General features: G+C 41.1%; 234 protein-coding genes, 1 pseudogene, 2 riboswitches and 1 other annotated feature (2 of these 238 cut by a window edge). Of the genes and pseudogenes, 37 read left to right on the forward strand and 198 right to left on the reverse strand.

The window, feature by feature from the left end:
* From fliI to DFR59_RS00765, 42 genes and pseudogenes are all read right to left on the reverse strand, one after another.
* On the reverse strand, window positions 1-225 hold the start of the coding sequence (fliI, locus tag DFR59_RS00560) for a flagellar protein export ATPase FliI (RefSeq protein WP_114743681.1). It extends 1,101 nt beyond the left edge of the window; 225 of the gene's 1,326 nt are visible here — the first part of the coding sequence; its start codon is at window positions 223-225; the stop codon falls past the left edge of the window.
* Complete coding sequence (fliH, locus tag DFR59_RS00565) at window positions 222-1,001, reverse strand: flagellar assembly protein FliH (RefSeq protein WP_158538281.1); 780 nt, start codon at window positions 999-1,001, stop codon at window positions 222-224. The genes fliI and fliH overlap by 4 nt, the downstream gene beginning before the upstream one ends.
* Entirely contained in the window at window positions 994-2,004 is a 1,011-nt protein-coding gene (gene fliG, locus DFR59_RS00570) for a flagellar motor switch protein FliG (RefSeq protein ID WP_425454679.1), read from the reverse strand. Before fliG ends, fliH begins: the two co-directional genes overlap by 8 nt.
* A gap of 12 nt (window positions 2,005-2,016) precedes the next feature.
* The gene (gene fliF, locus DFR59_RS00575) at window positions 2,017-3,612 is read right to left on the reverse strand and encodes a flagellar basal-body MS-ring/collar protein FliF (protein ID WP_114743684.1); all 1,596 of its coding nucleotides are present in this window, start codon (window positions 3,610-3,612) and stop codon (window positions 2,017-2,019) included.
* Window positions 3,613-3,663: 51 nt separating this feature from the next.
* A complete protein-coding gene (gene fliE, locus DFR59_RS00580; RefSeq protein WP_114744223.1) occupies window positions 3,664-3,981 on the reverse strand; it encodes a flagellar hook-basal body complex protein FliE in 318 nt (105 codons plus the stop codon).
* Between the two features lie 15 nt (window positions 3,982-3,996).
* A complete protein-coding gene (flgC, locus tag DFR59_RS00585; protein ID WP_114743685.1) occupies window positions 3,997-4,449 on the reverse strand; it encodes a flagellar basal body rod protein FlgC in 453 nt (150 codons plus the stop codon).
* 3 nt (window positions 4,450-4,452) lie between these two features.
* Window positions 4,453-4,845 (reverse strand): flagellar basal body rod protein FlgB, encoded by a 393-nt coding sequence (gene flgB, locus DFR59_RS00590; RefSeq protein WP_114743686.1) that lies wholly within the window; start codon window positions 4,843-4,845, stop codon window positions 4,453-4,455.
* Between the two features lie 495 nt (window positions 4,846-5,340).
* On the reverse strand, window positions 5,341-6,120 hold the full coding sequence (codY, locus tag DFR59_RS00595) for a GTP-sensing pleiotropic transcriptional regulator CodY (RefSeq protein ID WP_114743687.1): 780 nt from the start codon (window positions 6,118-6,120) through the stop codon (window positions 5,341-5,343).
* A gap of 127 nt (window positions 6,121-6,247) precedes the next feature.
* Window positions 6,248-7,648, reverse strand: a complete 1,401-nt coding sequence (gene hslU / locus DFR59_RS00600; RefSeq protein ID WP_114744224.1) for an ATP-dependent protease ATPase subunit HslU — start codon at window positions 7,646-7,648, stop codon at window positions 6,248-6,250.
* Window positions 7,649-7,681: 33 nt separating this feature from the next.
* The gene (gene hslV / locus DFR59_RS00605; RefSeq protein ID WP_114743688.1) at window positions 7,682-8,224 is read right to left on the reverse strand and encodes an ATP-dependent protease subunit HslV; all 543 of its coding nucleotides are present in this window, start codon (window positions 8,222-8,224) and stop codon (window positions 7,682-7,684) included.
* Window positions 8,225-8,252: 28 nt separating this feature from the next.
* A complete protein-coding gene (gene xerC / locus DFR59_RS00610) occupies window positions 8,253-9,152 on the reverse strand; it encodes a tyrosine recombinase XerC (protein WP_114743689.1) in 900 nt (299 codons plus the stop codon).
* A 61-nt stretch (window positions 9,153-9,213) separates the two neighbouring features.
* Entirely contained in the window at window positions 9,214-10,518 is a 1,305-nt protein-coding gene (gene trmFO / locus DFR59_RS00615) for an FADH(2)-oxidizing methylenetetrahydrofolate--tRNA-(uracil(54)-C(5))-methyltransferase TrmFO (RefSeq protein ID WP_114743690.1), read from the reverse strand.
* A gap of 203 nt (window positions 10,519-10,721) precedes the next feature.
* Window positions 10,722-12,797 (reverse strand): type I DNA topoisomerase, encoded by a 2,076-nt coding sequence (gene topA, locus DFR59_RS00620; RefSeq protein ID WP_114743691.1) that lies wholly within the window; start codon window positions 12,795-12,797, stop codon window positions 10,722-10,724.
* A gap of 250 nt (window positions 12,798-13,047) precedes the next feature.
* Window positions 13,048-13,944 carry a DNA-processing protein DprA gene (dprA, locus tag DFR59_RS00625; protein WP_245948342.1) on the reverse strand — a complete coding sequence of 299 codons (897 nt, stop codon included), beginning with the start codon at window positions 13,942-13,944 and terminating at the stop codon, window positions 13,048-13,050.
* Between the two features lie 42 nt (window positions 13,945-13,986).
* Window positions 13,987-14,889, reverse strand: a complete 903-nt coding sequence (gene sucD / locus DFR59_RS00630; protein ID WP_114743693.1) for a succinate--CoA ligase subunit alpha — start codon at window positions 14,887-14,889, stop codon at window positions 13,987-13,989.
* A gap of 18 nt (window positions 14,890-14,907) precedes the next feature.
* Window positions 14,908-16,067: pseudogene (gene sucC, locus DFR59_RS00635) on the reverse strand (ADP-forming succinate--CoA ligase subunit beta).
* 272 nt (window positions 16,068-16,339) lie between these two features.
* On the reverse strand, window positions 16,340-16,630 hold the full coding sequence (locus tag DFR59_RS00640; protein WP_114743694.1) for an EscU/YscU/HrcU family type III secretion system export apparatus switch protein: 291 nt from the start codon (window positions 16,628-16,630) through the stop codon (window positions 16,340-16,342).
* Window positions 16,627-18,465 carry a hypothetical protein gene (locus tag DFR59_RS00645; protein ID WP_114743695.1) on the reverse strand — a complete coding sequence of 613 codons (1,839 nt, stop codon included), beginning with the start codon at window positions 18,463-18,465 and terminating at the stop codon, window positions 16,627-16,629. Before DFR59_RS00645 ends, DFR59_RS00640 begins: the two co-directional genes overlap by 4 nt.
* Window positions 18,466-18,518: 53 nt before the next feature.
* Window positions 18,519-19,286, reverse strand: coding sequence for a ribonuclease HII (locus DFR59_RS00650; RefSeq protein ID WP_114743696.1), 768 nt, complete (start codon window positions 19,284-19,286; stop codon window positions 18,519-18,521).
* A gap of 78 nt (window positions 19,287-19,364) precedes the next feature.
* Window positions 19,365-20,240, reverse strand: a complete 876-nt coding sequence (gene ylqF, locus DFR59_RS00655) for a ribosome biogenesis GTPase YlqF (protein WP_114743697.1) — start codon at window positions 20,238-20,240, stop codon at window positions 19,365-19,367.
* A 20-nt stretch (window positions 20,241-20,260) separates the two neighbouring features.
* Window positions 20,261-20,800 carry a signal peptidase I gene (gene lepB, locus DFR59_RS00660; protein ID WP_114743698.1) on the reverse strand — a complete coding sequence of 180 codons (540 nt, stop codon included), beginning with the start codon at window positions 20,798-20,800 and terminating at the stop codon, window positions 20,261-20,263.
* Between the two features lie 175 nt (window positions 20,801-20,975).
* The gene (gene rplS / locus DFR59_RS00665) at window positions 20,976-21,320 is read right to left on the reverse strand and encodes a 50S ribosomal protein L19 (RefSeq protein ID WP_114743699.1); all 345 of its coding nucleotides are present in this window, start codon (window positions 21,318-21,320) and stop codon (window positions 20,976-20,978) included.
* A 143-nt stretch (window positions 21,321-21,463) separates the two neighbouring features.
* Entirely contained in the window at window positions 21,464-22,198 is a 735-nt protein-coding gene (trmD, locus tag DFR59_RS00670) for a tRNA (guanosine(37)-N1)-methyltransferase TrmD (RefSeq protein ID WP_114743700.1), read from the reverse strand.
* Entirely contained in the window at window positions 22,195-22,713 is a 519-nt protein-coding gene (gene rimM / locus DFR59_RS00675) for a ribosome maturation factor RimM (protein ID WP_114743701.1), read from the reverse strand. Before rimM ends, trmD begins: the two co-directional genes overlap by 4 nt.
* Window positions 22,714-22,725: 12 nt before the next feature.
* Window positions 22,726-23,112 (reverse strand): YlqD family protein, encoded by a 387-nt coding sequence (locus DFR59_RS00680; protein WP_114743702.1) that lies wholly within the window; start codon window positions 23,110-23,112, stop codon window positions 22,726-22,728.
* Between the two features lie 207 nt (window positions 23,113-23,319).
* Window positions 23,320-23,553 (reverse strand): KH domain-containing protein, encoded by a 234-nt coding sequence (locus DFR59_RS00685; RefSeq protein WP_114743703.1) that lies wholly within the window; start codon window positions 23,551-23,553, stop codon window positions 23,320-23,322.
* Window positions 23,554-23,565: 12 nt separating this feature from the next.
* A complete protein-coding gene (gene rpsP / locus DFR59_RS00690; protein WP_114743704.1) occupies window positions 23,566-23,838 on the reverse strand; it encodes a 30S ribosomal protein S16 in 273 nt (90 codons plus the stop codon).
* A gap of 96 nt (window positions 23,839-23,934) precedes the next feature.
* Window positions 23,935-25,278 (reverse strand): signal recognition particle protein, encoded by a 1,344-nt coding sequence (gene ffh / locus DFR59_RS00695; protein WP_114743705.1) that lies wholly within the window; start codon window positions 25,276-25,278, stop codon window positions 23,935-23,937.
* 12 nt (window positions 25,279-25,290) lie between these two features.
* Complete coding sequence (locus tag DFR59_RS00700; protein WP_114743706.1) at window positions 25,291-25,623, reverse strand: putative DNA-binding protein; 333 nt, start codon at window positions 25,621-25,623, stop codon at window positions 25,291-25,293.
* A 143-nt stretch (window positions 25,624-25,766) separates the two neighbouring features.
* On the reverse strand, window positions 25,767-26,762 hold the full coding sequence (ftsY, locus tag DFR59_RS00705) for a signal recognition particle-docking protein FtsY (RefSeq protein ID WP_114743707.1): 996 nt from the start codon (window positions 26,760-26,762) through the stop codon (window positions 25,767-25,769).
* Window positions 26,763-26,778: 16 nt separating this feature from the next.
* The gene (smc, locus tag DFR59_RS00710) at window positions 26,779-30,345 is read right to left on the reverse strand and encodes a chromosome segregation protein SMC (protein WP_114743708.1); all 3,567 of its coding nucleotides are present in this window, start codon (window positions 30,343-30,345) and stop codon (window positions 26,779-26,781) included.
* 74 nt (window positions 30,346-30,419) lie between these two features.
* Window positions 30,420-31,184 (reverse strand): ribonuclease III, encoded by a 765-nt coding sequence (gene rnc, locus DFR59_RS00715; protein WP_114743709.1) that lies wholly within the window; start codon window positions 31,182-31,184, stop codon window positions 30,420-30,422.
* A 254-nt stretch (window positions 31,185-31,438) separates the two neighbouring features.
* Window positions 31,439-31,672: an acyl carrier protein gene (locus tag DFR59_RS00720; protein WP_114743710.1), complete on the reverse strand. Its 234-nt coding sequence runs from the start codon at window positions 31,670-31,672 to the stop codon at window positions 31,439-31,441.
* A gap of 74 nt (window positions 31,673-31,746) precedes the next feature.
* The gene (gene fabG / locus DFR59_RS00725; RefSeq protein WP_114743711.1) at window positions 31,747-32,490 is read right to left on the reverse strand and encodes a 3-oxoacyl-[acyl-carrier-protein] reductase; all 744 of its coding nucleotides are present in this window, start codon (window positions 32,488-32,490) and stop codon (window positions 31,747-31,749) included.
* A complete protein-coding gene (gene fabD / locus DFR59_RS00730) occupies window positions 32,487-33,434 on the reverse strand; it encodes an ACP S-malonyltransferase (protein WP_114743712.1) in 948 nt (315 codons plus the stop codon). Before fabD ends, fabG begins: the two co-directional genes overlap by 4 nt.
* Before the next feature lie 17 nt (window positions 33,435-33,451).
* Window positions 33,452-34,435, reverse strand: a complete 984-nt coding sequence (plsX, locus tag DFR59_RS00735; RefSeq protein ID WP_114743713.1) for a phosphate acyltransferase PlsX — start codon at window positions 34,433-34,435, stop codon at window positions 33,452-33,454.
* The gene (fapR, locus tag DFR59_RS00740) at window positions 34,435-35,016 is read right to left on the reverse strand and encodes a transcription factor FapR (RefSeq protein WP_114743714.1); all 582 of its coding nucleotides are present in this window, start codon (window positions 35,014-35,016) and stop codon (window positions 34,435-34,437) included. Before fapR ends, plsX begins: the two co-directional genes overlap by 1 nt.
* Before the next feature lie 182 nt (window positions 35,017-35,198).
* Window positions 35,199-37,271, reverse strand: a complete 2,073-nt coding sequence (gene recG / locus DFR59_RS00745) for an ATP-dependent DNA helicase RecG (RefSeq protein WP_245948343.1) — start codon at window positions 37,269-37,271, stop codon at window positions 35,199-35,201.
* Window positions 37,243-38,130, reverse strand: a complete 888-nt coding sequence (sdaAA, locus tag DFR59_RS00750; RefSeq protein WP_114743715.1) for an L-serine ammonia-lyase, iron-sulfur-dependent, subunit alpha — start codon at window positions 38,128-38,130, stop codon at window positions 37,243-37,245. The genes recG and sdaAA overlap by 29 nt, the downstream gene beginning before the upstream one ends.
* A 48-nt stretch (window positions 38,131-38,178) precedes the next feature.
* Window positions 38,179-38,841 (reverse strand): L-serine ammonia-lyase, iron-sulfur-dependent subunit beta, encoded by a 663-nt coding sequence (gene sdaAB / locus DFR59_RS00755; RefSeq protein ID WP_114743716.1) that lies wholly within the window; start codon window positions 38,839-38,841, stop codon window positions 38,179-38,181.
* Between the two features lie 90 nt (window positions 38,842-38,931).
* Entirely contained in the window at window positions 38,932-40,602 is a 1,671-nt protein-coding gene (locus tag DFR59_RS00760) for a DAK2 domain-containing protein (RefSeq protein WP_114743717.1), read from the reverse strand.
* A 17-nt stretch (window positions 40,603-40,619) separates the two neighbouring features.
* Window positions 40,620-40,982 carry an Asp23/Gls24 family envelope stress response protein gene (locus DFR59_RS00765; RefSeq protein ID WP_114743718.1) on the reverse strand — a complete coding sequence of 121 codons (363 nt, stop codon included), beginning with the start codon at window positions 40,980-40,982 and terminating at the stop codon, window positions 40,620-40,622.
* A gap of 255 nt (window positions 40,983-41,237) precedes the next feature.
* Between DFR59_RS00765 and rpmB the strand changes: the two genes are divergently transcribed.
* Window positions 41,238-41,426 (forward strand): 50S ribosomal protein L28, encoded by a 189-nt coding sequence (gene rpmB / locus DFR59_RS00770; RefSeq protein WP_114743719.1) that lies wholly within the window; start codon window positions 41,238-41,240, stop codon window positions 41,424-41,426.
* Window positions 41,427-41,523: 97 nt separating this feature from the next.
* On the opposite strand, the gene spoVM is transcribed toward rpmB, so the two are convergent.
* The 16 genes from spoVM to DFR59_RS00850 all read right to left on the reverse strand — a co-directional run bounded on the left by spoVM (window position 41,524) and on the right by DFR59_RS00850 (window position 58,377).
* Entirely contained in the window at window positions 41,524-41,604 is an 81-nt protein-coding gene (spoVM, locus tag DFR59_RS00775; RefSeq protein WP_114743720.1) for a stage V sporulation protein SpoVM, read from the reverse strand.
* A 106-nt stretch (window positions 41,605-41,710) separates the two neighbouring features.
* Window positions 41,711-42,361 (reverse strand): thiamine diphosphokinase, encoded by a 651-nt coding sequence (locus DFR59_RS00780; RefSeq protein ID WP_114743721.1) that lies wholly within the window; start codon window positions 42,359-42,361, stop codon window positions 41,711-41,713.
* A gap of 61 nt (window positions 42,362-42,422) precedes the next feature.
* Complete coding sequence (rpe, locus tag DFR59_RS00785) at window positions 42,423-43,073, reverse strand: ribulose-phosphate 3-epimerase (protein WP_114743722.1); 651 nt, start codon at window positions 43,071-43,073, stop codon at window positions 42,423-42,425.
* 1 nt (window position 43,074) lies between these two features.
* On the reverse strand, window positions 43,075-43,965 hold the full coding sequence (gene rsgA / locus DFR59_RS00790) for a ribosome small subunit-dependent GTPase A (RefSeq protein WP_114743723.1): 891 nt from the start codon (window positions 43,963-43,965) through the stop codon (window positions 43,075-43,077).
* A 21-nt stretch (window positions 43,966-43,986) separates the two neighbouring features.
* Window positions 43,987-45,945: a Stk1 family PASTA domain-containing Ser/Thr kinase gene (pknB, locus tag DFR59_RS00795; protein WP_114744226.1), complete on the reverse strand. Its 1,959-nt coding sequence runs from the start codon at window positions 45,943-45,945 to the stop codon at window positions 43,987-43,989.
* A gap of 4 nt (window positions 45,946-45,949) precedes the next feature.
* Window positions 45,950-46,699, reverse strand: a complete 750-nt coding sequence (locus tag DFR59_RS00800) for a Stp1/IreP family PP2C-type Ser/Thr phosphatase (protein ID WP_114743724.1) — start codon at window positions 46,697-46,699, stop codon at window positions 45,950-45,952.
* 318 nt (window positions 46,700-47,017) lie between these two features.
* The gene (gene rsmB / locus DFR59_RS00805) at window positions 47,018-48,361 is read right to left on the reverse strand and encodes a 16S rRNA (cytosine(967)-C(5))-methyltransferase RsmB (protein WP_114743725.1); all 1,344 of its coding nucleotides are present in this window, start codon (window positions 48,359-48,361) and stop codon (window positions 47,018-47,020) included.
* 4 nt (window positions 48,362-48,365) lie between these two features.
* Window positions 48,366-49,310 carry a methionyl-tRNA formyltransferase gene (gene fmt, locus DFR59_RS00810; RefSeq protein ID WP_114743726.1) on the reverse strand — a complete coding sequence of 315 codons (945 nt, stop codon included), beginning with the start codon at window positions 49,308-49,310 and terminating at the stop codon, window positions 48,366-48,368.
* Window positions 49,307-49,792: a peptide deformylase gene (gene def, locus DFR59_RS00815; protein WP_114743727.1), complete on the reverse strand. Its 486-nt coding sequence runs from the start codon at window positions 49,790-49,792 to the stop codon at window positions 49,307-49,309. Before def (DFR59_RS00815) ends, fmt begins: the two co-directional genes overlap by 4 nt.
* A gap of 31 nt (window positions 49,793-49,823) precedes the next feature.
* Complete coding sequence (gene priA, locus DFR59_RS00820; RefSeq protein ID WP_114743728.1) at window positions 49,824-52,229, reverse strand: primosomal protein N'; 2,406 nt, start codon at window positions 52,227-52,229, stop codon at window positions 49,824-49,826.
* Between the two features lie 2 nt (window positions 52,230-52,231).
* Window positions 52,232-53,443, reverse strand: a complete 1,212-nt coding sequence (gene coaBC, locus DFR59_RS00825) for a bifunctional phosphopantothenoylcysteine decarboxylase/phosphopantothenate--cysteine ligase CoaBC (protein WP_114743729.1) — start codon at window positions 53,441-53,443, stop codon at window positions 52,232-52,234.
* A gap of 135 nt (window positions 53,444-53,578) precedes the next feature.
* Window positions 53,579-53,791: a DNA-directed RNA polymerase subunit omega gene (rpoZ, locus tag DFR59_RS00830; protein ID WP_114743730.1), complete on the reverse strand. Its 213-nt coding sequence runs from the start codon at window positions 53,789-53,791 to the stop codon at window positions 53,579-53,581.
* A 1-nt stretch (window position 53,792) separates the two neighbouring features.
* Entirely contained in the window at window positions 53,793-54,407 is a 615-nt protein-coding gene (gene gmk / locus DFR59_RS00835; protein WP_114743731.1) for a guanylate kinase, read from the reverse strand.
* 10 nt (window positions 54,408-54,417) lie between these two features.
* Window positions 54,418-54,681 (reverse strand): extracellular matrix/biofilm regulator RemA, encoded by a 264-nt coding sequence (gene remA, locus DFR59_RS00840; RefSeq protein ID WP_114743732.1) that lies wholly within the window; start codon window positions 54,679-54,681, stop codon window positions 54,418-54,420.
* Between the two features lie 60 nt (window positions 54,682-54,741).
* Entirely contained in the window at window positions 54,742-55,617 is an 876-nt protein-coding gene (locus tag DFR59_RS00845) for a YicC/YloC family endoribonuclease (protein WP_114743733.1), read from the reverse strand.
* A gap of 81 nt (window positions 55,618-55,698) precedes the next feature.
* On the reverse strand, window positions 55,699-58,377 hold the full coding sequence (locus DFR59_RS00850) for a cation-translocating P-type ATPase (protein WP_114743734.1): 2,679 nt from the start codon (window positions 58,375-58,377) through the stop codon (window positions 55,699-55,701).
* Between the two features lie 181 nt (window positions 58,378-58,558).
* Between DFR59_RS00850 and DFR59_RS00855 the strand changes: the two genes are divergently transcribed.
* Window positions 58,559-60,265, forward strand: a complete 1,707-nt coding sequence (locus DFR59_RS00855) for an Rqc2 family fibronectin-binding protein (RefSeq protein ID WP_114743735.1) — start codon at window positions 58,559-58,561, stop codon at window positions 60,263-60,265.
* A 61-nt stretch (window positions 60,266-60,326) separates the two neighbouring features.
* On the opposite strand, the gene pyrE is transcribed toward DFR59_RS00855, so the two are convergent.
* The 47 genes from pyrE to DFR59_RS01090 form a co-directional block, all read right to left on the reverse strand.
* Window positions 60,327-60,956 carry an orotate phosphoribosyltransferase gene (gene pyrE, locus DFR59_RS00860; protein WP_114743736.1) on the reverse strand — a complete coding sequence of 210 codons (630 nt, stop codon included), beginning with the start codon at window positions 60,954-60,956 and terminating at the stop codon, window positions 60,327-60,329.
* Entirely contained in the window at window positions 60,953-61,666 is a 714-nt protein-coding gene (gene pyrF / locus DFR59_RS00865) for an orotidine-5'-phosphate decarboxylase (protein ID WP_281269334.1), read from the reverse strand. Before pyrF ends, pyrE begins: the two co-directional genes overlap by 4 nt.
* On the reverse strand, window positions 61,641-62,582 hold the full coding sequence (locus DFR59_RS00870) for a dihydroorotate dehydrogenase (protein WP_114743738.1): 942 nt from the start codon (window positions 62,580-62,582) through the stop codon (window positions 61,641-61,643). Before DFR59_RS00870 ends, pyrF begins: the two co-directional genes overlap by 26 nt.
* Entirely contained in the window at window positions 62,579-63,358 is a 780-nt protein-coding gene (locus DFR59_RS00875) for a dihydroorotate dehydrogenase electron transfer subunit (protein WP_114743739.1), read from the reverse strand. The genes DFR59_RS00870 and DFR59_RS00875 overlap by 4 nt, the downstream gene beginning before the upstream one ends.
* Window positions 63,355-66,567 (reverse strand): carbamoyl-phosphate synthase large subunit, encoded by a 3,213-nt coding sequence (gene carB, locus DFR59_RS00880; protein ID WP_114743740.1) that lies wholly within the window; start codon window positions 66,565-66,567, stop codon window positions 63,355-63,357. The genes DFR59_RS00875 and carB overlap by 4 nt, the downstream gene beginning before the upstream one ends.
* Window positions 66,560-67,651 (reverse strand): carbamoyl phosphate synthase small subunit, encoded by a 1,092-nt coding sequence (locus DFR59_RS00885; RefSeq protein ID WP_114743741.1) that lies wholly within the window; start codon window positions 67,649-67,651, stop codon window positions 66,560-66,562. Before DFR59_RS00885 ends, carB begins: the two co-directional genes overlap by 8 nt.
* Complete coding sequence (locus tag DFR59_RS00890; protein ID WP_114743742.1) at window positions 67,648-68,937, reverse strand: dihydroorotase; 1,290 nt, start codon at window positions 68,935-68,937, stop codon at window positions 67,648-67,650. Before DFR59_RS00890 ends, DFR59_RS00885 begins: the two co-directional genes overlap by 4 nt.
* Entirely contained in the window at window positions 68,930-69,847 is a 918-nt protein-coding gene (locus tag DFR59_RS00895) for an aspartate carbamoyltransferase catalytic subunit (protein ID WP_114743743.1), read from the reverse strand. The genes DFR59_RS00890 and DFR59_RS00895 overlap by 8 nt, the downstream gene beginning before the upstream one ends.
* A 169-nt stretch (window positions 69,848-70,016) precedes the next feature.
* Window positions 70,017-71,333: a solute carrier family 23 protein gene (locus DFR59_RS00900; RefSeq protein WP_114743744.1), complete on the reverse strand. Its 1,317-nt coding sequence runs from the start codon at window positions 71,331-71,333 to the stop codon at window positions 70,017-70,019.
* A gap of 154 nt (window positions 71,334-71,487) precedes the next feature.
* Window positions 71,488-72,030, reverse strand: coding sequence for a bifunctional pyr operon transcriptional regulator/uracil phosphoribosyltransferase PyrR (gene pyrR, locus DFR59_RS00905; RefSeq protein ID WP_114743745.1), 543 nt, complete (start codon window positions 72,028-72,030; stop codon window positions 71,488-71,490).
* A gap of 199 nt (window positions 72,031-72,229) precedes the next feature.
* Entirely contained in the window at window positions 72,230-73,141 is a 912-nt protein-coding gene (locus DFR59_RS00910; protein WP_114743746.1) for an RluA family pseudouridine synthase, read from the reverse strand.
* Window positions 73,107-73,601, reverse strand: coding sequence for a signal peptidase II (gene lspA / locus DFR59_RS00915; protein ID WP_114743747.1), 495 nt, complete (start codon window positions 73,599-73,601; stop codon window positions 73,107-73,109). The genes DFR59_RS00910 and lspA overlap by 35 nt, the downstream gene beginning before the upstream one ends.
* An 81-nt stretch (window positions 73,602-73,682) precedes the next feature.
* The gene (locus DFR59_RS00920; protein ID WP_114743748.1) at window positions 73,683-73,970 is read right to left on the reverse strand and encodes a hypothetical protein; all 288 of its coding nucleotides are present in this window, start codon (window positions 73,968-73,970) and stop codon (window positions 73,683-73,685) included.
* A gap of 311 nt (window positions 73,971-74,281) precedes the next feature.
* The gene (gene ileS / locus DFR59_RS00925) at window positions 74,282-77,053 is read right to left on the reverse strand and encodes an isoleucine--tRNA ligase (protein WP_114743749.1); all 2,772 of its coding nucleotides are present in this window, start codon (window positions 77,051-77,053) and stop codon (window positions 74,282-74,284) included.
* Between the two features lie 95 nt (window positions 77,054-77,148).
* Window positions 77,149-77,387 (reverse strand) — a binding site (T-box leader).
* A gap of 48 nt (window positions 77,388-77,435) precedes the next feature.
* Window positions 77,436-77,948 (reverse strand): DivIVA domain-containing protein, encoded by a 513-nt coding sequence (locus DFR59_RS00930; RefSeq protein ID WP_114743750.1) that lies wholly within the window; start codon window positions 77,946-77,948, stop codon window positions 77,436-77,438.
* A gap of 118 nt (window positions 77,949-78,066) precedes the next feature.
* Window positions 78,067-78,843 (reverse strand): YlmH family RNA-binding protein, encoded by a 777-nt coding sequence (locus DFR59_RS00935; protein WP_114743751.1) that lies wholly within the window; start codon window positions 78,841-78,843, stop codon window positions 78,067-78,069.
* 49 nt (window positions 78,844-78,892) lie between these two features.
* A complete protein-coding gene (locus DFR59_RS00940; RefSeq protein ID WP_114743752.1) occupies window positions 78,893-79,156 on the reverse strand; it encodes a YggT family protein in 264 nt (87 codons plus the stop codon).
* 5 nt (window positions 79,157-79,161) lie between these two features.
* Window positions 79,162-79,614 carry a cell division protein SepF gene (locus DFR59_RS00945; RefSeq protein WP_114743753.1) on the reverse strand — a complete coding sequence of 151 codons (453 nt, stop codon included), beginning with the start codon at window positions 79,612-79,614 and terminating at the stop codon, window positions 79,162-79,164.
* A gap of 2 nt (window positions 79,615-79,616) precedes the next feature.
* The gene (locus DFR59_RS00950; protein WP_114743754.1) at window positions 79,617-80,309 is read right to left on the reverse strand and encodes a YggS family pyridoxal phosphate-dependent enzyme; all 693 of its coding nucleotides are present in this window, start codon (window positions 80,307-80,309) and stop codon (window positions 79,617-79,619) included.
* A 4-nt stretch (window positions 80,310-80,313) separates the two neighbouring features.
* Window positions 80,314-81,135 carry a peptidoglycan editing factor PgeF gene (gene pgeF, locus DFR59_RS00955; protein ID WP_114743755.1) on the reverse strand — a complete coding sequence of 274 codons (822 nt, stop codon included), beginning with the start codon at window positions 81,133-81,135 and terminating at the stop codon, window positions 80,314-80,316.
* Between the two features lie 71 nt (window positions 81,136-81,206).
* Window positions 81,207-81,479 (reverse strand): YlmC/YmxH family sporulation protein, encoded by a 273-nt coding sequence (locus tag DFR59_RS00960; RefSeq protein WP_114743756.1) that lies wholly within the window; start codon window positions 81,477-81,479, stop codon window positions 81,207-81,209.
* 266 nt (window positions 81,480-81,745) lie between these two features.
* Window positions 81,746-82,522 (reverse strand): RNA polymerase sporulation sigma factor SigG, encoded by a 777-nt coding sequence (gene sigG / locus DFR59_RS00965; protein ID WP_114743757.1) that lies wholly within the window; start codon window positions 82,520-82,522, stop codon window positions 81,746-81,748.
* Window positions 82,523-82,790: 268 nt separating this feature from the next.
* Window positions 82,791-83,510, reverse strand: a complete 720-nt coding sequence (gene sigE / locus DFR59_RS00970) for an RNA polymerase sporulation sigma factor SigE (protein WP_114743758.1) — start codon at window positions 83,508-83,510, stop codon at window positions 82,791-82,793.
* Window positions 83,511-83,564: 54 nt separating this feature from the next.
* Window positions 83,565-84,488, reverse strand: coding sequence for a sigma-E processing peptidase SpoIIGA (gene spoIIGA, locus DFR59_RS00975; RefSeq protein ID WP_114743759.1), 924 nt, complete (start codon window positions 84,486-84,488; stop codon window positions 83,565-83,567).
* Between the two features lie 496 nt (window positions 84,489-84,984).
* Window positions 84,985-86,124, reverse strand: coding sequence for a cell division protein FtsZ (gene ftsZ / locus DFR59_RS00980; RefSeq protein ID WP_114743760.1), 1,140 nt, complete (start codon window positions 86,122-86,124; stop codon window positions 84,985-84,987).
* Between the two features lie 39 nt (window positions 86,125-86,163).
* Window positions 86,164-87,447: a cell division protein FtsA gene (gene ftsA / locus DFR59_RS00985; protein ID WP_114743761.1), complete on the reverse strand. Its 1,284-nt coding sequence runs from the start codon at window positions 87,445-87,447 to the stop codon at window positions 86,164-86,166.
* A 127-nt stretch (window positions 87,448-87,574) separates the two neighbouring features.
* Entirely contained in the window at window positions 87,575-87,940 is a 366-nt protein-coding gene (locus DFR59_RS00990; RefSeq protein ID WP_114743762.1) for a small basic family protein, read from the reverse strand.
* Between the two features lies 1 nt (window position 87,941).
* On the reverse strand, window positions 87,942-88,613 hold the full coding sequence (locus tag DFR59_RS00995; RefSeq protein WP_425454686.1) for a DUF881 domain-containing protein: 672 nt from the start codon (window positions 88,611-88,613) through the stop codon (window positions 87,942-87,944).
* A gap of 99 nt (window positions 88,614-88,712) precedes the next feature.
* The gene (locus DFR59_RS01000) at window positions 88,713-89,420 is read right to left on the reverse strand and encodes a DUF881 domain-containing protein (protein ID WP_114743764.1); all 708 of its coding nucleotides are present in this window, start codon (window positions 89,418-89,420) and stop codon (window positions 88,713-88,715) included.
* Window positions 89,395-90,183: a cell division protein FtsQ/DivIB gene (locus tag DFR59_RS01005; protein WP_114743765.1), complete on the reverse strand. Its 789-nt coding sequence runs from the start codon at window positions 90,181-90,183 to the stop codon at window positions 89,395-89,397. The genes DFR59_RS01000 and DFR59_RS01005 overlap by 26 nt, the downstream gene beginning before the upstream one ends.
* A 159-nt stretch (window positions 90,184-90,342) precedes the next feature.
* Window positions 90,343-91,434: an undecaprenyldiphospho-muramoylpentapeptide beta-N-acetylglucosaminyltransferase gene (murG, locus tag DFR59_RS01010; protein ID WP_114743766.1), complete on the reverse strand. Its 1,092-nt coding sequence runs from the start codon at window positions 91,432-91,434 to the stop codon at window positions 90,343-90,345.
* Window positions 91,435-91,619: 185 nt separating this feature from the next.
* The gene (gene spoVE, locus DFR59_RS01015; protein WP_114743767.1) at window positions 91,620-92,720 is read right to left on the reverse strand and encodes a stage V sporulation protein E; all 1,101 of its coding nucleotides are present in this window, start codon (window positions 92,718-92,720) and stop codon (window positions 91,620-91,622) included.
* Window positions 92,721-92,810: 90 nt separating this feature from the next.
* Complete coding sequence (gene murD / locus DFR59_RS01020) at window positions 92,811-94,163, reverse strand: UDP-N-acetylmuramoyl-L-alanine--D-glutamate ligase (RefSeq protein WP_114743768.1); 1,353 nt, start codon at window positions 94,161-94,163, stop codon at window positions 92,811-92,813.
* Complete coding sequence (mraY, locus tag DFR59_RS01025; protein ID WP_114743769.1) at window positions 94,164-95,138, reverse strand: phospho-N-acetylmuramoyl-pentapeptide-transferase; 975 nt, start codon at window positions 95,136-95,138, stop codon at window positions 94,164-94,166.
* Between the two features lie 2 nt (window positions 95,139-95,140).
* The gene (locus DFR59_RS01030; protein ID WP_114743770.1) at window positions 95,141-95,590 is read right to left on the reverse strand and encodes a hypothetical protein; all 450 of its coding nucleotides are present in this window, start codon (window positions 95,588-95,590) and stop codon (window positions 95,141-95,143) included.
* A complete protein-coding gene (locus DFR59_RS01035; protein WP_114743771.1) occupies window positions 95,590-97,053 on the reverse strand; it encodes a UDP-N-acetylmuramoyl-L-alanyl-D-glutamate--2,6-diaminopimelate ligase in 1,464 nt (487 codons plus the stop codon). Before DFR59_RS01035 ends, DFR59_RS01030 begins: the two co-directional genes overlap by 1 nt.
* Before the next feature lie 157 nt (window positions 97,054-97,210).
* Window positions 97,211-99,124, reverse strand: a complete 1,914-nt coding sequence (locus tag DFR59_RS01040) for a stage V sporulation protein D (protein WP_114743772.1) — start codon at window positions 99,122-99,124, stop codon at window positions 97,211-97,213.
* A 120-nt stretch (window positions 99,125-99,244) separates the two neighbouring features.
* Window positions 99,245-101,464, reverse strand: coding sequence for a penicillin-binding protein (locus tag DFR59_RS01045; RefSeq protein ID WP_114743773.1), 2,220 nt, complete (start codon window positions 101,462-101,464; stop codon window positions 99,245-99,247).
* The gene (gene ftsL, locus DFR59_RS01050; protein WP_114743774.1) at window positions 101,461-101,823 is read right to left on the reverse strand and encodes a cell division protein FtsL; all 363 of its coding nucleotides are present in this window, start codon (window positions 101,821-101,823) and stop codon (window positions 101,461-101,463) included. Before ftsL ends, DFR59_RS01045 begins: the two co-directional genes overlap by 4 nt.
* A gap of 20 nt (window positions 101,824-101,843) precedes the next feature.
* Complete coding sequence (rsmH, locus tag DFR59_RS01055; RefSeq protein WP_114743775.1) at window positions 101,844-102,776, reverse strand: 16S rRNA (cytosine(1402)-N(4))-methyltransferase RsmH; 933 nt, start codon at window positions 102,774-102,776, stop codon at window positions 101,844-101,846.
* A gap of 44 nt (window positions 102,777-102,820) precedes the next feature.
* On the reverse strand, window positions 102,821-103,252 hold the full coding sequence (gene mraZ, locus DFR59_RS01060; protein WP_114743776.1) for a division/cell wall cluster transcriptional repressor MraZ: 432 nt from the start codon (window positions 103,250-103,252) through the stop codon (window positions 102,821-102,823).
* A gap of 234 nt (window positions 103,253-103,486) precedes the next feature.
* On the reverse strand, window positions 103,487-105,115 hold the full coding sequence (gene bshC, locus DFR59_RS01065; protein ID WP_114743777.1) for a bacillithiol biosynthesis cysteine-adding enzyme BshC: 1,629 nt from the start codon (window positions 105,113-105,115) through the stop codon (window positions 103,487-103,489).
* Window positions 105,116-105,207: 92 nt separating this feature from the next.
* Window positions 105,208-105,597 (reverse strand): DUF3397 domain-containing protein, encoded by a 390-nt coding sequence (locus DFR59_RS01070; protein WP_114743778.1) that lies wholly within the window; start codon window positions 105,595-105,597, stop codon window positions 105,208-105,210.
* A gap of 1 nt (window position 105,598) precedes the next feature.
* The gene (locus DFR59_RS01075) at window positions 105,599-106,495 is read right to left on the reverse strand and encodes a 2-dehydropantoate 2-reductase (protein WP_114743779.1); all 897 of its coding nucleotides are present in this window, start codon (window positions 106,493-106,495) and stop codon (window positions 105,599-105,601) included.
* A gap of 837 nt (window positions 106,496-107,332) precedes the next feature.
* Window positions 107,333-108,874, reverse strand: a complete 1,542-nt coding sequence (locus tag DFR59_RS01080) for an acyl-CoA carboxylase subunit beta (RefSeq protein ID WP_114743780.1) — start codon at window positions 108,872-108,874, stop codon at window positions 107,333-107,335.
* 219 nt (window positions 108,875-109,093) lie between these two features.
* A complete protein-coding gene (locus DFR59_RS01085; protein WP_114743781.1) occupies window positions 109,094-109,306 on the reverse strand; it encodes a biotin/lipoyl-binding carrier protein in 213 nt (70 codons plus the stop codon).
* A gap of 19 nt (window positions 109,307-109,325) precedes the next feature.
* Window positions 109,326-110,666 (reverse strand): acetyl-CoA carboxylase biotin carboxylase subunit, encoded by a 1,341-nt coding sequence (locus DFR59_RS01090; protein WP_114743782.1) that lies wholly within the window; start codon window positions 110,664-110,666, stop codon window positions 109,326-109,328.
* 499 nt (window positions 110,667-111,165) lie between these two features.
* Between DFR59_RS01090 and DFR59_RS01095 the strand changes: the two genes are divergently transcribed.
* A complete protein-coding gene (locus DFR59_RS01095) occupies window positions 111,166-111,648 on the forward strand; it encodes an N-acetyltransferase (protein ID WP_114743783.1) in 483 nt (160 codons plus the stop codon).
* A 24-nt stretch (window positions 111,649-111,672) separates the two neighbouring features.
* Here DFR59_RS01095 and DFR59_RS01100 read toward each other — a convergent pair whose 3' ends face one another.
* The 4 genes from DFR59_RS01100 to DFR59_RS01115 all read right to left on the reverse strand — a co-directional run bounded on the left by DFR59_RS01100 (window position 111,673) and on the right by DFR59_RS01115 (window position 114,021).
* Complete coding sequence (locus tag DFR59_RS01100; RefSeq protein WP_114743784.1) at window positions 111,673-112,284, reverse strand: RsfA family transcriptional regulator; 612 nt, start codon at window positions 112,282-112,284, stop codon at window positions 111,673-111,675.
* 81 nt (window positions 112,285-112,365) lie between these two features.
* Window positions 112,366-113,124, reverse strand: coding sequence for an enoyl-CoA hydratase/isomerase family protein (locus DFR59_RS01105; protein WP_114743785.1), 759 nt, complete (start codon window positions 113,122-113,124; stop codon window positions 112,366-112,368).
* 106 nt (window positions 113,125-113,230) lie between these two features.
* A complete protein-coding gene (gene rpmF, locus DFR59_RS01110) occupies window positions 113,231-113,404 on the reverse strand; it encodes a 50S ribosomal protein L32 (protein WP_114743786.1) in 174 nt (57 codons plus the stop codon).
* Window positions 113,405-113,472: 68 nt separating this feature from the next.
* Entirely contained in the window at window positions 113,473-114,021 is a 549-nt protein-coding gene (locus DFR59_RS01115; protein ID WP_114743787.1) for a YceD family protein, read from the reverse strand.
* Window positions 114,022-114,262: 241 nt separating this feature from the next.
* On the opposite strand from DFR59_RS01115, the gene DFR59_RS01120 reads away from it, so the two are divergent.
* A complete protein-coding gene (locus DFR59_RS01120) occupies window positions 114,263-115,477 on the forward strand; it encodes a nucleotidyltransferase (RefSeq protein ID WP_114743788.1) in 1,215 nt (404 codons plus the stop codon).
* Window positions 115,478-115,534: 57 nt separating this feature from the next.
* Here DFR59_RS01120 and DFR59_RS01125 read toward each other — a convergent pair whose 3' ends face one another.
* Entirely contained in the window at window positions 115,535-116,590 is a 1,056-nt protein-coding gene (locus DFR59_RS01125; protein WP_114743789.1) for a SepM family pheromone-processing serine protease, read from the reverse strand.
* Window position 116,591: 1 nt separating this feature from the next.
* On the reverse strand, window positions 116,592-117,377 hold the full coding sequence (locus DFR59_RS01130) for a patatin-like phospholipase family protein (protein ID WP_114744227.1): 786 nt from the start codon (window positions 117,375-117,377) through the stop codon (window positions 116,592-116,594).
* A gap of 223 nt (window positions 117,378-117,600) precedes the next feature.
* On the opposite strand from DFR59_RS01130, the gene ylbJ reads away from it, so the two are divergent.
* Window positions 117,601-118,812 (forward strand): sporulation integral membrane protein YlbJ, encoded by a 1,212-nt coding sequence (ylbJ, locus tag DFR59_RS01135; protein ID WP_114743790.1) that lies wholly within the window; start codon window positions 117,601-117,603, stop codon window positions 118,810-118,812.
* 29 nt (window positions 118,813-118,841) lie between these two features.
* Here the strand turns inward: ylbJ and coaD are convergent, their stop codons facing one another.
* Together coaD and rsmD are read right to left on the reverse strand one after the other, a co-directional pair.
* Window positions 118,842-119,321, reverse strand: a complete 480-nt coding sequence (coaD, locus tag DFR59_RS01140) for a pantetheine-phosphate adenylyltransferase (protein WP_114743791.1) — start codon at window positions 119,319-119,321, stop codon at window positions 118,842-118,844.
* On the reverse strand, window positions 119,321-119,899 hold the full coding sequence (rsmD, locus tag DFR59_RS01145; RefSeq protein ID WP_114743792.1) for a 16S rRNA (guanine(966)-N(2))-methyltransferase RsmD: 579 nt from the start codon (window positions 119,897-119,899) through the stop codon (window positions 119,321-119,323). The genes coaD and rsmD overlap by 1 nt, the downstream gene beginning before the upstream one ends.
* Window positions 119,900-120,301: 402 nt before the next feature.
* Between rsmD and DFR59_RS01150 the strand changes: the two genes are divergently transcribed.
* Window positions 120,302-120,691 carry a DUF7147 family protein gene (locus tag DFR59_RS01150; RefSeq protein ID WP_114744228.1) on the forward strand — a complete coding sequence of 130 codons (390 nt, stop codon included), beginning with the start codon at window positions 120,302-120,304 and terminating at the stop codon, window positions 120,689-120,691.
* 43 nt (window positions 120,692-120,734) lie between these two features.
* Here DFR59_RS01150 and DFR59_RS01155 read toward each other — a convergent pair whose 3' ends face one another.
* Window positions 120,735-121,010: a YlbG family protein gene (locus DFR59_RS01155; RefSeq protein WP_114743793.1), complete on the reverse strand. Its 276-nt coding sequence runs from the start codon at window positions 121,008-121,010 to the stop codon at window positions 120,735-120,737.
* A gap of 98 nt (window positions 121,011-121,108) precedes the next feature.
* On the opposite strand from DFR59_RS01155, the gene DFR59_RS01160 reads away from it, so the two are divergent.
* Window positions 121,109-121,438: a hypothetical protein gene (locus tag DFR59_RS01160; protein ID WP_114743794.1), complete on the forward strand. Its 330-nt coding sequence runs from the start codon at window positions 121,109-121,111 to the stop codon at window positions 121,436-121,438.
* 55 nt (window positions 121,439-121,493) lie between these two features.
* Here the strand turns inward: DFR59_RS01160 and DFR59_RS01165 are convergent, their stop codons facing one another.
* The 4 genes from DFR59_RS01165 to DFR59_RS01180 form a co-directional block, all read right to left on the reverse strand.
* Window positions 121,494-121,943 carry a YlbF/YmcA family competence regulator gene (locus DFR59_RS01165; RefSeq protein WP_114743795.1) on the reverse strand — a complete coding sequence of 150 codons (450 nt, stop codon included), beginning with the start codon at window positions 121,941-121,943 and terminating at the stop codon, window positions 121,494-121,496.
* A 58-nt stretch (window positions 121,944-122,001) separates the two neighbouring features.
* A complete protein-coding gene (locus tag DFR59_RS01170; protein ID WP_114743796.1) occupies window positions 122,002-122,379 on the reverse strand; it encodes a hypothetical protein in 378 nt (125 codons plus the stop codon).
* 100 nt (window positions 122,380-122,479) lie between these two features.
* Window positions 122,480-122,719 carry a YlbE-like family protein gene (locus DFR59_RS01175; RefSeq protein ID WP_114743797.1) on the reverse strand — a complete coding sequence of 80 codons (240 nt, stop codon included), beginning with the start codon at window positions 122,717-122,719 and terminating at the stop codon, window positions 122,480-122,482.
* Between the two features lie 15 nt (window positions 122,720-122,734).
* Entirely contained in the window at window positions 122,735-123,145 is a 411-nt protein-coding gene (locus tag DFR59_RS01180) for a YlbD family protein (protein WP_114743798.1), read from the reverse strand.
* A gap of 140 nt (window positions 123,146-123,285) precedes the next feature.
* Here DFR59_RS01180 and DFR59_RS01185 point away from each other — a divergent pair, with 140 nt between their 5' ends.
* Window positions 123,286-123,774 carry a PaaI family thioesterase gene (locus DFR59_RS01185; protein ID WP_114743799.1) on the forward strand — a complete coding sequence of 163 codons (489 nt, stop codon included), beginning with the start codon at window positions 123,286-123,288 and terminating at the stop codon, window positions 123,772-123,774.
* A gap of 214 nt (window positions 123,775-123,988) precedes the next feature.
* Here DFR59_RS01185 and DFR59_RS01190 read toward each other — a convergent pair whose 3' ends face one another.
* A complete protein-coding gene (locus tag DFR59_RS01190; protein WP_114743800.1) occupies window positions 123,989-125,053 on the reverse strand; it encodes a CAP domain-containing protein in 1,065 nt (354 codons plus the stop codon).
* Between the two features lie 311 nt (window positions 125,054-125,364).
* Between DFR59_RS01190 and DFR59_RS01195 the strand changes: the two genes are divergently transcribed.
* Complete coding sequence (locus DFR59_RS01195; RefSeq protein ID WP_114743801.1) at window positions 125,365-125,724, forward strand: YugN family protein; 360 nt, start codon at window positions 125,365-125,367, stop codon at window positions 125,722-125,724.
* Window positions 125,725-125,844: 120 nt separating this feature from the next.
* Here the strand turns inward: DFR59_RS01195 and DFR59_RS01200 are convergent, their stop codons facing one another.
* The 7 genes from DFR59_RS01200 to cyoE all read right to left on the reverse strand — a co-directional run bounded on the left by DFR59_RS01200 (window position 125,845) and on the right by cyoE (window position 132,641).
* Window positions 125,845-126,306: a DUF420 domain-containing protein gene (locus DFR59_RS01200; protein ID WP_114743802.1), complete on the reverse strand. Its 462-nt coding sequence runs from the start codon at window positions 126,304-126,306 to the stop codon at window positions 125,845-125,847.
* Between the two features lie 34 nt (window positions 126,307-126,340).
* Entirely contained in the window at window positions 126,341-127,270 is a 930-nt protein-coding gene (gene ctaG, locus DFR59_RS01205) for a cytochrome c oxidase assembly factor CtaG (protein ID WP_114743803.1), read from the reverse strand.
* A gap of 413 nt (window positions 127,271-127,683) precedes the next feature.
* Window positions 127,684-128,016 (reverse strand): cytochrome c oxidase subunit IVB, encoded by a 333-nt coding sequence (gene ctaF, locus DFR59_RS01210; protein WP_114743804.1) that lies wholly within the window; start codon window positions 128,014-128,016, stop codon window positions 127,684-127,686.
* Window positions 128,017-128,020: 4 nt separating this feature from the next.
* Window positions 128,021-128,650, reverse strand: coding sequence for a cytochrome (ubi)quinol oxidase subunit III (locus DFR59_RS01215; protein ID WP_114743805.1), 630 nt, complete (start codon window positions 128,648-128,650; stop codon window positions 128,021-128,023).
* Window positions 128,650-130,521 carry a cytochrome c oxidase subunit I gene (gene ctaD / locus DFR59_RS01220; protein ID WP_114743806.1) on the reverse strand — a complete coding sequence of 624 codons (1,872 nt, stop codon included), beginning with the start codon at window positions 130,519-130,521 and terminating at the stop codon, window positions 128,650-128,652. Before ctaD ends, DFR59_RS01215 begins: the two co-directional genes overlap by 1 nt.
* A gap of 31 nt (window positions 130,522-130,552) precedes the next feature.
* Entirely contained in the window at window positions 130,553-131,632 is a 1,080-nt protein-coding gene (gene coxB / locus DFR59_RS01225) for a cytochrome c oxidase subunit II (RefSeq protein WP_114743807.1), read from the reverse strand.
* A gap of 94 nt (window positions 131,633-131,726) precedes the next feature.
* Window positions 131,727-132,641: a heme o synthase gene (gene cyoE, locus DFR59_RS01230; RefSeq protein WP_114743808.1), complete on the reverse strand. Its 915-nt coding sequence runs from the start codon at window positions 132,639-132,641 to the stop codon at window positions 131,727-131,729.
* Between the two features lie 538 nt (window positions 132,642-133,179).
* On the opposite strand from cyoE, the gene DFR59_RS01235 reads away from it, so the two are divergent.
* Entirely contained in the window at window positions 133,180-134,085 is a 906-nt protein-coding gene (locus DFR59_RS01235; protein WP_114743809.1) for a COX15/CtaA family protein, read from the forward strand.
* 36 nt (window positions 134,086-134,121) lie between these two features.
* Here DFR59_RS01235 and pyc read toward each other — a convergent pair whose 3' ends face one another.
* The 3 genes from pyc to DFR59_RS01250 form a co-directional block, all read right to left on the reverse strand.
* Window positions 134,122-137,559, reverse strand: coding sequence for a pyruvate carboxylase (pyc, locus tag DFR59_RS01240; protein WP_245948344.1), 3,438 nt, complete (start codon window positions 137,557-137,559; stop codon window positions 134,122-134,124).
* A gap of 96 nt (window positions 137,560-137,655) precedes the next feature.
* Window positions 137,656-138,867 carry an FtsW/RodA/SpoVE family cell cycle protein gene (locus DFR59_RS01245; RefSeq protein WP_114743811.1) on the reverse strand — a complete coding sequence of 404 codons (1,212 nt, stop codon included), beginning with the start codon at window positions 138,865-138,867 and terminating at the stop codon, window positions 137,656-137,658.
* 171 nt (window positions 138,868-139,038) lie between these two features.
* Window positions 139,039-139,320 carry an Fpa/YlaN family protein gene (locus DFR59_RS01250; RefSeq protein ID WP_114743812.1) on the reverse strand — a complete coding sequence of 94 codons (282 nt, stop codon included), beginning with the start codon at window positions 139,318-139,320 and terminating at the stop codon, window positions 139,039-139,041.
* A 199-nt stretch (window positions 139,321-139,519) separates the two neighbouring features.
* Here DFR59_RS01250 and DFR59_RS01255 point away from each other — a divergent pair, with 199 nt between their 5' ends.
* Window positions 139,520-140,017, forward strand: coding sequence for a peptidyl-prolyl cis-trans isomerase (locus DFR59_RS01255; protein WP_114743813.1), 498 nt, complete (start codon window positions 139,520-139,522; stop codon window positions 140,015-140,017).
* A 44-nt stretch (window positions 140,018-140,061) separates the two neighbouring features.
* Here the strand turns inward: DFR59_RS01255 and DFR59_RS01260 are convergent, their stop codons facing one another.
* Window positions 140,062-141,390 (reverse strand): PhoH family protein, encoded by a 1,329-nt coding sequence (locus tag DFR59_RS01260; protein ID WP_114743814.1) that lies wholly within the window; start codon window positions 141,388-141,390, stop codon window positions 140,062-140,064.
* Between the two features lie 185 nt (window positions 141,391-141,575).
* On the opposite strand from DFR59_RS01260, the gene DFR59_RS01265 reads away from it, so the two are divergent.
* Entirely contained in the window at window positions 141,576-142,181 is a 606-nt protein-coding gene (locus DFR59_RS01265) for a YhcN/YlaJ family sporulation lipoprotein (RefSeq protein ID WP_245948345.1), read from the forward strand.
* 29 nt (window positions 142,182-142,210) lie between these two features.
* On the opposite strand, the gene DFR59_RS01270 is transcribed toward DFR59_RS01265, so the two are convergent.
* Window positions 142,211-142,666: a pyridoxamine 5'-phosphate oxidase family protein gene (locus DFR59_RS01270; RefSeq protein ID WP_114743816.1), complete on the reverse strand. Its 456-nt coding sequence runs from the start codon at window positions 142,664-142,666 to the stop codon at window positions 142,211-142,213.
* A 139-nt stretch (window positions 142,667-142,805) separates the two neighbouring features.
* Between DFR59_RS01270 and DFR59_RS01275 the strand changes: the two genes are divergently transcribed.
* Together DFR59_RS01275 and DFR59_RS01280 are read left to right on the forward strand one after the other, a co-directional pair.
* Complete coding sequence (locus tag DFR59_RS01275; RefSeq protein WP_114743817.1) at window positions 142,806-143,006, forward strand: YlaI family protein; 201 nt, start codon at window positions 142,806-142,808, stop codon at window positions 143,004-143,006.
* On the forward strand, window positions 143,006-143,431 hold the full coding sequence (locus DFR59_RS01280) for a hypothetical protein (RefSeq protein WP_114743818.1): 426 nt from the start codon (window positions 143,006-143,008) through the stop codon (window positions 143,429-143,431). Before DFR59_RS01275 ends, DFR59_RS01280 begins: the two co-directional genes overlap by 1 nt.
* 34 nt (window positions 143,432-143,465) lie before the next feature.
* Here DFR59_RS01280 and DFR59_RS01285 read toward each other — a convergent pair whose 3' ends face one another.
* Genes DFR59_RS01285 through typA form a run of 3 tightly spaced genes read right to left on the reverse strand, consistent with a single transcriptional unit; the run spans window position 143,466 to window position 145,934 of the window.
* The gene (locus DFR59_RS01285) at window positions 143,466-143,741 is read right to left on the reverse strand and encodes a hypothetical protein (protein ID WP_114743819.1); all 276 of its coding nucleotides are present in this window, start codon (window positions 143,739-143,741) and stop codon (window positions 143,466-143,468) included.
* Window positions 143,742-143,756: 15 nt separating this feature from the next.
* Window positions 143,757-144,077 (reverse strand): YlaH-like family protein, encoded by a 321-nt coding sequence (locus DFR59_RS01290; RefSeq protein WP_114743820.1) that lies wholly within the window; start codon window positions 144,075-144,077, stop codon window positions 143,757-143,759.
* 18 nt (window positions 144,078-144,095) lie between these two features.
* Complete coding sequence (gene typA / locus DFR59_RS01295; protein ID WP_114743821.1) at window positions 144,096-145,934, reverse strand: translational GTPase TypA; 1,839 nt, start codon at window positions 145,932-145,934, stop codon at window positions 144,096-144,098.
* Window positions 145,935-146,050: 116 nt separating this feature from the next.
* Between typA and DFR59_RS01300 the strand changes: the two genes are divergently transcribed.
* Window positions 146,051-146,236 (forward strand): YlaF family protein, encoded by a 186-nt coding sequence (locus DFR59_RS01300; protein WP_114743822.1) that lies wholly within the window; start codon window positions 146,051-146,053, stop codon window positions 146,234-146,236.
* A 71-nt stretch (window positions 146,237-146,307) separates the two neighbouring features.
* On the opposite strand, the gene DFR59_RS01305 is transcribed toward DFR59_RS01300, so the two are convergent.
* The 3 genes from DFR59_RS01305 to DFR59_RS01315 all read right to left on the reverse strand — a co-directional run bounded on the left by DFR59_RS01305 (window position 146,308) and on the right by DFR59_RS01315 (window position 147,975).
* On the reverse strand, window positions 146,308-146,781 hold the full coding sequence (locus tag DFR59_RS01305; protein ID WP_114743823.1) for an N-acetyltransferase: 474 nt from the start codon (window positions 146,779-146,781) through the stop codon (window positions 146,308-146,310).
* A complete protein-coding gene (locus DFR59_RS01310) occupies window positions 146,768-147,568 on the reverse strand; it encodes an inositol monophosphatase family protein (protein ID WP_114743824.1) in 801 nt (266 codons plus the stop codon). The genes DFR59_RS01305 and DFR59_RS01310 overlap by 14 nt, the downstream gene beginning before the upstream one ends.
* 212 nt (window positions 147,569-147,780) lie before the next feature.
* The gene (locus DFR59_RS01315) at window positions 147,781-147,975 is read right to left on the reverse strand and encodes a hypothetical protein (protein ID WP_114743825.1); all 195 of its coding nucleotides are present in this window, start codon (window positions 147,973-147,975) and stop codon (window positions 147,781-147,783) included.
* A 215-nt stretch (window positions 147,976-148,190) separates the two neighbouring features.
* Here DFR59_RS01315 and DFR59_RS01320 point away from each other — a divergent pair, with 215 nt between their 5' ends.
* Window positions 148,191-148,811, forward strand: a complete 621-nt coding sequence (locus DFR59_RS01320) for a YktB family protein (protein WP_114743826.1) — start codon at window positions 148,191-148,193, stop codon at window positions 148,809-148,811.
* Window positions 148,812-148,906: 95 nt separating this feature from the next.
* Here the strand turns inward: DFR59_RS01320 and DFR59_RS01325 are convergent, their stop codons facing one another.
* A complete protein-coding gene (locus DFR59_RS01325) occupies window positions 148,907-149,179 on the reverse strand; it encodes a UPF0223 family protein (RefSeq protein ID WP_114743827.1) in 273 nt (90 codons plus the stop codon).
* A 26-nt stretch (window positions 149,180-149,205) separates the two neighbouring features.
* On the reverse strand, window positions 149,206-150,165 hold the full coding sequence (locus tag DFR59_RS01330; protein ID WP_114744229.1) for an NAD(P)H-dependent flavin oxidoreductase: 960 nt from the start codon (window positions 150,163-150,165) through the stop codon (window positions 149,206-149,208).
* Window positions 150,166-150,340: 175 nt separating this feature from the next.
* Between DFR59_RS01330 and DFR59_RS01335 the strand changes: the two genes are divergently transcribed.
* Window positions 150,341-151,810: an aminotransferase class I/II-fold pyridoxal phosphate-dependent enzyme gene (locus tag DFR59_RS01335; RefSeq protein WP_114743828.1), complete on the forward strand. Its 1,470-nt coding sequence runs from the start codon at window positions 150,341-150,343 to the stop codon at window positions 151,808-151,810.
* Between the two features lie 95 nt (window positions 151,811-151,905).
* On the opposite strand, the gene DFR59_RS01340 is transcribed toward DFR59_RS01335, so the two are convergent.
* Together DFR59_RS01340 and DFR59_RS01345 are read right to left on the reverse strand one after the other, a co-directional pair.
* Window positions 151,906-152,031: a GapA-binding peptide SR1P gene (locus DFR59_RS01340; RefSeq protein WP_114743829.1), complete on the reverse strand. Its 126-nt coding sequence runs from the start codon at window positions 152,029-152,031 to the stop codon at window positions 151,906-151,908.
* 165 nt (window positions 152,032-152,196) lie between these two features.
* Window positions 152,197-152,460 carry a hypothetical protein gene (locus DFR59_RS01345; RefSeq protein ID WP_114743830.1) on the reverse strand — a complete coding sequence of 88 codons (264 nt, stop codon included), beginning with the start codon at window positions 152,458-152,460 and terminating at the stop codon, window positions 152,197-152,199.
* Between the two features lie 192 nt (window positions 152,461-152,652).
* On the opposite strand from DFR59_RS01345, the gene DFR59_RS01350 reads away from it, so the two are divergent.
* The gene (locus DFR59_RS01350) at window positions 152,653-153,054 is read left to right on the forward strand and encodes a thioredoxin domain-containing protein (protein ID WP_114743831.1); all 402 of its coding nucleotides are present in this window, start codon (window positions 152,653-152,655) and stop codon (window positions 153,052-153,054) included.
* 52 nt (window positions 153,055-153,106) lie between these two features.
* Here DFR59_RS01350 and lpdA read toward each other — a convergent pair whose 3' ends face one another.
* From lpdA to DFR59_RS01375, 5 genes are all read right to left on the reverse strand, one after another.
* Window positions 153,107-154,516, reverse strand: coding sequence for a dihydrolipoyl dehydrogenase (gene lpdA, locus DFR59_RS01355; protein ID WP_114743832.1), 1,410 nt, complete (start codon window positions 154,514-154,516; stop codon window positions 153,107-153,109).
* Window positions 154,517-154,520: 4 nt separating this feature from the next.
* Entirely contained in the window at window positions 154,521-155,873 is a 1,353-nt protein-coding gene (locus tag DFR59_RS01360; RefSeq protein WP_114743833.1) for a dihydrolipoamide acetyltransferase family protein, read from the reverse strand.
* Between the two features lie 72 nt (window positions 155,874-155,945).
* On the reverse strand, window positions 155,946-156,923 hold the full coding sequence (locus tag DFR59_RS01365; protein ID WP_114743834.1) for an alpha-ketoacid dehydrogenase subunit beta: 978 nt from the start codon (window positions 156,921-156,923) through the stop codon (window positions 155,946-155,948).
* 3 nt (window positions 156,924-156,926) lie between these two features.
* Window positions 156,927-158,042, reverse strand: a complete 1,116-nt coding sequence (pdhA, locus tag DFR59_RS01370; RefSeq protein WP_114743835.1) for a pyruvate dehydrogenase (acetyl-transferring) E1 component subunit alpha — start codon at window positions 158,040-158,042, stop codon at window positions 156,927-156,929.
* A 522-nt stretch (window positions 158,043-158,564) separates the two neighbouring features.
* Complete coding sequence (locus DFR59_RS01375; protein WP_114743836.1) at window positions 158,565-159,218, reverse strand: YkyA family protein; 654 nt, start codon at window positions 159,216-159,218, stop codon at window positions 158,565-158,567.
* Between the two features lie 185 nt (window positions 159,219-159,403).
* Here DFR59_RS01375 and def (DFR59_RS01380) point away from each other — a divergent pair, with 185 nt between their 5' ends.
* Complete coding sequence (gene def, locus DFR59_RS01380; RefSeq protein ID WP_114743837.1) at window positions 159,404-159,958, forward strand: peptide deformylase; 555 nt, start codon at window positions 159,404-159,406, stop codon at window positions 159,956-159,958.
* Window positions 159,959-160,119: 161 nt separating this feature from the next.
* Window positions 160,120-161,688 (forward strand): IS1182 family transposase, encoded by a 1,569-nt coding sequence (locus DFR59_RS01385; RefSeq protein WP_114743838.1) that lies wholly within the window; start codon window positions 160,120-160,122, stop codon window positions 161,686-161,688.
* A gap of 127 nt (window positions 161,689-161,815) precedes the next feature.
* On the opposite strand, the gene DFR59_RS01390 is transcribed toward DFR59_RS01385, so the two are convergent.
* Entirely contained in the window at window positions 161,816-162,589 is a 774-nt protein-coding gene (locus DFR59_RS01390; protein WP_114743839.1) for a Cof-type HAD-IIB family hydrolase, read from the reverse strand.
* Between the two features lie 545 nt (window positions 162,590-163,134).
* Here DFR59_RS01390 and DFR59_RS01395 point away from each other — a divergent pair.
* Together DFR59_RS01395 and rnjA are read left to right on the forward strand one after the other, a co-directional pair.
* Window positions 163,135-163,344, forward strand: a complete 210-nt coding sequence (locus tag DFR59_RS01395; protein ID WP_114743840.1) for a DNA-dependent RNA polymerase subunit epsilon — start codon at window positions 163,135-163,137, stop codon at window positions 163,342-163,344.
* A 7-nt stretch (window positions 163,345-163,351) separates the two neighbouring features.
* The gene (gene rnjA, locus DFR59_RS01400; protein ID WP_114743841.1) at window positions 163,352-165,019 is read left to right on the forward strand and encodes a ribonuclease J1; all 1,668 of its coding nucleotides are present in this window, start codon (window positions 163,352-163,354) and stop codon (window positions 165,017-165,019) included.
* Window positions 165,020-165,069: 50 nt separating this feature from the next.
* Here rnjA and DFR59_RS01405 read toward each other — a convergent pair whose 3' ends face one another.
* From DFR59_RS01405 to DFR59_RS01440, 8 genes are all read right to left on the reverse strand, one after another.
* Window positions 165,070-165,735 carry a potassium channel family protein gene (locus DFR59_RS01405; RefSeq protein WP_114743842.1) on the reverse strand — a complete coding sequence of 222 codons (666 nt, stop codon included), beginning with the start codon at window positions 165,733-165,735 and terminating at the stop codon, window positions 165,070-165,072.
* A 66-nt stretch (window positions 165,736-165,801) separates the two neighbouring features.
* Window positions 165,802-166,815, reverse strand: a complete 1,014-nt coding sequence (locus DFR59_RS01410; RefSeq protein WP_114743843.1) for a cytochrome d ubiquinol oxidase subunit II — start codon at window positions 166,813-166,815, stop codon at window positions 165,802-165,804.
* Between the two features lie 30 nt (window positions 166,816-166,845).
* Complete coding sequence (locus DFR59_RS01415) at window positions 166,846-168,174, reverse strand: cytochrome ubiquinol oxidase subunit I (RefSeq protein WP_114743844.1); 1,329 nt, start codon at window positions 168,172-168,174, stop codon at window positions 166,846-166,848.
* Between the two features lie 200 nt (window positions 168,175-168,374).
* Window positions 168,375-169,259 carry a DUF4349 domain-containing protein gene (locus DFR59_RS01420; protein ID WP_114743845.1) on the reverse strand — a complete coding sequence of 295 codons (885 nt, stop codon included), beginning with the start codon at window positions 169,257-169,259 and terminating at the stop codon, window positions 168,375-168,377.
* A gap of 110 nt (window positions 169,260-169,369) precedes the next feature.
* The gene (locus tag DFR59_RS01425) at window positions 169,370-171,205 is read right to left on the reverse strand and encodes an ABC transporter ATP-binding protein (protein ID WP_114743846.1); all 1,836 of its coding nucleotides are present in this window, start codon (window positions 171,203-171,205) and stop codon (window positions 169,370-169,372) included.
* A gap of 11 nt (window positions 171,206-171,216) precedes the next feature.
* Entirely contained in the window at window positions 171,217-172,971 is a 1,755-nt protein-coding gene (locus DFR59_RS01430) for an ABC transporter ATP-binding protein (RefSeq protein WP_114743847.1), read from the reverse strand.
* Between the two features lie 192 nt (window positions 172,972-173,163).
* Window positions 173,164-173,619, reverse strand: a complete 456-nt coding sequence (locus DFR59_RS01435) for a TlpA family protein disulfide reductase (RefSeq protein WP_114743848.1) — start codon at window positions 173,617-173,619, stop codon at window positions 173,164-173,166.
* A gap of 75 nt (window positions 173,620-173,694) precedes the next feature.
* Complete coding sequence (locus DFR59_RS01440) at window positions 173,695-174,243, reverse strand: peroxiredoxin (protein WP_114743849.1); 549 nt, start codon at window positions 174,241-174,243, stop codon at window positions 173,695-173,697.
* Window positions 174,244-174,581: 338 nt separating this feature from the next.
* Between DFR59_RS01440 and DFR59_RS01445 the strand changes: the two genes are divergently transcribed.
* Window positions 174,582-175,451: a mechanosensitive ion channel family protein gene (locus DFR59_RS01445; RefSeq protein WP_425454681.1), complete on the forward strand. Its 870-nt coding sequence runs from the start codon at window positions 174,582-174,584 to the stop codon at window positions 175,449-175,451.
* A gap of 39 nt (window positions 175,452-175,490) precedes the next feature.
* Here DFR59_RS01445 and DFR59_RS01450 read toward each other — a convergent pair whose 3' ends face one another.
* From DFR59_RS01450 to DFR59_RS01475, 6 genes are all read right to left on the reverse strand, one after another.
* Entirely contained in the window at window positions 175,491-176,615 is a 1,125-nt protein-coding gene (locus DFR59_RS01450; protein ID WP_211318504.1) for an N-acetyldiaminopimelate deacetylase, read from the reverse strand.
* A gap of 64 nt (window positions 176,616-176,679) precedes the next feature.
* A complete protein-coding gene (gene dapD, locus DFR59_RS01455) occupies window positions 176,680-177,390 on the reverse strand; it encodes a 2,3,4,5-tetrahydropyridine-2,6-dicarboxylate N-acetyltransferase (RefSeq protein WP_114743852.1) in 711 nt (236 codons plus the stop codon).
* 73 nt (window positions 177,391-177,463) lie between these two features.
* Window positions 177,464-178,351, reverse strand: a complete 888-nt coding sequence (locus tag DFR59_RS01460; RefSeq protein ID WP_114743853.1) for a transcriptional regulator CcpC — start codon at window positions 178,349-178,351, stop codon at window positions 177,464-177,466.
* 91 nt (window positions 178,352-178,442) lie between these two features.
* Window positions 178,443-179,963, reverse strand: a complete 1,521-nt coding sequence (locus DFR59_RS01465) for an MDR family MFS transporter (protein WP_114743854.1) — start codon at window positions 179,961-179,963, stop codon at window positions 178,443-178,445.
* A 77-nt stretch (window positions 179,964-180,040) separates the two neighbouring features.
* Complete coding sequence (gene cbpB / locus DFR59_RS01470; protein ID WP_114743855.1) at window positions 180,041-180,487, reverse strand: cyclic-di-AMP-binding protein CbpB; 447 nt, start codon at window positions 180,485-180,487, stop codon at window positions 180,041-180,043.
* Between the two features lie 206 nt (window positions 180,488-180,693).
* Window positions 180,694-180,951: a YkuJ family protein gene (locus tag DFR59_RS01475; RefSeq protein ID WP_114743856.1), complete on the reverse strand. Its 258-nt coding sequence runs from the start codon at window positions 180,949-180,951 to the stop codon at window positions 180,694-180,696.
* 283 nt (window positions 180,952-181,234) lie between these two features.
* Here DFR59_RS01475 and DFR59_RS01480 point away from each other — a divergent pair, with 283 nt between their 5' ends.
* Window positions 181,235-181,471, forward strand: coding sequence for a glutaredoxin family protein (locus DFR59_RS01480; RefSeq protein ID WP_114743857.1), 237 nt, complete (start codon window positions 181,235-181,237; stop codon window positions 181,469-181,471).
* A gap of 35 nt (window positions 181,472-181,506) precedes the next feature.
* On the opposite strand, the gene DFR59_RS01485 is transcribed toward DFR59_RS01480, so the two are convergent.
* The 7 genes from DFR59_RS01485 to DFR59_RS20305 form a co-directional block, all read right to left on the reverse strand.
* Window positions 181,507-182,127: a DUF3993 domain-containing protein gene (locus DFR59_RS01485; RefSeq protein ID WP_114743858.1), complete on the reverse strand. Its 621-nt coding sequence runs from the start codon at window positions 182,125-182,127 to the stop codon at window positions 181,507-181,509.
* Window positions 182,128-182,335: 208 nt separating this feature from the next.
* Complete coding sequence (locus DFR59_RS01490) at window positions 182,336-182,575, reverse strand: hypothetical protein (RefSeq protein WP_114743859.1); 240 nt, start codon at window positions 182,573-182,575, stop codon at window positions 182,336-182,338.
* A 66-nt stretch (window positions 182,576-182,641) separates the two neighbouring features.
* Window positions 182,642-183,859: an EAL domain-containing protein gene (locus DFR59_RS01495; RefSeq protein ID WP_114743860.1), complete on the reverse strand. Its 1,218-nt coding sequence runs from the start codon at window positions 183,857-183,859 to the stop codon at window positions 182,642-182,644.
* A 79-nt stretch (window positions 183,860-183,938) separates the two neighbouring features.
* Window positions 183,939-184,703, reverse strand: a complete 765-nt coding sequence (gene fadH / locus DFR59_RS01500; protein WP_114743861.1) for a 2,4-dienoyl-CoA reductase — start codon at window positions 184,701-184,703, stop codon at window positions 183,939-183,941.
* 142 nt (window positions 184,704-184,845) lie between these two features.
* The gene (locus DFR59_RS01505) at window positions 184,846-185,061 is read right to left on the reverse strand and encodes a hypothetical protein (protein WP_114743862.1); all 216 of its coding nucleotides are present in this window, start codon (window positions 185,059-185,061) and stop codon (window positions 184,846-184,848) included.
* 162 nt (window positions 185,062-185,223) lie between these two features.
* Window positions 185,224-187,341: a bifunctional diguanylate cyclase/phosphodiesterase gene (locus DFR59_RS01510; RefSeq protein ID WP_211318505.1), complete on the reverse strand. Its 2,118-nt coding sequence runs from the start codon at window positions 187,339-187,341 to the stop codon at window positions 185,224-185,226.
* A gap of 201 nt (window positions 187,342-187,542) precedes the next feature.
* Complete coding sequence (locus tag DFR59_RS20305) at window positions 187,543-187,869, reverse strand: hypothetical protein (RefSeq protein WP_158538282.1); 327 nt, start codon at window positions 187,867-187,869, stop codon at window positions 187,543-187,545.
* Window positions 187,870-188,080: 211 nt separating this feature from the next.
* Here DFR59_RS20305 and DFR59_RS01520 point away from each other — a divergent pair, with 211 nt between their 5' ends.
* Window positions 188,081-188,542, forward strand: coding sequence for a YkyB family protein (locus DFR59_RS01520; protein ID WP_114743863.1), 462 nt, complete (start codon window positions 188,081-188,083; stop codon window positions 188,540-188,542).
* 223 nt (window positions 188,543-188,765) lie between these two features.
* Here DFR59_RS01520 and DFR59_RS01525 read toward each other — a convergent pair whose 3' ends face one another.
* From DFR59_RS01525 to corA, 4 genes are all read right to left on the reverse strand, one after another.
* On the reverse strand, window positions 188,766-189,674 hold the full coding sequence (locus tag DFR59_RS01525; RefSeq protein ID WP_114743864.1) for a chemotaxis protein: 909 nt from the start codon (window positions 189,672-189,674) through the stop codon (window positions 188,766-188,768).
* A 103-nt stretch (window positions 189,675-189,777) separates the two neighbouring features.
* On the reverse strand, window positions 189,778-190,254 hold the full coding sequence (locus tag DFR59_RS01530) for a DinB family protein (RefSeq protein ID WP_114743865.1): 477 nt from the start codon (window positions 190,252-190,254) through the stop codon (window positions 189,778-189,780).
* Between the two features lie 104 nt (window positions 190,255-190,358).
* On the reverse strand, window positions 190,359-190,877 hold the full coding sequence (locus DFR59_RS01535) for an RDD family protein (RefSeq protein WP_114743866.1): 519 nt from the start codon (window positions 190,875-190,877) through the stop codon (window positions 190,359-190,361).
* 78 nt (window positions 190,878-190,955) lie between these two features.
* Window positions 190,956-191,954 carry a magnesium/cobalt transporter CorA gene (corA, locus tag DFR59_RS01540; protein ID WP_114743867.1) on the reverse strand — a complete coding sequence of 333 codons (999 nt, stop codon included), beginning with the start codon at window positions 191,952-191,954 and terminating at the stop codon, window positions 190,956-190,958.
* 128 nt (window positions 191,955-192,082) lie between these two features.
* On the opposite strand from corA, the gene DFR59_RS01545 reads away from it, so the two are divergent.
* Window positions 192,083-193,237: an aminotransferase A gene (locus DFR59_RS01545; RefSeq protein WP_114744231.1), complete on the forward strand. Its 1,155-nt coding sequence runs from the start codon at window positions 192,083-192,085 to the stop codon at window positions 193,235-193,237.
* A gap of 53 nt (window positions 193,238-193,290) precedes the next feature.
* On the opposite strand, the gene DFR59_RS01550 is transcribed toward DFR59_RS01545, so the two are convergent.
* The 10 genes from DFR59_RS01550 to DFR59_RS01595 all read right to left on the reverse strand — a co-directional run bounded on the left by DFR59_RS01550 (window position 193,291) and on the right by DFR59_RS01595 (window position 202,576).
* Window positions 193,291-194,157: an NAD(P)-dependent oxidoreductase gene (locus DFR59_RS01550; protein WP_114743868.1), complete on the reverse strand. Its 867-nt coding sequence runs from the start codon at window positions 194,155-194,157 to the stop codon at window positions 193,291-193,293.
* Window positions 194,158-194,589: 432 nt separating this feature from the next.
* Window positions 194,590-196,308 carry a phosphoenolpyruvate--protein phosphotransferase gene (gene ptsP / locus DFR59_RS01555; protein WP_114743869.1) on the reverse strand — a complete coding sequence of 573 codons (1,719 nt, stop codon included), beginning with the start codon at window positions 196,306-196,308 and terminating at the stop codon, window positions 194,590-194,592.
* A complete protein-coding gene (locus tag DFR59_RS01560) occupies window positions 196,308-196,574 on the reverse strand; it encodes a phosphocarrier protein HPr (protein ID WP_114743870.1) in 267 nt (88 codons plus the stop codon). The genes ptsP and DFR59_RS01560 overlap by 1 nt, the downstream gene beginning before the upstream one ends.
* A 202-nt stretch (window positions 196,575-196,776) precedes the next feature.
* Window positions 196,777-197,826: a hypothetical protein gene (locus DFR59_RS01565; RefSeq protein ID WP_147278246.1), complete on the reverse strand. Its 1,050-nt coding sequence runs from the start codon at window positions 197,824-197,826 to the stop codon at window positions 196,777-196,779.
* Between the two features lie 191 nt (window positions 197,827-198,017).
* Window positions 198,018-199,199 carry a DUF58 domain-containing protein gene (locus DFR59_RS01570; RefSeq protein ID WP_158538283.1) on the reverse strand — a complete coding sequence of 394 codons (1,182 nt, stop codon included), beginning with the start codon at window positions 199,197-199,199 and terminating at the stop codon, window positions 198,018-198,020.
* Window positions 199,200-199,201: 2 nt separating this feature from the next.
* Window positions 199,202-200,140: an AAA family ATPase gene (locus DFR59_RS01575; protein ID WP_114743873.1), complete on the reverse strand. Its 939-nt coding sequence runs from the start codon at window positions 200,138-200,140 to the stop codon at window positions 199,202-199,204.
* A gap of 135 nt (window positions 200,141-200,275) precedes the next feature.
* Window positions 200,276-200,644 (reverse strand): heme-copper oxidase family protein, encoded by a 369-nt coding sequence (locus DFR59_RS01580; protein WP_114743874.1) that lies wholly within the window; start codon window positions 200,642-200,644, stop codon window positions 200,276-200,278.
* Window positions 200,645-200,720: 76 nt separating this feature from the next.
* Window positions 200,721-201,461: an SDR family NAD(P)-dependent oxidoreductase gene (locus DFR59_RS01585; RefSeq protein ID WP_211318506.1), complete on the reverse strand. Its 741-nt coding sequence runs from the start codon at window positions 201,459-201,461 to the stop codon at window positions 200,721-200,723.
* Between the two features lie 101 nt (window positions 201,462-201,562).
* A complete protein-coding gene (locus DFR59_RS01590; RefSeq protein WP_114743876.1) occupies window positions 201,563-202,168 on the reverse strand; it encodes a cell wall hydrolase in 606 nt (201 codons plus the stop codon).
* Window positions 202,169-202,381: 213 nt separating this feature from the next.
* Window positions 202,382-202,576: a hypothetical protein gene (locus DFR59_RS01595; protein WP_114743877.1), complete on the reverse strand. Its 195-nt coding sequence runs from the start codon at window positions 202,574-202,576 to the stop codon at window positions 202,382-202,384.
* 184 nt (window positions 202,577-202,760) lie between these two features.
* Here DFR59_RS01595 and DFR59_RS01600 point away from each other — a divergent pair, with 184 nt between their 5' ends.
* Both DFR59_RS01600 and DFR59_RS01605 read left to right on the forward strand, forming a co-directional pair.
* Window positions 202,761-202,937 (forward strand): YkvS family protein, encoded by a 177-nt coding sequence (locus tag DFR59_RS01600; RefSeq protein WP_114743878.1) that lies wholly within the window; start codon window positions 202,761-202,763, stop codon window positions 202,935-202,937.
* A gap of 118 nt (window positions 202,938-203,055) precedes the next feature.
* A complete protein-coding gene (locus tag DFR59_RS01605; RefSeq protein WP_114743879.1) occupies window positions 203,056-204,384 on the forward strand; it encodes a DUF2254 domain-containing protein in 1,329 nt (442 codons plus the stop codon).
* 17 nt (window positions 204,385-204,401) lie between these two features.
* Here DFR59_RS01605 and DFR59_RS20355 read toward each other — a convergent pair whose 3' ends face one another.
* Complete coding sequence (locus DFR59_RS20355) at window positions 204,402-204,518, reverse strand: DUF6254 family protein (RefSeq protein WP_245948346.1); 117 nt, start codon at window positions 204,516-204,518, stop codon at window positions 204,402-204,404.
* A gap of 268 nt (window positions 204,519-204,786) precedes the next feature.
* Here DFR59_RS20355 and DFR59_RS01610 point away from each other — a divergent pair, with 268 nt between their 5' ends.
* Complete coding sequence (locus tag DFR59_RS01610) at window positions 204,787-205,428, forward strand: hypothetical protein (RefSeq protein WP_114743880.1); 642 nt, start codon at window positions 204,787-204,789, stop codon at window positions 205,426-205,428.
* A gap of 68 nt (window positions 205,429-205,496) precedes the next feature.
* Here the strand turns inward: DFR59_RS01610 and DFR59_RS01615 are convergent, their stop codons facing one another.
* Window positions 205,497-206,537, reverse strand: coding sequence for a YkvI family membrane protein (locus DFR59_RS01615; protein WP_114743881.1), 1,041 nt, complete (start codon window positions 206,535-206,537; stop codon window positions 205,497-205,499).
* A 241-nt stretch (window positions 206,538-206,778) separates the two neighbouring features.
* Between DFR59_RS01615 and DFR59_RS01620 the strand changes: the two genes are divergently transcribed.
* Complete coding sequence (locus DFR59_RS01620) at window positions 206,779-208,920, forward strand: ATP-dependent Clp protease ATP-binding subunit (protein ID WP_114743882.1); 2,142 nt, start codon at window positions 206,779-206,781, stop codon at window positions 208,918-208,920.
* Window positions 208,921-208,972: 52 nt separating this feature from the next.
* Here the strand turns inward: DFR59_RS01620 and DFR59_RS01625 are convergent, their stop codons facing one another.
* From DFR59_RS01625 to DFR59_RS01635, 3 genes are all read right to left on the reverse strand, one after another.
* Entirely contained in the window at window positions 208,973-210,667 is a 1,695-nt protein-coding gene (locus DFR59_RS01625) for a M3 family oligoendopeptidase (protein WP_114743883.1), read from the reverse strand.
* Window positions 210,668-210,814: 147 nt separating this feature from the next.
* Window positions 210,815-211,258 carry a MarR family winged helix-turn-helix transcriptional regulator gene (locus DFR59_RS01630; RefSeq protein WP_114743884.1) on the reverse strand — a complete coding sequence of 148 codons (444 nt, stop codon included), beginning with the start codon at window positions 211,256-211,258 and terminating at the stop codon, window positions 210,815-210,817.
* Between the two features lie 97 nt (window positions 211,259-211,355).
* Window positions 211,356-212,927 carry a bifunctional metallophosphatase/5'-nucleotidase gene (locus DFR59_RS01635; RefSeq protein WP_114743885.1) on the reverse strand — a complete coding sequence of 524 codons (1,572 nt, stop codon included), beginning with the start codon at window positions 212,925-212,927 and terminating at the stop codon, window positions 211,356-211,358.
* 142 nt (window positions 212,928-213,069) lie between these two features.
* Between DFR59_RS01635 and DFR59_RS01640 the strand changes: the two genes are divergently transcribed.
* On the forward strand, window positions 213,070-214,572 hold the full coding sequence (locus DFR59_RS01640) for a PAS domain-containing sensor histidine kinase (protein WP_114743886.1): 1,503 nt from the start codon (window positions 213,070-213,072) through the stop codon (window positions 214,570-214,572).
* Here DFR59_RS01640 and DFR59_RS01645 read toward each other — a convergent pair.
* The gene (locus tag DFR59_RS01645; protein ID WP_245948347.1) at window positions 214,569-214,838 is read right to left on the reverse strand and encodes an aspartyl-phosphate phosphatase Spo0E family protein; all 270 of its coding nucleotides are present in this window, start codon (window positions 214,836-214,838) and stop codon (window positions 214,569-214,571) included. The two genes, DFR59_RS01640 and DFR59_RS01645, sit on opposite strands and share 4 nt — an antisense overlap.
* A gap of 221 nt (window positions 214,839-215,059) precedes the next feature.
* On the opposite strand from DFR59_RS01645, the gene DFR59_RS01650 reads away from it, so the two are divergent.
* Window positions 215,060-215,473 (forward strand): YkvA family protein, encoded by a 414-nt coding sequence (locus DFR59_RS01650; protein WP_114743887.1) that lies wholly within the window; start codon window positions 215,060-215,062, stop codon window positions 215,471-215,473.
* 243 nt (window positions 215,474-215,716) lie between these two features.
* Here DFR59_RS01650 and DFR59_RS01655 read toward each other — a convergent pair whose 3' ends face one another.
* The 5 genes from DFR59_RS01655 to DFR59_RS01675 all read right to left on the reverse strand — a co-directional run bounded on the left by DFR59_RS01655 (window position 215,717) and on the right by DFR59_RS01675 (window position 220,266).
* Window positions 215,717-216,250 carry a 1,2-dihydroxy-3-keto-5-methylthiopentene dioxygenase gene (locus tag DFR59_RS01655; protein WP_114743888.1) on the reverse strand — a complete coding sequence of 178 codons (534 nt, stop codon included), beginning with the start codon at window positions 216,248-216,250 and terminating at the stop codon, window positions 215,717-215,719.
* A 12-nt stretch (window positions 216,251-216,262) separates the two neighbouring features.
* Window positions 216,263-216,910, reverse strand: a complete 648-nt coding sequence (locus DFR59_RS01660) for a methylthioribulose 1-phosphate dehydratase (protein WP_114743889.1) — start codon at window positions 216,908-216,910, stop codon at window positions 216,263-216,265.
* A complete protein-coding gene (locus tag DFR59_RS01665; RefSeq protein ID WP_114743890.1) occupies window positions 216,907-217,569 on the reverse strand; it encodes a 2-hydroxy-3-keto-5-methylthiopentenyl-1-phosphate phosphatase in 663 nt (220 codons plus the stop codon). The genes DFR59_RS01660 and DFR59_RS01665 overlap by 4 nt, the downstream gene beginning before the upstream one ends.
* Entirely contained in the window at window positions 217,566-218,786 is a 1,221-nt protein-coding gene (locus DFR59_RS01670; RefSeq protein ID WP_114743891.1) for a 2,3-diketo-5-methylthiopentyl-1-phosphate enolase, read from the reverse strand. Before DFR59_RS01670 ends, DFR59_RS01665 begins: the two co-directional genes overlap by 4 nt.
* Window positions 218,787-218,887: 101 nt before the next feature.
* A riboswitch (SAM riboswitch) is annotated at window positions 218,888-219,006 on the reverse strand.
* A 75-nt stretch (window positions 219,007-219,081) separates the two neighbouring features.
* Window positions 219,082-220,266, reverse strand: a complete 1,185-nt coding sequence (locus tag DFR59_RS01675) for a pyridoxal phosphate-dependent aminotransferase (RefSeq protein ID WP_114743892.1) — start codon at window positions 220,264-220,266, stop codon at window positions 219,082-219,084.
* A 117-nt stretch (window positions 220,267-220,383) separates the two neighbouring features.
* Here DFR59_RS01675 and DFR59_RS01680 point away from each other — a divergent pair, with 117 nt between their 5' ends.
* From DFR59_RS01680 to mtnA, 3 genes are all read left to right on the forward strand, one after another.
* Complete coding sequence (locus DFR59_RS01680; protein WP_114743893.1) at window positions 220,384-221,166, forward strand: carbon-nitrogen family hydrolase; 783 nt, start codon at window positions 220,384-220,386, stop codon at window positions 221,164-221,166.
* A 110-nt stretch (window positions 221,167-221,276) separates the two neighbouring features.
* Window positions 221,277-221,438, forward strand: a riboswitch (SAM riboswitch).
* Window positions 221,439-221,526: 88 nt separating this feature from the next.
* Window positions 221,527-222,738 (forward strand): S-methyl-5-thioribose kinase, encoded by a 1,212-nt coding sequence (gene mtnK / locus DFR59_RS01685; protein ID WP_425454682.1) that lies wholly within the window; start codon window positions 221,527-221,529, stop codon window positions 222,736-222,738.
* A 6-nt stretch (window positions 222,739-222,744) separates the two neighbouring features.
* Complete coding sequence (gene mtnA, locus DFR59_RS01690; protein ID WP_114743895.1) at window positions 222,745-223,806, forward strand: S-methyl-5-thioribose-1-phosphate isomerase; 1,062 nt, start codon at window positions 222,745-222,747, stop codon at window positions 223,804-223,806.
* 58 nt (window positions 223,807-223,864) lie between these two features.
* Here the strand turns inward: mtnA and DFR59_RS01695 are convergent, their stop codons facing one another.
* The 3 genes from DFR59_RS01695 to DFR59_RS01705 form a co-directional block, all read right to left on the reverse strand.
* Window positions 223,865-224,338: a GNAT family N-acetyltransferase gene (locus tag DFR59_RS01695; protein ID WP_114743896.1), complete on the reverse strand. Its 474-nt coding sequence runs from the start codon at window positions 224,336-224,338 to the stop codon at window positions 223,865-223,867.
* Window positions 224,335-224,922: a DUF2087 domain-containing protein gene (locus tag DFR59_RS01700; RefSeq protein ID WP_114743897.1), complete on the reverse strand. Its 588-nt coding sequence runs from the start codon at window positions 224,920-224,922 to the stop codon at window positions 224,335-224,337. The genes DFR59_RS01695 and DFR59_RS01700 overlap by 4 nt, the downstream gene beginning before the upstream one ends.
* Window positions 224,923-225,042: 120 nt before the next feature.
* On the reverse strand, window positions 225,043-227,244 hold the full coding sequence (locus DFR59_RS01705; RefSeq protein WP_158538284.1) for a PAS domain-containing sensor histidine kinase: 2,202 nt from the start codon (window positions 227,242-227,244) through the stop codon (window positions 225,043-225,045).
* Window positions 227,245-227,375: 131 nt separating this feature from the next.
* Here DFR59_RS01705 and DFR59_RS01710 point away from each other — a divergent pair, with 131 nt between their 5' ends.
* Together DFR59_RS01710 and DFR59_RS01715 are read left to right on the forward strand one after the other, a co-directional pair.
* A complete protein-coding gene (locus DFR59_RS01710) occupies window positions 227,376-228,419 on the forward strand; it encodes an acyltransferase family protein (protein WP_114743899.1) in 1,044 nt (347 codons plus the stop codon).
* 182 nt (window positions 228,420-228,601) lie between these two features.
* On the forward strand, window positions 228,602-230,371 hold the full coding sequence (locus DFR59_RS01715) for a B12-binding domain-containing radical SAM protein (RefSeq protein WP_114743900.1): 1,770 nt from the start codon (window positions 228,602-228,604) through the stop codon (window positions 230,369-230,371).
* Between the two features lie 44 nt (window positions 230,372-230,415).
* Here the strand turns inward: DFR59_RS01715 and DFR59_RS20460 are convergent, their stop codons facing one another.
* Window positions 230,416-230,550 carry a hypothetical protein gene (locus DFR59_RS20460; protein WP_281269325.1) on the reverse strand — a complete coding sequence of 45 codons (135 nt, stop codon included), beginning with the start codon at window positions 230,548-230,550 and terminating at the stop codon, window positions 230,416-230,418.
* A protein-coding gene (locus DFR59_RS20205; protein ID WP_170137254.1) for a hypothetical protein crosses the window boundary here: on the reverse strand, window positions 230,550-230,686 show its 3' portion. It continues 25 nt past the right edge of the window; only the last 137 of its 162 coding nucleotides appear in the window; its start codon lies off the right edge, out of view; its stop codon occupies window positions 230,550-230,552. The genes DFR59_RS20460 and DFR59_RS20205 overlap by 1 nt, the downstream gene beginning before the upstream one ends.

Below are 230,686 nucleotides of genomic sequence, written 5' to 3' on the forward strand. Positions count from 1 at the left end.
ATCTGAATAAGGCATCAAAATGACACTTTCCTCTTTGAAACCAACCACTTCTGCTTGAATTTTTCTTTCTTTATGATTGGAAACAACCTGAATCCAACATACATCACCAATAGAGCAATCAGGTCCCTGCGATTCAATCATCAGTCCGACAACACGCTTGACCCTGCCATATCGTTTCAATGAATTGAGTGATGGAATTCTTGTGATCAGTTCTGAGGCTTTCAATTTACATCACCTTCGAGAATATTCAGCAGCTGGCGCTTAATTTCAATTAATTGACTGTCAATGCCCGCATCGACTCTTCCATTCTGAGATTCTATGTAGCAGCTGTTTTCAGGCAAATCTTCATCAGGGTAGATATAGCAATTCACATCAAAAGGAAAGAGAGTCTCGAGGTCCTCTTTCTGACCCATCAGCAAATCATACTTCAATGGATGTACGTGTATCTGAACCTCTTTGAATTCCTTGACTTCTTTCAATGCTTTCTTAACGACTCCAATAAAAGTATCCGGATGCTCCGTCAGTTCTTTATTCAGTATTTTCTCTGCGATTTTCACTCCTAATTCAAGGATGACTTTTTCTGCAGATTCAAGATAGTTTGAAAATTCAACCTTAGAAAGATCCACTACTTCTCTCGCCTTTTGGATATACCCGCTAAACTCCTGCATGGCTTGAATCCTTCCATCCTGAAATCCGGATTCAAATCCCTCTTTTTTTGCCTGTTCAATCCATGCTGCTTTTTCCATCTCAAATTGGTCTCTTTCAAGCTGGAAAGACTCTCTCAATTCCTTCAATTCCTTTTCGGCATTCAGTCGAATGGATTCAGCCTCTTCTTTAGCAGCATTGATGATCGCTTCTCTCTCTTTTCCCTCAGATTTTTCCATTAACTGGTTAGATTCGAACTCAGCTGCATACTCGCTAACAATCTGCTTTAATCCGATTACTTTTGTTTGGGAAATTTCTTGTCCACTTTTCCAACTGGATTTTATGATCCTAGACAATGATATCGTCTCCTCCACCACGAGCGATGATTATTTCTCCAACTTCTTCTAGCCTGCGGATGACAGATACGATTCTTGACTGGGCCTCTTCTACTTCCCTCAAGCGAACAGGGCCCATATATTCCATTTCCTCTTTAAAAGTCTCCACCATACGTGTAGACATGTTGCGGAACACAATTTGTTTGACTTCTTCACTCGATACTTTAAGTGACAGAAGAAGGTCTTCATTATCACAGTCCCGAATGACTCGCTGAATGGAGCGATTATCAAGAGTAACAATATCTTCAAATACGAACATGCGCTTCTTGATTTCTTCGGCCAATTCCGGATCTTGGATTTCCAAAGAATCCAAAATTGTTTTTTCTGTGGTACGGTCGACACCCGTAAGCACTTCCACAAGAGCTTCAATCCCACCCGTTTGCGTGTAATCCTGAGTGACAGTCGCTGAAAGCTTTCTTTCCAGTATCGCTTCTATTTCATTGATTACTTCCGGTGAAGTGCTATCCATCAACGCAATTCTTTTTGCTATGTCTGCCTGTGCCTCCTGCGGCAATTCGGACAAGATCAGTCCTGCAGCTTGAGGTTCTAGATAAGAAAGAATGAGTGCGATAGTTTGCGGATGTTCATTTTGAATAAAATTAAGAATTTGGGCAGGGTCTGCTTTTCTGGCAAAATCAAACGGCCTCACCTGCAGGGAAGAGGTCAATCGATTAATGATTGCCGTTGCCTGTTCCTGGCCAAGGGCTTTCTCCAATACGGTTTTGGCATAACCAATGCCCCCTTGTGAGATATAATCCTGTGCAACAGCGATGCTGTGAAATTCTTCAAGGATATCTTCTTTTTCAAGGGAATCTACTTTTTTGACACTTGATATTTCCAAAGTCAATCTTTCTATCTCTTCTTCTGTCAAATGCTTATAAACTGAAGCTGATACATCTGGTCCAAGGGATATCAGGAGGACGGCTGCTTTTTGCTTCCCTGACAGTTCTTTTTCTTTTCTCATCACGTCCTCCTCCTAATCTTCTGCAAGCCACGTTCTCAATAGCTTTGCAAACTCCTCTGGCTTATCTTTCGCCATTTTTTCAAGCTGTTTTCTTTTTACGGATGATTCTGTTTCTTTCTCTTGGTTAACATCCGGAACGAACACTGGTTCATATGTCTCTAATTCTTCCTGAGAAACTTCCTCTACAGTTTTCTTTCTTGATCGGAATAAGAATACAAATAGCAATACGATTATAGCCAAAAGGATACCGCCTACCACGTAGGTCCACCAAGGAAGAATAGATTTCGTATTTTGATCCATTTTCACTTTTCCGTTAAATGGTTGAACAGAGACCACTACTTTATTTTGTATATCACTGTCAGCAAGCTGGGTGCCGGAATCTTTATTGATGGTAGTCCGGACGATTGTTGATAATATTTGCTTAATATCATTGATTCGATCTTGCGGAAGAGAATTCGGATCTTTCGGATTCGGCGGCTCTACCATAACTTGGATACCAAGGTCTCTAACTTTATATGGGCTTTCTACAATTTCTTTTCTGACTTTATTGACTTCATTATTGATTGTTTCTTCCTTGCGTTCGTAATCTCCATTCCCTTTATTGGTCTGAACATAAGAAGAACCAAGCGAATCAGCGGGATCCTGTCCTTGTGGGACTCCCCCTGCATTTGAACCATCTCCTGAGAATGTCTCTGTGATTCTTTTCGCGCTGATTTCAATGCCTTTCATATTTTCCTGGTCAACTGGAGAAACAAGGTTTTCTTCTCTATTTTCTTGGGTAAAGTCAATATCAGTAGAAACAGAGACGACGACTTTATCAAAGCCCATCAAAGTCCCGAGCATATTTTGGACTTGTCTTTGGATGTCCCTCTCAATCTGTTTCTTAACGTTCAACTGCTGTGCTACGTCTGAGCCTAACGAAGAATTATTTTGATTTTCGAGTTCGAAGTACTCAAAATATTGGTTCATGATGACGATATTATCAGTAGGTAGATTAGGGACACTTTTAGAAACCAAATGATAAAGTGACATAATTTGCTTTTGATCCATTTGAAAACCAATGTCTGTATTTAATACAATCGAAGCAGACGCTTCCTCTTTTGAATCAGATACAAAGATTCCTTTTTCAGGAAGAGTGATCATAACCTTTGCATCATTTACCCCATCAATGCCTTTAATTAAGTCGGCAAGCTCTGTTTGCATTGCGTCCAGTTTCATAACATTGAATTCGTTGTCTGTCATACCGAACCCGGCATTTTTACTGAAGAAAGAGTAGTCAATGCTTCCTGATTTCGGCAGCCCCTCGGAAGCAAGCTGAATCTTTAAATTATCTACTTCCTCAGAAGGAACTTTTATAGTTGTTCCCCCATCTGCCAGTTCCGTTTTTATCCCTTTGCCGTCCAGGTTTTCTTTGATGCTCCCAGCTTCAGATGGTGTTAGATTGCTGTATAGCGGCACCATCGTCACCCTTGTTGCGAAATATCCTACAATCGCAAAAATAAGAATCAACATAATAAGGGAAGCAAAGAAAAGTGTTTTTTGCTTCTTAGAACGGCTAGTCCAAAAAGTCTTTATTTGTTTTGAATATTTTTGTAATGTTTCATTCATTGTTATCCCCCGGTTATTCTAAAGATTTCTTATACGAGTTCATAACCGCGGTTATACTTGCATTCTCATAATCTCTTGATACGCTTCGACTACTTTATTGCGAATCTCGATTGTCGTCTGCATGGTGATGCTCGCCTTTTGAGATGCAATCATTACTTGATGCAAATCAATATCTTTCCCTTGTGCAAGCTGGCCGGTAAGTTTATCCGCTATATTTTGGGATTCGTTCACTTCGTTCAAAGACTCTTTTAAATAATCTGCAAATTTAGTTTGTGCTTTATATGGGTTTTGTAAATTTCCTGCTGATATTTTCGCGTCTGACGGACGCAAAATAGAACTGGTCATCGAACTTATATTATTGATAGCCATCATTCAACGCCTCCCTTATCTGCCAATTTCCAATGATTTCATCATCATCGCTTTTGATGCGTTAAATACAGTGACATTTGCTTCGTAGGAACGGGTAGAACTGATTAAATCTACCATTTCCCTTAATGGATCAACATTCGGCATTTGAACATACCCATCTTTGTTTGCATCAGGATGACTAGGATCATAAACGAGCTTAAAAGGTGTAGGATCTTCTTTTATCGCTGAAACCTTGACGCCTTCTCCCGCTTCACCGCTATTCCCTCTGGCTTCATTTAGAAAAGAGCTAAATGAATCACCTTTCGGCTCCAATACAACGGTTTTGCGGCGGTAAGGCTGCCATTCACCATTCACAAACTTCCCTCTTGTAGAATCCACATTTGCCATATTCGAAGAAATGACATCCATCCTCAATCTTTGAGCAGTAAGTGCTGAGGAAGTCACATTCATACTGTGAAACATAGACATGACCTACCTGCCTCCTTTAATGACTGATTGAAGTATCGAGAATTTACTATTTAACTGAGAAACCAATGAATCAAAATAAATTTGATTGGTAGCTAAATCTGACATCTCTTTGTCAATATCGACACTGTTTCCATTTTCATTATATTGCGCATTTGACTGGGTAACGACTGCTGGATTGACGGATCCGCTTGAAAAAGAAAAGTGCCTCGGATCTGTTCGATATCCTTCAAGCCTTGATCCTTGAACATCCTCCAGGATCTTTTTAAAACTGACATCTTTTGCTTTATAGTTGGGTGTATCGACATTGGCAATATTTTCAGAAATGACTTTTTGCTTTAAAGAAGAATAATTAAGTGCATTTTCAATGCTGCCGATTGTGTTGGAAAATAATTTCATTTTGTACACCTCTGTCCATTTTTATGACAAATTCATATCAAATTTGACAAAAATCGCAAATCATACTAACTATTGTAATAATTAAAGAAGTTAATGTCTATGTACAAAACAGGAAAATACGTGAGTACATTTGACTATTTTCTTACATCGAAACTTTATCCCTATTCAGTAACTGACACTATTCGACATTATATGGATAGAATACCATATTCATTGTTTTTCATAAATAAAAACTAGAAAATATCTTACTGGTTGACCAATAATAGGTAAATTAGTCCTATTAACTGTTTAAAAAATCTATACATTTCAACTGTTTTTATTATTTTAAATAAAAACCACTCTCATTTTTTAGTTCAATAGAACCATTTGAAAATTTTGAATTTTTATTATAATCACCTTTATTTTTATAACATTCTTTACAAATGTAACAAAACATTGAAAATTTTATTCAAAAAAGAAAGCCATCCGTCTCCGGATGGCTTTCTTTTCATTTATTTAGTTGGATTTCAATTTTTCTAATTCGAATAGGAACTTATCGTTAAGGACTTTAATATAGGTACCTTTCATTCCTAATGAACGGGATTCAATTACACCAGCACTCTCAAGCTTTCTCAAAGCATTTACGATTACAGAACGTGTAATTCCTACACGATCAGCTATTTTTGATGCAACTAACAGTCCCTCATTACCATTCAATTCTTCAAAGATATGCTCGATCGCTTCAAGCTCACTGTAAGATAATGAGCTGATTGCCATTTGAACAACTGCTTTGCTTCTTGCTTCTTCTTCGATTTCTTCTGCTTTTTCACGGAGAATTTCCATTCCGACAACTGTTGCACCGTATTCTGCAAGAATCAAATCATCATCTAGGAACTTCTCTTGCAGGCGGGCCAAGATAAGTGTACCTAATCTTTCTCCTCCGCCAATGATAGGAACGATCGTTGTAAGACCACTCTCGAATAATTGTTTGTTTTCAACAGGGAATGCAGTATATTCACTTTCCACATCTAGGTTAGGTGAAGTTTCTTGGACATTGAAAAGATTCTTTGTGTATTCTTCCGGGAATTGGCGATCCTCGAGCATTTTAACCATGCGCTCATTTTCAATCTGTTGATTGATGGAATAACCTAAAAGCTTTCCGCGGCGGCTTACTACAAAGATATTTGCTTCAATTACTTCACATAGTGTTTCAGACATTTCTTTAAAGTTAACAGGCTTCCCTGCTGCTTTTTGAAGCATTGCATTAATCTTTCTTGTTTTCGCTAGTAAATTCATTGTTTTTCCTCCTAGTGACACTATAAGTTCATCTATTATTAAATTTTTTACTGTGATTTTGAAATGGAAGGGTGATATGGTACAAATCTTATCACTTACCTTTACCCTTCTGCTATAAGTACAAACCTTAAAGAATAAATTGGCTTAAATCCTTATTTTTAGAGATTGCACCAAGTTTATCGTCTACATATTGCGGTGTGATATCCACTTTGCCCATAGAGATTTCCGGGGCTTCAAACGATAAATCTTCCAGAAGCTTCTCTAAGATGGTATGGAGTCTTCTTGCACCGATATTATCTGTATTTTGGTTGACATCGAATGCCATTTCTGCAATTCTACGAATAGCTTCGTCAGAAAATTCAATTTGTATACCTTCTGTTTCCAATAATGCCTTATACTGTTTCACAAGGGCATTATCCGGTTCTACAAGAATCTTTACAAAATCCTCAACTGAAAGCTTCGTAAGCTCCACCCTGATTGGAAATCTCCCTTGAAGTTCAGGGATTAAATCCGAAGGCTTCGCCATATGAAAAGCACCTGCTGCAATGAACAAAATATGGTCAGTTTTGATTGAACCGTATTTTGTAACCACTGTGGAACCTTCAACGATTGGCAGGATATCTCTTTGAACACCCTCACGTGAAACATCTGCAGATGAGCTTCCTGAGCTTTTACTTGCAATTTTATCGATCTCATCAATGAAGATAATACCGGATTGCTCCGCACGATAAACAGCTTCAGAGGTCACTTCATCCATATCGATAAGTTTTTGGGCCTCATCATTGGTCAATACTTGCCTCGCCTCTTTGACTGTCAGCTTTCTTTTCTTCTTCTTTTTAGGAAGGAAGCTGCTGAACGCATCCTGCATATTCATCCCCATCTGTTCCATTCCAGAACCTTGAAGCATATCGAACATGGATGCCTGCTGTTCTTCAACCTCAACCGTGACCAATTCGTTCTCCAGTTCACCATTTGCCAGTTTGGCTTCAATGATTTTTCTTTTTTCGTAAGAAGTTGCTTCTTCTTTTGAATCATGATCGTCTTCAGAAGTTGAAGGATTGGCCCCGCCAAAAATCATTTCAAAAGGATTTTTATAATTGTTTGTTTTCTTGGATCCAGGAATGAGAAGCTCAATAAGTCTTTTGTTTGCATTCTCTTCCGCACGTTCTTTAACGGATTCTTTCATTTCTTCTTTGACGAGTCGGACTGAAGTCTCCATTAGATCCCTTACCATGGATTCTACGTCCCGTCCGACGTAGCCGACTTCCGTGAATTTTGTTGCTTCGACCTTGATGAATGGTGCACCGACAAGCTTCGCCATACGACGGGCAATTTCAGTCTTTCCTACACCGGTAGGTCCAATCATCAAGATATTCTTAGGAATGATTTCATCACGAAGATTTTCATTAAGCAGACCGCGGCGGTATCGATTTCGGAGTGCCACTGCAACTGCCCGTTTTGCATCATTTTGACCGATAATGTATTGGTCAAGCTTCTCTACGATTTGACGTGGTGTGAGATTCATCATTGTTTTTTTATTCAAGCTGCCCACTCCTTTTTTTTACAGCTCTTCCACGATGATATTTCCATTAGTATAGACGCAAATATCTGCAGCGATTTCGAGTGCTGCTTTTGCAATTTCGCTTGCTGTTAAATGATCGCCGGAATACTGTTTTAATGCCCTGCCTGCTGATAGTGCATAATTTCCTCCAGAACCAATGGCAAGGATGCCGTCATCCGGTTCAATGACTTCACCGGTGCCTGACACGAGCAGAAGCTGTTCAGCATCCATAACAATCAGCATTGCTTCAAGCTTCCTTAATACTTTGTCGCTCCTCCATTGTTTAGCAAGCTCAACTGCTGCACGCTGGATATTGCCGTTAAATTCCTGCAATTTTGCTTCAAACATTTCGAAGAGGGTAAAAGCATCTGCCACAGATCCCGCAAATCCAGCCAGAACTTTTCCATTGAACAGTTTTCTCACTTTGCGTGCTGTATGCTTCATTACGACTGCATTGCCAAATGTGACCTGGCCGTCTCCAGCCATGGCGCAGCCGCCTTTATGATGAACTGCAAATATCGTAGTTGCATGAAAGTTTCCCATAAAACAACCTCCCTAACTGGGGATAATATCAAGCTCTTGGATGGTGGGCCATATAAGTCTTTTTTAAATGCTCCTTAGTGACATGGGTATATACTTGCGTCGATGATAAATGTTCATGGCCAAGAAGCTCTTGGACCGTCCTCAAATCCGCACCGTGATTCAGTAAATGAGTTGCGAATGTATGCCTGAGCATATGAGGATGAATTTTATTGGTCAAGGATGCTTTATCGATTATCTGATTCAATATATACCTGAAACCAACTGGCTTTAATGGCTTCCCTCTTGCATTAACGAAAAGATGTGCATGGTCCTCATTCCCCATCAGCTTGCCTCTACTATTATTTATGTATCTTTCAATGGCTTCATGTGCAAAGCTTCCAAATAGGACAAATCGTTCTTTATTTCCTTTTCCGCGCACTAACAACGTGGAAAGATGAAAATCAAGATCTTTCATCTGTATCCCTGCACATTCGCTGACCCTTATGCCGGTCGCATACAATAGTTCAAGGATTGCCCTGTTCCGCTCGCCTAAATTAGCATGCTCCGAGCTTGCCTCAAATAGCTTCTCCATTTCTTCTTCATAAAAAAATTTCGGCAGCCTCACCGAAGACTTCGGCTGCGAAACCATGCTGAATGGATTTTCCGCAAGAATGGATTCCCTATTCAAATATTTAAAGAAACTCCTCAAACTGGAAATCTTTCTTGCGACGCTCGCTCGTGCATATTCCATTTCATGAAGCTTCGTTAAAAAAAGGCGTGCATCAAAATATTCAACATCTTTCACATTTTTTATACCTTGTTCATTCATGAACATAAAAAACGCTTCAATATCTTTTTGATACTGCTCAATTGTATATTCCGAATAGTTCTTTTCTATCTTAAGGAATTCAATAAAGGATTCCAATAAAATACATGGTTTTTGATCCATCTATAACACCTCACAAGGGCTACTAAATATTATCACAATTTAGTAGCCCTTGCAATTAATTTTACAAATTTTTCACAAAGTTTTGAATTGTTTCTAAAGCTCTGTTCGCATGTTGTTCGTATCTTTCTTTTTTCGATTTTATTCTCTCCGGCAACTCAGGGAATAAACCAAAATTCGCGTTCATAGGCTGGAAGTTTTTCTTGCTTGTTGTAGTGATGTAATTAGCCATGCTTCCGATTGCCGTCTCATGAGGGAATACGACAGGTTCTTCACCCAATGCCAGTCTAGCAGCATTGATGCCTGCTGCAAGTCCGCTTGCTGCTGATTCAACGTAGCCCTCAACACCAGTCATTTGTCCGGCGAAAAATAGTTCTTCTTTATTTCTGAATTGGTAAGTAGCTTTAAGGACACTCGGTGAATTGATGAAAGTATTTCGATGCATAACACCGTAGCGGACGATTTCCGCATTTTCAAGTCCCGGAATCAATTTTAAAACTTCTTTTTGCGGGCCCCACTTCAAATGTGTCTGGAAACCGACAATATTATATAATGTGCCTGCTGCATCATCTTGTCTGAGCTGGACCACTGCATAAGGACGCTTACCGGTCTTAGGATCTTCCAATCCCACCGGCTTTAAAGGTCCAAACAACATAGTCTTTTTGCCGCGCTGTGCCATTACTTCAATCGGCATGCAGCCTTCAAAGAAAATCTCTTTTTCAAACTCTTTCAATGGAACTGTTTCAGCAGAAATCAATGCTTCATAAAATTCATCAAATTCTTCCTCATTCATTGGACAATTCAAATACGCTGCTTCGCCTTTGTCATAGCGAGATTTTAAATAGACTTTATCCATATCGATGCTGTCTTTTTCGAGAATCGGTGCGGCTGCATCATAAAAATATAAATATTCCTCACCGGTCAATTCCTTTAATCTCTCAGATAATTCAGGACTTGTCAATGGACCAGTCGCAATAACTGTGATTCCTTCCGGGATTTCTGTCACTTCTTCATTGAAGACAGTAACATTCGGATGATTCCTTACTTTATCCGTTACATGTCCAGCGAATTCATGACGGTCTACAGCTAATGCCCCTCCTGCAGGGACTGCACATGCATCAGCTGATTGAATGATGACAGAATCCAGGTTGCGCATTTCTTCTTTAAGCACGCCTACCGCATTCGTCAAACCGTTTGCCCTTAAAGAATTGGAGCAGACCAACTCTGCAAATTTATCTGTATGGTGAGCAGGAGTCTGCTTCACTGGGCGCATCTCATATAAATTTACTTTTAAGCCTCTATTGGCAATCTGCCAGGCTGCTTCGCTGCCCGCGAGACCTGCTCCGATTACATTCACTGTTTTAGTCATACTTTGATCCTCCTAATTTTATGTAAAATCATATCATCTGATTATGAATCCGGTTAGAAAAAGGTATATATTTTCAAAAAACCAATTATAAGAATAGCATAGATTCGATCATTTACCTACATCGAAGTGAATGGAAATTGATTTGCATCCCCATTTTTGAAGTAAATGAGAAAAGGCGAGCCAAAGAATCAGCCCACCTTCTCTCAGTTTTGCGGTTCTTCCTTATAATCACAAGCAGTACATTGAACCTGCACACCTTTTTTAAGCTTCTTCTCAACCAGCATCTCATCACATTTTGGACAAGTTCTTTCCAGCGGCTTATCCCAAGAAAGGAAATCACATTCCGGAAATTGATCGCAGCCGTAAAAAATCCTGCGCTTTTTACTTTTTCTTTCTATAATATTACCCTTTTTACATTTCGGACAGCTGACGCCAATTTCTTTTACAATCGGCTTTGTATTCCTGCAGTCCGGGAAATTGGAGCAGGCCATAAACTTTCCATACCGTCCCATTTTAAAGACCATTGGATTCCCGCAGTGTTCGCAATCCTCGCCTGCGTATTCAGGCTTGATTTCGACTTCTTCCATTTCCTTTTCAGCTTTTTCAAGATTCTTTTCAAAGCCCATGTAAAACTCATCAATTACTTTAACCCATTTGATCTTGCCTTCTTCAATGTCATCAAGGCTTGTTTCCATCTTGGCGGTAAATTCCACATCCAAAATTTCAGGGAAGAATTCCAAAATCAATTGAAGGACGATTTCCCCCAGTTCAGTAGGAATGAAGCGTTTATTATCAAGCGCTACATAGCCCCGCTTTTGTATGGTATCCAATGTCGGCGCATATGTGGATGGCCTTCCAATGCCCAGTTCTTCCAGCGTTTTCACGAGCCTCGCTTCTGTATACCTTGGTGGCGGCTGGGTGAAATGCTGCTTCGGGTCTATTTCATTGGATTTCACCTTATCTCCTACTGACAGATCTGGAAGCAGGTTTTCTTTTTCCTCTAAACCATCATCCGTTCCTTCAATGTATACTTTCATAAATCCGGCGAATTTCACTTTAGAGCCGTTGGAACGGAATACAATATCGCCGTTAGAAACGTCTACACTCATTGTATCCATCACAGCTGAAGCCATTTGGCTCGCAACAAAACGCTCCCATATCAGTCGGTAAAGCCTCAATTGATCACGGCTCAAGAACGATTTCATGGAGGCAGGATCCCTTAAAGTACTCGTTGGACGGATTGCTTCATGGGCATCCTGGGATTTTGCCGACTTTTTCTCTGCCCGTGGTTCAGTCCTGTTATACTCTTTTCCATACTGGCCTTCAATGTATTCAAATGCCTCTTTCTGAGCTACCTCAGAAATTCTTGTCGAATCTGTTCTCATGTAGGTAATGAGACCGACTGTTCCTTCCTTGCCAAGTTCGATCCCTTCATAAAGCTGCTGTGCAAGCATCATTGTCTTTTTAGCCCTGAAGTTCAGCTTCCTTGCGGCTTCCTGCTGCAGGGATGAAGTGGTAAATGGAGGTGCTGGGTTTCGCTTTCTTTCTTTTTTCGTCACATTTGTGATTTCAAAGTTTTTACCCTTTATGGCATCCAATACCTTCTTGACTTCTTCCTCCGATTTCAGTTCCATTTTCTTGCCGTTGATGCCGAAGAAATGTCCGCTGAATTCGTCTTTTCCTTTTTCAAATAGGGCTTCAACGCTCCAGTACTCTTCCGGGATGAAGTCTTTGATTTCTTTTTCACGATCGATTATAAGTCTGACGGCAACAGACTGGACCCTGCCGGCACTTAGACCTTTTTTCACCTTTTTCCAGAGGAGGGGAGAAATATTGTACCCTACCAGTCTATCTAACACCCTTCTCGCTTGCTGTGCATCGACAAGATCCATATTGATAGGTCTCGGATATTTAAACGATTCTTTTATAGCATCTTTGGTAATCTCATTAAATACCACCCTGCAGTCGGAATGGACATCAATATCCAGGCTGTGTGCCAAATGCCAGGCGATTGCTTCCCCTTCCCTGTCGGGGTCAGCTGCGAGAAAAATTTTCTTTGCTTTTTTCGCAGCTGTCTTTAATTCTTTAAGTACTGGGCCTTTGCCCCTGATGGTTATATATTTTGGTTCAAAATTATTTTCAGAACTAACACCCATCTGACTTTTCGGCAAATCCCTTACATGTCCCATGGATGCTTTCACTTTATATTTTTTTCCTAGATAGCGCTCGATTGTTTTCGCCTTGGCGGGCGATTCAACAATCACTAAAAACTCTGACATTCAAAATCCTCCTTAGAGGTAATTAGTAAAGTATTAGAAACATTTAACCTATTTCTTCTATTCATTAGTCTGCAGAAATCATATATTTTATACTTCCCGAAACCGTTTACAGGCAAATGCATCTTGAAAAAAGCAAGATTATGTTCAATCAGGCAGTAAACGGCAATAAATTTTGGTTCTGTTGAAATGTATAACATATTTAAAGGAAATGCAACTATTTTGAGATAAATTACTTAAGATGTACAAAATACTATGAATAAAAATTAGTCAATTCCTCTGTAATATCGTTCCCGTTCATAACGAGCTTTGCACCTTGCTGGATCAGGAAATGGGACCCTTCATATTCTGGCAGATGCATGGATCCGGGCACTGCAAAAACCTCTCTTCCTTCCTGGAGGGCCAGTTCGGCTGTAATGAGCGAACCGCTTTTCTTTGCAGCCTGGACGACCAAAGTGCCACTGGCCATGCCTGAAATGATCCGATTCCTCATTGGAAAATGCCACGGATTGGGTTTTTGATGTGGAGGGTATTCTGAAAGTAATAAATGGTTTAATTTCATATTCTCTGCAAGCGTCCGATTTTCCTGCGGATATATATGAAAAAACCCGCTTCCTAAAACTCCTATTGTTTGGCCGCCATGATTGATGGTCAGTGTGTGAGCTGCTTTATCCACTCCTTTTGCCAGACCGCTTGTAATCACAAATCCGTTTGACACCAAGTGTGGAATCAATTTGGACAAGGCCATAAGGGATGGCTCCACGACTTTTCTTGAACCAACAACAGCCAATTGGCGCTCGTTTAATAATGACGGATTTCCAATTGCATACAACAGCCACGGTGGATTATAAATGTTTTTCAGCAGGTGAGGATATTGAGGGTCTTTAAAATGAATTATATAAATTTGATTCAGTCGATAGGAATGGAATAGTTTTTCAAAAGGTAGTGTATGGAGATTTCGATGAAGTTCTGTGGCTTTCATTGAGGAGATTTGGAGTTTTGATTGAAAGTATGAAACACTTCTTGATTCCAGGCATCGAAGTTCCGGGTCGTCGTCTAGGAGCCTTTGCAGCTGTCTAAAAGAAATTACGGCGCAGTGGTTAAGCATAGTTAATTTTGTTTTAAGCGGGTTCATCATTTCCTCCTTCATGATAAAATACAGCCCCTCGTTTAGAGGGACTGTATTGAAAAATTAATGAGTTTTACAGTTTTCGTAAATGCCTTTTTCTTTAAGGACTTTAATCAAAGTTTCACCCATAACGGAAGGAGTATCAGCTACTTCGATTCCGCAAGCATTCATTACTTTGATTTTTTCATCTGCAGTTCCTTTTCCTCCTGAGATGATCGCACCAGCATGGCCCATGCGTTTTCCTGGAGGTGCAGTTCTTCCGCCGATGAAGCCGACAACCGGCTTAGTCATATTCGCTTTCACCCATTCAGCAGCTTCTTCTTCAGCAGTACCGCCGATTTCTCCAATCATGATGACAGCATAAGTATCAGGATCTTCGTTGAAAGCTTTCAAAACATCGATGAAGTTTGTACCATTCACTGGGTCTCCACCGATTCCAACAGCTGTTGATTGTCCGATTCCAGCTTCAGATAACTGATGTACAGCTTCATATGTCAATGTACCAGAGCGGGAAACAACACCAACATGGCCTTTTGTATGGATGTAGCCAGGCATGATACCGATTTTGCATTCATCAGGCGTGATGACGCCAGGGCAGTTCGGTCCTACCAAGCGAGTTTTCTTGCCTTCCATGTAGCGTTTCACTTTTACCATATCCAAAACCGGGATATGTTCAGTGATACAAATAGCCATATCTAATTCTGCATCTACAGCTTCCATGATTGCATCTGCAGCAAATGGAGCAGGAACATAGATGACAGAAACGTTGGCTCCCGTTTCTTTTACAGCATCAGAAACTGTATTGAAGACAGGTACGCCTTCCACTTCAGTACCGCCTTTTCCAGGTGAAGTACCGCCGACAATCTTTGTTCCATATTCGATCATTTGCTTTGTATGGAAAAGAGCCGTTTTCCCTGTAATACCTTGTACGATTACTTTAGTATCTTTATTAATGAATACACTCATTACGTCTCCCTGCCTTTCTTATCCTACTTGGTTAACGATTTTTTGCGCGCCGTCAGCCATTGATTCTGCAGCGATGATGTTCAATCCTGATTCGCTTAGGATTTTCTTCCCTAAATCGACGTTTGTACCTTCAAGTCGAACGACAAGAGGAACAGACAACCCGATTTGTTTTGCCGCCTCAACAACACCAGAAGCAATGATATCGCACTTCATGATTCCACCGAAAATGTTGACGAAAATACCTTTGACATTTTCATCGGAAAGGATGATTTTGAATGCTTCTGTTACTTTCTCAGCTGTCGCGCCGCCCCCAACATCAAGGAAGTTAGCAGGGTCTCCGCCGTAGTGCTTGATGATATCCATTGTCGCCATCGCAAGTCCTGCGCCGTTTACCATACAGCCGATGTTTCCATCAAGGGAAATGTAGCTGAGATCATATTTAGATGCTTCGATTTCTTTTGCATCTTCTTCTTCTAAGTCGCGGTATTCAAGAATATCTTTTTGGCGGAATAATGCATTTGAATCAAAATTCAATTTTGCATCAAGCGCCATGACATTCCCATCTCCTGTTACAACAAGAGGGTTGATTTCAGCGATGGAGCAGTCCTTCTCGACAAATGCCGTATAAAGGCCATCATGAATTTAACTGCTTTGTTCACCAGTTCTTTAGGGATGTTGATGTTGAAAGCAATTCGGCGTGCCTGGAAGCCTGTAAGGCCGACAACCGGATCGATTGCTTCTTTGAAGATTTTTTCTGGTGTTTTTTCTGCTACTTCTTCAATCTCTGTACCGCCTTCTTCAGATGCCATTAAGACAACTCTGGAAGTCGCACGGTCCATTACAAGGCCAACATAATATTCTTTCTTGATGTCGCAGCCTTCTTCAACAAGTAAGCGCTTTACTTCTTTTCCTTCTGGCCCTGTTTGGTGGGTAACCAGTGTTTTGCCTAAGATCTCTTGTGCATATGTACGAACTTCGTCCAAATTCTTTGCAACTTTGACTCCGCCCGCTTTCCCACGGCCGCCGGCATGAATCTGTGCCTTAACGACTGTGACGCTTGTACCTAATTCTTTTGCAGCTTCAACAGCTTCTTCAACAGTGAAGGCAACTTTCCCGTTTGGCACTGCAACCCCGTATTTTCTGAGGATTTCTTTACCTTGGTACTCATGTATATTCATATTCCATCCTCCTATCAAACTCTTCTAAAAATAGACTGCGCTTTCATTGTATATAATCAGTGATTATCTGTCTACCGTTTCGACTTAAATATTATATTAATTTAAAATTTCTGAACATTTTACCGTTATTTTCATACTAAAACACTTGCATTCCCTGCTTAATTATTGTGGATTTATGCACATAATACTTTTCCAATAAAACTTTTTCGTGGGATTTTATACCAATTTATTTAACTTTAAATCAACGAAAAAAATAACGGGGAAGGCCCCCGTCACGTTCTATCAATCTCATTCCTATCCAGGCGATATATAAAAGCAAATACTTCCGCCACAGCTTGGTATAATTCTTCCGGGATGGACTGATTGATATCCAGCTGTCCTAAGAGTCCTACTAAACTTGGATCTTCCTGTATGGGTACACCTGATTCCTTAGCTTTTTCTACTATATTTTCTGCAGTGATCCCTTTCCCTTTAGCAATGACTGCAGGGGCATCTTGCATATCAGAACGATAGCTGAGGGCGACAGCTTCCTTTCGCTTAAGCTTGTTTGATTGATTCTTCATATTTTGATATCCACCCCTTTATAGGAATCCTTCTGTTTGATGGATAAGTTCAACAATGGGATTTCTTTGGTCTCCCATTCTTTTATTTGTATGGAGGACAGTTGATAGCCCATCGATTCAAGCCCTTCCCGCAAAGGAGCTGAAAGCTTTTCTGACGACTGCTTTAAATCCATATGATTATAAATCGTCAATGAGACAATACGATTTTGAACATTCATATCGACCATCGTTTCTTTAAGTCCCTGCAATTCCAAATAGAACAAAATTCTACAGTGTGAAGAATCGATTTCGCCTTTTTCATTTTTCCTGCCTGTCCATTGCATTGTCAAATCCGTCTGCTGAGCCATGAAAGAAAGGGGAATTTGCATAATGATGGATTGTATCGGCCCCGAATCCCCGCTCGCGGCTGTCTGGCCATTTAAATGGTGCAACAGACTTTGAGCCATTTCCTTGCTTGATGTGGAGTGGTTTTCTGATAGAAATTGAACCAGCATAGGCTTTAATTGATCTTTTCCCGGAATTCCCCCTTTGCCGAGTGCAGCTTCATAATTGACGCCGAGCTTGTCCAATACGCTCTTGAAAAGGTATAAGGCATCTCCCTTATTCATCGTTTGAAGAAGTTCGTTTCTCACCTCTGTAGAGACTCCCTGAAGATACTTATTTTCCTTTTGAAGCATATCACCTTTTAAACCAGCCAAGTCCTCCAATTGAATGACTGCTTGTTTCATTTGCTCAGGGGAGTTCCCATTCAATAAAGACCATATCTTCCCGGTCTCCCCTAATAATCCATCACCATCTGACAGTAGATTTGAGTATCCTTCAAACAGATATCTGAATATTTGCTGAGATTTCATAGGCTGCTGGCTGCTTAGTGCCTTTTCCGCAGATTGGAAGGGGTGTTCATTTCCAATGCCAATTGCCTTTGCTTTTTCTACTAATCCCTCTAGTAGCACCTTTGCTTGTTTAACATCTAGTTCCCCATTATGTTTAAGAGAGTTTTGAAGGGCAAGCCATTCATTTTTCTTCAATTGTCCCGAGTCATCGCCTGAGAACCTTTTCATAGCAGCCAGAATGGATTCCTCTTTCGTTCCTCCACTTGCCAGGCCAGTCTTTTGCAAAATAGACAACGCTTCTTCGGAATGAGCATCCCCTTGGGAAAATGCAGTATGAATAATGCGTTGGAGTGATTTTGCCGCAGCCATTCCGTCCCCTGAAGATTTGAGAGTTTCAATCGTTTTGACTAAAGATTCAACTGTCCGGTCCTGCGGCTCCTGCTTAAGTACGCCAATGAATTCCGATAGCAGTTTTATAGTCGAATTGCCTTGGTCAATGGAATACAATGATTGGAACACCGATTTTGTTTGAGGCAGATTCCCTAAAAGAATGGCCTTAATGGTCTGAAAGCCTTTCTCAATCGGCTCCATATCCTTCAACAATTCCATGGCATTTAATAGAGTCTCCCTTGAAATTGGAAGTCCTTCCTTTTGTAAAAAACCTAAGATGGATGTGCTTGATTGACTCTGAGGAACGTTCAGATTCTTCAATACTGGTGATGCATCCGATTTGGCAAAATCCTGTCCCTGGGAAGCAAAATTTTTTAAGTGTATCTCTCCATCTTGGGAAGCAACTTTAAGCCAATGCCCTCCAGATTTAATTTCTCCATCCAGTCTTGCAAGCAGCTTTTGATTTCCAATTTGAATTTCTGCCGTTCCATTGGAAAATGTTTTTTTCACTGTGCCATATATAATATCTCCATGCCTCAAACTGCGAATCTTTTCTGCTTTTAGATTGGCATCAACAGAAGCCGCCGCGGCACCTCTACTCTGTAAAATCATCGACCCCGACTCTCCTTTTCAGGATGGTTTGAAGCTGGCAAGCTTCGATGGCCTCATATCATGTCTTTTATTGGAGCAAAAGATTTTCTATGGATTGGTGTCTGGCCATATATTTGAAGACCATCCAGATGTTCTTTTGTTCCGTATCCCATATTCCTGGCAAACCCATATTGCGGGTACTGGCCATCGTACTCTTTCATCATCCTGTCCCTTGTCACTTTCGCAATGATTGATGCAGCAGCAATGGAAGCACTCTTTGCGTCCCCTTTAATGATGGATTCCTGCGGAACAGGTACAGACAGCTCCATGGCATCGATCAGCAGATAGTCGGGAAGCTTTTTTAAGTTATGTATAGCATCCAGCATTGCTTTTTTAGTTGCCTGATAGATATTTACTTTATCTATTTCATCGGCGTGTATGACGCCGATTCCTATTGCAGTGGCCTGCTCGCTGATTGCATCAAATAATTCCTGCCTTTTAGCTTCGCTTAGTTTTTTTGAGTCGTTGATTCCTATAAGCATACAGTCTTTTGGGAGAATCACTGCTGCAGCAACTACCGGACCGGCCAATGGACCGCGGCCTACTTCATCGACTCCCGCAATAGCTTCAAACCCCTGCAAATAAATATCCCTTTCGTATGAAAACATGCTATGAAAGTGATCCATTTCATCCTTTTTTTTCTTAAATGCACGGTTTATTCGCTGAACAATTTGCTGGACCCCTTTTCTGGAATCTTCAGCACATTGTAAGAAGAAAGGGTCTTTTGGATCTTCAATCGTTTCAAGTGCTTTTTGAATTTCTTTTATGGATAGGTGCTCCATGGTTTCACCAACTTATCTTTAATATCGTCCTTATTAGAAAATAATAAAGGGTCGGCTATGAAAAGCCCACCCTAAATATTAATTTTCGCTTTCTTCATTCATATTAATTTGTTCGGGGAGGTCAAAAGTCAACGGACCAATTTTTTCTGATCGAATATCACGGATGATCAGTTCAGCCGTTTTATCGTAATCCACCTCACCGCCTCCGCGGAGACAGCCCCTCAGTTTTCCAATTGTATCAAATACATCGAGGATTTCCATGTCAGGTTCTATCCCGAAGCGGTCCTTAAGCCTCTCAGGGTAGTGTTTTTCAATAAATCGAATGCCAAATACGGCAATATCCTGCAAGTTCAAGATTGTATCTTTGATGGCGCCTGTCAAAGCCAATTTATATCCTACTTCTTGGTCCTCGAATTTCGGCCAAAGGATACCGGGAGTGTCCAAAAGTTCAAGTTCTTTACCGACTTTTATCCATTGCTGTGATTTGGTGACCCCGGGAGTATTGCCTGTCCTTGCGATATTCTTCTTAGCGAGCTTATTGATTAAAGTGGATTTCCCAACATTCGGAATCCCCACAATCATGGCACGGATCGCACGGGGCTTTTTGAGGCCGCGGGCTTTCATTCGTTCAAACTTTTCTTTAAGAATGTCATTAGAGGTTTTCACAATCTCATGAAGACCTGTACCAGCCTGAGAATTGATTGCAATCGCCTTAAGCCCTTTAGCTTCAAAATAACGTATCCATTGATTGGTCATTTCTTTATCGGCCATATCTGACTTGGTTAATAATACGATTCTTTGCTTTTCTCCAATAATCTCATCAATCATCGGATTTCTGGAGGAAAAAGGGATCCTTGCATCCACCAGTTCATACATAATGTCAACGAGCTTTAACTTTTCTGTAACTTCTCTTCTAGCCTTGGCCATATGGCCAGGAAACCATTGTATTGTCAAGGCGAATCGCCTCCATCTGCCTATTTGAAAAATTTCATATCCTTCATCGGCCAATAAATGATGTGTGCATCCCCGACAATCTTAGACATAGGGATCGTGCCGATATGCCGGCTGTCTTTAGAACCCCTGCGGTTGTCTCCCATTACAAAGACCTCCCCTTCAGGTACAGTGTCTTTCCCTGTATAATCCTTCAGAGTGAAATCCTCAGTCAAAGGACCATCGCCCACATTCTTTTTATATTGATCCAAATAAGGCTCTTTATATGCTTTTCCATTTATATATAATATATCATTTTTATATTGAATTTTATCTCCCGGAAGACCAATGACCCGTTTAATATAATCCTTCTGTTCAGGAGCATGGAATACAACAATATCAAATCGGTCGGGTTTACCGAATTTATTTACGATCATACGGTCGCCGTTATGCAGCGTAGGCATCATCGATAAGCCGTCCACCACAATAGGTGCGAATAAAAAATAACGGATCACAATCGCAAGACCTACTGCAATGACCAGCGCTTTAAACCATTCCCGGATTTCACTTTTTTCTCCAGCCAAAAATCTCCACCACCATCTTACGAAAATACAGGCATTAGATAGAATTTGCATTATAGTAAAAATCTCTATCTCTCATCATACTCTATTATCACGGTGTTTAGTCATTTAGTAATGATGAAGATTCTAAAAATAAAGATGAAAAAGGGGCTTGTTTCCAAGCCCCTTTGTCTCTTGATTATCGAATTTCTTTAATACGAGCGGCTTTACCACGTAGGTTACGTAGGTAGTAAAGTTTCGCACGGCGAACTTTACCGCGACGCACTACTTCTAGATTCGCAATTTTTGGAGTGTGAAGAGGGAATGTACGCTCAACACCTACACCATAAGATATTTTACGGACAGTGAAAGTTTCACTGATTCCGCCGCCACGGCGTTTAATTACAACACCTTCAAATAACTGAATACGTTCGCGAGTACCCTCGACAACTTTTACGTGTACACGTACAGTGTCACCAGGACGGAACGTTGGCATATCGCTGCGAAGCTGTTCTTTTGTGATTTCATCAATCAATTTGTGCATCGTTTTCAACTCCTTCCAACAGATGCTCTTACAAACAGAAAATCATTGTAGCGGAACATCGTTTTCGACGGGCAAGTCCAGAAAATATTCTGCCCAAGCCACAAAAAATATCATACCATATCAAACCATAGGTTGCAATACAGTCAACGAGGATTTTTCCATTCCTGTATCCAGTTTTTTTGTTTATCAGACAGAGGATACTTTTTAAGAAGGTCTGGTCGTCTGTTAAGCGTCCTTTTCAGCGATTCCTTCTCCCTCCATTCATCAATAAGGCGGTGATTGCCTGATAGGAGGGTATCTGGCACTTTCCATCCTTTATATTCAGCCGGCCTCGTATATTGAGGGTGTTCCAACAGCCCCGAAGAAAAAGAATCCTTTACCGGGGAGTCTTCATTCCCTAGCACACCCGGAAGCAGCCTTACGACGCTGTCCACAACTACCATTGCCCCAAGTTCACCGCCGGTCAGCACATAATCCCCGATGGAGATTTCATCCGTCACAAGGTGTTCCCTGATCCTCTCATCATACCCCTCATAATGGCCGCAGATAAAAATCAAATGATCCTCGTTTGCCAATTCTTCAGCCTTTTTCTGAGAATATCTTTCTCCCTGGGGGCACATTAGAATGACCCTTGGTTTTGAATCCTGTTCCTTTGAGAGTTTTTCAACGGCATTAAATATCGGTTCCGGCTTTAAGACCATTCCAGCACCTCCGCCGTATGGATAATCGTCGACCTGGCTGTGCTTATTTTCGGAGAATTCCCGAAAATTGGTCACATGATATTCTACCGCGTTTTTTTCAGTCGCTTTTTTTAGGATGGACTCTCCAAAAACCCCTTTGAACATCTCAGGAAATAAGGAAAGGATGTCAATTCTCATGATAACAGCCCTTCCATTGGATCAATGATGATTTCTTTATTTTCAATATCTACCTTTATCACGACATCTTTTATGTATGGTATGAGATGTTCCTTTCGATCGCTTCCCTGCACTACCCATACATCGTTGGCGCCAGGGGTAAGGATCTCCTTGACTTCACCAATTACTTCACCGTCGAGTGTCGCAACCGAACAGCCGATAATTTCATGAAAATAAAACTCATCTTCTTCCAAAGGAGCAAGCTGTTCTTCAGTGACTTTCAGGATCCCGTTTTTAAAAGCTTCCACATCATTCACATTTTCGTATCCTTCAAATGTCAGCAGATCAAAATTTTTATGTGTTCGGTGTGACTTCACAATCAATTCCTTCGGAGCATCTGTTTCATTCATGAATAAAAACAGCGCGTTTCCAGGTTTATATCTTTCATCTGCAAAGTCAGTCCTTGAGATGATCCTGACTTCCCCTTTTATTCCGTGCGTATTGACGATTTTCCCTACATTGAACCACTTTGTCATATTGTTTCACCTCTAGCGTATGTCTTTAATGATGCCATCCTCTATTAAAATGGTCTTTTCTTTAGAGACCTGTTCCCAATTGTCCCCGATATTTATATCAATGACACTTTGTATTTCCTTCTCTATCAATTCACTTCCCAGTGGCAGGATCCCTAATTGATCGAGTTGAAACTCTACTACTTTGAGTTTATCCGTCCTTGATTGTATCTCCTTCTCAAAGCGTCCTTTCAGTGCTGCAGCTGAATATTTTTTAGTTTTCTCCAGTTTTTTTAATTCAAATCTCAATTGTTCGCATTCTTTTTCAAGTTGGAGTTTTTTTTCATTGTATTGGCTTTCAAGAAGCAACTTGCTCTTTTCGGTCAACACCTGCTTAACCAAGGCCGTTTGGATGATTTTCATCTGATTGGATCCTCCCCTGAATGAACTGCGCTTCGTTTTTTGATTGATTTGTTCTCTTTCTTCTTTTCCGGGAGGCAGCTGCTTGTTGTACGAAAGAAGATTTTCATATATAGAAAAAAGGGAGGTATAGAACCCTCCCTCTGACTGCCTGACTTAAAGAAATCCAATATTGATGTGATAAAAGGAGGTTGTCCCTCCTTTTATCAATCAATCGATGATTTCTAAAAAGACTTTCTTTTGTTGTGTAGATCCTGCTGCAGCGTATACCACAGTGCGAATCGATTTAGCAACACGCCCCTGTTTGCCAATCACTTTTCCCATGTCTTCTTTATGAACTGACAATTGATAAGTAATGCGGCCCTCATCTTCGTTGACGAGGATTTTCACGTCTTCGGGATAATCAACGAGAGGCTTCACTATCGTCAGGATTAATTCTTCCATATGATATCGTGATTACTTGCTATTTTTCGCGTTATGGAATTTTTCCATAATGCCTTCTTTAGAGAAAAGGTTGCGCACTGTGTCAGATGGCTTCGCACCATTGGACAACCATTTAAGAGCCAATTCTTCATTGATCTTTACTTCAGCTGGTTTTGCAACCGGGTTGTAAGTTCCAACTGTTTCGATTTGGCGTCCATCACGTGGTGAACGAGAATCTGCAACTACGATACGATAGAAAGGAGATTTTTTTGCTCCCATACGTTTTAAACGAATTTTTACTGCCATTTTAAAAGCACCTCCGAATAGTTTCACACAAGATAGTATAATAACAAATGTGTATTTTGTTTGTAAAGTGTTTTTTCTTAACACTTTCATTTTACCCTACATAAAAGGAAATTTGAACCCTTTTTTCTTGCCTTTTTGCCCCATATTGGACATTTGCTTCATCATTTTTTTCATTTCTTCGAATTGTTTAAGAAGTCTGTTGACCTCAGGGACGGTTGTACCGCTTCCTTTGGCAATCCTTTTTCTGCGACTCGCATTGATCGTTTCTGGATGAGACTTTTCATGTTTGGTCATCGATTTGATGATGGCTTCAACATGGCTGATCTGCTTTTCATCCACTTTCAAATTGTTGAGTCCCTTCATTTTGTTCGCTCCAGGGAGCATTTTGATGATGTCATCAAGTGGACCCATAGAACGGACCTGTCCAAGCTGTTCAAGAAAATCATCGAATGTAAACGACATGGTGCGCATTTTTTGCTCGAGTTCCTTGGCTTTTTCTTCATCCACGTTCGCTTGGGCTTTTTCAATAAGAGTCAATACATCTCCCATGCCCAAAATCCGGGAAGCCATACGTTCGGGATGAAAAGGCTCAAGTGCATCCAGTTTTTCACCAAGTCCGACAAACTTAATAGGTTTTTCTGTAACAGCACGAATGGAAAGAGCAGCCCCGCCTCGAGTATCTCCATCAAGCTTCGTGAGAACAACACCTGAAATTTCCAGCTGATCATTGAAGCTTTGCGCCACATTGACAGCATCCTGCCCTGTCATGGCATCCACCACAAGGAAGATTTCGTCAGGCTTGGAAAGCTCTTTGATTTGCTTCAATTCATCCATAAGCGCTTCATCTACGTGTAGACGGCCGGCTGTATCGATGAGGACGTAATCCAGATGGTCTTCCTTCGCCTTTTCAATGGCTTGTCTTGCTATTTCAACCGGACTGACTTGATCACCAAGAGAGAACACCGGCATATCAAGCTGTTTCCCCAGGGTTTCAAGCTGTTTGATTGCTGCAGGCCGATAAATATCAGCGGCTACCAATAATGGCTTGCGGTTATACTTCTTCCGCAGGACATTTGCCAATTTACCGGTTGTTGTCGTCTTACCTGCACCTTGCAGACCTACCATCATAATGACAGTCGGAGGACGTTTAGACACAGCTATTTGGCTCTGTTCCCCGCCCATTAACAGGGTCAATTCCTCTTTTACGACCTTGACGATCTGTTGTCCAGGTGTCAAGCTTTTCATCACTTCTTGACCAACTGCACGTTCGCCTACTTTTTTCACAAATTCCTTGACGACTTTGAAGTTTACGTCAGCTTCAAGCAATGCTAATCGGACTTCACGCATCATTTCTTTTACATCCGCTTCATTTACTTTCCCTTTTCCACGGATTTTTTGTATCGTATTCTGCAGTCGGTCGGCCAATCCTTCAAATGCCATATATGCCGCCTCCTAATCTAATTTCTCAAGCATCTCTATCATGGAGAGCAATTCATCTTTAGAATTCGCTTCATGCTGAAGAATTTCCTTCATCTGCTCATAAATGTTCAATCGCTCTTGAAACTTTTGAAATAGCTCCAGTTTTGCTTCGTACTGCTCCAGCATGATCTCCGTCCGCTTAATATTATCATAAACGGCCTGTCTGCTGATCTCGTACTCTTCTGCAATTTCGCCGAGCGAAAAATCATTGAGATAGTAGAGGGACATATAGCTGCTTTGCTTTGGAGTTAACAAGGTTTGATAAAAATCATACAGATAATTCATTCTTGTCGTTTTCTCAAGCATGGCTATCCCCCCTTGTTAAGTGAAAAACCTTTACATATGAAGAATACACAGATTTTCTTTGAATGTCAAGGAACTAAAAGGTTTTCTTCACCTTTAGAAGAAGCCTGATGCATTCATTTTGCACCAGGCTTCTTTTAAATCTATCATTCTTCAGGAGCTTCTTGTTCAATTAGGTCTGAGAATAGCCCATAAACATATTTTTCAGCATCAAATTGCTGCAGGTCATCCATTTTTTCTCCAAGCCCCACGTATTTCACAGGGATGTGAAGTTCGTTCCGGATAGCGAGCACAATTCCTCCTTTGGCAGTCCCGTCAAGCTTAGTAAGGACAATACCAGATACATTTGTAGCTTCTTTAAATGTTTTAGCTTGTATCATGGCATTTTGACCGGTCGTGGCGTCAAGGACGAGCAGAACTTCATGAGGCGCCCCTGGGACCTCCCGTTCGATGACGCGTTTTACTTTTTCTAATTCATTCATAAGGTTGACTTTGTTCTGCAATCGTCCAGCCGTATCGCATAAGAGGATATCCGCGTTTTTAGCTTTGGCCGATTGGATGGCATCATACATGACTGCAGCCGGGTCAGAGCCTGCCGCCTGCTTAATCACATCGACGCCAGCCCTTTCTCCCCAGACTTCAAGCTGTTCAATGGCACCCGCGCGGAACGTATCCCCTGCGGCAAGAAGGACTTTTTTTCCTTCTGATTTGAATTGGTGTGCCAGTTTTCCGATTGTAGTCGTTTTTCCAACACCATTGACGCCGACAAATAGAATCACTGTCAAACCTTCGGACTGAATGTTCAAGTCACTGGCTGCTGAATCTTCGCCGCGATAAATCTCAACTAATTTTTCAGAAATGACTCCCTGAACTTCTTTGGGATCCTGCATATTTTTTCTTTTTACTTCAAATTTCAGCTGTTCGACCAGCTCCATTACTGTTTCAAATCCCACATCGGCTTGAATCAGGATTTCTTCTAATTCTTCAAAGAAATCCTCATCGATTTTTCTATATCTAGCCACAAGATCATTGACCCTGGTTGAGAAATTGGTTCTTGTTTTCAACAAACCGTCTTTGAATTTTTCTGTAACATTATCTGAAGATGTTGTAAATTTTTCTTTCAATTTCTTAAAAAAACTCATATTATTCACTTCCTCATCATGCTTTTACTAATTCTTTTGATTCTTCCAGCCGCACGGATACCACTTTGGAGACCCCTGACTCCTGCATGGTGATTCCATAAAGGACATCCGCTTCTTCCATCGTCCCTTTTCTGTGTGTAATGACAATGAATTGTGTTTCGTGGCTGAATTTCTTTAAATATTGGGCAAACCTGAACACATTTGCTTCATCAAGTGCAGCCTCGACTTCATCAAGGATACAGAAAGGAACAGGTCTCACCTTCAGGATGGAAAAGAGCAGGGCGATAGCCGTCAAAGCACGTTCCCCCCCAGAAAGAAGTCCAAGATTCTGAAGCTTTTTACCAGGTGGCTGAGCGATTATATCCACTCCGGTATTCAGTAGATCTTTTGGATCGGTAAGCTTTAATTCAGCCCTTCCACCTCCGAATAATGCTTTGAATACATGCTCGAAGTGGCTGCTGATGGCATCAAACGTTTCAGAGAATCGCTTAATCATCTCTTCGTCCATTTCATCCATCACCTTATATAGGGTATCCTTCGCTTCTTGCAGGTCAGCTTGCTGGAGTTTTAAGAACTCGTAGCGTTCAGCCACTCTCTCATATTCATCGATTGCACCGATGTTGACCACGCCAAGTTCAGATATGGCCATCTTGATCAGCTTGACTTTCTTCCTTGCCTCTTCAATCGGAATTTCCATTTGGTGATCCTCTTGAGCCGCCTCAAAAGAAAGCATATATTCTTCACGAAGATGCGCCAACCGATTTTCCAGTTCTACATCAAGACGATTGATCTTGACTTCCTCATCTTTTAAAGCACTTTGGAGACCCTTTAGCTGGCGTTTAATTTCTTTCAGATCCAACTCTTTATCTTCCAGCTCCATTTGAAGCTTCATCCGGTCCTCGCGTCTAGATGAAATCAAGCTTGCCGCTTCCTGTTTATCTTTCCGTTTGAGGTCGGCAGCCTCCGCAAGTTCCTCTTCTCCTGTATCGGTTCCGTTCATTTCATTGCTCAGCCAATTCAGGTTCTCTTCATATGCGGCCTTCTTTTTCTTGAGTTCATCATATTCCTTTTGAATTCTGTCCAACTGGCTGCGTGTAGCGACAAGCTGTTCATTTTTCACAGCAAGGTTTGCTTTAATATCGCTGATTTCATCAACTAAAGAGTCTTTTGACGATCTCTGAAGTTCTTTCTGTTCAGTCAATCGACTGATTTCTTCATCAAGATCTGATAATTCCTTTTTCCCTTTTTCAAGGGATTCCTCAAGTTCCTGTTTCCTGGAGGAGATTTGATCTTTTTCTGCAATGGAACTTTCCTTCTCCATGTCATAAAGGGTCAATCTCTCATTTACATTCGTCTCAGAGGCTTCCGTCTGTCTTAGTTCAGCTTTTGCCTTTTCTTCGGATATACGGAGCTCTTCACCGGAACGCCTCATTTCATCCAGGCTTTTTTCCTGTTCTGCGACATCTTCTTTTAACGATTTAACATGATGTTCAAGCTGAAGGGTCTTTTCTTCCATGGATTGGAGTTTTTCTTTAAGATCCTCCAGTTCACCTTTTCGGCTCAATAAAGAGTTATTTTTTTGTTTGACATTTCCTCCGGTCATGGACCCGCCTGGATTCACTACATCCCCTTCAAGGGTGACTAGACGGTACCGATACTGGAGGATTTTTGCAAGCTCGTTTGCACCTTTTAAAGTTTTCGTGATGACGACATTCCCTAAAAGATTCTCTACAATATTTCGATACTTCTCCTCATAATGGACCAGTTCTTCTCCTATACCGACAAACTCAGGATATCCTTTTAGCATCTGGATCTGAGAAGTGTGCATTTTTTTACTTTTCATTACTGACATTGGAAGAAATGTTGCTCGTCCATATTGCTGTTTTTTCAAGAATTGGATTGCTTGGCGGCCGTTTTCCTCAGTTTGAACCACTACATGCTGCATAGCTCCGCCCAAAGCTGTCTCGATGGCAGTTTCATATTCCTTTGGTACACGCACAAGCTCGGCGACTGCTCCTTCAATACCTTGAAGCAACTCATTCCTTGCCTTTAATACTTCACGCACTCCTTGGAAGAACCCTGTATAATCTTCTTCCATTTCTTCTAGCATTTCTTTTCGCGATTTTGCTTTCTGAACATACTGATATGCTTGATATAGAGTTGTCTCCTGCTTTTGATATTGATTCTTCAGGACTTCAAGCTGCCGCTGTGCATCACGGAAAGTATGTACCTGGTTTTCAAGTGCGCTTTGAATCGAGCTTAATTCTTCTTGCTTTTTTTGCTTCGCTTCAAAGATGGCCTTACGCTGTTCCAGATATTTTTCATTATCCTCATCGAGTCTTTGGTTTCTTGACAGACGCTGCTGCCATTGCTGCTCCAAATACTGGAGTTCATTCTTTGCGGAAGCCTGCTGATTCAACAATTCAATATAATCACTTTTGATGGATTCTATTTTCTCTTCAATATTGCCATCGAATTGAGCGATCAAATTATTTTTTTCCTGCAGTTGAGCTTTTAATGTGTTAGCAGCATCCTGCAAGAGACGGAAATCCTTTTCATATTCTTCTTTCTGTTTCATCAACTCTTCAAGTTTAGATGATGCCTCATTTAAATTAAGCGTCAGCTGCTCTTTATTTTGAGTCGCATTCTTTTTTCTCTCTTTTAATACTTCTTTTCTTCCTTCAAGCTTTTCCAAATCTTCACTGGCAATCAGCAAAGTTTGCTGAAGCTCTGCTATCGATTCATCCAGCGCGCTCATGTGGTCACGCATTTCTTCCAGTTGAGCTTCACCTTTTTGAACTGCAGCAGATACTCCAATTTCCTGCTTTTTATGTTCTTCCATTTCTACATTGAGCTTTTCCCATCGGGTGTGCAGTTCTTCAATTTCAGCTACAGTCAATGCTACTTCAAACGCTTTCAGCTCTTCCTTCTTTTCCAAATAATCCTTGGCGATGGAAGCCTGGATCTTCAAGGGTTCGACCTGTCCTTCCAGTTCAAAAAGAATGTCATTGACACGTGTAAGATTTTCCTGGGTTTCGAAAAGACGGGCTTCTGCTTTCTTCTTCCTCGTCTTATATTTCAAGACACCTGCGGCCTCTTCAAATATGCTTCTTCTACTTTCAGGCTTGCTGTTGAGGATTTCCTCCACTTTCCCTTGGCTGATGATAGAAAACGCTTCACGGCCAAGTCCGGAATCCATAAATAAATCGATAATATCTTTGAGTCTGCATTGCTGCTTATTAATAAGAAATTCACTTTCCCCCGACCTGTATACACGGCGAGTTACACAAACCTCGTGATAATCGATCGGCAGAGCGTTGTCCTCATTATCCAGCGTCAAGGAAACCTCGGCAAAATTCAGGCCCTTCCTTGAGTCGCTCCCGGCAAAAATGATATCTTCCATCTTTGCACCGCGTAATGACTTAGCTGATTGTTCTCCCAGCACCCATCGGATACTGTCTGTAATATTGCTTTTGCCGCTCCCATTTGGACCAACCACGGCTGTAACACCCTGGACAAAGTCAATGGCAATCCTTTCGGCAAAGGATTTGAACCCTACAACGTCTAAACGTTTGAGGAACATAATTCTTCCCCACTTTCATCTTTTCTGATTTTCTAAAAAAAGAAGCGGATAAAGCTACCCGCTTCTTATTCGTTTTATCTTTTGCCTGTCTTTTCACTGTTGATGATTGGTTTTAGTTTTTCTAAAGCCATTTGTGCCGCATGCTGTTCGGCTTCTTTCTTAGATCGGCCGTTTCCGGTCCCCAGGACTTCCTCTTTCAAAGCAACTTGTGCAACAAATTCACGGCTGTGTGCAGGGCCTTTTTCCAGCAGAATCTTGTACTCAAGCATTCCGGCCCCTTCTTTTTGGATGACTTCCTGAAGCTGGCTCTTAAAATCCATCACATGAGAAAAAGCACCTTCATTAATTTTCGGATACACCACTTTCTCCAAAAACGAAACGACTGTCTCCAATCCTTTATCTAAATACAGAGCTCCGACGAATGCCTCAAAAACATCAGCCAAAAGGGCAGGTCGTTCTCTTCCGCCTGTCATTTCCTCTCCTTTTCCTAAAAGGATCAGGCCTCCGAATTGCAGTTCATTGGCAAAAGTGACCAAAGAAGGTTCACATACAATGGCAGCCCTTAATTTGGTCAGTTCCCCTTCACTCATTGTCGGATATTTGTGATAAAGGTATTGAGATACCGTAAGCTCCAATACGGCGTCCCCTAAAAACTCCAATCTTTCGTTATCTTCAAATGGCTTCCTGCGATGCTCATTCACATACGATGAATGTGTAAAAGCTTGACGGATCAACCGTTCATTTTCAAACGTGATGCCAATCTGTGCTTGGAATTCATTGAATGACTCATTTAATTTACGTAATGTACGCTTTTCTTTTTCTCTATTTGTCTTACGCATAGGTCCTCCACCTTGCTCAATATCATTTTTACTTGCTGCTGTACGGCATAAAACAAGTTTATTCCAAATCTCTTCATATCGCAAAGCAAGAATGAACTTTTTTTAAAAAAAGTTCCTTAAAACGACGAAATGGCCGACTTGCAGAGCCCAGCAGCAGAAACTCCCCCTTTAGAGTTCTCATGGAGAATCCAAGGGAAGAGTTGTCCATTGTGGTACATCGGCAAGCCAGCCTTCAAGAATCAACACTCCAACGATTAAACGTTTGCTTTTATGTAATTCACAGCGTCTCCGACTGTGGCAATTTTTTCAGCATCATCGTCAGAAATTTCCATATCGAACTCATCTTCAAGTTCCATAACCAATTCAACTACGTCTAGGGAATCAGCTCCTAGATCATCTTTAAAAGAAGCTTCAAGAGTTACTTGAGACTCGTCGACACCAAGACGATCTACGATAATCTTTGTTACGCGCTCTAATACTTCTGCCATTGTGCTCACCTCCCCTCAAGTCATTATAGAGTATTTCCTTTAAATAATAAATGATAGATTTTAATTAGTAAAAGTTACATGACCATTCCGCCGTCGACATTCAATGTCTGCCCAGTGATATACCGGGATGATTCGGATGCAAGGAATGCTGCCACCTTGGCAATATCCTGCGGTTCGCCGAATCGGGCAAGAGGGATGGCTTTGAACATTTCACTTTTCACTTCTTCAGGAAGCTTGTCTGTCATATCTGAAGAAATGAAGCCTGGAGCAATTGCATTGACTGTTATTCCCCGGGAAGCAAGCTCTTTCGCAGTTGTTTTAGTCAAACCGATGACTCCGGATTTTGCTGCCACATAGTTAGCCTGTCCAGCATTCCCCATCACACCGACGATGGAAGAAATATTGATTATCCTTCCTGAACGCTGCTTCATCATCTGCCTTGCAACAGCTTTTGTGCAGAGGAACACGCCTTTCAGGTTGGTGTTGATGACATCATCCCATTCATCGTCTTTCATGCGCATGATTAAGTTGTCCCGTGTTATCCCGGCATTATTGATAAGAATATCCAGAGATCCAAATGCAGAAATCGTTTGTTTTACCATATCTGAAACCTGCTCGGAATCTGCAACATTGCATTGGATTGCAATCGCCTCTCTGCCCATCGCTTTAATTTCATCAACAACTTCATTCGCCTTTGCTTCGCTTCCAGCATAGTTAACGGCTACATTGGCACCTTCCCTGGCCATTTCAAGGGCGATTTCACGTCCGATTCCTCTTGAACCACCTGTTACAAGGGCTGTTTTCCCTGATAAATTCATCGGGATTCCTCCTTTAAAGACGCCAATACGGCATCCAGACTTTCCATATCCTGTACGGAATAGGTTTTTGCACTACGATCTACTTTTTTGATTAAACCAGAAAGAACTTTTCCTGGACCAATTTCAATAAATGTATCAACGCCATTTTTCAGCATGGTTTCAACTGTATCTTCCCATAACACAGGTGAATAAAGCTGTTCAATCAGCTTTTCCTTGATGTCAGTGGCTTCAGACATAGGCTGCGCCGAAACATTCGCAACGACTGGAATTCCAGCATTCTTCACTTCAATTCCACCCAGCACATCTCCGAATTTCTCTGCAGCAGGCTTCATCAAGCTGGAATGGAATGGGCCGCTTACCTGAAGCGGCAGCACTCTTTTAGCACCTTTTTCCTTAGCAAGGACTGATGCCTTTTCCACTCCTTCAGCTGTACCGGAAATGACAATCTGTCCCGGGCAGTTCATGTTGGCAAGCTGTACTGGATTCCCATCAGAAGTCACTTGATCTGTTACTTCCTTCAATGCTTCCCGGTCCATCCCTAAAACAGCGGCCATGCTGCCTTCTCCTGCCGGTACAGCTTCTTCCATCAATTCGCCTCGTCTACGGACAGTGTACACAGCATCCTCAAATGAAATGGCACCTGCTGCAACTAGAGCAGAGTACTCCCCAAGGCTGTGACCGGCAGTGTAATCCGCTTGGATGCCCGCTTCCTTTAAACACTGCAGGATAGCAGTACTAGTGGTCAAAAGGGCCGGCTGTGCGTTTGTTGTCAGGGTAAGCTTATCCTGAGGTCCTTCAAATATAACCTCAGACAATGAAAACCCGAGTCTTTCATCCGCTTTATCAAAAATAGCTTTAGCACCTTCATGCTGTTCAACTACATCTTTTCCCATTCCAACAGTTTGTGATCCTTGTCCTGGAAAAACAAATGCGATTTTTCCCATCTTTCATCCCTCCGACATTATTTAGTGGCGATCGTTCCTTTAATCGTTTCCGGAACTTTATGCTTAATCATTTCCTTTGTCTGTTTGACTGCATTGTAAAAAGCTGTCTCATTGGATGAACCATGAGCTTTTACAACCGGGGCATTCAGCCCGAATAATGCAGCTCCGCCATACTCTGAATAATCCATTTTACCCTTTATTTTCATTAAGTCTGATTTAATCAGGCCTGCAGCCAATTTTGTTTTCATACTGCTCATCAATGTTTCTTTCAGCATGGAAAAGACAGACATGGCAGTTCCCTCAATAGTCTTAAGGACCATGTTGCCTGTGAAACCGTCAGTCACAACAACATCGGCAGGTCCTTGAAGAAGGTCTCTTGATTCAACGTTTCCTACAAAATTAACTCCGCTTTCCTTAATGAGTTTAAAGGCTTCTTTCGTCAAGTCGTTCCCTTTCTTCTCCTCCGTGCCAATATTCAAAAGGCCCACTCTAGGATTAGGGATGCCCCTTACTTTTTCTGCATAGATGGACCCCATAATCGCATATTGAAGCAAATGTTCAGCCTTAGCATCCGCGTTCGCCCCAAGGTCAAGCATGACAAATCCCTTTCCGTCCAGTGTAGGAAGGGTAGGCGCAAGCGCCGGGCGTTCGATCCCTTCTATTCGCCCTACAATGAACAGCCCCGCTGCCATCAATGCTCCTGTATTGCCGGCGGAAACGCATGCGTCTGCATATCCATCTGCAACAGCCTGCGCCATCATGACCATGGAGGAATTCTTCTTTCTTCTGACAGCACGGACAGGTTCATCCGTTCCTAAAATTACTTCTTCTGCATGGATGATTTCCACGCGTTCTTCATTACTGATGTATTTTTTTATTTCATTTTCATTTCCATATAGTGTTATGTTCAAATCATTGAATTCCCTTGCAGCTTTTAGTGCACCGAGAACGATTTCTTTAGGGGCATTGTCGCCTCCCATTGCATCGATGGCGATTCTCATTATTGCTCATCCTTTATGGTTTTATTAGACCTGTACATTTCAAATAGTCCCTTGAATACTATTTCCTGCCCTACATAGCTGTTTACTTCAACCATAGTACGTTCTTGAGGATTATTCACTTCCGTCACTCTTGCTTTTGCTATGACTCGCTCCCCTTTTTTTACAGAACGGGTAAATTGAATCGTTGCTTTTGCGGTCAATGCCAATTCATCATTAATCACGGCAACAGCGAGGGAATTGGCCTGTGCAAACAGGTGGTGTCCCCGAGCGATCGCATTTCGCTGGAAAACATGCTCCTCCCGAAGATCAAAAATAGAAATGGCGCTTTGATCCAATTGAATGTCAATAATTTCTCCGATTACTTCTTCAATAGGGAGGGATTTGACTTCATCGTCAAAGGTCTTTTCTGCAACACTTTTAATCCTTTCCCTTAATTCAGGAATGGATAATTCCATGCGATCCAGACGTATAGTCTGGATGCTTACAGAAAAAAGTTCAGCCAGTTCTTCATCCGTCACAAAAGGATTATCTTTTATTTTAATTTTTAATTGATATTGTCGATCTTTTTTTGCCAGCTTCAAGAAATCCACACCAACTTCGCTTGTAGGACTAATCCTAATACACGAACTATTAGGACTTGGTACTAATAGTAGTATATGGTTTTGGGCGGATTAATGCAAGAAGAAATAGAGGCAAGACAGTGAGAACCAGAAAAAGCGCTGCGTTAAATTTACGCAGCGCTTTTTCTTAATATCTTTCTATTTCAATCCAACTTTTCCCCGTCCAGTACTCCGGTGGACTCTAAATAGGTTCTGAGTTGTGCATACTCCGGGTCCACCCAGAATACTTTCGATTCTATCAGCTGTTTGGCATCTTGACGTGCCGTCTCCAATGCCCGGTAATCGTGGACCATGTCTGCCACTTTAAACTCAGGGACACCGCTTTGTTTCCTGCCGAAAAAGTCTCCGGGCCCCCTTAGCTCCAGATCCTTTTCACTGAGGACAAATCCATCATTTGTTTCGGTCATTATCCTCATTCGCTCTTTCCCTATTTCTGTTTTTGGATTAGCCAGAAGGATACAATAGGATTGTTCGCTGCCGCGTCCAACACGGCCTCGAAGCTGGTGCAGCTGGGCAAGGCCGAACCTTTCCGCATCATAGATCATCATGATTGTAGCGTTCGGGACATTCACTCCCACTTCAACGACAGTAGTGGAAACCAGCAGCTGGACTTCATTTTGGCTGAAAGCTTTCATGACTTGTTCTTTCTCATCAGACGAAAGTTTCCCGTGCATGAGTCCTGTGCGATGCTTTCCATTAAAATGGACGGAAAGCATGTCATATACATCAATGACGTTCTGGAGATCCAGTTTTTCGGATTCTTCAATTAATGGACAGATGACATAAGCCTGCCGCCCCATATCCATTTCCTTCTCCACCATGGCAAGAACCCTATCAAGCATCTCTTTTTTTGCCCAATAGGTTTCAATCGTTTTTCTACCTGCGGGCATTTCGTCAATAATCGAAACATCCATTTCACCGAATACAGTGATAGCGAGCGTTCTGGGAATGGGAGTGGCAGTCATAAAGAGCACATCCGGACTTTCTCCTTTTTCGCGCAGAACCCTTCTTTGTTCCACTCCGAAGCGATGCTGTTCATCTGTGATGACAAGACCAAGACTTTTAAAAACCACTTCTTCTTGGATCAATGCATGAGTGCCTATCAAAATATCAATCTCACCGTTTTGGAGCCTGTCCAACAGCTCTCTTCTCTTCTTCCCTTTTACAGAGCTTGTCAACAGCGCAACCGTTAGTCCCGTAGGTGCTAAGAGGTTATACAATGACTCTGCATGCTGTTCGGCGAGGATTTCTGTAGGGACCATGAGAGAACCTTGATACCCTGCCGTCACGGTTGCCATGAGCGCAATCGCAGCAACAACCGTCTTACCTGATCCGACATCCCCCTGCAGAAGACGATTCATCCGAAAAGGAGATTTAAGATCGGCGCAAATTTCATTCACGACCCTTTTTTGTGCATCGGTCAGTGGAAACGGCAGACTTGAAATAAATTCTTTCAATCTTTTTAAATCGTAGTTTTGCGGCGTTCCCCGCGACTGCTCCCGCTCATATTTGCGCAATGCCTGCATCTTTAATTGGAAAAACAAAAATTCCTCATAAACGAATCTTCTTCTGGCAGCTTTCACTTCATCAGGAGACTGGGGAAAATGCATCGTTCTGAGCGCAGTCCCTCTATCCTCAAGCTTATATTTTTCTTTTAAACTCATCGGCATGTTCTCTTTGATTTCATGTCCATAATCATTAAGAGCCTGCTGAATGTATTTTCTGAGAGATTTAACTGTAATGGATCCCTTGATTGAATATACTGGTTCGAAATCACTTTCACGCTGATTTGGTCCGCTCTTGAATTCAGTACCGGTAATAGTCTGTTTATGACGATCCCACTTTCCAGTGATGGTAACAATATCATTCAAGTGTATCTTCGATTTAAGATAGGGTTGATTAAAAAATATAGCTTTGATTAAATATCTGCCTACAAGTACTTTGATGGTCAATTTAGATTTTTTTCTTCCAAAATACATAAGAGAAGGCTCGCTTTGAACCTTCCCTTCTACGGTGATTTTCTCCTCATGCCCCGACTCGGCTAAATCCTTCAAACGGTAGTCTTCATACCGGTAAGGAAAATATTCAAAAAGATCTTCAATGGTTCCGATGCCCATTGTGGCCAACGAGCTTTCCGTTTCAGGGCCAATTCCCTTTAGAATAGAGACCGGCAGCTGCAAGTGAGTATCAGCCACGCTTATTAAGCGGGATCCCAAATATTTTTGCTTCCAGCTCACGGCCGGTTGGGGTCGCCGCTAAACCTCCCTGTGCAGTTTCCTTCAAAGCAGTAGGCATGGATTGACCGATTTTGAACATGGCATCGATGACTTCGTCGCAAGGGATCCTGCTGGTCACTCCCGCTAATGCCATATCAGCTGCAACCATTGCATTTGCCGCTCCCATTGCATTCCTTTTTACACAAGGTACTTCCACAAGACCTGCAACAGGATCACATACTAAGCCAAGCATATTTTTCAAAGTGATGGCCATGGCTTCAGCAGACTGTGCAGGGGTTCCGCCGGCCATCTCGACTATGGCAGCTGCAGCCATACCGGCAGCTGAGCCAACTTCCGCCTGACACCCTCCGGCTGCACCTGAGATGGAAGCGTTATTGGCAACAACAAAGCCAAATGCACCTGCTGCGAAAAGGAAATGAACCATTTCTTCCCTTGTCGGGTTTAATTTATCCCTTACAGCGAAAAGAGTACCTGGCACCACTCCTGCAGAACCTGCAGTCGGCGTAGCGCAAATGGTTCCCATTGCCGCATTTACTTCATTTGTAGCAACCGCTTTGCTTACAGCATCCAAAATAGTCTTACCTGATAAAAAGTTTCCTTTTTCTATATAGGCTTGAAGAAGAACCGCATCTCCACCAGTCAATCCTGAGTGGGATTTCACTCCTTGGATGCCCCTCTCAACAGCCTGCTCCATTACTTCAAGATTCCGTTCCATAAAGGACATGATTTCTTCTTTTGTTTTTGATTTTACTTTCATTTCTTGTTCGATCATAATATCTGATATTTTTTTATTTTGGCTGACAGCCAGTTCAACCAATTCTGCTACGTTACGAAACATTAGCTTGACCCTCCTTTAATTATTTTGTAAGCGCTGTCAAGTATAAAGTTAATCTACAATCCTAGTGACTTGTGTGATATTTGGCAGAGCGCGAAGCTCATTAAGGACTTCGTCTTCGACCATTTGATCCAATTCAATTGTCATCAAGGCCATTTTTCCTTTTTCTTTCCTCGAAACATCCATCTGGCCAATATTGATTTCATATTTTGCGAGGACATTTGAAACGGATGCGATGGCACCGAAGCGGTCATCGTGCACGACAAGAATTGCAGGGTTGTGACCGGATAATTTCAGCTGAAAACCGTTCAATTCTGTAATTTCGATTTTGCCGCCCCCGATGGAAATGCCCACAAGCTCCATTTCTCCGTTTTCATCACCGATTCTTAGACGTGCAGTATTGGGATGGTCGGAAAGGGCATCTTCTTCGATGAATTTGACTTTCATGTTTTTTTCTTTTGCGATCTCTTTTGCTTGGATGATTCGCTCATCATACGTGTCAAAATTGAGCAATCCTCCAATAAGTGCAACATCTGTTCCGTGGCCTTTATAGGTTTTAGCAAAAGAACCATATAATGAAATGTCTGCCCATTTCGGTTCACGTCCGAATAAGCTTCTTGCAACAAGGCCAATCCTTGCAGCACCTGCAGTATGGGAACTTGACGGTCCGATCATGACGGGTCCAATGATATCAAAAACACTTTTATATTTCATTTCCATCCCCCTTTTATTTAGGAATTTTAATCCAATTTTATCTCAACATACTGAAATAGAAGGGATTATCCCCTTCTATTTCAGTGGAAATTATTCAATTGAGAAAATGAATGAATACAGGGGCTGTTCTCCATTATGGACCTCAACCTCTATATCTTCAAATTTCTCTTCTGCCATGGATACTAATTCTGCCACTTCTTCTTCTGAAACATCTTCCCCATAAAGAATGGTAAGGATCTCTGAATCCTTATCAATCATTTTTTCAAGGAGACTGAAGGCAGCAGCAATTTTTTGCGGGCTCGTCCCCACAATCTTACCATCGGAGATTTCCATGTAATCGTCCTTCTTGATGCTGATACCATCAATATTTGTATCTCTGACTGCATAAGTGATTTGTCCTGTTTTGACATTTGCCAATGATCCACTCATGACTTTTTTATTATTATCCAGTGTTGCGGATGGATTGAAGGAAAGCATTGCAGCCATTCCTTGAGGAACGGTTTTGGATGGCACCACTATTACGTGGTCTCCTGCTACTTCAGCAGCTTGATCAGCTGCCATGATAATATTTTTATTATTCGGCAGGATAATTACCTTTTCTGCATTCGCCTCTTCTATTGCTTTTACAATATCTTCAGTGCTTGGGTTCATGGTCTGTCCGCCTTCAATGACAACAGATGCTCCGATGCTCCTGAAAAGCTCAGCAATTCCTTTCCCCATGGAAACTGTAACGATGCCAAATTCTTTTTTCTCTACAGGTTTTTTGACTTCAGTCTGAAGCTTAACATGGGATTCACCTACAATCCCGCTATGCTGCTCACGCATATTTTCGATTTTCATTTTGATCAAAGAGCCATATTGCTGGCCGTAGTCCAGTACTTTTCCCGGTGTCTCTGAGTGGATGTGAATCTTCGCGATTTCATCATCGGAAATGACAAGAAGGGAATCTCCATATGCACTTAGATCATTTCGGAATGAGTCTTCGTTGAAAGTCTTTTTGCCTTCTTCAAACCTGACCATGAATTCAGTACAATATCCGAATTCAATGTCTTCGGTATTCATGAAGCTTTGAACACTTTTATGGTGTTCCGCATTCACCATCTCATCCATTGAAGCATGGACAGCAGGTACATCGGGAAGCTCTTCCCCAGTCAATTCTGCAAGAAAGCCTTCATATACACACACAAGACCCTGTCCGCCGCTGTCGACGACTCCTACTTCTTTTAATACAGGCAGCAGGTCAGGGGTGCGGTTCAATGAAGCTTTAGCCTCTTTGACGACTTCCTTCATAAGCCCGACGATATCACTTTCTGAAGGGGCCACTTCCACCGCTCTTTTAGCCGCATCCTTTGCAACAGTAAGGATTGTACCTTCAACAGGCTTCATCACTGCTTTGTAAGCTGTATTTACACCTGCTTCCAAAGCCTGCGCAAACTCAAGGCTGGAAACCATTGATTTTGTTTCAATTGCTTTTGAAAAACCCCGGAATAATTGGGACAATATAACCCCTGAATTCCCTCGGGCACCCATCAGCAATCCTTTTGCCAAAGATCCAGCTACTTTTCCAACATGATCCTGAATATTATTCTGGACTTCCTTGGCTCCGGAAGTCATGGATAAATTCATGTTCGTACCTGTATCTCCATCTGGGACTGGGAAAACGTTTAAGGCATCGACCATATTAGCATTTGCAGCTAAATTGTTGGCCCCTTGAATGACCATCTCAGCAAAACGCTTTCCGTCCAATGTTGTAATCGACACGAATTATTTCCTCCTCACTACGGGTTCGCTACTCGAACCCCTTGAACAAATATATTTACTGATTCGACTGATAAGCCGACTGTTTTATCCAGCGTGTATTTTACCTTTGATTGTACATTATGTGCAACCTCAGAGATTTTTGTACCGTAGCTCACAATAATGTACATATCTATATGTACTTCATCATTCACCTGTCTGACGATAACTCCTCTTGTGAAGTTTTCTTTACGCAGAATTTCAGTTAAGCCATCTTTGATTTGATTTTTAGAGGCCATTCCAACAATACCGTAGCAATCAATAGCAGCACCTCCGGCGATTGTTGCAATCACTTCATTTGAAATGTCAATCTGGCCGTACTTGGTTTTCAGTTCGATGGACATGCGTGGTTCCCCCTTTGGAAAATACTCCTTGGATATTGACATTTTACTATATCTCTAACATTTTTAAAAGTACAGCCTTGCTGCACTTCTATAATTCCAATACTTCAACACAATGTCAAGGTAATTTTCTTGAAAGGTTATTATTGAAGTATTGCATTAAGACAGGTTGTATGATAAATTATTAAAGTATCTTTGAAGAATTTGAAATGATGAAACGATCAAATATTTCATCTTCACAAGTGAGGAGGGAATTCAATGCCAAAACAATGTGTCGTAACTGGCCGCAAGGCTCGTTCCGGAAATGCTCGTTCACACGCTATGAACGCTACAAAACGTAGCTGGGGAGCTAACCTTCAAAAAGTCCGCATTCTTGTAGACGGGAAACCTAAACGTGTTTGGGTTTCTGCAAGAGCCCTAAAATCCGGTAAAGTTGAACGCGTATAATAGAAGCGCACAAAAATAGAGCATCCTTTTTGGATGCTCTATTTTTATTTTGTCTAGATAGTAGTTTATCGCTGTCCAGCTCCAGCTTTTCTTTGGCTCATCCTTTTTTGAATGTCCCCAGCATCGCTCTGACTAAACCACCTAATATTCTGGGTAATTTAATCGTATAAAATTTCATGATTGTCCCTCCCTATCGATCTAAGAAAATCTGCACTAGATTAAAATGATTGCATACAGTGAATCCGGCTTGTTTGTCTGTCATCTGCTCTGAAGCCGGAGGCAAGTCAATCCTGACTTCTTACCATCATTAATATGCCTTCGGAAAAAGAAAAAGTACCAGTATTTTCTTCTAATTCATTACTAATGCATAATGAGGAGCCCATGCAGACCTTCTTATTCTCAAGAGGGTATTTGAATCCTTTTAATGTCAAATCCTTCACTTCAGCAGAAAGAGGGACGTAGGAAATGTATTTTTTATCTTGCAGCTTTTCGATTGAATAGGTTCCCGAAGGATGCACTGTAATAATATTTTGGCAATCGACTATTTCTATCGTTCCAGGATATTGCAGAAAGGGATCACTTGCTAAAATCATAGCATTTGCCATAAAATGATCGAGCCTTCCCCCTGTGGCTCCATAAATGGACAATCTTGATGGTTTTTGTTCAATGGCCCATCCTAGAGCAAGCTCCATATCAGATTCATCTTTTTCAGGTTTAAACGTATGCATTTCATTCAGTTTGCTTGAATTGATAAGCTGCCATTCTTCATCTGAAACAGAGTCAAAATCGCCAAAAGCAGCTGCAGGTGTGATGCCTGCTTCGAGCAGTCGATAAACTCCGTGGTCAACACCGACCCATACTTCACTTTTAATAGGATCCAAGTCAGGAATCAACCCTTTTGGTCCGCCTGCTAATACATAAATCCTGTTATTCACGGGCAATCCCCTCCTCTATAGAAAAATTGGCCCTGCTCAATAAGCGGGCCAATATCTAGTGCTAAATCATAGATTCTCTAATTTTTTCAATGGCAGATTTACGGTCTTCTTGATTATAAATCGCAGATCCAGCCACAAATACATTCGCACCGGCGTCTGCGCAAACCTTGGCTGTATCAGCGGATATACCTCCATCCACTTCCACTTCCACATTTAATCCTCTTTCGTTGATCATGTCACTTACTTGCTTAATTTTTGGCACGACAGAATGAATGAACTTTTGTCCTCCAAATCCAGGATTCACTGTCATTAACAGCACTAAATCAATATCTTCAATAATATGCTGGATTGTTTCGACAGGAGTGGCTGGATTCAAAACGACTCCTGCCTTAACACCCAATGACTTAATGTGATGGATGGTGCGATGCAAATGCCTGCATGCTTCAGCATGGACAGAGATATAATCGGCCCCGGCTTTTGCAAAAGCTTCAATGTATTTATCAGGATCTTCAATCATTAAATGTACATCGATCGGAAGCTTTGTGATGGGGCGGATTGCCTCAACGATTAATGGTCCAATTGTGATGTTAGGAACAAATTGGCCGTCCATGACATCTACATGAATGTAATCTGCTCCTCCTGCTTCCACATCTTTGATTTCATCGCCAAGTCTGGCAAAGTCTGCTGAAAGGATTGAGGGTGCTATTTTCATATCAATACCTCGGCTTTCTGTCTTTGATTTCTTCGTGGAATTGTTTGTAATTCTTGTAGCGGTAGGAAGGAATATCTCCATCTTCAACCGCATTCTTGACTGCACATTTCGGTTCATTCATGTGAAGACAGGCACGAAATTTACATTCTTGGCTGATTCTCTGCATTTCAGGAAAACATTCCTTCAGTCCTTCGACTTCAATATCCATGAATTCCAATGAACTAAATCCAGGGGTATCTGCCACTAGACCAGATCCGATCTCAATAAGTTCAACATGTCTGGTTGTATGTTTTCCTCGTCCTAAATGAGTGGATATGTTGCTTGTTTTCAACTGAAGCTCGGGATTGAGAGCATTCAGCAGCGATGATTTGCCAACGCCTGATTGACCGGCAAAGACAGATGTCTTCTTTTCTAGAAAAGGTCGCAGCAGCTCGAGGCCGACTTCTGTTTCGGAAGAAGTCAGAAGCACATCATATCCTATTTTTCGATAGTCCTCGGCATATTCCTGTATTTTTTGTGTCTGCGCTTCATTTAATAAATCCATTTTTGTTATACAGAGTAAAGGTTCGATATCATTTGCTTCCACCAGAACCAAGAATCGGTCCAAAAGGCCGGGATTGAAGTCAGGTTCGATGGCGGAAAACACCAAAATGGCCTGGTCGACATTGGCAATCGGGGGCCTGACTAATTCATTCTTTCTTTCAAAAACCTCTAGAATATAGCCTTCTGCATCGTTCTCGGCTTGAAAGGAAACGCGGTCACCCACCAATGGAGTGATTTTATTTTTCCGGAAAACACCCCGTCCCCTGCATTGGACAACATGATTTTCTTGCTCTTCATTTAATACATAATAAAAGCCGCTTAATGCTTTTATGATTTTTCCTACTGGCATAACAAAACTCCTTAAGGAAGCTTATTCTTCTGGATAAGGTACTTCTCCTTCTGAGTAAACATGTCCGTCTCTGACTATCTGATATTTCCCTTTTTGACCATCCTGGATAACGAACTTCATTGTATAGACCCTATCTTCGGTAAGTTCAAATGTATCGTAGACATCAGTTATTTTATTATTCATATCTTCTATATATACTTGAACTGATTGCGGGACGCCCTCTTGGGTTGGTTCATATTTTATCGTGACTTCTTTTTCAGTTTGCTTAGGAGGCAGTTCTTTTTTGCCTTTTGAAAATACAACCGTGAAGCTCGACCCTTTTGCGACCATCGTGTTCGGTTCTGGGTCTTGCGAGATAAGTTTATCCTTAGGAACAGTATCGGAGTAGTCTTCTTTGATGGTAGCCGACAATCCAACACTTGAAGCATAATCGCTTACAGCCTTCTCAGAGTAGGAGGAAAAGTCCTTTATTTCAACTTGCTCCGGTCCCTTGCTCACAGTAAAGGTGATTTCTGTTTCCTCAGGGATCACTTCTGCTCCTTCATCCGGATCCTGGCTGATGATGGTTCCTGGATCCTCATCACTGAATTCCTCATTCGTGATAACTTTAAACCCCTTCGATTCCAAGATCGGCTTTACTTGATCTAATTGTTCCCCGATGTAGTCATCCATGGTTACTTTTTCTTTTCCAGTGGAGATATAAATATCGACTTTTCGTCCTTCCACCACTAGATCTCCAGACTCTGGATTGGTTTTAATCACTTTTCCTTCAGGAACCTCTTCACTTGGTGTATCGATTGTTTCACCAGGATCAAATCCTGCTTCATATAATTTGGATATTGCCTGTTCGAGCGTTTTGCCTTGCACATCCGGGACTTCTACTTTTTTCGGCCCGAGAACCCCTGGAAGAACTGTTGCAGCCAAAGCACCTGCCAATATCACGATGAGCATGACAGCGATGATCCATGGCCACTTTTTCTTTGATTTCTTCTTTTTTGGTTCCTCCGGAGTCTTTTTCCCTTCATCACTATCAGAGTCCGGCGTTTTGTGGATGATGGTGCGATCCAGTTTGCTGAAGGCATGATCATTTGTAATGACTGGAATTGCCTTTGTCGCTTCGTCATCCTCAGGAATGAAGAACTTTGGTTCATTCAAGCGCTCGGGATTCAGTGCGGACTCTAGATCTTCTTCCATTTCCTCAGCACTATTATACCGGTTAAAAGGATCCTTGGCCGTTGCTTTCATGATGATATTTTCTACGCTTTGAGGGATCTGTTCATTCCATCTCTTCGGCGAAGGTGTCTCTGACTGCAAGTGCTTTAATGCAATTGAAACGGCTGATTCCCCTGAAAACGGAAGCCTTCCTGTAAATAATTCGAACATCACGATCCCAAGTGAATAAATATCTGATTTTTTTGTTGCCATTCCACCCCTCGCCTGCTCAGGCGATAAATAATGAACAGAGCCGAGTACGGAATTGGTCTGAGTGATGGAGGTAGCACTGAGTGCCATTGCTATGCCAAAATCCGTTATCTTGATATTCCCATCATAATCAACCAGAATATTCTGGGGTTTAATATCTCTGTGGACAATGTGATTCTGATGGGCGTGAGTGACAGCGGAAGTCAACTGTTTCATAATATCCATACATTTTTCTATGGAAATGGGATAGTTTTGGGCTATGTATTGCTTCAGCGTCATTCCTTCGACGTATTCCATGACGATATAATAAATATCATCTTCTTCCCCAACGTCATAAATACTGACGATATTAGGATGGACAATGCTTGTAGCAGCCTGTGCCTCTCTTTGAAAGCGTCTGATAAATTCCTCTTCATTCGCAAAATCAAGACGCAGGATCTTTACTGCAACATCACGATCAAGGATGATGTCCCTTGCAAGGTAAACATTGGCCATTCCTCCGCCGCCAATCATCTGCATTATCTTATATCGGCCGCTGATTCTTTTTCCTATAAGCATATGCTCACCTGCTTTCACTGCCGGCTTGATATTCAATTATGATAAGAGTGATATTATCTTCTCCTCCATTTTCATTTGCAATATCAAGCATTTTTTGGGCCCTTTCCTCTAATGCCAGCGGTTGTTGGAGTATCTCTTCCATTTCCTTTTCAGATAGTTTATCTGAAAGCCCATCTGAACAAAGAAGAAGTATATCCCCTTCTTCAAATGTTATCGTCTTAAAATCTGCTTCTACTTTTTCTTCTGTGCCAACAGCCCTCAGCACCCAATTTTTCCTTGGATGATGTTCGGCGTCTTCCTTTGAGATTTGTCCAAGACGGACTAATTCATAGACTAATGAATGATCATCCGTCAATTGCTTCAATCCGAGATCATTCAGAATATAGCAGCGGCTGTCGCCTATATTGGCAATGGTCGCAAATCGATCATTGCAAATGGCTGCAACAAGAGTAGTTCCCATCCCTTCACACTCTGGATGGCTTTTTGCATAGTGAAATAGCTGGTGATTAATGGATTTTACATTTTCCGCAAACCATGTTTCAGCATCGCGCGGCGTATCCATCCTATGTGAACTTCCCCACGATTCACTGATAATGCTTTTCGTCATATCACTTGCTACTTCTCCAGCATTATGCCCTCCCATACCATCTGCAACCACAGCAAGCAAATCATTTGATTCATTGTAGAATATGCCGCCATTGTCTTCATTATGAGAGCGGACCCTGCCGGTATCCGTCATAAAAACAGCTTTCATTACCGTCACCTCGTCTCTTCTGATCGCTCCTAGGCACGAAGTTGACCACATGCTGCTTATCAAGTATGCTCACCCGGAAATACAGTAAGCATGGTTCTTTAACATCCGTTAATCGTTAAAGTCTTGTTCTCTAGGTGCAGGAAACCTCTATTCGTTCAGGAACAGTGTTATAGATCCAATATTAGTAATTGGCCACGTTTTTACTTTACTACTCATCTATGTCTTTTTCCTTCTTTTTTAAACCGATTTTTACCGTCTAAATGGAGAAACTCTAATTTTTATCAGGAGTTTCCCATTTTCCGAACTATAAAACGGTTATCAAGATTTTTTTCGGAGGGATGCAATGAAAAAGCCATCACCGTCAAAATCCTGAGGAAATATCTGCATTTGTGAACCATTTGCAAATGGCTTCAATGGTTCTGGAATACTTGATAACTCCATTGGTTCAAAATCTTTATTCTCTGAAAGGAAGCGTTTTACCGCATTTTCATTTTCCCATTGATCCACCGTGCAGGTTGAATACACCAATACTCCTCCTTTTTTTAACAAAGGAGCTACAGCATTAAGGATATCATGCTGTATGGATTGCAGTGATTCGATATCCTTCTCTTTTTTGGCATATTTAATATCCGGCTTTCGCCTTAATACCCCAAGACCAGAACATGGTGCATCGACCAGGATTCGATCGAAGCTCTCTTCCTTAAACTTTTCTCCTGCTTTGCGACTGTCGGAAGTAATGCCTTCAATATTGGAAAGGCCCAGTCTTTCAGCATTCTGAAGGATCAGTTTCACTTTATGTTCGTGAAGGTCCAGTGAAACAACTTTACCGGACTGGTCAAGTTTTTCGGCAATATGGGTCGTTTTCCCTCCTGGTGCTGCACATGAATCCATAACCTGCATCCCATGCTCCAAGTTCAACGCATAAGCCACAATCATAGAGCTCTCATCCTGAATCGTGCAAAGTCCTTCCTTAAAAGCTTTTGAATGCGCAACATTCCCTTTTAAGCTCCGGATGGATTCGGATAGAAGCGGGCTTTCTTCCACATCATATCCTTCTTCCTTCAACCGATTCAGCAAGTCCTCTCTAGTCGTCTTCGTTTCGTTGACGCGTATGGACTGGACGGGTGCTATCAAGTTGGCTTCGCACATCCGCCTTGTTTTTTCTTCACCGAACATATCTACCCATCGTTTAACGAGCCAAAGTGGATGGCTTGTTTCAATCGAGATTCGTTCAATTGGATTTTTTATTGCATCCAAAGATGGAAGACCTTCTCTTTGGATTGACCTCAGGACGCCGTTTACCATTCCTGATATCCCTTTATGCCCGATTGACTTTGCCAATTCAACTGCCTCATAGATTGCAGCACGTTCAGGGATTTTATCCAAATAGACGATCTGGTAAAGTGACAATCTCAACAAATTCAATACCCAGCTATCCAGCTTGTTTTTCTTTTTCAAGAAAGGATCTAAATAATAATCAAGTGTCATTTTTCTTTGGATGGTTCCATAGACCAATTCAGTCAATAAGCCGATATCAGGCCCTTTAAGAGCGTTTTTTTCAATGCTGTGGTTAAGCAGGAGATTGCTGTAGGATTGATTTTTCTCGACAGCTTCTAAAATCTCCAATGCTGCTGCCCTGACGTTCTTTTTTTGTCTGCTCATTTACTCATTCACCAAATTTCATTCCAGGGGCGCTGTTTGCTCCAGCCCCTCTTAAATACGATTCTGCTGTCATCTTTTTCTTGCCTGAAGGCTGAAGCTCTATCACTTTAATGGCCGTGGAGCTTCCCGTTTGAACAACGATCCCATCATCCTTAATTTCAATGATTTCACCCGGGGACGCTTCTGATTTGACCGTCTTCTTTTCAGAATTCCAAACTTTTATAACTTCACCATCAAGCATTGTATAAGCTACCGGCCAAGGATTTAATCCCCTGATATGGTTATAGATTTCTTCACCCGGTTTAGTCCAGTCGATTTTCTCCTGCTCCCGCTTAATATTTGGGGCAAAAGTAGCTTTTGTATGATCCTGCACCTGAGGAGTGATTTCACCGTTCATCAATCTTGGCAGTGTCTCGGACAGAAGCTTTGCACCTGCTTCACTTAATTTATCATGCAGGGTGCCAACGTTATCATTTTCCTCGATTTTCACTTCCACCTGTGTCAAGATGTCGCCTGCATCGAGTTTCTCTGCCATATACATAATCGTGATCCCTGTTTTTTCCTTCCCTTGGAGAATGGAATAATGTATAGGGGCGCCGCCTCTTAATTCCGGCAAAAGCGATGCATGTACATTAATGCAGCCGTATTTAGGGGCTTCAAGTATTTCATTCGGAAGAATCTGACCGAAAGCTGCGGTTACGATTAAATCCGGTTTCAGTTCTAAGATTTTCTCCATTTCAGCTGGATTCTTTAACTTTTCCGGCTGTATGACTGGAATTCCATGTTTTAATGCCTCTACTTTTACAGGTGGAGGCGTCATGACTTTTTTCCTTCCAACCGGGCGGTCCGGCTGTGTAGCAACGGCTATTACTTCATATCCATCCTTTAAGATCTGCTGCAGCACAGGGACAGAGAAGTCCGGTGTGCCCATAAAAACTATTTTTGTCATTCTTCTTCATACCTTTCCAAATCTGACTCATTGATGTATCTAGTAATTTTTGAAGTAAACAAGACTCCGTTCAGATGGTCGATTTCATGCTGTACAGCTCTGGCAAGAAAATCTTCTGCTTCGAAAATATATTCTCTGCCAAATCGATCTTGGGCTTTGACTTTTACATAATAAGGACGATTGACTTCCCCATATATGTCAGGGAAGCTTAAACATCCTTCTACGCCAAGCTGGTCGCCACTTGAAGCAAGGATTTCCGGATTGATCATTTCAATGATGCCTGTTTCATCATCTACATCAACGATGGCAATTTGCTTATTTACTCCTACTTGCGGAGCTGCAAGCCCCACTCCGTCTGCGGCAATCATTGTTTCGTACATATCTCTGAGGAGTTGATGCAAGTTAGCATCGAATTTTGTTACTTTTTCACATTGCATCTCTAATATTTCAGCTGGATATTTCACTATTGGTAGCAGCGCCACTGGTGTTCCCTCATTTCTATAATTCCTTTTTTTACATTAGCATATATGGATTCATGTCGGCTGATATGATCAGCCCGTCTGAGCTTTGGGATTGATAGTGTTCAATCACGTTTTTCAACGTTTCTGTCAACCCTGGTTCACGTTTGTATTTTATCAAACATTGGTACCGATATCTATTATTGATCCTGGCAATCGGAGAGGAGGAAGGCCCAAGGATGACGGCTTGATCGGAAAGTCTGGAGCGGATATAGCTGGTGATCTTTTCAGCTGTCTGCACCGTTTTCATCAAATCCTCATGGCTGATGTTCACGATACCAAGGAAGTAAAAAGGTGGATATCCCCCTGTCTTCCTCATCATCATTTCCTGGTTATAAAATTTATCATAATCCTGCTCTCCCGCCAGCTGGATGCTGTAATGTTCAGGCGTGTACGTCTGTATGACGACCTCCCCTTCTAATTCATGCCTTCCTGCCCTTCCGCTTACTTGAGTCAAAAGCTGAAAGGTCTTTTCTGATGCCCTGAAATCAGGCAGATGCAGCATCGTATCTGCACTTAGGACGCCAACAAGCGTGATATTGGGAAAATCAAGCCCTTTGGCGATCATCTGAGTCCCAAGGAGGATATCCGCCTTTCCTTCCTCAAACTGGCGGAGAAGTTTTTCATGGGATCCTTTTCTGCTTGTAGTGTCTACATCCATCCTGATGACACGGGCTTCCGGCAGGAGTTTCGCCAGTTCTTCCTCTACTTTCTGAGTCCCTGTCCCAAAATAGCGGATGTGCTCGCTGCTGCATTCAGGGCAAATGGATGGCACCCTTTCTTCATAACTGCAATAATGGCATTTCAACTGCTCAGAATACCGATGATAGGTCATCGAAATATCACAGTGTGGACATTGAACAACAAGGCCGCAGTCCCTGCACATGATGAAAGAGGAATGTCCTCTCTTATTAAGAAAAAGCACAGATTGTTCTTTTTTATTGAGACGGTCTTCCAATTTTTCAAATAGCTCTGTCGAGAACATTGAACGGTTCCCGTTTCTGAGCTCTTCTCTCATATCAACAATCTCGACGTGAGGCAGCTCGCCTTGATTCATTCTTTTGGAAAGTGTCAATTTTTCATAGACATTTTTTTGAGCGCGGGCAAATGTTTCTAAGGAAGGTGTAGCACTTCCCAATATAATCGGGCAATTGTGGTGCTGTCCCCTGTGAATGGCTACATCCCTTGCATGATAACGTGGATTTTCTTCCTGCTTATAGCTGGTTTCGTGCTCCTCGTCAATGATCACGATTCCGAGGTTCTCGAAGGGAGCAAAAATGGCCGATCTTGCCCCTACCACTACACTTACTTCCTTCCTGAGGATTTTCCGCCACTCATCGTATTTTTCCCCTATCGAAAGTCCGCTGTGAAGGACAGCCACTTTATGTCCGAATCTCCCTTTAAAACGATTGACCATCTGGGGTGTCAATGATATTTCAGGAACCAGTACTATGGCTTCCTTTCCTTTATCTAGGACCCTTTGAATCGATTGAAGGTAAACCTCTGTTTTCCCGCTGCCGGTCACCCCATAAAGCAGGAATGTTTTATGAAGATTTTCTTCAATCGATGCCAGTATGGGCTTAATTGCTTCTGTTTGCTCATATGTAAGGGAAAAAGGACTCGTTTTTTTAAACTCTCTGTTTTCAAAAGGGTCCCTATAAACTTCCTTCTGCTGTTCTATTAGTATTCCTTTTTCTACGAGGGTCCTGACTGTCGCCGCTGATGCACCTGATTTTTCATAAATTTCTTGGATGGGCATAAAAGTACTAGGGTCATCCGTGAACAATTTCAGCAGTTCTTTTTGTTTTACAGCGTTTGATGGAAGTGATTCCATATATTCATTAAGTTCCTTCCCATCTACCCTGCACGAAATTTCCCTAATTGTTTTCTTTCTGGCTTTACTTTTAACTTCATAGATGATTTCAACGTTTTGATGTTTTGCCTCTTGCTGGATGAGTTTCAATAGATTCTGATCTTCAATATCTTTCCAATTGATTTCTTGCTTTCCATTAAAAAGCCCGATTAATTCTTTAGATATCTTTTCAGGATGAATAACGGATATGATTTTTTCATATTTCGCTTTCATCGCAGCAGGGAGCATCGCCTGATACACAGATACTTTAAAGCTAAGGGTTTTTTCAGTCAGCCAGCGGCCGAGCTCCAAGAGTTCTTCATTCAATACAGGATATAAATCCAATGGTTCTTCTATCTGCTTCAGTTTTGAAAAATCCGATGATGATTTAATCCCCGTGACATACCCTTGGATTTTTCTCGGGCCAAAAGGAACAATAACCCTCATTCCAGGCATGATGCTCCCTTCCCATTTTTCAGGTATAAGATAATCAAATGTACGATCGGTCTGCATGGCAGGAACATCTACGATGACATTTGCAATTTGCACAGTTATCGAACCTCTTTCATCGCTTCGGCAATTTCTTTTATCAGATGGTGTGCAACATCCTGCTTAGACATCAATGGAAGCTCAGTCTTAGAACCATCTTTTTTATATATGGTTACAATATTCGTGTCCCCCTGAAAACCGGCCCCTTCATGAGAAACATCATTAGCGACGATCATGTCTGCATTCTTATTTTGAAGTTTCTTTTGTGCATAGTGATCGATATTTTCAGTTTCTGCTGCGAATCCCACAAGGAATTGATGCTCTTTTGTTCGGCCAAGTTCCATGAGAATATCTTTTGTCCGTTCGAACTCAACGATCAAGTCCCCTTCTTGTTTTTTCATTTTTTGATCGTATATTTTCTTTGGACGATAATCTGCTACCGCTGCACTTTTGATGATTACGTCAGCCTCATTTGCATTGGCCATCACTGCCTGGTACATGTCTTCTGCACTTTCAGCGTGGATGGTCCGGACACCTTTCGGGACTTCAAGTTGAGAATTTGTCACCAAAAGAACATCAGCGCCTTCTTTTGCGGCCTGTTCCGCGACAGCAAATCCCATCTTTCCGCTTGATCGGTTTGTAAAATAGCGGATCGGGTCCATTTTTTCTTTTGTAGCCCCAGCGGTAACAATCATCTTAACCCCTTCAAGGATTCCCTTTTTGCCTGAATCCATGGATAAAAAATCATCTACCAATTCTACGATTCGTTCAGGTTCTTCAAGTCTTCCCTTCCCTACGTAGCCGCATGCTAAATATCCTTCGCTCGGTTCGATGAACTTATATCCGAAGCTGTCAAGAATGGAAATATTCCTTTGAACAGCTGGATGGCTGTACATATTGACATTCATGGCTGGAGCAATCCAAACAGGAGCCTTTGCCGCTAAAAGTGTAGTAGTTATCATATTGTCCGCAATTCCATTCGCCATCTTCCCAATGACATTTGCAGTGGCTGGAGCAGCCAAAATGAGATCGGGCCAATCAGCTAAATCGATATGTGCAATGACTTCAGGATTTTTCTCATCAAATGTATCCGTATAAACAGGGTTTCGAGATAACGCCTGGAAAGTCAGTGGAGCTACAAATTCACAAGCTGATTCACTCATGATCACCTTTACTTCCGCACCGGCTTGGGTCAATTTACTGGTCAAGGCAGCTGCTTTATATACAGCGATTCCACCCGTCACACACAATAATATCTTTTTTCCTGCTAACATAATCCTTCCCCCAGACTACTCTAGAATTCATTTCCTTTATTATGAATGATGCCAAGCATTTTTGCACATATTCCGGTAGTTAAAATACAGAATAATTATGTAAAGAAAAGAAAAACAACCTCATTGAGGTTGTTTTCAATCAGTAAAATTTTCAGTTCCTTTTTTCATCGTTAAATGGTCGGCATGTATTTCTTCAAGTGCCTTGCCGACATACTTGTGAGAAACCGTTTTATCAAGTGTTATCGGGCTTTTGTCTTGAAGATTCCTTGCTCTTTTGGCAGCGATGGTCACTAATGAGTATTTAGAGTCGATTTTTGTTAAAAGAGAATCGATTGATGGGTATAGCATTCTATTCAACCTCCAGCATTTTTTTATATCTTTTTTCCACTCTTTCCCTCCGGCAATGTTCCGCCTGAACGATTGAGTTGACTTTTTCGCAAGCAATTTCTACTTTATTATTTTCAACTACATAATCATATAAGTCCATCATTTCTATTTCCGCTTTCGCAGCATTCATACGGTTCCTGATAAGTTCTTCGCTTTCAGTTCCGCGAGTTACAATTCGATTTTGAAGTTCACCTAGACTTGGAGGAGCAAGGAATATGAATAACCCATCTGGGAATTTTTCACGCACCTGCTTAGCACCCTGCACTTCAATCTCTAAGAATACATCCCTGCCTTTTTCAAGCGTTTCCCTCACATAATCAACGGGTGTACCATAGTAGTTTCCTACATACTCTGCATACTCTAGCAGTTTCCCTTGTTTAATGAGTTCTTCAAATTCTTCGCGGGACTTGAAGAAATAATCCACTCCGTCTACTTCGCCTTCACGCGGTGCGCGGGTCGTCATAGAAATGGAGTATTCAAATCTTGTATTTTCCTGTGAGAATATTTCTTTTCTGACCGTACCTTTTCCAACACCGGACGGGCCTGAAAGAACAATCAGCAATCCTTTTTCAATCATTTAATTGAGCCTACCCTTCTTCATTCATATCATCTTTGTCTGCAAGCCTATGCGCGACCGTTTCAGGCTGAACAGCTGAAAGAATGACATGGTCACTGTCCGTAATGATAACTGCTCTTGTTCGTCTACCATATGTGGCATCAATCAACGTACCCCTGTCCCTTGCATCCTGGATCAGCCGCTTGATTGGAGCCGATTCCGGACTGACAATCGAAACAATTCGATTTGCTGAAACAATGTTCCCGAATCCGATATTAATCAATTTTATGGACATGTTGCTCCCCCGATCATCAATAATCTAGTTTGGCCTTTTCAAAATCAATTTAATCAGTAGCTATTCAATATTCTGAACTTGTTCGCGCATTTTTTCCAATAAAGTCTTCATTTCTACTACATGCATTGAAATCCCTGCATGATTTGCTTTTGATCCGATCGTATTCACTTCCCGATTTAATTCCTGGATGATAAAATCCAATTTTCTCCCGATAGCTCCGTTGGCATCGAGGGCGGCAGCAAATTGGGAAAGATGACTTGAAATCCTGGTCAACTCTTCGGATATATCCGATTTATCAGCAAAAATGGCTGCTTCCTGGACAAGTCTCCATTCATCCATTTCTCCATCTGTCAGTTCCACCATTTTTTTATAAAGTCTGGACTTATAGTGTTCCACAACCGATGGGGCTATTTTTTGGATAGCTTCCCATTCTACATGAAAGGATTGCAGAAGATTTTTCAAGTCTTTTTCCAGCATGGCACCTTCGGATCTCCTCATCTCCAGTAAATGATTCAATGCATCCTTTACGGCAGAAATGATAAGATTTTCAACCTCAGTATTTTCTTGTTCTGATTCTTCGATTGAGATAAATCCTGGCTGGTTCAGCAAGTCTTTGAGATCGATTGGGTTATGTAGATGAAACGAATCTTTCATTTTATTCACTAGTTGATAATAATCCTCTAACAGGTTCCAGTCAACACTCAACTTCCTTTGTATTAACCCTTCGCCTTCTATTGTTATAAAGATTTCGAGTCTCCCCCTGCTTATAAAAGAAGACAGTTCTTTTTTTATTTTATCTTCCAATTTCATCAAAGCTCTTGGCATGCGGATGACCATTTCACAAAAGCGATGATTTACAGATTTCATTTCGACTGCAGCTTTGAATTGAGGCGAATCTGCCTGTCCTCTTCCAAAACCTGTCATACTCATAGCCATAATGATCACTACTTTCTTTCAAAAATAAAAAAAGAAAAGGCAATAGAGCAGCCTCTATTCCCTTTTGTATTATATCATATTTCACGCTCTTTTTTGTAAATAATATGAGCCTGCCAGCAAAAACGTCGGAATGGAGGCCATCCCTATCACCAGCATCCAATCGCGCGGCTGAATGGAAACAGTATGGAATATCGATTGAAGGCCCGGTACATAAATAACTGCCAGCATTAATACAACGGATGATATAACCGCCCATACTAAATACATATTGCCAAATGGATTCCGGGCGAAGATCGATTTCTCGCTTCGGCAGTCAAAGACATGGATCAATTGAGCAAGGACAAGAGTGGCAAATGCAATGGTCTGCGCATAAACCAGTTGATTCGGATCACGATGATAAATTGTCATAAAGGAAATCAACGTTGCTGCACCGATCAAAAATCCCCTTGATACGACCTTCCAACCCAATCCCCTAGCAAAGACGCCTTCTTTATGATGCCTAGGCTTCCTTCTCATCACATCATCTTCCGGCTTATCGAGGCCAAGTGCCATTGCCGGCAGGCCATCTGTCACAAGATTCACCCATAGAATTTGAATTGGAACAAGTGGAAGAGGCAGTGCCAATATCATGGCAAATAGCATGACCAGGATTTCTCCGACGTTTGAGGCAAGGAGGTATCGGATAAATTTCCGAATGTTTTCATAGATGTTTCTTCCTTCTTTTATCGCAGCCTTTATAGTGGCAAAATTATCATCCAATAATATTAGGGCAGATGCCTCTTTTGCTACATCCGTACCGGTTATTCCCATTGACACACCGATATCCGCCGTCTTGATTGCTGGGGCATCATTCACCCCATCCCCTGTCATGGCGACCACATGGCCTTTATTTTGAAAAGCCTTGACGATCTTTAATTTATGTTCTGGCGAGACACGGGCAAATACCGCTACATCCTCTACAATATCTTCTAATTCCTCTACACTCATGTCATTAAGGCAGCTGCCTTCCATTACCTTGGCGTTGCCCTTCAAAATTCCAAGCTGCTTCGCGATTGCTTCTGCTGTCACAGCATGGTCGCCTGTTATCATCACTGTCTTGATGCCCGCTTCCCTGCATTCCTTTACTGCTTTTTTCACTTCTGGACGAGGAGGATCAATCATGCCTTGGAGACCTAAAAACGTTAATTCTTTTTCCGCTTCCGATTCATGCAGGATGACCGTATTTTCCCCAATTGGCTTGAATGCGATGGCGATTGTCCGCAGTGCCTGTTTGGCAAGACCGTCGATGGCATTGTTCACAATCGTGATATGCTCTTTTCCTAAAGATTGAAGTTTTCCTGACCAGAGTACCGACTGGCACATTTTAACGAGTACATCAGGTGCTCCTTTAGTAATGACATACCGCTTGCCCTGTTGATCTTTGACGACCATGCTCATCATTTTTCTCGAAGAGTCAAAAGGAAATTCTTTCTCAATCGTAAATTGATTCAAGAGAGTTTCACGATGGATGCCAGCCTTCATCGCGGCAACTAATAAAGCTCCTTCCGTTGGGTCGCCATCCAGTGCGAATGAATCTTCATGTTCCTTTAAAGCTGAATGATTGCATAAACAGCCGAATGTAAGGATTTGCTGAAGTTCTTTCGATTGGCCAGGGGAAACCTTCTTTTCATTTTGATAAAATTCCCCTCGTGGATTATAACCTGTCCCGTCCACTTGCCAAGTCATCCCGCTGCTCCATATATGGGTGACGGTCATTTTGTTTTGAGTCATTGTACCGGTCTTATCAGAGCAAATGACAGATGCACATCCGAGTGTTTCAACTGCAGGAAGTTTTCTGACGATCGCATTCATACGGATCATTCTTTGAACCCCAAGAGAAAGTGCAACTGTAACAATAGCAGGGAGGCCTTCCGGAATGGCTGCAACTGCCAATGATACCCCTGCAAGGAACATCGTATACAGATCATGCCCTTGAATCACGCCGATTCCCACAACCAAACATGTTAAAAATAAGGCAGCTGTGATCAAAATCTTGCCTAGCTGCTCCAATCTCCTTTGAAGAGGCGTCTCCATGGTTTCTGCATTTTGAAGCATATGGGCAATCTGTCCCATCGCCGTTTTCATCCCAATGGAGACCACTACCCCGATGCCATTCCCCCTTGTGACCATCGTTCCCATGAAGGCCATATTTTCCATATCGCCAAGGCCGATATTTTCTCCGGCAACCTCATCAGTCGTCTTAGATACCGGCAAGGATTCCCCCGTTAATGCAGACTCTTCGATTTCTAAATTATTTGCTTCTATTAATCTAACATCTGCTCCAATCCGATCCCCGCTTACAAACTTCATGATATCCCCGACAATTACTTCCTTGGACGGAATCTTGATCCATTGTCCATCCCTTAATACAGTTACCTGAGGGGCAGAGAGCTCCCGTAAAGCATTAAGGGACTTTTCTGCTTTTCTTTCTTGAAAAAAACCAAGAAACCCATTGATGAATACAATGGCAATAATGGCAATTGCATCGATATATTCACCGAGCAGGCCTGATATCAAAGTGGCAGCCAATAAGACAAGCACCATAAAATCCTTGAATTGGCTGAAAAAAAGCTGAATGGCCGATTGCTTTTCCCCTTCTTCAAGCTCATTCCAGCCAAAATGACTGCGCCGTTTCTTAATATCTTCTTCCTTCAATCCCTGTTTAAAATCTGTATTCAGAGCCCCTTCCAAGTCCATTTTCCGCATCTCATGGTACTTCATTAACCCTATTCACTCTCCTCTTTCAAACCAGAAGTTGTCCTTCCCATATAGCAAGCATATTCAGGCTTGGCCAGAAAGATGATATAATAATTTAAATGAACGATTATAGAGACTCTGGAGCTGGTAAGCTTTCTATCCATCTTGGAGTTTAAATTCTTATAGAAGCAGAGGATGTTTTTTTATGTCATTTGACGGTTTATTTACTAGAGCCATGGTCCATGAGCTCGTCTCTACAATCAAAGGCGGGAGGATCAACAAAATCCACCAGCCATATAAAAATGAAATCATCATGATCATCCGCGCAAACGGAAAGAATCATAAAGTACTCTTATCCGCTCATCCCTCCTATGCACGTGTACAGCTGAGCAGCCATTCCTACGATAACCCGAGCGAACCGCCAATGTTCTGCATGCTTCTCAGAAAGCATCTTGAGGGATATATCTTAGAAGATGTGAAACAAATCGAGCTCGACCGGATCATCGTTTTCGATATTAAAGGCAGAAATGAAATCGGAGACATCTCCAATAAGCAGCTCATCATTGAAATCATGGGCCGCCATAGCAATATCATAGTGGTCGATAAAGAAAGAAATATGATTCTGGACAGCATCAAACACGTATCTTTCGCCGTAAACAGCCACAGAGCGATATTGCCTGGACAGGAATACATATTGCCCCCTGAACAACACAAGTCTAATCCGCTGGAAGCGTCACAGGAAGATGTCTTAAAGAAAATCGATTTTAATAGCGGAAAACTTGATAAACAGATTGTGGAAAATTTCTCAGGGGTATCCCCCCTTCTTGCAAAAGAAATCATCCATCGTTCAGGGCTGGCCAATCGACAGACGGTGCCTGCAGCATTTACAAGTTTGATGGATGGAATCCGTTCCCACTCCTACCGTCCCACTCTTACGCAATATGATCAAAAAGAGGCTTTTTATATGCTGCCGATCGAACGGCTGGATGGTGAATCTAAGGAATTCGATTCTTTAAGCGAACTGCTCGACCGTTTTTATTTCGGAAAAGCAGAAAGAGACAGGGTGAAGCAGCAGGGACATGACCTTGAACGGTTGATGAAAAATGAACGGGATAAAAATATCCTGAAAATCGAAAAATTGAAGCAGACATTAAAAGAGGCTGAAAATGCGGATCAGTATCAGTTATTTGGCGAACTCCTTACAGCAAATATGTTTGCTCTGCAAAAAGGAATGACAGAAATCGATGTAGTCAACTATTACGACGAAAACGGCGCAATGGCCACTATTCCGCTCGATCCTCTGAAGTCTCCTTCAGAAAATGCCCAGCTGTATTTTTCAAAATATCAGAAGGCAAAGAAAGCTGTCATCGCCGTTCAGGAGCAAATTGAAAAAGCTCATCTGGAAATAGAATACTTTGAAGGGCTGATCCAACAAATAGAGTCAGCATCCCCTAAGGATATTGAAGAGATTAGGGAAGAGTTGTCTGAAGAAGGATATTTGCGGATTAAACAGAAAAAAGGCGTAAAGAAAAAAAACCTGAAGCCAACTTTAGAAAAATACTGCTCCACGGATGGAACGGAAATCCTGGTAGGCAAAAATAATAAGCAGAATGACTACCTTACAAATAAGGTTGCTGCACGGGATGAATTATGGCTGCACACGAAGGATATCCCGGGATCTCATGTGGTGATTAGAAGCAAAGAACCGTCTGAATCAACAATTCTTGAAGCAGCTGTACTTGCAGCTTATTTCAGCAAAGCGAAAGAATCCAGTTCCGTCCCGGTTGACTATACTCTGGTGCGCCATGTCAAAAAACCAAGCGGTGCAAAACCAGGCTTCGTCATTTACGATCATCAGCAGACAGTATATGTCACCCCAGACGCAGATAAGGTTCTTTCTTTGAAAGATTAAAATAAAATCAAGAAAACAGCGGCCAAATAAATGGGACCGCTGTTTTCTATTTTATTAGATATTATAATGACGCACTCCATGCAGCAGGATCCTTTTTCCATTCATTCAATGTCCCCAGGTCATTTTCATCAATATTCCCCAGGTTTAAAGCTTCTTCCAGCAATGTGGAATAATCCGTCAATGATTGATGTTCAATTTCTTCTTTTTTTAATTCCTCGCGTCCCTTTGAAAGTTCGTATGTAAAGATTGAGACAACACCCACTACTTCACAGCCAGCTTCTCTAAGTGCGCGCACCGCTGTTATTACACTACCGCCTGTTGAAATAAGATCCTCAATAACAACCGCCTTCTGGCCCTTTTCAGCTTTCCCCTCGATTTGATTCCCTTTCCCATGCCCTTTTGCCTTTGAACGGACATAGCACATCGGAAGCTCAAGAATTTGGCTCACCCAGGCAGCGTGGGGAATACCTGCCGTTGCGGTTCCTGCAATTAAATCCGCCCCTGGATATTTGTCTTTAATGATCTGCGCCATACCCTTTGCAATCTCATTTCGCAATTTGGGATAAGACATTGTAAGGCGGTTGTCGCAGTATATCGGGGAACGCAAGCCTGATGACCACGTAAAAGGATTATCTGGTTTTAATGATACAGCATTTACTTTTAACAGCTGTTCTGCAAAGTATTCTTTCATGAATATACAGCCTCCCATTCGTTAGCAATCATTCGATACGTATTCAGTGGATGTTTTGACGCAGTGACCGCCCTCCCGGCTACAATCGCAGATGAACCGTGCATCCTTGCACCAAGCGGGGTCATGACTCTCTTTTGATCCTGAGCATTCATCCCTTTTAAACGGATTCCAGGGGTTACACAGATAAATGATTCATTTGTTGCTTTTTTGATCTTTTCGGCCTCGAATGCAGAACAGACTACGCCGTCAAGTCCTGCACAATGGGCTAATTTGGCATAATGAATCACTGACTCATCCAATGTCGCAGGAATCAGCTGCTCTGATTGCATTTGCTTTTCAGAAGTACTGGTCAACTGTGTGACAGCAATCAATTTCGGGACTACCCCTCCGGAGGGTGTTCCTGCAGCCAGCCCTTCCATGGCTGCTTCCATCATTTCACGGCCGCCTGCAGCATGTACATTGAGCATATCTACTCCAAGTCCAGCCAGCCCTTTCATTGCTTTTTTGACAGTATTGGGGATATCATGAAGCTTCAGATCCAAAAATAACTGATGGTCGCGTTCTTTAATAATTTCTATGATTTCTGCACCGGTTTGATAAAATAGTTCCATTCCGACTTTTACATATAAAGATTCCCCTTCAAAGATGTCGAGGAACTGAACAGCCTCTTTTTTTGTAGAAAAATCAAGCGCGATGATAGGTTTTTTGATCAACCTTCCCCCAGCTCCTTCCTGTCAATTCAGAAATATGATCCACCCCGATATCCTGGAGCAATCCAGGCAGCTCTTCAATGATTCCAGGGCATGCGAAAGGATCCACAAAATTGGCGGTCCCTACAGCTACTGCACTTGCTCCGGCATAGAAGAATTCAATCACATCTTCCGCACTTTGTATTCCTCCCATGCCGATGATCGGCACATTTACATGCTGGCTGACTTCATAAATCATCCGGATCGCCACCGGTTTGATTGCAGGACCGGATAATCCGCCTGTTTTATTGGCTAATATCGGTTTAGCGGTCTTAAGGTCCATCCTCATGCCGATGAGGGTGTTGATCATCGTAAGTCCATCTGCTCCGCCATCTTCCACTGCCTTTGCCATCTCTACGATGTTGGCTACGTTTGGGGAGAGTTTGACGTATACAGGGACAGATGAAACTTCCTTTACTTTCTTTGTTAATTCCTTTGCAATTGAGGGATCCGTCCCGAATGCTATACCGCCTGTCTTTACATTGGGACAGGAAATATTCAATTCCAGCGCTTTTACATTCGGTGAGGTTGAAACCTCCCGGGCCACGTTGACATAGTCTTCCATCATCGATCCTGCCACATTTGCGATGATCGGCACGTCAAATTGATCCAGCCATGGAAGTTCCTCGTTCATGACTTTTTGAAGACCGGGATTCTGGAGCCCAATCGCATTAAGCATTCCGGCATCCGTCTCTGCCACTCTGGGCGTGGGATTCCCGAATCTCGGCTCAGTCGTGACAGCTTTGATCATGATTGCCCCAAGCTGGTTCAAATCATAAAGCTGGCTGAACTCACGGCCAAATCCGAAGCACCCGGATGCCGGCATGATAGGATTTTTAAGCTGCATTCCTGGCAATTCGATTGACAAACCGTTCATAGCACAACCTCCCCTACTGGAAATACTGGTCCATCACTGCAAACCTTTCTATATTCCGTCCCTGATTCATCGCCTTGTACAGGGCAGACACAGGCAAAGCAAGCCCCTATTCCACAGCCCATCCGCTGTTCAAGGGAAAGGTATGCTTCGATATCGCTGAACCTTTGTTCAAGCGCTCTAAGCATAGGGATGGGTCCGCAAGCATAAAGGACATCGAATTCACCATCCATATCATCTATTATCGATGTGACAAATCCTTTTGTTCCTAAAGATCCGTCTACAGTCGCTGCATAGGCATGGCCGAGACTTGCAAACTCCTCCATATAGAAGGAAGATGATTCCGTTTGAAAACCAAGTACATGCACGACTTCCATCTTGTTTTCTACTAATCTTTTTGATAGTTCATAAAGTGGAGGCACCCCGATTCCGCCTCCCACAAGGAGAGCCCTTTTTCCTTTGTGATGGGGGAGGATGGGAAATCCATTCCCAAGAGGGCCCAGCACATCCACTGAGTCCCCTTCATTTTTTTGTGCAAGCCGCTTTGTACCTTTTCCTTCTGTCCTGTAAATCATTGTAAATGCATTGTTTTTTTTATCGATGCTGGATATACTGATCGGTCTTCTCAACAATGGATCGATTCCTTCTTCTGCCTTCACATGCACAAATTGTCCGGGGTTATCCATTTCGGAAACCAATTCCCCATGCAAGATCATTTCATAAATATTTTCAGCGATCATCTTTTGGGAAACGACCGTCATTTTTTCTTTTCGGATCATACGTACATCACCTTTTCGCCGGCATATGACTGCTGCATGGGTTCTGCTGAAAATGTCATGGATTCTATCACTCTTAAAATTGCTTCTGCTGTATCAAGAGAAGTCATACATGGAACACCGTTTTCAACAGACTCCCTTCTGATCCTGAATCCGTCCCGCTGCGGCTGCTTTCCTTTTGTCAAAGTATTGATGACAAGCTGCGCTTTTCCATTTCGAATGACATCGAGAAGGTTATGGTTCTCAGCATCTACTTTATCCACCACTGTCACAGGAAGTGATGCTTTTTGCAGATAATCTGCCGTTCCGCTTGTGGCAATAAGCTGATAGCCGATATTGACAAATCGTTTTGCCAATTCAAGTGCTTCTTCCTTATCTTTATCGGCAATGGTCATCAGTACTGCACCGTGGTCCTTCATTTTCAAACCGGCAGCTACGAGGCCCTTGTACAGAGCTTTTTCCAATGTAAGGTCTTTCCCCATAACTTCTCCTGTTGATTTCATCTCTGGTCCGAGTGTGATATCGACCCTTCTAAGCTTCGCAAAAGAGAATACCGGTACTTTAACATAGACACCTTTACTTTCAGGAACCAAACCTGTTTCAAACCCAAGAGAATTCAATGATTCTCCTAATATCGCTTTTGTTGCAAGATTAGCCATCTTCACATTGGTGATCTTGCTTAAGAATGGTACAGTCCTGCTCGACCGTGGATTTACTTCCAACACATATAATTCGCCTTTTGAGATAACGTATTGGATATTCAGGAGCCCAATGATTTTCAATCCTTTTGCCAGCCTCACCGTAAAGTCAGCAATCTTCTCTTTCATTCCTTCATCAAGCTGCTGAGGAGGATAGACGGCTATTGAATCGCCCGAGTGTACGCCGGCCCGCTCGATATGTTCCATGATCCCCGGAATTACAACCGTTTCCCCATCTGAGATGGCATCCACTTCTATTTCTTTTCCGATCAAGTATCGGTCTATTAAAACGGGATGTTCAGGATTCACCTTGACTGCGTTTTTCATGTAATGGAGGAGTTCTTTTTCTTCATAGACGATTTCCATCGCTCTTCCTCCAAGAACATAGGACGGCCTGACAAGGACAGGGTAGCCGATCTCACAGGCGATGGCTGCTGCTTCTTCAACAGAGAAAGCTGTTTTTCCAAGCGGCTGCGGAATCCCCAGCTGAGAAAGGGTCTGTTCGAATTTATCCCTGTTTTCTGCCCTGTCGATGTCCTCAAGCGAAGTGCCCAGTATCTTGACACCTCTTTTGATTAAACCATCAGCCAGGTTGATGGCTGTTTGCCCTCCGAATTGGACGACAACCCCTTCAGGCTGCTCTTGATCGATGACATGCATGACATCTTCAATGGTCAACGGCTCAAAATAAAGTTTGTCAGATATGCTGAAATCCGTTGATACAGTTTCGGGGTTATTGTTGATGATGATCGCTTCATAGCCTGCTTCTCTGATTGCCCAGACTGAATGGACAGTTGCATAGTCGAACTCTACACCCTGGCCGATGCGTATCGGACCAGACCCAAGAACGACAATTTTTTTTCTGTCTGTGACAAGCGATTCATTTTCTTCTTCATACGTTCCATAATAGTACGGCGTTTCCGATTCAAATTCCGCTGCACAAGTATCGACCATTTTATAGACAGGCAGGATGCTTTCTTTTTTTCTCCATTCATAGACGTCAAGTTCGGAGCAATCCCAAAGCTTTGCCAGGATATAATCTGAGAATCCCATTTTTTTAGCTTCGATTGCCACTTCTTTATTTCTGCGGTTCTCGCTTACCTTTTTCTCTAATTGAATGATCTTGTTGAATTTATGGAGGAAGAAAAGATCGATTTTACTCCAGTCGTGAATTTGATGGATTGTTATGCCTCTTCTCAGAGCCTCACCGATATAGAATAATCGTTCGTCTCCTGCTTTTCTGATTCTTTTTTCGATAAGCTCATCTGTTGCACCCAACGGATTCGGAAGTTCAAGATGATTGACCCCGCTTTCCAAGGACCGGATCGCTTTCAGGATGGATTCTTCAAAGTTTCTGCCGATTGCCATGACTTCGCCTGTTGCTTTCATCTGAGTTCCCAGGTTTCGTTTAGCTGATTCAAATTTATCGAACGGCCATCTAGGGATTTTGGATACGACATAATCCAATGCCGGTTCAAAAGAAGCGTATGTTTTCCCTGTGACAGGGTTTATCATTTCATCCAGTGAAAGCCCTACAGCAATTTTGGCTGCCAGCTTCGCGATCGGATAGCCTGTCGCTTTTGAAGCAAGCGCAGATGAACGGCTGACTCGCGGATTGACCTCGATGATATAGTAGTCAAAACTATCCGGATCAAGGGCCAGCTGAACGTTGCATCCCCCTTCAATGCCAAGGGCGCGGATGATCTTCAGTGAAGTGTTGCGAAGCATTTGATATTCCCTGTCGCTTAATGTCTGACTCGGTGCCACTACGATGGAATCACCTGTGTGGATACCGACGGGATCGATGTTTTCCATATTGCAGACAACGATGGCGTGGTCATTCGAGTCTCTCATAACCTCGTATTCTATCTCTTTAAATCCAGCGATGCTCTTTTCGAGAAGGCATTGGGAGACGGGGCTGTTTTTCAGGCCGCTTGATACAATTTCAATCAAATCCTCTTCTGTTTCACAAATCCCCCCGCCTGTACCGCCTAATGTAAATGCCGGTCGGACGATGACAGGATACCCGATTCTTTCTACAAATGTATAAGCTTCTGCCAGGGAGTGAATGATTTCACTTTCCGGGACAGGTTCATTCAGTTCATTCATCAGTCTGCGGAATAAATCCCGGTCTTCCGCTTGTTGGATCGCATCCAACTTCGTTCCGAGAATCTCCACTCCACATTCTTCAAGAACACCGGAGTCCGCTAATTCAACTGCCATGTTCAATCCTGTCTGGCCGCCTAGAGTCGGTAGAAGTGCATCCGGTCTTTCTTTGCGGATGATCCTGCTGACAAATTCAAGCGTAAGCGGTTCAATATAGACTGCATCAGCAATTTCTGTATCTGTCATGATGGTGGCAGGATTGGAGTTTACGAGCACTACCCGGTACCCCTCTTCTTTTAAAGCCAGGCAGGCCTGTGTGCCTGCATAGTCAAATTCTGCTGCTTGCCCAATGATAATCGGACCGGATCCTATCACTAATATGCTCTTAATATCTTGGCGTTTAGGCATGTTGAATCTCCTCTCTCTTGTTGATCTCAATCATATCCATGAATTGGTCGAATAAATAATTGGCATCATCCGGCCCTGGAGAAGCTTCAGGATGGTATTGAACGGTGAATGCCGGATAATTTTCATGTTTCAATCCTTCTACAGATCCATCATTGATGGCTAGGTGTGTGACTTTCAACGGCGTAGTCAAGAGGGAATCCTCTTTCACAGAGTATCCATGATTTTGAGATGTAATGGCCACTTTCCCTGTTTCAAGATCTTTTACTGGGTGATTAGAGCCCCTATGGCCGAATTTCATTTTGAAAGTATCTCCTCCGCAAGCGAGTGCAAAGAGCTGGTGCCCCAGGCAGATGCCGAACATCGGGATCTTCCCGAGAATTTCCTTGATCATCTCGATGCCTTCCTGTACATCTTTTGGATCCCCTGGTCCATTCGAAAGCATGATGCCATCCGGGCTGAGTGACAGAATATCCTTCGCAGGCGTATTGTATGGGACAACCACTACATCACAATCCCTCTTATTTAATTCCCTTAAAATTCCCTGCTTCATTCCAAAGTCGACCAAAACAATCCTTTTACCCCTGCCTGGACTCCTGTATGAACTTTTTACAGAGACCTGTTTCACTTGATCATTAGGTAGTCCGGTCATTTTCAGTTTCTCGACGACTTCTTCCACTGAAACCTCCATATTGCAAATGATGCCCTTCAATGTCCCGTATTTCCTGATGATTCTCGTTAATTTCCTTGTATCAATACCGGTTATTCCCGGGATGTCCTTTAGTTTGAGATACTCATCGATGCTCATTTCGCTCCGCCAGTTCGATGGAAAATCTGCAGCCTCTCTTACAATGAAACCTTTGACAGAAGGTTGAACGGATTCAAAATCGTCCCGGTTTACTCCATAATTTCCGATCAGGGGATATGTCAAGGCAACAATCTGCCCGCAGTAGGAGGGATCAGTCAATATTTCCTGATAGCCTGTCATTCCTGTATTAAATACAACCTCACCAGTGGAGTCCTTTTCACTTCCAAATGCCTCTCCTACCATCACTGTTCCATCTTCTAAGATTAGTTGTCTTTTCATGCGTTGACTCTCCCTTCATTCCATACTAAATTTCCATTAAAAAACGTTGCTGTCGGCCAGCCTTTGCAGACCCATTCTGCAAATGGCGTATTTTTACCCTTTGATTGGAATTCCTCCGGATTAATCCTTGCTTCTTTATCCAGATCCAGCACAACAATATCAGCAGGCAGACCAATCTCCATTTTCCCAAATGAAAGGTTGAATGCCTCTGCCGGCTTCTTTGTCATCCAATCTATCAACTGAACCAAAGTGCATTTTCCTTTTTTAACCAGGTTGGTGTAAAGTAGAGGAAAAGCAGTTTCAAGTCCGACAATTCCGAAAGGCGCAAGTCTCATTCCTTCTGATTTTTCCTCATCTGTATGTGGAGCATGGTCGGTTGCGATGAAATCAATCGTTCCATCCATCAATCCTTCAATCAGTGCATCTTGATCCTCTTTGCTCCTTAGCGGCGGGTTCATCTTGAACATTGCATCATCCCCTGGAATATCTTCCTCATTCAAGAGAAGATGATGCGGGGTCACTTCAGCTGTCACCCGGATTCCGGCTTTTTTTGCATCCCTCACGACACGTACAGATTCTTTTGTCGAGATATGGCAGACATGGTAGTGGCACCCCGCAGCTTCTGCAAGTAGAACATCCCTTGCAATATGGACCGATTCACATATAGAAGGAATGCCTGGGATTCCACTCTCCCTTGAAAATTTCCCATCATGCACGGCACCGCCATAGATCAATGAGTTATCTTCACAGTGCGCCACGACAGCCTTGCCAATTTCAGCTGCTTTCTTCATCGCTTCGAACATTTGTCCGGCTGTCTGGACGCCTACTCCATCATCTGTAAATGCAAATGCCCCTTCTCGCTTGAGCGCTTCAAAATCCGTCAAGTTCCGTCCCAGCTGCCTTTCCGTTATGGCTGCATACGGAAGGACTCTTACATGGGCTTTCTCCTCGATCCGCTCCATCAGCTGCTTCATTGTTTCAGGACTGTCAGGCACCGGCCTTGTATTTGGCATTGCGGCAATCGTTGTGAATCCTCCCTTTGCTGCTGCGAGGGTTCCTGTTTCTATCGTTTCTTTCTTTTCTCCACCCGGTTCCCGCAAATGAACATGCAGGTCGACAAATCCCGGAGAAAGGAGCTGGCCATTTGCATCCCATTCTTTTTCTCCATTATTCAAAAGCTCAGAACCGATTTCCGCAATCAATCCGTTTTGGATCCTAATATCTGTTTTTTCAAAAGTCCCATCAATTGTTAATAGCTCACCGTTTCTAATAATTAAATCAGACATATTCCCCACTCCTTCGTTTGGTTTCTTCCAAAGCCCTCTTCAATACAGCCATCCGGATATAGACGCCATTTTCCATCTGTTTAAAGATTCTCGACCGTTCGCATTCAACAAGTGAAGTATCGATTTCCACCCCTCGATTAACCGGTGCTGGATGAAGGATGATACTTTCTTCTTTCATTTTTTTCTCGCGGTCGATCGTAAGTCCGAATTCTTTGTGATATCTGGCGGCATCTGTACTTGCAGGCGATCCATGTCGTTCATGCTGGATGCGCAGAAGCATCATCACATCCGTTTCTTTCACAGCTTCATCGATTTCAACCAATCTTCCGGCTTTGAAATAATCTTCTTCAAACCATTCCTTCGGTCCAGAGAATGTGACTTCAGCCCCCAATTTTTTTAGAGCTGCAGCATTTGATCTTGCTACACGGCTATGGCGGATATCTCCTGCAATGGTGACTTTGATTCCTTCAAACTTCCCAAATTCCTGCCAAATCGTGTATAGATCCAACAAACACTGTGTAGGGTGCTGTCGGCATCCATCCCCGCCATTAATGATTGGGATATGTACATTTTCTAACAGTTCTTCATAAAAGTGATCTTTTCCGTGGCGGATGACAAGGCAGTCAACACCGATGGCTTCCAATGTTTTCGCTGTATCGTAAAGCGTTTCTCCTTTTTGGATGCTTGATTGATCCGCATCGAAAGGAATCACATCCAGGCCAAGCTTCCTCTCCGCCATTTCAAAGCTGCATTTCGTTCGTGTACTTGCTTCAAAAAAGAGATTGGCAGCAAATGCCTTTCTCTCAGGTTCCCAATTTTCTCCCCTTGAGAATTGTTGCGCCTGGTGAAGAATTTCCATTATATCCACTGTACTAAGGTCCTCCATCGAACATAAGTGACGGTTCTTCATGCTTTCGCTCCTCTCCCTTTATAAAAAAACACCCTCATTTTAAGATGAGGGTGTTTTGAGATGCATTTGAACAGGCCAGCGTGAGGGAATCATCTCCCTATTTTTCCTCGCTGAATGCTATCTCTTACACCCTTAAAAGTCTCTCTGTACTTTTTTAAAAGGTGGTCTATTATGCTACATGTTCATCTATTGTTCCGTCAGAAGAATGACCTTCTTTTTCAAACATGCTTTCATCCATTTTTTCTCTCCCCGGAAGAATCAGGTTTAGCAATACTCCTGCAATGGCAGCAAGAGCCATTCCCTGGATCTGGACCCCTTTGATGTCGATCATTGCTCCTCCGATTCCAATGACAAGGATGACGGATGAGATGACCAGGTTCCTTTTATCTCCAAAGTCGATTTTACTGTCTACAAGCATCCTGAGCCCGGAGGATGCGATGATTCCGAAAAGCAGGATGGATACTCCGCCCATTACCGGTGTAGGGATTGTGCTGATCAATGCTGTCACTTTTCCGATGAATCCAAACACGATTGCCAAAACGGCTGCGCCTCCAATGACATACACGCTGTATACCCGTGTAATGGCCAGTACACCGATGTTTTCGCCGTACGTAGTTTTTGGCGGTCCTCCGATCAGCGCTGAAATGATTGTCGACATGCCATCACCCAGGATTGAACGGTGAAGACCAGGGTCTTTGATTAAATCTTTTCCGATAACTTTACTTAATACAAGCTGATGTCCGATATGTTCGGATAGGGTGACGATTGCTACAGGAATCATCAGCCAGACGATATTCATTGTCAGATGAACTTTATAATCGATGAAGGGAAAAATGAAGTCCGGTTTTTCAAAAATATGCGCTTTTACTACTGGTGAGAAATCTACGATTCCTACAATCGCCGCATAACTGTATCCGACGATGATTCCGATCAAGATTGGGATCAGGCTGAATATTTTCTTAGCATATATGGAGCATATGATGGTTGCCGCCAGTGTGACAAGTGCTACAGAGAAGTGAAGCATGCTGTATTTTCCATCAGGTCCATTCATCGCCATTCCTACTGCTGTATTGGCGAGTGCCAATCCTATGACAATGATTACAGGACCTACCACGATCGGTGGAAGCAGATTCATGATCCACTTGTACCCGGCTTTGCTGATGATGAGTGCAACGATGGCGTAGACGATTCCTGCCATGAAAGTTCCAATCATGGCTGCACCAGGACCGCCGCTTGCTTTAGCAGCAATGATAGGTGCGATAAAGGCGAAGGATGACCCCAGGTACGCTGGTACTTTCCCTTTTGTAATGATGATGAAGGCCAATGTTCCAAGTCCGCTTGAAATCAAAGCGATTGCAGGGCTTAGCCCGACAAGATATGGTACCAGGATCGTTGCACCGAACATAGCGAATAGGTGCTGCAGACTTAATGTGATCCATTGCATCGGTGTCGGTTTTTCATTTATATCCAGTATTGGTTTTGACATGATTATTTCCACCTTTCATTTTGCAAAATAAAAACCCTTTTTGCTTTGAGGTGCAAAAAGGGTTGTCTGCATGCAGATATACATCTGGCATGATGCTGTGCAGAGTGAATCCCTTTTTCAGCCTCTCTGGACTAAAATTAAAAGGAAAAGATTATTATTTTTCGTATATGGTCACTTGATCAGAATCATCTGATTCAAGCAGTTCTACCACGATTTTTTCAGAGCTTGACGTGGGGATGTTTTTTCCTACATAATCAGCCCGGATCGGCAGTTCCCTGTGTCCTCTGTCTACAAGGACAGCCAGTTGAATCTGCGACGGCCTTCCAAGATCCATGATGGCATCCAATGCTGCCCTCACCGTTCTCCCCGTATAAAGGACATCGTCGACGAGAATGACTTTTTTCTCGCTGATGTTAACCGGGATATCCGTCCCTTTTACTTCGGGTTCCTGACTCTCTGTTTTAGTGGTTAGATCATCTCTATAAAGAGTGATATCCAGTTCACCGACAGCCAATTTTTCGCCCTCGATTTCTTCTATCCTTTTGGCCAATCGTTCAGCCAGGAAAATCCCCCTTGTCTTAATGCCGACAAGTACACATTCATGAACACCTTTATTCCGTTCAATAATTTCATGTGCCACCCTCGTCAGCGCTCTTCTGATGGCCTGCTGGTCTAATACTAGCGCCTTTTGAGTCAAGTCAATCACCTCAGAAATTTAATCAGTTTCGTTCGAAAACGGTATAAAAAAACCTCTCACCAATGGATGAGAGGTTTTGGGTATATTACACCAAGCCTGCATTCAAATGCACGCTAATATCCGCTTCCTTCTCAGCCTCACTGGACTGTATTAAAGGTTCATTAAGTTAATACAAGGATAATATGAATAATGGTCTGTGTCAACTACCTTGTCGCAATTCGTCTAAAATCTGCTGAAAATCTTTTGGCATAGGAGCTTCAAATTCCATATATTCTTCTGTTTTTGGGTGGACGAATCCAAGAATGGCTGCATGAAGAGCCTGTCCATCAATCTTTAATGTCTTGCGAGGTCCATATTTTGGATCTCCTGCAAGCGGGAATCCAATATACTTCATATGGACGCGGATTTGATGGGTCCGTCCTGTCTCCAATTCACATTCCACAAAAGAAAATTGGTCGAAGCGTTCCAAAACACGGAAATGGGTAACAGCGTTCTTCCCCTTATCAACGACAGTCATGCTTTGCCTGTCATGGGAATCCCTTCCGATCGGCGCATCTATCGTTCCATAGTCGTGCGGAATGATGCCATGGACAATTGCGTAATACTTTCTTGTCACTGATTTATCTACCAGCTGCTGAACCAGCTTTTCATGCGCATAATCGTTCTTCGCTACCATCAATAGACCTGACGTATCTTTATCGATTCGATGGACGATTCCCGGGCGAAGGACGCCATTGATTCCGGATAGATCATTGCAATGATGCATAAGACCATTGACCAATGTACCGGTTAAATGACCGGGAGCGGGATGGACAACCATACCTCTTGGTTTATTTACGACAACGACATCGTGATCTTCATAATAGATGTCCAGATTCATGTCTTCCGGCAGCACATCCAGTGCTTCCGGTTCCGGAATGGATATTTCGATTTGGTCGTTCAGACTACATTTATAATTTGGTTTTATCACTTTGCCATTCACAGTAAGGGCCCCGTCTTTAACCCATTGTTTTACTTGGGTTCTGGACCATTCCGGATTGATTAAGGACACAACTTTATCGATGCGTTCGTTCTGTTCATTTTCTTGTATGATGTGTTCCACTTTCTCCATAAGTTTTCTCCTTCGTTTCTCTCTCTTCTTTCAGCATATAAATCATCAATAAGATGACACCGATTGTCAACGATGCATCCGCAATATTGAAAATAGGGAAATTGTAGCTGAAGATGTATGTATGAATAAAATCAACCACTTCTTTGCGGAAAACCCGATCGATAAAATTGCCTATTGCCCCGCCAAGAAGCATTCCGAGGCTGATGCCCAATAAAGGCTTGCCTTTTGCATGTTTTTGCATATAAAAAATGATTCCGCCGATGACGACAACTGTAATCAGGTAGAAAAACCACATCTGCCCCTGAAGGATTCCCCACGCAGCGCCTCTGTTTCGATGACTGGTAATGTAAAAGAAGTTCTTTATGATTTCGATTTCATCGCCAAACTCCATATTTTTGACAATGAGCCATTTTGTCAATTGATCTAATAAAAGGACAAATAGTGCAACAATATAATACACAAAGGCAACCCCCGAATTCTAAATGAAATGATTACCTTTGCATTTTAGCATATAAAAACAGCGGTAACAATGAACTTCGATTCAACCTCCGTACGGGATGTTTGATTTTCCGAACTTTTTATGAATTTCCTTCCATTCATTCGTGTTTCTGATCGTTGGGAGATGGTGCATGATGTCCAATGGAATCAATTCACCGCTGAATTCACAAATACCAAAAGTGTCATTTTCAAACTTTGATAATGCGTGCTTTATATCATTTTTTTCCTGTTCGATATAATGCTTCACCAATGGGTGGACAGATAAGTGCTGGTTAAGTTCAATGTGCGACTCGATCAATTGTTGATACAGCCTTTTTTTCGTCTCTTCCATCATTCCCCCTCCTTCTTATCAAGTAGCATTCCCTCAAAAGAGAAGAAGAAGGTAACGTAAGTATTACTAAAGGTGGTGCTTTTCTCCATGAATGATTGGCTGGATTTCATTTAGAAAAGCGCAAGCGCCTTGGTCAGCCCCGACCTGCATAAGACGGAACTCGAAGGAAATCCTGATTTCCGTAGAGGTGCGGCTTATGACTCGAGGGGCTAGGCGCTGGAGCTGGAAAGATTTCACTCTGATTTTTTATACTTTCTTATCTCTCAAAAAAACAACAGGCCCCTCTTAGGAGGAGCCTGTCTAATATTGAATTATCCAAGGTGTGAATAGTTTTCTTTTACTACTTCTGCACAGCGCGGGCATAGGGTTGGATGGTCTTCTGACTTCCCTACTTCAGTAGTGACTGTCCAGCATCTTTCGCATGTTTCCCCTTCAGCCTTCTCCACCACAATGGATGCGTGTTCAAGCTTTAATGCATCTTCAGGTGCTTCATCAACGGATCCGGCCACTTCGAAACCTGAAACGATGAACAACTGTTTGAGGTTTTCTGAAATGCTGTCTAGAAGTGCTTTTGTATTGTCATTAACATATAACAATACATTTGCTGTCAACGATTTACCGATGATCTTTGCATTTCTTGCTTCTTCGAGTGCCTTTAAAACGTCATCGCGAAGCTTCAGGAACTGATCCCATTTGTTTTCAAGCTCTTCGGCATTCGGGATTTCCTTGACATCAGGCATATCTGTAAGCTGAACACTCTCTTCCTCTACGCCAGGAATGTATGGCCATACCTCATCCGCAGTGTGGGAAAGGATCGGTGAAAGCAATTTGGCCATTGCTACCAATGCTTCGTAAAGGACTGTCTGGATCGCTCTTCTCTCGAATTGATCTTCAGCCTCGATATAAAGGACATCTTTTGCAAAATCAAGATAGAAAGAACTTAGATCAAGCGTACAGAAATTATTGACAGCATGATAGATGCCGGCAAAATCATAGCGCTCATATCCTTGTCGAACGTTCTTCACCAAATTATTCAGCTTAACAAGCATATATTGATCGACTTCGCGAAGCTTGTCATACTCAACAGAATTGGCTGCAGGGTCAAAATCAGCAAGGTTTCCTAGCAAGAATCTGAACGTATTGCGGATCTTGCGGTAAACTTCTGCCACCTGCTTCAGAATTGGATCTGAAACTCTTACATCTGCTTGGTAATCAACTGATGCCACCCATAAACGAAGAATATCCGCACCGAGCTGATTCATTACTTTCGCAGGAACGACAACGTTCCCTAAAGACTTACTCATTTTTCTTCCGTCGCCATCAAGTGCAAAACCATGGCTCAAGACTCCTTTATACGGTGCTTTTCCGGTTACTGCAACACCTGTCGTCAAGGATGAGTTAAACCAGCCTCTGTATTGGTCAGATCCTTCAAGATATAAGTCTGCAGGGCGCTGAAGATCGCTGCGCTCTTCCAGTACTGCCTGATGGGAGGATCCGGAATCGAACCAAACATCCATGATATCGTGTTCTTTAGTGAATCTGCCGTTAGGGCTGCCTTCATGTGTAAAGTTTTCAGGAAGCAATTCTTTAGCTTCCCGCTCGAACCAAATATTTGATCCATGTTCACGGAAGAGATTCGACACATGCGCAATCGTTTCATCAGTAATGATGGCTTCCCCGTTTTCAGCATAAAATACCGGAATTGGGACGCCCCATGCACGCTGGCGGGAAATACACCAATCCCCACGATCGCGCACCATATTGAATAATCTTGTTTCTCCCCAAGCAGGAACCCATTTCGTTTCTTTGACAGCTTCCAAAAGTTCATCACGGAACTTATCGATGGAAGCGAACCATTGTGCTGTAGCACGGAAAATTACAGGTTTTTTTGTTCTCCAGTCATGCGGATAGGAATGGGTGATAAATTTCAGCTTCAATAAAGCCCCTGATTCTTCAAGTTTTTCTGTGATCGGCTTATTGGCTTCATCATAAAACAACCCTTCAAAGCCTGGTGCTTCTGAAGTCATATAACCTTTATCATCAACTGGACAAAGAACATCCAGTCCGTACTGCTTTCCGACCTGGAAGTCATCTTCACCGTGTCCTGGAGCGGTATGGACACAGCCCGTACCAGAATCGGTTGTAACGTGTTCGCCTAGGATGACAAGTGACTCGCGGTCATATAAAGGATGTTTGGCAGTTGCTCTTTCAAGTTCCGATCCCTTCACGGTCTTTTCAACTTGTGGAGACTCCCATTCCAGCACTTCTGCTACTTCTTCAAGAAGATCTTTAGCTACTACATATTTGCTTCCACCTTCATTGACCACTGCGTAGTCCAAATCTTTATGAACGGCAATTCCGAGGTTGGCAGGAATTGTCCAAGGTGTAGTGGTCCAGATGATGATCTTTGTACCGGATTCAAGGACACCTTTCCCATCTCTCACGTCAAATCCCACATAAATAGATGGGGAACGCTTATCCTGATATTCAATCTCAGCTTCAGCTAAAGCAGATTCGCTTGACGGGGACCAGTAAACAGGCTTGAGACCCTTATAGATGTATCCTTTTTTAGCCATTTCCCCGAATACTTTGATTTGCTGCGCCTCATATTCAGGTTTAAGAGTGATATAAGGATTTTCCCAATCCCCTCTTACTCCAAGACGTTTGAACTGCTCACGCTGACTGTCGACTTGCTCGTATGCATATTTTGCACACAGCTCTCTGAATTCGGCAACGCTCATTTCTTTTCGTTTGACGCCTTTGTTCGTTAATGCCTGCTCGATCGGAAGGCCGTGTGTATCCCAGCCTGGTACGTATGGAGCACAATAGCCGCTCATCGATTTATAGCGGACAATGAAGTCTTTTAATACTTTATTTAATGCATGGCCCATATGGATATCGCCATTAGCATATGGTGGTCCATCATGAAGGACAAATAGAGGACGGCCTTGAGTTCGTTCCTGAACTTTTTTATAAATATCCATCTCGTTCCATTTTTCCTGAAGATCTGGTTCTCTTTTTGGAAGGTTTCCTCTCATAGGAAATTCAGTTTTTGGCATAAGCAGCGTATCTTTGTATTCCATTCCAATTCCTCCTTGGCATTGACGGGCAGCAGAACTTTAAAGTGAGCTCACAATCAGATGGTTTTCAAGGAAAAACAAAAAACCTTCTCATCCCGAAAAGGGACGAGAAGGTTTATTCCCGTGGTACCACCCTAATAGATCAAGTTTACCCTCGACCCACTTTGACATTCGTATCGTGAATGAAACGCCATCTTTACTGGCTGTGATTAAACAGCGTTCGAGAATGGGACTCAAGGGTGATTTTCCGATCACTATCTTAATCCGGGCTTTCACCTTCCCCGGCTCGCTTTACCTTAAGATCATTGTATCGTACTGTCCCTGTCACCGTCGTTTATCATTGTTATTAATGTTTTTAAATTATATGTGATAGAGAAGTTGTTCGTCAAGTCAACGTGTCTTCTTGAAGGACCTTCAATTCTGATGCATCGACTTCAAATTCCATCAATTTGTCCCAGTCATCATTTTTCAGCATGTCCAATTGTGCTTCGATTAGCATCTTGAAGCGCGTGCGGAATACCTTGGACTGTTTTTTCAAGTCTTCAATTTCAATAGCAATTTTCCTTGCTTTTGATAATGATTCGTTGACGATCCTATCGGCATTTTTCTCTGCTTCTTTTATGATCAGCTTGGATTCCTTCTGGGCATGCCTTCTTACTTCTTCTGCCGCTTCTTGGGCAACAATAATGGACTTGTTCAATGTCTCTTCGATATTCGTAAAATGGCTTAATCGTTCATGCATGGAATTTAATTTTTCTTCCAATTCCTTTTTCTCGCGAATGAGAAGTTCATAATCCTTAATGATTTGATCCAGGAACTCATTCACTTCATCTTCATCATACCCTCTAAATCCCTTGCTGAATTCCTTGTTATGTATATCCAACGGTGTTAAAGGCATTGCTGCCACCTCCACAATATCTTTATTTTACAATTTGTTAATTATGCTCCACTAGTTCATAAATCAATTATACTGATGTTTCGACAACTTGTGTAAAAAACCCTGCAATTTTCTAAAATTATTTCAAAACTCCTACGACTATCCGCCATTTTTCTTTCTTTGTCTTTCCTTCAATCGACACAATTTTTGCACGGCCAAATCCCCTTGCTGAAATCATATCGCCTTCCTCACAGAGAAATGATGTCTGCTCGGAAATCTTCCAGTTGACCTTTACATGCCCCGACTGAATCAATAGCTGGGATTTTTGTCTTGATATATTCATGATTGCCCCAAGGACTGCATCAAGTCTTAAAGAACTTACAGTGGTAGAACTTTCTTTCCAATTTTCAGGATTATGGAGCAGATCGTCGATGGGCTTTTCTTCAACAGCTACCGGTGTTTTCCCTACATGAGTAAACTCCATCCTTACAAAATCATCCATCTCTTTCACTGATAAAAATTGGACCCTCTCTCCGGAAACAATGATATCCCCGAACTTTTCCCTTTTGAGTCCAATAGACATCAAGCTCCCTAAAATTTTTCGATGATCGATTGAGACAAATTTATGAGGATAATTGATTTCGGCCACCGTGATTAAAAAATCTTCTTCACTTGGTGCATAATAGGATGGATAGATCAGCGCTCTTTTTCTTTCTGCTTGTTCGTATCCGCCAAAAAAGGAGCATTTGATCTCTCCTTCTTTTCCAATGATTGATTGTACGATCCATTGCTGTCTCGGATCAAGGAAATCTGTCAGTTTAGGGGCATAAGTTGTTTCTGTATATTGACGCCATTGAATGACGCTGTCCACGAAGTCTTTTTCTTCTGATCGAAAATGCTGGTAAATATCTGTCATCTTTCAACCTCTATTCTGGAAAATAAAAAAGGAAGCAGATAGCTCCCTTTTATATCGTCCACCTGATCAATTGTTGGATCCCGCTCATTGCCAAATTCAGAACGATGAAAGCAACAATTGGGGAGATATCAATCATCCCAATAGGGGGTACGATTCTTCTGAACGGATCTAAGTAAGGCTCGCAAATTCTTGTCAATATCCGGCCAATACTTGTTTCCCTTGCGTTCGGGAACCAGGACATCAAAATGTAAATGACCAGCGCCCATGAATATAATTGAACCAGTTTTGCTAATGCTACCAATATCCAAGTCATTCTACCTAGGACCACCTCGTATCATCTATATCAGCCTCAGTGAACAGTTCGGAAATGTTTCCGGAAACCTCTACGTTGTCAGGAGTGCACAGAAAAATATTGGATCCTATCCTTTGGATATCCCCGCCGATGGCATATACAGTCCCACTCAAAAAGTCTACGATCCTTTTAGCCTGGTCATGCTGGATCCTTTGCAGGTTGACCACAACAGCCCGCCTATTTTTCAAATGGTCTGCAATTTCCTGAGCTTCTGCATACACCCTTGGCTCAACCAATATTACCTTGGATGATTTTTGAACACTTTGCAGACTGACAATATTTTGTTTTACATTTCCTTGCTGCGCCTTCACCATCGGCTGTTTAGCCGGTTCAGCCTCTTCTTCCATGATTTCTTCTTCCATATCATCATATTCATCATCTAAAAGAAAAAATGTTTTAAATTTTGATTTTAGTCCCATTTCTACACCTCCAGTTCATTTTCAGCGGCACCGACCAATGATGTTCCGATGCGGATATATGTTGCCCCTTCTTCTATGGCAATCCCATAATCATTGGACATCCCCATCGATAATTCTGTACATGGGGCATATTCAAGATCCAGCTCTTTTACTTTCAATTGAAGTCCCTTTAGATCAGAGAAGCATTTTCTAATTACCTTTTCACCGGTTGAGTTTGGAGCCATTGTCATTAAACCAATTATATTGATATTTTTAAACTTGTCCAATTGTTTGATAAAATCAAGTGTCTCTTCGGGTGCAAGCCCATGCTTTGATTCCTCGCCTGAAGTATTCACTTGAACAAAGCAATTAATCGGCTTGCCTGCTCGTTTATCGATTTCCTTTGCAAGTGAACTCCTATCAAGGGAATGTATGTAATCAACTTTTTCTATGATGTTTTTCACTTTCCTCGTTTGCAATGAACCGATGAAGTGCCAGATGGGTTCATCTCCAAGAACTTCCCATTTTTCATTTAAGCCTTCATCCCTGTTCTCACCAAGATGTAAGAGTCCGGATTTCATGGCTTCTTTTGCACGTTCAGCAGAAACCTGCTTTGTCACTGCCACAATCGTGATCTCATCTCGGTTCCTTCCTGATTTCCTGCACGCTTCTTCAATGTTTTTTTCGATTAGCTCTAGATTTTCTGCTACTTTCATGAAGTCATTCTCCTTTCCAGCCAATGAAGCTGAGCATCCTGCCTGTTTTCCCTTCATCTCTTCTATGCGAAAAGTAGTATTCGGAATCACAGCTCGTACAGAATTGCGTCATTTCGATATGGTTGGCCGGAATGCCTGATTTTCTCAATATCAATTTGTTCATTTCTTTAAGGTCAATTGAATATTGCCCTTGACTGATTTCATTATATGGTTTTTCAACCGTTTCATCCAGCCATATTTCCATTTCATTTATAACACGGTCATCAACGACATAGCAATTCCTGCAGATGGATGGACCGATTGCCGCATGGATTTCCTCCGGCGAGACACCTTCTTCCATCCACGCTTTTACCATTTCAGCAGCAATCCCTTTTGCTGTCCCTTTCCATCCTGCATGGGCAACACCGATATATCCTTTTTCAGGGGCGATGAAAAATAAAGGAACACAGTCGGCAAACGCTAATGTCAAAAGAATCCCCGGTTCATTTGTATAGAATCCGTCTGTATCTTTGAAGCCTGAAGCATATTCCTTTGCACCTTTTCCGCGGTCATTCAATGAGGCCTTCACAATTCGATTTCCGTGAGTCTGTTCTGCAGCAACCCAATCATCGATTGGAGTCCCGAGGCGTTCAGCCAGCAGAATTCGGTTAGATACCACTTTATCCAATTCATCCCCCACATGGAAACCCATATTCAAGCTTTCGAAGGATCCTTTACTAAAACCGCCTTCTTTTGATGTGAAACCTGCAGCCAGATCAGGAAAACGGCTGACCCATTCCGACAGCGCGAAGTACTCTGTAAACTTTCGATCAAATGGTTCACCCATAATAAAGCTCCTCCATTTGTATTTTCTTTAGTTTACCATACGCCTGGCATGCGGTCAGCATATATATATCATCACTTAGGTTCATTTAACTGCTGCTGTGTATATTTTTGTTCCTTGAACCTGACTAATATCACATCGGTTCCAATCTTCACGATATTGTTCCACGGAATGACGACGTCTTCCTCTTTTCCAAACAGTCCAAGCAGCTTCCCTCCTGAACCAATTACAATAGCATCAATTTTCCCCGTTTCCAAGTTGATTTCGATATCCCCAATATTGCCTAGTTTTTTTCCATCAGAAATATTTACGACATCTTTGATTTGAAATTCTGAGATCCTGACCAAGGGAATCCCCCTCTCCTTTTCGTTCTCATTCAAGTATATGCATGATCTATAAGAAAACATGTGTAATAGAAAAATGCCGCCAGGAGCAGGTCCGGCGGCATTTTTCTATTTTAGATAGATCAGAAAGTATAAACATTCTGATTGGAGTGCTGTCCAGCTACAGCGCCTAGCCCCTCGAGTCATAAGCCGCACCTCTACGGAAATCAGGATTTCCTTCGAGTTCCGTCTTATGCTGGTCGGGGCTGTTCGAGGCGCTTTCGCTTTTCTTATTGTATGTTTTTATTCATATGCTTGATTGCTGCTTTTTCCAGCCTGGACACCTGAGCTTGGGAGATTCCGATTTCTTCTGCTACCTCCATTTGTGTCTTACCTTGGAAAAATCTTTTTCTGATAATCATCTTCTCTCTTTCATTCAATCTGCGCATTCCTTCTTTTAGGGCTATTTCCTCAATCCATTGAATATCTTTATTTTTTTCATCACTCAATTGATCCATGACAAATATCGGATCTCCCCCATCATTGTATATAGGTTCAAACAATGAAACTGGGTCTTGTATCGCATCCAATGCAAATACGACTTCCTCATGGGCCACATCAAGCACTTTAGCAATTTCTTCAGCAGTCGGCTCCCTTGATGTTTCACTCATCAATCTTTCACGGACTTGAAGGGCTTTATAGGCTATATCCCTTAAACTTCTTGAAACACGTATAGGGTTATTATCCCTAAGATAGCGGCGGATTTCACCGATGATCATCGGTACTGCATAGGTGGAAAACTTAACATTTTGGCCAAGATCAAAATTATCGATTGATTTCATCAATCCGATGCAGCCAACTTGAAACAAGTCGTCCACAAATTCTCCGCGGTTATTAAACCTCTGGATGACACTGAGGACCAAGCGTAAGTTTCCATTTACTAATTTTTCTCTAGCCCAAAGTTCCCCTGACTGCATTTGCTTAAAAAGCAACCTCATTTCCTCATTTTTGAGGACAGGGAGTTTAGATGTGTCCACACCGCAAATTTCCACTTTATTTCGCGTCAAGTCTTTTCCCTCCTTACAGGAGCTGCTGTTCAAAGTTAAGTATCTCCTCGGCAGGGAAATTTATGCACAGCTTGAGAGCTGCAAAAATGGAAAAAGGGTACCCATGTTGTTAAAGAATTCAAGTGTATCAAGCTGTGAATCAAACATGAAAATAATTAGCAGGGATAAAAATAATAAAATTCAAAAAAACAGATAATTTTCCGGTGATGGAACTTGCCATCTACCGGATAAATTATCTGTCGCAATGTTTGTTTCTAATCGTCCAATCCTACACCATTTTATTAAATTCTTTTCGGAGGCGCTTAATGATTCTTTTCTCCAGTCTGGAGATGTAGGATTGGGAGATTCCAAGCATATCTGCCACATCCTTTTGCGTTTTTTCCTCGCCGCCAACCAATCCAAACCTCAGTTCCATGATTTGTTTTTCGCGATCTGACAATTGATGCAGTGCATTGAATAATAGCTTCCTGTCAACGGTCGCTTCCAAATCCTTTGTGATGATGTCCTCGTCAGTTCCCAAGACATCCGATAGGAGAAGTTCATTTCCATCCCAATCGATATTGAGGGGCTCATCAAATGATACTTCAGAACGGATTTTGTTATTCCTCCTGAGATACATCAATATTTCATTTTCAATGCAGCGGGAGGCATATGTAGCAAGCTTGATCTTCTTCTCCGGGTTAAAAGTATTTACCGCTTTTATCAACCCTATTGTGCCGATGCTTATTAGGTCCTCTATATTGATGCCTGTATTTTCAAATTTCCTTGCTATATAGACAACAAGTCTCAAATTTCTTTCAATCAATAAAGAACGTGCAGCTTTATCTCCATTTGGCAGCTTTTTCAAAAGCACTTCTTCTTCATCTTTAGAAAGCGGCGGCGGCAATGCCTCACTGCCGCCAATGTAATAAATCTCGTCTGTTTTCAATCCTAATTTAATCAGGAGCTTATACCAATAATACGAGAGTTTCAGCCTGAAATTTTTCAACTTGTTTCCTCCTTCTATTTTTGCTGAGTGCTGAGTATAGTATTATTACCTTCTTTAAGATGCCGTTTTGATGCTGATTCCTGACACCATCTTCGGATGTACGATGCAGTCGAATTCTCCATCCCCTGAAAGGGATTGGTTTGTAAAAGATATCAGGCCTTTTTTGACCACCCAACTTTCATCCCCTTTAAAAATCATTAATTGATCGGGTTTGAATGCAGTGAGAAGCTGATTCGATTTGCCAACTGACTTTGCTGGGATAAATCGCAATTTATCAGTCCACTCCTCGCTGAGGGAAATGGAACCATCCATGAATCCATCAGGATTTTGGGCAAGTTCAATGATTTCTTTTGGAAGCGCCTGCTGTCCTTTGATCGATGCGATCATCACCGGCATATTGGATATGGGATCGTAAAGTTTATTCCCACTGTCAATCAGCCCATTGAAAGACATGCGAATATGATTTATTTCAATTGAAACCTTCACCAATTGCTCATACTCGATTTTAGCCATTTCAAATGTCTCAATTCTTTTCCTGGAGAAGTACCATGCTGCAGGAATTCCAAACATCACAAAAATCCAGGAAATCGGATCGCCAAATCCTTTTATACTTGCCATAAATAACGAAGATGAGTAGTCAAGCTGAAATGATAGAAGATAATGAGTGCCAATTAAAATGCCGCCAAGGAGAAAGGTTGTAAAATAAAAAGTCATCAGGCAGCTGAAATAATATTTCATTCGTCTAAAGCCAAAGACTGTGAATACCATTATTAATGAAAAAGAGATCTTGATGGCTGCATTGTTCGCTAAAAACCCGATAGGTGTCAAGGGCAAGAATATCAAAATCGATCCTATCAAACCTCCCATTCCTATCCTCCACCACTTAACCCTTCTTTTTAGAAGTATGGAAGTCAGCCATAATAACATGCTATCCACAAGCAAATTCAATAGCCAAATGACGTCCAAGTATACGACCAATCATTCCCCTCCAATCCATTACCTTTTTCAAGAAGTATATCTTACCTTGCGCCTGAAATATGTCAGTTCTTGTAATGAATACCCAAGAAATTTTCGAAGATAGATTCGAATTTTGTCAAAATGAAAAGCGGAAGCGCCTTGGTCAGCCCCGACCAGCATAAGACGGAACTCGAAGGAAATCCTGATTTCCGTAGAGGTACGGCTTATGACTCGAGGGGCTAGGCGCTGGAGCTGGACATAGAAAAGCGGAGCCGGCTTGCTCAAAGGCGTAGAGACTGGAGCGCGGCACCACGAGATAAAGGAATCGCGATGAGCTTTAGCGAATCGATGATGACTTATCGTAAGTGTGCTGAGCGAAGTCTCCTAGCCTTTAGCCGGCAGAGCTGGACAATAGAAAAGCGGAAGCGCCATGAAAGCCGGGACAGCAATCAATTGATTTTTTCGTTTTAAACGCAAAAAAAGCGAGTGGTTTTCACCACTCGCTTTTTGGTACGAATTATCTGCGACGATTTCGGTTGCGAAGGAAGGTTGGAATATCCAATGTTTCTTCCATCGGCTGGGATGAAGATGTTTTAGCAGGCTCAGACTGCTGCTCTTCTCGTTTTGGCTCTCTTTTTGGTGCTTGTGAAACGTTTGGCTTCATTTGTCCGAAACTTGGACGAGATGGTTTAGGCTGTACTGTTTCTTCATTAAATCCGGTTGCAATAACAGTAACAATGATTTCGTCTTTGAAATTTTCATTGATTACGGAACCGAAAATCATATTTACTTCTTGATCTGAAGCAGATGCTACAATATCTGCAGCTTCCTGGACTTCATACAAGCTTAAATTCGTTCCACCTGTGATATTCATCAATACACCTTGTGCTCCATCAATGGATGTTTCAAGCAATGGCGAGGAAATGGCTTTCTTCGCAGCTTCAGTGGCACGGTTTTCACCTGTTGCAACACCGATACCCATCAGTGCAGATCCTTTATTGGACATGATCGTTTTTACATCCGCAAAGTCAAGGTTGATCAATCCAGGAACTGCGATTAAGTCTGAAATCCCCTGTACACCTTGGCGAAGAACGTTATCCGCTTCACGGAATGCTTCAAGCATTGGTGTGCTTTTGTCAACAATCTCCAATAATCGATCGTTTGGAATGACAATCAGGGTATCCACTGATTCTTTCATAGCGGCAATTCCGCCTGCTGCTTGGGTTTGGCGCTTTCTTCCTTCAAATGTGAAAGGGCGGGTGACAACTCCTACAGTCAGTGCACCCAAGTCTCTTGCAATTTGAGCGATGACCGGTGCAGCACCTGTACCTGTTCCGCCTCCCATGCCGGCAGTTACAAAGACCATGTCTGCCCCTCTTAAAGCTTCTTCAATCTGCTCTTTGCTTTCTTCAGCAGCTTTCTTTCCTACTTCCGGATTAGCACCTGCACCCAATCCTCTAGTAAGCTTTGCCCCAATTTGCATCTTGATTTCAGCTTTTGAAAGGTTCAATGCCTGAGCATCTGTATTGACTGAAATAAATTCCACCCCTTGAACCCCATGTTCTATCATTCGGTTAACGGCATTGTTTCCACCGCCGCCGACTCCAATTACTTTAATCGTTGCTAATTGATCTAAATTAGTATCAAACTCCAACATGACTAATCCTCCTAATCCGTCGATTTCCGCTTCGATGTCCTACTCGAAAAAGTAACCAAAGAACTTCTTCATTTTATTTGAGATTTTTTCCTCTGGCTGCTTTTCTGCCTTTGGCTTTGCTTGTGTCGTTTTCACTTGACGTTTTTCAACACTTTCAGAAGGAACAGGAGAAGCACTGACGTTTCTTCCTTGTAATCTAGCAGTTTTATGAGCGTATTTGATAAGCCCTACTGCTGTAGTGTACTGAGATTCGCGTACTCCGATATAATCCGGAATTGCCACTCTTACTCGGTTTTGGAAGACTAGTTGGGCTAGATCCAATACTCCTGTAAGATTGGCCATACCGCCAGTCAATACATAGCCGCCCGGCAAATCTCTGATTCCCAATCTTTTGAGTTCATGCTGGACTAAATCAAATATTTCCTCCAGTCTTGCCTCAATGATATCAGAAATCTCAAGCTGGTTAAATTGCTGGTGCTGATCGCTTCCGATGATTGGAACACTGAACACTTCATCTTCTGATGCATGATCATAATATGCATGTCCATATTTCACTTTGATTCTCTCTGCATCTTCTGTCGACGTTCTCAATCCAATGGACAAATCTTTTGTGATATGTTCGCCGCCCACAGGAAGTACAGAGGTTACTTTCAAGTGTCCCTGCTCAAAAACAGCCAATGTCGTGGATCCGCCGCCTATATCGATAAGTGCGGCACCTAAATTTTGCTCATCTTTCGATAATGCAATAGATCCTGCTGCAAGGGGCTGTAGGACAATATCCGTAATATCTAGGCCAGCCCGTTCTACACAGCGAAGTGTATTATGTAATATTGTTTTAGAGCCGGTAATGATCGTTCCTTCCATTTCAAGCCTTACACCGATCATTCCCCTTGGGTCATTTATTTCGTCCAATCCATCTACAATGAACTGTTTTGGAATGACATTGATAATCTCACGTTCAGGCGGGATGGAAATAACCTGAGCTGCATCCATTACCCTTGCTACATCATCATCCGTAATTTCACGGTTATCACTTGATACTGCAACGACACCATGGCATGGCTGCAAAGCTACATGGTTTCCTGCTACTCCGACGATGACCTTATCAATATTCATGCCTATCATTCTCTCAGCCTGTTCGACTGCCTTTTTAATAGAATGAACGGTTTCGTCTATATCGACGATTGAGCCTTTTCTGATTCCTTCAGAATGTACATTCCCAACACCGATAATATTTAGTGCATCATTAACCATTTCTCCAATAATGACTTTTACAGTGGATGTACCGATGTCAAGACTCACATATATTTCATTGCTGTTCACTCTATGGCACCTCCTTCAACAAATCTGCAACTTTTTCATATTTAGAACAACAAATTACAATTTTCACTTGATTTCAATATATCTTATATTGATATTCGTCAAAACTAAAATATTCCCTTTTAAAAAATCAACTTTTTTCTGATTTTTCTTGAGAATTCGCTGACCATTTACTGATCATGATTCTCCGGATGACTGCAATGTTCTGGAACAAACGCACTCCAAAGGCAAAAACAGCAGCTAAATACAAGTCTACACCAAGATGAACCCCTAGAAAAGCTAAACTTGCAGCCAGCAAAATGTTAAAAAAGAATCCAGAGACAAAAACTTTGTCATCATATATATTTTGCAAATGGGCCCTGATTCCTCCGAAGAGGGTATCCAGGGCTGCCAGGACCGCAATGGATAAATAATTCGAGTATTCATCAGGTATGCGGATATCAGTCAGCAGCCCCAATATAACACCTATGAGGAGCCCGAGTATCGGAAGCCACATTTTATTTCTCTCCTTTTTCTTTAACAGGCTCCATATAGCGAATCCTTAAAATATCTTGATAGGCAGGGATGCTAATATCCTTGTTCGGTTTTGAAATATTGACCCTTAAGTCATCTATGAAGAAATCATCTGCCGACTTGGAAACACTCATTCGATTATATAATTTTTGGGCAGTATCCCAATCCTTGGCGATTACTTTGACTTCAATGGGAACCGAATGTATGGCATATCCATTTACCTTTGTTTCACCATTGATGTCCCTTATGACAGAATTATTGATGATTCGCTGTCCATCGATTGATATGTATAAAGCATCGTACATATTCAGCTCATTGACCAGCCTTTTCAGCAAATCCGGCGAAACGGATTTAACCGTTTTACCCAAGAGCATTTCTTCGTATACCGGCTCAATGGTCAGTACGATCCCAGGACCTTCTGCTTCTGTCAACCCTGCTTCTTTCTTTAATTCGTCAAGCGTTTCGCGGAGGGCTTCTTCTTTGCTTCCTTTTTTCTTTGTTTCATACTTGTCCAGCTTTTCTTCGTTGGACCTGATTTCACTGATCAATTTGGATTGAGTTTCTTTTTCCTTTAACTGGGCTTCCCTTAACTCCCATATATCCCTTGTATCCCTGATTACAGGCTTTTTGACTGTCTGGAATTGGATGGCCAGCATAAATCCAATGATGATCGTGATGAAAGTAAAGCTGATTTTAATTTTTTTAGCCACTCCATTTCACCAAGCCTTCTCATAAAAACCATAATCATCTTCCCATCAGGAGCCTCTCAAGATAGGGTCCATGACTATTTCATCTTTTTTTTCCATTTTGAAAATGATGTTTTCATTTACTAATTGATCCTTTACCCCGCCTGTTATGCTCAATGCTGAAGAAAGGACTGCCGGATCCCCAATGGCACTGATAGTGAATGGAGCTGGATGCTGCACACCATCTACTGTAATAACCGGACCATTGCAGAGAATATAGGAATTATGCTGGAGCCTCTGTCCATTGACCGCAACAGCACTTGCTCCTGCAATATACAACTCATTGATTACATTGAAAACATGATGTTCATGCACAAGGTAATTATTAACGTTTTCCTCATCGGGATCATACTCGCCATCCTCTAGAGTGACTTCAACCCCTTTACCTTTTACTTTAACCATACCTAGATACATCCGGTATTTTTCTGCATCTTCAGCCAGATTGAAAAAGACTTGTTCTTCTTTAGATAGATCTTTTTCAACATCAAGCACCTTTGACTGCTTTTCAAACAGTTCATTTTGCAGTTTTCGATTGTCCTTCTGCTGTTGAATGATTTGATTCCGAAGCTGATCCTCCATCGCCCATTGACGGTCGGAGATTTTATTTCCCGCCTTTTCCTTATTGGCTAAACTATAGGAAAACGCAAGGATAAACCCCAGGACCAGGGTGACAAGAGAAAGGACGACCTGCTTACCTTTTATCTTCTTTTTTTTCATTTTCTTTGTCCTCTCCTGTGTCATAAGCTTTAAAGAAGGAGCCGACTTCAAGGTCGATGATTCCTTTTTTGTTTGGATCCAGCTGGCTTATGATGGAAGGATAATGAATCATTTTATCCGAAAAAGTACGAATTGTGGCCGTCACTTCGAATCCATCGTTCATATATAAAGTAATATGGTATTTGTCTGTCTTTTTCGGGGCATATTGAATTTCAGAAATGGAATTGATGATTTCATCAGGCAAAGATTTCAACTGATCAACCATTTCATTCAGCACAGCTCCCTCTTTGAAATCTGTGAGAAGAGGAGAGTTGACACGAACAGTCTTGCTGCCTGCGTCTTTAATGATTCGTCCATTTTCTAAAACTGGATAAAAGCTTGTCCCTTTTGACAGAAAAGCGATCCGGCTAAATTCCTTAACATGGATCTGATAGGAATTAGGCAGACGGACACTTACCTTGGCAGATTTTATTTCCGGGAGTTTTTCAAGTTTCTTGACTGTTTGTTCCCGATTGATCCCCCATACATTCATGCCTTTTGAAATCCCGCTCGCTTTTATAACTGCTTCCTCACTTAATAAGTGGCTTCCTTCTACTTGTATAGAGCCCACTTTACTGATGGAAGATTGAAAATATCCGATGCAAGCTATAAGCAGAAAAAAGATTGACAGGAGGATGATGAGCCTTCGATTCGCTTTCCGCTTTCGCTGCTGCTTGATTTTCGGAATGCGGTCTTCCAGAGAAACGATATTTCCTTTTTTCATCACAATCCACCTTTACCAAATCCGCAAAAAATGACAGCACACATCTATTACTCAGTTAGTAGGTTGGATGTGGGCTTATCATTGCAATTCTATTTTCTTACATCCTATTTTATCTCATAAAAAAACATGAGAAAAGATGGAAATAGATAATTTCCACTATTATTTAGCGAGTTGAAGCATGACTTGATACAATCTATCAGAAGAGTCTGGAACCCCAAGGTCTTTTGAAGCTGCACTCATCTTCTTCTGGAGCGGCTCATCAAGAATGATTTTGTCTATTTCATTAATCAGTTTCGCCGATGTCAATTCTTTTTCGAGAATCATGGAGGCAGCGTGTCTCTCAACCAGTGCCAACGCATTCTTCTCTTGATGGTTATTTGTTACATAAGGACTTGGAATCAGGATGCTTGGCACCCCCAAAGCAGTGATTTCAGCAATGGATGTGGCCCCGGCTCTCGCTACTACTAAATCCACTGATGATAGAACCTCAGGCATATTATAGAGAAACGGTGCTACTGCAACATTTTTCGGCATGCCTATCAAGTCCACTTCAGCTTTTACCTTTTCATAATGCACATCGCCGGTAATATAAATTACCTGATAATCTTTTTTAGCGAATGACGCCAATGATTTCACGACAGCATCATTGATCGGCCTGGCTCCTCGGCTTCCTCCGAAAATAAGTACGGTCGGCTGATTCTGTTTCAATCCAAGGGTTGGTAGGATGTCGCGTTTTTGAATTCCCGCCACTTCCGAAGCACGGGGATTGCCGGTGAATTCAACTTTCTCTTTAGGGAAAAATGCTCTGGCTGATTCAAAGCAAATGGCAACTTTATTTACATATCTGCTCAAAAATTTGTTGGTTAAACCCGGCACACTGTTCTGTTCATGTACAATGGTTGGGATTTTTTCTTTTGCAGCAGCATAGACAACCGGTCCGCAAACATACCCGCCGGTTCCAATGACTAAATCAGGCTTGAAATCACTAATATATCTTCTGCTATCCTTTACACCCTTGAGGAATCGCATGATGGTTTTCACATTTTCAAAGGAAAGGGATCTTTTAAACCCCGTAATTTCAATAGATTTAAATGGTATCCCTTCTCGGGTCACCAGTTTTGATTCCAGGCCTTTCGATGTTCCGATGTATAGAAACTCTGTGCCGGGATGTTTTTGCTCAATGGTCCGGATCAAGGCCAGGGCGGGATAAATATGTCCTCCTGTACCTCCTCCACTCACAACTATTTTCATAAATTCACCTCATTAAGTTTAAGCAAAGAAGTACTGCGTATGTAAGGCAATGTTTTACTGTTACCCTATCTTACTATATTCTAAACGAACCTGTCTTGCTCGCACTAGAATGTCATTGAAATGTAATATCATCATTATTTTATCTCCACTAACTTGAAAAGGAAACCCATTCAGGGTTTCCTTTGTCAATATTTTGAATAACGGCTGATATTCAGGAGGACCCCCACTGCCATTAGCATGAGTGTCAAAGAGGATCCACCATAGCTTAGAAACGGGAGCGTAATCCCTGTTACCGGCATCAATCCGGTGACAACACCTATGTTGATCATGACCTGGATGGCGATCATCGATATGATTCCGACCGCCAGAAAACTGCCATATAAATCAGGAGCCCCTAGCGCAATCCTTATCCCCCTCCATAAGAGCAAGGCAAACAAAAGGATGACAAGACTTCCTCCTATGAAGCCCAATTCTTCGGAAAGAATGGCAAAGATAAAATCGGTCTGGGGTTCGGGTAGGTAGAAAAACTTTTGTCTGCTTTCACCGAGACCTAATCCGAATAATCCTCCCGGTCCGATGGCATATAGCGATTGTATGATTTGAAAACCGCTTCCAAGAGGATCGGACCACGGATCTAAAAACGATGTGATCCTTTTTATCCGATATGGGGCTGAGAGGATCAACCCTGCAAAACCCGCCATTCCAAGTATGCCCAGCCATGCGAAATGACTTACCCTGGCTCCAGAAATGAAAATCATGACGACACAAGTGCCGACCATGACCGTCCCCGTTCCAAGATCGGGCTGCAGCATGATAAGTCCGAAAGCTGTAAAGACCAAGGCGAGGGATGGAACAAGTCCTTTCTTAAAAGAGGTGATAAGCTTCTGCCGATCGGAAAGGAATTTGGCCAAAAAGGATATCATGGCAAGTTTCATGAATTCTGAGGGCTGAATGGAAAATGCCCCGACCCCAATCCAGCTTCGTGATCCATTTCGAACCATACCGACTCCCGGGATCAATACGGCCAGCAAAAGGACAAAGCAGATGATCAAAATCAACTTCGCCCATGTTTTCCACGTCCAATAATCCACGTTCATGATGAAAAACATTGCTGCAACCCCTACTCCCGCAAACAATAGCTGCCTCTTGGCAAAAAAGAAGGAATCGTCGAATTTATATGTAGCCCAGACAGCACTTGCACTATAAACCATGATCAATCCGATGGTCAGTAAAGAAAGTGTTGCGATAATCAATACAATATCAGGGGTCGTTTTCTTTAATGGCAACGGTTAACACCTCTGCAGACTTATTATTTGAGCCTGTCAGACACCCTGCTGCTTTCCGTGGTGAACTATTTTGTCCAATAAGCCAAGCTCTTATATAAGCTTATGCACTGCGTCAATGAAAATATCACCGCGAACTTCAAAAGTTTTATACTGATCCCAGCTGGCGCAGGCAGGAGAAAGTAAGATTACATCTCCTTCATCAGAGCATTCGAAAGCTGCAGGCACAGCTGTACCCACATTATCGACCCGCTTGATGACTTTTATTCCCGCTTTTTCGGCTGTCTCTTCCATTTTCCCTGCAGTTTGTCCGAATGTAATGATAGCCTTCACATTTGATAGGTCCGGAATCAGGTCATCAAAGCCATTTCCTCTATCAAGTCCACCCGCCAAGAGGACAATAGGGTTATTGAATGCCTTCAAGGCACTACGCGTCGCCAATATATTGGTAGCTTTTGAATCATTATAGAATTTTCTTCCATGAACTTCCGCTACAAATTGAGTCCGATGCTTTACACCAGTGAAAGTTGTCATGATCTCTTTGACTGCTTCGTTGGAAACGCCCAGCAATTTAACCGCCGCAATGGAAGACAGCACATTCTCTAAATTGTGTTCACCAGGAAGTGCCAAGTCGGCAATAGCCATCACTTCTTCCCCATTGAACAATATTTTCCCATCACGTACAGAGCATCCTTCTTCTAAATAGGCTTTCGTTGAAAAAGGTATGATTGCTGCCTTTGTATCCTTCACAGCTTCAAGCAGCTGTGGCTGCTCCGCATTGACAATTAAGAAGTCTTCCTCTGTCTGGTTTTTGGTGATATTGGCTTTTGCCTCCCAATATTCCGCAAGCCCTCCGTGATAATCAAGGTGCGCTTCATATAAATTTGTAATGATAGCGATACGCGGCCTGAATTTTTTGATCCCCATCAACTGGAAAGAAGAAAGCTCAATGACAATTTTATTATCTTGGTTTGCCGCTTGGGCAACTTCCGATGCAACCGTTCCAATATTACCAGCGATAATCGGGTTTCGTTCCCCTTGCTTCAACATTTCAAAAATAAGAGTCGTCGTCGTTGTTTTACCATTCGTGCCAGTTATTCCGATAAATTCGGCTTCGGAGATTTCATAAGCAAGCTCAACTTCAGTGATCACCGGGATGCCCCTGTCAACTGCCCCAGCAACGAGAGGGATGCTATATGGGATACCCGGATTTTTCACAATCAGTTCAAAGCCTTCATCCAGCAGTTCAATTGGGTGGTCCCCGCAGATGACTTTGATTCCCTGATCGAGCAGTCCTTGAGCTTCTGGGTTTTCAGCAATTGGCCGTTTGTCATTGACTGTGACGAATGCACCTAATTTATGAAGCAGGGATGCTGCAGTCACACCGCTTTTTGCCAATCCTAGTACTAAAATCTTCTTAAATTGATATTTTGTAATATTCTTCACTTACATCCACACCTCAATGTATATTCCTAGAATGGCGCATATCAATCCCACACTCCAAAAAGTGACGACTACCCGCCACTCTGACCAGCCGACCAATTCATAATGGTGATGAAGGGGGCTCATTTTAAATACTCGTTTTCCAGTAGTTTTAAATGAAATGACTTGAATAATGACTGATAAAGTTTCAATGACAAAAACTCCGCCGATGATTACCAGCAGCAGCTCCAATTTGGTCAATATGGCAACTGTGGCAATAGCCCCGCCAAGGGCAAGGGATCCTGTATCTCCCATAAAAACTTTTGCCGGATGGGCGTTGAACACCAAAAATCCCAGAACGGCACCCACCACAGACACACAGAAAATGGCGATATCATATTGCGATTGATTCCAAGCTAAGACGGCAAATGCACCAAAAGCTATGGCAGAAGTACCGGAAACAAGACCATCTAAACCGTCCGTCAAATTGACGGCATTAGAAAACCCAACTTGCCAGAAGATAACAATCAGTATATAGAACCACCCTAGATTGAACGTAATATCTGTAAACGGGATGCTAAAATCGGATGATAGCCCGCTTTGTCGATAAATCAAATAAAATAAAACAGCGATCACTATCTGTCCAAGCAGCTTTTGCTTGGAAGTCAATCCAAGATTCCTTTTCATGACCACTTTGATGAAGTCATCTAGAAATCCAAGCACTCCAAATCCAATTGTCACCAGGAGCAGCATCAAAGTTTTTGAGCTTGGTTCAGTAAATTTCCCGGACATCACAATAGTGGATATTGCGATGGAAATCAAGAAAACAATTCCACCCATTGTCGGGGTCCCTGTTTTTTTCTGATGGGATTTGGGCCCCTCTTCCCTGATGCTCTGTCCAAACTTTAACCTTCTAAGGAAAGGAATGAAGAAGGGGGACAGCAATACTGTTATGAAGAATGCCATTAATATTGTGAAAAATAAAAATTGTCCCAGCATCCTTATCCCCTCCTTGCACTTACATGATATTGAACTGCATCCAGCAATGCTGCCTTCTCTTTTTCCACAGCAATATCATATGTGATGGTTGAATCATTAAGAAGTTTTGTACGATAAAAAATGAATTTGGTCATATCTTCCCACTCTTTTTTTCTATTTTTATTGATGTAATTCAGCAGTATATCAGAAAATGCTGCCATCGGCGCCTTTGCCCGAAATACAGGAAAATGGTTTGGAGTAAATGACGGAATCGCCTCGCCCTCTTTTAAAATGGCAGCGATCGCTCCGTTTTCTAAGGCTTCTTTTATTTTGGCTGCTTCTCCAAGCGAGATAAACAAACCTCGTTTCCCACAATTCGATTCATCTATCGAAACAGTATGAAACTCCATTCCCTCATCACTTATACCCGAAGATTGAGGAAATATTCCTTTGATGTCTTTCAATTTCAACATCATTCTTTCTCCTTGATTGCTTCAGCTGCCGCAATCCTGTCATCGAAGTCAAGGACTTTATCTCCTACGATTTGATAGGTCTCATGTCCTTTTCCGGCAATTAGGACAACATCTCCTGCAGAAGCTTGCTGAACGGCCTTTCTGATCGCTTCCTTCCGATCCTCGATCACTTCGTAGTTCTCACCTTGAACCCCTGATTCCATGTCTTTCAAGATGGAATATGGATCTTCGCTTCGAGGATTATCCGAAGTGAAAATTGGATTGGAAGCATATTTGCAGGCAATCTTTGCCATCAATGGCCGCTTTGTCTTATCACGGTCACCGCCGCACCCTACTACGACATAAATTTTGTTCTTTGCAATTTGGGCGACAGTCTTCAATACATTTTCCAAACTGTCTGGTGTATGGGCATAATCGACAATGACAGGATATTCCTGCCCCGCATCCACTAATTCAAATCGGCCGGGGACTCCCTCCATTTTCGCAAGAGAATCAAGGATGATGTCCATTGGAATGTTAGATGCATAGCAGGCAGCAATGGCAGCAAGTGCATTATAGACACTGAACTTCCCTACGAGTTTTAAAGTGACAACTGCACTTCCTTCAGGATAATGCAAATCGAATTTCATCCCGCTGCCATCCATTTGAATATTCCTTGCGGTAAAATCAGCATTATTGTCAATGCTATAAGTCATGACATGTGCAGCTGTTTCAGTGATATACGCTTCTGATGCGGCATCATCAGCATTCAAGACAGCCACTTTTGGCTTTTCATGGTCATAAGTGTTGCCTAATTGCGCAAACAATAGCCCTTTGGCACGGCGGTATTCATCCATGGTCTTATGATAATCAAGGTGATCCTGAGTCAGATTAGTGAACACAGCCACATCATAATCACAGCCATGAACCCTTCCCTGAACCAATGCGTGGGATGAAACCTCCATGATGGCAGTATCCACATCTTCATTGACCATCTCATGAAATGTTTGCTGCAATGTAAGGCTTTCAGGAGTAGTATTTTTGGTTTCAATGATGCGGTCATTGATCCGAACATACATTGTACCGATTAATCCTGTTTTTAAACCTGAATGAAGCATGACATGTTCAATCAAATGACTTGTCGTCGTTTTTCCGTTTGTTCCTGTAATTCCGATCAAATGGAGCTGCTTTGTCGGCTGGCCATAAAATGCATCAGCAAGCACTGCCATTGCTCTCTTTGTATCTTTAACAAGGATTACCGGAATGCTGAGGCTAAGTGGTCTTTCGGCCAAGACAGCAGCAGCTCCCTTTTCTTCCGCATCTTTTGCAAAGTTGTGCCCATCATTTGTCAATCCTTCGATGCAAATGAATAGACTCCCTTTATTTACTTTTCGATTATCATTTTCCACCGAAAGTATTTCTGGATTTTCAGCCGGCTTCTCTTTCACAAGGGGCAAGAAGTCCAATAGTGTATGTAATTTCATTTTTTCAACCCTCTCTATTCATAAGAAAGCAATCATTCTTATTTTACATAAAAAATCATTCTGATGCTATCAGCCTTTTAGCTTTATGTCAAAAGTTTTAATCTTCAATAATACAGGCGGCAATAAGTTTTGGTTGCCGCCTGTCATTGTGTCATATTCAATTCATGAATATACGGATGGTAGATCCTACTTTGACTTTTACTCCTGGTGCAGGGGATTGCTTGATCACTTTGTCTCCCGTTCCGCTCACATCCAGTTTAATATCATATAAATATTGCTGCAGGTCTTTTTTAGTCAATCCCACAAGATCCGGCACTGCCACAGTTGGTGCATCAAGGATGGATGGCTCTTTTTCTATCTGATTCTTTCTTGGGGGAACATCAAGCGCCCTGAGGCTGTCTTCCATGATATTCCCTACAATCGGAGCAGCAATCGTTCCTCCGAAAGCGACGGCTCCCTTAGGATTATCGACAGCTACATAAACAACAATCTGTGGATCATCCGCCGGGGCAAATCCCATAAATGAAACGATATAGTTATTTTCAAGATATCTTCCATTTTGCGCTTTTTGTGCGGTACCGGTCTTGCCACCGACCCTATATGTATCCACAAAAGCATTTTTCCCTGTTCCTTGCGCTACGACACTTTCTAGAGCTGCACGGATTTTTTTGGACGTCTCTTCGGAAATAACCCTTCTTTTCGCAACCGGGCTTTTCTTCATGACCGTTTCACCTGTCCGGGGATCGACCAGTTCTTTTGCAATGTAGGGCTGATACAATATTCCCCCATTGACCGCCGCTGCTACAGCTGCTACCTGCTGGATCGGCGTCACTGCGACACCTTGCCCAAATGCTGTAGTTGCCTGTTCAACAGGTCCAACGCGGTCGATGTTAAATAACAAACCTTTTCCTTCTCCCGCAAGATCGATGCCTGTTTTCTCTCCGAAACCAAAATCGCGGATATACTTAAATAATGAATCTTTACCAAGACGCTGCCCTAATTCCACAAAGCCGGGGTTGCAGGAATTTTGAACGACTTCAAGGAACGTTTCCGCCCCATGCCCGCCTCTTTTCCAGCAATGCAGGGTGGCTCCAGCCACTTCCACCTCACCAGGGTCAAAGAAGTGATCATGTTCTAAATCCACTTTATTTTCTTGCAATGCCGCAGCAAGTGTAATGATCTTAAAAGTAGATCCGGGTTCATACGTACTCCAAATAGGGAGGTTCCGGTTATAGATTTCCGGTGGGACATTTTTGAAATTCGCCGGGTCGAAAGTCGGTCTGCTCGACATGGCCAGGATTTCACCATTATTCGGATTCATAGCAATCGCAATCAAGCCATCGGGATTATAGGTTGCTTCTGCAATATCCAACTCCCGTTCAACAATGGTCTGGATTTTTGTATCAATGGTCAATTTCAAATCAAGCCCGTCCATTGGCGCTTCATAGTCATCAGACATATCTGGCATCCTTTTCCCCTTTGCATCAGAGAAAAACTGGACAGATCCTTTTTTTCCATTTAACTGATCGTCATATTCCAACTCTAGACCCATCAATCCTTGATTATCGATGCCTGCAAACCCTAGTACATGTGAAAGATAACTGCCAAAAGGGTAATACCGCTTTGAATCCTCTCCAATGTAAACCCCTTTTAGACCGAGCTCCCTCACTTCATTTGCTTTTTCATATGAAATTTTCCTGCCTTCAGGTATTCTTTCGATGCTCGTGTGTTTTGTGATGATTTTATATGCCTTTTCTTTGGACATATTTAATGCGGCCGCAAGCTTTTCAGCTGTCGCAGCCGGATCCACAACTTGCCTAGGTACGACATATACTGTTGGTGCACTCTGATTCGCAGCTAGTTCGACACCGTTTCGATCTTCTATTTTCCCCCGCTCCGGTTCAAACGGAATATTCCTGCTCCAGGAATCCTTTGCTTTTCCAGTAAGCATATCTCCCAGGACAAATTGGACATAGCCAAGTCGGATATCAATGATGCTAAATATGATGAGACCTGCCAGCAGTGAAATGGCAAGCCTTTTTCTCACCGTTACATTCGATACACGCTTCACTGAACGGACCTCCTTTTCTCAAATAAGGCTCGTTTTTAGTTTATGCTTGTACGAAAGGCAATAGAACAGGCTGGCCCGAGCATAAAATCCCGCTCAAGCCAGCCTGTTCTGATTCCCCCATTAATCCTGGGGCGTTTTGTCTTCTTTATTATCTTTCTTATCTTTTTCAGCTTTATCCTTCGCCATTTTTTCCTGAGGAGTCATAAAATTGACCACCAGCTGATCACCTGCTGAAACCGGCGAATTCGGCTTTAAATTCTGGTTGGCAGCATACCCGTTGCCAACCATGTTCAACTTTAGATCAGCAAGCTGAGAGATCTTGAGAACATCTCTTTTCGACCAGCCCGTCATATTAGGCAAATGGATTTCCCCATCCGTCTTAAGTACCAGTTTCTCACCGGCCAGAAGGGTTTGACCTGCCTTCGGAAGCTGATCCGTCACTCTTGCTCCGCTTCCGATTTCTACAACATCAATCCCATTTTCTTTAAGCGACGTTGGCAAGTTAGCTACGCTGCCCCCAACCAAATCAGGGACTTTTGCCATTTTGGCATCAATATTCTTCTCGGGCTTGATATTCATGTATTGAAGGCTGCTTTTCATTACAGGGTTAAAAATCATGGAAACCGGCACAGAACCGCCTTCATATGTTTCATCATCCAATTGAGGCTGTTGGACTGCAACATACATAATCAATTTGGGATCGTCTTTCGGTGCCATCCCGATAAAGGAGAATATATAATTGTCCCAGCCGGTCAGGTATCCTGGACCATTTGGATCGGGTATTTGTGCGGTTCCCGTTTTTCCTGCCACAGAATAGCCATCAAGGGCATAGCCCTTCCCGGTCCCATGTTCGGCTGTTATGACTGTCCCAAGAACATCACGAACTTCTTTTGCCGTATCCGGTTTGATAGGATGCCCTGCAACCTCTGGCTGTGTTATTTTTTCTTCTCCGTTATTTGGATTAACGACTTTATCAACTACATAGGGCTTCATCATTGTCCCGTTGTTGGCGATTGCCGTCATCCCCTGAATCAATTGCAATGGGGTGACAGTCGTCCCCTGCCCGAATGCAGTCGTTGCTTTTTCAATCGGGTAATGGAACAGAATATTTCCAGAAGCTTCATGTGGCAAATTGATTCCTGTAGGCTTCCCAAATCCGAAACGATCAAGGTAATCCCTGAAGGTGTCGTCGCCCATTTTTTCAAGAAGTTTTACAAAAGCAACGTTTGATGAACGCTGCACCCCTTCAAGGAATGGAATTTTACCCCAGCCGACTCCTCCATTGTGGTCCCTTATCGGTACCTGTCCCACTTTATACGTACCAGATTGATATTTTTCATTTGGGTGGAAAACACCTTTCTCGATTGCTGCAGAAAGGGTGAAGACCTTCATGGTCGATCCTGGTTCATATTGCGCTTCAACATTTTCATTATGCCAATTCTCCCCAATCCCTTCCCGTGTGGAAGGATGGAAAGTTGGCCGTTGTCCCATTGCCAGGATTTTTCCTGTTTTCGGATCCGCTACAATGGCAAGCATTCTCTTTGGTTTATACTTTTCTTCCACTTCATTCATGGAATCTTCTAAGAATGTTTGGATTTTTTTATCAAGGGTCAAATAAATATCCGATCCATTTTGAGGTTTCTTCACCATTTCATTTTTATTCGGAAGCAGATATCCCCACAAGTCACTTTCGTATTGGATGCTGCCATCCTTGCCCGATAGAACAGAGTTGAAGCTCTTTTCAAGCCCCATTTTACCGACAGTTTTTGATTTCCCATCCTTCCCTTCTTCGGTTTGGGCATATCCAATCAAATGTGATGCAAAGACTCCATTTGGATAAAAGCGCTTGGAATCCCTTTTAAAAGTAATTCCAGGGAGCTTTTCAGCTTCTATTTTCTTTTTCTCACTAACGGAAATATCTCTTCCTGCCGTGCCGAATTCCACTTGGAAACGCCCTTTAAGTGTGAGTCGGTCATAGATTTCATCTTCGCTCATATCTATGTATTTCGAGAGTACTTCCGCAGTCTTTCTGGGATCTGTGACATGCCGGGGGTTATCGGCATCAGTAGTCATTTTCGGATCGAGAATGGCTACAAGGGAAAAGGAATCAGCATCCTCGGCGATGACTTCTCCGTTATTGTCGTAAATAGTCCCCCTATGAGCATCCAAGACATCTGTACGGAGATATTTATGAGCTGCTTTCGCTGCCATGACTTTCCCATCTACTTCCCCAGTGATTTGAATCGTAAGGAAGCGCACTATCAATACAAAAAAGAGCAGGCCGAATATTAAAAATAATACCGCTGCTCCAACATTCCTATTTACTTTTGTGGATCTCATTTCTTATCCACAACCTTGACATTGTCTTCATTTAGCTTTAAGCCCAGTTTATTCGCTTCTTTTTTGATGCGTTCAAATCGGCTTAACTCCCCGACCTGCATTTTCAAGTCAGCATTGGACTTCTTTTGTTCCTGAACATGGCTTTCAACATCTTGGATCTGCTTATTGACACCATAAATGGATGCTTGGGTAGAAACCATTTTGACTGCTACCACACAGATGAATGCCATGAACAAAATCCCAAGGATTTTTTCCCCCGGGGTGATTCCCCTTCTTTTTGCAGGAGCATGTTTCGGTTTGACCGCTGGGCGTTCCTGCTGTACATAATTCCTTTCTGCTTTACGAGCTAAATTCTCCATTGTTTCCCCTCCCAATTAATTTATATTTTTTCTGCAATTCGCAGTTTTGCGGATCTTGCCCGATTATTCATTTCTAATTCTTCTTCACTTGCAGTGATCGGCTTTCGATTGACCAATTTTAATTCAGGTTTATATTCATCAGGGATCACCGGGAGTCCATGAGGAAGCTCCGGTCCTGTACTTGCTTCTTTAAAAATGCTTTTACAGATTCGGTCTTCGAGAGAATGGAAAGTAATGACACTTATTCGTCCACCCTTGCCAATCAATTCGATGGCACTTTTCAGGGATTCTTCAAACACTCCCAGTTCATCATTGACAGCAATCCTGATGGCTTGGAATATCCTCTTAGCGGGATGTCCGCCTTTTCTCCTGGCAGGTGCAGGGATGCCATCTTTTATTAATTCCACCAGCTGAAAAGTAGTTTCAATCGGAGCCTTCTCTCTCGCAGCTTCAATTTTCCTGGCAATCTGCTTCGAAAATTTTTCTTCTCCATATCGGAAGAAAATCCTCACTAAATCCTCATAGGACCAATGATTGACCACTTCATAAGCGGAAACGTCGCCTTGTGTATCCATTCTCATATCGAGAGGAGCATCATGATGGTAGCTGAACCCTCGTTCGGGAGTATCCAGCTGAGGAGATGAAACACCCAGATCATAAAGGATGCCATCCACTTCATGCACGCCACGGGCATTTAATTCTTCTGCTATGTATTTAAAGTTGCTTTTAATAAATGTGACTTGTCCTTCATATTTGGCCAATTTTTCTTTCGCATGCTCCAAGGCGGTATCATCCTGGTCAAATGCATAAAGCTTGCCTTCTTTTGAAAGTTGGGAAAGCAAGTATTCACTGTGGCCAGCTCCACCAAGGGTACAATCCACGTAAATGCCATCCGGCTTAATATTAAGGCCGTCGACCGTTTCTTTTAGTAATACTGTAGTATGTTGAAACATTTTCTTCACCTTTCCAATCGAATCATTGCAGCTAATATCAGATTTTAAAGATCAAACCCAATCAAGTTTTCTGCAATTTCACCAAATGATTCTTCAGATTCTATAAAGTAGTCTTCCCATAATGTCTTACTCCAAATCTCAATCCGATTGGAAACGCCTACTATTACGCATTCTTTTTCCAGTTGAGCATAGCCGAGAAGTGTAGAGGGAATATTGATTCTCCCCTGTTTGTCCAATTCACAGTCAGTTGCGCCTGAAAAGAAAAAACGGGTAAATGCCCTTGCGTCTTTTTTAGTGAGGGGGAGAGCTTTTAATTTTTCTTCAACGGATGCCCATTCAGACATGGGATAGCCAAATAAACATTGATCTAGGCCTCTGGTAAGAACAAAAGATTCTCCGAGGTAGTCTCTGAATTTAGCAGGGATGATCAATCTCCCCTTATTATCAACGTTATGCTGATATTCCCCCATGAACATACCCATTACCCCCACTTTCTAACTCAACCTTACCACATCCCCCCACTTTTCACCACATATTTTTTATTTCCTTTTCTTCTATAAAAATTCCTCTTTTATGAGGCTAATTTCGTGCGATATATTTAGCTGTTATTCGAGTATTATTACTACATTCCCGACCAATTTGACAGCAAACTTTCTTTTTCATGAAGAAAAGACAAAAAACCGGCACCTATTTAGGCACCGGTTTTTGGATTAAAGCTTGATCAGCTTGTGTGTTCCATCGAATTCGAATGGGAGTTCCATCAGTTGATCCATTAGTGTAAAACCATATTTATTGAAGAAATAGAATGCATTCCAAATTCGCTCTTGCGGCGAATTCATTGGGCGGAGCGCCCTTTCGATCCGATCGTATTTCTCCAGCAGGACATCATGCTTCTGCTGTATCGTCATGGTTGTTTTCCTTTTCAGGAATTCCACTTGGCTTAAATGGAAAGCAAGATTTTTGTCAGTCAACGCTTTAAGAACAGGATCGATTTGGTCTGCACGTTTTTCTAGCATTTCATATTGTTTCGAAAGCCAGCTTTCTGTTTCAGAAAGGAGTTCTTCCATTCTGTGGTCCTTTACCCCATTCCAATAGGCTTTTTTTTCTTCATTCGTACCGGAACGGAGGACTTTAGATGCGTCCATTTTCAAATCTTCAATTTCAGATTCAACAGCTCGATCTAATAGCGTGATATTGAGTCTGGGAACGATTGGGGGCATTTTCATATCCATTTGTTCAAATGCTTTTTTCAGCTCAGCCCAGTAAGCAATTTCACCAGGTCCCGCAATGAATGCCATTGTAGGGAAAAGCAGTTCCTGCATGATCGGGCGTGTCACCACATTGTTGCTTATCCGCTCAGGCTTTTCCTCAATCTTTTGAAGAAGTTCTTCTTTTGTAAAAGAAATACTTCCGTTTTTTCCTATGAAACGTTTTGTTTCAGCGTCGTATTCCAGCAGCACGCGTTCCTTGTCTTCATAATAGAAGAGATTTACTGCATTTCTACCTATATCGAGCGTTTTTGGGAAACCAGCTTCCCCCACTTTCACTTGTTGGGAGAGGACGCTTGAAGTGATCTCTTCAAAGTCCTTAATCAGCATGCTGTTAAATGGCAGCTCTAATTTCCGCAGGCCGGGATACGCTGAATCAATCATTAACAAACCATACGAATGAAACAGCTTGGCGACAATGTGGGAGAAAAAGTCCACCATACTGATGGATCTTTCAATACATTCATTAAGAAACGAAACCATTTCTTTCGTAAAGGAAGTTTCTCCGAAAGTTTGAAAGACCTTTTTGATCCATTTCTTCATATCTTCCTGTTCGACAGGAACATCAGAAATCATCATTTTCTCATCAAGCGCAAAAGGCATGGAAATCTTCTTGAATTTCCTGTCAGTTTCCGCATAAACATGGTTAACCTCAGCAAAATCATGGTCTTCCCCTGCAATCCAAAAAACTGGGACAACGGGTGAACCTAATTCCTCTTCCTGCTCCTTGGAAAGTTTTATGGTGGAAATGATTTTATGTATTGTATATAAAGGACCCGTGAGGACACCAGCCTGTTGGCCACCTATCACGACTGAGGATTGAGGATGTTTTAATTTTCTTAGGGATTCCTGAATCTGCGGCGAATTTGCAAACGGCTCCATATACATCTTGATACAGTCAGCAAGCTCCTCGCGCTTGAACTCTCTCTTCGATAAATCATTAAGCCTATCTTTATATAAAGTTGGATTCATTAAATTGTAATGAAAAAAATCTACAACTGGCTTTGTCTGCTGCAGATAGTGCGAGGCAAACTGGTTTGCAGCCGGAATCGAAATGTTTACCAGTTCCATAAAGTCATGTACTCCCTTTCTCGTCTCTTGATTTTATCTTCATAGAGTATAGCATTTTAGACTTAGAAAAGAAAAAATCTTGCCTGCACCAATCAAGACAGCCCTTGTACAAGGCTGTTTGTCAGACCATAAATCAGTAAAACAATATAGAGAATGATAAAAATGACAAAATTCAAACGCCAATAACCTTTTAAAACTTTCGCAAAGATGATTTCCCCTTTAGCCTTCCAATAAATGACGACAAATACTACCCCAACAGAAAGGGCGAATAAACATAATAGCCAAATATAGGATTCTTTCCAAATGGCAACTATCGTATAATGGACGGACAAGAATAATAAAAAGGTAGTGAAATCGATGGCCGAATGAACTGCTTTTTTATGATTTTTTGAAAATTGTTTGATTAAGATGAATGCGGCCAAATATCCTAAAAACGGCATGATAATGAAAACCGCAGCCACATTTGAAAAAAACGCCCCCATTTTATCCCCCCTGCTCTACTTCCTTTCCCTTCACCATTTCATAGATCAATCTGCTGAATGCCATTTGATGTCCAAGCAGCTCACCCTGCTTCAAACAATAACCCATTATGGCATCTATTTCTGTTTTTCTTCCTGCCTCTATATCTTTCAGCATGGAAGACCGATTTTCCTTGGTACTTTCACAAATTCCCACTACATTTTGCATCATTTCTTTTTCATCAACTTCTGGGAACAGGGGGATGATTTCCTCTAGGATGGAATGAAGCAGTTTTTTAAAGTAAGGGTTATCCACCAACGAGCCATTAGGTACATTCAATACAGCTGTAAGGGGATTGATGGCGGCGTTGACAATAAGTTTTTTATAAAGGATTTGTTTCCACGAATCGCCAAAAGAAATAGGGAAATCCTCATCATAATCTTTAAGAATGCTTTTGAGTCGAACAACATCGCCTTTTAAAGGAGCAATCCTAGTCAAGCCCGTACCATTGTGTCTCACGCTGTCGGAATCGATCCTCTGACAACCATGTTCTATGGTCCCTAATAAAATATTCTCATTAGGAAGCTCATTGACATCATCCAGGTGACCTAGTCCGTTTTGAAGAAATACCAGCGGAATCTCCTTAGGAAGTTTTGAAAGTATAGGGAGTATCCCCGATAAATGGTATTGTTTTACCATAATCAAGATAACTCCGCAGTCTTCTAATCCCTCATAGGATGAACTCGCTGTCATACTTTTTGAAGTCCAGGGTTCCTTAGCTTTATATAAGGTAATTCCATTATCATTTATTTTCTCTGCTTGATTATTTGTCCGGACAAAAATCTTCAACGGATTCTGCCTTGATAAATACCAGCTGAACAAAAGTCCGGTGGCTCCTCCGCCAATTATGCCAATAGTCATTTTTTACCTCTCCACATGAAATTCTTTCCATAATCGTATCACAACCTTTAAGATAATTCATAACTTACTTATCGGGTAAAAAATCTCAAAATAACAGCAAAAACCAGAAAACCCGATCCTCACTTGGTTTTGAAGTGCAAATAGCAAATATAACGGGTTTTAGCACGTTAAATATCACCACTAATTAATACTAAATTAGAATAGAAAAAAGAAGGCAAAATGAACATCACCTTCCGTCATGTACAGTGCCGTTATGAGTACCATTTTTAATAATCTTAATAATCTTGTTGATAAAAAACGGCTGATTTCCACATTAGTTGGGCGGGGCAGGTTAGACACCTGAGCAGATTAACAGACGGACAAATTCCGCTTAATTAGTAATTATTGATAAAAAAGGCTTAAATAAACGGATAAATTCCGACTATTGACTCGAAAAATTCGGAAATAGAGGAATCTTCTTTGCATAACCGGAAAACTTTCCCTTATATAACCCAAAACGACCTCCATTCTACATTTAGCAGAAAAATTTCCGCTTATTTTACTTTTCCTGTTTACTCCGATGAACGACAAGACATCTTATAATTTGAACTTGAAATAATCATTAAAACAGCACCGGTTTTAGCATAGGAAATAACTTACAGACAGAAACTGCTGTACAATGAAAAATTTGATTTCTAAAACGTTCTCTAAATCGATTTTTAATAGGCTTTAAACATTGATAAATCAATAAAAACGTAGGCTCTAATTTATTTGATAAATTAGAGCCTAAATTGATATTTATTTGATGTTTTTCACCCAAAAACCAGAAAACCGATCCTTAAAGGACCGGCTTTCGTTTTATACAGGATAGACTGGGTGTTTTCGATAGCCAAAAGGCATTTCTTTTGATTCGTAATATCTGAACCTGGTGATCAATGTATCTCTTAGTTCATTAGCGGCAGTAATTTCATCAATGATCATTTCCGACGCCAATTTATAAATATCAATATGCTCTTTGTATTCTTTATGTTTTTCCTGCACAAATGCAATTCGCTCTTTTGGATCTTCAATCGCCTGAATTTTATTGGAATATACTGCATTAACTGCCGCTTCTGGACCCATCACAGCTATTTGCGCCGTTGGCAGGGCAATGCAGCAATCCGGTTCAAATGCCGGACCTGCCATAGCATATAGGCCTGCACCATAAGCTTTTCTTACAATGACAGATATTTTTGGAACCGTAGCTGAACTCATGGCGGCAATCAATTTTGCCCCATGCCTGATAATACCTGCACGCTCCACTTTAGTCCCAATCATAAACCCTGGAACATCCGCCAGGAATAGAAGCGGGATGTGGAACGCATCGCACAGGGTAATGAATTTCGCTGCTTTATCGGCTGAATCTACGAATAATACCCCGCCTTTAATTTTTGGCTGATTCGCGATAATCCCTACAGGTTTACCGTCAATCCTCGCCAATCCAGTAATGATTTCAGAAGCAAACAGTTTTTTAATTTCAAAGAAGCTCTCATCATCTATAAGTGCATCAATCGCTTCGTACATATCAAATGGGGCATTTTGATTTTCAGGTACAATCTCTTCAAGCGTCCTTCCTGCTTTTGGAGATATACCTTCTGCAGCAGGAGGCTTTTCACTGAAATTCTGAGGGAAGAAACTTAAGTACGTCCTCGCCTGATGAATTGCCTCTTCTTCCGTTTGAACAAGAACATCACCACAGCCGCTTACCGTACAATGCATCCTTGCACCGCCCATTTCTTCAAGGGAAACCTTTTCGCCAATGACTTTTTCAGCCATGCGCGGTGAACCCAAATACATGGAAGCATTCTTTTCAACCATGATAACAATGTCACAAAAGGCAGGAATATAGGCTCCACCTGCAGCAGAAGGTCCAAAGAGCAGACAGATTTGAGGAATCATCCCTGACATTTTCACTTGATTATAAAAAATCTTCCCTGCTCCCCTTCTATTCGGAAACATCTCTAATTGATCCGTGATTCTGGCTCCAGCAGAATCTACTAGATAAAGCATCGGAACTTTCAGCTTTTCAGCTGTTTCCTGAATGCGGATAATTTTTTCAACTGTCCTGGCTCCCCACGAACCAGCCTTGATGGTAGAATCATTGGCCATTACACAAACCGTTTGGCCATTGATTTCCCCAATGGCTGTCACTACTCCATCAGCAGGAAGATCTCCTGCTGCATAATTGGCAAACATGGCATCTTCTTCGTATTTGCCATTATCAAAAAGGAGATTCAGACGCTCCCTTACAAATAATTTATTTTGTTCCTTCAATTTCTCATGATACTTCGGCTGTCCTCCAGCTGCGATTTCCCGGCGCTTATCATGGAGTGTCTGCTCGAGTGTCTTTGAGGCAGTCATTTCCATTCCCCCTTTAGTTCGAGTTCGATTCAATACTATTATTTAAAGGCTGATTTCGTAAGCATTTTTGTTAAAACCTTACTGCCGATTTTAACGCGAAATTAGCTGTTCGGCGCGTTGCAATATAGTATCCAGCTCTTTTCTAGCTAAAAACGTTATTTTTATTGTATAAGTGATCCTGCTTTAAAGGGTAAAGCAACAAACTTTGAAAAAAAGAGCCTATTCAAATGTAACTAAAACGTCGCCTTCGTTTACAAAATCCCCGATATTCACTTTCACTTCAGCTATTTTCCCATCCTGGGACGCCTCTACCGGAATTTCCATTTTCATCGATTCAAGCATAATGACTGCCTGACCTGCTGCAACCTCTTCCCCGCTGCCTGCTAATACATTCAATACTGTGCCTGCCATTGACGCTGTTAATTCTTTCATAAGTGATTCCCTCCTGAAATTATTTCTTGATGGATTTTAATTGTTCAATAAATTTCGTACTGTATGTTCCTTTTTGAAACTCTTCATTTTCCAGAATGTCTTTAAAGAGAGGAATATTATTTTTGATCCCCTCTACATTTGTTTCTTTAAAAAACGCAGATGCATTTGAAAGGCATGTCTCTCTTGTTTCGCCCCAAATGACGCATTTGGCAATCATCGGATCGTAGAAAGGCGTCACTTTTGAGCCGGATTCATAGCCGGAATCCACTCTGGCATACTCTGAATCTCCCCACTTCAATGAAGTGATTGTCCCAGGTGAAGGGAAGAAAGTATCCGGATCTTCTGCATACACCCTGAATTCCATTGCATGCCCATCTGCCTGAATTTCCGACTGCATCAATGGAAGCTTTTCCCCTCTCGCAGCAGCAACTTGCCATTTGACCAAATCCAGTTTCGTCAACGCCTCTGTTACCGGATGCTCCACTTGAAGCCTTGTATTCATTTCCAAGAAGTAAAAATTCTCATTTTGATCAACGATGAATTCCACTGTTCCCGCATTTTCATAACGGACTGCTTTTGCAGCATTGAGGGCAGCATCATACATCTTATCTCTCGTAGCTTGGCTAAGATTCGGCGACAACGCTTCTTCAATCACTTTTTGATTTCTTCGCTGGACCGAACAATTACGTTCAAAGAGATGTACGATATTTCCATGTTTGTCTCCAAAGATCTGGACCTCGATATGTCTTCCATCTTCAATGCATTTTTCAATAAACACTTCGTCTGTACCAAAATAGGCTTTGGCCCTATTTTTAGTAGAAGCGAAATGCTGAATGAGCGCTTGTTCATCATTGCAGCGAATCATACCGATCCCGCCGCCGCCGCCGCTTGCCTTTAGCATGACAGGGTAGCCTATTTCAAGTGCTGCAGCCTTTGCCTCTTCGATATCAGCAATACCGTGGGTTCCAGGAACAACCGGCACCCCTGCTGACTGCATCAATTTTCTTGAAGTGATTTTATCTCCCATTTTTTCAATAGTATCCGGGGATGGCCCAATGAATGTAAGACCATTGGAAATGATTTTTTGAGCAAATTGGGCATTTTCCGAAAGCAGTCCGTAGCCGGGATGAATCCCATCTGCTTCTGCTTTTAGAGCTGTCTCAACGATTGCATCCATATTTAAATATGATTTATTTACTTGTGCCTCACCGATTCGATATGCTTCATCCGCTTCTTTCACAAATGGCATTCCTTCATCAGCATCAGAGTACACTGCAACTGTTTGGATCCCCATGTTTCTACAGGTCCGAATGATTCTAGAAGCTATTTCTCCACGATTCGCAATAAGTATTTTGCGCACCTCATGACCCCTTTCCTGCCGTCCTGACAAAATAACGACGTTTAATTGAAAATGTTTTCATTGATTATTAATACTGGATCGCCTGCACTCAGCTCTCCCTATTTAATTTAATTCTACAAATTTCGAGAATATCCTTCTCCTATTGTAAACGCTTCCTAAATTTATGTGCAGAATTTTTTGTCACTTTGTTATATAATAATAGTAAATCCTTTGACCACGTGCGTAATGCACCTTTTTAAAAACAAGGATTTTCAAACGCTTTCACAAAAATGTTATTATTATATAAGGCTCTTTTCTCAAAGTTTGTTGCTTTAAGAATTAAAACAGAATAATTTATGCAATCTATGCGGAAACTTCAGTTCTAAAAGAGCCTGGATACTTCATTTCAACGCGCAAAATAGGTATTTTCACGTTAAAATCGGCAGTAAGATTTTAACACCAATGTTTACGAAAACAACCTTATATAATGAAAACACTCACTAAAAGGGGAGAATTAGCCATGGCAAACACCACTGTAGAGAGATTAAAGGTAAACTATAAGACATTGGAAGAGTTTAAAAAGTTCAAAGAGTACGGTGTCCAAGAACTGTCAATGCTGGAAGATCTGCAAGCTAATATTGTCGAAAATGACAGCGTTTCTCCATTTTACGGAATTTATTACGGAGATAAATTAGTTGCCCGTATGAGCCTATATCAGCGCGACAGCAAATATGATTTGTATTTCAATCCTCCTCAATCATACTTGGAGCTATGGAAACTGGAAGTATTGCCTAACTATCAATTGAAAGGCTATGGAAAGATTCTCGTAGATTTCGCAAAAGAGTTCGGCCTTCCAATCAAGACTAATTCACGAATAAAATCACAAGGTTTTTGGGAAAAAATGGGGTTTGAACCTCTTACTTATGATGTCGAGAGAGATTTAGGAGAAAATCCTATGGTTTGGCTCCCTGAAGGCGTCTCCGAACAAAAATCCAACAGCTGATGCGCTGTTGGATTTTTTTCTATACTATTTGTTTAATCTTTGCAAATTCCCATTTTTGTCCATTGTGAATTTTACTTTTTGCTCTTTTTCATGCTCCTCCATGACCGCCATTTTTCTGGCTCTATCCAAAATGCCAAGGAGCGAACGGTAGTCTTCCTCAAGTGCATGGTATTTATCTCTTGTTTGGAGATAGTTTTGCTCTGCCTCGGCTAATCTGGCCCTCAGCTGCTTTTGATCCTTTTTCAGCTCTTCAATTTCATTTTTTAATTTTTGGACGGAGCCGCCCTCACTTTCCAGCTTTTCCACATATGCTATGAAATCTTTTACACTTAATTCCTTATTTGGAGTATCTTTCGTAGACTCCGTGTCCAGGACTGCCGGTTGGCTGCTGGCAGGATTTTTCTTCTTTTTTGCTTCCTTGCGATGTTTTTTTGCTAATTCGATCCCTGACCGATATTGCTTTCTTACGAAAGAATTCCATCTAAATCCGCATGCAGCGGCCGTCCGGGAAAGCCTTTTCCCAACCTCTTCAAATGCATGAAGCTGAGTTCCACCTTCCCTGATATGTTTCAAGACTACTTCTGCAAGCAATAAATCTTCATCCTGGGACCAGGCATCTTGGCGAGTCGATGTCATACTATCCCTCCTTGCAATATGTTTATTCATACATATGCAGATGGTAGAAAAGATAGACTATTTCTTCAGTCTATAGAGCTCTTAATTTTTCAAAAAACGATCGACCGCTTTATGGTGAGCATCTGATTCCCAAAGTACAGAACAATTCTTGATTTCCTGATAGATCCTATCTTTTAATCCTGTCACCTTCCATTTTTGGACAAGGGAACTTTTATAGGCTGAAAGGACTGCTGTTTCTTTTTGAAGCATCTGTTGGGTGAACTCAACGATTTTTTCTTCTGACCAAAAATCGCTTATTTCCTGAATGAATCCAATTTCTTTCAATCCATGTACATCTTTAATGCTGGATTCACAAAGCAGCTTCAATGCATCCGAAGCTTGAATTCTCTCAAATAATAGGGATGCTCCTCCCCATCCTGTGGTGATTCCCAGGTTCCCTTGAATGAAGCCCATTTTGCTATTAATGCTCGCTATCCTGAAATCACAAGCAGCTGCAATTTCACATCCTCCTCCAACAGCAGAGCCATTAATGACGGCCAATGTCGGTTTCGGTAGGACTGCAAGGCGATACAGAATACCGCCCATTCTGGAGAGCATCCAAAAGGCTTCCTCTTCTGTTTTCAGTCCGTGGAATTCGCTTAGGTCCCCTCCGGAACAGAATGCCTTTTCACCTTCCCCTGTAATAGCCATTATCTTGATTGCCTCGTCCTGATCCGCCAGGCTGATTGCTTCTTCCAGCCCATCCATTACTTCATAATTGACAGCATTCCTTTTTTCCGGCCTATTGATTTTAAATAACAGAATAGATTGGCCAATGGTAGATATGGTATACCCCTTCATTTCGCATCACCTCTTTTTATGTATAAAAAAAGTACGAAGGACCTGGTCTTTTCGCTTCCGAAAACACTTGGTTCCTTCGTACTTTTTGAAAAGAGCTTGTCAGCAATTATTTGCTAACAACTTCTTTTCCTTTGTATGTTCCGCACTCTTTACATACACGGTGAGCAAGTTTCATTTCACCGCAGTTTGGGCATGATACCATACCAGGCACTTGTAGTTTAAAGTGTGTACGGCGTTGTCTTTTCGCAGTTTTAGAAGTTCTTCTAAAAGGTACAGCCATTATTCCCACCTCCTTAAAGAGAGTAAATGTTGTTATGAAGGCCAGAACGAACTGGTTCTTCCCATCATTCAAGAATTTTTATCTTGCTTAAAAAATTCGGATAAACCTGCCAGGCGTGGATCTACTTTTTCTTCATCCTTCTCTTCCAGCTGCTGCTGGACCTGTTCTTCAGTCAGAACTTCCCAATCATTTCCGGAAGGAAGACTTTGATCATCACTGGCTTCTTCACTGAATACTTGCATCGGAACTTCAAGTAAAATAATCTCTTGAATAACTGGGGTCAGATCTATCAGTTCCCCATTTACTGGATGCAATTCTTCATCACCTTCACGCTCATAGTCGGAAGGCTTCAAAAGGAATGTTTCAGTCGTTTGAATGTCAATCGGATAGTCGACATCAACAAGAGTCCTTGAACAAGGCAGGACAATTGACCCGCTGATTGTCAGATGGAATGTCACTTTTTCAGAACTGATATCCGCCCTTCCCATTACATGGATAGGATGAACATCCCTGATTTCAGGATCCATCTTTTTCAATTGGTCGGACAGATTGACGGTCTCATCAATTTGCAGTCCCTTATCTCTAAATTTCTGTAATTGTATCGTTGACCATTTCATAAGGAATCACCTCTAGGCAACAAAGGTTATTATAGCTTTTACTATCACCTTTTGTCAATATTTTTTCTTTACACAATGTGAATGCATGTGCTCTCTTCATTGTAAAAGATTATTCTAAGATTATCTACCATTTCGCGCACGGAGAAAACATCCCATTGCTATAATCCTATTATTTCATTTACACTAAAACAAAATACCTGAATCGATGACGGCAGAAAAATAAACGCAAGGAGGACTTAGCATGAAAGCTGCTGGGGTAGTAGTTGAATATAATCCATTTCATAATGGCCACTTGCATCACTTGGAAGAATCTAAAAAAATGACAGAAGCAGATGTCATGATTGCCGTGATGAGCGGAAATTTCCTGCAGAGGGGAGAGCCTGCGCTTGTTTCGAAATGGGCCAGGACAAAGATGGCATTGAAAGCGGGTGTTGATATTGTCATTGAGCTGCCTTATGCATTTGCAGCACAGCAGGCCGATCAATTTGCTTTTGGCGCCATTTCTTTACTGGACGCCATGAATTGCTCCAGTTATTGTTTTGGGAGCGAATCCGGAAATCCTGAAGCGTTTGAGCGGACACTCCAGTATGTGAGCAGCTCGGAGAAAGAATTGAATCATAACATTAAATCCTTCATGAAACAAGGCATGAGCTATCCATCAGCCTTATCTCATGCTTATACTGAACTTGGATTAACTGAAGCAGACTACATAGACCTCACCAAGCCAAATAATATTCTCGGCTTTCATTACATGAAAGCCGAGGTCCGAATCGGCTCAAATATGAAAGCATACACAATCCCGAGAAAGAATGCAGACTACCACGATGAAGATTTTACTTCCGCAACTATTGCAAGTGCCACAAGCATAAGAAAAGCCATTTTTTCGCCAGCTTTTAAAGAATCAGTGATCACCCAGTATATCCCTCCTTCCTCCGCTCGGGAATTAGCTTCATATAAAGAAGAATTTGGCAGGTTTCACCAATGGGAGGATTATTGGCCCTTGCTCCAATATAAACTCCTTTCTATGCCTGTCGGATACTTAAGAGAAATCTATGAAGTGGAAGAAGGCATCGAATACCGTTTAAAAGAATGTGCAATTGGTTCAACGTCTTTCAAAGGGTTCATGGAAAGGGTGAAAACGAAGCGCTATACTTGGACAAGGATCCAACGAATGTGCATTCACATCCTAACGAATGCAGCCAAAAAGGAAATGAAAGAAAAGTCCGAAGCACCTGAATATATAAGGCTTCTTGGTATGAGCAGCAATGGAAGACGCTATTTGAATGAAGTGAAGAAAGATTTGAAGCTGCCTATCATTTCAAAACTCTCTTCTGCAGATAAAGACATGATCCACTTGGATGTGAATGCATCAAACATATATGCAATGGGGCTGCAAGAGCCTTTTAGAGGGAAATTGATGAAATTGGAATTTGCTTCTCCGCCTAAAATTGTTTAATAAATATCCTCTATTCAAAAGGGACAGCGGCTGCTGTCCCTTTTCTTATTCTGGCAGTTATTTATGAGGCGAAAGTTTGTTCAAATATTCAACAGCATCATCAAATGTTTTGACTGGAACGATTTTCATGTCTGTTCCAATTTCCTTAGCTGCTTTTTTTGCTTCCACGTAATTGGATTGAAGTTCCGGATGGGATTTTTTGATTTCAGGAGGAATTTCATCATCAGGAGCAAAAAAGATATCAGCACCTTTTTTGTCCGCTGCCATTACTTTCAGCTGAATGCCTCCAATCCTTCCTACTTTCCCATCAGGCGAAATGGTCCCTGTCCCCGCAATATCCATCCCTTTCGTCAAGTCCTCTTTTGTTAATTGATTATAAATTTCCAGACTGAACATCAAACCGGCGGAAGGGCCGCCAATTTCATCTGTCTTCATCGTTACCGGCGGGGTCGAAATCAACTCCCTGTCATCAACCAATCCGATTCCGATCCCAACTTTGCCTTCAGATTCCCCAGAATTAAATTCTTTGAGCTTTATTGTACCCGTTTTCTCTTTATCATCATGAACATATGTAAGTTTGATGGAATCTCCAGCAGATTTCTTTTGAACATACGCAATGAATTGTTCTGAAGACTCAAATTTATGTCCATCAACTGTCGTAATCCTGTCACCTGCTTTCAAAATCTTGGAAGCTGGCATTTTCGGATAGACATCAAGTACATAAATCCCCTTATATTTAAAATGATATGGTTTCTTAGCTGCACGATAGGCGACTTGTATAGCATTGTTCTTAGAGTTTTCCATATAATAAAGCTGCCTGACATTGTATTCCTCGTCAGTTTCTTCCTCGCCTTTCAATTGGTCTTCCGGTATAATTTCTTCAAAATCTCTTACTTTTGCCACTACATAGGAATAGATATTCGCCCTCCCCATCCGAACGGTGGTCAGCATCAATTTCCCTTTTTCGTCAAAACCTCCGTCTACATGCACAATGGGCTCCAGTTCGTGGGCTGCACCCGGTTTCGTGACATAGTATGGGAGGTTGATGAACATTGAAGCAGCCAATAGGATAGCAGCCGCTGTCAATATTCTGTACGTTATTTTCTTTGCCATATCATTCTGGCTCCTTCCAATCAGCAATCGCTTTTTGAATAGATGGGATCATCTTCAGTGCTTCTTCTTCCCCTATCTTGATAATTTCACTTATGTTTGTAAATGCCCTTGTACTGTACTGTTCGACATGTGGCCTGATCATAATATCAGATTCCACTTCTCTGTTCGCTACAAGCTCCATCTGCATAATGTCGATGCTTTGCATGATTACGTCATAAATGGTTGAAATCTCCGCATTCCGTTTAACATGCGACACATCCACAGCGATGACAATGTCAGCACCCATATCCTTTACAACCGATACCGGGACTCGATCGATGACGCCTCCGTCCACAAGCAGCTTCCCATCAACTTTTTCGGGAACAAAAATTCCCGGAATGGAAATACTTGCTCTCACAGCTTGGGATACTGGTCCCTGTGTGAAGATGACTTTCTCGCCATTTGTAAGGTCAGTCGCGACGACAGCAACCGGTATATGGAGATCCTCCAGATTTTTCCCGTGTGCAAAAAGCTGAATGAATTCCTTGATTCGATTTCCTGCAATAAACCCCATTTTTGGTACAGTGAAATCAAGATAAAATTTTCTTCTAAATGCAGTAGACAGTTTATACAGTTGGTCCATATCATGGCCAACTCCATAAAAGCAGCCTACAAGTGCACCCATGCTGCTGCCTGCAATTAAGTCGATATCGATTTGATGATCCTGAAAGGCTTTCATGACCCCAAGGTGTGCAAATCCCCTTGCTCCCCCAGAACCAAGCGCCAACCCAATTTTTGGCTTATCCAAAAGCCGTTCCCCCTTTTGGACTGAAGTATTCATGAATGAAATCTCTCTCCCCCAAGTCCATCTTTCCATCATCATATGGTCTATTTCAATAGTGTATGAGTATATTGAAATATATAAGGACAAGGCTCAATTTCAATCAAATGTATGTGTTTAATTATTTTGATTGTAACATTATTGGAAAGATGTTTCACTTTTAAGCGTGGTTGCCAGGGAGGAAGATACATTGATTTTTTCAAAAATGAAGACAGTGCTGCTTGCGGCATCCATTACTGTAATGGCGATATCCATGATTTCATTTCCCCAAGAATCATTCGAAGCTTCCATCAGGGGATTGAATATGTGGTGGGAAATCGTTTTTCCTTCCCTTCTGCCATTTTTCATTGTGTCTGAAATGCTGATCGGCTTTGGTGTGGTCAAATTCATAGGTGTACTGCTTGAGCCATTAATGAGGCCCCTTTTTCGTGTTCCAGGTGTGGGTGGTTTCGTTTGGGCTATGGGGATGGCAACTGGCTTCCCTTCTGGGGCGAACTTAACGGCAAGACTCAGAAAAGAAGGGCAGTTGACACGCATCGAGGCCGAACGGCTCGTTTCCTTCACAAATTCTTCTAATCCACTTTTTATTTTTGGTGCTGTTTCTGTCGGCTTTTTTTATAACCCCAATTTAGGCATAATCCTGGCGTTATCTCACTATTTGGGGAACTTCACCGTCGGACTGATGATGAGATTTTACGGGATAAAAGAGATAACAAAAGGAAGCCGCAAAAATAAATTATCTGTTAGAGCTGCTTTTTCTGCCTTGCATCAAACGAGAATCAATGAAAAACGGCCGATAGGAAAACTGTTAGGAGATGCAGTCGTTTCTTCCGTCCAAACATTATTGATGATCGGCGGCTTCATTATTTTATTTTCTGTTGTGAACAAGCTATTATTTCTTTTACATATCACATCATTTTTTGCCTGGCTGGTCAGCGCCTTCTTTCACGTTGTTCACATTCCGGATACTTTGAGTATTCCTTTTATAGCCGGGATTTTTGAAATCACACTTGGCAGCCAAATGACAAGCCAAGTGCAAAACACCGACCTCATGCACCAAACGATGGCAGTCAGTTTCATTTTAGGATTCAGCGGGTTCAGTGTCCAAGCACAAGTGGCCAGTATATTGGCTAATACGGATATTCGCTTCAAACCCTTCTTTGCTGCGAGAATCATGCATGGGTTTTCAGCGGCATTGATAGCCATGATTCTGTGGAAGCCGCTTTATGAAAAATTCTTCAATCACGGAAAACCATCCAATGCTATCCCTGTATTCATGCAGCCCCATTTTGAATGGTGGGAAAAAGTGCTCCAATCTTTTATGCAATATGGTCCATTGCTGACAATTGCAGTCCTCATTTTCTACATCGGTCTTCTATTAAAAAAAGGATTGCCGCATTAGGCAATCCTTTTTTCTATCTAACTTAATTTTTATTTAAATTTATCCCTTAGAGCTTCTGCAACGATTTCCGGAACCAGTTCTCCGATATCCCCATTGTATTTCGCCACTTCTTTTACGATGCTTGAACTGAGGAACGAGTATTGATTGTTTGTCATGATGAAAAATGTTTCGATATCTTCATTCAGCACCCTGTTCATGGATGTAATCTGCATTTCATATTCAAAATCAGAAACGGCCCGGAGCCCTCTTATGATGGCGCTTGCCCCTACTTTCTTTGCGTAATCCATCAATAAACCTTGAAAGGAATCCACTTTTACGTTTGGTATATCCTTTGTAACCTCAGAAATCATTTGTATTCTTTCTTCGGGTGTAAACAGGGCTGTCTTTGATGAATTATTCAAAACCGTTACATATATTTGATCGAACACTTTTGCTCCCCGATGGATGATGTCCAAGTGTCCATATGTAATCGGATCGAAACTGCCAGGACATACTGCAATACTTGCCATTATTCCATTCCCTCCAACTTTCGGTGATCAGCCAGTGTATAAATTGATACACCGATGATTCCATATTCTTCTCTTCTTTTTAGCACTAACATTCCCACTTCTTCGGGAAGAGTAATTTCAGAGCCGTGTTCACAGAGAATGAAACCGCTCTCATTCAATAAATTGTGCTTGGAGATTTCATTCAATAGTTTGGTCAATTGCTGTTTTTTATATGGAGGATCAAGAAAAATGGCATCGAATCTTAATTCTCTTTTAATCAATGCCCGGAGTGCTCTTTCCGCATCATTCTTATATACTTCAGCGCTATCATTAAAACCGCAGAGTTCAACATTCGACTTGACAGTTTGAAATGCTTTTTGGTCCCTGTCTACGAATATCACTTTCTCAAATCCACGGCTCAAGGCCTCAATACCAAGCCCTCCGCTTCCAGCAAATAAATCCAGCCCCATTCCTCCTTCGAAATATGGACCGATCATATTAAATATTGCTTCTTTCACTTTATCGGTAGTGGGACGCGTTCCCATACCCGGCACTGCTTTCAATGGCCTGCCTTTACAACTTCCTGATATTACTCTCATCCTATTTCACCACTGTCGTTTCCAAGATTTCCTCCCTATCCTATCACAAATAAAATTCATAGGCTACTAATCAAAAATGTTTTAGGAATAGATGGCGAAGTTTGTTTATTTATGTATATTAAAATTCACTTTGGTGATAATGTGAGTAACAACATCAATTGGGATGTTGTTGCCAACCGCGGAGAAGACTTACGTTTCCCCATAAGTTCTTCCTCCGGTTTCTCCTCTCCCTTTGCCTTCTATCCTTTTAATCAAGGATATGGAAGGACCCTGCAGAAAGGTCTGCAGGGTTTTTTTATGTTCTTGGGATTACTGGCCGAAAAAATTCGTAAGATTCCCTTCTCTTTTTCTGTATGGAATGATAGAGTATGTTTGATTATATTCATCAAGGAGGAAGAGCCGATGATCCAGCGTTTTATCGAACTGGGCGAAGGGTACTCTGATTTATACGAGCTTCTCGAAATCGCCAAAACGAATGAACACCGCTTGGCACAAATGCTAGCATTTCATACAAAAGTGAAAGATAAGGATACCACTTCCCTTGCTGTCGTACTGACACCTGCTGAAGAAGGCAACTTTCAGCCAATCTACATCTGCAGAGAAGGAATACCAAACCCTAACATCACACCCAATAAACGCTTTGAGCTGTTCACTGCAGCCGCGGCTGAACTAGGAAAAAAAGTGATCCAAATGGACGTAAAGCCATCAAACTTCTTCGCTGAAAAAGAACTATTTTTTCAATACTTGATTGGCATACTAAGACTGAACCACCTGATTCCACCTTTAAAGTAAAAATAAAAAACAGGCATCCATTTTCGAATGCCTGTTTTCTTACTCAAATGCCAATCTTATAATCGTATTCTTTTGCCTTATCCGGTTTGGAATTTTCGTATTCAGTCCGGATGAAAGGCTTATAGGATGGCTCAACTTTTTTGACAAATGCAAGTGAAGAAAGTTTTTCAACGGCCGCATCTACCTCTGGCTGGTTCATATATATTACAGCGTACTTCATCCGCTTTGAAATATAATGGACATTGCCAAATCTTCGAAGCGACTTTGTATGCTTCAGATTAAATAGCCAAACAATAATCCCTTGTCTCTCTGTATACATTTCTTTTTCCCCTTAAACGAGCATTCTGTAATTTTTAGTCTAGCATAGAATTCTAGGGATTCGCAACATAGCAATAGTCCATTTAAGGATGTGTCGGCATGGATGTTCAACTGATATGGGATAAGTTCATTGAAAAATTGAATTCTTATGAAATTATTCTGAACGCAGAATGGCGTAAGATTGCGGGAATTCCTTTTATTTATGTCCAATCCAATGCCCCTTCGTCAGAAATGGAAAATGCCATAAAAAGAGCTTCCGGTTTTGCGATGAGAGGCAAACAGCTGAACTGTGAAACGATTTATGTTCGATCCGAACAAAATCTTCATGTATACCGCCACCGCTTCTATGTTCCGCAGCAAAAAATGTTCTGCTGCGGAAATATGTGCGAGGACTGCATACGATTAAGGCCCAACCCTTTTTGGGAATAGAGCAAAATTAAAAAAGGAATATCCTCTTTGGATATTCCTGAATACAGCAAATCAATTATGCAGAACAGCTGCAGCCCCCGCCAGATCCACAACCTCCGCTGCAGGATGACGTTGAATCGAAAAATGGATTTCCTGTAGGCACTTTAATATGCTCAGAAACCGCTCCGCCAAGCTGTACACTGATTTGATCGAGCACTTGCTGCAAATCCGTCTCAGCTCTTCTGAATTCAGCTACATTCTCATCTAAATCCATTTCACGCTTGGCCTCCCTGACTTCTTTCATGATTCTCTTGTAGTCGGGGTGATATTTTCCGAAACGCTGAACATCCTCATAATGATCTTTCAGTTTCGCGAAAGTCCTGATCTTTGATTGGGTGCGGGCGCTATTCTTCATTTTCTGAAGGCATTCCCGATAATTTTCTGCTATATCTGAATGGATGATCATCTGTGCAAGTTCTTCTGCAGCCAAAATGATTTCCAATTTTTCTGATGTAGTAGCAAGCATGGTTGCTCACCTCCAACATCATTTTAACATGTTTTCAGGATGGAAGCGAATGGAATACCTATTGAATTGTTACGTAAAACTCTTTTGTTATGCCATATCTTTTATGGTTGCTCTTAATTAAATCTAATTTTATGTGGTGGACCCCTTTAGACAGACCGCGGACGATGAACGCTGCTGTTTCGTAATTTCCGTCCAGCCTTCCATCAATATATACGGCGATTTTCGCTGGATTTTCGCCAGATAAGCGAATGGACGGTATGATGCATTCCACCATTAAATCCTGCCCTTGTACTAAATGCTTTTCTGTCATGATTTCCTTATTGCCTGATGCAGAAGCCATGCTCTCTTCTAAATTGAACAACTTTCCTTGCGGTGGCTTAGGCTGCTGGCATCCGCCAAGGATCAATAGGCAGATAAAAAATGCAGCAATTCTCATTACAATCACTCCTTATGGATAGAATTTGCCTAAACCCAAATTTTTACTCATTGTTATTTTTCAAAAATAAAAAACCCGGATCCAATGAACCGAGCTTTCTTCAATCCTGTGTATTCATTGCTTGAAACATATGCATCATCATGGATGCCATCTGCAGCCCATTAGAGAATTTTTCTACTTGGTGGGGGATTGTCTTTTCATAATAATTCAATGAAGCGATCTCCATCTTTTCTAATTCAGCCGGATTCCGTGTCAAGGTACGATACCACTTTGGCTGCTCACGAAGAAATTTTTTCAAATCCTCTTTTTCATAAATATATTCAATGATTTCACTTCTCATCTTTTCACCTCACCCTTAATCCTTTCGAAACGAAAACGGGTTTTTCGGTTTAGAATCTGCGGAGGACGAGGCTGCTGACCCCCTTGTTGAATTTCCTCCTTGAAATTGGGCTAGAACACCCTGGATGCTGCCGATCGCCTGGCTTAGCTGATTGATGTGCTGCTGCATTTGATTGGCATCCATATTTTTAAGCATCCCTCCAATTTGATTCATCCACTTCATATCGCCTTTGTCCTGTGCCTCTTTTTTTAATGGCTCCTCTCGATACGGGTCGAAACGGGGATCTTCTTCTCCAAGCAGATACCAATCTTCATACAGTTCTTGCCATGAGGCTTTCCCGCTTCTCACCTCCTTCACCATTTTAGGGTGCTTTTGAGCAAATTCTTTAAATTTCTCAACAGATGGATGCAGTTTTTTGCTTGTCATGATTCTTCACCTCAGTTCAAATTCCGCCTATACTAATTTATGATATTGACTCGTTTTGGTGAGTGGCAAAATCTTTCATCCACTTTCTTTTCATGATATGATAATGAAGCATTTCAACAAAGAACAAAAGGACGAGGAAAATGAAGGAAGAATTACATGATTTATTGAATGATTGCATAAATGATGCAGCCGAAGATGATCTATTGGCAATCAAACAGCTCCTTGAAGGGGTTAAAAGAAAACAGCATGGCTTAAACGGTTCCTACATTGGATCCATTCTACATATGGAAAAAACCGTTACAGAGAATGATCGTTTTTCTGTAACGATTCCAATCAATGAGGTGACATCAAATTCATTGGGAATACTTCATGGAGGGATTACTGCTACTGTGCTGGATTCAGCTATGGGGACGCTGGCAAATATTTTGCTTCCTGAAGGATTTGGGGCAGTTACCTCAAATTTGAACATTCATTATATATCCCCTGGATTAGGCAATACGATCACAGCAACTGCGACCATTGTCCATAAAGGCTCCAAAACAATGGTGGTGGAAGGAGAAGTCCTTAGGGATGATGGAAAGAAAATAGCCCATTGCACAGGTACTTTTTTTGTCATAAAAAAAGGGTGACTTCGTTATTTATGTTGTTAAAATCTAATTGCCGATTTTAACGTAAAAATAACTTCTTAGTGCTCTGGAACCTAGTTTCTAAGCTCTTTTCTCACTATCTTCCTCTTTACAGCAAAACCAGTGCAATACATAAGAAAGAATATTAACTAAACGGAATATGAGAAAAGAGCTAAAAAACAGCAGTTTAGCCAATTTGGCTGCTGCTGTTTTTTCGTTATTCCCAATCTTTCTGCAGGAAATTTTGTGTATAGTATTTTTGGTAGACCCCGACTCCCAGGTGCGTGAATTCTTTCTTCAACATGGTTTCCCTGTGGCTGGAGGAATTTAGCCAGCCCTCAACCGCTGCAGGACCGTCGGCATATTTAGCAGCAATGTTTTCTCCTGCCATTTGATAGAAAACCTCTGCTTCATTGAGACGATCCGATAAATCTCCGAACTGTGGGGATGTGTGGGAGAAATATTGATTTTCATACATATCTTTACTATGCTGAAAAGCAACTTTGGATGTTTCTTCATCCCATTCCAGTGGATTTAATCCGAATCTTTTTCGTATGATATTGGTCAAATCAAGTATCTGCTTTTCGCTTCCTTTATCAATCTCAGTCCATTCAAACTCTGAAGGCGGTTCAGGATCCTTCAATTCTCCACGATAAACCATTTCGTAAGGGCGGAGCTTGATCAAAGTCCCTTTATCCAGGACTCTTACACTGGATAAAGTTCCTTTAAATTTATCTAAGTAAAGCTGTAAATAAATATCTCCCAGCTGCACAATTGGCCGTATGTTCAAGTCTTCTTCAGACAGTTCAAATCGATATGTACCTTGGTCATACTGTACCTGTATATCCTGGTTCAATGGTGTAGAACTGTATATTTCATTGATGCTTTGTCCAATTTTGTAAGGAGATACATCCAGGTCTTTACCGGCAGCAAAGATTGTGACAATCTTTCCATTTTCCACCCCGACCTGCATATATTTTTCCGGGTCTGCATTGTAAATCCACCACTGATAACCGTATGCTGATATATCCACTCTATCTGGGGATCCGTGAAGTTTTTTCAAGGAATTCGCCGTTTGCCCGATCAATGTGGTGATTCCGTCTTTTGGCCTGGCTTTATTTTCAGCAGGTCCACTCTTATTCATGGATATTTTTTCATCAGTCTTGACTACTTGGGCATGTTCATCCTTTAACACATCGCTCCCTGAATTTTTGAAGCTAGCATATATACCTATACCGGAAATTATGATTAATATGATGACAATTCTAAATAATGTACGCAGGAATGTACCTCCTTTCTATTAATTCGCACCCTTCTATTAATTCATTATATCATCTAAAGAAATAGTGTTAATATATTGGATGTTGTAAAAACTAAAAATATACACTAATTTTACAATTCTTCGTGATTTTATTAGAAATTCTTCCATTTTGAATAAAATTTTCCTCACTTTTCTGATTCTGTACATGAACACATTGCAAGATAATAGAATTTCGACTATTATTAGTAATGAATATTGATGTGCTTAGCCACACTTTAGTTGAAAACGCTTCATTACATATGACTACTTTGGATTTAGGAGGGAACTTTTCAATGAAATTTGAAAAAACAGGATACGAAACAATAAAAGCTGATTTAAATCGTTTAGATGAAGTAATGAAATCTCATGGACTGGTTCGTGAGGGGCAATGGGATTACGAACGTGTTACTTATGATCGTAAATTCGAAATCAAAGAAGGCACTTTCTACCTTCGCGTATTCGGATATGCAGCAGAAGGTGATGTAGGAGCTCACGATGCAGTTATCCAATTAATGACTCCCCTTCTAGGGAAGCACTATTATCCGCATGGTGTTGAGTATGGTGAAGGTGAAGACTTCCCTAATCACCTCGTTGCAAAATGTGAAGCAATTCTTGCTGATGTAAAAAAAGAAATTGCCCATTTTGCTGAATAAGAAAAATTGGTAAAGCAGCCGGCCGGCTGCTTTTTTTATTGTCTAGGAAATTATTATTACTGCCTTATGGTTAGTATAAAAAAACCATTTCCACAATCAAAAGGGGAAATGGTTTTTTTATTAGAAACCGATGATAGCTTTGATGACTGAAGTAGTCTGGCCACCATGATATAAAACATAAAGCAAGATATAAACGGCAACACCCGTAATGGCAGTAAAGAACCAAATGACACTAGTGATCGGTCCTATTTTACGGTGTCTGCTAAAATTGCTCTTATAACCTGTCCATAATGTTACAAGGCCAAATACGGCCCCGACTGTCGCCAATGTAATATGGAATATCAGGAAAAGTGTATAGTAGATTTTAATATCGTCCGGCCCGCCAAACGAAGTATTCCCGATAAAAACAGTCCTGCTTGTGTAAATGATGAAAAATGTTAACGCGAAAATCGCTGCTGCAAACATCGTTTTTTTATGTGCTTCTATTTTTCTTTTCTTAATAAGCGACCAGCCAATCGCCACAAGTACTGCACTTATGACGATGCACGATGTACTTAATGTAGGTAAAATAGGCAGTGACATAATTTTTTCCTCTCTTTAACCATATTGAATTAATCTATTTAATTGGACGCGGTTCATGGATTTTAGAATTTTGAAAAGCCTTAAGCGCCTCTTCATTGATTCGATCTGAATCTTTCTGTTCTTTTTTAAACCATTGGAAAAATATTTGTCCCAAAAGTATTCCGTATACAATTTCCTGAATGATTTTCATCACGACTCCGCCTAGCTGCTGATCCTCAACTACAGGCATATCAGTAAATAGCTGCGGGCCGCTTAAGTTTAAATTAGACAACGTCCCTGTTGGAACACATAGTGACATGGACTGCAGCCATGAAGAAGCGTCTGCATATGTCTGGTATAACGGCGTATCGGCAAAAATGATCAATGCGCAAGCGGGGGTTAGAAGTATACCGCCGGCGAAGACATAGCCCATTTTCTTCAAACCATTTAATTGATATTGATCCGGCAGTTTGTTTACTAATGGCCACCACATAAAAACGGCATAGATAAACAGCACCGCAGTATATGTAACGTGAAGAGTTTCATTCATTTTTACCGTATCAAAAATGATTGGTACATGATAGAAGGAAAACAATCCATTGAACAAGATGAGTGCAATCAATGGCTTCGTAAAGAAATGAAAAATTGGCCTGATGATCGGCAAGTTAATAAACGACTGCCAAACCCAATTGGGGATCCCTGTCATCATGATTGGAGGTAAAATCAAATATAGTACAGCCATCTGGATCATATGGACAGAAAAAAGAATATGGCCTAGAAGATCAATCGGGGAGCCTTTTATCACATAAAGGATGATAATGGACCCTGTAAATTGGATTGCTTGTACCTTTTTCAGCGGCTCACTGTTTTTAAAGCGTTTACGATAAACAACAGTCAACATGAAATATAATCCTAAAATGATGATAAGCGAGAGTATTAAATATGGACTCCACAATGCTCTGAATCCGAAAATAGATAAGGACACGGTTGTTCACCTCTCTTTACAGTACTTACATTTTCCATTATACGTCCAGAGTCCGTATACTTCAATATTCCTTGAAATAACTTATTGACAGATTATAGAACAGAAAAAAGCCTCCCTGCGTTTGCAGGGAGGCTTCGCTTTTCTTGATCCAGCTTCATCGCCCAGCCCCTCGAGTCATAAGCCGTACCTCTACGGAAATCAGGATTTCCTTCGAGTTCCGTCATATGCTGGTCGGGTCTATCGGGGCGCTTCTGCTTTTCTTGATCCAGCTCCGCCGGCTAGAGGCTGGGAGGTTTCCCTCAGCGCGCTTACGATAAGTCAACATCGAATCGCTTCGCTCTCCGTGTTTCCTTTATCTCGCAGCGCTTCAGTCCAACCTCGGCGCCTCTAGGCAGCCGGCTTCGCTTTTCTTATTACCACCAAATGATTGTGGAGAACGTTAGAATCGTTAAGAATGCTACGAAAACTCCTGAAAATAAGAACATTTGAGGGGATTCGTGCCCTTTATGACTCATGTGCATGAAATAATATAACTGAAGAATGACTTGTACTGCCGCAAGCAATAGGATAAATGGAACGATGAACCATTTAGACATATCTGCGTAGACAGCAGCGAACGCCACTAGCGTCAAGAAAATCATCAAGGCAAATGAAACGACATGATGCTTCATTTCTTCAGCATTTTTCTTGCGTCTATACTCGTAATCCACACTTGGGTTACCTGAATTTGATTGGTGATTCGCCATCAGTTTATCCCACCATTCCCATTAAGTATACTACTGTGAAAATGAATACCCAGACAACGTCGATAAAGTGCCAGTATAGGCTGGCTACATAAAACTTAGGAGCATTGTAGAGATTCAATCCACGTTTTGCATTACGCAGCATCAAACTTGTTATCCAAAGAAGACCGAATGCAACGTGTCCTCCGTGGAAGCCAACAAGCGTATAAAAGGCAGATCCGAAAGCACTGCTTGTAAATGTATGGTGGAATTCATGAACGTAATGATTGAATTCCTGGATTTCCAATACTAGGAACCCTACACCAAGCAATACTGTGATCAAAAGCCATGCTTGCATCTTTTTAAAATTATAGTTTTTCATATGGTACATTGCATAAACACTTGTCAATGAACTGAACAAGAGGAGCATTGTTGCAAGAAAAACTGTCGGAAGTTCGAAAAGGTCTTTTGCATGTGCCATGGATTGATCAGGCACTCTATCCTTCAATGCAAGATAAGTTGCAAACAAAGATGCGAACAGAACTGTTTCTCCACCTAGGAATAGCCAAAAGCCTAAGAACTTATTTTTACCTTCAAGCGTTGATTTTTCCGGCGCTGCCGGCCAAGTTTTCGGGGTGAATTTTTCCTCTGCGTGCATTATGCTTTTACCCCCTTGTCCTTATCATCCATAAGATCTTCTTTATGGATATGATGTCCATGGTCGTCAACTACAGAACGAAGGAACATGGATCCCAAAGTGATAATGAATCCGATGATCAATACCGGTATTGCCCATGGTTTATCATCTACATGGTACATTGCACCGAATGCTGCAACGAATAGTCCCATGGCGATGAAGAATGGAAGAATAGAGTTGTTTGGCATATGTATATCGCCAACTGGCTCAGCAGGAGTCATCTCCTTTTTACCTTCCATTTTTTCGAGCCACCAAGCGTCAAGACCACGAACTAATGGTGTTTGTTTAAAGTTATAGAACGGCGGAGGAGAAGAAATTGCCCATTCCAATGTGCGGCCATCGCCCCATGGATCGTTGGATACTTTCACTCCGCGGACTTGTGTATGAATGACGTTGTAAACCATCACGATGACAGCTATTCCCATGAAAGCAGCCCCGATGGAACTGATCAGGTTGGCTGTTTCAAACCCTTGTCCAGGAAGGTAAGTCCATACACGGCGAGGCATTCCCATTAACCCTAAGAAATGTTGTATAAAGAAAGTCAGATGGAAACCAATTAAGAATAGCCAGAACGAAATTTTACCCATAGCTTCGTTGAGCATCGTTCCGAACATTTTCGGCCAATAGAAGTGAAGACCTGCCAATAGGGCAAATACCACACCACCTACAATTACGTAATGGAAATGAGCTACAACGAAGTAGCTGTCATGATATTGATAATCAGCTGCAGCTACTGCAAGCATGATTCCTGTTACCCCGCCTGCAACGAATGTAGGAATGAACGCGACTGCATAAAGCATTGGTGTGGTGAATTTAACGCTTCCTCCCCACATCGTAAAGATCCAGTTGAATATCTTGATTCCAGTTGGAACGGCAATAGCCATAGTAGCAACAGCAAAAATTGCATTTGCGATTGGTCCAAGTCCAGTTGTAAACATGTGATGCGCCCAAACCATGAAGCCTAAGAAACCGATTAAAACGGTTGCAAAAACCATTGAGGAATATCCGAATAGACGCTTTCTTGAGAAGACCGGAAGAATCTCAGAGAAAATACCAAATGCAGGAAGTATAAGTATGTATACTTCAGGATGTCCGAAAATCCAGAAGAAATGCTCCCAGATAATTGTGTTCCCTCCCCCTGCAACAACAAAGAAATTTGAACCGAACATCCGGTCAAAAATCATTAAGAACAATCCAACAGTAAGTGGGGGAAAAGCAAATAAAATTAGGGCAGAAGTTACGAATGCTGTCCAAGTGAACAATGGCATACGCATATATGTCATACCCGGGGCACGCATATTGATGATGGTAACTAGGAAGTTAATCCCCCCTATTAATGTACCCGCACCGGCAATCTGTAATCCTAATGCATAAAAGTCAATTCCGTGTCCTGGTGAATGCAGCGAAAGTGATGCGTAGGAAGTCCATCCGGCATCAGGTGCTCCACCTAAAAACCAAGATAGATTCAGGAATACTCCTCCGAAGAAAAATAACCAAAATCCTAGAGCATTCACAAATGGGAATGCTACGTCGCGCGCTCCGATTTGCAGTGGAACTACCGCATTCAAGAAACAGAAAATCAATGGCATCGCTGCCAAAAAGATCATGGTCGTACCATGCATCGTCAAAATTTCATTATATAGGCCGGCACTTACAAAATCATTGTTAGGCACTGCCAGCTGAATTCGAATCATCAAAGCCTCTAGGCCGCCGATTAAGAAGAAGAATCCCCCGGAAATTAAATACAGGATTGCAATTTTCTTATGGTCTACTGTTGTCAAGTAGTCCCAAATCGTACCTAGGAAGCCTTTTTTTTGTGCGTAGGAACTCACAATTAAACCTCCCTTTTGCGTTTAATCCCTATTAGTCTTGGACCTTCAAGCCCATTAAGTATTCTGCTAAAGCGTTTACTTGATCATCGGACAAATCGCCATACGCACCTGTCATTTTGTTGCCTGGTTTGTATGCTTCAGGATCCTTGATCCATTTTTTTACGTTTTCTTTGGTGTGGTCCAAAATACCAGCAACTCGTGTTCTTTCTCCAAATGTTGCCAAGTTAGGAGCGGAGCGTGCTGTTTCTGGTCTGCTATCTTGTGGTGTTACAGCGTGGCAGCTGATACAGTTCTTTTGGAAAATCTTTTGTCCTTCTTGCGCTAAAGCTGTTGTTGGTTGAGATTCTTTCACGTTTTGCATATCAGAAACCCATGTTTTGAAATCGTCTTGGTTAAGCGCTTTAACTTTGAAGTCCATCAATCCATGAGATGGTCCACAAAGCTCTGCACATTTACCATAGAAGAGATTTCCAACATTTTCTGCCTTGTCGTTATCCACCTCAAGCCAGAATTTATTGACGCCGTCTACATTCGCATCAATTTTCCCTCCAATGGAAGGAATCCAGAATGAATGCTTAACATCTGAAGCCTTTACTTGGAAATAAACTTTTTGGTCAGTTGGAATGACTAAGTCCTGGGAAGTGATGATCCCTAAATCAGGGTATTCAAATTCCCACCAGTAAAGATTGGCGCGTACATTGACGACCAGCTCTTTATGTTTGCCATCCTTATCCTTTTTCTCCATAGCGGATGTATCCGCAAAATGGAAAGTCGCAGAGACCGTAGGTACAGCCAAAATCAAAAGCAAGAGAATAGGAATTGTAGTCCAGATGATTTCCAGCTTGTGATTTCCTTCGATTTGCTTAGGGATCTTTTTATCGTCGCCCTTTCTTCTGCGAAATCGAGTAAGAGCGATGATATAAATAATAAATACTACAACGATTACAACTACCATGATAAGCGTGCTCAGGATCATAAGATCATATTGGGACTGAGCCACTGTTCCAGCTGGATCCAACGTAGATAAATACGGTTCACCGCAACCGGACAAAACCAGCGCCAGTACTGCGATTGCAGAAACTAGGCGCCATTTTTGCAGCCAATGTTTCATAGCTTAATCAAACCCCTCTTTCGTGAATATTCTTTTGTGCAACAAGGACTGGATTTTCTCTATATGGATTTCTTAGCAGAAAGAATTCCCTAAATTAAATGAGTGTGAAGATAACCATCGCTACAAACAAGATAGTCAAATAGTTCAATGAATATACAAACATCAGTTTTGCCCATTTGAGGTCATCTTTCATTTTGTAGCCTGCAATTCCTAGTATTAGCCATCCTATGTTGAATAATGTCGCAAGGATGACGAAAGGAATGCCGAGTGGAATCATAAAGAATGGAATCGGGAGCAATAATACAACCCATGCAACAATGTGATTCTTAGTCGTTTTAAAGCCTTTTACAACCGGCAGCATAGGAATCCCTGCTGCTCTATATTCTTCAACCCTCTTCATTGCCAAGGCATAGAAGTGAGGCGGCTGCCATATGAACATCATGACAAACAGCATCCAAGCAGTGACACTCAAGTTAGGATCTACTGCAGCCCAGCCAATCAGCGGAGGAACTGCACCAGAGATGCTTCCAATAATCGTATTGCTGACATATAGGCGTTTAGACCACATTGTATAGAGAACAACATAGCTGAAAATGCCGATCAAGCCGATGACACCAGCCATGAATGTTGTCATAAATAAAAGGATAGTACCAAGTGTTATAAAACCAAATCCAATGGTCAGGACTTTTCCACCGCTCATTTTCCCAGTAACAGTAGGACGCCCTTTTGTCCGTTCCATAATAGGGTCGATATCGCGGTCGATGAAGTTATTCAATGCACAGGATCCCGCAATGATGAATGAAGATCCCAGCAGTGTGTATATGATAGTGTCCAATGAAGATAAGAAATGTGTGCCGGTAAAAACAAATGCCAGCCACATACCAGTGAATGTAGTGATTAAATTCGAATTGACAATCCCAATTTTTATTAAAGCCAGAAAATCTTTCATTGCAGATGTTTCTGGAAGTTCGTTTTCTTCTAATGAAGAAATGACTCTAGTTTCAGCCATTTTCCATTCCTCCTCCTTACCCAATAAGCATGACTATATAAGAATACTATATAGCATTCCAAACATCTTTGCTATATTTCCATGAAAATTCCACAATGTGTTCAATATTTACTACGGGTAAAAATTGAATAGAAGAGAAGTGGAAAAAAACTAATAGAAAATAATGCTATCAATGTAATATTAAAACATATTATTTTTGCCTTTTGTGAATTTTCCATGAATTAATTTTGTCTAAAATGTGAAATCGTCTGATAATTATAGGCCATTATTCATTTTAGCAAAATAATAAATAGGAAGGATGAACCAGAGGAAGCGCTTACAATTCAATGAGTAAACAGTCAGAATTTTTCTTCATCTATATATATTTCTAGCAAAGTCCCATTAAAGTTTCAAGTTTTTTTCGAATATGCCCTCCTATTGAAGTGTTCATAATTCCTTCATTGTATTTTAGCCATTAATTATGTAGTATCTAAATGGTATTATCAACGAGCTATATAGGGTATTGAATAAGACTACTTAATTAAGAAGGTGAATATAAATGCGTCGAACTGGATTGAAATGGTTTGCTGTACTGACGGCGCTTGGCATGCTCTTTGTTCTTATCGGAGGAGCATTAGTGACAAAGACAGGATCGGGCATGGGCTGCGGACGCTCCTGGCCGCTGTGTGAAGGACAAATCATCCCTTCCCACATAACGGTTGCTATGGTGATTGAACTAGCACACCGCCTTGTTTCAGGAAGTGTTGGAATTGCACTATTGATTCTCTGCATTTGGGCATGGAAATCAATTGGACATAAAAGGGAAACAAAGTTCTTGGCAATTGTCTCATTGCTTTTTCTTCTCTTGCAGGCTCTGATTGGAGCAGCTGCAGTCGTATGGGGTCAATCCGACTTTGTTTTAGCCATTCATTTTGGGATTTCCCTTATTTCATTCGCTTCTGTTCTGCTTTTGACTTTATTGATTTTTGAAGTTGATCAAAAGTTTGAAGCAGATAAATTGAAATTAGATAAAAACATGAAGTTTCATATTTATGGAGTGACTATCTACAGTTATCTTGTGGTTTACTCAGGTGCACTTGTGCGCCACACCAAATCAAGCCTTGTTTGTCCGGATTGGCCATTCTGCGTCAATTCTTCTCCAGGTCTTCCAGGGAATTTTTACGAGTGGGTGCAGATGGGCCACAGGGCAGCTGCGGCACTCATCTTTATCTGGATTGCTTATATTACTTACAAAGCGGTGACCAGATATAAGCATCAGCGAATCGTGTATTGGGGATGGATTATTGCATTTATCCTGGTTTGTTTACAGGCAGCGGCCGGTATTTCTGTGGTGCTGACAAAACTGAATCTTTATTTTGCACTTGCTCACTCGCTTTTCATTTCCATTTTATTTGCTTTATTGAGCTACTTCGTAATGCTCGCAACAAGAAGCAAAACAGTATAAAAAAAACGGACTCCTTCCTTCAGGAGTCCGTTTTTTTTATTTATTCATTTCAATCAGCAGGTCACCCGGCTGTATGCCGTCTCCACTTTTTACATGGATTTCTTTGATGATGCCAGTGAATGGAGCTTGGACGGTTGTTTCCATTTTCATTGCTTCAGTTAATAGCAGATGATCCCCTTTGTTTACTCTCTCCCCTTTTTCAGCCAATACTTTAATGACAGTTCCAGGCATCGTAGCCCCGATATGAGTTTCATCCTTCATATTGGCTTTCATTCTGGAAGCAACAGAAGATTTGACGCTTTCATCTTTAATGATGACTTCGCGAGGCTGTCCGTTCAGCTCAAAATAGACGACCCGGGTTCCATCCGCACCTGGATGACCGATGGAAACTAGTTTGACAATCAATGTTTTCCCCTTTTCAATCTCCACTTCAATTTCCTCGCCCAATCGCATTCCATATAAGAATGTAGGTGTATCCAAAGTTGATATATCACCGAACATATTCACTGTTTCAATATACTGCAGGAACACCTTTGGGTACAATGAAAAAGCAAGGGCATCAAAACTATTAACTTGACGTCCTATTTCGTGGAAAAGACTCTCTTTAAGCTCATTGAAGTCAACATCATCAAGAAGCTCGCCCGGACGGACAGTGATCGGCTGCTTCCCTTTCAGGATGACTTCCTGAAGCCTCTTCGGAAATCCTCCATATGGCTGACCGAGATATCCCTCAAAAAGTTCAATGACGGAATCAGGAAAATCGATTCTTTCTCCATTTTCCAGTACATCGGTTTCGGTAAGATCATTTTGGACCATGAACAATGCCATATCTCCAACAACTTTTGAGGATGGGGTCACTTTGACAATATCACCGAACAGCGCATTGACCCTGCGATACATTTCCTTGACCTCATCCCACTTATCCCCAAGACCAACAGCCTTTGCCTGCTGTTGAAGGTTGCTATACTGGCCGCCAGGCATTTCGTGGAGGTACACTTCGGTATGAGGTGCCTTCATTCCACTCTCGAAATCACTGTAGTACTTTCTGATATCCTCCCAGTAGTCGGAGAGTTTTTCGAGTGATTCAATATTGACCCGTGGTTTTCTATCATAGCCGTCCAACGCATAGGAGAGTGCACTTGCACTTGGCTGTGATGTCAATCCAGACATGGATGTTAAAGCCGTATCCACAATATCCACTCCAGCTTCGATGGCTTTTGCATAAGTGAAGATGCCGTTGCCGCTTGTATCGTGAGTATGAAGGTGAATTGGTATGTTTATTGTGTCCTTGAGTTCAGAAATCAGCCTGTAAGCCGCTTGTGGCTTTAGGAGGCCAGCCATGTCTTTAATGGCTAGGATGTGTGCTCCCTGCTGCTCAAGTTCTCTGGCCATATCCTTATAATATTGAATATCGTACTTGGATTTTAATGGATCATTGATATCGCCTGTATAGCATATAGATGCTTCAGCAATTTTCCCTGTTTGTCTTACTGCATCTATTGCCACTTCCATGCCTTTTACCCAGTTTAGGCTGTCGAAAATTCGAAAAACATCAATTCCGCCCATAGCAGACTTCTCGACAAACTCTCTTATGACGTTATCCGGATAGTTTTTATATCCTACAGCATTGGAGGCCCTTAAAAGCATTTGAAATAATGTATTAGGGATGGCAGTACGCAAAGCTAGAAGCCTGTCCCACGGATCTTCTTTCAGGAAACGATATGCCACATCAAATGTTGCGCCGCCCCACATTTCGAGTGAAAACAAATTCGGCAACAACTTTGATGTAGGTTCTGCAATCCTCTTAAGGTCGATAGTACGGACCCTGGTCGCTAAAAGCGATTGGTGCGCATCCCTGAAAGTGGTATCAGTCAGAAGGACCTCCTGCTGGTTCTTTATCCACTGAACAAGTCCATCGGCTCCATGTTGATCAAGAATCTGCTTTGTTCCGTCAGGTGCCTTAACGTCTGCAGATAGGTTTGGAATCCTCGGCTTTTCAAATACAGGTTTTTTTCTTTTTTCAATTCCCGGGAATCCATTCACTGTAATATTCCCAATATAGGACAGCATCTTTGTACCCCTGTCTTTCCTTTTAGGGAAGAAAAACAGTTCAGGAGTAGTATCAATAAAGGAAGTATCATAATTTCCTGATTTGAAATTTTCATGTTTAACAACATTTTCTAAGAACGGGATGTTCGTTTTGATTCCCCGAATTCTGAACTCTTGTAAATTTCTGACCATTTTGGCTGCAGCTTGGTCAAAAGACATTGCCCATGTGGAAAGCTTGACGAGAAGAGAATCATAGTGTGGTGTTATGACAGCACCCTGGAATCCATTTCCCGCATCCAGCCTAACTCCAAAACCGCCTCCAGATCGATAAGCCATAATTTTCCCAGTATCCGGCATGAACTGATTGAGAGGATCTTCTGTAGTGACCCTTGACTGGATGGCAAACCCATTGATTTTGATGTCTTCCTGATGAGGTATGCTGACTTCTTTACTATGAAGGCTGTATCCGGAAGCAATAAGAATCTGGGTCTGTACGATGTCGACCCCTGTAATCATCTCGGTGATGGTATGTTCAACCTGTACCCGCGGGTTCACTTCAATAAAATAAAAGTTCTCACCTGCTAAAAGAAATTCAACCGTTCCCGCATTGACATAATCAACATTTTTCATCAGTTGAACAGCGGCGCTGCAAATCTTAGTCCGTAATTCCTCAGTAATGGAAACGCAAGGGGCCACTTCCACAACCTTTTGATGGCGCCTTTGAACAGAACAATCCCTCTCAAACAAATGGACGATATTCCCTTCATTGTCACCGATGATCTGAACCTCAATATGTTTTGGCTTCTCAACAAACTTTTCTACATAAACTTCATCGCTTCCAAAAGAAGCCTTTGCTTCGGATTTTGCTCTCTCGAACGCCTCTTTTACTTCCTCCAGGCGCTTTACAATCCTCATCCCTCTTCCGCCGCCGCCAAGAGCAGCTTTGATGATGATCGGATATCCATGCTGTTTCCCAAATTGAACGATTTCTTCAAGACCCGAAACCGGCCCATCGCTCCCAGGGATGACAGGAAGTCCTGCAAGTACTGCTTGCTGACGAGCCTTGACTTTGTCCCCGAACATATCTAAATGTTTTGGATTTGGTCCGATAAAGATAATCCCTGCTTCTTCACATTTAGTAGCGAATTCCAAATTTTCAGATAAAAACCCATAGCCTGGATGGATGGCATCCACTTCTGCTTTCTTTGCAATTTCAATGATTTCTTCAATAGCCAGGTAGGCATCGATCGGCTTCTTTCCTTCGCCGACCAGGTAGGCTTCATCTGCTTTATAGCGATGATAGGAACCCGAGTCTTCTTTAGAGTAGACAGCCACTGTCCTAATATTTAACTCGGTGCAGGCCCTGAACACCCGGATTGCAATTTCGCCTCTGTTAGCTACTAGAATTTTATTGATTTTCTTCATTGCCAATTACCTCCCCTTGCTTCAACTAGATGGTTTCAATTAGGAATCTATTAGATGAACACCCGCTCATTTTCAGAGCGGGTGAATACCTACGAATTAATATTTCACCCTATAAAGCTGAGTGGATTTATTTTGTTCCGGAACCGGTTCGCCTTTATTCGCCTTATATTTCTGTTCATACCTCACGAACATTGCAACATTCACAAGGACTCCCATAGCGATTGATAACAGCAGGATGGATGAACCTCCATAGCTGATGAACGGAAGCGGCACCCCTGTCAGCGGAACGAAACCTGATACTCCTCCAAGATTGATTATCGATTGGATGGCAATCATGCTGGATATCCCTATGGCCAATAAACTGCCAAACGTGTCCTTGCACTTCATGCCGATAAATATCCCCTTCAATACGATAAAGCCTAAGCCAAGCAATACAAAAGCTACTCCGAAGACTCCCAATTCTTCTGCTACAACAGCCATAATGAAATCGGTATGGGGTTCCGGCAAATAGCCAAGTTTTTGAACAGATTGGCCCAGCCCCTGGCCGGTAATTCCTCCGGAGCCTATTGCAATATAGGAATTGACGACTTGGTACCCATCGCCCTGCTCATATTGAAAGGGATCAAGGAATACTTCAATTCTGCTCATACGTTCCTTGGAAAAGATCTTATCCTTCATCACTAGGACGAACGGAGAAGCAATCACTGCCAGCATCAGTCCCAATAATGCAAGCTTCATCAAGTTCTTCATATTCATACCCGAACAGATGATGATCGTAACACCAATGACAAAAATAATTCCTGCTGTACCAAAATCGGGCTGGACAGCAACTAGTAGACATACGACAAAAAGGAATACGATCGGCGGGACGACCCCTTTGTTGAATTTGTTAATGTAGCTCTCTTTTTTTGCGTAGACAGCTGATAGATAAAGAATGACTGTAAGTTTAACAAACTCAGCAGGCTGGATCATCCGTGTTCCAAGTTTGATCCAGCTCTGTGCATTATTAGAGATGTGCCCGAAAACGAACAACGAGCCGAGCCCGAATAGTGAAAGAAGCACAATGCCTCCGATAAATTTCTTGCTTATGTATGCCTTATACGGAAAAAGAGAGGCACCTATAAAAAAGATAAATGAAAGTATTAAGTTGATTTTTTGTTTGTTATAAAAAAAATCATTTTCTTGGTGGAGCTGCTGAACAGCCCAAACCATTGACGCACTGTATACCATGACTAGGCCAAAAATACACAATAAGAAATAGACAACTATCAGCGAATAGTCATACGATTTTAAGATTTTTTTAAACATACCCGATCGTCCAATCCTTTTTGTTATTGTTACAATTCTTCATAACTGTCTTAAATCCCTTCAAAAACCTTTTGGTAACAATCTCCTTCAAAGAGACTTTTGGCTCATATTTTCTTTCCTACAAAAAAACTCAAACAGCCCTAAAAAGAATGTTTGAGTTTTGATTTTTATTTACTTTTTCAAAGATGCCTCGTGAAGGGCAGAAAGTTCCCTTTCTAAAGAGCCAATCATTGCTTTCCCCTCTTTATCTTCGAGTAAGCCTAATCGAACTGCAAAATCTATTTCACGGGATAATCCAAACATTTGCGTATCAAGCACCTCTTCGTATAAAGGGCATTGAGGCATAGTAAGGTTATCCATTTGAACTTTTATCAACCGCAAGATTTTTTCTGCGTCCGCCTTTAACAATTCCAAGGCTTTTTCTGAATGATTTATATTTACATCAGACGCCACATTAATCCCCCCGTTTCCGAGCGATTAGACAATTCTATCTAAAAATTTTACCGTTAAAAGGACAAAATTGCAAGAAAAATAAAGGGAATAAAGCGTTTTACAAGTATTCCCTTATGTTCAATTGGAATTAGGGAGCTGGTTCTCTTTCAAGAGGACGATTTTTAAGATATACTTAATGGGAAGAAGGGGGAATATGCATATGGAAATGATTATTCCATTCAAGGGAAAAGTTAAATTCCCTATTACATTAGATCCAGGTGTATGGATTTTTGATGATCGAAGAATCGATCTTGATACATATTTCGTGACCGAACAAATAGAAGTGAATGAGCTGGAGGATTATATCAAAGCAACCTCTAAGCATTGGGAGCGCGAAATCCAAGAAGGTGCAGTCTTCCCTCCTACCCTTAAATCCGAACGGAAATTCGAAAAGGAAAAGGTTCTTCAAGGGACTTTTGCCATGGAATTCCTTCCATTCCTGAAAAATGCCGAGCCATCTGAAGATGCGCGGAAGCTGGTAGTCGAAACCGAGAATGGGGAATTCAATATTCCTTTGGATCAAGCAAAAGATTTATTGCTTGCCTATTCAAAAGTCGGAAAGCCTCTAAAAGAGGACGGACCGATTCATGTCCTTTTTAAAGACGGAAGCAATAGGAATGACCCTATTCGTTTTGTAAGGGCATTCAGAGTAGAATAAGCATGTTAAAAAGGCTGACCACGATGGACAGCCTTTTTGATTTGTTATAAAAGGTCTGCCGCTAATTGGGCCAAACCGGATCTTTCACCTTTGAGGAGCTTAATATGACCCGAAATGGTCTGCTCCTTGAATTTCTCAACCACGTATGTCAACCCATTGTTGTACTCATCCAAGTATGGATGGTCAATTTGATTGGGATCTCCCATCAGGACTATTTTACTTCGATCCCCTACCCTTGTCAGGATGGTTTTCACTTCATGCTTCGTTAAATTCTGGGCTTCATCAATGATGATGAATTGATCAGGAATGCTTCTTCCGCGGATATATGTGAGTGCCTCTACTTCAATCGAACCCATCCCTGCAAGGATCGCATCCAACTCCCCAGGCTTTTTAGCATTGAACAAATATTCAAGGTTATCATAGATCGGCTGCATCCATGGACGCAGTTTTTCTTCCTTTTCCCCTGGAAGGAAGCCAATATCTTTTCCTACCGGGACAATCGGACGCGCTACGAGGAGCTTTTTGTACGTATACAAGTCTTCAATCTGCAAAAGACCTGCAGCGAGCGTCAGCAAAGTTTTCCCCGTCCCTGCCTTCCCAATCATGGTGACTAGTGGTATATCATCCCGAAGCAGCAGCTCCATCGCCATGATCTGCTGAACATTCCTAGGTTTAATTCCCCAAATATGGTCTCCATTATGGATCAATTTCCTGACATTCTTGCCGGTATGGTCGATCATGCCTATGGCTGATGCTGAACTGCCGAGTGCATCCTTCATAATCAGGAATTGATGGGGATAAAATGGATGATTGGTGATTTCAGATAATTGTAATTCCCCTTTTTCATAATAACGGTTCAATAATTCTTTATTGATATATACCTCAAGGAAACCTGTATAAATATGGTCAATTTCGACGACCCGATCATTCAAAAAATCTTCGGCATTTAATCCCAGGGCATCTGCCTTCACCCTGACCAGGACATCCTTGCTTACAAGGATGACATTTTTCCCATCCTCTTTTGCTTCTTCTTCCAGCGCAATATTTTTCGCAACCGCCAATATACGATTGTCATTTGATTTTTCCACAAAAATTTCCTGGAGCTGTTGAAACGAACGATGATTCAGCTCTATCCTGAATGTCCCCCCATTTTCCAATGGGATCTTTTCATGGAGCTTTCCTGCTTCCCGCAGACCGTCAATCAATTTGGATACCTGTCTTGCATTCCTTCCAACCTCATCCATATAGCGCTTCTTTGAATCGACCTCTTCTAACACCACTGCTGGTATGACAACTTCATTGTCTTCAAAAGAAAAGATGGCGTGGGGGTCCTGCAATAAAACATTGGTATCTAACACATAAATATTATTCAAATCGATGCCTCCTGCTCCTGTTTTTCTTACTCATATAGTATGTTGAGCCTCATCAACGGGTTCACTGATTCATCGAGTCTTCGCCGCAGACTTGGACGAGACTTTTTAAAATATATGTAGAAATGCATAAAGATAGACGAAGTTTACACACTAATTGGAAGATACCATTAATGGAGGTGCAGTTAGTGCGATATTTATCCGCTATAATATTGATTGGTTTATTGACAGCAGGTTGTTCAAATATCAATAATAATAAAGAAAAAACAGCTGTCCATGATCAGCAGAATGAACCAAGGCCTATCTCAGTCCAAAATAGCAATAAACAATCTTTCAAATCCAAAAATGGCCAGCAAATTTCCAAGCATTTAGTTAACCTCGCAAGCAGCATACCAAATGTCAATGATGCAACTGCAGTCGTACTCGGAAAAATAGCCGTTGTGGGAATTGATATAGACTCCAACGTGGAGAGGTCACAGGTGGGTTCTATTAAATATTCTGTAGCTGAAAGCCTCAAGAATGATCCTTATGGGGCAAATGCAGTGATTGTGGCAGACCCCGATCTAGTAGCGCGCTTAAAGGAAGTCAAAAAAGATATTGGCAATGGAAAACCCATTCAAGGCATCATGAATGAACTTTCCGATATTGTCGGACGAGTCATGCCGGAAATCCCGGGCACCCTCTCAGATACAAACCCGGAACAAGCACCAGAAAACCCAAAAAAGTCAACAAATGACAAAAACGAAAAACAACTGGAAAAAGACCAGGAAAAACAGTCTAACTATCATAAATGACAAAAAAAGCTTAGTTAAGAATGCCTTAACTAAGCTTTTTTCAATGCTTCCATCACTTGTTTATCTAATCGGTCTGCAGCTTTTTTATCATAGGTCTTGTCATATTGCGGTTCAACCGTTATCTTTGAACCATAAAACATGACATCCCTGACATTTGTAATATCCAATTGAACCAATGTCAATTTCAATGGGACAGATTCAAGCTTTTCGGCTGCTATGAAGGATTTCCCGCTGATAGAATAAGTCGACTCATTCGCAATCAGCGTAATGACAGCCATTGGATTCGCCTTCAAATTTTCGAGAATTCGGGAACGCTGATCTACAGCAAAAAGTATCGTTTCTTCATCTTTTGCATAAATCCAGGAAATGGCACTGACGTTCGGCCCTCCTGTTTCATGATCACAAGTGGCAATCATCACAAATCTCTCTTTTTGAAGTTCTTCAAATAGAGCGGGTGTCAATTTAGGCTCCACACGATTTGCCATACTCAATCCTCCCCTCTTAGATTAATCACATTATACTATATGTAGACAATTGTTATAGCATACCATTCGCAAATTTTTAGATATGCAGGCATTCACGTGCTATACTATTAAAAGATATTTTAACAAAGGTGGAAATAATATGCGTGTGAAATGTGTACTTTGTGAGAAAATTGATAATTTGCATGATGATACTCTTGAAGCAAAAAGGTTGAGAAACCGTCCAATCCATACTTATATGTGTACAGAATGCACAGAACGGATTACCCACAAAACAAATGAACGCATTGCAACAGGGAACTTTAAACTCTATAGGCCAAATAAAGTAGCTGAAGATTTTTAATGCGTAAGAGCAGTGCAGCGATTGGTACAATTAGCGGAGTGTTTTTAGGATTGTTTCTAAAGCTTGCTCAGGCCTTAACCGGCATCCATTTTTATACTTTGCTGCTCAATATTGATTTTATTCCGATAGCAGGTAAAATGGACTACCCTGAATTCATTGAGTTTTTAATCCATTTACTCACTTCTATTTTAATTGTTTGGGTTTATTTAAAACTTCTTTATCGCTTCACATCCTCTTCTTTGAACAAATGGCTATTAGCTTTCTTGTTAATAATCCCTGCTATACTCCTTTATTTCCCGCTCTCGGCACTAGCTGAGAAACCAGTCCCAACGTGGCATGACTGGCCAGCCATCCTGATTTGGTCTGTCGGTCATCTTCTATATGCCGCATTAATGGCGGCTTTGGTCAAAAACGATGCTGCATAAACACTAAAAAAGGAAGCCCGAGGGCTTCCTTTTTTTAAGCATATCTTGCTGGATCATCTTCAATCTGATGAAGCATACAGGAAATCAATTCATAAGGAAAACGTAAGAGCCTGTCCTTCTTATCCTGCTGAAATTTCACTTCAATGAAGTCTTCCATTTCCTCAATGGACCATTGAGGAATACCGAAATCTTCAATCAGCATCTCAGTGAAAAAATCCAATGTTTCTTTCGCTGCTGTGTCATCCTGCCGTGATTTCCACACATAATAAATCGTTAAATAATTATAGAAGGCATCTTGGACTGATGGCAAACAGCTTCACTCCCATTATGAATTCGATTGTTCCGCTTCCATTTTCTTTTGATTATGAAGGCGGATTTTATAAATGATCAATATTAATGCTGCGACGACCAGGCCCTCTCCTACTGGAAGGAAAATTCCAAGAAAGGTCAAGAGAGTACAGCCTAATATTAAAAATATATAAATAACGACCGATTTTAGAACAGGAAGTTTTAGGGCAAATCCAAGTTTATAAACTAGGATGGATAGAGCGATAAACGTAATATATAACAGCCACATGCCCAATTCCGGATTTTCATCCACTTTATATAAGGAGGCGAAAAAGGAAAGGTGTTCGGTTACATTCACGTCGGTTCCCCCTTTTAATTAGTTCGTTTCTGCAAGCTTTTTCTTTTTAGCAGCTCTTTCACGTTCATTCTTATCAAGGATCTTTTTGCGCAGGCGGATGGATTCTGGAGTAACTTCACAGAACTCATCATCATTTAGATACTCAAGCGCTTCTTCAAGTGTCATGATTCTTGGTTTTTTCATTGTAGTAGTTTGATCCTTTGTAGCGGATCGCACGTTTGTTGCTTGTTTCATTTTCGTGATGTTAACCGTCAAATCATTTTCACGTGTATGTTCCCCAACGATCATTCCTTCATAAATATCAGTACCAGGCTCAACAAAAATGACCCCACGGTCTTCAACCTGCATAATACCGTATTGAGAAGTCTTTCCAGTTTCCATTGAAACCAATACGCCTTGGCGTCTGCCGCCGACTCTTCCGGGCTGCATAGGCTGATAGCTATCGAATGTATGGTTGATGATTCCGTAGCCGCGAGTCAATGTCAAGAATTCAGTCGTATAGCCAATCAGTCCACGTGCTGGGACCATGAATATCAGACGGACTTGTCCATTACCATTGTTAATCATATCGACCATTTCGCCTTTGCGTGTACCCATGGACTCAATGACGCCGCCTGTATACTCTTCAGGTACATCAATTTGAACACGTTCTACCGGTTCACAACGGACACCATCAATGTCGCGGACAATAACTTCCGGTTTAGAAACTTGAAGCTCAAATCCTTCACGGCGCATGTTTTCGATCAAAATCGATAAGTGAAGCTCACCACGTCCAGAAACGACCCATGCATCAGGAGAATCTGTATTTTCAACCTTAAGACTTACATCCGTTTGAAGCTGCGCTTCCAATCTTTCTTCGATTTTACGGGATGTAACGAATTTTCCTTCACGTCCTGCAAATGGACTGTTATTTACTAAGAATGTCATTTGCAATGTCGGCTCATCAATGCGAAGCACTGGAAGCGGTTCCTGATGTTCCACAGGACAAACCGTTTCTCCAACGTTGATATCTTCCATTCCTGATACAGCCACTAAGTCGCCTGCAACTGCTTCTTGAATTTCCAAACGCTTCAATCCGAAGAATCCAAAGATTTTGGTTACCCTGAATTGTTTAACAGAACCATCAAGCTTCATAAGAGCAACAGATTGCCCTACTTTCATTGTCCCGCGGAATACGCGGCCAATTCCAATTCTTCCGACATAGTCGTTGTAATCAAGAAGTGCAACCTGGAATTGAAGAGGCTCTTCTTTGTTGTCCACAGGTGCTGGTACATGATCAACAATTGCTTCGAATAGAGCTTCCATATTTTCATCCTGCTTATCAGGTGTTGCACTTGCCGTTCCATTGATTCCTGATGCATAGACAACCGGGAACTCAAGTTGTTCATCGTTTGCATCAAGTTCAATGAATAATTCCAATACTTCATCTACCACTTCTTCAGGACGGGCAAAATCTCGGTCGATTTTGTTTACGACTACGATTGGACGAAGGTTTTGCTCTAATGCTTTCTTCAGAACAAAACGGGTCTGCGGCATACATCCTTCGTATGCATCAACAACCAATAGAACACCGTCTACCATTTTCATGATACGCTCTACTTCGCCTCCGAAGTCTGCATGTCCCGGTGTATCCATGATATTAATACGATTGTCTTTATATTGAACTGCCGTATTTTTTGCCAGAATCGTAATTCCGCGCTCTCTCTCCAAATCATTGGAATCCATTGCGCGCTCTTCCACATGCTCATTTGAACGGAACGTCCCAGATTGCTTAAGCAACTGGTCGACGAGTGTCGTTTTTCCATGGTCAACGTGGGCGATGATGGCAATATTACGGATGTCTTCTCTAATTTTCAAGTATGTTCACTCCTGCCTTTTTGCTTCCATTGTTTCTTTAACTGTACCATTATATCATAGTAACTAGAAATGTCTAATGAGTTTATGTACAATAAAGGGCATAGGAGGCGAAACATATGAAAGATATCAAATGGATTTTTGTCCTTTACGCAATACTTGCAGCCACCTCCATTATGGGAATCGGGGTTGCCATAGGTGAGAGAAGCATCCTCGGCATCCTGGGATGTATAGTTCTCCTTATCTTGATAATGGGAATGGGCTTTAAAAAGAAAAAGCAAATGAGAGAAGAAGGAAAACTGTAAATATCAATATTCTTTAAACAAACTGTCTTAGAACAATGAAGAACGGCCTCTGCATGCGAGGCCGTTCTTTTTTATAAGGGCCTTGCCATAACCATGAACTGCCCTTTTTGATTAGATTCAACTTTCAATTGTTCGAAAAGACATTTGTTCAAGAAATCTATCCAACTATACTGCTGAATAGGCACCCCGGCAAACAGTGCTTTATGGCCGGATCTTTTCATTTCTTCACCGAGGGCATCTATGATTCCCCTTCCCAACCTGTTGTTTCGATAGGCTGGACTGGTGACGATAGTTCCGAGCCATGGTTTTTGGTTGGAAGGAGCAGAGCACATATGATAAGTCAGACCAATTGCTTCTTCGTTTTCGATGTTTTCCCAGATTCTCCATTCTCCCTCAAGCGAACGGTAGTATTCAAAAAAGGAATTCACATCTGTAAATCCTGAAAGTTCTTCTTTGAGCCAGTTATCCTCACATTTAGTCCACTGCTCTAAAAGGAGAACATCTTCCGTACCGACAGAACGGGATATCAGCTCATTTTTTTTCATTGAGCAGATATTTATGTAGGATTTCTTCGTGAAGGCCGGGCTTGCAGGCAAATACCGGAGACGGGTTGATTAAATCTAATTCTTCCCCTTCCAGGTTGGTTACTTTGCCGCCTAATTCCTCTACAATCACTTTGCCTCCAGCGTAGTCCCATGGTGAAAGCCGCATCGTAATATATGCATCAAGCCTGCCTGTGGCAACATAGGCGAGTTCAAGCGCTGCCGAACCATAAGAGCGTGTTCCCCTCACATCTTTTACAAGCGGCGTCAATGTTTGATGGTCAATACGTTTATTAGGTGTGACCCACGTAGCATTCAGTGAGACGATCGCTTTGGAAACAGGAGTCTTTTCCAATTTCGGGATGGCTGCATCATTTAAAAATGCCCCAGAACCGGCTTCAGCGTGATAGAGTTCATCCAGGACCACATCGTAGATATATCCCAGCTTCCCTTTTCCATTTTTGTAGACACCGATAGAAATGGCAAAATTACGCTGTTGATGGATAAAATTCATCGTACCGTCTATTGGATCGATAATCCAGACGATTCCATCCAGCGTTTCAATTTCATCGCCAAAACCCTCTTCGCCAAACACCCTATGATCGGGATAGGAGTTCTTGATTTGTTGAATGAAGTACTGCTCGGTTTCTTTATCGATGTTAGTCACTAAATCGTTTGGATTTGATTTAGTCGTAACACTTAATTTGTTTTCAAATGAGGCCTTGATGCTTTCTCCAGCCTCTTTCAGCCATTTCTTTGCATTTGCATCGATTTCTTTCCATTGGCTCATTGGTTCTCCCCCTTAGCATAATGGGATATCATTATGAATTATCTTTCACAATAAAGGAAACAGCTTGTCTATTCAAGTTTTTGGTCCTGCCCCATTACCTTTCCCAAACACATAGAAACGGATTCCTTCATTGCTAACGGAATCCGTTTCTATGCTATATAATAGCGATTATTCATTTCTCTGCAATTTCCTTTCAATAAACAAGTCATATATTATAGCGCTTTTAATCTCAACAGTTCTTCACGTATCTTTTCGAGCTTTTTCTTTGAATTATTTTGTATATCTTCATTTTTCTCTTGAATTGCTTCGAAAAGCACCGCTAATTCATAATCCATTTCCATTCGAAGTACTGCCAATCTTTGCTGGTCGAAATCTTTCTTTCTGGAAGAATTCATTACTTGTTTCATACTTATCTCCACCCCTTCCAAGGTTATCTTATAATTTCTTAATTTTCAGATATTATTTAATGCTATAGTATGTTGAACCCACTCAACCTGCAACTAAATTGTGCTCAAACCTATATGTCTTTTTCGACATCCTGAAGCTGATTTTTTTGATCATAATCCCTTTGTGGTACAATAAGAAAACAATCTTAGTAAACAATCGACAAGGAGGTGCTGGTATGAAATTCACTGGATTCACCAATGATGATTTTAATGTCTTTAATATAGATGGGCTTGAACCCAGAATGGAAGCTCTGATCGAGACCATAAGGCCAAAGTTAGAAGCTTTAGGCAATTATTTTGCACCTGCTCTAAGTGCTATGACCGGGGATGAAATGTTTCCTCATGTTGCCAAACATGCAAGGCGTACCATCAATCCTCCAAAGGATACTTGGGTGGCGATTGCCAACAATAAACGAGGGTATAAGAAACATCCCCATTTCCAAATAGGTCTTTGGGGCACCCACATTTTTGTCTGGTTTGCAGTTATCTATGAAGCACCGGACAAAGGGGCAATTGGTGAGAAATTCGCCAGGAACCTTAACAAGATCTACAAGGATATCCCGGATTATTTCGTTTGGTCCACTGACCATATGAAGCCTGATTCAGCCTCTATGAATGAAATGTCCAAAAAAGATTTACAAGACCTTTTTCAAAGAGTGCAAGATGTAAAAAAAGCTGAATTATTATGTGGAATCCGGATTCCCAAAGAACAAGCCATCCAAATGGATGCTGAGGATTTCCTTCAGGCTGTTCAAGATGCGTTTGTACATTTAGTACCCCTCTATCGCTTAGCATAAACATCTCTGAGAGCGTACAATCATTGTCCAAAAATAAAAAACCGTTCCCTCCAAATAAAAGCATTTAAATGCTTTTATTGCAGGAAACGGTTTTTTTACATTCTTATTAATGTGCCATCTTCGTGCTCTTTTGCTTTTTTCACCGCATGATAGGATGAATAGCCGCTGGATTGTTCAAATTCCTTAAAAATGGTCTTCTCTTCAGCCATACTCGGTACTATTTCCTTGAATCGTCTATAAGAACTCATCAAAGCTTCTCTTTTAATTCCTTTTTCATATGCATTTTCAATCGACTCAAAGAACTTCACGACATCGATTATCTCATCTGTCGACCAGTCATAAGAAAAGGGATATTGATATTCCTTCATATTGACACCTTCTTTACATTTATCAATTATTCTGTCCAATTCTTCCGTATTGTTTCTGCTTGAGAGATGATTCTATCCATCAATTCAGAAACAGATGGACTGTCATGAATCATGCCCATCACCTGGCCGGCCCAAGCAAAACCTTCATCCATCATTCCTTCATGAATGAACTTTTGATTGGCTTTCCCGCTTATATAATCCTTCAGCGCTTCATATGTACCTGCCGTTCTCTCCAACTCCAGAATCTTATCAGTCCAAGCATTGGAAATGGCCCTGGCTGGAGATCCAAGTGTCCGCTTGATGATTACAGTATCATTTTCCGATCCTTGTATCAATTTATTCTTATATTCATCTGAGGCATGTACGCATTCCTTTGTGGCAATAAACCTGGTCCCCATCTCGATGCCTTCTGCTCCAAGCGCCAGCGCTGCCATCAAACCACGTCCATCACCGATGCCTCCGGATGCAATTACAGGGATATTGACCGCATCTACAACTTGTGGGATCAGGACAAAGGTTCCTGTATCGTTTTTCCCAAGATGTCCCCCTCCTTCTTGCCCCACTACCATTACTGCATCGGCTCCAAGCTCCTCTGCTTTGATTGCCTGACGTTTGGCTGCCACTAATACAAGCTTTTTGACATCCACCCCTTTCAGCATATCAAAGATAGGCGCCGGGTTCCCTCCTGTCATAGAAATGACGGGCGCCTGTTCATCTAATGCAGCTTCTAAATAATGGGAGAATGGCCTGCCATGCTGCCCTATTGCAAAGTTGACCCCAAATGGTTTATCGGTGAGCTGTTTTAATCTGTTAATTTCTTCCCTTAACGCTTCAGGTGAATCCAGCGACATAGCCGTTATTTGACCAAGTCCCCCTGCATTTGATACAGCTGCTGCAAGATCCGAATATGCTAAGTATGCAAGTCCACCTTGTATGATGGGATATTTAATATTTAAAAGATCAGTAACCCTCGTTTTCCACTTCATATCCTCTTCCCCTTTTAAGTGAAATTTCCATTGAAGCATTAGTCAAATATCTCTATGCAAACCAATGGATAAGTGCTATAATTCATTTGTTTTATGTAAAGATGAACATTATTTGAGCATTAATGCATGAGATAAATGAGCAAGTCTATATTTTAAAAAAGAGGTGTAGTATGAATTGTCACAGTTTGAAACCCCCTTATTTACAGGATTATTAGAACATGCTATGAAAAACCCTGTCCAGTTCCATATTCCAGGGCATAAAAAAGGAAATGGAATGGATCCCAAGTTCCGCGAATTCATCGGTGATAATGCATTATCCATTGACTTAATCAATATTGGTCCACTGGATGACCTGCATCAGCCTAAAGGGATGATAAAGAAAGCCCAGGACCTTGCAGCTGAAGCATTCGGAGCGGATCACACTTTCTTCTCCGTCCAAGGCACAAGCGGAGCAATCATGACAATGGTAATGGCTGTGTGCGGACCTGGAGATAAAATTATTGTACCACGAAATGTTCATAAATCTGTTATGTCAGCTATTGTTTTTTCAGGAGCGACACCTGTATTCATCCATCCTGATATTGACCCGGAATTGGGCATTTCACATGGCATTACAACGGATTCAGTAGCGAAAGCACTGCAGCAGCACCCTGATGCAAAAGGAGTCCTGGTTATCAATCCAACTTACTTCGGCATCTCTGCCGATCTGAAAAAAATAGTGGAAATGGCACACTCCTACGATATTCCCGTACTTGTAGACGAAGCCCATGGAGTCCATATCCATTTCCATGATGACCTTCCATTATCGGCTATGCAGGCGGGGGCAGATATGGCTGCGACTAGTGTCCATAAGCTTGGCGGCTCACTGACGCAAAGCTCGATCCTTAACGTAAAAGATGGGCTGGTTTCAGCGCAAAGGGTGCAGACAATTTTAAGTATGATGACTACTACCTCTACATCATACCTTTTACTCGCTTCCTTGGATGCTGCGAGAATGCGTTTGGCGACTGAAGGACGCGAATTGATCGATGGAGCCATCCAATTGGCCGAGTCCATTCGTGATCGCATCAATAAGCTGGATCGGGTCTATTGTGTCGGGAAAGAGATCCTTGGCACAAAAGCAACATTCGATTATGATCCAACAAAATTGATCATTTCTGTCAAAGGCCTTGGCATCACGGGATATGATGCTGAAAAATGGCTGAGAGAGGCCTATAATATAGAAGTTGAAATGTCAGACCTATATAACATCCTTTGCATTGTCACTCCAGGGGATACAGAACAAGAAGCAAATATTCTTGTTAATGCTATAGAAGAGCTTTCACAAACGGCAGGAGAAATTCCCCATGATAATCATGCCATTGTGATGCTGCCTAACATTCCTGTATTGGCAGTGACGCCAAGGGATGCCTTCTATGCAGAAACTGAGGTCGTCCCTATTAAGGAATCTGTGGGGCGGACAATTGCTGAATTTATCATGGTCTATCCTCCGGGTATTCCAATCTTCATTCCTGGGGAAATCATTACAGAAGAAAACCTTGCCTATATCGAAAAAAATGTTGAAGCCGGCCTTCCGGTTCAAGGACCTGAGGATTTCGAACTGAAAAATCTAAGGGTTATAAAAGAATATAAGGCAATAAAATGAAAAAAATAAAGATGGCTTTTGCTAACGGTCTCCCATCCGTCAGCAAAGCCATCTTTTTATCTATGTCCCACAATATACCCCTATATGTGAAAACGTTACTTCTCTTCTTTTTTTAAGCTATGATCACAATGACAGCACTTCTTCGAATACAAAACCGTTACTTTTTCATCCTCAAAATGTTCAATCGTGTTGTTGCAGTTTTGGCATACGATAGTACCCATCAATCAGCTCTCCCTTGTCTTCGTTTTTGTAAGCGCTTTATTTTCTTTCATAAGTTCATAATAATATAACATATTTAAAATTTCAAGCCTAATTTGTATGTCACAATAAAAAATAATTCATGAAATACTCCTGCATATGAGCAATTAGTACATATTAAAGACTGCTTAGACGATAAATAAAAATGTAATGGGAATAAAATTTTGAAGAACTAAGTGGAAGGACAGGTAAAATGCCAGGCTGAATAAGGTGACAAATAAGGTAATTTTCTTTGATTTGACGATGCTTCTTGCAATGATGAATGCCAGGTAAAAAAAGACTGCAAACATGAGGATTTTATATTCTTTATGATCTCGCTTAGAGAGCCAATCCACCAGCGTAAAACTGCTCCATACCATCAGCTGGATGAGGAAGGCTACATATTTTTTCATTCTGATCACCGCATTTCCGGTTTATTTCTTCTATATTAAATTCACTATTATTTTATGTTTAAACCTCAAAATACATTTTGGAAATTTTTCATTTCTGTATCATTTCAATTACTTTTAAGGTGTGGAAATGGACCTATGATACTATAGGAGAAAATAGTTGATTCACTACATTCAAAAAGCGAGGCTATTAAAATGAAAGTTATTTCATTTGGGTTTGTTCTTTCAATATTAATCCTCTCAGGTTGTGAAGAAAAACCAGTTCTGTCACATGGTAAACAAACGTTGAATGATCAGATTATTTTCTTTTCAGATGGTGACCATTATGAAAAAGAAATTCCATATTATGATGCACTTTTAGATATTAAGACTGATCATCCTAAAGCATTTCGCCGGATGATCGTTGTTTCACCGAAGGATCAGTCCACTTTTGAGCAGAGATATCATATCACTTCATATCCCTCCATCCTCATTGTGAAAAAAGATCGGCTCAAGATAAAAATAGAAGGAAAAAACTCTTCGGAAAAAATTGTTCAAATCCTTTCCAAATCACTTAGAAGCTCCAATAATGCTGCAGCAGTTGAAAATTTTGAATAGATAAAAAAAGCTGGCCCGCTTTGAAAGCGTGGCCAGCTTTTTCGATTATTCCTTATTTTACGACGTGGATAGGGTTGCCTAAAGCAACTTCTGCTGTTTCCATCGTGATTTCACCTAATGTTGGGTGAGCATGAATAGTCATAGCGATATCTTCAGCAGTCATACCAGCTTCAATAGCCAGTCCAAGTTCTGCGATCATATCAGATGCACCAGATCCTGCGATTTGGGCACCAATGACTAATCCATCTTCTTTGCGAGTAATCATTTTCATGAATCCGTCAGAGCTGTTCAAAGCCAATGCACGGCCGTTAGCTGCAAATGGGAATTTAGCAGCAACGATTTCAATACCTTCAGCTTTAGCAGTTGCTTCATCATAGCCTACTGTTGCAAGTTCAGGCTCTGTGAAACATACAGCCGGAATTCCTAAATAATCAATTTCAGATGGTTCTCCAGCGATAGCTTCCGCTGCAATCTTACCTTCGTAAGATGCTTTATGAGCTAGTGGAGGTCCTTGAACGATATCGCCGATTGCATAGATGTTTGAAACGCTTGTACGGCATTGCTTATCAATTTCGATAAGACCGCGTTCAGCCATCTTGATGCCGACTTGCTCAAGACCAATTTCATCTGTATTCGCTTTGCGTCCAACAGTCACAAGTACGTAGTCCGCTTCGATTTTTTCTTCTTTTCCGCCTGCTTCATAAGTGACAACTACACCATTTTCAGTTACTTCAGAGCTCTTCGCCATTGCTTTTGTAATGACGTTGACACCTTTTTTCTTCAAGTTGCGCTTAACTAATGAAGACATTTGTTTTTCGAAGCCGCCAAGGATTTCGTCAGCACCTTCAAGGATAGTGATTTCAGAACCTAAGTTTGCATAAGCTGAACTTAGCTCAGTTCCGATGTATCCTCCACCAATGACAACCATTTTCTTCGGTACTTCTTTAAGTGCAAGTGCTCCAGTGGAGTCAATTACACGCTCAGAAAACTTGAAGTTCGGGATTTCGATTGGACGAGATCCAGTTGCAATGATTGCATTTTTGAACGTATATGTTTGAGCAGAGTTTTCATCCATTACACGAATGCTGTTAGAATCTACGAAATAAGCTTCACCGCGGACGATATCAACTTTATTTCCTTTTAATAGAGCTTCTACTCCGCCAGTCAATTTTTTAACGACAGAACCTTTCCATTCTTGGACTTTGTCGAAGTTCACTTTTACGTTCTCTGCAACAATCCCCATATCATCAGAATGAAGAGCTTGTTCAAATCTATGACCAGCTGTGATCAATGCTTTGGAAGGGATACATCCAACGTTCAAGCAAACGCCGCCCATGTATTCTTTCTCTACGATTGTCACTTTTTGCCCAAGCTGTGCTGCACGGATTGCTGCAACATATCCACCAGGGCCTGCACCGATTACTAAAGTATCTGTTTCAATTGGGAAATCTCCTACTACCATTGTTTTACGCCTCCATTAATAGTAATTCTGGGTCGTTCAACAGAGTCTTAATGTGGTTAAGAGCATGTTGAGCAGTAGCTCCGTCGATAATGCGGTGATCGAAGCTCAATGATAATGCTAACACAGGTGCCGCTACAATTTCACCATTTTTAACCACAGGTTTTTGAGCGATGCGGCCAATGCCAAGAATCGCAACCTCTGGATGGTTGATTACAGGAGTAAACCATTGTCCGCCAGCAGAACCGATGTTTGTGATTGTGCAAGAAGCGCCTTTCATTTCATTAGGTGCTAATTTGCCGTCGCGTGCCTTGCCAGCAAGCTCGTTGATTTCGTTGGAAATAGCAAACATAGATTTACTGTCAGCATTTTTCACAACCGGAACTAATAATCCTTTATCTGTGTCAGCAGCGATACCGATATTAAAGTAATGCTTTTGAACGATTTCGCCTGCAGCATCATCAATTGAAGTATTCAACACTGGATATTCGCGAAGAGCACTTGTCAATGCTTTTACAACGTAAGGCAAGAATGTAAGCTTAACGCCTCTTTCAGCTGCAACATCTTTGAATTTCTTACGATGAGCCCAAAGTTCAGTTACATCCACTTCGTCCATTAATGTTACGTGTGGAGCAGTATGCTTGGAGTTAACCATAGCTTTTGCGATCGCTTTGCGGATTCCACTCATTTTTTCGCGTGTTTCAGGGAATTCACCTTCAGGAACAGCAGCTGCTGCCGGTGCTTTTTCTTCTTTTGCGTCAGCTTTTGGAGCTTCTTGTGCTTCTGCTGCTGGTGCTTTGACATCTCCATTTGCAAATGCATCGATGTCTTCTTTAAGAACGCGGCCATTATCTCCGGATCCAGCGACTTGTGCAATGTCAACGCCTTTTTCACGAGCATATTTGCGAACTGAAGGCATTGCGATTATACGGCGGTTAGGATCTACATCCTGCTGAGCCGCAGCGCCTGCACCTGTAGCTTCTTTATTTTCATCTTCTTTAGCAGGGGCTTTGTCTACGTTTTGACCGCCTTCTGCAGTTGCTTGTACTTGAGCTTCTGTTTTTTCTTCTTTCTTAGGCTCTTCATCGCCATGATCGCCTTTGAACTTAAGATCTTCATAACCAGGAGCGTCAAATTTAATGAGGATGTCGCCTACTACTGCAACGGATCCTTCTTCAACTAGCACTTCTTCTACAGTACCTGCTACTGGAGACGGGATTTCTACAACCGCCTTATCGTTTTGTACTTCACATAGCACATCATCTTCATCGACTTTATCGCCTGGCTTAACAAACCATTTTACGATTTCGCCTTCGTGTATACCTTCACCGATGTCTGGTAATCTAAATTGGAATGACAATGGTATTCACCCTCCTGAAATTATTATTGAATGATTAAATAGGGGAATGAACCCACTCCCCTTATTTCAATATTAGAAATTAAGAACTTTTTTCGCTGTTTCAATGATATCTTTATGGTTTGGAAGCCATACAGCCTCAGCTTGAGAGAATGGGAACACTGTATCAGGTGCTGCCACACGCAAAACTGGTGCTTCTAAGCTCAAGATTGCACGGTCATTGATTTCAGCCACTACGTTTGCAGCGATTCCAGCTTGCTTTTGTGCTTCCTGAACCACGATTGCGCGATTTGTTTTCTCAACAGATGCGATGATTGTGTCGATATCTATCGGGCTGACAGTGCGAAGATCGATTACTTCTACAGAATGTCCTTCTTTTTCAAGTTCATCCGCTGCTTTAAGTGCTTCATGCACCATTGCACCGTAAGTAACGATAGAAAGGTCTTTACCTTCACGTTTGATATCTGCTTTACCGAGTTCGATAGTATATTCGCCTTCAGGTACTTCTTGGCGGAATGAACGATATAGTTTCATATGCTCTAGGAAAATGACAGGGTCATTGTCGCGGATTGCAGAGATCAAAAGTCCTTTAGCATCATATGGAGTGGAAGGAATAACCACTTTAAGACCCGGCTGCTGAGCCATTAGGCCTTCCAAGCTGTCAGCATGCAATTCTGGTGTATGTACACCACCGCCAAAAGGTGAACGGATAGTAACCGGCGCTGTGTAGCGTCCGCCTGAACGGTAACGCAAACGAGCAAGCTGTCCGCTTACTGAATCCATTACTTCGTAAACAAATCCGAAGAATTGAATTTCTGGTACTGGACGGAAGCCTTCTAGAGCTAAACCTACTGCAAGGCCGCCAATTCCTGACTCTGCTAGTGGAGTATCGAATACACGATCTTCTCCGAATTCTTTTTGTAGACCTTCTGTAGCACGGAATACACCGCCGTTGACACCTACGTCCTCACCGAATACAAGAACATTTTCATCGTTCTTCAGTTCAACGCGCAGCGCATCAGTGATGGCTTGAATCATAGTCATTTGCGCCATGGCTTACTTCGACTCCTTTTCTTTGTAGATTTCAAACTGCTCTTTCAAGTTATACGGCATTTCTTCGTACATGATATTCATCAAGTCCGTAACTTTTTGCTTCGGAGCAGCATCTGCTTTTTTGATTCCTTCTTTTATATCTTCTTTCGCTTGTTCGATTACTTCATTTTCTTTTTCTTCATTCCACAGTCCCTTAGCTTCCAAGAATGCACGGAAACGGACTAATGGATCTTTCTTTTCCCACTCTGTATCCAATTCGGATGTACGGTAGCGGGTAGGATCATCCCCAGCCATTGTATGTGGTCCATAGCGGTAGCAAAGAGTTTCGATCAATGTAGGACCTTCGCCGTTCACTGCACGTTCACGGGCATCTTTTACTGCAGCGTAGACGGCTAATGGATCCATACCATCTACAAGGATTCCCGGGATACCTGCTGCCACACCTTTTTGTGCGATAGTTTTACCGGCAGTCTGCTTATCGCGTGGTGTAGAAATCGCGAATTGGTTGTTTTGTACGACGAAGATTGCTGGAGCTTTATATGCCCCTGCAAAGTTGATTCCTTCATAGAAGTCACCTTGGGAAGAACCGCCGTCTCCTGTATATGTGATAGCAACTGCTTTTTTGCCGCGCTTCTTAAGTCCAAGCGCTACACCCGCAGTTTGGATATATTGAGCACCGATGATAATTTGTGGAGCAAGAGCATTTACGCCCTCAGGCATTTGGTTCCCTTGGAAATGTCCACGGGAGAACAAGAATGCTTGATAAAGCGGTAGTCCGTGCCATACGATTTGAGGCACATCACGATAGCCTGGAAGAATCCAGTCTTCTTTTTCCAAAGCAAAATGAGAAGCGATTTGAGAAGCTTCCTGTCCTGCAGTTGGTGCGTAGAAGCCAAGTCTTCCTTGACGGTTTAGAGAGATTGAACGTTGATCCAAAATACGCGTATATACCATACGGCGCATTAATTCCTGTAATTGATCATCAGATAATTCCGGCATTGCTGCTTCATTTACGACCTTGCCTTCTTCATTCAAGATCTGGAGCATCTCAAATTGATCTTCAATCATTTCGAGCGTTTTTTTCGCATCGAATTGTGTCTTCTTAGTTTTAGAAGCCATTGAAGTCACCTTTCCTTTCCCTTATAAAAATAAATTCTTATTACATACAAACGTAGGATGCCCAATTTCCAATAGACTACCACACCTATATATATAGGTATTAAAAAAGTCCATATAATCATTGTTTTCCACATTCTTCTGCAATAAAACGTTTTAAACAAAGAATATTTCTATCAAAGAAACTGTATCAATCGAATCACCATGTACGATTAATACAACTCTTCATCTCCACGAATTAGTTTACACCATAAAAAAAGACGAAGTCAATCAGAAAACACTATAAATATAATACTTTTCTAGAAAAACATTTTTAATAACCAATGACTGACAAACCATCTGTATCAGTCACCAACACTAACCTGTACTATAAAAATTGCAACAACGTTCATCTGTTATACAGTACAGATCATATCGCATTTCAAAAAACATCCAGGCATAACGCCACAAAAAAACCACAGCGGCTTGGGCTGTGGCGCAGCAGAATTATGCGTATAATTCAATAGAAGCATTTTTCTTCGGCTGTCATTCGTTAATATTGATACCTGCAATTTGATAAAACTGAAGCTTTGCCGTGTTGTATTCAGCCGTTTTTTGATTGAAATGATCATTATCCGCATATATTTTCTTATATATATCGTTGATTTTATTGATTTGCTCCTCCAGCTCTTCAAGGGATACGTCCTTTTTCTTGAGCAGACTATACAACCGTTCATCGAGACTCAGTCCTGAAGAATAATCCTTATATAATGATTCATGTGCTTCATACCTTTTTTCCATCAGTGTAATTAATTGTCCGGCTTTCTTTTTGGCATCTTTATCATTTAGGAGTTCTATCTTTTCTTTTACCTCTTCAAAATTTTGTTTGGATTCATCCATGGACTGCTGTTCTCTCTCAAGCCTCTGCCTTCGATTCTTTAAATTAACGAGAGCCTTATCGGCCAGTTCCGCAATTCTGTCGTATTGTTTTACTCCCAAACCCATTATTTCATCAAATAACTTTTTTTCTTTCATTTCCATTTCAGTCATCGGCTCTTGTTGATCTTGAAATTCTTTTTCATCTTTCACTGTATTTTCAAGGATCTTATATATTTCCTCTGCAGCTGTAGGCCGACTCATGCACCCCGACAGCACCAATGCAACTGCTGCAGCCAAAATGAGCCATCGTATCGATAACATATAGCATCCCCCTTACTAAGTACATTTTACTATAATTCATCTTCTCTATGGTCTCTATTCTATGAGAACGATCCATCTAATATGACTTTGTCTTTTGATAGGAAATTATCAAAAGACGAGAGTTAACTTTCCAACAATCATTTGATAGACTATTGATTATGGTATGTAAAATAGGAGGAAAAAGTATGATTACGATGAAGGATATCATTCGCGAAGGCCATCCCACTTTAAGACAAGCGGCGGAAGAAGTAGCCATGCCGCCTTCGGAAGAAGATAAGGAAATATTAAAAAGTCTGCTGGAATATATAAAAAACAGCCAGGACCCTCAAATCTCACAGCAATATGGTTTAAGAGGGGGCGTTGGGCTTGCAGCTCCGCAAATCAATGTCCCTAAGAGAATGATTGCCGTCCATACAAAGGATACAAATGGGGATACATACAGCTATGCCTTATTCAACCCGAAAATCGCAAGTCATTCTGTTGAAAAGGCCTATCTTACTTCAGGAGAAGGGTGTCTATCCGTCGATAGAGCCGTACCCGGATTCGTGCCCCGATATGCCAGGATAACGGTAAAAGCATTCGATATCGAAGGAAAGCCTGTTAAACTAAGGCTTAAAGGTTTTCCCGCCATCGTCTTCCAACATGAAATCGACCACTTGAACGGAATCATGTTTTACGACTATATAGACGAAAAAGATCCTTTCAAAGAACCTGAAGGAGCTACTCCAATCGAAAGATAAGAAAAAGAGGCTGGGACAAAACCCACCTTTAAGACGAAAAAGCCGTTGAAATTTTACGATGAGTAAAATTTCAACGGCTTTCTTTATTTCTTATAAATATAAGGACCACTTCTGATAAAATAAAGTTACCACACAAAATTTCATCGGAAAGAAGGGTCCTTATGTTTAAAAATTATAACATGAATCAATTAGTTTTGCCTTTAGATTTAGAAGTGAAATTACAAGAAAACGATATTGCTTTTTCAATCCACCATTTAGTCGAAAGCATTCCTCATGAAGCCTTTGATTCCTTTATTCGCTATACCGGCTGTCCATCTTATCACCCACGAATGATGCTGAAAATTATTTTATGCGGTTATACGCAATCGACTTTTTCTGGTCGCAAAATAGAAGACCTTTTGAATGATAGTATCCGCATGAAGTGGCTTGCACAAGGGTATGTTCCGAGTTACCGTACCATTAATCGTTTCCGTGTCCATCCAGAAATGAAGGAGCTAATTCGTCAGTGCTTCGTTCAGTTTCGTTGTCAGTTAGTGCAGGAGAAGCTTATTGATCAAGAAGCGATTTTTGTCGATGGTACAAAAATCGAAGCCAACGCCAATAAATTCACATTCGTATGGAAGAAGGCCATTGAAAAATTTCATGCGAGCCTCGTGGAAAAGTCCAACCAGTTATACAACGAACTGCTTGAAAATAAAATTATTCCTGAAATAAAAAGAGAAAATGATGAGCAGCTTTCTATCGAAGAATTAACACAAATCGTTGAAAAACTAGATGAAGTAGTCGATGAATATACCCAAAAGATTGAGAACTCTGAGGATGTAAGCGAGCGCAAACAACTTCGAAGTGAACGCAAATCACCGAAACAAATCGTGAAACAAGTATCCGATTGGATTGCGCGCAAACAAAAGTATGAAAAGGATTTTGAGATTCTTGGCACACGCAATAGCTATTCAAAAACAGACCTTGAAGCAACCTTTATGCGAATGAAAGATGACTATATGCAAAATGGACAACTAAAGGCTGGTTATAATGTTCAAATAGCGACAGAAGGACAATTCGCACTAGCCTACGATGTTTTCTCAAACCCTACAGATACGAAAACCTTAATCCCATTCCTTGATCGAATTGAAAAGGAGTTCTTTTCATTACCAAAACATATTGTCGCAGATGCCGGTTATGGAAGCGAGCAAAATTATGATGATATTCTGACCAAGCGCAAGCGTACACCCCTCATCACGTATAATCAATATTTAAACGAACAAAAGAAAAAATACCAAAATGATCCGTTCAAAACAAGTAACTGGGCATACGATGAAGAGAGTGATACGTTTACTTGTCCGAATGAACAAAAACTTACGTTCCGATATCACTCTACACGTACAGATAAAACAGGATTCCAGCGACAATACAAAATGTATGAATTTGAAAACTGTACAGACTGCCCGCTACGGTCGTTATGCACGAAAGGGCATGAAGGTACCAATCGTAAGCTCATGATCAATGAAAAGTGGGAACAACAAAAAGAATATGTGAAAACGAAGCTTTCAGAAGAAGAAACGGCTAGCATTTACCGTCAACGGAAAATAGACGTGGAGCCAGTTTTTGGATTCTTGAAGGCTAATTTAGGTTTCACACGATTTTCCGTTCGTGGAAAATCGCAAGTCGATAATGAAATCGGCCTCGCCTTAATGGCGGTGAACATACGGAAATATGCGGCAAGAGGATAGGATCTTGTATACAGATCTCTACAATAAAAAGAAAAAAGTGAAATCGACAGCTCGATTTCACTTTTTTTCTTTTATAGAGACTATTTATGTCCCAGCCTCTTTTAGTATATCCTTTTCTTGGTATTCATTAAAGCAATCCCAATTTCACCAGTGCTTTTTCAAGACCATCCTCTGCAACATCATCAGTTACCATATCTGCAAACTCCTTGACAGCCGGATGCGCGTTGCCCATAGCTACACCTGTTCCAGCAGCTTCAAGCATTTCAACATCATTAAGCCCGTCTCCAAATGCATAAATATCTTTTATATCGAACCCTAGCCTTTCAATCATCTGTTTGATTCCCTCAGCCTTTGATCCGCCCTTGGGAAGGATATCAACAGAATAATCGTGCCATCTGATCAATTTAAATTGGGTAAACTCTTCACGATAATAATTATCTTCAGGATCAGCACAAAATAATAGGCTCTGATAGATTTCCTTGTCCAAATAAAATTCAGGGTCAAAAGATGGGTGGTTGAATTTCAAACTGCCCATGCTCTCTTCTATCATCGAATGTTTTTCTGTATTGGCTTTCATCGTTTCATCCGTTAAAAAAACCAACGGATGATCCCGTTCAGAAGAATGCTGCACGAGCGTTTTTAAATCTTCCGTTTGGAGAGGATTTTTATAAATTACTTCATTTTCGAAAACGACAAATTGTCCATTGAAGCTGACATAGGAATCAATCTCCAGCTCCTCGCGAAGTGATTCAAACATGAATGGAGCTCTTCCAGTGGCAATAGCAACATAAACTCCATTCTCTTTCAAATGACGAACTGCTTTCTTTGCTGATGATGGTAAATTTTTATCATGATCAAGCAAAGTACCATCTATATCAAAAAACACCATCTTTTTATTCATAGATGCCAATCTCCTTCTCTAAAATCTCGACTCACTTTGAATACCCTATCGATATTGAAGATGATTGTCAAACGTAGTGCATTCCGCAATTGCCAGCAATATCCATGAAAGCATTTTTGAAACTTTCATATACTAAATATTAATAAATATATGAGATCGTTTTGAAAGGCACCTTTTCCTTTTGACAAGAATCGATTAAAATAGAAGTAAGGAGTGATAAATTATGCTAAAAAGACTCCGCAGGAAACTGCTGAAGCAGTGGAAAGATCTACTCAGAAAGAAAACAATAGCTTAAACAGTAAATTGATAGCCTTCCATCGGAGGGCTTATTCTTTATTGTTAGATTTAAAACCCGGACATAATGGATACAATAAATCTGTAAAAACTGATTCAATTACATCATTTTTGGCTATACAAAAAGAGTGGATTCTACGGAATCAAACGTCCTGATAAATTCTTTATAGGGAAAATACATGAAAAAGTTGCTAACTTTTTATATAATAGAACAAGTTACATTTTTGATTACGGAGTAAGGAGAGAAAAAAATGATTTTTAAAGTGTTTTATCAAGACAACAAAACTGAAGTTCCTGTAAGGGAAAAAACATCTGCTATGTATGTTCAAGCTGATGCAGAACGTGACGTGCGCCTAAAATTAAAGGATCGTTCTATCAACATTGAATACATTCAAAAAGTGGATGAAGCTCACCACGAGTACGAAAAACAAAATGAAGATTTTAAAGTATTGGAGATATGATTAGTATATGAAATTTGTAAAAAATGACCAAACAGCTGTTTTCGCCCTCGGTGGATTAGGCGAAATCGGAAAAAATACTTATGGCGTACAATTCCAGGATGAAATCATCTTGATCGATGCAGGTATCAAATTCCCGGAAGACGAATTGCTCGGGATTGATTATGTCATCCCTGATTACACGTATTTAGCAAAAAACATCGATAAAATTAAAGGATTGTTTGTCACTCATGGACATGAAGACCATATTGGCGGCATCCCCTACCTTCTGCGGGAAGTAAATATCCCGATTTATGGAGGAAAGCTTGCCCTCGGACTTATCAAAAACAAATTGGAAGAACATGGCCTTTTGAGACAGACGCAGCTGCATGAAATCCAAGAGGATGATGTGATCAAGTTCAGGAAGACTTCTGTTACCTTCTTCCGTACGACTCACAGTATTCCAGATTCCTATGGAATTGTTGTAAAGACTCCTCCAGGGAACATTGTTCATACAGGTGATTTTAAATTTGACTTTACACCGGTTGGAGAGCCTGCCAATTTGACAAAAATGGCTGAAATAGGAAAAGAAGGCGTCCTTTGCCTATTATCTGACAGCACTAACAGTGAAGTTCCTAACTTTACGATGTCAGAAAGAAGAGTTGGAGAAAGCATACAGGACATTTTCCGAAAAGTTGACGGACGCGTGATCTTTGCTACTTTCGCCTCCAACATTCATCGTCTGCAGCAAGTTGTAGAAGCTGCTGTATCCCACGGACGCAAGGTTGCCGTATTTGGCCGCAGCATGGAAGCAGCCATCCGGATTGGTCATGAACTTGGCTATATCAACTGTCCTAAAGATACGTTTATCGAAGCGAACCAAATTAACCGCCTTCCTGCCAATAGAGTGACCATCCTCTGTACAGGAAGCCAGGGAGAGCCAATGGCGGCATTGTCCCGTATCGCGAACGGTACTCATAGACAAATTCAAATCCAGCCTGGTGATACGGTGGTGTTTTCTTCATCTCCTATCCCTGGGAACACAATCAGCGTCAATAGAACGATTAACATGCTGTTCAAAGCTGGAGCTGAAGTCATCCATGGTTCTTTAAATGATATCCACACTTCTGGTCATGGTGGACAAGAAGAGCAGAAACTTATGCTCCGCCTTATGAAGCCTAAGTTCTTCATGCCGATTCATGGAGAATTCAGAATGCAGAAAATGCATGCAAGACATGCTGTAGACTGTGGTGTGGCAGAGGAAAACTGCTTCATCATGGATAACGGAGAAGTTCTTGCATTAAGCGATGACTCTGCAATGGTTGCGGGTAAAATTCCATCAGGATCTGTTTATATTGATGGAAGCGGCATCGGTGACATCGGAAATATCGTTCTGCGCGACCGACGAATCCTTTCTGAAGAAGGACTTGTCATTGTCGTTGTCAGCATTAATATGAATGACTTCAGGATTGCTGCAGGGCCAGATATCATTTCCCGCGGTTTTGTCTATATGAGAGAATCAGGCGATCTAATCAATGAAGCTCAAAAATTGATTAATAACCATTTAAATAAAGTGATGGAACGCAAGACATCCCAGTGGTCAGAAATTAAAAATGAAATCACTGACACACTTGCTCCATTCCTTTACGAGAAAACGAAGCGCCGTCCGATGATCCTGCCGATCATCATGGAAGTTTAATAAACAAGAATGACAAAAAGACCGAACCCTCGTGGATTCGGTCTTTTTGATTATGAAGACATCATTTTCTTTTCAAATTGGTTAATATCTGTATCTGCCCCTATCACGATAAGGATGTCATCTTGATGAATGACTTCATTTGCTTGGGGTGAAACAATAATATCATTTTCCCGTTTAATCGCCACGATATTCAAGCCGTATTTCGCACGAACATCTAAATCCACAAGTGACTTGCCCGCGAGCAGCGGATTATTGGCGGCAATCTCAACGATGCTGTGTTCATCCGAAAGCTCCAAATAATCCAATACACTATTAGAAATGATATTATGGGCAATACGTCTTCCCATATCTCTTTCTGGATGAACGACATGGTCGGCACCAATTTTGCGCAGCACTTTTTCATGGTAGTCATTTTGGGCTTTAACCGTGATATTGTTCACTCCAATTTCCTTCAGCATCAAAGTTGTCAGGATGCTGGATTGGATATCGTCACCGATTGCAACGATAACATGGTCAAAATTACGGATGCCCAAGCTTTTTAACGTCACTTCTTCAGTTGTATCCGCTACAACCGCATGGGAAGCTATGGAAGCAAACTCATTGACGCGGTCTTCATCTTGATCGATTGCCATGACTTCCATCCCTTGCTCAGATAACGCCCGGCAGATACTTCCTCCGAATCGTCCTAATCCGATCACAACAAATTCTTTTTTCACAACTACGCCTCCACACTAAGCAGATATTTCCTCTACATTGTAGCATAAGGTCTATATTTGGGAAAATTACTTTTTACCCTTTACATAATCTGCATCAAACAGAAACAGTTTCATCAACAAGAGCAGTGATGGAATAAGGAGCAGCAGTCCAGCAATGAATACGACAACCAGCGCAGTACCCATGGTTGGATTTGTTATACTCTCATGAACGGTTACAAAAGGCTGCAGGATATACGGTAAATGAGAGGCACCGTACCCGAAAAACGCAAAGAAGAATTGAAGCATGACCGCTATGAAGGCAGTCCCGAAATTTTTCTTTTTAAGGATTAGATAAGATGCAATCAAGAAAAACAAGAGAGATAAACCAAACATCCACCATAGTTGGATTGCTTTCGAAAAGTGCCCTGGATTATGGGCGTGCAGAGAAGCAAAGACTAGAAAACTCGCCAAAATGGTGGGAGGACTCCAAAACAAGGTGAACTTTCTTAAAACATCCCGAGCCGGCATATCCCCTGCCCGATCCGCATAATAAGTCAAAAATGCTGCACTAATGAACAAAACAGACACTATGGCCAATAAAACAACACTCCATGAATATGGACTAGTGAATAATTCCTTTGCGAGAAATTCAACTCCGCTCCCTTTCTCTTTAAGGAATCCGCCTTCTGAAATGGTCAATGCCGTAGATAGTGCGGCCGGAATGAGCAGTCCGGTTGCTCCATATAAAAATAAATAGAAACTATTTTCCTTTGAACCATAATTTCCAAAAGCATAAAAGGAACCCCTTATCACCAATAGCACCAAGGATACACTCCCCGGCAGCAGCAATGCTGTGCCATAGTAGTAAGCCGCGTCAGGGAAAAATCCGACAAGCCCCACAAAGAAGAAAACAAAAAACACATTTGTCACTTCCCATACAGGAGATAAATAGCGGCTGATCAGATTATTAATGAGATGATCCCTTTTTGAAATCTTCCCATAAAATGCAAAGAATCCTGCTCCGAAATCAATTGAAGCAATGATAAGATAACCATAAAGAAATATCCATAAAACGGATATGCCTAAAATCTCCAAGCTCATGATTCCCTCCCCTTTCTATTTAGGTGCATATCAATGATTGAACCTCTTCTCTAATTCAGCTTCAGCAGGTTTATTCTTGAACATCCTTACAAGGACAACACATGTGAGAATCGCTAAAATAAAATAGAGTATCGCAAAAATGATGAATGTCAACCCTACACCCTGTCCGGTTGTTGCTGCATCAGCGACCTTCATATATCCTCTTAAAATCCACGGCTGCCTTCCTACTTCTGCATAAATCCATCCGAATTCGATTGCAAGAACTGAAAGTGGGCCAGCAGCGGCGATACCCCATAAAATAGGCTTAAACCATTCCGAGAATTTTTTGGCTCTCCACGCTATCAGATACACCAGAGATAATACAATTACAAACGAACCGATGGCGACCATCAAATCAAACATGTAATGAATCCATAATGGCGGGGTTTCATCCTTAGGAAAATCATCCAAACCGATGACTTTCTTATCAAAACTGCTTCCCGCTAAAAAGCTCAACATGCCAGGAAGGCGGATTGCGTGATGAATCTGGTTGTTTTCATCAATCGTTCCGAATAAAATGAGATCCGCATTTGACTCCGTCTCAAAATGCCATTCAGCTGCTGCCAGCTTTTCCGGCTGTACTTCTGCAAGGAACTTAGCTGAGACATCCCCTGCAAGTGCAGTGCCCAAGGAAAACACTAAAGAACAAATCATCGTCAGCCTCAGTGCGCTGCGGTAATAGATGCTCCTCTTCCCTCTTAATATGGCAAATGAGGTAATTGCGGCAAGCAGAACAGCCGAAGTCATATAGGAAGATGTGAGAACGTGAAATACCTTTGATGGGGTAGATGGATTCAACATTGCTGCAATCGGATCAATATTGACCGCCTTCCCATTCTTCAATTCAAACCCTTGTGGCGTATTCATAAATGCATTAACAGTCGTGATGAACAATGCAGAGGCTGAAGATCCGATCATGACTGGAATGGTAAGCAGCCAGTGCAGCCACTTATTCTTAAATCGATCCCATGTGTATAGGTAAATCCCCAAAAATATAGCTTCAAAGAAAAAAGCGAATGTCTCCATGAATAATGGCAACGAAATGACTTGTCCAGCCACTTTCATGAAGCTTGGCCAAAGCATTGAAAGCTGAAGCCCTATACAAGTGCCCGTCACTACTCCGACCGCTACAGTAATGGTGAAGCCGCGTGCCCACCTGCGTGCCAGAAGCAGGAAATGGTTATTATTTTTCTTAATCCCTACAAATTCTGCAATGGAAATCATAACAGGGATCCCGACCCCAATGGTTGCAAATATTATATGGAATGCCAAAGTCATGGAAGTAAGCATTCTGCTAAGCATGACATTATCTAGTTCCACAGATTCTTCCCCCTTCTATATGACAATTTATTACGTTAGTACCCTAATCATAATGGAATAACCATAGTTTGTGAAGTATTGAACAATGTCTATTTTGTGACGTTTTTCACAAACAAAATAAAAGCCTTCTCTTACCCCGACACTATGAGTAAGAGAAGGCTTTTATTTACTCTATTTTATTTGTCAAAGCAGGGCTGCTTTTATGCCCCCCTTTTTCTTTTCATATATCTGATTACCGGGATGGAGATCAGCACTAAGATAATAATGTACAGGATATTTCCTAAAATAAATATCAATAATGTGGAAACAACTGATATCAATGAGTTTACACTGTCTATAAATTCTTTTTTTGTTTTCAGCCAAATTCCCGCTTGGTCTTTTTCTATTTCGCCTACTTTAATTTTATTTTCCCGGATCGATACCGTAATGGTCGCTAAACTTGATTGATTTTCTAAATATTTTCTGCGCCCTTCAATGCTTTCTATTTCCTCCTGTACTCTCGCCAGGTCATCCGAAATTTTTAAAAGATTCTCTGTTTTTTGAGCATTTTCCATGAAGCTCAGCAATCTTTTCTCTACAGTTTTTTTAGCTTTCAATCTCGATTCCAAATCGACATATTCTTCTGTAACATCTTCTCCGGCAACATTGCGTTCCAACACCTTTGCTGAAGCCCCTTCAGAGAAATCGAGAAACTCTTGAAACCTTTCTTGGGGAATACGAAAAACAACTTCTCCTGCTACATTCTCTTCATCGGTGTGATAGGAGTTGGACCGGACAATATATCCCCCAATAGTTGAAGCTTTCTTTTCAAGGGAATGCAGCAATTTTTCATAATTACTTGCTTCCACAGAGAGATTCGCTGTATAAATCACTTTTCTTTCCCTTACTTCTGTTTGGGAGGTGCCGCTCTCTGCATTTTTTTCATCCGATGAATCTGAGGTTGAAAATCCTTTTTGTTCACTTTGGCTCATCAGTTCTTTTTTCCCTGCATCTGACTTGCTCTCCATTTTGTCATGGCTTCCACTGCAGGCTCCCATGCCAAAGACAATAATCATACCAGCCAGAAAATATGCGATTTTTCTCATTTAAACCTCCTGTTTTCCTTTAATCATATGACGAACTTCAATGGCGTCAGGTTACCAAATGCAAAAAATTCCCCTGAAAAAATACAGGGGAATCTCTGAGCAATACTGAATTATATCGCTTCAAGCATATTAAATTGTGCTTTGACCAAATGATAATATTCACCTTTTAAGTTCATCAGCTGATCATGGTTGCCTTCTTCTATAATATTTCCGTGGTCCAGGACAAATATTTTATCTGCTTCCCTGATTGTGGAAAGGCGATGGGCAATTATGATTGCCGTCCTATCCTTGAGCAGGATATTTAATGCTTTTTGAATCTGGACTTCTGTTTCAGTATCAATGCTTGCTGTCGCCTCATCCAGAATGATGATGCTCGGATCTGCTAATAAAGCCCTAGCAAATGAAAGCAGCTGTCTTTCACCGACAGATAAAATATTTCCCCGTTCCTCTACTTCAGTATCATATCCCTTTGGAAGCTTTTGAATGAATTGATGCGCACCGATTGCTTCTGCTGCTTTATGGACTTCTTCATCAGAAGCATCAGGTCTTCCAAACTTGATATTTTCTTTGATGGTACCAGAGAAAATGAATGTATCCTGTAAGACAACGCTGATTTTTTCCCTGACGCTTCTTAAGGAAACATCCCTTAAATCATGGCCATCAATCTTTACACTGCCTGATGTAGGATCATAGAATCGACTGATCAAATTGGCAATGGTCGTTTTCCCTGAGCCTGTATGGCCAACAAGGGCAACTGTCTCGCCTGCTTTCATCTCCAGGTTAATTCCTTTTAACGCCTTACGTTTATCATCATATGAAAATTCTACATTTTCGAATTCGATGCGGCCCTTCATTTCATCGATATCCACTGCTGATGTTTTCTCAGAAACAATTGGCTTTTCATCAAGAAACTCAAATATCCTTTCTGACGATGCCATACCCATCAATAATTGGTTGTACACCTGTCCCAGCCTTGAGATCGGCTCCCAGAACATGCCCAGATAGAACGCGAAGGAAACAAATTCACCTAATGTAAGTGAATTAGAATCTGTTTGAATCAAATGGGCGCCAAACCAAATCAGCACTGCGGTACCGACTGCATTCGTCAGTTCCACCATTGGGCGGAACATGGCATTCTTTTGCGTCGCAGTTTTCCAGGCAAGATAGCTTTCATTATTAATCCCATTGAAAAACATTCGGTTCCCTTTTTCTTGTGTAAAAGACTGCGTAATTCTAATCCCTTGAATGCTTTCATTTAAATGGGAGTTGATTTTCGACTGCTTCAGCCTGACATTCTGCCAAGAGCGTCTAATATTTTTTCTCAGGCTGGTGGAAATGAAAAACATGATTGGCAGGATGACCATTACAGCCAATGTCAACTGCGGCGACAATGTGAACAGGATGACTATGATGCCCACCAAAAGCAACATATCCATTAAAAGATTGATTACCCCATTCGTGAATAGTTCCTGTAAAGAGTTGATATCATTCATGATTCTGACCAGGATTGATCCTGCCGACCGCTGATCAAAAAATCGGTGTGATAAATGCTGTACATGTGTAAACAAATGCTTCCTTAAGTCATAGATGACACTCTGCCCGAGGATATTCATCCATTTAATCCTGAAATAGTTCGCGATATAAGACAGGATATAGAGGCCTGCAATAATTGAAACAAGAATTCCTAAAAGTTTGCTGTCTTTATTCGTAATTGCTTTATCTAATACATAAACCCCTATGATAGTAGGAATCATCAGTCTGACGGCCGTCGTAATCAAAACAGCGATGATGGAAGATGGCAGCAGGTTCTTGGAGTATGGCTTTAAATAAGCCAGCAGCCTCAACATCTGAGCCCAGTTGAAAGGCTTTTCGATAATTTGATCTGTTGAATAGTGGAATCGTTTCAGTACATTTTGATTCGCTTCTGAATTTTTTGGTTCCTTCACTTGTCTTCACCTCACCCTATTTGAGACTGCATGATATAGTTTCTATCTTTGAATTGAATGTCATAAATTCGCTGATATGGTCCTCCGTTGCTTAAAAGGAAGTCATGCTTCCCTCTTTCAACGATTTTCCCATTTTCGAGCACCAATATTTCATCGGCATGCTTCAATGAAGAGATGCGATGAGCAATGATAAAAGTTGTACGGCCTTTCATTACTTCTTTAAACGCTTTTTGAATCTTAAATTCGGTTTCCATGTCAACAGCACTGGTAGCATCATCCAATATTAAAATGCCCGGGTCGACGCAGATGGCACGAGCAATGGCAATCCTTTGTTTCTGACCGCCGGATAACCCCAATCCTCTTTCGCCAAGCATCGTGTCATAACCGTCAGGAAGCTCCATGATAAAGTCATGGGCCTGGGCCCTCTTCGCCGCTTCAATGATTTCTTCCATTGTCGCTTCCGGCCGTCCGTATGAAATATTTGCTTTGATGGTTGATGAAAAAAGGAACGACTCCTGCAGGACAAATCCAATATTTCTCCTAAGCGTATTCAGGCTATACTCATTTACCGGCACATGGTCAACTAAAATCTCCCCATTTGTCGGCTCGTAGAACCTTGTTATCAACTGTGTAATACTTGTTTTTCCTGAACCGGTAGCACCAATCAAGCCTATGATTTTCCCCGGCTCAGCTTTAAATGAAATAGAGGACAATGCCTCCTGATCATCTTCTGAATATTTTAAATCTACATTTTTAAATTCTACGTATCCTTCAATGCGATTTTTTTCGATTGCCCCATCCACATCTTTGATCAATTCGTCAGCTTCTAAAATTTCTAAGAGTCGCTCCCCGGAAGCTTTGGATTGGGAAAACATATTGATGACGAACCCAAGGTTCATGATTGGAAAGATGATGTATCCTACTAAACTATAAAAAGCAACCAGTTCACCCGGCATCAAATCGCCATTGATGACCAAGTACCCGCCATATCCAAGCATCCCGATTACACATATATTCCCTAAGAACTCCATTAGCGGAAAATACTTTGCCCATATAATAGAGGTAAAGATGTATTTATCCTTATAATCACTATTTGAATGATTGAACTTCCCTATCTGGAACTCTTCCCTCGAAAGAGATTTGACTGTGTTGATTCCACTGATATTTTCCTGGACATTCGTATTAAGCTTTCCAAATGACTTTCTGATGCTTCTAAACGCAGGATGGACAGCTTTATCAAACTTGTATACTGCAATGGCCAAAAACGGCAAGGAAATGATTGTGACGAATGTCAGAGAGACGGAATAGTAAAACATGACACTTAAGCTGATTCCGATTAATAGAACAAATCGAAGCAGCTCTGACATCCCGAATGATAAAAAGAAGCGGAATCCTTCTACATCAGCGGTAAGCCTGGACATCAGATCACCGGTCTTTGCATTGTCGTAATATTTGAATGGCAGATACTGCAGCTTTTTATATAACTCATTCCTTAAATGATAGACGGATGTAATCCCGAACAAATCACCTGTATATTGGTTGATAAAAGTAGCAGCACCTTTGATGAGCATTACCCCAATGAAGCCGAGTGCCAGATAAGGAATCAACTGATAATTCCCTTTCAGAATGACATCATCTATCGTCACTTGCAGTATCATTGGATAGACAATCGTAATCCCTGTTACAAGCACCAGGAATATCATCGATGTAATAAAATACTTCTTATGCGGCCAATAAAAGCCTTTTAATTTCTTAAATGTTTCCATTCTTTAAAACTCCCCCCTCTGTTGAAAACCAATGAACGTAATTACTAATATAACGAGAATCGAAATAAATTTCCAGTTATTTCTGCTAAATTTTTTAAAAAATTATTCAAATCCCCCTATTCTGAAAACAATATTTATAATGAAATGAAAAAAGCTGCCGATTGATAGCTCGGCAGCCTTGGATATTCCTCATTATTCAGCTTTATCTAACTCATCCAATACACGGTTCACACGTTTTTCAAGCATTTTCATACCGCTTCCGCCAGCTTGGAAATGACGAAGTTTTCCATCTTTATCAAATACATAATAAGCTGGGACATATTGATTTTCAAATGCCTCTGTCAACTTGTGCTCACTGTCCACAAAAATGGGCTGAGTGATGCCATGCTCACTCGCAACTTTTTTTATTTCATCGATATTCAAATCGTCCTCAGAACGTGGCATGTGTACCGCTACAACGTTCAATTTATCTTTGTAATCATCACGGAATTGATTCACTTGCGGCATCGCTTCCTTACAAAGGTGGCAGCTGATTGACCAAAAATGAATCAATGTAGGCTTTTCGCCAACTAAGTCCGCTTTTGTCACTTCGCCGTTCAGCCATTCTGTTGCACCGTTTAATTCAGGCATTTGTTCTCTAAGCTTCATAATCGTTCCTCCTTATTTCAAAAGAGGCCTAACTACCTGTTAGGCCTCCAGCATTCAATGATGTATCTTACTATATTATACGTTTAATGTTTTTTGGCCTGGCTTCCAGTTAGCTGGGCAAAGTCCGCCAGTTTGAAGTGCTTGAAGGACACGAAGAGTTTCATCAACGTCGCGGCCGATGTTATTGTGGTTTACCACTTGGTACATCATTTCGCCTTCAGGGCTGATGATGAATAGTCCGCGAAGAGCTACCCCTTCTTCTTCGATGAGTACACCGTACTCACGGGAAATTTCATGATTAGTGTCAGCAGCTAATGGATAGTTAAGATCTCCAAGGCCGTTGTCTTTGCGATCTGTTTTGATCCATGCTAAGTGAGTGTGGATTGTATCTGTAGATACACCGATTACTTCTGCATCAAGATCTTCGAACTCGTCATAGCGGTCAGACAATGCAGTGATTTCAGTTGGACATACAAATGTGAAGTCCATTGGATAGAAGAAAAGAACTGTCCATTTATCGTTTTTCATGTTTTCTTCCAGGCTTACTTTACCAAATTCTTTGTTTGCCAATACAGCATCCATTTCAAAGCGTGGTGCTTGTTTACCTACCATGCGTTCTGCCATTAGAAAATCCCTCCAAAAAGTTATATTATTGAGAAAATCATCTTCACATTCTCAATTAATTCCAAATCAACAGTTAAAATTATAGTACAGGCCGTGTTCCTAGTCAACATCTCATTATAATTAATTTAATTAAAAAATAATTATCCCTTATATTGAAACAGTGCCACTGTAATGTTTTTCCCAAAACAGGCTCATACTAAACGGGCCAATCTCAAAAAGTGATGGGCTTCGAATGGCCCAATTACCCCTTTTTTGAACATAAATCAAGTTTATCATTTCTCTATTAGGGAATAAACTAAAATGCTTCTTCCAATAAGTCTTTAGAAAGGATGATTATATTGGAACTTCTCTTCTCATTTAATCAATTGGGGGAAAAAATCACTCATTATAATTGGACCGCTTTATTTGTAAAGCTTGGCATCATCTTTGTGAAACTCATTGCGATCTATATTGTATATTTAATTGTGAAAGCATTTGGGAACAAAGTGATCACAACAGGCTTTACACAGTATAAAAACCGCAACAACGTTTCAGAAGCAAGAGCACATACCCTTGAGAGCTTGACAAAGAATATCTTTTCCTACATATTAATTTTCATTTTCTTCGTCACGGTACTGCAAGTATTTAACATCCAAGTCACCGCTATTTTAGCAGGTGCGGGGATTGTAGGTCTTGCTATCGGATTTGGAGCCCAGGGTCTTGTAAGCGACTTTGTAACAGGATTTTTCATCTTGCTTGAGAGACAAGTAGAAGTTGGAGATTATGTATCTACAGGAAACTTCTCAGGAATTGTTGAAAATGTAGGAATTCGAACTACTCATATACGTGGATTTGATGGAACGCTGCACTTTGTACCGAATCGTGAAATAACAAGCTTGAGCAATCACAGCAGAGGAAACATGAGGGCACTCGTCGATATCGGCATCTCCTATGAGGATGATATTGATAAAGCGATTACGGTTCTCCAGGAGCTTTGCGATAAAATTGCTTCTGAAGATACTAACATTGTAGATGGTCCCAATGTTCTGGGGGTACAGAGTTTGGGTTCTTCGGATGTAGTCCTTAGAATCATTGCCAAGACAGCAAATGGCGAACAATGGGGAGTTGAACGGAAGCTAAGGAAAGCCATCAAAGAAACACTTGATGCAAATGGAATCGACATTCCGTATCCTCACCAAGTTTATATTGAGAAAAATACCAGTCAATAATAAAAAGCTGCCGGTTGCATTTCCGGCAGCTTTTTCATTTTAAATTTCAAGGTGCTCGATATATCCCGTGACAACATCAATGGCAAAAGGGATGACTGCTTCATCAGGCGTAAGTTTTGCATGATGCAAGCCATATTCAGACCCTGCACCAAGCCAGAACATAAAACCGGGTATTTCTTTTAACATATAGCCAAAGTCTTCCCCAGTCATAGCTTCTTTACATTCTATCAAGTTTACATCCTGCCTCCCTTTAAGGAAGGCCATGAATTCAGCCGTTATTCCCTCATGGTTGTATACTTGATGATACATGCTTCCATAATCAATGGAAGCAGTACATTCAAATCCTGCTTCAATTCCTTTTACCAGGGCTTCTATCCGCTCTTTCACAGAAGCCATCGCTTCATCAGAAAATGTTCTGATCGTCCCTTCCAGCCTTGCTTGTTCTGCAATGATATTTTGAACGGTGCCTCCTGTTATCTTCCCAATGGTAACCACAGCGCTATCCAGAGGGTTTACATTGCGTGAAACAATGGTTTGTAGCTGAGTGACCAGGTGGGAAGCGGCAACAACCATATCCTTCGTGTGATGAGGATATGCAGCATGGCCGCCTTTACCTGTCAAATCAATGAATAATTCCGATGTGTTGGCAAAGAGAATGCCTTCTTTGACCGCTATAGTCCCCGGTGCATATTCAGGAGCAATGTGAAGGGCAAAAATCATATCAGGCATCCATTCCTTCATTTCAGGGCTTTCAAGCATAGGCTGTGCACCTCCAGGCCCTTCTTCAGCCGGCTGGAATATGAACAGAAGATCATCATTGATTGGATTTCTCACAAAATGGCTCAAAACACCGAGTGCAATGCTCATATGAAAATCATGTCCGCATGCATGCATTTTCCCTTGATGTTCCGATGAAAATGGCAGCCCTGTCTGTTCCTCAATTGGCAGACCATCTATATCCGTACGATATCCAATCAATCTTGACGGGTTCTTTCCTTGTATCTTGACAAAAAAGCCGGTCTTCCATTTTTTTATTTCCATTCTTTCAGAAGGAAGTGACTCCAGATAATCAAGTAAATAGGTTTGTGTCTTGAACTCTTGATAGCCAAGCTCAGGAATACGGTGCAGATCTCTTCGAAGAGCAACAAAAGGATTAATTGTCATTATTATTTTCTCCTATAAAGAAAGGGCAGATCCACTTTTATGGAGCTGACCTTTCTATATCGATTTATAATTGTCGAAGTTCTTGTTTGATTTCTGTTTTTGATTTTGTTTTATCATCGATTTTCTTGATGACTCGTGCAGGTGTACCAGCTACAACTGTATATGGGGGAACATCGTCGACAACTACTGCTCCTGCTGCAACCACAGATCCTTTTCCTACAGTTACACCTTCCAAGACTACTGCATTGGCTCCTACAACTACGTCATCTTCAATGATGACAGGTTTTGCGGAAGGCGGCTCAATGACGCCTGCGAGAACTGCACCTGCACCAATATGGCAGTTCTTTCCGACTGTTGCACGTCCACCAAGGACAACGTTCATATCGATCATTGTACCTTCACCGACAACTGAACCGATGTTGATGACAGATCCCATCATGATGACTGCATTGTCGCCGATTTCAACTTGATCGCGGATAATGGCACCCGGCTCGATGCGGGCCTTGATATTTTTCAAATCAAGCATTGGAATAGCAGAGTTTCTGCGGTCGTTTTCAATGACATAGTCTTCGATTTTTTCTTTATTGGCAGAAAGGGCTTCAGAAATCTCAGACCACTCTCCGAATACCACACCTGATTGTCCGGTAATGAATGTCTGGGAATTCTTTCCGAACTCCAGCCCTTCTAGACTGCCTTTCACATACACCTTTACTGGCGTAGATTTCTTACTATTTTGTATAAATGAAATAATTTCATTTGCATCCATCATTTTCATAAAGACTGTATTCCTCCTTGTTTGCTGTTCTTTCTGAACATACTTTATCAAACAACTGCATTTAACACAAGAATTAAAAGGCGGTTGGATCTGATTGTAAATATTCTTGAATTACTTCAGTGAAGGCCTGTACCTGCTTAAGCTGAAACGCTGATTCATAGCCCAGCAGCCATGTATCCCTTTGGAGTGCAGAATCGTGGTCATCCATTAATGGAACCTTATAAATATCAGTATCCGCATCATTCAAGGTAATAGCCGGCAAAATTGCATATCCAATTCCGTTGATGGTCATTTGTTTGCACGTTTCGATCTGATCCACAACTATTGTCCTTTTTGGGGTCGTTTGAAAATGGCGATGCCACCAATCCTGAATTTCCTGATAATAGTTGGAGTCGCTTTTAAATTGGATGAAGGGGCGGTCTGTTTTCAGGACTTCTTCAATATCCCTGATTTCTTTATCAACCAAATATAAGCTGTCTTTAAACAAGTGAAGTTTTGGCCCTTTCCAATCAGGCGTTCCCCTGATGATTCCAATATGAACCTCATCATCATAAAGTGCTTTTATGATTTCACTGCTCCATCCGGTGATCAGAGAAATTTTGGCATGTGGATATTTCTCCACAAACCGCTTCAACACTTTTGGAAGCCAATTCTGCCCCACAATAGAGGCGCAGGCAATTTTTAATGTTCCATGCACATGGGTTTCAAGTGACTGCATTTCTTCCTTTACTTGTTCTTCCTTTTCGATGACTTCCTTGGCAAACTTGACAACGAGCTCGCCTGCAGGTGTCAATGATAATCCTTTTTGCGAACGGATGAAGATTTTTGTCCCCCACTCTTTTTCGATGTTTTGCAGCCGCTGTGATAATGCCGGTTGTGAAACGAACAGCCTTTCAGCAGCTTTCCTCATATTCATTTCCTGTGCAAGAACAGTCAACAGCTGATATTCAGAAAATGTCATGCCGCACCCCCTTCAATAAGTTTTGCTTATATTATATAACCAATCTACATAGTTTTCATTATACAAAAAAAGAATGCCTCTTTGGACATCCTTAATTCGCTTCTCTCCTGCGGTCTTTAGGCAGGAAGAAAATAAATAATAGACTGAGGACGGCAAATATCAGTACCGCCCAATACACAATATGAAGGGAATGCGTCAAACTGTTCTGAAGCAGCTCTTTAACTCCGGAACCAAGATGGCTTCTTTCGGATGCATTCAAGAGCTGATTAGTAGAGTCTACATTCAAATGATCGGTCTTATCTGAATTATGCTCTGTCAGATAGACAAGGATATTTTTATTTAATATTCCTCCTAAGAGCGCAGCACCGACCGTATTTCCCAAGTTTCGCATGAACATATTGGATGCTGTCGCAATCCCTCTCTTTTCCCAGGAAACGGTGCTTTGGATGGAAACAATGAACGCAGTGGATGTGAGACCCATGCCGATCCCGACGAAGAATGAGCCGAAAGCGGCCCATATCGGTCCAGCAGCTGGTGTCATTAGAACAAACAATACACCACCGACAATCAATGACGCTCCTCCAATCAAGGACGTTGCCCTGTAGCCGATTTTAATCAGCAGCCTTCCTGAAATGGTAGAGGCAATCGGCCAGCCAATAGACATCGCAGTCAAAGTGAAACCTGCAACTGTCGCTGATTTTTCCATGACCCCTTGTACAAATGCAGGCAAGAAGCTGGATAGCCCGATCAGCATGACCCCGGTTGTCAATGAGACAATATTGGCAATCAAAATGGACCGGTTTTTCCAGATATCAAATGGCATGACTGGGTTTACAGCCCTTTGTTCCTGCCAGATGAAAGCAAGCAGTGCAACAAGTGCGAGAGTCGACAAGGCAAGGACTTTACCTGAAGCCCATGGCCAATGCACGCCACCCTCAACCAGGATGATCATTAATGAAGACAGAAGAAGTGTAAGCAGCCCTGCCCCTCCGTAATCGATCGATGGTTTCTTTGATGAGATATTTTCCTTAAGGAAAAATGCCAGACCGATGATCGATAAAATCCCCAATGGGACGTTGATCCAAAAAACATATCTCCAGTCCACATATTGAACTAAAAATCCGCCGATGGCAGGACCCATGATGGCAGAAATCCCCCATACACTGGATAAATACCCTTGTATTTTGGCTCTTTCCTCCGGAGAATAAATATCACCGACGATCGTGGTGGCAATCGGCATGACTGCCCCCGCACCGAGTCCTTGGATCAAACGGAACACAATGAGCATTTTCATATTAGGGGAAAACCCGCATAATACTGATCCAATCAGAAAAAGTATGATACCAAATGTAATGACAGGCTTCCTTCCGAAAATATCAGACAGTTTACCGTAGATTAACACCGAGATGGAATTCATCAATAAATAAGCAGAAAACACCCAGCTATATAGCGAAAACCCACCAAGGTCGCTGACAATTGCCGGCATCGCGGTTGAAACGATCGTCGCTTCAATCGCTCCCATGAACATGGCCAGCATGACTGATGCCAAAACAAGCGGTCTTTTTGTCTTCCGCATAGCATCCCCATTTTTTTTATAAGTTGCAGCCTCCATTTTTCAATCCCCTACCATTCACCATTAAAATGCCAGGCATCCGGTATTACTGCCGGCTGCCTGGCTCTATTAACATCTTATAAGTGATTCAATCGATTGACATAACCCCTTAGCTGTTTGAGCATAGTCCTGCGTGTAAAGATTCCTTCAAAGACTCCATCTTTGTCCTCCACGCAAAGGAAGTTGTTATCAACCAGCAAATCCATTGCTTTCTTGAAATTTTCCCCTAGACGAATACGGGGAAAATCAGTCATCATCACATCTTCAACCCGTTTATTTTCGAGTTTTTCATATTCGATTTTCTCCAACCCTAAAATGGATTCTGTTATTAAGGCAGAATTGAGCAGTCCGTGCAATTTATATTGTGGATCCAGAACAGGTACTGCAGAATATCCGCTTTTAGTCAAAAGTAATAATGCGTGTTCAAGATTATTCCCCATCTGAACATGAGCAACTTTCTCAGACGGGATAATATGTTCGTCAATTTTTGTTTCTAAAAATTCTTTGCTTTGCACTGAAATCATATTAACTCCCTCGTTTTGAAATAGACATAGATTCAACATCATTGTAGCACAAATAAATTTCCAATGCTTTACACATCCTCTGCACAACTTAAAAGAATGCAGCAAAGGAATTGATGGCATTAATTTTCATTCCCTCTTTTTCTTTTTCAAAACCTTTGGTAAGAAGTGTACGAATTCCTCAATAAAAAAGACCCCTGAGCGGGATCTTATTTAGATGGATCTCTTTCTTCCTGCAATAAATCAAAAATTTCAATTGCAGCGATATCCATGTCATCAAATTGAAATTTATTAGCTTTTGAATCTGTATCATAAACTTCAAGTTCAAAAGCTCCAGTGGAAGGAAAGTATTTCACTTGGCAAAGTGTCTTCCCGTTCATTTCAAAAAGTCTTTGCTGTACTTCACCATTTTCGTTTGTTTCCTGCATTGTTTTTAGTCGTTGAATAATTCCGAGTAATTGAGACATGTTAAATCCCCTTTCCATCTTCTCTATAATGTATGATTTGCGGAAAAGCCCATTCTATCCGTCAACATTATAAGCTATTTCTGATTAAAATGGGTGAATCAGAAATAGGATTTATTTTGTTCATTTCATTTCAAAAAACAAAACTCATTTAAAAACTTTATCATACTTTGTAAAGAAAATCACTTAGAAAGAATTTACTAAATACTCTTTTTGACAGAAACCTAAAAATAAGCGACACTATGAAAAGCGTTCAACGATTTTATTGATGAAAGAGGAAATTGAAATGAAAGAAGTAATCGTTTATTCACAGCCGGAATGTCCTCCTTGTGAAATCGTGAAACTATTCCTCAAGGAACATTCCATCCCATTTAAAGAGAAGAACATAAAAATTGATTCCAAGGCAAAAAAAGAATTGATAAACCATTACAAAGCTTTTTCCACACCGGTTACTATCATCGATGGAGAAGCTGTAATAGGATTTGATCTCGAGAAAATATCTTCTCTTTTAAACATTAAATAAGGACCCCTTTGCCAGGGGCCCTTATTTTTATATGATTAACCGAACAAATAAAAAGCTTCTTTAAATGGAGAAAATGAAAATGAAGTTAAAAAATGCCCTATCAGACGATTGGCCAAAGCTGGCGTGTCATCTTTTTTCTTAGCCGTTTCCTTTTTAACTGCGATATCTTCCGGAGTGCCCATCCCGATATCATCGATTTTCCATCCATCATCCGTTTGAATCCATCTAACCCATTGATAGCCATCTTCAAAAGATACAGGACCTTCACCATCATCTACGAATTTTTCCATTACATAAATAGCATCTTTAGTACTATTAACTGCTTTTGTCTTTCCATCCTCATAGGTGAAAAACGGTATAAAATATTGCGCAAAGTCAGAGCCGAATGTCTGATATCCATTATCGGTTTGAACGATATTTTCATTTATGAATTTATCCATGAACTCATCAGTGAAATAAGGTGTCAATACTTGTTTTACTTCCCCCATAGATCTTTCCTTTTCGCTTAACGCGACTTGGGCATGAAAAGCATCTTTGGTTGCTGAAATCATGTCCATTCTGCTATCAGATGCCTTTGCCGGTGCAGACACTGCTAACGCGATAAAAAGGAACGCTGCCGATAACAAAACTCCCCTGCCGACCATTTTTAGATTCATGCAGTCCTTCTCCTTTCGATCTCCCTTTTGTCTGTCCTCATTGTAGCAAGTGAAAAGTGTCGATATGACTTCAATCGTTCGTAAAATTCCAACAATAATCTGTATAATATGACTTTACCCACCAACACTTGCGGTATTCTGGTTAAAAAGACCCAAAAAAAATAACCTCAATATGAGGTTATTTTTTTAGCATATAAGAAGATTGTAATCAATACCTATGCTGAAAAGCTTCATATGCGACATATAGCAATGCCAGACCAATTATGATGATATAGGTCAGGAAGATGGGGTTCCGTATATAAGAATGTTCCTTGACAGCCCCGGATATTTTTGAATCCAATTCACCTTCCACTGCTTTTTGGCCTTTGGCAATAAATAAAGTGTAAATAAGGGCAAATGCCAAAATAGCCACACAAACGATGGATAGGATGATCATGTATATACTCATGAAAGCTCCATCCTTTCAGGAATTTTTATTCTTACCATTCCCAAAAGGGGGCTCGTGTATTCAATCCTACCTTAGCAGTCCTTCCTGTTCGTAGAGAAATTCATAGGACAAGTCGATAAATAAAAATTGGCCGTTTTTTAACGGGTATGAAAATGTCCGGATATTCTGCCCGGTTTCTAAATCACTATATAAATCCGATAGCAGACCTTTTTGATCACGATTCATTTTAACAATATTTTCAAGGAAATACGGACGCCAGCTCCAGTTTTTCCCTTTATATTCAGCTTGCAAAATCCAGTTCTTATCCTTCTTAAAATAGTTGGAGGACTGCTGAATTCCATTTTCGTCGCATATATAAAGTCTGAAGCTCATGTCTTCTAATTCTTCCGCTATTAATTTCAAGGTTGGATCCGGTTCGCTCCCTTTTTTGCTGCTCAGAAAAAACTGCTGAAGCTTTTCTTGCAGTCCGTCCGCAAGCCTGTAGACCATTGCTAATTTATTTTTCTCATGTTCAATATATTTTTCAAATTTAGACTGGAGTTCTTTTTTGCACACATATTCTTCTGTAAAATCACTGTTGGGCTTATGAAGGAAGAATCCCTGATAATACCTTCCACCATTCAGCCAGGCAAATTGAAGCTGAAAATCCATTTCAATACTCGTAAATAAAAGGGATGCCCCAACTTTTCGCGCCAGGAGGGATATCGAAAATAGAATATCCTTTAAAGTCGTATTTCCGATATCTGTCCTAAGTGCTTTAAGGTCAACTTTTAATATATCGGGTGACAGCTGGCTTATCCGGTCAAGCTGTCCGTTTTCTTCCCCCATCTTGTCTAAAGCGATCTTGATACCCAACGCTTTCAGATATCTTAAAAAATGGTTTAAATCCGTTATATCACCGTTGTAGTTCCCTTCGGAAATTTCGAGGACAATCCGATTTAAAGACAATCCCTTCTCCTCAAATTCCTGAAGTATGGAAAGAAGCTGTTCACCATTATCAGCCATTAAGAGGTCGAGTTCCCGATTGATAAATAAAAGAGTTTCTTCTTCGCTCATCAATGCCTTCTCTAATGCTTTTGTTAAAACAAGATTATCAATTTCAATCCTGAATTCCTCTGGAATATGCACATCCTGAAAGAATGGGCCCAAGCTTTCAAATTCTTCCCCTGTTTGGAATCTGCCAAGGATTTCGTAACCGATGACCCTATGTTCATCTGCACTGAAAATTGCCTGAAAAAATGGTACAACCCTTTCACTTTTTGTTAGTATCTCTAGTGGATCCATTGTCAGACCTCCGGTTCCATGCAATATCATTTCTCTATTATATAACATTTCACCATGGCAGGTCTCTCTCCAAATTCAATCAAAACGGAAAAGGATTCAGCCATTGGCCTCCATCCATTGTTATACATTCTCCATTAATATAGCCTGCTTTATCGGAGAATAGGAAATAAGCCAACTCTGCAATTTCCTCCGGTGTTCCAAGGCGATGAAGGGGAACGCTGTTCAATGTCCTTTTAGCAGCTTCTTCTGATTCCCATAGCTTTTCTGCGCCGCCAGTCCTTTCAATCGGACCCGGGGCAATGGCGTTAGTTCGGATTCCATATTTGTGCCCCCATTCAACTGCCAACGTCCGTGTCATGGATAGCACTCCTGCCTTTGCTGCTGCTGAATGTATGACTCCAGCTCCGGCATTCCATGCATAAGTAGCAACCATATTGATGATGCTCCCCTTGATTCCCTTCTCGATCCAATATTCACCGACAAGACGTGAACAATAAAAAGTTCCATTCAATACGATATCGATTACAGACTTCCATCCATTTACCGATAGCTTCTCAGCAGGGCAAATAAAATTCCCTGCCGCATTATTGACTAAGTAATCAATTGTACCAAACGTTCTCACGGTCTCATTGATCATGTTCTCAACATGTGCCGGTTCCCTAACATCCATTTGGACGATCAGTACATCGTCACCTGATGAAGAAATTTCATTTTTCGCTGCTTCCAGCTTTTCTAAGTTTCTTCCTGTTATCACAACTTTGGCGCCGCCATCGACAAATCTTTTAGCCATGTATTTTCCCATCCCGCTTGAACCACCAGTTACAATCACAACTTTATTTTCCACTTAATATATCCCCCTTATAGCAAATCTTTGAATGAATACTCATTCATTATACCAATCCTCTGTCCCATTTCGCAATATTCTCACTATTATTAAACTCACTTAAAAAAAGACAAAAAAAAAAGACAGTGTCACTGTCCCTATCTCATTCACTCTTATTGATCAAAGCGTTATTTAATTTGGCAAGCGCCCTGACAATTGATTTTTTTCGGCTGTAGCCCTTTATATTGATCGTTACATCATTGAATTCGGCAATAACCTGACCCCATGCCCCGGCAGATTTAAACCCATAGATATATAATTTTATCAAGCCCTCTTCTATAGGAAGAAACATCATTTCGATTTTTTCATTTTTCTTCATCGGCTAACTCCCCTTTCTACAGAGAACACATCTTCCGACTACATTACTTTAATGGACAATGTAAAAATTGTCAAAATCGATGACTCAGGAAAAATAAAGAGAAAGCCCGCAAAAATCCATATTTATACCATATGAACTGCAGGCTTTGCCTATTCTCAATCGCTACATATTTGCAACAAGCAAATTCGTTTCAATTTCATTTGGACTGACAGGTTTACTGAAATAGAATCCCTGTGCCTTTTGGCATTTGGCATCGAGCAAAAACTCCACCTGGCTAAAATCTTCTACCCCTTCAGCAATCACCTCAAGTCCAAGGCTATGAGCTAAGTGAATAATTGTTTTTGTAATGGCAGCATCTTTGCTGTTCATTTTGATTTCCTTTACAAATGACTGGTCGATTTTTAATATGTCAAGTGGAAACCTCTTAAGATAATTCAATGAAGAATAGCCTGTGCCAAAGTCATCGACAGAAATGACCACACCGATTTCTTTTAATCGATTAAGCATCATCAGCGTCATCCTGGTATCCTGCATCGCGCCTTCTGTTATTTCGATTTCCAGTACATTTGGAGGTAAATCATACTTTATTAAGGCATTTTTGATGAATTCCGGCAGCTTGTGCTGCAAAAACTGCTTCGGTGAGATATTAATGGCTATCCTAATATTTTGGTGGCCTTTTTCTCTCCAGGATGCAATCTGTTTGCATACATTTTCAATGACCCACTCCCCGATTGGTATAATCAACCCTGTATCTTCTGCTAAAGGGATGAATTGAGATGGAGCCACAAAGCCAAATACGGGATTCTGCCATCTTAGGAGCGCCTCGAAACTATCCATCTTCCCCGTTATCAAATTTACTTGGGGCTGATAATAAATGATCAGCTCATTTTTTTCGATCGCCCTTCTCAGATGGGACTCCATTAAAATGTAATTCGGAAAGGCTACATTCATATCTGCATTATAAAACCGATAATGCGCTTTGCCTTTTTGTTTGACTTGGAAAAGAGCGCTGTCGGCACTTTTAATCAACGATTCTGTATCTTTTCCGTCACTCGGAAACATGCTGATTCCAATTGAAGGAGTGATAAAATATTCTTCCTCCATTAAGTAAACGGGTTCACTGAATACAGCCAATATCTTCTGTGCTGCTTTCTCTGCACAGCTTCTATGGGCTTGAAGCAGGACAACGACAAATTCATCCCCACCCAGACGGTAGATCCTATATCTCATCAACGAAAGATTCATGAGCCTGTCAGCGATTTTCTTCAAAATTTCATCACCAGTCTTGTGGCCCAATGTATCATTGAAGTATTTGAACCTGTCCAAATCAATATAGAGCAGGGCCATTTCCACCCTTTCAGCTTGAGCTTTCGGAATTTCATCCTGTAAATGCTCCAAAAGGGCACGTCTGTTCCAGAGACCTGTTAATTGATCATGAAATGCCATATACTTTATGGTTTCCGTATTTCGGGAATGTTCAGTCATATCTCTTATAATCACATAGATGCCAATTATAGAATCATTCACCACAATGGGAATGGACTTTAACTGTACAAGCAGTTCATTTCCTTTTTTGTGGATGATGCTGCAAATGCTCATTTCTTTCGCATTCCCTGAGAGGGCTTCTTTTAGCATATGAGAAATAGAAGCAAGCTCTTCATCCGGTACCAAATTGAAGATTGATCGCTGAACAAGTTCTTTTTCACAATACCCCATCATTGATTTGCTCGCAGAATTGGCATTAATAATTCTGCCTTTATCATCCAGTGAAAGTATCGCATCAAGATTGTGATCAATAATGGATCGATATCTCTGTTCACTTTCCAACAGCATATTTTTTTCATCAAATGTTGCTGTCATATCCCTTGATATTGCTACGACAAATTCAATTTCACCAGTCTCTTCATTATGTATAGGAGTCAATATAGACTGATTAACGATGGATTTCCCATTTGGCAGTTCAATTCTGTCGTAATAGGAAGTTCCCTTTGAGTTCTTCAGAATCTTCTTGTATTTACTTTGAAGAGTGATGGAGGCTTCGTGATCGCCAATGACCTCATCCATATAGCTGCCAATGCTTTCAGAAGATAAACCTGCCTGCTTCAATCCTATTTCATTGACAAATAGATATTTGAATCTTTCGCATTCCCCATGCTCCACTTTCATAATGAATACAGCATCATTAATATGGTGGAGAATGACCTCATAGAGAATCTCTTTAATTTTATTTTTATTTTCATTTAGTAGTTCATTATTGAGAATCTTTTCAAGCTGCTCCATCATACCATCCTTTTATGTTCACATACATCTGAACTATCGATTCAATTATTTTACCCGTCCCATTCTTAAATTGATATCAATAATCAGAATTTCAGCTAAATAGGTTTAATACTATTTTACTAGTATTTGCAGGGTATTTACTAGAATGATTCTGAAAAATTTATAAAATCGCAATAAATAGGTCTATATACCCATTAGTTTTTATACTAGACGTTTGTCCTGTCCTACCACCGGACAGGCGCATCTGTCTTTATTGTACATAAAATGTTGACAGAGAAAGGAGGTATGAGTTGATGTATCCTCAATACTATCACCCTTACCGAGCCCCCATGAATTATAGAAATGATGAACGATTCTTTTTTGGTCTAGGATTGCTTCCATTTTTGGCAGGTGGATTAGCAGGATTGGCAGTGGGACCATTCTTATATAACCGCCCATGCTGCCCACCGTATCCTTATCCGCCGTATCCTGCACCGTATCCTGCTCCATATCCTGCTCCATACCCGGCGGCATATCCAGGCTATCCACAACAATATCCGCCAATGCCTCAACAAAACCCGAATTTACAGTATGCTCCGGTTAACGAAACGATAAATGTTTATAAATGACAAAATTGACAGCATCAATTAAATGGTGCTGTTTTCCATTCGAGTCTTTCCTTTAAAGTGAAAAAGTGGTATAATCAAGACAATTCGGACAAATCTTCAGACCTATACTAAAATTGAAAGGAGATTCCAGCTTGAATTCTCAAGGAAAAACCACCCCTTCCAACACTACTATAGAAAACCTCTCCCGTGCTATTTTTACCGTAAATCGGCATGCCAAAACAGCTACCAACCCCAAATTTTTATACAACCTAAAAAGACAAGCCATCCTCAAAATGCTTAAAGAAGGCAAAGCAAAAAAACTTGGATTACACTTTTCGGAAAATCCCAAATTCAGCAAGCAGCAATCCGATGTACTCGTTAAATGTGGAGAATACTTGTTTCATATTCCCCCATGCAAACACGATTTTGAAAATCTGACGCACCTTGGTGAACTGGACTATTCAACAAGAAATCCAAATTATCGAATGCCTTTGACTCACGCTAAAAACCTCCTGCAAAAATACACTGGCGTCAAAGAAGAATCAAAGCAGCCTCCGGGCAAGAAAAAATATTCAAAGCCTGTATTTAAGAAACTTGGAGACAGTTTCTTTTAAAATTATAGCTCTTTTCTCAAAGTTTGTTGCTTTACGCATTATACCAGGAGAACTTTTGCAATCTATGCAGAAAATTCAGCTAGAAAAGAGCCTGGATACTCCATTTCAACGCGCAAAACAGGTGTTTTTACGTTAAAATCGGCTTTAAGATTTTAACAACAATATTTACGAAAACAGCCTTAATTGTTCAAAAAAAGCGGACACTTGTCCGCTTTTTTTATATTTATTTCATTAATTTATCCATTAACAATACCAGTTCTTCTATCTCAGGCTTGCTTACCTGCCCTTCTGCCCCAACCATTTCCCCTTTATGCTTCAGATCTTCTGTAATCAATGAAGAAAAGATAACGACTGGAATTGAAGATAGAATCGCATGTTCTTTTATTTTTTTCGTCAAATGATGTCCATCCATCTGGGGCATTTCTATATCTGTAATGATGAAATCTGGAAGCTTTGCAGCGTCGCTTTGTTCGGCTTGCTTCTGAAGATAGGTGAAAGCATCTTTTCCATTCTCAAAAAACTCTGTATGGACGTAGCCCGCCTCCATTAGCGTATCATGAAGAAGCTTTCTTAATAGCGGAGAATCCTCTGCGACGACAATCCGTTTTTCAGATCTCTCCCTCTTACCAAGCTTTTTTATTCTGTCCGTATGGATTCCGGATTCAGGATCAATATCCAAAAGGATTTTTTCGAAATCTAACAGAAGGACCATTTCGTCATTTCGTTTAATCACACCGACGACTTGTACTGCACTGCCTTGATACATCTGGGAAGGCTTTTCGATTTGTTCCCAAGAAATCCGGTGTATACGCGTTACATTATGTACTCGGAAAATCACGCTTTGTTTATTGAATTGTGAAACAATGAACTTCTCCTTTGCAGGATCGACCTCTGCACCCATTTCCATATCCAGAGCCTTGGCTAAATTGATGACCGGCAGCACTTCTCCCCGAAGCTGTATGATTCCTTCAACAATAGGATGAGCATGCGGAATCTTAGTTGTTGGTACAGGCTGAATGATTTCTTTAACCTTAATGACATTGATTCCGAATTTACTATTTTGCAACTCGAATTCTATTATTTCTAATTCATTCGTTCCGCTTTCAAGCAGAATACCTTTATTATTTTCCATGGATGTTTCACCCTTCCGACAAAGAGGTTATTATAATCTATCATTTTTTACTATATCATGAAATGGAAGGAAATTATGTTTTATAATTAAAAATGTGGTTATTTCATCCACCGGTGCGTGTCTTGAGGAATTGATCCACTTGATTCATATGGTGTTTATCATGCCATATAAAATCCAGGAATAATTCAGCCAGCGTCATTTCATTGCTGCCGACCTTAAATCTCACATCGAGATCTTCCTCTTTGAAGACTGCAGCCTTTTGGATCAGCTTCATCCTTGTACTCATACCTTCCTCTATCAGTTCCTCGCTTTTCTTATCTTTTGCATATTTCCATGCAGCCTGATTAACTGTTTCAAATGGAGGGAAATCTTTTACTGTGTTGCCGCTCCCGATCATAGGGAACTTTTCATCCATGCAATGAACATCCCAAAACATGATATGACTGATGATGGCGCTTGGAGACCATTTCCCTTCACCGATTGGTGCGTGGAACCAATTTTCATCGGTTTCTTTTAAAGATTCAAGCCAGGTCAAGTAATCCTGATGATGTTTCATGACTTCTTTCATGGACGTTTTCATAGCATTGTCCTCCTAATCTTCTTATCTACCCTCTATATATTCCTTTTCAAAGAGGCATTTCCTTCTCTTTTTAGACAAAATAAAAGCTGCCTTTATGGCAGCTTTTATCGTTTTACTACTATTGTTCCGGCGATGAGATCGTGAAGCGCCTGTTTTTTTTCTGTAAATGCTGCAATTATGTAGCCGATCATTAGGATTGTGGAAAGGAAACTCATGGCCAGAAGTCTTCCTAAGGCACGCCAGAATGAAATTCGATTGCCATTTAAGTCAGTAACCTTAAGTCCGAGTATCCTCTTCCCTGGCGTAGCCTGCATCTTTGATGAATGGAATCCGGCGTAATACAGGATGGATGCCAATAAATTAATGATGACCACTATGCCATAGGCAGCAAACATACCGATAAGCTGGCTGTTTGTGAGTTCCTGATCAACGTAGTCAGGATCATCAATTCCTTCAAAAAAGCCTGTAGCTCCGAAGAAGAAAAGAAAAACAAGAACGGTGATCCCTGCCAGAGGAATCCCTAAAAATATTCCATCTAGAAGATAAGCAGCAAATCGTTTCCAAAACCCGGCATACACCGGCTCTTTTTCGACAATCATATCATTCTTTTCAAGCAATTCCATGTGGTTAAACCCCCAAAAACACAATTTCTGATTATTATTAGTTTAACTTTAATGCATGGAAATGCAATTTGTAAATATTTACTTTAATTTCAGGAATCTTTTTCTCTTCATTTTCGGTTTGTTGAACCGCAGCCAGCCGATTTTCATAAACATCATGAACATGATAGCAGCAATAATCAGCATCACTCCCAATACGGCAAAATAGCCATATTTCCAGTGCAATTCGGGCATGACTCTAAAGTTCATACCATATACTCCCGCGATGAATGTCAATGGCATGAATATCGTAGTGATTACTGTAAGTGTCATCATGATGTTATTCATTTTATCTGAATTGATGGATAAATAATTATCTCTTATATCCGCTGAAAAATCACGGTAAGATTCCAGCATCTCCACAAGCTTTATCAGGTGGTCATAAACATCCTGAAAGTATAGCTGCTGGTCTTTCAAAAAAGCCATTCTTTCTGAGTGAAGGATCCGATATAGAAGATCTCTCATAGGAATCAGCGATCTTCTAAGCTTGGACATTTCATGTCGGATATCAAATAGATGATCCATCAGTTCATTAACCGTCTCTTCCCCGGAATTATCCTCAATTACATTTAAGCGGTCTTCAATACTGTAGACAGGCGGAAAGAACTCATCGACAAATTTATCTATTATAGCGTGAAGAATATTAAATGGGGTTTGACCTAAAGGCTCGCTGGTGTTCTTCATTCCATCCCATATTTGGTTAATCTCACGAACAGGATGTTTATGATACGTTACGATGAAATGATCATTAACGAAAACATCTACTTCTTTTGGATCAATGGTTGCATGATCCAATGCATGCAGCACAATAAAAAAATATCCTTCGTAAAAATCCAATTTTGGCCTCTGGCTGAAAGTGTCAAGGCAATCTTCTACAGCAAGGGGATGGAAATGGAAGAACTCCTCTAATTGGACATCCTCTTTAGAAGTTGGATCTGAAAAATCAACCCAATACCAGAGAATATCTTCATCCTTGCATCTATTTAGGGGCGCATCGTATTCGATGACTCCATTATTCCTGCATAAACATGTTCGAATCATAGCACGGCTCCTTCAAATACTCTTACTATATTATTTATCCCAAAATCATTAAGTTAATCTATTTCAGTTAATCATTGCACAAAAGAGTGATAAAATGAACATACAATCACGAGGAAGGAAGATTGGCATTGGAACACTTAATCAATGAAAAAGTAAAAATGATTGAAATCTCAGGAATAAGAAAATTTTTTAACTTGGTGAGTGATATTGAGGGAATGGTCTCTTTGACAATCGGCCAGCCTGATTTTGATACACCCGAACATATCAAAGCTGCAGGCATATCTGCCATTGAGCAAAACCATACCTCCTATACGCACAATGCCGGACTCCTTCCATTAAGGGAAGCGGCTTGTAAATATATGGCTGAAAAATATGGCTTAACCTACGATCCGGCCTCGGAAGCCATCGTAACAGTAGGAGCCAGCCAGGCAATTGATATCACATTAAGAACGATATTATCAGAGGGTGATGAAGTCATCCTGCCTGGGCCTGTTTATCCTGGCTATGAACCTCTGATTCGGTTATCCGGCGGCAATCCTATTTATGCTGATATTTCATCCAATAAATTTCGTATGTCGGCGGAAGTCATTGAACAACATTTAACAGACCGGACAAAATGCATCATCCTCCCTTATCCATCAAATCCCACGGGAGTCAGTTTGACTGAAGAAGAGCTATCGGAAATTGCCGAGTTGGTCAGAGGAAAAGACATCTTTATTTTGGCGGATGAAATATATAGTGAAATCGTTTACGGCCATAAGCATAAATCAATTGCAAAGTATTTAAAAGAACAAACCATCGTCATCAATGGACTTTCAAAATCCCATTCCATGACTGGCTGGAGAATCGGACTTCTATTTGCACCGGCCGCGATCACAAAACACATTATAAAAGTCCATCAATATAATGTTTCATGCGCTTCATCGATTTCCCAGCATGCAGCATATGAAGCTCTTACTAATGGAAAAAATGATGCAGCTGACATGACGAGAGTATATAGAGAACGCAGAGATTATGCATTCAGACGGTTGTCAGAAATGAATCTTAGTACAGTCAATCCTGATGGAGCCTTCTACTTTTTTGTAAAAATCCCGGACTATATTACTCATTCATCTTTTGAATTCGCAATAGATTTGGCGAAGAGAGGAAAAGTAGCAGTCGTCCCTGGAAGTGCGTTTTCCTCTTTTGGGGAAGGGTTTTTCCGAATGTCCTACGCCTGCTCAATGGACATGCTAAAGGAAGGGCTTGACCGAATGGAAGAATATCTTAAAAATTACAAGTAAAATGAAAGAAGCTGCATATCCCTCCTCTCATTACAGAGGGTATGCAGCTTCTTTTATGCCCAATATTTATAAAGTGCCTGTGTACCGCTATTTTCTTCTCCGGCATTTCTTAACTGATCATACATTTCTTTAGCCATTTTCAATCCTGGTAAATCAAGATTCATTTTTTCAGCCTCATCAAGTGCAATACCCATGTCTTTAATGAAGTGCTTAATAAAAAATCCCGGACTAAAATCTTCTTTTAAAATTCTTGGAGCCAGGTTGCTTAAAGACCAGCTCCCTGCTGCGCCAAATGAGATGCTTTCCAGTACCTTATTAGGATCAAGTCCAGATTTCTCTGCATAGACCAACGCTTCACAAACACCGATCATGTTTGTGGCAATGGCAATTTGATTGCACATTTTTGTATGCTGGCCGCTTCCCGCACCACCTTGAAGGACAATATTCTGGCCCACCACTGAAAGGACTTCCATGGCACGATCAAATCCTTCTGGATCTCCGCCTACCATGATCGTAAGTGTTCCATTTTTAGCTCCGATATCTCCACCTGATACAGGGGCATCTAAACTGACAAGACTTCTTTTTTTAGCCTCTTCATATATCTCTTTTGCCAATGTAGGCGTAGAGGTGGTCATATCGATCAAAATAGATTCTGCGGCAGCATTTTCAAGAATGCCGTCTTTTCCATAATAAACCTCTTTCACATCTGACGGGTACCCCACCATCGTTATCGTCAATTCTGACTTGGAGGCTGCCTCACCCGGTGTACTGCACCAAAAAGCACCTTTTTCAATTAAATCCTCTGCTTTTTCCTTCGTACGATTATAGATATTAACTTCATATCCATCATTAAGAAGGTTAATAATCATACTTTTCCCCATAACGCCTGTGCCGATAAAAGCAATACTTTTTCCTGTCATGTCTTCATCTCCAATTGAGGTATGTAAAAAAAAGACCTGTTCATGATTAATCATGACAGGTCTCAAAAAAAGGGGGGTATGTGAGAATCTCCAACTTTATGCTTGATAATAGTATACCCGCCAATCCTTTTTTGAAACCTATAAAAAAAATTATTTTCAATTAATTTTAGCACCCTTCTTTCAAGAACAAAAGAAACTCGCATTCCGATCAATTCCCATAGAAATGAATTGGATATTTTTCTTTAAAAAAGCGCTTACATATACTATAATAGAGCATGTGCTTTTCAAGCATAAAAAATTGGATGGAGCCAGTGGCCCCACCCATCAAATAGGGGGAAATGAGAATAAAAAGCTTTCAACGTCTTACCGTTAGCTCATTAATTAATTACCCCATTTATAATAATTAAAAACATTTTTTCTGTAACGGTTTCATTACAGTTCAATGACTTTTTTTACAGCCTCAATGACTTCTTCATTCGTGCGCAGTTGAAGAACCTCTTCTGACAATTTTTCAACGTCTGATTTATTCAAACGGGAAATTTGGGAGCGGGCCTTCAAGATGGAAGTGGCACTCATGGAGAACTCATCCAAACCTAAACCAAGCAAGATCGGAATGGCAATTTCATCTCCCGCCATTTCACCGCACATGCCTGCCCATTTACCTTCTTTGTGAGCCGCATCAATAACCATCTTCACAAGGCGCAGAATGGCTGGATTGTAAGGCTGATACAAATAAGATACCCTTTCATTCATGCGGTCTGCTGCCATGGTATATTGAATGAGGTCATTTGTACCGATACTAAAGAAATCTACTTCCTTCGCGAATAAATCTGCCATCACTGCTGTGGATGGAATTTCGACCATGATTCCAACTTCAATATGTTCAGCTGTATCTACTCCGCTTTCAGAAAGCTTTGCTTTTTCTTCAAGAAGGATGGATTTTGCATCACGGAACTCTTGAAGATTGGAAATCATCGGAAACATAATCTTTAGGTTTCCATAAGTGCTTGCTCTTAAAAGGGCGCGCAGTTGAGTCCTGAAGATGTCCTGCTCCTCCAGACAAAGTCTGATGGCACGGAATCCCAAGAAAGGATTCATTTCCTTTGGAAGATTCAAATAAGGAAGTTCTTTATCTCCGCCAATGTCAAGTGTCCTAACAACGACAGGCTTTCCTCCCATTCCTTCCAACACTGCTTTATAAGAATCAAACTGTTCCTCTTCGCTAGGAAGTTCATTTCTTCCCATGTACAAGAATTCTGTCCTGTAAAGACCTACCGCTTCCCCGCCGTTTTCAACAACCCCTTTTAAATCCTTTGGAGTTCCGATATTTGCAGCAAGTTCTACGTGGTGACCATCTTTAGATACGGTCGGTTCATTAACAAGTTTCGCCCACTCTGCTTTTTGAGCTTCATAATTATCGTATTCTTTTTGATATTGGCTGATCACTTCTTGAGTTGGATTAATATGTACTTCTCCATTTAATCCATCAACGATGACCATATCGCCATTTTGGATTTCTTCCGTTGCTGTCTTGGTTCCTACGACTGCAGGGATTTCCATTGACCGTGCCATAATGGCTGAATGGGATGTTCTTCCTCCGATATCAGTTGTGAACCCTTTAACATAAGTTCTGTTGAGCTGTGCGGTATCAGATGGAGTCAAATCCTCCCCTACTATGATTACTTCTTCAGCAATCATGCTTGGGTTTACAATTTGAACACCCAATAAATGGGATAGGACACGTTTTGTTACATCACGGATATCTGCAGCACGTTCTTTCATATATTCGTTATCCATTTGTTCGAACATGGAAACGAACATATCTGCTGTTTCTTTAAGAGCGAATTCTGCATTTATCCGATCTGTATTGATTTTGTCTTCTATTGGTGTGAGCAATTCAGGGTCGCTTAATACTAGAAGATGTGCTTCAAAGATGGCAGCTTTATCTTCGCCTAGATCTGTCTTCGCTTTATCACGGATTGCTTCTAACTCAGATTTAGAAGTTTCAATCGCTTTCTGGAAGCGGGAAACCTCTTCACCTTCATCCGTAATGGTGCGCTTTTCGACAGTTAAATCAGGTTCGACTAATCGATATGCCTTTGCAATTGCAATACCGTTAGATGCTGCAATTCCTTTAAGAATGCTTGACATTATTCAGCCAAACCTTCTTTTTTCAATGTTTCTTCCAAGCTGTTTAAAGCGTCCTGTTCATCGTTGCCCTCAGCAATAATAGTAATTTCTGCGTCTTTGCCTACACCAAGAGACATAACACCCATGATGGATTTAAGGTTAACTTTTTTCCCTTTATATTCAAGGTGGATTTCAGAGTTGAATTTGCTTGCTGTTTGAACCAATAATGTTGCTGGACGTGCATGGATTCCAGTTTCTGCTGTTACTGTAAATTGTTTTTGTGCCATATTTAACTACTCCTTTTATATGAGATAATTTTGCTCGCTTCATTAAAGTATCCAATCTTGGTCGATTCGTCAACAAATTACTTAAAAATGCAAGCATACAAAAAAACAGGGAGCTATCCCTTTCAATTTTTAAGGATAGCATGTCCCTATATGTAAGACAATTGTATTGCTCATAAATTTATTATTTCAATTTATGGAAAGACTATGACATCTTTTTAAAATTGTTTTTAAGGACTTCCCTGCACTCCATTTGTTTTTTTACATCTTTGATGGTTTTTTCAAACTCCACCAGTTCTTCATCACTTATTTCCCGATTCCCGTACCTCACCATTTCATAAATTTCTATAAAAGCAGCATCGCAGGATACTTCTTGATTATTCATCCATTCTCCGATGGTTTCCCAGCCCTTTCTCGACATGCCTTTTTTAGCAGCGAGTTTCTCCAATTCCTCCACAAGATCCCTTACCTTGTTTTCACTCTTTGAATAATAAAAAGCACTTTGTTCATAATCTTCACCCTCTATTTCTCGTCTCTTTGCCGATTTTATAACAGCATTTGCTGTTTCAGCCTCTGCTTCCTTTGATATGAATTTTCTTTTCCTGAAATAAAAGAGGACTCCTCCGATAATCAGAATAAACAAGAGGATTAAAACATCATCAAGCCAATCAGGCGTTTTTTCTGCACCCTGCCCCTGAAGCTGCTTCTGTTCTTCTACCTCATTGAACTTTATTGTACTTGTTGTGTCATGCTGGGATTTTTCCCTTTCAATCATCCTTGTCCGCAGCCATTCCATAATGGGGCCGAAAATATAGCCAAGAAGATAAATGACTCCCTTAAAAATTAAGTTTAGGCTGTTATGAAGATATGGACTGAATAGCAGCACGGCTGCTAAAGAAATCAAAAACAATACGAAGTAGCCAAAACTTATTATGAAAACCATCTTCCTTTTTCCTGGAACGGAAGACCCTTTCACTGTTTGAGAAATAAAAGCTCCGTATGTAAACACGAACAGTTGAAGAAGCAATAGCGAGATAATGACACTTTGGCTTGCTGGATCGTATGCTTTAGCGAAAAAGTAAATGAATAACCCTATGAAAATAGCAGAGGATGCCGTTTTAGAACTGACAGCTTCATATTGAATGTTCTCAAAGACTGCATGAGCCCGTATCTGGATAAAAACGAGCAAAATCCCAATCAGCCACCAAGGAATCCCACCGATCAGACTAAAAATGATGAGGATTATCATAATCATATATGGCCGAGGACTTTCCTTCATGAAAAGGGAAGACAATAGCACCGCGAAAAAAACGGATACTAAGATTGAATAAACAACTCTGCCCTGATGTGTCATAAGAAATATTGGAAATACGCAAATCAAAAGTAAGATGACTTCGCTCATAAAAGCAACATTAAATTGAATACACCGTTTCCAATTGACTTCGGCTAGACGACTGCTGAGGTATTCCATGGAATGATAGCTCCTTGTCCGTTATCGTTCTTCACGCAATATACTTCAATCCCCTTTTGGTGGAAGGAAGTTAAACCTGCCTTTGATTTTTCTGCTACCTCTCCGAAGCAAATCAAGGATGACACTTGAATATGGCTGCCCAGCTGATGCGACAGCAAGCTGCTGAATGGGATGGTGAATGATTGCTGAGAAATCATTGCAAGCATCTCCAGTGCTCTCTGCCATTGTTTTTGTCCTTCTCCAAGTCCTAAAGAAAAATAAGGAGCCTGGCCAAATGAACGGATATTCACCACTAAGGCAAAAGGAATCCCGTTTTTAAAGGCATGGTCAATCAGCTGTGCACATTGTCTAATCATAAGTTCAAGTTCATTAGAAATGGAGTATCCATCTGAGATATTCAATGCAATCATCCAGGATCTCTGTGTGGTTTTTGCAAATACTTTTGTCTGTAATTGACTCATTCTGGCCGAAGCTTTCCAATGAATATGCTGAAAACTGTCCGAGCTTGTATAGTCCCTTGTTCCAATCGGCTGCAGCGGGTCCTCAAATAAGGAAGCGGGGATGCTGAACAAGCCAGACATGTTCTTTTCTTTGTCTTGATGCTGATGGATAGTATTCCTTGCAGGGTAGACAAGGATTTCAGATCTGAGTATATGGGCATACTCCAATAAAACGGAGCCGCCCCCTAATAATCCGTTTACTGTAACCTCGATCTTTCTTAACTTGGAAATACCCCTTTCGACTGCTTCAATTGGAATTTCAATTTCTTTTCTTTGGTTTGGCAATATGGAAAACGGAATGGTTAATTCTACCAGGGACTGAATGGAATGGTAGTCTCCTTGCATTGGGATGACATTTTCATCAAACTGAACAAGAATTTGTCCATTCAGTATAGGAAGTCTGTGATTTTCAAATACGAGCTTCCAGCTTTCAAGATCGCCGGGATTTAATTTCTCCTTTTTTATTTGATTCTTAAGCTTTAAACTATCTGGTACTTTCCTTAAGTAGAAATCATCCAATTGTATGAACAGCAGAAACAGGAGGAATACACTCATCAGCAAATATTGATAGGTAAAAAAAGTGATGATGGCGAACAAGAGAAAAATGGTAAAACCAACTTTAAGAATCCTATCTCCATTTATGTCCGTTTTCCACATTGTCATGCCCCCGATTCAACAGGCACAGATACACGTTCCAGTATTTCCTGGAAGATTCCCTCAATCGACTTTGTAAGAGATGCGTCCGGTGTCAGCTGCATCCTATGGAGAAGAACGTTCGCAGCAAGTGCTTTCACATCTCCGGGTGTGGCAAAATCCCTTCCCTGTATGAAGGCAGCCCCCTGAGCTGCTCTCATCAAAGCCAATGCTGCCCTCGAGCTGACGCCTCCTTCAATAAGAGAATGCGTCCTCGTTTCCTGGATGATATATAAAATATAGTTTTCTAGATCATCTGATACATATACTTCTTTTACCTGCTTTCTCATTTTCCTAATATCGTCTGTCGACAGCACCTCCTCTACTTCTTCCAGAGGATCACTTGTCCTAAACCGTTTCAGGATTTCTTTCTCTTCCTGGAACGATGGAAATGGAATCTTAATTTTCATGAAGAAGCGGTCCAGTTGTGCAGCAGGAAGCGGAAACGTTCCCTGCTGCGATTCGACAGGGTTCTGTGTTGCAATCACCATAAATGGCTCTTCTACTTTGATGGTCGTTCCATCAATGGTGACCTGTCTTTCTTCCATCGCTTCTAATAAACTTGACTGTGTTCTGGGTGTAGCACGATTGATCTCATCGGCCAATAGAATGTTAGTGACGACAGGACCTGGACGAAGTTGGAATTCCCTTGATTTCGGATCAAAAAATTGAATTCCCGTGACATCACTTGGCAGGACATCTGGAGTAAATTGAATCCGTTTAAAATCTGCTTTAATGGATTTCGAGAACGTTTTGGCCAATAATGTTTTTCCTGTTCCAGGTACACTCTCAAGCAGTAGATGCCCCCCTTGCAGAAGTGCGATCATCATTAGCTCAATATCGCCTTCCCGTCCGACCATTACTTTATTCATTTCATTTTTCAGCTTCATCATTTCTTTATCCATATGTTACTTCCTCTCCGAGTTCTATATATTTAACAATAACCCAATCTTTGGAATTTTTCTATAATTACAAATTCAAATTCTATGAGGAACAAAAAACCCTGCACCGATTTGATGCAGGGAGATTACATGCATTATTCATTTTTTAAGGTTTTTCCACACGTTTACAACAAATAGCAGCACACCAACAGCCGTGAGTGTTGCACCTGCAGCAATTACAGGAGTAAGACTTTCATTCCCTGAAGATATTAATCCGGCCAACGCTGCCATCATGATAGGAAGTCCGATGTTATGAAGCCAAAAATGCCATTTGCTTAATGCACTTGCCTCAAGCTGAGGAAAAAGATGATAGAGAATGCCAATCAATGTCAATGCAGTCCATCCAAGCAAATTTATATGGACATGGACAGGGGTCAAATCGTAGGAATGGACAGAAGACATATAATAGCCAAGCAGGACCCCGATTGCAAAATAAACCGTTGAAATTTTTATAAGCTTAATACCCATGCTTGCACCTCCTAATGTTGTCATTAAAGTATATTAGGAGGTGATGCACTTTTAGCACCTATCTTTTATATTTTCATCAATGCTCGTAAATCATTTTCCGCGTCATGCCACCATCAACGACCAGATTGCTTCCGGTAACAAAATCATTTTCCGGATCAGCAAAATAAATACATGCCTTTGCGATCTCACTCGGTTTACCCACTCGCTTTGAGGGATGCTGTAAATGGTCTATTTCCCTTAATTGATCATATTCTTCTGTTTCTATCCATCCGGGACTTATACAATTCACTCTTATTTTATATTCGCTTAAGGTAATGGCAAGTGAATGGGTCAATGAATAAATGCCGCCTTTTGTAGCGGAATATCCTTCCGTATTGGCCTCTGATTGAAATGCCCTGGTCGATGTAATATTAACGATTGCACCACCATTTTCTTTCATATATCTGGCCGCTTCTCTCGCGCAATAGAAAACACTGCTTAAATTATTGTGCAGGATAGAAGTCCAGTCCTGTTCTGTCACTTCCCAGATATTTTGAAATTTAGAAATCCCTGCATTGTTGATGAGGATATCGATTTTTCCATACTTTTCATTTATTTTTTTCATCATATCTTTTACAGAATCCAGCCGAGACACATCACAGTGGAGAAATTGGACATCCCAGCCGTTCTTGCGAAACGAGGCTGCTGTCTGATCGCCGGACTCCTTATCATAATCAACAATCACTACTTTGCACTTTTTTTGAGCAAATGCTTCAGCGGTTTGCTTTCCAATCCCTTTTGCTCCACCAGTGACAATCACTACCTTGCCTTCAAACACAAATACCACTCTCCTTCTACTTCCTTTATTGCACAATTGTCTAGAGTTCAATCCTTTTTCAAATAAAAAACCTGAAGGATTGCCCTTCAGGTTTTTTAAGCTTATTTTGCAAATCGGTGATGACCGATTGTCAGAATTGTCTTTGTGGAGTAGATCCAATCACTTGTACTAGTGGCCGGATTATAGAAGTATAATGATCCGTTGCCCATTCCACGGTAAGCAATGGCTTCATTTACTGCCTTGACTGCTTCATCTTTGGCAGACTGATTGATGGCCCCATTTTCAACCGGTGAAAATGCATAATGGCCTTTGTAATTTTGATAAATGACATCATGTACTGAATCCGGGAATTCATTTGAATCCACACGGTTAAGCACGACAGTGGCAACTGCCACCTGGCCTGCATATGGCTCACCCTTAGCTTCAGCTGTGACAAGTCTTGCAAGCAAATCTTTTTCGGATGCAGTCAGCGATTGAGGAATCGTCAATTGCTGTCCGGGATAAATGATGGTGTTTTTCAAATTATTCACATGTTTTATTTTATTGATGGATACCCCGGAATTGGTGCTTAACTTCCATAAAGTATCTCCTTTTTTAACAGAATAGGATGATTCAGCAGCATCTGCTTTCCCGTATGCAGCTGAAAGGAGAGTTGTACCCAAAATAGCCGTTGCAGCAATTGTTCTTATCCAATTTCGTTTTTTCATACTATTACCTCCTGGCAATTTATTTCCCTCAATTACCTTAACAACCATAGTGATTGTTTTCAGCAGGAAATGATTGCCTAGGAATCTAGGAAGCTCTCAATCCATTCAACTCAAGGGATGGATAGACCCCTAGCAATTTCTAGAAACCAATTCAATTGTTCTTTTCAAACAAAAAAACTGCCTGAATGCCGGCAGTTTTTGTTCATTCTGTATTCAACTGCGAGGCGTATCTGAATATATATAAGTTACATTTCCGCCTCTTTGTGCAGTACCTTGAAAATGTTTAAAGTCGCTGCGTTTGACCAAAAATTCCCGAAAAGCTAAAAATTCTTCTTTTAACACCTGGAATTCCTTCAGTTCCCCATTTTGAAGGGCGTTCAATTTGAATTCCCAATCTTCCTGACTCATTCTATCTCACCCCATATCAACCATTGATCCTTTAAAACATATTATACATGAAGTCCCTTTTGCTTTAAGGAAAGGGAAGAAAATTTTTAAAGCCTAAGTTTTCTAAAAATAGCGAAAATATCTTTACGGATGAAAAAAAGTAGTGCAAACTATTAGTAAAAGATGGCAAAGGAGAGGTCAATCATTGAAAAAGGCAGAAGTGGGGAATGTAATTGAGTTTAAAGATGGTCTTCAAGGAATTGTAGAAAAAATAAATGAAAATTCCGTAATTGTTGATCTTACTTACATGAAAAATTACAGAGAACTGGAGCTTGAAGAAAAAACAGTCGTAAACCATAAAAATTATAAAATTATCGGATAAGCAATCCTTACTGAACCTGGGCACTCAAAAAGCGGTTTGAGTGCCCAGGTTTTTTATTAGGATGTTTAGACTATCTTGTTTAAGGAAATTTCTATAGTAGAAATTTCAGGAGGACCCTATGAAAACAAACTCTTTTTGGACAAGCTTTAAAAAGAACTTTTGGTTCAAACCAACCGTTTATACATTAGTTGCCGTCATTTTAGCTTACGGCACCTATCTAATCGATGCTTTATACGCAAATGGCAAGTCAAAAGTCATCCCTTCTATCTTTCTGACGGATTTCGACTTGGCCAGTACGATCATCAGTACGATTTCGTCATCGATCTTAACGATGACTACCATTACTTTCTCATCCATCCTGGTCGTGTTGACGACGTTTTTATCACAATATACCCCGCGGTCTGTTCAGAACCTTATTAATGACACACCTACACAGCGGGTGTTAGCTGCTTTTGCATCTAGCTATGTTTATACTTTGATCCTTCTTCTTCTACTTAAAGGCGGGAAAAAACAGGAGTTTTATTTATCTCCATCGTTTGCGGTCATTGCCGCCATCATCTGCGTATTTGTATTCGTCTACTTTGTTCATCATGTGGCGAACTGGGTGAAAGTGAGCAATCTCATTCATCAAATCACCCAAAAAACAAGCGAGAGGATACGCACCTCCCTGCCCATAAAAGAAAACCAAAAAGGATCCGATGATCATAGTGATCGCATGGACAGGTTCACATATATTCTCCACTCTTTAAAAGGAGGATTTATTCAAAGGATCGACAGGGATGCAATCATCAATCAAGCAGATAATGATCAGGCATCGGTCAAAATCCTTTACACAACGGGTCAATATGTACTGAAAGGCACCCCGATTATCGCTGCCAATAGTGAAATCAATAAAGAAAAGTACCTGGGCTTCATCAAATTGGGACCTGATAAAGAACCGATTGAAGATATTGATCTCGGTATCCGCAAACTTGCCGAAATCGCTATGAGGGCGATTTCTCCAGCGATCAATGATCCGAATACAGCTATAGACTGCATAGAACAAATGGGACTGATTTTATCCAAGCTTTCAAATCATTCACTTCCGGGTGACTATTTTTATAAAAATGGCCAATTACGCCTTATCCTTAAACAGCCTGATTTCAACGAATATTTATATAAGAGCTTTTACCAAATCCGCCATTATGGCAAGAATGATATTTCTGTTATCACTGAAATCATAAAAGCGCTCCATAAAATTGTACTGAACGGATCTCCTAGCATTAAGGAAACCATATGGGAGTTCAAAGACTATATTCTAAATGGCGTAAACTACGAGGCATTGCTTCCCCTCGATATTGATTACCTGTTGGAGCATGTAAACCGATTGGCTGAAGAATGCAGTAAACCTAAGTTGGCATTAGATGGATTTAGTAAAAAATATATAAAAAACGGCCAGCCTCATTAAGTAAAGCTGGCCACACTTTATTTATCCTTGGCATCTTCAAACAATTCTTTTTTAGTTGAAACTTTCCCATGAGGATGCTGGCTGTTCTTTCGTACATTCCATTGTCTTTCTTTCTCTTGTTTGGACTTTGTCATGATTTCACCTCAATATAAATTCATTTAAGGATTTTTATTTTGAACAAAAGACTTAAGTCTTACTCTCTTTAAAATAAAAAGGGGAAAATACCCATTTTCCTCTTAGAATTCCTTCATAATCTTTAGTTAAATTGAAAAAAATTAGGACAGTTTGATTATTTTTCTAAAATTGCAACCAAACATCCAAAATTTCGTCTACAATAATAGAAAGAGACCGCATAGAGGAATCCATCTTCAAAAGCGGAATATTAAAAAGGGGCTGATGAACTTGAATAAATGGGGAAAAGCAATTCTGCCAAGTTTAGTTGGAGTATTATTGCTTGCAGGCTGCGGAACTGCAGAACAATCGGATGACAAAGTGAGTGGTGGAAAGACAACCAATCAAACCCCAAAAACTGTACAGACCGAAAATACCGATAAATCATCGGGCGATTCTGCCACTGAACAAAAAAATGAGCAGCTGCTTACTTACACTGTGAATGGAGAACAGAAGGAAGAAAGCGCGAAGCTTGTAAATAGCGATAACCAAGGATACTCCATGTATGTTTTGCCTGATTTCGAATTAACGGCAGAAGAACCGAATAAAGATATGCTTTTCTTAAAAGATAACGATAAGATTTCCATGAGAATAGAAATCCTGCCAGCTGATTCGGATATGGAACAATTAAAAGAGAACACAAAAGCACAGCTTGGAGCTGTCAACAGTGATATTAAAGAACTTCAAGCGTCCAACGATCAGCAGTGGCTTTCAGATGCATCCATCATGCAGGCTGAAAATACGTCAGATCAAGTTACCGCCTATATCGTAAAAAAGGAAGACAATATCGTAAAGATGACTATCTTCTCTAAAAAAGATGCAGATTATAATGACGCATTTGTAAAAATGGCAGAAACAATCAAAAAGAATTAATGACAGTGTCCTAAAGGCAGAACTCCTCAGGCACAGCACGTTTAAGAGTGAAAGGGATCAGCACCCTTTCACTCTTTATTTTTATGCGGCTTCATCCACAATAGAATGATAAAAACCAAACTGATATATCCAAATATCGGATACAAGTAAGAAAGCAAGGTCCCGTAATTAATCACCCCAAAAGAAAATGCTCCGGCGATGATCAGCGCATACAGCCAAGCACTTTTAAACGGCAAATACCCCCTTATCTGCTTTTCCAGCCCATAAATATTTCCGATGACGGAACTGAAGATTTCACCATAGATAATGAAAATATAAATAAAATATATCTCTGATGCCATTTTCTTCATGATGACTGCAATGGGAATTTCATAGGAGTCAACATTAGGGAGCATAACAAGAGTGGCATGGCTCGACAATAATATGACTGTCAATAAAAGACCGCCAATTATCCCGCCTCTCCTGACCACTTTCTTATTCTTAACTTCTGCTGCAACCGGCACCAATACTGCCTGAGCCAGTGCCAGGTTCAAAGCAGTGTATGAAAAAGGGGCAACAACCGATTTCCATCCATCCTCTGCATAAGGGATAGTCAACAATCCTTGCAGAAAGTGAGGGTGTTGAATCGAATGCATCAATAAGTACAGGTTAAAAAAAATCATCATCGGAACAACAAAAGTGTTTACAGCAAAAAGCCCTTTCACACCAAGCATCATAACTATAAATGAAAGCACAGCAGTCAAAAGAACCCCTGCCATCTTTGGATAGCCAAGCTGCTCTTGAAAAATGGCTCCAGAGCCAGCGAGCATCACTGCGCAGACCCCTAAAAGCATGATCATCATTAAAATATTCATGCCTTTTGAAAAATACTTCCCGAATAAGTATGTATTAAGTTCTTCATACGATTGAGCACCGATATCTATAGATTTTTCCATCAGCTTTGTTCCAAGGGCAACAAATAAGTATCCTCCCATTAAAATTCCTATAAGCCCAATGAAACCAAATCGGGAAAAAAACTCAACAATTTCCTTCCCTGTAGCAAAACCTGCACCTACCACAGTACCTACATAAACAGCTGCTATTTGAAAGGATTGAATCCAATGCTTCATAATTAAGCTCCTCCCCTCCTTTCATCCATATGTACAAGTTCTTCATTTAAGAATTGAAAAAAATAATTAAAAAGACTTGAAAGTCAAAGAAGGTCAAATTATACTGTAAATATCAAAGGTCAAACTTAGTCAAAAACCTAAGCACATTTCTTGAGTCCATAAGATCTTTGAATTATACTCATAATCAATTAGTCAAAGTTAGTCAAAGTCAATTAATAGATAAATATAGGAGGAATGTACAATGCTATGTCAAAAATGTCACGAAGAACAAGCAACTGTTCAATTTAACGTTCAAATCAATGAACACAAAAAGCAGCTTCACCTCTGTTCCTCTTGTTATAAAGAAGAACGTCAAAAAATAGGAAGCGGTTTTGGCAGTTCTCCGCTTTCCTTCGGCCAATTCCAAGGAATTGAAGGATTAAATGAATTTTTCAAACAACAACAACAAAAGCCAAATATGCAAGAGAGACAAGAGCAAACAAACTCAGGAAATGGATTCCTTGACCAATTTGGCAAGAATTTAACGTATTTAGCCAAAACAGGATTGATCGATCCAGTAATAGGCCGTGAAAAAGAAGTGAATCGAGTCATTGAAATCCTTAATCGCAGAAATAAAAACAATCCGGTGCTCATCGGAGAGCCTGGTGTCGGGAAAACAGCAATTGCTGAAGGACTCGCATTAAAAATCTCAGAAAAAAAGGTTCCGCAAAAACTTCTTAATAAGGAAGTATATTTGCTCGATGTGGCTTCATTAGTGGCCAACACAGGCATCCGCGGACAATTTGAAGAACGTATGAAACAGTTGATCCAAGAACTCCAGTCAAGAAAAAATGTCATCTTATTTATAGATGAAATCCATCTTCTTGTAGGAGCGGGCTCTGCTGAAGGATCAATGGATGCAGGTAATATCCTTAAGCCAGCTCTTGCACGCGGAGAACTTCAATTGATTGGTGCGACTACTTTAAATGAATATCGCCAAATTGAAAAAGATCCTGCGTTGGAACGCCGCTTCCAGCCGGTGCATGTACACGAACCATCCGTTGAAGAAGCCCTTGAGATCTTAAAGGGCATCCGGGAAAAATATGAGTCCTTCCATGGCGTAGAGTTTTCAGATGAGGTCCTAAAGGCATGTGTCAACTTATCACACCGATATATTCAAGACCGATTCTTACCGGATAAAGCAATTGATTTGATGGATGAAGCGGGATCCAAACTCAATTTAACCATTGAAGCACCAGACCGTATTGCTGCGGAAGAACGTCTTCGTGCCATAACTCTTGAGAAGGAAAAAGCACTGAAAGATGAAAACTACGAAATTGCCGCTGCCTTAAGGGATGAAGAAGAAAGAATCCATCAATCGCTTAGCTCAACAGAGGAATCGCCAAGCGAAAAGCCTGCTGTATCCATCCAGGATATTGAAACAATCATAGAAATGAAGACCGGTATTCCAGTCGGAAAAATTCAATCTTCTGATCAAGAAAAGATGAAGAATTTAGCTGGTAATTTAGCCGAAAATGTCATCGGCCAAAAAGAGGCAGTAGAAAAAGTGGCAAAAGCAATCCGCCGAAGCAGGGCAGGATTGAAATCTAAACACCGTCCAATAGGCTCCTTCCTATTCGTTGGGCCTACTGGAGTGGGAAAGACAGAATTAACGAAGACATTGGCTAAGGAATTATTCGGTACTGAGGATAGTATGATCAGATTCGATATGAGTGAATTCATGGAGAAGCACAGCGTCTCTAAATTGATTGGTTCCCCTCCAGGATATGTTGGACACGAAGAAGCAGGACAGTTAACAGAAAAAGTACGCAGGAATCCTTATTCCATCATACTTCTTGATGAAATTGAAAAGGCTCATCCAGATGTACAGCATATGTTCCTGCAAATCATGGAAGATGGCAGATTAACAGACAGCCAGGGCAGGACGGTCAGTTTTAAAGATTCCGTCATTATTATGACAAGCAACGCCGGTGCTGTAGAAAAAACGATCACGGTTGGCTTTGAGAAAAATAATGCACTAAAAGAAACCAGCATCCTCGATTCATTGGGAAGCTTCTTTAAACCGGAATTCTTAAATCGAATTGACAGCATCATTGAATTCAATGGATTAGAAAAAGAAGATCTTCTTAAAATTGTCGATATCATGCTGGAGGAGCTATTGGAAACAGCCGAAGAACAAGGCATATCCTTTAAAGTGGAGCAGGAAGTGAAAGAAAAACTTGCAGAACTCGGCTACCACCCTTCCTTCGGTGCGCGTCCGCTTCGCAGGGTGATTCAAGAGCAGCTTGAAGATAAAATCGCAGATGTTATTCTAGACCACCCTGAAATCACAACCTTGTCAATATTCGTGGAAAATGACGAAATAAAAGTTCAATCATCATGAATGGCAAAAGGCTGGTCCGTAATAGGCCAGCCTTTTTCTTTATAGACAGTATTTATAGTAGTTTATCATCCACTGAATTCAGCCATTCCTCAATCGTACCGATGACTGACTTGACGCAGCCATCCTGGAATGGGGAAATTAATTTTGCTTCCTTCACAAGGCCTGTAAATGATTTGCTTCCACCTTGTTTGCAGAGGTGAACATAATCATTCCATGCATCATCAAATTGCTCCATCGATTTCTTCCAGAATTGAAACGCACAGATTTGCGCTAGTGTGTAATCGATATAATAGAATGGAGAATTATAAATATGGCTTTGCTTCTGCCAGAATCCGCCATTTTCCAGATATTCGATGCCGTCATAGTCTCGATGCGGCAAATATTTCTTTTCGATATCCTTCCATGCCTGCTTTCTGTCTGCTGGAGCTGCTTCAGGATTCTCATAGACAAAATGCTGGAACTCATCGACTGCCACCCCGTATGGAAGGAACAGAAGCGCTTCACTTAAATGAGAGAATTTATATTTGTCCGTATCTTCTTGGAAGAATTTTTCCATCCACGGATAGGTGAAGAACTCCATGCTCATCGAATGAATTTCACATGCTTCGTAAGTCGGCCAATTATATTCAGGGATTTCATGGTGCCTGCTTGAATAAACCTGGAATGCATGCCCTGCTTCATGGGTCAATACATCGATATCCCCGGATGTCCCATTAAAATTGGAGAAAATGAAGGGTGATTTATGATTCTCAATATACGTGCAGTAGCCTCCACCCGCTTTTCCTTTTTTAGCAACGAGGTCCATTAAATCGTTGTCGATCATAAAATGGAAAAATTCTTTTGTTTCTTCAGAAAGCTCTTCATACATTCCCTTTCCATTCCCAATGATCCATTCAGGCGAGCCTTTTGGAACAGCATTTCCGGAAAGGAATTGGAATCCTTCATCGTAAAATTTCAATGTGTCGACATTGATTCGTTCTTCCTGCCTTTTTCTAAGGGAGACAGCAAGGGGAACAATATATTCTTTCACTTGATCCCTGAATTTTTTAACCATTTCTGCATTGTAGTCTGTCCGGGCCATCCTGTAGTAGCCAAGCTCCACGAAATTTTTATATCCGAGAGTCTTGGCGATTTCATGTCTGACTTGAACGAGTTCATGATAGATTTCATCAAACTTTTCTTCATGTTCAGCAAAAAAGCCGTATTTTGCTTCAGTAGCTTTTTTTCTCATCCCGCGATCTTTTGATTGGGAAAATGGCTCAAGCTGTGCCAGCGTCCGTTCTTCCCCTTCAAATTCGATTTTTGCCGATGCTGTAAGCTTTGTATATTCTGAGGAAAGCTTATTCTCCTTTTGCAATAGCGGAATAATGTCAGGAGAGAATGTCTTCAGCTGAGCATCTGCCAGGTCAAATAGCTGGCTTCCCCATTTTTGTTCAAGCTCCTCCCTGAACTTCGACTGAACTAGTGCTTCGTAGTACTCAGCTACGAAAGCTTCAAGTTTAGGAGCCAATTCATCCATATAATCCTGTTCTTCTTTGTAGAATTCATCGTTCGTATCGATTGTATGCCGGATATAACATAGGTTGAACATGGTCCCTACATCATTTCTGATATCATTGACAGCATTCATTGCTTCACTCTGTTCTTCTACGGTCTGTGCTTCTTTGAAAGACTTGACCGCATCTTTGAATCTCGCTTCGATTTCATTGAAATCAGGTCTTTTATATGTATAATCTTTAAAGCTCATTAAAAAACACCCCTTAGCATTTATTATCAGAACCCTTGTTAGAGAATCCCAAAGTATGTTATTTCTACATTCGTGCAGGAACTTCCTTCAAAATCAAAAAAATCCCCATCCTGTGGATAAAATATCCGTCAGATTGGAGATTTTTCATTAAAAATCTTTAATGGAAAGGCCTAATTTCTTTAACAATTCAATTGATTGATTTTTTTCTTCGTCTGAGAGGACTGAAACCAGTTCATCGATTCTCTTCTCATGTTCCGGGAAGATGCTATGGATGAACTCTTTTCCTTGGTCAGTGATCTGGGCATAAGTCACACGCCTGTCATTCGGACATGCCACACGACGGATCAATTCCTTCTTCTCTAACTTATCCACCACGTACGTAATGCTTCCGCTTGCTAGAAGTATCTTTCCTCCAATTTGCTGCAAAGGCTGATCTCCCTTGTGATAAAGAAGTTCGAGCACAGCAAACTCTGTAGGATTAAGGCCATTTTTATAAATAAAATGATCGACTTGTTCATTCAATGCTTTATAAGCCCTGGAAAGGACGATAAAAAGCTTCAGGGATTTCTGTACATCATTTTCATTAGACATCATTCATCATATCCTTTTAATCGAAAAATATCTCAATTTCAAAATAATTATAATGGATTTTGAAGAACAATGTCAATAAACTCAGCCTTTACGCTCCTCATGGTTGGTTGACGACCTTCCAATTATGATTCACTGCAGCCTTCACTGTGCCATGTTTGATGAAATACTCAGCCAGGAGTTCAGGCATATCCATCTGAATTTCTTTTTTCATCTGCTTTCCTTTAAACATTTTATAATCCCCGCCGCCGCCCGCACGGTAATTATTCATTACTACCTCATACTCCGCTTTCATACTTAGTGGCCTTCCTTGAAAGTGCAATGATTCGATCCTATCCCCTATTGGTTTGGCGGCGTTTATGATATATTCTATCCCTTCCCACATGTCATAGTTATAATGCTGTGGTTTAGGATAAGAGAATGCAGGGTTTACAGTTATCTCCTCATTTTCAGCAATGGAAAAATAGGAAGCAGATCTTTCCAGTGCATCTTTAATGTCCTGACCTTTCAATAATAAGACGATTAATGTATTCGGATAAATATAGTTCGAAACAAGGTCGCGCATGGTCACCTTGCTTGGGAAGCCAAGGGAATCGTTCGAAAATAGAGCAGTGCTGGAAATGGGAGCACCCGTTGCTTCCATCTGAACTTTATTGATGAATTCAATGAGGGGATGCTCTTCCATCCTTGCCCTAAAAGGATCATGCATCAGCATATTTCCTTTAATCTTTCCAATCTCTTCATCAAGCCATTCCTGCGTCTTTTTTTCATACTCTTCAATGAGTCCGACGACATGACAATCCGCTTTTTCATTTTGGACATCAAGTATTTCTGGCGTTTTATTAACAACAGACCAGTTTCCACTCTTTTTTTCCAATTCGATTGCGGCTTTACCGAGTTTTTCTCCATTGCAGCCAGGCTGGATAACAGTCACTCCATTTATCTCCTCTGTCAATTCCCTGTGCTGGTGTCCAGTTAACAAAATATCGATTCCATCTACTTCCATACAGATCCGATACGCCTGATTTTCACCTGTATAGGTTTCAGTAGGGATGCCATTTACAACACTATTTTCAAATCCGCCATGATAAGAAACAATGAGGAGATCCGGTGATTCCACTTCATGGATGTAGTCCACCCATCGCTTCGCGGCCAGCAGGGCGTCCTCGAAATACAGCTCTCTTATATGGTCAGGATTTTCCCAATTCGGGATATAATGCGTTGTCAGTCCAAGCACTGCCGCCTTGATTCCATTGGCAAACCTTTTCGTCATATACGGCTTCCCGAAATAAGTTTCCTTCGTGGTCCCATGGCATATATTTGCTGACAGCCAAGGGAAATTGGACTCGCTGACCGCTCTATTCAATACAGCCATCCCGTAATTGAATTCATGATTGCCAATCACTGCAGCATCATATTCCAAATAATTCAGCAGTTTAATCATCGGATTTTGTTTATTCTTAAGGAATTTCACATAATGATAGGTTAATGGCGTCCCTTGGATCAAATCTCCATTATCTATCAATAGTACATTTTCAAATTCTGACTTTAATCTCTTGATGATTGAAGCAATCTTCACCAGTCCCTTTTCTGCATAGGAATTGTCCGCATATGACAATGGGAGGACGCTTCCATGGATGTCACTTGTTTCAAGAATAATGATTTTTTCCATTTAACCAAAAATCCTCCTCAAACAATTCTTTAAAAATGTTCAGCAAATTCAGATTCTCTTATTATGAGACTATCATATTTTGGTATAATAAGGTTTGGACTATTTGAATATATTTTTTAAGATTTGGAGGATTCATGGCTTTATGAAAACCTATCGGAATAAAGTCATTATCTACCTGATGATTGCCATCCTTCCATCCTTGGCAGGAACAGCAGTCTTTGGGCATTATACATACAAAAAACAGTTTAAAAAAGCTGAAGCCCACGCTGAGTGGATTGCAACGATACATCAGCATCAGTTAGGAGGGCTCTTTCATGAAACAAAGATTAGGCTCGAAACATTATCCATGACATTTTCGGAATCGGCACCTTCAAGGGAATCCCTGAATGTTGTTTTGAATAACCTTCAAGAAAAAGACTCGCGATATGCTGGATTATATTATGCTGACAGCGATGGGGTGATTAAATATGGTTCAAATAATCATCTCATCAATAAGAGCCTTCGGGGCAACGAAACCTTCACATTGGCCCATTTAACTGGGAAAACCAGCATTTCTGATAAAGCAGAAAGCAATAATCAGTCCATGCCCGTTTTTTCAATTATCACTCCAATTGTGAGCGGCGATGATATTAAAGGATATCTAATCGGACATATCCGTGCAGATTATGTTGTAAATCTTATCAGCATGCTTACACCTGGCGAAACAATCAAATTCATGAATTCCAATCAAGAGGTAATTCTTAAGGCAGGACCAGCTCTAGAGGAAAGCAGTCAACAATGGGTGAGTGATGAAATTTCAACAGCGCCATGGATCATTTCTGTAGCTGTTAATAATGAATTTAAAAATGAAGCTTTCATTTCAACCCTATTCTTCTTTCTCATTTCTGAATTCATCATGCATATCATCTTCCTGCTTTTCAGGAATTACAGAATCGGAAAGAGATCCAGACTGGAGAAAATTGAAAACGACGCCCAAAAGCTTGAGCTTGTAGGCACCCTTGCAGCAAGCACTGCCCATGAAATAAGAAATCCATTAACAGGAATTAAAGGGCTGATTCAGCTGTTAGCTGAGAAATACGATAACTCTCAAGACCAATTTTATTTTTCGATCATAAATAAAGAAGTCTTGCGGATCAATCAAATTGTAAGTGAGTTCCTTATATTAGGAAAACCCTCTATCCATACGGCTGAGAATTGCGATTTAAGAGATATCCTGCTTGATCTGAATCCTATCATCCGTTCAGAAGCGAACCTGAAAACAATAGAATATTACTATGAGATGGAAGTATCGCCTATCGAAGTGTATTGTTCAAAAGATCAAATCAAGCAGGTGATCATGAATGTCTCCAAGAATGCTTTTGAATCTATGATGGATGGCGGTACGTTGACCATTAAACTCTACATTCAAAATATGACAGGCTATATTGATATCATGGACACTGGTTCAGGCATTTCCGATGAGGACCTCCAGAGGATCTTTAATCCGTTTTTCACCTCTAAAGATGGTGGTACGGGACTTGGATTAGCTGTATGTAAAAGAATTGTCCAATCTTTCAACGGAAGCATTGAAGTATCCAGTGAATTAGGTAAAGGAACAAAGGTGACAATAGGTTTTCCGATCACAAAAAAGGAAGTGCGGCTTTAAAGAAGGATTTTCTTCTTGAACGCACCGGTTTTATTAATGAAGAATGTCATGGTGAGGAATCTTTTGATTGAATGTTTGGGGTTTTGTCTTTTTCTCAATGATAAAATATATCGGTTGTATTCATTTAAAAGTGAGTCCAGCTCCTGGCTGCATGCAACCGTTTGCTTTGATGCCAGTCCAAATTCCAGGCCCAGCTGAATCATTTCGTCCCTTTTCAATTGAATTTGAGCCATATAATGGTTTTTGTTATCTGTCTTTCCGATCACGATTAATACCCTCCAACTATATATTTCGACACTCGAGATTTTGTTTACTTGAGCATTATCCCAATATTATTCAGAAAAGTAAATAGATTCGCAATAATAGACAAAGCTTCTCATCTTTTGCCATAATACGACAATTTACTCACCCACATCCTTGCACTAAACGACTTTTTGTTTAAGAAAATTAATTGGAGGGAAATTAGTATTAAAAAGGCGGTGAAGCCATGAAAAGATGGATGCTGGGTAAACTTGCTTTTCGACTATTTAAAACGGACGCGCAGGAACATTTGAAAGATAAGGATAAAACAGTTCAATTAATGACAAAAGCTGAGAAAAAAGCCCTCAGCAACAAAACGACTCTTTCAAGCGTATGGCATAAATTGCAAATTACTTTTCAGCTCTTAAAATCCTGGGCTAAAGGCGAATATAAAGATATTCCTTATCGTACGCTCATTACGATTGTCGTCGGTCTTGTCTATTTTGTCTCACCTATTGATGTCGTTCCAGATTTTATAGCAGGACTGGGGATTGTCGACGATGTCGCTGTTTTAGGTCTCCTTTTTACACAGATCGACCCTGATTTGGCGAAATACATTGAGTGGCGCAAGAATAAAGATACTATCATAGATGAAAAATGATGAAAAATAGAAATTCAAACAAGCCCATGGAAATCCCCTGGGCTTGTTTTTCGCTTAGGAATTTATAAAATTGCTACCTTGTGGATAACTTTGAAAGAAGATAATCAACGTCCAGCTCCAGCGCCTAGCCCCTCGAGTCATATGCCGCACCTCTACGGAAATCAGGATTTCCTTCGAGTTTCGTCTTATGCTGGTCGGGGCTGACTGAGGCGCTTGCACTTTTGTTCTTAGCTTTATTCTAAATCAGACATTGACAGAAGTATTTTCATAAATCGGCACCCAGCCCTCCTGGGTGACAAAAATCCTTACAGCAACAACATTAAGATCATCAGACAATGTAAAATAATGGCGGATATTTTCAGGTACAGAAATTAGATCCCCTGGATTTAAATGAACTTCAAAAAAGTCTCCATCCTTTCCTTGAATAACGAATACCCCATGGCCGCTTACGATGAACCGCACCTCATCATCTGTATGATGATGCTCGCGATTGAAGTTTTCCAAAAGCTGTTCAAGATTGGGAGTGGCTTCAGATAAGGAAATGACATCCTGCGCTTGGTATCCCCTTCTCTCAGAAATATCCTTGATTTCATCATTAAAAACTGCAAGGATCTCCTCTTTTTCTTGATCACTTAATATAAACTTCTCCTGAAGGGCTGCGGGTAGTTTTGCAATATCCCAATTTTCATAAATAACGCCTTGCTCTTCCAAGAATTGAACGACTTCTTCCTGATTATCAATTACTTTTCCGCTTCCTTGAATTTTAATAGTTGTCATTTATATTTCCCCCTATATAGATAATGTTTGTTTTGGAAATTGAATGGCATTTTTAATTTGTATAAGTGAAAGATGATATTGGAAAATAAATTCACATGCTTCCAGCAATTTTTTAGCTTCAAAGCCGTCTTTTCCCCATACGGTGATTCCGTGGTTTCGAATTAATACAGCACCTTTATCCCCATGAATATGTTGTTGAAATTCCTTTGCAAGCTCAGGAATATGGGCGTGGTTAGGAATGATCGGGATGGTCAAAGCTGCGTTTTCATCCCAGAGTCCGAATGCCTTGATCAATTCCTGGCCCTGAAAGACGATTACCCCTTCATCCCCATAAATTTCAGAGACCACATTATTAGCAACAGTATGAACATGAAGGCTGCATCCTGCTTCTGTACTTCTATAAATCTCACAATGAAGGAGCGTCTCCGCTGAAGGAGTGAGAACGGTATCACCAATGGGTCTTCCTTCAAAATCCACTAAGAGAAAATCCTCAGCAGTTCTTTTTCTTTTATCTTTTCCACTGGCGGTCACAAGAAAGCCATTGATATTTTTATCAGCTCTAATCGATAGATTTCCGCTCGTACCCATGAACCAATCCCGTGCTGCGAGTTCATCTTTGATGTCAGCAAGTTCATTCCATTTTTCATTCAAATCAATCATACCCCCACTCCTTCCAATTTCGATAAAATCGAAGCACAATCATGGAATGTATCAAACGTTTCATGTGGGATGGCAAGCTCTTCGCATTTTTTAGCAAGAAAATCTCTGGCAAGTACAAAGTCTGCAGCATACGCCGCTTTTAAGTCTGTAATGGAATCTCCAATCACAACCTTGAAATCTCCTTCCGTGCTTAATTGATTTATGATCGTCGGCTTGCAGCATCCGCACTCGCCTGAGCATTCCTCCCCGCAGGTATACGGCCAATCAATCCGAATTCTTTCACCCTTAAAATCCGCTTGATTGCAATAGATCCCTGAAATCGAATCAAATCGTTTGAGTAATGGATGGACGAAGAAATCCATTCCTCCGCTCACAATGTAGAACGGTATATCCCTCTCCCTGCAGAATTGCAGCAATTCCGGGAATCCCGGCCTGATCCGAACACTTTGCTCCAAATAAGAAATGATGTTCTGTTTTAAATGGGAGGGAAGAAGTGAAAACATTTTCCCTACCCCTTCCTGTATGGATATTTCTTGTGAAAGGACTGCATCTTTTAACGCGATCCATTCCTCTGGGGCAAACTCTTTCATAATGGAGATAATATTATCATTTTCAGTCACGGTTCCATCGAAATCACAAAATACAATTGTCCTTCTCATTTGGACTCCACCGGGCTTCCCCATTTTCCTAAAGCTTTAGCCAGTTCCGGACTTGCTGCACAGTCTTCTTCAAGGCTCCTGCCTGCCAGTACCGCATCAATTGCCTGTCTGAAGGCTTTTCCTCCACCACAAGCACCATCAGGATGTCCGTGAACACCGCCGCCTGCATTTATGATGGAATCTATTCCGAAATCCTCAATCAAAAGGGGAACAAGACCGGGATGGATTCCGGCTGATGGCACCGGGAAGGTCCGTTTGAATTCATTTTGTTCCAGCAGATCATGTTTGATTGAAAGGGCTGATGACTTTTCCAAGGCGACACTTCCATAAGGAGAGGGGAACAGTGAAAAATCAGCTCCGGCGACCCTCAATAATTTACCGAGGAACAATGAATGAGAAGCACCGTATATGTTTGAACTTGTAAACGCACCACTGAAGGATGGATGTGCCATTAGAGGCAGGGCAATTTCATCATCCTCCCTTAATTCCTGGAGGACATCAAGCCCGTAGGTGAAGACATTAAAGAGCAGTGCATCCGCCCCAAGTTCTTTTGCTTTTCTTGCCTTATCCCTCAGTCCTGAAGTCCTGCCGGTCAAATTCACTGCATAAAGCGTTTTATGCCCCGTTTCCCTATATACTTCTTCGAGAACTTTCTTCCCCTCTGTGACACGTTGTTCGAATGGAGTCAAAGGATTGTCAAAAAGGATTTCATCGTCTTTGACCAAATCGACTCCTCCTCTTGCCTGCTCCCTCAACTGATGGGATAAAAATGACAGGTCTTTGCCTATTACCCCTTTGAAGATACTCATCAATAACGGCCTGTCGTATACATTCAGTACCTCTCTAATCCCTTCGATCCCAAATCGCGGTCCGGGAAAATGCTTCTTTAATTCGGTTGAGAAGTCAAGATTGATCAATTTGATTTTTCCATCCAATGACAATTTCCCGAATACAGTGGTCAAAATAGCCGGCAGATCTGCGGAGAAATTAAGGGCCGGGTAAGCGATGGATATATCTGCTATGACTTCATCCCCGTTCGCGCCCTTATGCTCTTTCACAGAAACGGTCCTTCCTTTATGTTTTTTCAGCTGTTCCTGCTCAAGTTCGGGAAGGCTGGTCCAAGTGCCGACTGTCAGTCCCAGGGCGATTTCCTCTGCTTTTTTTTCAAACGAGCCAGGACGGCCCAAAACTCTGTAAGATGCTATGATTTCAGTCATTTCACTCTTCCTTTCGCTGTTTTTCAGTAGCTGTCTGTAGTTGAATCCATTCCTGAACAGCAAAAAACCTCTCCGATAAGAAGAGGTTAGAAATTAACATCTTCTTATCTCTCAGCCTATAGCTGCAAGAATTAGCACCGTGCCTGAAGGAAGACAGATATCCTCCAGGTCGGTTGCCGGGCTTCATCGGGCTCGTCCCTCCGCCTGCTCTTGATAAGAAAAACATTCATTTAATTGTTTGATTATTAAAAAATATTAAAATCATTTGTGATTATGACAGGGAAATCTTTTCCTGTCAATCTTTTTTTATAAATAAACCTACTTTTTTTATTCTTTCTGCTGCTTCCTTAAGTCTTTCTTCACTGGTCAAAAGCCCAGCGCGGACATAGCCTTCACCCCATTTTCCGAAACCTATTCCAGGAGCTACTGCCACTTTTGCTTCTGTGAGAAGAAGGTCGGAAAACTCTTCTGAAGTGTATCCTTCAGGGACTTTCAGCCAGGCAAAAAAAGAACCTTTAGGAACTGCTGCATCCCATCCAATTCCTTTCAATCCCTGAACGAAAGCATCCCTTCTGCTTTCGTACATCTCCACCATTTGTTCCACACACTCCTGCGAATCGAGCAGTGCAGATGCTGCAGCTTCCTGCACTGCACCAAATAAGCTTACATAAAGATGATCCTGCAATAAATTGATGGACTCAATCACATCACTATTTCCTACTGCAAAACCTACTCTCCATCCTGCCATATTATAAGTTTTAGAAAGGGTATAAATTTCAATGCCAACATCTTTGGCTCCTTCTGCCTGCAGGAAACTTACTGGTTTTTCACCATCAAAACCTATGGCGCCATAAGCAAAATCATGTACAACGCATATATCATTTTTTTCTGCAAATCGAACAGTTTCTTCAAAGAAATCTAAATCTGCCACCGCTCCGGTAGGGTTATTAGGATAATTCAAAAACATCAATTTTGCTTCTTTTGCTGTGCTTTCAGGAATTTCCGAGAAGTCCGGAAGAAAGCCGTTCTCTTCTTTCAGCGGCATCGCTGCCATATGAGCGCGAGCCATGGCAGCCCCTGACCAGTAGTCCGGATACCCTGGATCAGGAACAAGCAATGTGTCGCCCGGGTCCAAAATGCACACTGGAATCTCTACGAGCCCAGCTTTTCCGCCAAATAAAACTGCTACCTCTTTTTCTGGATCTAACTCAACTCCATACTCCCTTTTGTAAAACGCAGCTGCAGCTTCTTTTAAGTAACTATTCCCGCGGAAAGGCGAATATTTATGGTTCAATGGATTCTCTGATGCTTCCTTCAATTTAGCCACGATATGGTCAGGTGTAGGCTGATCGGGATTCCCCTGTCCTAAGTTAATGATGTCATGGCCTTCTGCCGCTGATTTCCCGACTTTTTCCACGAGCGAAGCAAAAAATTGCTTTGGGAGAGACTTCAATAATTGAGACTGCTTGAATTCTTTCAAACGTTTCACCCTCTATTTATGAAAATTTCGACTTTAAAAATCTAGTCACAAATGATATAACGGAAAAAGCAGCTTGTAAAGAAAAAATTTTCAAACTATTCATAAAGGGGAAATATCATGAAGCTTAAAATAGCCTGTCTACAAATCGATATAGCCTTTGGCAATCCAGCACAAAACGTTAAGAATGCTAAGAAGTGGATCGAGAAAGCAGCTGAACAAAAATGTGATTTAATTGTCTTGCCAGAATTATGGATGACCGGCTATGACCTTGGACGGCTCGATGAAATCGGCGACCCTGAAGGAAATGATCTCGCCGGATTCATCAGCGAGAAAGCAAAGGAACACCACTTCGATATCATCGGAGGCTCTACAGCCAAGGAGACTGAGGAGGGTCATTTCAACACCATGTTCATTTCCGATCGGAATGGAGACATCATAAAACAATACAGTAAACTCCATTTATTTAAACTGATGGATGAGCATAAGCATCTGGTCGGCGGGAAATCAGATGGACTCTTCACTCTCTATGATGAAATCTTTGCTGGGTTTATCTGCTATGATATTCGTTTTCCCGAGTGGATACGCAAACACGCCATGGAGGGGGCAAAAGCTTTATTTGTCTCAGCGGAATGGCCACTAGCCAGAGCCGCACATTGGAAAACCCTGTTGACTGCGCGGGCAATTGAAAATCAATGCTTCGTCATTGCCTGCAACAGGTGCGGTGACGACCCAAATAATAAATTTGCCGGCCAATCTTTGATCATCGACCCTTGGGGAGAAATAGTGGCAGAAGGTTCACAAGAAGAAGAGCTTGTCATAGCAGAAATCGACTTGTCCCTTGTAGAAAAAGTAAGAAAGCAAATACCAATCTTCGAGGACCGTCTGCCTGAGTTTTATTAAAAATAGTTGTTTGAAATTTTTCAAAATTTTATTGACAAAGGGATTTTTTTCTTGTTATGATTCTCAGCAAGCGATTATTTTCAGTAATTTTTAACAATTCCATACTTTTACTCTTATCAAGAGCTGGCTGAGGGATTTGGCCCTATGAAGCCCAGCAACCGACCGTAATTCCGTTGTAAAACGGGGCGCAATTAATTATTTGCGCCGGATATTTTTCCGCAAGGCACGGTGCTAATTCCAACAGAAAGACGATTCTTTCTGGCAGATAAGAGGTGCGAAGCTTATTCTTCAAGCCTCTTTCACAAGAAAGAGGCTTTTTCATTTTTATGGAAGGCCTCAAAAAAATTGGAGGTCATGACAGTGGCAATATCTAAAACTAAAATTTATGAACCGTTGACTACAAGCAGAGCAATCAACTTATTAAAAGAATTGGATTTTTTCAAAAAAGACAGCATTCTCACTTGCAATGAAATCGGGGATGGCAACCTGAACCTCGTTTTTCAGGTGACAGAACCACAAAGTGGAAAAAGCTGCATCATCAAACAAGCCCTGCCTTATGCAAAAGTGGTGGGAGAAAGCTGGCCTCTGACACTTAATCGAGCGAAAATCGAAGCAGATGCATTGAAATTGTATAAAGAACATGTCCCTCAATTCGTTCCGGAAATTTATTATACAAATGATGACCTCGCCATTACCGTAATGGAAGATCTATCATCATTGAAAATAACTAGAAAAGGATTGATAGCCGGAGAAGAATACCCGCATCTTCCAGAGCACCTCGGAGAATTCTTAGCCAAGACATTATTCTACACTTCTGATTTTTATCTTGAACCGCCTGCGAAGAAAATCCTGGCTCAAAAGTTTTCTAATCCTGAGCTCTGTAAAATATCAGAAGACTTGGTATTTACAGATCCATTCTTCAACAGTGACACAAATGACTTCGAACCTGAACTATATGATGATGTTCAGACTCTATGGAATGATTTTACACTGAAGCTTGAAGCGGCAAAACTCAAGAAATGTTTCCTTACTGAAAGTGAAGCACTTATCCATGGTGATCTGCATACTGGCAGCATTTTCACCGATCAGTACACGACGAAAGTAATCGACCCAGAATTTGCTTTCTTCGGTCCCATCGGATTTGATATCGGACAGTTTTTTGCCAATCTAATTTTCCAGCTTCTTTCTAATCCAAAAGATAAAGAAAGATTGATTTCAGGGTATATTGTGGATGCATGGAATACATTTGAAAAGACATATTCTGATCTTTGGAGAAAAGAAAGCAGAGAAAAATATACAGAAGTAGAGGGTTACCTGGATTTCGTTCTTAAGAAAATATTCCAGGATGCCATCGGTTTCGCTGGATGTGAATTGATCAGAAGAACCATTGGCTTAGCCCATGTCGAAGATCTGGATGGTATTTTCGATAATGACCTTCGTATCAATGCGAAAAAAGCGAGTCTGCAATTAGGCAGGGCGTTTATCAAAACAAGGGGACATCATATAGGGCCAGAGTCCATTCTTCCCCTTCTTTCAGAAACTGCCGCATATGCGGCAATTAATAAGGAGTAGACAATCATGAATGCAAATACATCGTTCCACATCCCAACTTCAATTCAATGGCAGGATAATAGACTTTCTATCCTTAATCAGCAGGAGCTTCCACATAAAGAGGAATATCTGGATCTCTTTGAGATAGAGGATGTGTTTGAAGCCATTTTGACACTAAAAGTGAGAGGCGCGCCTGCCATAGGAATCGCTGGGGCATTCGGACTGGCAATGGCTGCCTTAAAATATGAAACTGATGAATTAGGAGTCTTCTTCAGTCAATTGGAAAGAGACAAAGAATATTTACTTTCAAGCAGGCCCACTGCCGTGAATTTATCCTGGGCTCTCGAAAGGCTCTATCACCTTGCTCTCCAATCGAGCAGTGTCAATGAAGCAAAGACCGAATTACTGCATGAAGCCATCAAAATCCAGGCAGAAGACGAGGATATGTGCCGGAAAATTGGAGAGAATGCTCTTACATTGCTTGATCCTTCCCATCCGGTGATGACGATATGCAATGCCGGGTCGATTGCCACGGCAAAATACGGGACGGCTCTGGCGCCTTTCCATATTGCTATGGAGAAAGGTAAGCAATTCAAAGTGTTCGCCTGTGAAACAAGGCCTCTTCTCCAAGGTGCAAGGCTTACGGTATGGGAGCTGCTAAAGTCAGGCGTGGATGCCACATTGATCACAGACAGCATGGCTGCTTATACCATTCAGGAAAAAAATATAAAAGCCATCATTGTCGGTGCAGACAGAATTGCCCGCAATGGAGACACTGCCAATAAAATTGGCACATTTGGACTCGCCTTGCTTGCTCAAGCATTCCAAATACCATTTTACGTGGCCGCTCCCTCTTCAACTTTTGATCTAAGCATCGAAACAGGAAAAGAGATTCCGATTGAAGAGAGAAAGGCAGAGGAAATTACTCATTTCAGCGGTATTCCTTCTGCCCCTGCCGATGCGAGGGTGTTTAACCCCGCTTTTGATGTCACTCCCGGCCATTTGATCACAGCCATTATTACAGAGAATGGGATATTGAAGCCTGATTATAAGGATTCAATTTCACAACTGTTTTCAGAACTTCAATAATCAGAAAACCATGCCAGAACTTGTCTGGTATGGTTCTTTTGTTTCTTAATTATTCTCTCTATCGATTAATATCCTTTTGAAAACAATAGATTGCTTTCCCATTCAGCATCTTTTCGTCGTATGGGGAAAATCCGATCGACTTCCAAAATCCGCATGCTTTCTTATTTCCCTCAATGACACCTAATCTGATTACATTGAAGTTCCTCTTCTTCAGCTGCTTCTCAAATTCAATGTAGACTTCTTTTCCAAGCCCATTTGCTTGAACGGAACGATGCATGACTAGTAGACCGAGCCATGGCATTTGATCATTCAGATTCAATGGGCAGAAATCTATGACGCCAAGCGCTTTTCCATCGATTTTTACCAAATATCTCTCCGTTTTCAGCTTCTTACTTTCTTCATATTCCTTTTGAATATCATCCTCTGATAATACTTCTCTGCCATTGACAAGTAAATTATAGGCGGGATTGGAATTCATGATTCCTAATTCTATTTCCCTTTGCTCCCAATGGTTGTCGATAAATTCTATCATCCCTCTGTCTTTGCCCACATTTCCGTTGGGTTTAACTCATAGATTCCGTTTTCACGGTACATGTAATGATTGATGATGAATTCCCTTCGGATTGTTGCGAAGTCTTCATGAAACTTTTTAATATATTCATTGATTTCTTTTTCGGGATATTTTCTCCCTTTTTCAAGTCCGCTTACAATATGTTCAAAGACATATAATTTCTTTTTCCTTTGTGCCGGTATGGACTTCAGCTTTCCATCTTTGGTAAAGAAGTTATTAATGACTGCCTGCTTTTCTTTCAATAACTTATCCATCGGTTCCTCTTCCCCCTTATCCTCAAGACAATAAGTCAATAATGCATTTGAGTGCTGCTTCAATAATTTTTGATTCAATTGGTAATAGATCGTATTCTTATCCCTGCGTTGATAGACGAGGCTAATATCCCTCAGTTTGCTCAAGTGATGTGAAATCGTAGGAGGGGTAAGCCCCAGCTTTCCTGCAATTGCCTGGCCGTGGAGCGGTCCTTGTGCAAGAAGACTTATAATCCTTATCCTTGTCGGATCCCCCATAGCTTTATGGAAGGAAACTATTTTATCCAGCTGCATTTCAAAATCAACACCTTTTTAAATGATCATCTAATTAGATGTTAATCTAATTAGATGATCATGTCAATCAATTCCAAAAAAAAAATCCTGATATAGTATCAGGAAAAACAATGGCCCTCATTATGTAGTTGGAAGCGTGATATGAAAGGTCGTCCCTTTCCCCAATGCACTTTTTACCTCCACATGGCCTTTATGTTCTTTGATGATTTTAAAGCTGACCATCAATCCCAAACCAGTCCCCCTATCCTTTGTCGTGTAGAATGGTTCGCCAAGCTTCCTGATCTTATCGTGTGGAATGCCCGAACCTTCATCCTGAATGGAAATCTTGATAGCATCCTGATCTGCTTTGTTCATGTGGATTGTAATCGTACCACCTTTTGGCATGACCTCAATCGCATTTTTTATGATGTTGATAAATACCTGTTTGAGCTGGTTCGGCTCACAGAAGATTGACGGAAGATCTTCTTCAAGGTGTACTTCGAATTCCACCCCATGCATCAATGCCTGTGCATTCAGGAGCTCGATTGTGTCTGTCATGATTTTTCTCACATCATATTCGAGATAATGAATTGCCTGCGGTTTAGCCAGGACCAGGAACTCAGTGATAATGGATTCAATCCGCTTCAGCTCTGAAGAAATGACATTGAAATACATTTCTTGGCCGCCATCTGTTTTTTCCATGCTGTTTTCCAGTAGTTGAATGAATCCCTTCAATGCGGTCATTGGGTTTCTGATTTCATGTGCAATTCCTGCAGCAAGCTCTCCAACAACGTTCAAGGTATCTGATTTTCTCAGTTGTTCTTCCATCTCCATTTTCTCTGTGACATCCCTGATCACCGTTAAGTTCATATTTGTCAGCAGATTACATTTCGTGGAGATTTCTAAATGTTTCAAATTAGCATCTGGATCTTTGTAAATAAACATCTGATTGGCCTTCCCGTACTTGGCCAATTTTTTCATATGTGAACGAAATTCCTTTTTTGTCTCCTCGTTTTCATTAATGAGCTCGCGGATATCCATGTCTTTATGAAAACTCTTTGAACAATTCAATATGGTTTGGGCTACTGGGTTCATATCAATCAATTTATAATTTTGGTCCCAAAGAAGCATTCCATCCAAAGTGCCCTCGAATACCTTCCTGAATTTCGTCTCGCTTTCCCTTAAGTCCTTTTCCATCTGATAGCGTTCACTGACATTCCTGAAAATCGTAATGTTGTATCCATCAATGGGATGCATCCTTGCAGTGAACTCCAGATGTTTGAGCTGTCCATTAGGCATTAAAAAGAGCAATTCATCCCTTATGGATCCAATTTCCTGGAATTCTTTCATGACCTTATAAAACTTATTGTCTTTTTCATATAAGAAATCGCATAGAATCGATCCTATAATTTCTTGTTCGGTACACTCAAATATTGAAAGAGCCGCCTTATTCACCCTCATGATTTTTCCGTCTTGATCCCAGAAGACAATGGCATCAATGGTTTCTTCAAACAAATCCTCAAATTGCTCTTCGCTTCTTTTCAATTTGATTTCCATTTGTCTTTTCTCTGTGATATCCCGTAAAATCGCCATGTGCAGCCCCTGGAATATATTCGGGCTTACATTGAACTCCATAACTGAGAGTCCGCTGCCATGGATAATGGGGATTTCTCCCCTGACTTTCTTGTTCTGCTCAATATATCCATTGATTTTCTCCATCTTCTGATGAAAGCCTTCAGGAATGAATTTCAGTACTTTTTGACCAAGTATTTGATCCCGCCCGAGATTCACCTTTTTACAAAAGACAGGATTCACATTAATAATCGTCCCGTTATTTTTAAAAATGATGATGCTGTCAGCTGCCTGAGTGAAGATATTGTAAAGCATTTGCTGGTTCCTCTGGTCTTCACGTTCGATTTCTTTTTCTTTTGAAATATCGCATAAGTGAAAGATATCCCAGCCATTATCCCTGTCCCGATATACTTTCAGCTTGATATGAATCTTGGCCCCGCAGGACCTTGTAAGCAAAACTTCATCCTCCACATAGCCCTGTTCAGATAATTGGTCAACATGGTATTTTTTAATGATGGAGGGAATCGCATTAAAATAAAATTCGATATTCCTTTCCATAATATAGTTAGACTCTTCATTCAGCAGCCTTTCCGCACACTGATTGATAAATTGAATATTTCCCTCTGAGTCAGTGACTATCACTGCATCGCTTACAGTCGATGAAATGGATTGAAACAATATTTGAGTCTGGTCTTTCAGCTTGTCAGACCCAATCCAATTATTTTTATGGAATTGGACAAGCGGGCTGCTGCTGTTCAATGAGTTTGACACGTATGTATCCTCCTTTTGATGCTCGAGAATCATGATCATGGACCAAACATGTCATTGGTCCGTTTACGGTTCGTCATTGTGGGTATAATTTACATGACAAAGCTTCAAAATACAGAATTGATGGTGAAAATATGGAAAAACGGGACTATTACTTTGATAATGCTAAATTTATCTTAATCCTCTTTGTTGTCTTTGGACATCTTATTCAATCGTATATCGATAAAAACTCCATCATTGAAGCGGTATATAAATTTATTTATACATTCCACATGCCCGCTTTCATATTGGTGTCAGGTTACTTTGCAAAAGGCTTCTATAATAAAGGGTATATTTGGAAACTGACAAAGAAATTGATTTTGCCTTATCTGATCTTCCAAACCATTTATACCGTTTTTTATTACTACCTGTACGATAAATCCACTTTTGCAGTAGATCCCTTAAATCCTCAGTGGGCACTATGGTTTTTGCTAAGTTTGTTTTGCTGGAACTTGCTATTATTGGCTTTTGCCAAGCTAAAACCAATTCCTTCATTGGCATTGGCATTTGCCATTGGGCTGTTAGTAGGGTATTTCGACTGGATTTCAAATTATTTAAGCCTTTCACGAACATTCGTATTCTTTCCGCTGTTTTTACTTGGCTACTTCATGGATCGAAAAACATTCAGCAGGCTGACAGAAACGAAATCCAAAATATTCACGTCAGTTATTATCCTTACGGTATTGGTCAGCATGTATCTCTTCCCAGATTGGAACGAGAAATGGCTGCTTGGTTCAAAGCCATATGATGTGCTCGGTGCAGAAGTTCCCTACAGTGCTCTGCTGCGTGCAGGAGTTTATATTCTTAACATCGTTATGGTGCTTTGCTTCTTTTCATATGTACCTGATAAGAAATATTTCTTCACAAAATGGGGTAAAAACACCTTGTATGTCTATTTGCTGCACGGATTCCTCATTAAGACTTTCAGAGAAAGTGACGTTTCCAACCATTATTCATTCGATATCGGCACCTATGTGATACTGGCTCTTGTATCCTTCATGCTCTCGATCTTGTTATCAAGCAAGTTCATTACATCCTTGACGCAGCCTGTTATAGAATTGAGAGCAAATAAATGGAAAAAGTTCAAAGAACGATTTAAAGTAGGCTTCCTTCATTTAAAAAGGATGCTCGGCAACTAATAAATCATGAAAAAAGACAGCCATCTGGCTGTTTTTTTCTTTTAAGAATAAATTCTAAAAAAAAATGTAAAATCCTGCCTTGCCTATTCAATTTTTTCTGTAAATTCTCCCATCCGTTGAGGTTTTTCCCATGCTCAGCTAAAATAAAGGGATGAATAGATGGAAAAGAGGAATTCGATAAAATGAAAATAGTGCTTAGTACACTGAATGCTAAATATATTCATATGAATTTGGCTTTGAGGTGCCTAAAATCATTTGCACAGCCCGAGTTTGAGGCTGAAATTGCTGAATATACCATTAAAGATCCTTCAATGAATATCGTTTCAGATTTGTTTTCCAAGAAACCTGATGTCATTGGATTCAGCTGTTACATCTGGAATATAGAAGAAACGATCACGGTTATCAAGATGCTGAAGAAAATCATGCCTTCTGTAAAAATTGTATTAGGCGGACCGGAAGTTTCTTATGACGTAATTTATTGGCTGGAAAGAATCCCTGAAGCTGACTTTATCGTAATCGGAGAAGGAGAAGAAACATTCAAGCAGCTTTTGGTGGAATTATCCGGATCGATGGAAATTTCAAATGTGCCGGGTATTGGCTATATGAAGGAAGGAAAGCCTGCCATCAACCCGCAGAGAAACAAATTGGACTTGAGGGAGCTGCCATCCCCTTTCCGTTTTGAAGAAGACATCCCGCATTTGTCAAAAAGGGTCATTTATATTGAAACAAGCCGTGGCTGCCCATTCAGATGCCAATTCTGTCTATCCTCCATTGAAGTGGGTGTCAGGTATTTTGATCGGGAAAAAATTAAAGAAGATATCCGCTATTTGATGAATAATGGTGCAAAGACCATTAAATTCGTCGATCGGACATTCAATATCAGCCGCAGCTACGCGATGGAAATGTTCCAATTTTTAATTGACGAACATCTCCCTGGAACAGTATTTCAATTTGAAATCACTGCGGACATCATGAGGCCAGAAGTCATTGAGTTCTTAAATCAAACAGCTCCAGCTGGATTATTCCGTTTTGAAATTGGGGTGCAATCCACTAATGACTCTACAAATGAACTGGTGATGAGAAAACAAAACTTCCAGAAGTTGACCAGAACAGTCAGCATGGTGAAAGACGGAGGAAAGATCGATCAGCATCTGGACTTGATTGCCGGATTGCCTGAAGAAGACTACCACTCATTCAGGAAGACTTTCAATGATGTATTTGCATTGAGAGCGGAAGAACTGCAGCTTGGATTCTTGAAGATGCTGCGTGGTACCGGTCTGAGGATACGAGCGGATGAACATCAATATATTTACATGGACCATTCCCCTTATGAAATCTTGGGCAATAATGTCTTGAGCTTTGATGATATCGTCAGGATCAAACAAGTCGAGGATGTGTTGGAGAAGTACTGGAATGACCATCGTGTGGATGAGACCATTGAATATTTGGTGACGAATGTATTTGAAAGTCCATTCGATTTCTTCCAAGCGTTTGGTTCATATTGGGACAGCCAGGGCTGGTCAAGAATTGGACATCAGCTTGAGGACCTTTTCAAACGCTTAAGCCTCTTCCTTCAAGAAGTATATCCATCTTCCCTTGATGTAGTTGAAGGTCTTATGATGTTTGACTACATTCAAAACCAAAAATACAAGCCAAGAAAACCTTGGTGGACACATAAACTAAGTAAGAGTGAGAAGTCAGAGATCTATCAATCCATCTTGTCAGACCCGGAAATTTTCGGAGAAGAATTCATGCAGCTGCACTTGAATGAAAAAGACTTGTATAAACACACCATGCTTGAACTTGTCCCATTCAACGCAGGAAAATATTTCAATACAAATGAAGTGGAAAAAGAGAGCACGATCATGCTTGTCTACTTCCAGCCTGCAAGTGGAAAACCTACCGTCTATTTTGCTCCATTAAAGGAAATTAAGACTACATCTGCTGTATAAAAACACAATGGGACGCGCTGTTCAATCCAGCGCGTCCCTTCTGTTTAGCATTTCTTCTTTTTATCGGATTTTACTTTTGTTTTTTGAAGGATTTCATACTGTTTTGCAGCGTTAATATCCCCAAATTCCATCCCAAACTCTTCACGAAATGATTGTTTGCTGCAGGATTCTTTTTTCATTATGCCCTGCCTTTTTTCCCTTTTTGGGAATTGCGGTTGGCATGCTTTGCAGTATTTTCTTTGCCTGCAAACTCTGTAGAGAATTCAGTTTCCTTCTTGTTTTCATACGGGGTTTGATTGTTTTTAGATGCTGCAT

Origin of the sequence: Falsibacillus pallidus (assembly GCF_003350505.1) — a bacterium.
Lineage (GTDB): Bacteria > Bacillota > Bacilli > Bacillales > DSM-25281 > Falsibacillus > Falsibacillus pallidus.

Bases quoted from the DNA above. Each gene is read 5' to 3' on its own strand.
- topA (WP_114743691.1), bottom strand. From the start codon at position 12,797: ATGTCAGAGTTTTTAGTGATTGTTGAATCGCCCGCCAAGGCGAAAACA.
- carB (WP_114743740.1), bottom strand. From the start codon at position 66,567: ATGCCTAAACGCCAAGATATTAAGAGCATATTAGTGATAGGATCCGGT.
- DFR59_RS00930 (WP_114743750.1), bottom strand. From the start codon at position 77,948: ATGCCTTTAACACCGTTGGATATACATAACAAGGAATTCAGCAAGGGA.
- DFR59_RS01565 (WP_147278246.1), bottom strand. From the start codon at position 197,826: ATGATTATGATAATCCTCATCATTTTTAGTCTGATCGGTGGGATTCCT.
- DFR59_RS01410 (WP_114743843.1), bottom strand. From the start codon at position 166,815: ATGAGCTTGGAGATTTTAGGCATATCCGTTTTATGGATATTTCTTTAT.
- DFR59_RS01100 (WP_114743784.1), bottom strand. From the start codon at position 112,284: ATGACATCGACTCGCCAAGATGCCTGGTCCCAGGATGAAGATTTATTG.
- DFR59_RS01640 (WP_114743886.1), top strand. From the start codon at position 213,070: ATGAAAACCTATCGGAATAAAGTCATTATCTACCTGATGATTGCCATC.
- DFR59_RS01155 (WP_114743793.1), bottom strand. From the start codon at position 121,010: ATGTATACAGAGAGACAAGGGATTATTGTTTGGCTATTTAATCTGAAG.
- DFR59_RS01535 (WP_114743866.1), bottom strand. From the start codon at position 190,877: ATGGAATTGCTTGAAAAGAATGATATGATTGTCGAAAAAGAGCCGGTG.
- coaBC (WP_114743729.1), bottom strand. From the start codon at position 53,443: ATGTTAGCAGGAAAAAAGATATTATTGTGTGTGACGGGTGGAATCGCT.
- hslU (WP_114744224.1), bottom strand. From the start codon at position 7,648: ATGATGAATCTCACACCACGTCAAATCGTAGAGAAGCTTGACCAATAC.
- rsmD (WP_114743792.1), bottom strand. From the start codon at position 119,899: ATGAGAGTAATATCAGGAAGTTGTAAAGGCAGGCCATTGAAAGCAGTG.
- DFR59_RS00950 (WP_114743754.1), bottom strand. From the start codon at position 80,309: ATGAAAGTAGCAGAAAATCTAGAGCTAATCGAAAAAAACATTGAAGAA.
- rnc (WP_114743709.1), bottom strand. From the start codon at position 31,184: ATGCGTAAGACAAATAGAGAAAAAGAAAAGCGTACATTACGTAAATTA.
- DFR59_RS01465 (WP_114743854.1), bottom strand. From the start codon at position 179,963: ATGGAGGCTGCAACTTATAAAAAAAATGGGGATGCTATGCGGAAGACA.
- DFR59_RS00845 (WP_114743733.1), bottom strand. From the start codon at position 55,617: ATGGCTATGAGTATGACAGGTTTTGGAAGAGGACAGGCAGATTCGCCT.
- ffh (WP_114743705.1), bottom strand. From the start codon at position 25,278: ATGGCATTTGAAGGATTGGCCGACCGACTGCAGAATACGATACAAAAA.
- DFR59_RS01450 (WP_211318504.1), bottom strand. From the start codon at position 176,615: ATGACAATTAATCCTTTTGTTGCTCTTCGAAGAGATCTGCACCGTATT.
- DFR59_RS01475 (WP_114743856.1), bottom strand. From the start codon at position 180,951: ATGTCTCAATTACTCGGAATTATTCAACGACTAAAAACAATGCAGGAA.
- cyoE (WP_114743808.1), bottom strand. From the start codon at position 132,641: ATGGCTGAAACTAGAGTCATTTCTTCATTAGAAGAAAACGAACTTCCA.
- DFR59_RS01085 (WP_114743781.1), bottom strand. From the start codon at position 109,306: ATGAAAGAATTAACAGCGTCAATGGCAGGCACAGTATTGAATGTATTA.
- DFR59_RS01590 (WP_114743876.1), bottom strand. From the start codon at position 202,168: ATGAAAAAACGAAATTGGATAAGAACAATTGCTGCAACGGCTATTTTG.
- def (WP_114743837.1), top strand. From the start codon at position 159,404: ATGATTACGATGAAGGATATCATTCGCGAAGGCCATCCCACTTTAAGA.
- ileS (WP_114743749.1), bottom strand. From the start codon at position 77,053: ATGGAATACAAAGATACGCTGCTTATGCCAAAAACTGAATTTCCTATG.
- DFR59_RS01630 (WP_114743884.1), bottom strand. From the start codon at position 211,258: ATGTCTAATGAAAATGATGTACAGAAATCCCTGAAGCTTTTTATCGTC.
- DFR59_RS01045 (WP_114743773.1), bottom strand. From the start codon at position 101,464: ATGAGATCCACAAAAGTAAATAGGAATGTTGGAGCAGCGGTATTATTT.
- DFR59_RS01195 (WP_114743801.1), top strand. From the start codon at position 125,365: ATGAAATTTGAAAAAACAGGATACGAAACAATAAAAGCTGATTTAAAT.
- pgeF (WP_114743755.1), bottom strand. From the start codon at position 81,135: ATGGGTGAACCATTTGATCGAAAGTTTACAGAGTACTTCGCGCTGTCG.
- DFR59_RS01480 (WP_114743857.1), top strand. From the start codon at position 181,235: ATGAAAGAAGTAATCGTTTATTCACAGCCGGAATGTCCTCCTTGTGAA.
- ftsZ (WP_114743760.1), bottom strand. From the start codon at position 86,124: ATGTTGGAGTTTGATACTAATTTAGATCAATTAGCAACGATTAAAGTA.
- dapD (WP_114743852.1), bottom strand. From the start codon at position 177,390: ATGAAAATGATGGATGCAAATGAAATTATTTCATTTATACAAAATAGT.
- DFR59_RS01310 (WP_114743824.1), bottom strand. From the start codon at position 147,568: ATGAGCCAATGGAAAGAAATCGATGCAAATGCAAAGAAATGGCTGAAA.
- DFR59_RS01030 (WP_114743770.1), bottom strand. From the start codon at position 95,590: ATGTTGAAATTGAAAGACATCAAAGGAATATTTCCTCAATCTTCGGGT.
- mraZ (WP_114743776.1), bottom strand. From the start codon at position 103,252: ATGTTCATGGGGGAATATCAGCATAACGTTGATAATAAGGGGAGATTG.
- sdaAB (WP_114743716.1), bottom strand. From the start codon at position 38,841: ATGAAATATAAAAGTGTTTTTGATATCATTGGACCCGTCATGATCGGA.
- DFR59_RS20355 (WP_245948346.1), bottom strand. From the start codon at position 204,518: ATGACAAAGTCCAAACAAGAGAAAGAAAGACAATGGAATGTACGAAAG.
- DFR59_RS01270 (WP_114743816.1), bottom strand. From the start codon at position 142,666: ATGGCAAATCGTGTGGAGCCTAAATTGACACCCGCTCTATTTGAAGAA.
- DFR59_RS01680 (WP_114743893.1), top strand. From the start codon at position 220,384: ATGAAGCTTAAAATAGCCTGTCTACAAATCGATATAGCCTTTGGCAAT.
- DFR59_RS01525 (WP_114743864.1), bottom strand. From the start codon at position 189,674: ATGGAAAATAATAAAGGTATTCTGCTTGAAAGCGGAACGAATGAATTA.
- fmt (WP_114743726.1), bottom strand. From the start codon at position 49,310: ATGACAAAAATAGTTTTTATGGGCACACCGGACTTCTCTGTCCCTGTG.
- fabD (WP_114743712.1), bottom strand. From the start codon at position 33,434: ATGGGAAAAATCGCATTTGTTTTTCCAGGACAAGGATCACAAACTGTT.
- DFR59_RS01070 (WP_114743778.1), bottom strand. From the start codon at position 105,597: ATGGGGGCGTTTTTTTCAAATGTGGCTGCGGTTTTCATTATCATGCCG.
- plsX (WP_114743713.1), bottom strand. From the start codon at position 34,435: ATGAGAATCGCCATCGATGCAATGGGAGGCGACAATGCCCCTAAAGAA.
- DFR59_RS01340 (WP_114743829.1), bottom strand. From the start codon at position 152,031: ATGGGTACTATCGTATGCCAAAACTGCAACAACACGATTGAACATTTT.
- DFR59_RS01390 (WP_114743839.1), bottom strand. From the start codon at position 162,589: ATGAATAAAAAGATGGTGTTTTTTGATATAGATGGTACTTTGCTTGAT.
- DFR59_RS01710 (WP_114743899.1), top strand. From the start codon at position 227,376: ATGGAAAAACGGGACTATTACTTTGATAATGCTAAATTTATCTTAATC.
- DFR59_RS01665 (WP_114743890.1), bottom strand. From the start codon at position 217,569: ATGAGAAGGACAATTGTATTTTGTGATTTCGATGGAACCGTGACTGAA.
- DFR59_RS01430 (WP_114743847.1), bottom strand. From the start codon at position 172,971: ATGGAAACATTTAAGAAATTAAAAGGCTTTTATTGGCCGCATAAGAAG.
- DFR59_RS01160 (WP_114743794.1), top strand. From the start codon at position 121,109: ATGGATGTTCAACTGATATGGGATAAGTTCATTGAAAAATTGAATTCT.
- DFR59_RS00875 (WP_114743739.1), bottom strand. From the start codon at position 63,358: ATGATCCGAAAAGAAAAAATGACGGTCGTTTCCCAAAAGATGATCGCT.
- fliF (WP_114743684.1), bottom strand. From the start codon at position 3,612: ATGAATGAAACATTACAAAAATATTCAAAACAAATAAAGACTTTTTGG.
- DFR59_RS01440 (WP_114743849.1), bottom strand. From the start codon at position 174,243: ATGGCAGAACGCATGGTAGGTAAACAAGCACCACGCTTTGAAATGGAT.
- DFR59_RS01170 (WP_114743796.1), bottom strand. From the start codon at position 122,379: ATGAGAATTGCTGCATTTTTTATCTGCCTATTGATCCTTGGCGGATGC.
- pdhA (WP_114743835.1), bottom strand. From the start codon at position 158,042: ATGGCTTCTAAAACTAAGAAGACACAATTCGATGCGAAAAAAACGCTC.
- ftsY (WP_114743707.1), bottom strand. From the start codon at position 26,762: ATGAGTTTTTTTAAGAAATTGAAAGAAAAATTTACAACATCTTCAGAT.
- DFR59_RS00920 (WP_114743748.1), bottom strand. From the start codon at position 73,970: ATGGAAGAGACGAAAAAAAGGCTGTATCAACAATTGATCGAGTCGCAC.
- remA (WP_114743732.1), bottom strand. From the start codon at position 54,681: ATGTCCATAAAATTGATTAATATCGGATTCGGGAACATTGTTTCAGCA.
- DFR59_RS00945 (WP_114743753.1), bottom strand. From the start codon at position 79,614: ATGGGACTAAAATCAAAATTTAAAACATTTTTTCTTTTAGATGATGAA.
- sdaAA (WP_114743715.1), bottom strand. From the start codon at position 38,130: ATGTTTCGTAACGTAGCAGAATTGGTTGAACTGGCTGTCAGCCAAAAT.
- DFR59_RS00645 (WP_114743695.1), bottom strand. From the start codon at position 18,465: ATGATTTTACAGAGTAGAGGTGCCGCGGCGGCTTCTGTTGATGCCAAT.
- DFR59_RS01485 (WP_114743858.1), bottom strand. From the start codon at position 182,127: ATGAATCTAAAAATGGTCGGCAGGGGAGTTTTGTTATCGGCAGCGTTC.
- DFR59_RS01625 (WP_114743883.1), bottom strand. From the start codon at position 210,667: ATGAGCTTTAAAGATTATACATATAAAAGACCTGATTTCAATGAAATC.
- mraY (WP_114743769.1), bottom strand. From the start codon at position 95,138: ATGCTGGGACAATTTTTATTTTTCACAATATTAATGGCATTCTTCATA.
- rpmB (WP_114743719.1), top strand. From the start codon at position 41,238: ATGCCAAAACAATGTGTCGTAACTGGCCGCAAGGCTCGTTCCGGAAAT.
- DFR59_RS01120 (WP_114743788.1), top strand. From the start codon at position 114,263: ATGAAAGCTGCTGGGGTAGTAGTTGAATATAATCCATTTCATAATGGC.
- DFR59_RS00765 (WP_114743718.1), bottom strand. From the start codon at position 40,982: ATGTCCATCGAACTGAAAACCAAGTACGGCCAGATTGACATTTCAAAT.
- DFR59_RS00700 (WP_114743706.1), bottom strand. From the start codon at position 25,623: ATGCTTGAGAAAACGACAAGAATGAATTATCTGTATGATTTTTATCAA.
- DFR59_RS01670 (WP_114743891.1), bottom strand. From the start codon at position 218,786: ATGACTGAAATCATAGCATCTTACAGAGTTTTGGGCCGTCCTGGCTCG.
- DFR59_RS00890 (WP_114743742.1), bottom strand. From the start codon at position 68,937: ATGTCTGATTTAATTATTAGAAACGGTGAGCTATTAACAATTGATGGG.
- rplS (WP_114743699.1), bottom strand. From the start codon at position 21,320: ATGCACAAATTGATTGATGAAATCACAAAAGAACAGCTTCGCAGCGAT.
- DFR59_RS01715 (WP_114743900.1), top strand. From the start codon at position 228,602: ATGAAAATAGTGCTTAGTACACTGAATGCTAAATATATTCATATGAAT.
- DFR59_RS01080 (WP_114743780.1), bottom strand. From the start codon at position 108,874: ATGACTGCCTCAAAGACACTCGAGCAGACACTCCATGATAAGCGCCGG.
- DFR59_RS01105 (WP_114743785.1), bottom strand. From the start codon at position 113,124: ATGAAGGGGTATACCATATCTACCATTGGCCAATCTATTCTGTTATTT.
- rsgA (WP_114743723.1), bottom strand. From the start codon at position 43,965: ATGCCAGTAGGAAAAATCATAAAAGCATTAAGCGGCTTTTATTATGTA.
- DFR59_RS01435 (WP_114743848.1), bottom strand. From the start codon at position 173,619: ATGAAGCTTAGAGAACAAATGCCTGAATTAAACGGTGCAACAGAATGG.
- DFR59_RS00650 (WP_114743696.1), bottom strand. From the start codon at position 19,286: ATGGAGCACCTATCCATAAAAGAAATTCAAAAAGCACTTGAAACGATT.
- spoVM (WP_114743720.1), bottom strand. From the start codon at position 41,604: ATGAAATTTTATACGATTAAATTACCCAGAATATTAGGTGGTTTAGTC.
- DFR59_RS01635 (WP_114743885.1), bottom strand. From the start codon at position 212,927: ATGGAAAAAATCATTATTCTTGAAACAAGTGACATCCATGGAAGCGTC.
- mtnA (WP_114743895.1), top strand. From the start codon at position 222,745: ATGAATGCAAATACATCGTTCCACATCCCAACTTCAATTCAATGGCAG.
- DFR59_RS00640 (WP_114743694.1), bottom strand. From the start codon at position 16,630: ATGAAGAATCAATCAAACAAGCTTAAGCGAAAGGAAGCTGTCGCCCTC.
- DFR59_RS01700 (WP_114743897.1), bottom strand. From the start codon at position 224,922: ATGCAGCTGGATAAAATAGTTTCCTTCCATAAAGCTATGGGGGATCCG.
- DFR59_RS00855 (WP_114743735.1), top strand. From the start codon at position 58,559: ATGTCATTTGACGGTTTATTTACTAGAGCCATGGTCCATGAGCTCGTC.
- DFR59_RS00900 (WP_114743744.1), bottom strand. From the start codon at position 71,333: ATGTCAAAACCAATACTGGATATAAATGAAAAACCGACACCGATGCAA.
- DFR59_RS01005 (WP_114743765.1), bottom strand. From the start codon at position 90,183: ATGAAAAAAGGAAATATCGTTTCTCTGGAAGACCGCATTCCGAAAATC.
- DFR59_RS01385 (WP_114743838.1), top strand. From the start codon at position 160,120: ATGTTTAAAAATTATAACATGAATCAATTAGTTTTGCCTTTAGATTTA.
- xerC (WP_114743689.1), bottom strand. From the start codon at position 9,152: ATGGATCAAAAACCATGTATTTTATTGGAATCCTTTATTGAATTCCTT.
- DFR59_RS01695 (WP_114743896.1), bottom strand. From the start codon at position 224,338: ATGATAGAATTTATCGACAACCATTGGGAGCAAAGGGAAATAGAATTA.
- fliE (WP_114744223.1), bottom strand. From the start codon at position 3,981: ATGGCTATCAATAATATAAGTTCGATGACCAGTTCTATTTTGCGTCCG.
- rpmF (WP_114743786.1), bottom strand. From the start codon at position 113,404: ATGGCTGTACCTTTTAGAAGAACTTCTAAAACTGCGAAAAGACAACGC.
- fabG (WP_114743711.1), bottom strand. From the start codon at position 32,490: ATGAATTTATCAGGGAAAACAGCCCTTGTAACAGGTGGTTCAAGAGGA.
- DFR59_RS01490 (WP_114743859.1), bottom strand. From the start codon at position 182,575: ATGAGTATATACATGATCATCCTATCCATCGTTTGTGTGGCTATTTTG.
- DFR59_RS01660 (WP_114743889.1), bottom strand. From the start codon at position 216,910: ATGATTGATTTGAATGAAAAATGGAATGAACTTGCTGACATCAAAGAT.
- coaD (WP_114743791.1), bottom strand. From the start codon at position 119,321: ATGGCAAGTATTGCAGTATGTCCTGGCAGTTTCGATCCGATTACATAT.
- DFR59_RS01375 (WP_114743836.1), bottom strand. From the start codon at position 159,218: ATGTTATCGATACGATGGCTCATTTTGGCTGCAGCAGTTGCATTGGTG.
- DFR59_RS01150 (WP_114744228.1), top strand. From the start codon at position 120,302: ATGATCCAGCGTTTTATCGAACTGGGCGAAGGGTACTCTGATTTATAC.
- DFR59_RS00895 (WP_114743743.1), bottom strand. From the start codon at position 69,847: ATGAAGAACCGTCACTTATGTTCGATGGAGGACCTTAGTACAGTGGAT.
- rnjA (WP_114743841.1), top strand. From the start codon at position 163,352: ATGAAATTTGTAAAAAATGACCAAACAGCTGTTTTCGCCCTCGGTGGA.
- DFR59_RS01570 (WP_158538283.1), bottom strand. From the start codon at position 199,199: ATGTGGAAAACGGACATAAATGGAGATAGGATTCTTAAAGTTGGTTTT.
- DFR59_RS00870 (WP_114743738.1), bottom strand. From the start codon at position 62,582: ATGAACGGTTTGTCAATCGAATTGCCAGGAATGCAGCTTAAAAATCCT.
- DFR59_RS01575 (WP_114743873.1), bottom strand. From the start codon at position 200,140: ATGGATAAAGAAATGATGAAGCTGAAAAATGAAATGAATAAAGTAATG.
- lpdA (WP_114743832.1), bottom strand. From the start codon at position 154,516: ATGGTAGTAGGAGATTTCCCAATTGAAACAGATACTTTAGTAATCGGT.
- cbpB (WP_114743855.1), bottom strand. From the start codon at position 180,487: ATGATTTCAGTGCAAAGCAAAGAATTTTTAGAAACAAAAATTGACGAA.
- DFR59_RS00850 (WP_114743734.1), bottom strand. From the start codon at position 58,377: ATGAAGTACCATGAGATGCGGAAAATGGACTTGGAAGGGGCTCTGAAT.
- DFR59_RS00990 (WP_114743762.1), bottom strand. From the start codon at position 87,940: ATGTGGCTTCCGATACTCGGGCTCCTCATAGGTGTTATATTGGGGCTG.
- rsmB (WP_114743725.1), bottom strand. From the start codon at position 48,361: ATGAGCAGACAAAAAAAGAACGTCAGGGCAGCAGCATTGGAGATTTTA.
- DFR59_RS01280 (WP_114743818.1), top strand. From the start codon at position 143,006: ATGCGTAAGAGCAGTGCAGCGATTGGTACAATTAGCGGAGTGTTTTTA.
- bshC (WP_114743777.1), bottom strand. From the start codon at position 105,115: ATGGAACTGGTAAACATTTCGATTCCGGCTGCAAACCAGTTTGCCTCG.
- DFR59_RS01395 (WP_114743840.1), top strand. From the start codon at position 163,135: ATGATTTTTAAAGTGTTTTATCAAGACAACAAAACTGAAGTTCCTGTA.
- DFR59_RS01180 (WP_114743798.1), bottom strand. From the start codon at position 123,145: ATGACAAGCAAAAAACTGCATCCATCTGTTGAGAAATTTAAAGAATTT.
- DFR59_RS01605 (WP_114743879.1), top strand. From the start codon at position 203,056: ATGAAAACAAACTCTTTTTGGACAAGCTTTAAAAAGAACTTTTGGTTC.
- dprA (WP_245948342.1), bottom strand. From the start codon at position 13,944: ATGAAGGAGGAAATGATGAACCCGCTTAAAACAAAATTAACTATGCTT.
- sucD (WP_114743693.1), bottom strand. From the start codon at position 14,889: ATGAGTGTATTCATTAATAAAGATACTAAAGTAATCGTACAAGGTATT.
- DFR59_RS01095 (WP_114743783.1), top strand. From the start codon at position 111,166: ATGGCAAACACCACTGTAGAGAGATTAAAGGTAAACTATAAGACATTG.
- trmD (WP_114743700.1), bottom strand. From the start codon at position 22,198: ATGAGAATTGACATCCTTTCCTTATTTCCTGAGATGTTCAAAGGGGTT.
- DFR59_RS00720 (WP_114743710.1), bottom strand. From the start codon at position 31,672: ATGGCAGAAGTATTAGAGCGCGTAACAAAGATTATCGTAGATCGTCTT.
- murG (WP_114743766.1), bottom strand. From the start codon at position 91,434: ATGAAAATAGTTGTGAGTGGAGGAGGTACAGGAGGACATATTTATCCC.
- corA (WP_114743867.1), bottom strand. From the start codon at position 191,954: ATGATTCGAACATGTTTATGCAGGAATAATGGAGTCATCGAATACGAT.
- rpsP (WP_114743704.1), bottom strand. From the start codon at position 23,838: ATGGCAGTAAAAATTCGTTTAAAACGTATGGGAGCAAAAAAATCTCCT.
- pknB (WP_114744226.1), bottom strand. From the start codon at position 45,945: ATGCTTATAGGAAAAAGAATCAGCGGCCGATATAAGATAATGCAGATG.
- DFR59_RS20460 (WP_281269325.1), bottom strand. From the start codon at position 230,550: ATGAAAAAAGAATCCTGCAGCAAACAATCATTTCGTGAAGAGTTTGGG.
- hslV (WP_114743688.1), bottom strand. From the start codon at position 8,224: ATGGGAAACTTTCATGCAACTACGATATTTGCAGTTCATCATAAAGGC.
- gmk (WP_114743731.1), bottom strand. From the start codon at position 54,407: ATGATTGAAAAAGGATTGCTGATTGTTCTTTCAGGCCCGTCCGGTGTT.
- DFR59_RS01320 (WP_114743826.1), top strand. From the start codon at position 148,191: ATGAAATTCACTGGATTCACCAATGATGATTTTAATGTCTTTAATATA.
- DFR59_RS00995 (WP_425454686.1), bottom strand. From the start codon at position 88,613: ATGCTGGCCATCCAATTCCAGACAGTCAAAAAGCCTGTAATCAGGGAT.
- DFR59_RS00885 (WP_114743741.1), bottom strand. From the start codon at position 67,651: ATGAAAAGACAACTAATCTTAGAAGATGGAACAGTGATGGTAGGAGAG.
- DFR59_RS01580 (WP_114743874.1), bottom strand. From the start codon at position 200,644: ATGGGTATTAAGCTTATAAAAATTTCAACGGTTTATTTTGCAATCGGG.
- DFR59_RS01235 (WP_114743809.1), top strand. From the start codon at position 133,180: ATGCGTCGAACTGGATTGAAATGGTTTGCTGTACTGACGGCGCTTGGC.
- DFR59_RS01175 (WP_114743797.1), bottom strand. From the start codon at position 122,719: ATGAGAAGTGAAATCATTGAATATATTTATGAAAAAGAGGATTTGAAA.
- DFR59_RS01125 (WP_114743789.1), bottom strand. From the start codon at position 116,590: ATGGCAAAGAAAATAACGTACAGAATATTGACAGCGGCTGCTATCCTA.
- DFR59_RS01255 (WP_114743813.1), top strand. From the start codon at position 139,520: ATGGAAATGATTATTCCATTCAAGGGAAAAGTTAAATTCCCTATTACA.
- DFR59_RS00910 (WP_114743746.1), bottom strand. From the start codon at position 73,141: ATGGAGAAAGTGGAACACATCATACAAGAAAATGAACAGAACGAACGC.
- DFR59_RS00800 (WP_114743724.1), bottom strand. From the start codon at position 46,699: ATGAAAGCTGTTTTTATGACGGATACCGGCAGGGTCCGCTCTCATAAT.
- DFR59_RS01350 (WP_114743831.1), top strand. From the start codon at position 152,653: ATGAAAGTTATTTCATTTGGGTTTGTTCTTTCAATATTAATCCTCTCA.
- flgB (WP_114743686.1), bottom strand. From the start codon at position 4,845: ATGAAATTATTTTCCAACACAATCGGCAGCATTGAAAATGCACTTAAT.
- DFR59_RS01460 (WP_114743853.1), bottom strand. From the start codon at position 178,351: ATGACATTTTCTGAATATCAGCTGTTGACTGTTCTTGCACAGGAAATG.
- DFR59_RS01325 (WP_114743827.1), bottom strand. From the start codon at position 149,179: ATGAAGGAATATCAATATCCCTTTTCTTATGACTGGTCGACAGATGAG.
- DFR59_RS01305 (WP_114743823.1), bottom strand. From the start codon at position 146,781: ATGAAAAAAAATGAGCTGATATCCCGTTCTGTCGGTACGGAAGATGTT.
- DFR59_RS01245 (WP_114743811.1), bottom strand. From the start codon at position 138,867: ATGTTTAAAAAAATCTTAAAATCGTATGACTATTCGCTGATAGTTGTC.
- DFR59_RS01165 (WP_114743795.1), bottom strand. From the start codon at position 121,943: ATGCTTGCTACTACATCAGAAAAATTGGAAATCATTTTGGCTGCAGAA.
- DFR59_RS01510 (WP_211318505.1), bottom strand. From the start codon at position 187,341: ATGGAGCAGCTTGAAAAGATTCTCAATAATGAACTACTAAATGAAAAT.
- pyc (WP_245948344.1), bottom strand. From the start codon at position 137,559: ATGAAGAAAATCAATAAAATTCTAGTAGCTAACAGAGGCGAAATTGCA.
- ptsP (WP_114743869.1), bottom strand. From the start codon at position 196,308: ATGTCAAGCATTCTTAAAGGAATTGCAGCATCTAACGGTATTGCAATT.
- DFR59_RS01330 (WP_114744229.1), bottom strand. From the start codon at position 150,165: ATGAAGTGGAAAACGAGGGTTACTGATCTTTTAAATATTAAATATCCC.
- DFR59_RS00940 (WP_114743752.1), bottom strand. From the start codon at position 79,156: ATGACTTGGATATTGGTAGCATTAGCAAAACTGGTTCAATTATATTCA.
- DFR59_RS00685 (WP_114743703.1), bottom strand. From the start codon at position 23,553: ATGGAAGAATTAATCCTGACGATAGTGAAGCCTCTCGTTGATTATCCC.
- DFR59_RS01530 (WP_114743865.1), bottom strand. From the start codon at position 190,254: ATGAAAACGTCCATGAAAGAAGTCATGAAACATCATCAGGATTACTTG.
- DFR59_RS01115 (WP_114743787.1), bottom strand. From the start codon at position 114,021: ATGAAATGGTCAACGATACAATTACAGAAATTTAGAGATAAGGGACTG.
- DFR59_RS01420 (WP_114743845.1), bottom strand. From the start codon at position 169,259: ATGAGAAAAATCGCATATTTTCTGGCTGGTATGATTATTGTCTTTGGC.
- DFR59_RS01495 (WP_114743860.1), bottom strand. From the start codon at position 183,859: ATGGATCCACTAGAGATACTAACAAAAAGTGAAAGGGTTGTACCATTT.
- DFR59_RS01365 (WP_114743834.1), bottom strand. From the start codon at position 156,923: ATGGCGCAAATGACTATGATTCAAGCCATCACTGATGCGCTGCGCGTT.
- DFR59_RS01200 (WP_114743802.1), bottom strand. From the start codon at position 126,306: ATGTCACTGCCTATTTTACCTACATTAAGTACATCGTGCATCGTCATA.
- coxB (WP_114743807.1), bottom strand. From the start codon at position 131,632: ATGAAACATTGGCTGCAAAAATGGCGCCTAGTTTCTGCAATCGCAGTA.
- DFR59_RS01315 (WP_114743825.1), bottom strand. From the start codon at position 147,975: ATGAAACAAGTAATGAATTCTTCCAGAAAGAAAGATTTCGACCAGCAA.
- DFR59_RS01035 (WP_114743771.1), bottom strand. From the start codon at position 97,053: ATGAAATTACATACACTATTGGACTTCTTGCCCCTTGTGAAAGAGAAG.
- DFR59_RS01345 (WP_114743830.1), bottom strand. From the start codon at position 152,460: ATGAAAAAATATGTAGCCTTCCTCATCCAGCTGATGGTATGGAGCAGT.
- DFR59_RS01215 (WP_114743805.1), bottom strand. From the start codon at position 128,650: ATGCACGCAGAGGAAAAATTCACCCCGAAAACTTGGCCGGCAGCGCCG.
- DFR59_RS01505 (WP_114743862.1), bottom strand. From the start codon at position 185,061: ATGAAGAAAAATGAAAAAATCGAAATGATGTTTCTTCCTATAGAAGAG.
- rimM (WP_114743701.1), bottom strand. From the start codon at position 22,713: ATGACAAAGTGGTTCAATGTAGGGAAAATCGTCAATACGCACGGAATA.
- DFR59_RS01075 (WP_114743779.1), bottom strand. From the start codon at position 106,495: ATGACTATTGGCATAATTGGCGGAGGAGCCACCGGACTTTTGTTCAGC.
- DFR59_RS01650 (WP_114743887.1), top strand. From the start codon at position 215,060: ATGAAAAGATGGATGCTGGGTAAACTTGCTTTTCGACTATTTAAAACG.
- DFR59_RS01615 (WP_114743881.1), bottom strand. From the start codon at position 206,537: ATGAAGCATTGGATTCAATCCTTTCAAATAGCAGCTGTTTATGTAGGT.
- trmFO (WP_114743690.1), bottom strand. From the start codon at position 10,518: ATGACTAAAACAGTGAATGTAATCGGAGCAGGTCTCGCGGGCAGCGAA.
- DFR59_RS01000 (WP_114743764.1), bottom strand. From the start codon at position 89,420: ATGAAAAAAAAGAAGATAAAAGGTAAGCAGGTCGTCCTTTCTCTTGTC.
- DFR59_RS01185 (WP_114743799.1), top strand. From the start codon at position 123,286: ATGAAGGAAGAATTACATGATTTATTGAATGATTGCATAAATGATGCA.
- fliG (WP_425454679.1), bottom strand. From the start codon at position 2,004: ATGAGAAAAGAAAAAGAACTGTCAGGGAAGCAAAAAGCAGCCGTCCTC.
- DFR59_RS01655 (WP_114743888.1), bottom strand. From the start codon at position 216,250: ATGACAACTATTAAAATTCAAGGAAGCGGAAAAGTAATTGATAATCAG.
- DFR59_RS01300 (WP_114743822.1), top strand. From the start codon at position 146,051: ATGAAAGATATCAAATGGATTTTTGTCCTTTACGCAATACTTGCAGCC.
- smc (WP_114743708.1), bottom strand. From the start codon at position 30,345: ATGTTCCTCAAACGTTTAGACGTTGTAGGGTTCAAATCCTTTGCCGAA.
- rsmH (WP_114743775.1), bottom strand. From the start codon at position 102,776: ATGTTTCAACATACTACAGTATTACTAAAAGAAACGGTCGACGGCCTT.
- DFR59_RS00680 (WP_114743702.1), bottom strand. From the start codon at position 23,112: ATGAAAATCATCCAAACGGCCTTGGTTAAGCAGGTGTTGACCGAAAAG.
- ctaF (WP_114743804.1), bottom strand. From the start codon at position 128,016: ATGGCGAATCACCAATCAAATTCAGGTAACCCAAGTGTGGATTACGAG.
- rpoZ (WP_114743730.1), bottom strand. From the start codon at position 53,791: ATGCTATACCCATCAATCGATTCTCTTTTAACAAAAATCGACTCTAAA.
- DFR59_RS01275 (WP_114743817.1), top strand. From the start codon at position 142,806: ATGCGTGTGAAATGTGTACTTTGTGAGAAAATTGATAATTTGCATGAT.
- DFR59_RS00935 (WP_114743751.1), bottom strand. From the start codon at position 78,843: ATGACAGATATTTACCAGCATTTTCGATCAGAAGAAAAAGACTTCGTG.
- rpe (WP_114743722.1), bottom strand. From the start codon at position 43,073: ATGAAAATAGCACCCTCAATCCTTTCAGCAGACTTTGCCAGACTTGGC.
- codY (WP_114743687.1), bottom strand. From the start codon at position 6,120: ATGAATTTACTAGCGAAAACAAGAAAGATTAATGCAATGCTTCAAAAA.
- DFR59_RS01550 (WP_114743868.1), bottom strand. From the start codon at position 194,157: ATGACAGGAAAAAGTATTGCTTTTATCGGCACAGGCGTTATGGGGAAA.
- DFR59_RS01620 (WP_114743882.1), top strand. From the start codon at position 206,779: ATGCTATGTCAAAAATGTCACGAAGAACAAGCAACTGTTCAATTTAAC.
- ftsL (WP_114743774.1), bottom strand. From the start codon at position 101,823: ATGGAGAATTTAGCTCGTAAAGCAGAAAGGAATTATGTACAGCAGGAA.
- DFR59_RS01595 (WP_114743877.1), bottom strand. From the start codon at position 202,576: ATGAGTCAGGAAGATTGGGAATTCAAATTGAACGCCCTTCAAAATGGG.
- pyrE (WP_114743736.1), bottom strand. From the start codon at position 60,956: ATGAAAGAATACTTTGCAGAACAGCTGTTAAAAGTAAATGCTGTATCA.
- DFR59_RS01560 (WP_114743870.1), bottom strand. From the start codon at position 196,574: ATGGCACAAAAACAATTTACAGTAACAGCAGAAACTGGAATCCATGCA.
- flgC (WP_114743685.1), bottom strand. From the start codon at position 4,449: ATGTCTATGTTTCACAGTATGAATGTGACTTCCTCAGCACTTACTGCT.